This window comes from Nocardia goodfellowii, assembly GCF_017875645.1.
In the GTDB taxonomy this organism is placed as follows: domain Bacteria; phylum Actinomycetota; class Actinomycetes; order Mycobacteriales; family Mycobacteriaceae; genus Nocardia; species Nocardia goodfellowii.
On sequence record NZ_JAGGMR010000001.1, the window covers coordinates 5,472,006 to 5,699,041 of the forward strand.

Consider the following 227,036-nt stretch of genomic DNA (forward strand, 5'->3'; position numbering starts at 1 on the left):
CCGGGCTGCGATCCCGACCTGATCTTCGAATTCCTGCGCGGCACAACCCTTTTGCGCGCCCTCACCCGCGGCGAGGAAGACGGCGAGCAGTTCTGCCGCCAAACCGCCGCCGCCTTGGTCACCCTGGCCACCCGACACGAAAGTACGACATGAGACCTCCCCGCCTGCTCCTGGCCGCGGCGGCCGTGCTGCTGGTGCCCTCCGCTCTCGGCGCCGCGGAACCCGCCGCCGCGGGAACCGTCCTGGAGAACCGCGACCTCGCCGACACCGCCGTCGCCCGCGCCGTCTGCGCGGGCGATGCACTACCCGAACCGGGCCTGCAGGGCGATGTCCCGGCCGCCGACCGCGACAGCGGCCGCAGCACCCAGGGCTACCGGTGCAACATCAGCCGCATCGGCAACTACGCGGGACGCGGCGCCGGGATCACTTCGACCCAGTTCGAGCACTGCGTGTATCTCGGCAGCTTCTTTCCCGGCAACTTGCTCGGTCCCGCACAGGGCGTGCAGGTGATCGACGTCGCCGATCCGGCGAATCCGATACTGACGACCACGCTCACCGAACCGGCGATGCTGGCCGGAACCTGGGAGAGTCTCAAGGTCAACGCCGCGCGAAAGTTGCTGGTGGGCACCGGAGCTCCCGCGTTCACCGGGGCCGGGCTGATCTCGGTCTATGACATCTCCGACTGCGCGCACCCGCGCCTGCTCAACCCCGGACCCGGCACCGACCTGCGTCTGCCGGTCCCGATCACCGCACATGAAGGCGGCTTCTCCCCTGACGGCCGCACCTATTGGGCCTCGGGCGTCATCCCCGGCATCGTCAGCGCCGTCGACCTCACCGACCCCGCCGACCCGCGTGTGATCTGGCAGGGCATGCCCGGCCAATCCATGCACGGCATGGGGTTACGCGCTGACGGCAACCGCCTCTACCTGGCCAACAACATGGGCGGGCTGACCATCCTCGACACCTCCGCGGTGCAGCGCCGCGACCCCGACCCTCAGGTACCGGTCATCGCCCAGCTCACCTGGACCGACGGCTGGGCGACCCAGCAGAACATCCCGGTCACCTACAACGGCGTGCCTTACCTGTTCAGTGCCGACGAGGCCGGCTCGGGCGGGGTCAAACTCATCGACATCTCCGACGACACCCGGCCCCGCGTGGTGAACACGATCAAACTGGAGATCAACCTGCAGCGCCATCGCGACAGCGCACTCGCCTCCGGGATGGGCGGATCACTGTTCGCCTACGACGCGCACTACTGTTCCGCCGACCGCCCGGTGAATCCCACGGCGCTGGCGTGCGGCTGGATCTCCTCCGGCATCAGGGTGTTCGACGTGCGCGACCCGTTGCGGGTGCGCGAAATCGCCTATTACAACCCGCCCGCGCGGACCGGGCAGAACGCGGAACTGTGGAACTCTCCGCACGCGCTGGCCTCGATCATCGGCCTGCCACTGCTGAGCGCACCGTCGGTGCTGCAAGCCATCGAGGCGGGCGCTTTCGATCCTGAGCAGGCGCACAGTTCGCGCACCGGCGACGTGGTCTTCGGTGACCTCTCCAGCGACTGGTGTTTCTCCGCCCCCGAGTGGCGCGGCAATCAGCTGTGGACGACCTGCGCCGACAACGGCCTGCTCACCTTGCAGTTGTCGCCCGAGGTGTATACCCCACCGGCCGATCAGCGTTCGACGGTCGGTTCATGACCCGGAGGATCGTGCTCGGCATTGCGGGCCTGACGTCGGCACTGCTTCTGCTGGTCCTCGGCGCTGCCCTGCGACCGCTCGCCATCCCCGAGCCCCCTTCCCCCGCAACGGTATTGACACCCACCGAGATCGGCTTCGTGCAGGATATGGCCGGGCATCACCAGCAGGCGCTGGTCCTGGTGCAGCGTCTGGCCGCCGACGCCGATCCCGCGGTCGTTCAACTGGCCGGGCAGATCGCCGACGCTCAGCGGTTGGAGATCGGCATGATGCTCGGCTGGCTACGGCTGGCCGGGGTCACGTCGACCAACACGCGTCCCATGGCATGGATGCCCGCCGGTCATCAGCACCACGGCGCGTCCACCACCATGCCCGGCATGGCGACCAGCGCCGACCTCGACGCCCTGGGCCGAGCACGCGGCGCCGAAGCCGAAGTGATGTTCCTGAAGTTGATGTACCGCCATCATCAGGGCGGGGTCGCCATGGCTCAGGCCTTCGACGAACTCTCCACCGGCGGCCCGGTCGAGCAGGCCGCGCGCGACATGATCACTACGCAGAGTCAGGAGGCCGGGATCATCGGCCTGCTGATGGCTCAGCGGCGGGTGACGGACTGAGCCTTGGGTTTCGACCCCTATTCGGCGACGAACTCCGCTTCCCGCTCCACCGCCTCGATCGTGGCCTGCGGGACTTGGATCGGCCCGGGAGTGTAGGTGACCGCGCGCAGGTCGCCGGTGTAGCGGAACGGGCCGCGGCGTTTCCGCAGGTTCCAGGACACCGGGCCGCGCGCGTCGACGCCGATCGAGATGCCGGTCCACGGCGCCATGCCGACGAGCTGTACCTGATCGCGGAGTTCGGCGTGCTGTGCGCCGGCTTCGATCCGGAAGTCCCAGCGCAGCCGCGGGCGTACCGCCGCCGACACCGTGATGCGCTGGAGGCCGGGGGTCAGCTCGGCGGCGGCGGTGCCGTAGATGCCGTAGCTGTTGACGCCCAGCACGACTCGGCCGTCCTCGATATAGACCAGATAGCCGCCCAGCGGGTCACCGTGTGCGACAAGGACACCCTCGTCACCGGGCCGGTAGCCGCCCAGGTGCACCTCGATGGTGAAGTCGCGGAAGGCGATCAGTCGCTGGGAACGGTAGCGCTCCAGGGTCGGGGTGCCGGGCAGCAGGCGCAGCGGTGCGGCGAAGCGCGCTTCCTCGGGGCGGCGGCGCGCCAGGTCCTGGCGAGTGAGCAGCGGGAAAACGGTGTTGTTCCAAGCTGATTCGTCCCAGGCTGCGGCCAGCTCGGCGGCCTTGTCCGGATACCGCTCCGAAAGATCGTGCAGCTCGGTCGGGTCCGCGCGCACGTCGAACAGCTGCCAGTTCGGGGCGTCCACGGCGCGTCCGGGTTCGTGCAGCGACAGCAGTTTCCAGCCGTCCCGGTAGAATCCGCGATGGCCGGTCATTTCCGAGTACTGCTCGGTGTGCCGGGTCAGAGCGCGGGGGTCGCGCAGTAGGTCGGCCGCGGAGACGCCGTCGAAGTCCTTGGCGGGCAGCCCGTTTCGGACTGTGGGCCGCTGGAGCCCGGCCAGATCCAGCAGGGTGGGTGCGAGATCGGTGACGTAGGCGTATTCCTGACGGATACCGTTGTCCTCGGCGGTGCGCGGCAGCCCCTTGGGCCAGGACACGAGCAACGGCACCCGGACGCCGCCCGCGAAGGTCTGCCCCTTGTAGAAGCGGAACGGCGTGTTGGAGGCCTGCCCCCAGCCGCGCGGATAGTGCACGCCCAGCTCGGCGGTGCCGATCAGCTCCTCATCGTGCGGTACGTCACCGACCCAGTCCGGATCGTCGATGTGCGCGAATTCGGCGAAATAGGTGCGGGTGCCCTCCGGCCCGCCCTCCGCGGTGCCGCCGTTGTCGGAGGTGAACACCACGATGGTGTTGTCGAGTTCGCCGAACTCCTCGACCACGTCGAGGAGCCGGCCCAGGCTCTGGTCGATGCTGTCGACCATCGCCGCGTACACCTCCATGTACCGGGCGAAGCGCCGCTGTTCGGCCGCGGTCAGCGAATCCCATTCCGCCGCTTCGTAACCGGGTTCGGTATTGCGCGGCTTCTGTTGTGTCCCGGCCGGGAACAGGCCCGCCGCCAGCTGCGCCGCGAACCGGCTCTGGCGCAGCTTGTCCCAGCCTTCGGCGTAGCGGCCACGGTACTTGTCCAGATCGGCCGGCTTGGCCTGCAACGGGCCGTGCATGGCGACGTGCGCGAAGTACAGGAAGAACGGTTTCGTCGCGTCGTGGGCGCGCAGATCCTTGAGATAGGAGATCGCCTTGTCGGTCAGATCGTCGGTGAGGTAGTAGCCCTCCGGATACTCCTCGACGTCCACGACCGAGGAATCCGACACCAGCTGATTCGGGTAGTAGAACGAATTCAGGCCTTCCAGGGAGCCGTAGTAGCGGTCGAACCCGCGCTGCGTCGGCCACGAATCCCGGTGCGCCGCAGGGTTCATCGTGGCGTCGCGCACCAGATGCCATTTGCCGACCGCGTAGGTGGCGTACCCGTTGCCGCGCAGGATCTCCGGCAGGGTGAGCACATCGTCGGCAAGTTCCAGCCGCAGGCCCGGATAGCCGGGGTCGGCATTGGCGACGAACCCGAAACCCGCGCGGTGCGCGTTGATTCCGGTGAGCAGCGAGGCGCGCGAGGGCGAGCACAACGGGGTGGTGTGGTAGTTCGACAGTCGAACCCCGTTGGCGGCCAGCCGATTCAGCGTGGGGGTGTCGATCTCGGAGCCGAACGGGCCGATATCGCTGTAGCCCATATCGTCGACCAGCACCACGATGATGTTCGGCGCGTCGGCCGGGGCGGTCGGCGGGTAGGTCCACTCGGGCGTGGCGTCGGCGGTGGTGCGCCCGATCCGTCCACCGAAGGACTCGTAGCCGCGGGCATGAGGTGGCACAGGCATTGGATCAGTAGAAACTGGAAAAACCTCAGGTCACCATGTTTTGACGCACGGTGCGTGGAACCGGTGCCAGGGGCTTGCTGGGGGTGTTAGCTTCACCGTCATGCACCCGGACCAACTCTGCGCACCGCCCGCCGCCGGTGGCCGCGGTCGCTGTTCGCGCCGGGTCCGCGCCTGCCGTCCCTGATCGCCCTGTCCAGGCGTCACCAGCGTCCGCCCTGCCCCCCGCGGCGCTCCATCTCTCGAGGAATCGTCAACCATGAGTTCTACTCCTGGCGCGCCCATCGGCCGCCGTAACTTCCTGCGCAACACCGGGATCGCCGCTTTCGCGATCCTGGGCACCGGTGCGCTGGCCGCCTGCACGTCCGCGGTGAACCAGCAGCGCGGCGGCGACGACAACGCCGCCCCGGTGCGGGGCGGCACACTGAGGTACGGCGTCCTGCTGGACCTGGTGCCCGCCAATATCCTCACCAACACCGGTACCACGCCCTATGTCGTGGGCCTGGTGTTCGAGTCGCTGGTGCGTTACCCGCACGACAAGCTGGAGCCGCAGCCGCTGCTGGCGAAGAAGTGGACGCTCGCACCCGAGGGCACCTCGATCACCCTGGAGCTGCGCGACGACGTGAAGTTCCACAGCGGGCGGCCGTTCACCGCCGCGGACGTGGAGTTCTCGCTGCGCACCTACGCCGACGCGAAGTGGTCGGCGCAGCTCAAGAGCACCGCCGCCGCCATCACCGGGTTCGACACCAGCGACCCGCACAAGATCGTGCTGACCTTCGCGCACCCGCTGGGCAATATCTTCGATCTGCTCGACACCGTGCCGATTCTGGACCGGGAATCCATCGATCAGCTGGGCACCGGGGAAAAGATCGTCGGTACCGGACCGTTCCGTTTCGTGCAGCGAGTCCCGAACTCGCAGATCGTCTTCGAAAGGAACCCGGCCTACTGGGTGCCCGAGCGGCCCTACCTGGACCGGGTCGAGTTGTCGGTCATCCCGGACAGCCAGGCCCAGCTCAACGCGCTCAAGTCCGGGCAGCTGCACTACGCCGACGGCATCACCTACCGCGATGTCGAAAACCTCGGCAAGACCGACGGCTTCCGGACCTTCCCGTTCGAGGGCGCGGAACTGCAGGTGTATGTCGGTGTGAACGTGCAGGATCCGGCACTGTCGGAGCTGCGATTGCGCCAGGCCATCGCCTACGCCATCGATCGAGAACGGATCGTCAGCGAGGTCTTCCGCGGCGCCGGCTACGCGGTGAACGTGCCGTGGCCCAAGAACTCTCCGGCTTTCGACGCCGCGCGCAATACCCGCTACGCCCGCGATCTGAGCAAGGCGAAGCAGCTGCTCGCACAACTGCCCAAGCCGCCGAAGATCCCGCTGACCTACAGCTCGACAACCGGTACCCACGAGGCGTCCGCGCAGATCGTGCAGGCCGACCTGGCCGAGATCGGCATCGAGGTGGAACTCGTGCCCACCGACAACGCCACCTTCGTCCGGCAGTTGATCGGAGCGCAGTTCCCCGGTCTGTGGCTCACCGATCATTCCTGGGCGCAGTTCGTGCCGTCCACGCTTACGGTCAGCGCGTACCCGTTCAACGCGCGCAAGAACGCTTCCCGCTACGAGTCACCCGCCTACGTCGCGGCCGCCGATGGGGCATGGAAACTGAAGCAGGGCACCGGCTCCGAGGCGACCAGGGCCTACCAGGAGCTCAGCGACCAACTACTCGAAAGCCTGTTCCTCATCGAGATCGGCGTCCGGTTCCCGCAGGGCGCGCAGACCAGGAAGCTGCACGGCTTCGACTGGACCAAGCGCCGGGAATCCGTGCTGACGGAGGCGTTCCTGGCATGACCGCGTATCTGCTGCGCCGGGTGCCCTCGGCGGCGGCGGTCCTGTTCGGCGCTTCGGTGCTGATCTTCCTGCTGCTGCGCGCGGTGCCCGGCGACCCGGCGAGCACCCTGGCCGGACCGGACGCGACGCCGGAATCGATCGCCGCCATCCGGCACCAACTCGGGCTGGACCGGTCGGTGCCGGCACAGTACGTGAGCTGGCTGCACGGGGTGTGCACCGGCGATCTGGGCCGGTCCTACATCATCGGCGGGCAGATCGGTGAGCTGATCGCCCGCGGTCTCACCAATACCCTTGTGCTGGCGGGCTCTTCGCTGGTGCTCGCAGTACTCGTGAGCCTCGGGGTGAGCGTATCGGCGGTGCTGTGGGAGCGGCGCTGGCTCAATGCCCTTGTGGCCGCGGCCAATACGGTCGCCGTCGCGGTACCGGCCTTCGTCACCGGAGTGCTGCTGGTGCTGGTCTTCGCAATCGCCGTTCCGATCCTGCCGGCCGGTGGCATCCCACCGGATGGGTTCGCGGCCCAACCCGACATCACCGTTCAGTACCTGCTGCTGCCCTCGATCTGCCTGGCGTTGCCGGTGAGTGCCGCGCTGACCCGGTTTCTCACCGAGGCGTTGCGCACCGAGCTGGGCAAACCCTACGTTCTCACCGCGCGGTCGCTGGGCATCTCGCACCGCGAGATCGTGACGCGCGGCGCGTTGCGCAATGCCTTACCCACCATGCTGACCGTGCTCGGCATCCAGTCCGGGTCACTGCTCGGCGGCGCGGTGCTGGTGGAGGCCACCTTCGCCTGGCCGGGCATCGGGCAGCTCATCGAACAGGGCATCAACCGGCGCGACTATCCGGTAGTGCAGGCGCTGCTGCTGTTCTCGGTGGCGGTGTTCGTCGCGATCCAGCTGACCACCGACATCGTGCACGCCTATCTGGATCCGCGGATCCGGATCGGAGGCAAGGCATGAGTCAGGTATTGGATACGGCGCTGGCTGTCGAAACCGTGGAAACCGCCGATTCGCGGCCGGTGCGTCCGCAATGGCATGCCCTGCGCAGTGGGCAGGGTCTGGCCGGTGTGCTGCTGGTCGGCGGTATCGCGCTGCTCGGCTTGCTGGCCGGCGTGATCGCGAAATACGATCCGCTCCAGCAGATTCCGGCCGCGAACCTGCTCGGACCCAGCGGCGAGCACTGGTTCGGCACCGACAACGTCAACCGCGATCTGTTCGCGCGAGTGCTGCACGGCATCCGGATCAATCTGTTCGTCGGATTCGTCGCGGTCCCGCTCGGTGCGGTGCTCGGCTCGCTCGCGGGGCTGCTGTCGAGCCTGAACTCCCTCGCCGACGTGATCACCCAGCGGGTGTTCGATCTGCTGCTGGCGTTTCCGGCGCTGATCCTGGCCATCGCGCTGGCGGCGGTCACCGGGCCGGGCGTGCACACGGTGATCATCGTGATCGTCGCGGTCGAGGTCCCGCTGTTCGGCAGGCAGATACGCACCGCGATCCTGTCCGTCCGCGAACAGCCGTACGTCGAGGCGGCCGAGGTGATCGGCGCCGGGTCCTGGTGGACCTTGCGCAAACACGTGCTGCCCAACGTGCTCGAGCCGCTCGGTGTGCAGCTGGCACTGTCGATGTCGCTCGCCGTCTTCGTGGAGGCGGCGATGAGCTTCATCGGTATCGGAGTGCGGCCGCCGGAACCCTCGCTCGGTGGGACCATCGCCGATTCCATCGCCTATCTGGACGCCAACCCGGCGTTCGCGGTGGGGCCGCTGCTCGTGGTCTCCGGCCTGACGCTCGGGTTCCTATTGATCGCTCAGGCGCTGGGCCGGGCCAGGAGGATCGCATGAAAACATCAGTGCTCGAAGCGGATTCAGCTACTGATCAGCCCGATACGGGAGCGAAACCGGCCGCGCCGGTGCTGGCGATCCGGAATCTGCGGGTGCACTTCGGCTCACGCACGGTGGTGCATGGCGTCGATGTCGAGGTGCGGCCTGGTGAAGTCGTCGCGCTCGTAGGTGAATCGGGATCCGGGAAGTCGCTCACGGCGCGCGCCGCCCTCGGTCTGCTGCCCGCGGGGGCCACGGCGAGCGGCTCGGTCCGAGTGGCCGACACCGAGGTCGTCGGGGCCGCCGAGGCCGAACTCCACGCGCTGCGGGGCATACGCGCGGCGATGGTCTTCCAGGAACCGCAGACCGCGCTCAACCCGGTGCAAAAGATCGGGACACAGATCGTCCGGGCGTTGCGCGCGCACCACGCTCGGACCGGTTCGGGGACGCTGTCGAAGGCGGCGGCCCGCGCGCGTGCCGTCGAATTGCTGCGGATGGTGGAGATCCCCGAGCCCGAACGCCGGCTCGACTGGTATCCGCATCAGCTGTCAGGCGGACAGAAGCAGCGGGTGGTCATCGCGCTGGCACTGTCGGGTGAACCGGATCTGCTCATCGCCGACGAACCGACCACCGCACTGGACGTCACCGTGCAGGCCGAGATTCTCGAGCTACTGCGAGCGTTGCGCCGATCCCAGGGCACCGCGGTACTTTTCATCACGCACAACCTGGGTGTGGTGGCCGAGATCGCGGACCGGGTCGTGGTGCTGCGTGCGGGCCGGGTGGTCGAGCAGCAGACCGTCCATGGGCTGTTCGCTGCGCCCGAAGAGGCTTACACGCGCGAGTTGCTGGCCGCGGTGCCGCGGTTGCCCGGGCTGGGCTCCGCGGTTTCGCCGGAAAGTGATGACATCGCTGACGATGTGGCCGCGAGTTCGGAAGCGGAGTCCGAGCCTGTCTTACGGATCAGCGATCTCAGCGTGGTCTACCAGGGCCGCGCCGGCGACAAGGACTTCCAGGCCTTGCGGGATGTCTCGCTCACACTCGCTCCGGGCGAGGTGGTCGGTTTGGTCGGCGAATCCGGTTCCGGCAAAAGCACACTGGGTCGGGTCGCGCTGGGACTCGTACCCGCGCATACCGGGCGGGTCGAGCTGACCGGTATCGCGCTCGGCGGTTCGACCCGAAGGGACCTGCGTGCGTTGCGCAAGCACGTCGCGCTGGTGCATCAGGATGTCACCGCCTCCCTCGACCCCCGGCGCAGCATCGAAGAGGCGATCGGTGAACCCTTGATCGTGCACCGCGCCGCCTCCGGAGCCCTGCTGCGCGAAAAGGTCGGAGCGCTACTGGAATCCGTGCGCCTGCCGCGCGACTACGCGGCCCGCCGCCCCGGCGAACTCTCCGGCGGGCAACGCCAACGCGTGGCACTCGCCCGCGCGCTGGCCCTGTCCCCGCGTCTGCTCGTCGCCGACGAACCGACCAGCGCCCTCGATGTCTCGGTGCAGGCCCAGGTGCTCGACCTGTTCGCCGATCTGCGCGCCGAATACGGCTTCGCCTGCTTGTTCATCAGCCATGATCTCGCGGTAGTGCACCAGGTCGCCGACCGGGTGGTGGTACTGCGCGGCGGCGAGATCGTCGAAACCGGCTCAGCCGCACAGCTTTTCCGCGATCCGCAGCACGAATACACCCGCGCACTACTCGAGGCGGTCCCGCTGCCGGACCCTGAACTGGCCCGGCGCGGGTGATAACCGAGGTGGCCGACGCGGGCCGATATCTGGGGCCGACCCGATGCGGGCGACAGCCTCGACGTTGCGGGTCGACACCGCCTACCTGTCCAGCCGAATCCTGATACCCGCCATGCGCTCCGAGCCGCCGCGCAGCGCGCTGCCCACGAGCCCGATCCGGGCGGCCAGCCCGTACTTTCGCTTCATCAGACCAGTGAAGTACGCACTCTCACCCGGCGTCAGCACCTCGGCCGAGCCGGGAACGGCAACACCGAGCGGCTTGCCGCGCCAATCGCACGAGGCGACCGTCACCCGGCCGCTGTTGCGGATTCGCTTCACCTTTCCGGTGTCCGCCGCGCTCCACACCGCCAAGGCCTCGCCATCACGCATCACCCAGACCGGGGTAGGGACCGGTCTGCCGTCCCGGCGAAAAGTGGTGAGCAGCAGATACTTACCGGCCGCTAAGTCGTCCAGCACCGTGTCGATGGGTTCCATGCAAAGATACTAACCAGTTAGTTAGGCGCGTGGTTCGAAGCCATTCGATGACAAGCGCGACACAGCTGGAAGGAATCCGCATGCGGTTCGTTTGGACCTTGCTCGCGGGGTTTGCCTTGGGCACCCCCGCGATCCCCGTCGGTCTTTCACTGTCACTGCCTGGCCCGGTCGCGCTGTTCGCGGTGCTACTGGGCGCGGCGTGCTGTGTCGTCTTCGCGGTGTTCGCCATGGAGCGCGCTCGACTGCACTGGCGATCCTGGCGCGCCCGCTGGAAATCAGCTGCGATACGGGCGGATTCCGCGGCCGATACCGAAGGACGGGCTCCCACTTCCGAAGAACCACCCGCGACGGAGACCCGACTGTCCGGCGCCGCGGGGCAGCGGGCACGGCGAATCCTTGCCCGGTTCGGCGTGGTGGGTTTCGGGATATTGGGGCCTGCCCTTTTCGGCACTTGGGGCTCAGCCCTGCTCGGTGGCGCGCTGGGCATTCCCCGCTGGCCGCTTATTCGCTGGCTGATGACCGGTGTCGCGCTGTGGTGCACGGTGCTGCTGTTCGCCTCGGATGCGGCCTTCGGCTTCTTCGGAATCGGATAGCACGGCGGGACGAGCCCGGAAACCAACGAACTAGTCGCAACTACGATGGCCTCATGTCCCGAGCCGACGCCACCAAGGCCCGAATCCTGCAGGCGGCCACCGAGGAGTTCGCGACATACGGAATCGCCGGAGCGCGGGTGGATCGGATCGCCAAGAGCGCCGCAGCCAACAAAAACCTCATCTACATCTACTTCTGCAGCAAAGACCAACTCTTCGACGCGGTCTTCGACGCCCACGTCACCCACGGCCTCAATTCGGTGCCATTCACCCCGGACAACCTCCCCGAGTACGCCGGACAGCTCTTCGACTACTGCCAGGCCCATCCCGAGGTCATCCGACTAGCCACCTGGCACCGTCTCGAGCGTGGCGATCAGGACCCAACCGACTCGACGCCGGCACACGAGGCCAAGCTGGCAGCGCTTGCCACTGTGCAGAAGACGCAAAACATCGGCTCCGGCTTCACACCCACCACGCTGCTGACCCTCGTTCTGAGCATCGCCCTGGCGTGGAACCCCAGCAACGCCGCCAGCACGCCCGCCACCGAGACCACCGAGGACCGTCGCCGCTCCGTCGTCGAGGCAGTGCGTCGTCTCCTATGAACACCGCGTGCGAACGCGGGACGGAAGAGGACTACGCCTCGAGCTGGGAACTCGCCACCGCCACCACCTTTCCCGGCTCCAGCACCATTTCGCTGCACTACCGCCGGCCTGACAATCAGTAGCCCGTGAGCTCGCCGCTAGGGTCAGTTGCCTAATTGAATGACGCTCGATAGGTACTGCGAGTCAGTGCCTATCGCGCTCGAGTATTGCCCTCAATAAAGGCATCGACTTCGATTTCAACGAGCAGAGATGGGGATATCAGAGCGCTCACTTCATACAGCGTGCACGTGGGACGGACATTTCCGAAGACTTTGGAGTACTCCTCGGCGACCTCAGGCCAGCGCGTGATATCGGTGAGCAAGACGCGGGTGCGGACGACGTCCTCGGTGCCGGCACCGGCTCGGCTGAGAGCTGACGCGATGCGGCGCAATGCCTCTCGGGTTTGGGCGCCGATGTCCTCGCCCCCGACCGCCTGGCCGTCCGGCAATGCCGCGGTAGTGCCACTGACTGCGACGGTGTTGCCGATTCGAACCGCTCGGGAGTATCCGATCTCCTGCTCGTAGACGGAGCCGTCGCCGATATTGATGCGGTCGGCTGTGGCGGAACATGGCATAAAACTCGCCGCGCCCGCAAACGCCAGCACCGCGGCGACGAGGAAACGGCTCCTGCTCGGGAGATCCATTCGTATCCTTTCGGTTCGGGTCACTGCGTTGGCAGCCGCAGACGTTTCGAAGCTGCGGATAAGTTCAGCGAAATTCGGGAAGTGCGTGCAGGGCAGCAATTAGATTCCGGAATCAGAGACTTGCGGTTCTGACGATAGCTTGGGCCGCCGTTCCGCGACGCGCGCCACTCGGCAGAAGCGGCCACTCTCCCCCAGAGTGCTGCGCCGACGGCGGATCTCTGGCTACTCACGGTGGCCCCGGCGTCGGCAGCGGGGCTTCGCAGGCGGTACCTGATCGGAACCATCCTCGCCCCTGCCACAGCTGGCGAAAACGGTTTCCATAGCCGCATCGCGGGGTACGCTCGCGCCAGATAGCACGCGGAGTCACCACGGCCACTGGACCGAAGGACCACCGATGAAATCTTCAACGGGTGCGCGCAGCCGGCTCGAAGCCGAGTACTCCGATCCCACCGCTTTGCGGGTGCGGATCGACACCCATCGGCGTTTCTCCGAGCAACCGCACGACCCGCAGGCCGACGTGCTAGCCGCGATAAACCTCACCGGCACCGAGTATCTCGCCGATATCGGCTGCGGTGACGCCCGCTTCCTCGCGAGCCTCGCCGCCGCCGGGCACCAGGGGCCGCTGGTCGGCGTGGACACCTCACCGGCCATGGTCGCCGCCGCCGACATCATCCCCGGCGTGCGCGGCATCCTCGCCGACGCCACCCGGATGCCGTTCGACGACAACACCTTCGACGTTCTCACGGCCCGGCACATGCTGTATCACGTACCAGAACCGGCCGCGGCCCTGGCCGAATTCCGCCGCACCACCAAACCGGGCGGCATCGTCACCGTGGTCGTCAACCGGCCGCAAACCTGCCCTCGCCTGCGCGAGCTCATCCTGGCCCACGCGACCACCTACGGTATCGACCCCGCCGACGCGCCACCGTACACAGTCGACGCCGACACCCTCGCGCCGCTCATGGACCGAACGTTCGGCACCGTGCAGCTGCTTCGCCGGGACAACGCCCTCGTCTTCGACTCCCCGGAACCCCTCATCCAGTTCGCCGAAGCCCTCTTCACCTTCGATGGCATCGCACCCGACAACCCCAACCGCGCCGCCATCCTCAACGACCTCACCGCCGACATCGAAGACTGGTTCACCTACCACGCCGGCGAGGCCTGGCGGGATCCCAAGGGCTATCTGGTCGCCACCGCCACGATCCCGGACTGAACCGAGGGCGGTCTGCCCTTTCCCTCAGTGTGCCGGTTCCCATTTTCTGGAACTGGAGCGTCGTTGCTGAAGTACCCCGAGTTAGGTTGGGCCTTATAAGATACATAGTTAGATGCGCATATCTAGTTACAGGGATGTTGCATCGTCCATGCAAGCCTGAACCTTCCAAGTCTCCCTCGGCAATAAGCCTTTGAAGGCCGTGCCGACCACCTCAGCGCTCCTCCACTCCCCGCGCACCAGCGTTCCCACGACCAACCCCACTCCCCCTCTTGTGCAACCCAGCCCTTGGAGACCCCACTCCCCCGGCGGATCTCTCACGCAACCCGCCGCAGCCGCTACACGGGATTAGAGCCTGGGTGACTGCACAATTGACCAGCCATCCCCGCCCAATTCGGACGCTCGACCAGTTAGGCTGCCGGACAAGTGGATCCGGCTGCCGGCTGCGCGGCCGACCAACGAATTCCCGCAGGAGACTCATGCGATCCCTCAGCCGCCGTCAGGCGTTGACTGCACTGTCCGCTACCGCTGCCGCCGCACTGGTCGGGTCTGCCGCGCCCGTCCAGGCTCGGCCGGCTGCACCCTTGGAGGTGGAGCCGTTCGGCCCCGAGTTCCTGTGGGGTGTCGCGGCGTCGGGATATCAGGCCGAAGGGCACGCGCCGGACAGTAATTGGGCGCGGTATGTGGCGGCGGGCAAGACCGAGGATCCGTATCTGGAGTCGATCGACTTCTACACCCGGTATCACTCCGACATCCAGCTGGCCGCGAATCTCGGCGTGCAGGTGTATCGGATGGGGATCGAGTGGGCGCGGGTGCAGCCGGCGCCCGATGCGTGGGACGAGAACGGATTCCGGTTCTATGACAATGTGATCGCCACGATCCAGGCTGCCGGGATGCGGCCGATGTTGACCCTGGACCACTGGGTGTATCCGGGATGGGAGGTCGATCGTGGCGGCTGGGGTAATCCCGGCATGGTGCAGGACTGGCTGGCGAACGCGCGCAAGGTCGTCGATCGCTACGCGCCCGCCGATCCGCTGTGGGTGACCTTCAACGAGCCCGCCATGTACGTCATCAACGAGACTCGGCACGGCGGCATCGCCGCGCTGGACGCGCCCGCGATGAACGAGCGTCTCGCTCAGTCGCACAACGCGATCTACGACTACATCCACCAGGTGCAGCCGGGTGCGATGGTGACGAGCAATGTCGCGTATATCCCAGCCGCCGACGATCTGGTCAGCGGCGCGATGATGTCGCGGATCGCGCACAAGCTGGATTACATCGGGATCGACTACTACTACGGCATCTCCCCCGACAGCCTCGCCGGCGGATTCAGCTTCGACGAACTCTGGAAGAACCCGCTGCAGCCCGAGGGCATCTACTACGCGCTGCAACACTATGCCCGCGCCTTCCCCGGCAAGCCGCTCTACATCGTGGAGAACGGGATGCCGACCGAGAACGGCCACCCGCGAGCCGATGGGTATACCCGGGCCGACTCCTTGCGCGACACCGTCTACTGGCTGCAACGCGCCAAGGCCGACGGCATCAACCTCATCGGCTACAACTACTGGAGTCTCACCGACAACTACGAGTGGGGTTCCTACACACCACGTTTCGGGCTGTACACCGTCGACGTGCTGACCGACCCGGCATTGACCCGCCGGCCGACCGACGCCGTTCCCGCCTACGCCGCGATCACCCGAGCCGGCGGTGTGCCGCGCACGTATCGCCCGACCCGCGCGCCGAAGGCCTGCTCGTTCGTCGATGCCCTGTCCAGCTGCCTGGATCCCGTGACAGTCCCGAACTGATCGGCACGCCGCTCGACGAGGAAAGGAACTCGATGCGTTCACGCAGCCGTCGTCATCTAGCCCCGGTCGTGATGGTGTCCGGCGCGCTCCACGAGGAGTGCGCCGCTGCCGTCACGGCCTACAGTGCGCTGCTCGGGGGCGGTGGTTTTCCGATCACGAATCGCGAGGTTCTGTCAGCTGACGGAATCACCAGCCCGGGTTGCCGCTGACCGGAATGTTCACCCAACTCGGCCTGTTCGGGTCGAGTTCGAGGTGCTGCGGCTTCAGTTCGCTCTCGTTGAGCAAAGGTCGCAGCGGAAGCCCCCTGGGGAAGTTCAGCGCGTAGACGTCGATGCGCAGGCGGTGGCCCGGCTGCAGGATGCCGTCGGTGGCGGGCAGTCCGATGTCGACAATGGTCGGTTCGCCGGGCACCAGCGGCAGCCGGTCGGCCAGGGTGAGGATCGGGTACGGGTCGGTGTAGTCGCCGTTGGGCGAGCGAGTCGACTTGGCTTCGTTCACTTTCCGCAGCGAAGCCTGGAGTTGACCGCTGGTCCATACGGTGGATCGGCCGTCGGGAGCGACATCGTTGACCGTCACCGCCCAGTAGCCGTCGGTGGCGTCCAGCACCGTATTGAGGTGCACGGCGATCGGTCCGGAGATCTGGGTGGGCTCGGTGACCGGTGCGCTGGTGAAGGTGAGGCCGTTGGATTCGTTGATGCGGTCGTCCTTGGCGCACAGATCCAGTGCCGCGGTCAGACCCGCTGTGCCGGTAGCGGAATCACGCGAGCAGACGCCGGTGAGCCCTGGCGCGACCGTCAGTCGTGCCGCTCCCCCGGGCGCGGCGGTCAAGCTGCCGTCGTGCACACTGCGCGCGGTCCCCGACACCTCCGGACTGAGGTACATGCGCCGGTAATCCATGCCGGGACGCGGGAATTCGGTCGTGCTGGTCCAGCCGCCGCCCTGCTGCCACACCGTGACGTCGGCGTAGTCGTCGATGCCGTTGTCGATGCCCTTGAGCCACTTGTCGAACCACGCGCGCTGCAGCACGTCCAGCCGCGGCGGGCCGCCGGGCAGTCCCAGACCACTGCCGGAGGTCAGGTGATAGGTGTCTCCCATGATCAGCTTCTTCTGTCCCGCAGGCACATTCACCGCTCGGAAGGCGCGCGGCGAGGAGTAGGTGAAGATGTCGTGCCAGCCGCCGTAGATGAAGGTCGGGATCTCGATCCGTTCCGGCTGCCCGAGCCAGGCGGTGCGGATCAACGAATCGTCCTGGAGCAGGCCCAGCAGATAGTCGGGGACCTCGGCGATGCTCGGGATCGTCAGCGCGGCGAGCAGATAATTGAAGAAGGTGAGCGGATCGGCGGCGCGGTCGGCCAGCCATTTCCAGTCGAAGCTGCCGGTGAGCATGGACTGGACGTTCGGGACCAGTTTGGCGCTGTTCACCGCCAGCAGCCACATCGGCAGGAAGCCGATGCCCACGCCGCCGCCGGTCGCGGCGATATCTCGGAGCAGGTCGCTGCCCGGGACAACCGGGAAGATCGCTTTCAGCGCTTCAGGTTTGCGTTCGGCGGTCTGCAGCTGGTTGATCGCCGAATAGGAGACCCCGGTCATGCCGACGGAGCCGGTGGACCAAGGCTGGCGGGCCGCCCATTCCACGACTTCGACGCCGTCCTGCTGTTCGCGCTCCCCGAAGACCTGCCAGATGCCCTGGGAGAACCCGGTTCCGCGGACATCGACGACCACCTGGGTGTAGCCGCTCTGCACGAGTTTGCGATCCACGCTGAAGACCCGGCCGAGGCCGGCAGGCAGCGCCCGCGTCATCTCGGTGACCCCGCCCAGACCGAACGCCGAGAGATCGAACCCTTTCAGGGCCTCGACCAGCAGGTCGCTGAGGACCGGGATGCTCTGGGCCGAGTCGGCCAGATTGCTGACGAGTTTCGTGTACGGAGTGAGACTGACAATGGTCGGGGTCTGCTCCGCGATCGGCACGCCCGCCGCGTCCGCGGGCCGGTACACATTGCCCTTGAGTACGGTGCCATCGCTCATGGTGATCGGCACGTCCCACTCGATGTGCACCTGCGGGTAGGTCCGGGGTCCGTCATGGGTGGCGGTCCACGCGGCACCGAGCGCACCACCGTCGGGCGTCGCTTGCGCGGACACCAGCCCGGTGCTGACGACGACGACCGCTCCCAGCGCGATCAAGGTCCGGAATAAGCGCCGCCGCTTGGTCATACATCCCCGCTCACTTCTGGCGTCCCAGACAACGCCCCTGCCTTACTCGCGGGTAACAGTAACGGTCGCCACAAAGTCGGGCAATAGTGTCCTGTGCCACAACACAATCGAGTTGTGACCATGCATCAAGGCTGGGACACAGCGTGTTTCAGCGCCGAAATCCCAGCATGTCGAGTAGCGCGTCGACTTGCAGTTCGAAGAGCTCGTCTCGATCCGTGAAGGTGTCGGTGCCGTACATGTCGAACACGTCGCCGCTGACCAGGCCGAACAGCGACGCCCACAGGGTGACGCCGCGGGCGATCAGCCAATCGGGAAGCCCGAGATCGAATTGACTGCGGATTTGCGCGAAATCGCCTGCCAGCGCAGGGGATACGCCGGGCAGCGGTTCCGGGGCCGTGAGCATGCCCCGCTCATAGGCGCGCGCGAACAGGACCTGGAGAGTGGTGATCACCCGGGTGCCCGGCGCGGTCGTCTGCTCGACGGGCGCGTCGTACCCGGGCACCGGCGTGCCGAAAAGCAAGCCATACCGGGCGGGTTCGGCACGGGCCCAGACCCGCACCGTGCGGGCGAGGACGCGCAGTTGCTCCTTCGGATCGTCGGGCGCGTCCACGAGCGCGGCGTCCACCGCGTCGCCGAGTGCGTTGTATCCGTCGACCACGAGCAGAGTGAGCAGTTCGTCGCGGCTGCGCACATAGCGGTAGACCGCCGAGGACACCACGCCCAGATCCCGTGCCACCGCGCGCAACGACAGCGCGGCCGCGCCGTCGGTTGCCAGATGTCGCCGTCCGATGCGGACGATGTCTTCCATGGTCTGCGCGCGAGCGCGGGCGCGGGGCGTGGTCGGCATACCAGACACCGTGCAATAACCGGAGAGCATTGTCAACAATAGAGAGCATCGCTCTTGACAGCGGCCGGACAGCGAGGCATGCTGTGCACATCAGAGAGCACCGCTCTCAACAACTGAAAACCCAAGGGCGCCTGCGCCCCTCGAAAGGAATATCATGTCCGACCTGCACATCGTCACCGGAGCCGGGCCCGTGGGTAGCACCCTCGCCGAGCAGTTGGCCGCCGCCGGAAAGCAGGTCCGGGTGCTGACCCGCTCCGGCGGTGGTCCGGACCATCCGCTCGTCGAGCGCCGCCGGGTGGACGCCACGCGGCCCGAGCAGCTCGCGGGCGAATTCGAGGGCGCCGCCGCCGTCTACCATTGCGCGGGCGCCTCCGAGTACTCCGCCAAGGCTTGGCGCGCGGAGTTGATCCCCGCGCAGCAGACCGTGCTGGACGAGGCGGGCAAGACCGGCACCGTGGTCGTCTGCGCCGAGAATCTCTACTCCTACGGCCGGGTCGACCGGCCGATCACCGAGAACATGCCGCGCACCGCCGACTTCGGCAAGCCCGGCGTCCGGACCGATCTGGTACGTGCCCGCGAAGCCCACGCCACACCGACGATCAGCGTCGGCGCCGCCGACTTCCTCGGACCGTACGTGCGCAACTCGCTGTCCGGCGAGCAACTGTTCGGGCCGATCGTGGCGGGTAAGAAGGCCAAGGCGCTCGGCCGGTTGGACGTGCCGCACTCGTTCACCTACGTCCCCGATCTCGCCGCGGCCATGATCCGCGCGGCCGCCGACGAGTCGCTGTGGAACAGTTTCCTGCACGCACCGTCGGCGCCGGCCGTCACCCAGCGCGAGCTGATCGACCTGATCGGGCGTGCCGCCGGAGTCGGCAAACCGCAGGTGATGGCACTGAGCCCCTGGATGCTCAAGGCGATCGGTCTGGTCAGCCCGGCGATGCGGGAGCTGGCGGAGATGAGCTATCAGGGCAGCGCGCCGTTCGTGCTCGATTCCAGTGCGAGCGAAAAGCGTCTGGATCTGCGCCCCACACCACTGGACGTGGCCGTAACGGCCACGGTGGACTGGTGGAAAACCCAGGCGTGAGCCGCGCCACTACCGGAGAGTAGTGTTACCGGCAGTCACAGAAGACCGGCATCGAGGAGTTCTGCACATGGACCAGCGGGCGACGGATTTCGACGTACTCATCGTCGGCTCCGGATTCGGCGGCAGCGTCACCGCACTGCGGTTGGTCGAAAAGGGCTATAAGGTCGGCGTCCTGGAAGCCGGTCAGCGCTTCGCCGACGACGAGCTGCCCAAGACCAGCTGGGATCTGCGCAAGTTTCTGTGGGCGCCCGCGCTGGGTTGCTACGGCATCCAGCGCATCCACCTCCTGCGCGACGTACTGATTCTGGGCGGCGCGGGCGTGGGCGGCGGCTCGCTGAACTACGCGAACACGCTCTATGTGCCGCCGGAGCCGTTCTTCAAGGACGCGCAGTGGCGCGACATCACCGACTGGCGCGACGAGCTCACCCCGTACTACGAGCAGGCACAGAAGATGCTCGGCGTCGTGCGCAATCCGCACATGACCCCGGCGGACGAGGTCTTCAAGAAGGTCGCCGACGATATGGGCGTCGGCGACACCTTCGTGCAGACCCCGGTCGGCGTCTTCTTCGGTACGCCCGGCGAGACGGTGGCCGACCCCTACTTCGGTGGTGTCGGCCCCGAGCGCACCGGTTGCGTCGAATGTGGCGACTGCATGGTCGGCTGTAAGTACGGCGCCAAGAACACGCTGGTGAAGAATTACCTGTATCTCGCGGAAAAGGCGGGCGCGCAAGTGATTCCGCTGACCACCGTGTCCGGGATCCGCCCGCTGCCCGACGGCACCTGGGACGTCGACACCCGCCGCACCGGCGCCTGGGTGCGCAAACAGCCCAAGACCTACACCGCCCAGCATGTGGTGCTGGCGGCCGGCACCCGCGGCACCCAGCAGCTGTTGTTCGCCATGCGTGACAAGGGCGTGCTGCCGAACCTGTCGAACCGCCTCGGCCTGCTGACCCGCACCAATTCCGAGTCGATCGTCGGCGCGGCCACGAAGAAGGTCACCCCCGGCGTCGATTTCACCAAGGGCGTCGCGATCACCTCGTCGATCCACCCGACTCCCGACACGCACATCGAGCCGGTCCGCTACGGCAAAGGCTCCAACGCGATGGGCCTGTTGCAAACCCTCATGGTCGACGGCGGCGGCCGTATCCCGCGCTGGCTGCGGTTCCTCGGCTTGGTGCTGCGCCACCCGATCGACCTGCTCAGCATGCTGCAGACCAAGAACTGGAGCGAGCGCACCATCATCTCGCTGGTCATGCAGCATCTGGACAACTCGATCACCACTTACACCAAGCGTGGGCTGTTCGGCCGCAAGCTGACTTCGAAACAGGGCCACGGGCAACCGAATCCGACGTGGATCCCGGCCGGCAACGAGGTGACCCGCAAGGTCGCCGCGGAGATCGGCGGCATCGCGGGCGGCAGTTGGGGCGAGATCTTCAACATCCCGCTGACCGCGCATTTCCTGGGCGGCGCGGCGATCGGCGCGGACCCCGAGCACGGCGTGATCGACGGGTACCACCGCGTGTACGGATATCCCACGCTCAGCGTCGTGGACGGCGCGGCGGTGTCGGCCAACCTCGGTGTGAACCCGTCGCTGACCATCACCGCGCAGGCCGAGCGGGCCGCGGCGTACTGGCCGAACAAGGGCGAGCAGGACGCCCGCCCGCCGCAAGAGGCCGGATACCAGCGGATCGCGCCGGTGGCACCGAAGCAGCCGGTGGTGCCCGCGAGCTCGCCCGCGGCGTTGACCTTGCCGATCGTCGAGATTCGCCGCGACGGGCAGAACGTGACAGCGTAAGCGGCACAGGCGATTTGGCCCGACTGCTCGAATCGCTATTGCAACCTTAGTTGCAGTAGGGTCCGGTACGCCGTATAAGTCCGGATGCGGCGGAACGGAGTGTGGATAACGTGTCGCCTGTTTCCAGAAGCTTCAGCGCGAAGCTCATCGGTCTCGCCGCGGCGGGGGTGGTCGGCCTGCTTCCGGGCGCCGCCCCCGCCTGGGCCCAGGAATCGCCTGGGGGCCAGGACAATCCGGAATACGCGCCGACCATGCTGGTGCTCGACGCCTCCGGGTCGATGCTGGCGGCCGACCCCGGCGGCGGCACCAAAATGGACGCGGCCAAGACAGCGGTCCGTAATTTCGTGACGGCCGCCCCCTCGGCGGCGAAGGTCGGATTGACGGTGTACGGCACCGGAACCGGCTCGACGGACGCGGAGAAATCCGCCGGTTGCCAAGACGTCAAGGTGCTGCGTCCCGCCGGAACGATCGACAAATCAGCGCTGACCGGTGCTGTAGACCAGATCACGCCCAGCGGCTTCACTCCGATCGGCGCGGCGCTGCGCAAGGCGGCCGAGTCGCTGCCCCGGGAGGGGCGCAGTTCGATCGTGCTGGTCTCCGACGGCCTGGACACCTGCTCGCCGCCGGATCCCTGCGAGGTCGCGCGTGAGGTGGGCAAGCAGGGCCACCAGATTGTCATGCACGCCATCGGTTTCGGCGTCGACGCCGCCTCTCGCACCCAGCTGACCTGCATCGCGCAGACCACCGGCGGAACCTATACCGATGCCGCCGACGGCAGCACGCTCGAGCAGGTGCTCCCCCGGGTCAGCGCCACCGCATTGCGGAATTACGCGCCCGCGGGGACCCGGGTCCAGGGCACCGAGCGGTACCGGGATGCCCCGGTCGTCACACCCGGCCAATACCTCGACGTACTGAATCAGAAGAGCCGGCGGTACTACGCCGTCGACATCCCCGAGGGATCGACCGCGTACTTCAGCGGCACTGTGTCCTTCCCGCGCCGCACCTCCGGTTCGTCGTCCTCGGTCAACCGGCTCGACCTGCGCGTGTTCGGACGAGACGGGGATGACTGCAACGTCTACGAGAACGAATCGCAGTCCCGTTCCGGCGATGGCGCCGCCCTGACCGTCGGCACCGTGTTCACCAAAGCCGCCGAGCCGAAAACCGGCAGCCCGAGCACCGATCGGTGCCGCGGCGGCGGACGCTATTACTTCACCCTCGAATGGGCGCACGTGGGTGAGCACTCGCCCGAAACGCTGACGCTGGAAATGAATGTCGGATTGGAGGCACCGGTTTCGGATGCGGGCCCGGCACCGGCCGCGACGACTCCGGTGGAATTCGAGACGCCCACGACTCCGGTCCAGCCGGTGGTCGGCGGCGGTTCGTTCAACGTGGCGACGACGCTGAACGGATCCGGCCTGTACTCCGACACCCTGCAACGCGGTGAATTCGTGTTCTACAAAGTGAAATTGGAGTGGGGCCAGGGCTTGGCCTACCGAGTGCACTTCGGCGCGACGAACGTGCGCGGCAGCGCGTACACCTCGAATGTCAGCACCACGCTGTACACGCCGTTCCGTACCGAAATCGACGACGACACGACCGCCTACACCAGTAGCGACTTGGTCCTGCCGGCCAATGATCCCGCCGTCGCCACCATCCCGATCCGCTACCGCAACCGCGAGGCCGACGTCGTGAAGCTCCGGGAGCAGTCGGTCGCGGGGTGGTACTACATCGCCGTCAAGCTGAGCCCCGGCAGTGAGCCGGAGCAGGCGCGCGGCGTCCCGGTTCCGATCGAAGTGGAGCTGAGCGTCTCCGGTTCCCCGGAACCCGGCCCCACCTACCGGTCCACCGGTACGCCCGCGGAAACCTTCGGCGGTAACGGCGAATCCGCCACCGAAGGCCCTGGCGCACAGGCTGCTTCGTCGAGCGAATCCGAGGGCATCTCGCCCATGGTGCTGGCCGCCGGCGGCGCGGTGCTGATTCTGGTGGTGGGCGCTCCCATGCTCTTCCTGATGCTCAGGCGTCGCGGCAAGCGGTAGGAGTTCATCGGCACCACCACAGGCAACGGTCTCCTACGCTGGCCGGGTGGACGTCATCGAAGTGCGGTCGAGTAGGAGTCTGTCGTGGCCACAGCGCTGATCGTGGGTGATGTCCAACGGGGCATCACCGGCGGCTATCCGTTCACCCGGGTGGTCGTGCCACCACTGACCGAACTGCTTCCGCGCGCTCGGGGCGCCGGTGTGCTGGTGGTGTTCGTGCACTTCGCCTTCCGGCCCAACGGGACCGACTTGCCGCCGGGCAACGCGCTGGTCAGATCGTTCTACGAGGCCGGGGACGCATTCCAGCAGGGGCGATCGGCACCGAGATCGAGCATGCCAGAACAGTTCGTGTATTAACTGTTCGTGTACCATCGCTGCCATGGCTCGAATCGATGCAGCGGCCGACGACCCGCTCCGCCTGGACCGGCAGGTGTGTTTCGCGTTGGCGGTCGCCAACCGCTCGGTGCTCTCGGTGTACCGGCCGCTGCTGGAACCGCTGGGACTGACACACCCGCAGTATCTGGTGATGCTCGCGCTCTGGGGTGAGGCCCCGATGTCGGTCAAGGCGATCGCCGAGGCGATTCAGCTGGAGTCCCCCACCCTGTCGCCGCTGTTGAAGCGACTGGAAGGCGCGGGGCTGATCACCCGCCGTCGCGACCCCGGCGACGAGCGATCGCTCGTCGTCGACCTCACCCCCGCGGGCCGCGCGCTGCGGCGCGAAGCCGAGCGCATCCCCGGAGCCGTGGTCGAGCGTCTGGGCGTGAGCCTGCGCGAACTCGAGCACTTACGCGACGCTCTGACCCGGGTCAACGACGCCGCCCGGCAGCACGTATCCACAGGAGAAAGCAATGGCTGAACACGCTCCCAACCCGCTCCAGCGCGTCCGCTATATCGCCGGTGCGACGCTGCCGCCCTCGATGCGAGAGTGGGTGCTGCGCGATCAGACCGGGCCCGGCGCCACCCGGCGCTTCTTCGTGCGCTTCCTGGTTCCGCCCATTCCGCTGTTGTGCCTGTTCCTGCTGGTTCCGGGCCCGGCGTGGATGGGTCTGGCGATGGCGGCCCTGGTCTATCTGCCGCTGGTCTTCTTCACCATCGCGTTGACCTATGTCTACCGGCGTCACGTTCTGCTGAAGCACGGACTCGACCCGGAACTGGCCAACGAGGACGAACGCCGTCGCGCCGCGGAGAACCGCGCGCGTTACGAACTGCGCTACCACCGCGACTGACTTCTAGGTCACCAGCTCCATCAGCCCGCGAGGGTTCCACGGCATGGGCCCGGTCGGGAAGCCCAATCGGACCATCCGATGCGGTGCGGCCGCCTCGACGTGTACGACCGCGGGCGGCAGGAAACCGCTGAGCAGCTTTTCGAGCATGGGGTTCAGGCCGGAGAGCCGGGGTCGCAGCCGGACCTGCCAGCAATCGAAGCGGCCCGCCGGGACCTCGATGACGGTGCGCTGCTCGATCTTCGCGCTCACCGGAATGTGCACGGAGAACGCGAGCCACAGCGCGATCTCCGTCTCCGCTCCCTCGGTGAAGTCGAGCCCGCGCAGCAGGGTCAGCCCGCCCGCCAAGGGCATGAGATCGACGGGGAAGGGACCGACGCCGACGCCGATCTGCACATGCTCGGTACCGAGGAAGTCCGCTTCCTCCCGGCTCACCACCCTTGTGCCGGAACGTGTTTCGGCGCGGTAGCCGGCGACGCGGAGCCGGTCGCCCGCCCGCTGGAACCGCTGCTCCACGGTGATCGTGAACTCACCGGTGACCGCTCCCGCGTGCACGATCGAGCGGTAGTCCGGCCCGTCGTGACCGATGACGCTGACCAGGTCGAAGGCCGGCGCCTGATCCGCGATGCTGACCGCATAGACCGATTTCTCCCCGTCGGGGATAACCGGATCGCGAAAGATGGTGTCCCTCATCGGTTCTCCTCCCGGGCGGCGGCGGCGAAGACCGCTGCGAGCTGGGTGACATAGCGATCCACCGAACCGTGCGCGGCCGCGGTGTCCGGATAGATGACGCTCAGCGTGGTTCTGGTCGCCAGCCGGTTGATCCAGATCAGAACATGTTCGGAGGCAGCGCGATTGGCGTACAGCCCGCACGACGCCATGTCGAAGACCTCGTTGCCGAGCAGTTCCCTGGCATCGACGTAGGAGATCATCGGACAGGCCCAGCCTGGACTCAGGTCCAGATCCGAATCGGCGGGCAAGAGCTCGACCACCCGCTGGAACGAGGTGGTGGTGAGACGGAGCCCGTTCTCGTAGGCGTGCTGGGCGAGTTTGACGGTCCGGTCGAAGGAGTTGGCGCGCCCCAGCGGAAACGCCACCGGCAGCAGGGTGACATACCAGCCGACGGAGGCGCGCTGGGCCGCGGTGCTGCGCGTGGTCACCGGGGTCATGCCGAAGTAGTAGTCGCTGTCGGTGATTTCGCGTTCGGCCAGAGCCGCCGCGGCGAAAATGCCGCCGACGAACTCCGCGCCGTTCGCGCGGCAGCGCCGCTCGAAGCGCGCGGCGGTGTCCTCGTCGAACAGCGTCACCGTGCGGTGCGCGCTCCGGTTGTAGATATCGGTGCGCTTGCCCAGATCCAGCGGAAACGCGGGCAGGCTGCCGCCATTTCCGCGGATCAGTTCCAGCCACTTCCGCACCCCGGGCGAAGTCAGCGACATCTGCCCGGTGTAGGCCCGCTCGGCCGTGCAGTAGTCGAGATAACTGGCGGCCGGGGCCAGCATGTCCGGCATCTCGTCCCAGACCTCGCGGGCGTAGAGCAACGCGAGATCGAACCCGGAGAGATACTGCCCGAAACCGTCGGTGTGCAGGTGATCGACCGCCAGGTAGAGCGTGGTCGAACCCTCCCGCTCGAGCACCCCGAAGGTGAAGCAGTCCCAGTCGAAAGGACCTGGCGTGGTCTTCTGTACGTGGTCGCGAACTGTGGCGGAGTCGTCGACCCAGCCACAATCGATCGGCACGAAGTCGACATCCGCCTCGGGCACGAGGTGCCGCTCGATCACGCCACCCACCCCGATCCGGAACCAGGTCCGGAAGGTGTCGTGCCGCAGCAGGAACGCGTTGATCGCACGGGTCATCGCGTCGCGGTCCAGGTCACCGGTGGGGATCTCGGCGGTGACCAGGCACAGGCCCGAATAGCGGAACTCCGCCGCCGCATGCTGGGCGGCCGCCCGCAGGTACTGTTCCTGCTGGTGCGACGGCGGTGCCGGATGGACCGGCGCCGACCGGGCCCGCGCGGCGGATTCCGGTGACGCCGTCCAGGTGGTCAACCGGCCCGGCGCCGGCTCCCATTCGTCGATCAGGCCGAAATCGACCATGGTGCAACCTCTTTCCGACGAGGGCCGGTCACGCGGGAGCTCCTACGGGCACCGGCGCCGGGGCGGCGCTACCGTTCGAGGGTGCCTCGGCGGCCACCCTGGCCGGGTCCGGCAGGGCCGGGCCGTGGGCGGATTCCGCGGCCAGAATCAGCTCGGCCACCTTCGGGCCGGCCTGCTCCAGGCTGAACGAGCGACCCATCTGCAACGACATCAGATCGATGCCGAGGGTCTTGGTCACCCGGGCCCCGAGTTCCACCGCCATCAGCGAGTCCAGGCCCAATTCGGGCACCGGGACCGTCATGTCGATGGATTCGACCGGCACGCCCATGACCACGGCGAGTTCTTCGGCCATCTTGCGGGCAACGAAGGCGCCGCGCTTGCCCTCCTCGATCGCGGCCACTTCGGCCCGCAGTTGCGCCAGTTCCGAGGTGTCCTTGGCGGAGACCTGCGCGAGCGCGAGCGTGCGACCGGTGCGGGTCAGCTGGGGGAAGGTGCCGGTGAGCTTGGCCCAGTCGGTCGGGATGATGCCCGCTCGCGAAATACCGAGGCGCAGTGTCTGTTCCAGATACGCGGTGGCATCGGCCATGTCGATCGGATCGAAACCGACCAGATCGAGGTACTTCACCGCCGTCTCGTCGGCGGCCATCCCGCCGGTCGCCCCGGACAGGTGCCCCCAGCCGACGCACAGGGCCCGCTCCCCCGCCTTCGCCCATTCCTGCGCCATGGTTTCCACCGCGACGTTGGCGGCGCAGTAGTTGTACTGGCCGTAGATGCCGTACATGGAACCACCGGAGGAGCAGAGCACGAACATATCCAGCGGGATTCCGGCGTCGGCGACCGCCTGGTGCAGCACCCGGGCGCCGTGCACCTTGGGGCGGTACACGATGTCCAGTTCCTGAAAGGTCATGGCGTCCAGTCGATTATCGGCCACCGAGCCGGCCGCGTGGAACACACCGCGCAACGGACGGTCGGGCAGGTCGGCCCGGCCCACGATCGCGGCGATCGCCTCCGGATCGGTGACATCGGCCTGCTCCTGGACCACCTCGACACCGGCGGCGTGCCATGCCTCGAGCTGGCGGCGAGCGTCCTCGGTGCTCGCACCGCTGCGCCCGACGAGTACCAGCCGGCGGGCGCCGCGCACGGTCAGCCAGCGCCCGATGGCCAGACCGAAACCGCCGAAACCGCCGGTGATCAGATAGCTTGCGCCCGCGTCGATCTCGACCTGCGGCAAGTACGGACGCACGGCGGGCAAGGCCGAATCCATCCGCAGCGCGATCCGGTTCAAGCCGGTCGAACGGATGGTCTCCTCGAACGCGGTCGCCACCTCGTCGGTCTCGAACATCCGGTACGGCAGGGGTTTGTAGGTGCCTGCGAGGACCTTCTCGTAGATCCGCTGCAACAGCTTGATCAGTCGCTGCGGGTCGACCGCGACCAGGCGGTCCAGATCCATCGAGTAGTACGCGACGTTCTTGTCGAAGTTGGCCATCTCCAGCAGGCCACCGGTGTAGATGTCGGCTTTGCCGACCTCCACGATGCGGCCGAATTCGGCTACGGCATTGAAGTTCTGCCGCAGGATCTCGCCCGGCGCACTGCTCAGGACGACCTCGACGCCTTTGCCGCCGGTCAGCGCGAGCACGTCGTCGACGAAATTCAGGGAACGCGAGTCGATCGCGTGATCGGCGCCGAGCGCGAGCACGTGAGCTCGCCGCTCGTCGGTGCTCGCGGTGCCGATGACGCGCGCGCCACGGTCTTTGGCGACCTGGATCGCGGCCGTGCCGACACCGCCGGCGGCGCCGTGGATCAGCACCGTCTCCCCCGGCTCCAAGCGCGCCAGATCGAGCAGCGCGTATTCGGCGGTGCCGAAAGCGATTGTGCTGGTGCAATATCCGGGATCAGCGTCCGGCGGCAGCGCGATGGCCCGCGGCCGGTCGACCAGTACGTAACGCTGCATCATGCCTTTGGCCGCGACCGCGACCAATTCACCCACCGCGAGATCGGTGACCTCGGCGCCGACCCGCACCACCTCTCCGACGCCCTCCATACCGGGAACGGTGCCGAAGTAGGTCGGCGACAACTCGCGTTCGCCGAGCAGCCCGATGACTTTCAGTGGGTCCTTGTAGTTCAGGCCGATGACCTTCATCCGCACCTCGACCTGTCCCGCGCCCGGCTCCGGACGCGGGCACTGCCGCCACGCCAGCGCGGACAGCACGCGAGTGCGGGGCAACTCCAGCGCGAAGTTGGCCTGTGGGTCGGTCAGTGGTTCCGCGGTGTCGAGCGCCTCCAGTCGATCCGGCAGCGGTTTTGTCACCACCGGGGACCAGCGAGTGCCCGAGCGCAACGCGACCTCGTCGGTGTTGTCGCTCCAAAAGGCCCCGGGGACAGCGAGTTCGGTGACCAGGTCGGCGATCTCGGTCTCGGCCGCCACGTCGATCAGCCGCCACCGCAGCGGAGTCTGCTCGTTGAGCAGCACGCGGTGCGCACCGGCCAGGGCGGCCTGAGTCGAGTTCGCGGGAGCGGGGTCGTCCGGGACCGCGAACGCGTGCTCGGTCACCAAGGTGACGTGGCACTGGCCGTCGCCGAACTTCTCCGGCGCCTGCTCGGCGCCCTCCGGGTAGGCGAAGGTGTGGACGGCGACCGCGATGCGCTTCAACGTCCACAGCTCGGTCAGGTCGTCGGTCGCGGCGCCCGCCACCACGACGACGTGCAGCCGATCCGAGCCCTCGGCCCGCGCGGCCGCCAGCGCCTCGACCAACCCCGCCTCCGGCTCGTCGCCGGGCAGCCCGGCGAGGTGCAGCCGGGCGCCCGGAATCGCTTCGGCGAGCGCGTGCGCGCGGCCGTCGGCGCCGCCGAGCGCGACGACCACTGTGCGCACCGAATCCTGCGGTAGTGCGGTGGGATCCAGCGGCTCGCGTTGCTGCATGGTCTCGAGGTAGAAGAAATCCGCCATCCGTCGCAGCGGGTCCTGCCCCGGTGTGAGCGCGCCGATCTGCAATCCGCTCAACCGCATGACCAGGTTGTGCTCGTCATCGAGCAGATCCACATCGGCGCGCAACCGCGCCGTGCGATCGCGCCGTGCGACCACGGTGATCCGCTCGGGCAGCGGTGCGACCATGCGCACGGCCGCGACGCCGACCGGAACCAAAGTGCCCTCGTCGACCCGCGATTCGGCGAACAGCAGTGCCGCGGTCTGCATCGCGGCGTCGACCACGGCGGGATGGGCGAAATGGCCCGAGCCCGCGGCGATGCCGCCGTCGACGGTCGCGGTCACCGTATCCTTGCCGACCCGCGCGGTCCGCACGCGCTGGAAGGATGGGCCGTACTGCAGTCCCGCAGCGGCCAAGCCGCTGTAGAACAGCTTCGGATCGACATCGACGCCCGCGTCGATGTCCGGGACCTCGACCTTGGTCTGTTTGTGGCTCCCGGTGAGCATGCGGCCGGTCGCGTGCAGGGTCCAGGCGGTGCCGGTGGCCGAGCGCGAGCGGATCATGAAGCGGCCGCTGGCCTCCTCCACGGTCAGCGCGACCAACGGAACATCGGGCGCCCCCATGATCAGCGGCGCCACGAAACGCACCTGCTCCACCGCGACACGCTCGACGCCGAGCCGTTTCGCCGTGGCGCTGAGCGCCGCGTCCAGATAGGCCGCGCCGGGCATGATCTTGACGCCGTTGACCACGTGATCGGCCAGCCAGGGCAGCAGTTCGGTGCCCACCTGGAGCAGCCAATCCGGCCGGCCCTCGACATCCGGGTCGCCGAGCATGGCGTAGCTGCCGGGGCTGCCGAGCCGGGCCTGTTCGAACAGCGGCAGCGCCGAGTGCAGCCGGGTGCGCTGCCACGGGTACCTCGGCAGCGGCACGTGCCGGGTGGCCGGTCGGTCAGCGGGGAACAGCGTGTCGAGGTCGAGCACGCCCGCGCCGTAGAGGCCGATCAGGGTGCGGCGCATGCTGTCCGAGTCCGGCTGCTTACGGTCCAGGGTGGGGACCGTGGTGCCGTGCACGTCCGCGCCCAGCAGCACCTCCCGAATATTGCCGGACAGCACCGGATGCGGTCCGACCTCGAGGAAGACCCGGCGCTCCGCGATGAGCTCGGTGATGGCGGCGGCGAAGCGCACCGGCTCGCGCACATTGGCACACCAGTAGTCGGCGTCCCAGTCCGGGCCGGTGACCTGTGTGCCGGTGACCGAGGAGAACAGCGGAACGGACGGCGCCTGGGGACGCAGATGGGCGAGCACCGCGCGCAACTCGTCCAGGATGGGGTCCATGAGCCGGCTGTGATACGGCACCTCGACCAGCAGGGCACGCGCGAAAATGCCGTCCTCGGTGAGCTTTTCGCCGATCTCGTCCAGGCGGTCGTCATCGCCCGAGAGAGTCAGCGAACTGGCGCTGTTGATGGCGGCGATATCGACCCGGGGGTCGTCGGCGACGAGTTCGAGCGCCTGCTCCGGTGACATGCCGACCGCGAGCATGCCGCCGGAACCGGCCGTGGTCGCCTGCAAACGGGCCCGGTGGTAAGCCACCGAAACCGCGTCGGACAGCGACAGCATGCCGCTGACATAGGCCGCGGACACCTCGCCGACGCTGTGGCCGACGATGGCCGCCGGCTCGATGCCGTACTGCGCGAGTTCGCGCACGAGCGACACCTGCACCAGGAAGTTGGCGGGCTGCGCGACCTCGGTATCGGTGACCCGCGACCGCTCTTTCGGCTGCCGCAGCTCCTCGATGATCGACCACCCCGCGATCGCGCGGAACTCGGCGTCGATCTGCTCGGCGGTTTCGGCGAAAACGCCACCCGCGCACAGCAATTCCCGTGCCATTCCCCACCACTGCGGGCCCATACCGGAGAACACGAAGACCGGTTCGGCGGTCCGGGTCACGACCGTGCGCACCGCGTCGCGGCCCTCGCCGCCGGCGAAGGCGCGCAGCTCCCGGACCAACTCGTCGGTGTTTCCGAGCAGCATGCCGGTGCGGAACTGATGGTGCGCCATGCGAGTCCAGGCCGCCTCGGCCAGCCGCTCCGGTTCCGCGCCCGCGGTGATCAGTTCGGCGAAGCGCCCGGCCAGCGCACGGGCCGCGCCGGTGCTGCGCGCCGAGATCGGCAGCACACCATAGTGTTCGGGCTCCGGCGCGGATTCGACGACGGTGGCGGGTCGATATTCCCGCAGGATGGCGTGCGCGTTGGTGCCGCCGTAGCCGAACCCGTTCACGGCGACCGTCATCGGCGGAGCGTCCGACGGCAGCGGTTCGGCTTCCACCTGCACGTGCAGGCCGAGCTCGTCGAAAGGGATGTCCGGGTTGGGTTTGTCGAGCCAGCCCTGCGGCGGGATGATCCGGTGCCGGATCGCCAGCGCCGCCTTGATCACGCTCGCCACACCGGCCGCGGCCTCGGTATGCCCAAGAGTGGATTTGACCGAGCCGACGCCCAGCGAGCGCGTTCGCTTCTCCGGCACACCGAAAACGCTGCCCAGCGCCCGCAATTCGACCGGATCGCCGACCAGCGTGCCGGTGCCGTGCGCCTCGACATAGGTGATCGACTCCGGCGCCAGCCCGGCCCGCTCGCACACCGCACGCGCCAGCGACTCCTGCGAATCCGCGTTCGGCACGGTGATCGCGGTGGTCCGGCCGTCCTGATTGGCCCCGGTTCCCTTGACCACGGCGTAGATCCGATCGCCGTCGCGCACCGCGTCGTCGAGTTTCTTCAACGCCACCATGCCCGCGCCTTCGCCGCGACCATAACCATCCGCGGCGGCATCGAAGGATTTGCAACGCCCGTCGGTGGCGAGAAACCCGCCCTTGCACATCAGCACGAAGGTCTCCGGCTGCAGCATCACATTGACACCACCCGCCAGCGCCACGTCACAATCACCGTTGGCCAGTGCCTGGCACGCGAGGTGGAACGCCACCAGCGAGGACGAACACGCGGTATCGACGGTAATCGCGGGCCCGACCAGATTGAGCGCGTAGGCAATTCGGTTGGACAGCATGGTGTAGGACGCGCTGGCCGGGGTGTGCATATCGGTGTGGAACAGCGCGGGACCCACGACGCCGATCACGGACTGGTCCACCACGAAACCGCCGACATAGACACCGACCGAGCCGCCGGACGCGTGCCGGGCGATCCCGGCGTCGTCCAGCGCCTCCCAGGTCACCTCCAGCATCAAGCGCTGCTGCGGGTCGAGCACCGTCGCCTCACGTGCGGAGATGCCGAAGAAATCCGGGTCGAACTCCCACGGATCGGTGGTCATGAAGGCGGCGCGTTTGGTGTAGCTGCGGCCGGGAGTGCGCGGCTCCGGGTCGTAATAGCGGCGGAAGTCCCACCGCTCGGGCGGCATATCCACCACACCGTCGCGCTTATCCAGGACGAAGTCCCAGAAAGTATCCGGCGAGTCGATTCCGCCTGCGAATCGACACCCTATGCCGACAATTGCGATATCCGACAAAACGTCCTCCCGGGGCCGGATCGGTGTGAGCGCCATCGATTTCCGGCGTCTTGTGAATAGGCCAGCTGGCGATGGGCCCACATTAACGGCCATCACATTGGCCCTCGCTACTTCAGGGACAGTTCACAAACCGGTCACATCGAGATTGTGGGATCTCGAACGCGTCGGATCAGTCGCTGTGGAAACCGTTGCGGTTGCCTATGTTTCAGTGACCGGCGCTCCGTGCCGGGCCAGAATTTCACGGTTGGGAGGCTACGATGCCGGGCGAGTTCACCCGCTGGATAGAACTGATCGTCCGGCGGCGGTTCACCGTCATCGTGGTCGTGGTCGGCGGCCTGCTGACGCTCGGCGGTTACGGCCTGGGACTGCACGATCACCTCAGCGTCAGCGGGTGGGACGACCCCGGCTCGGAATCGGCGCGGGCGCTCCGGCTCGAGCGCCACGCGTTCGGTTACGACCACGTCGCCGATGTACTGCTGCTGTTCCACGCGCCCGCCGGCAGCACCGTCGACGACCCGCGGTTCGCGGCCGCTGTCGTCGGCCACCTCGACAGTCTGCCGCGCCAGTTCCCGGACCAGATCGCCAAGATCAACGGCGCCTACTGGGCCACCGAGACCGGGCTGGCGGTGCCCGAGATCTTCGGCACCGAGCAGCGCGAGCACGCGTTCGCCTCGATCGCACTGCGCGGCGACGACGACACGACCGTGCTGAACAACTATCGGAAGATCGCGGCCGAACTTCCGCTGCCGGGCCTCGACATGGAGGTCGCGGGTGGACAACCGGTCGCCCTCGCGCTCAACGACACGATGGCACACGACCAGCGCCGCATGGAGCTGGTCGCGATCCCCGCGGTCGCGGTGCTGCTGTTCTTCCTGTTCGGCGGGGTGGTCGCCGCGGCGCTACCGTTGGCCGTCGGCGGGCTGACGGTACTCGGCGCGTGGGGCATCGTTCGCTTGCTGACCACCTTCATGGAAGTGAATTCCTTTGTTTCCCCGGTAGTTTCGATGATCGGCCTCGGCTTGGCCATCGACTACGGGCTGTTCATCGTGAGCCGGTTCCGGGAAGAGCTGGCCGCGGGCCACGAGGTGCCCGACGCGGTAGGGCGTGCGGTGGCGACCGCGGGGCGCACGGTGGTGTTCTCCGCGACCATCGTGGTGGCCGCAGCGGGCGCGATCCTGTTGCTGCCACACGGGTTCCTGCGCTCGTTCGCCTTGGGCGCGATGGTGACGGTCGCGCTGGCGGCGGCCGTATCGGTCACCGTGCTGCCCGCCGTCCTGGTCGTACTCGGCCGGCGAGTGGACCGGCTGGGCTTCAATCGGTTCCACTCCCGCCGCGCCGGCACCGAACAGCGGAACAATCCCTGGGGCCGGATCGCCGGGGCGGTCATGCGCAAGCCGATCCTGGTCGCGGTGCCGGTGGTGGCGATCCTGGTGGTGCTCATCGCACCGGTGCGCGATGTGGCCTTCGGTGGCATCTCCGAACGCTTCCTGCCACCGGAGCACCCGACGCGCACGGCACAGCAGCATTTCGACGAGCTTTTCCCGCTGCGCCAGATCAACCCGGTCGAACTCGTGGTGATCACTCGCGCCGATGCCGACATGGATGTCGTGCTGGAGACGGCGAACCGGGCACCCGGGCTGAAAGCACCTTTCCCTTCCCCGCTGCACGCACCCGCACAATTGGGCGTCTTCACCACCTCGACCGTGCTGCAGAACGCGCACGACGCCGAAGAGACGATCGACTATCTGCGCGCCATGCCGACCCCGAGCGGCACGATCGTGCTGGTCGGCGGTCAGTCGGCCGTGGAGCAGGACAGTGTGGACGCGCTGCTGCACCGGATGCCCTGGGTGGTCGCGCTGGCATTCCTGCTCACCACAGTGCTGATGGTGCTGGCCTTCGGGTCGCTGGTGCTGCCGTTGCAGGCCGGGCTGCTGAACCTGCTCGGGCTCGGCTCCACCCTGGGCGTTCTCACCTGGATCTTCGTCCAAGGGCACGGCGCCGAACTCCTGGGCTTCACACCGCAACCGATCATGGCACTGGTTCTGGTCCTGATCATTTCGGTCATCTACGGGCTGTCCACCGACTATCAGGTCTTCCTGCTCGCCCGCATCCACGAGGCGCGGGTGAACGGTGCGACGAACACCGAGGCGGTGCGCGCCGGCATCGCGCGCACCGGATGGATCATCACCGCCGCGGCCCTGATCTTGACCGTGGTGTGCGGCGCCTTCGCGTTGTCGGAACTGGTGATGATGCAGTACATCGCGATCGGCATGGTGACGGCACTGGTCATCGATGCCACCGTTTTGCGGATGCTGCTGGTGCCCGCGACGATGCGAGTTCTCGGCGAGGCCTACTGGTGGGCGCCGGGTCCGCTGCGTCGGCTGGCGCGGCGCGGTGCGCCGGTCGAGGTCACCGAGCCAGAGGCCGAAAACGACACGCCGCGTGGAGAACTCGACGTAGTGCCCGGCGAATTGACGGAACCGGTCGTCGAGGCGGCGGCACGGCGATAGCGCCGGATCGACTACCCGGCGTTGTCTGTCGGGGTTGTGGCGCGGCAGGCCACAGCCGCGGCGCTTCGCGTGCTACCAACTCAGAACAGGTTTGACGACGTGCCCCGCTCGCTGATCGGCGAGGGCCGCATTGATTTCGGTGTAAGGGTAGACCCGGACCAGGCGATCCAGCGGCAACTGTCCGGCCGCATACAACCCCAGCAGTTCGGGAATGAAGCGGCGCGGAACCGCGTCGCCCTCGAGACAACCGCGAATCGTCTTGCCCGACAGCACGATATCGCGCACGTCGATCGGCGGGACGCCGGTTCCCAGACCGACCGCGGTGACCGTGCCACCGATCGCAAGGCTCGCCACCGCGGCGGCGAGAACCTCCGGGCGTCCGGTGGTGTCGAGAGCGTGGGTGGCTCCGGCTCCGGTGCGGTCCCGGACCGCCGCCACCGGGTCGGCGTCCGCCGGATCCAGGGCATGCGCGGCACCGAGTTCGAGCGCGAGAGCCCTTCGGTGCGCCGAGGTTTCGACCACAATCACCGTGGCGCCGCGGGTGCGCGCGGCGAGCAACCCCGCCATGCCCACCGCTCCGGCCCCGTAGATCACCAGCACCGCGTCCGGTTCCGGACGCAGCACCTCGAGTACCGCACCCGCCCCGGTCTGGAATCCGCAGCCCAGCGGGGCGGCGATCGCCAGATCCGTCGTCGCCGGGACGACGACGGCGTTGTCCGCGGCGGCCAGCGCGTAGCCCGCGAAACTGGACTGGCCGAAGAATCCGTCCCGGACCACGGTGTCGCCGATCGTGACTCGTGGACTGCCGTCCGGCCGCGCGCCGAACTGGTTCAGTCGCGTCGATTCGGCGCAGTAGGCCGGGCGGTCGAGCCGGCAGTTCCGGCAGGCGCCGCAATGACGGTAGGTCAGCACCACATGGTCGCCGGGGCGGATATCCGCGACCTCGGCACCGACCGCCGTCACCACGCCCGCGCCCTCGTGGCCGAGCAGGATCGGGCGCTCCGGCGCGCCGATCGCGCGGGAAATCAGGTCGGTGTGGCAGATGCCCGAGGCCACGATGCGGACGAGCACCTCCCGCCCGCGGGGTTCGTCGACGAAGACCGGTTCGATCGTGAAGTCGCGCCGTGGGTCCCGGGAGATGGCGGCGTGGGTGTCGGGCAACTCAGGCTCGCTCGAGCAGGAAGTAGAAGTGCTGACCGTCGGCGAGCACCAGGTCGGGGCGGCCGTTCATGATGCCCATCAGCGTCACGTCGTCGAGCTTCTTGAAGTGATCGAACACCGGCCGGGCGTCATAGACCATGGTCGCGGTGACCTCGCCGCGGAACTCGATATTCCACAGAGAGGCTTCACCACCGCCGCCGAGCGCGGTATCGGAGAACAGCGTGCCGTCCTCGGCCCGGCAGATCAGCGGCTTGGCTTCCGCCAGTGAGACAAAGGTTTTGCCGTACCAGCGGCTGCGTGCCAGCGCCCGGCACAGCGGGTGGCCGGTCTGGAAGGCCGATCCCTTCCATTCGCCCAAGATGTCCTCGGCGCGCACCGGTTCCGAGCTATGCCACAGGGCGTCCAGGTCGGTCACCGCGACGCCGCCCGGCAGCGCCGCCAACTCGCGCCAGTTCTGGCTCGTCTCACTCATCGCTGCTCCATTCCCAAACCGTTTGGTTCGGGAATCTATACCCGAACCAAACGGTTCGGCAAGCTAGGATGCCGGGATGCGCTCCGCCGGACACGCCACCAGAGAGCGAATCCTCGCCGCCGCCAAAGCCGAGTTCGCCCGCTACGGAATCGCCGGCGCGCGGATCAATCGAATCGCCGCCGAGGCCAACGCCAGCAAAGAACGCCTCTACGCGTACTTCGCCGGCAAAGACGAGCTGTACGCGGCCGTGACCGCTCAGTGGGCCGACACCACCACCTCCGAAACCGCGCTCGACGCCAAGGATCTGCCGGCCTACGCCGGAAGGTTGTTCGACCACTATCTGCACAACCCCGACAACGCCCGGCTCCAGGCCTGGGCGGAAATCGAGGACACCCGCATCCCCGCCGCCGACGCGGCCATTCGCGAAGCCGTAGCACCCAAGATCGCCGAGATCCGGCGCGGCCAGGAGGACGGACTCGTCACCGACCTCTTCCATCCCTTCACTTTGCTGACCCTGCTGACCGATCTGGCACGCACTGCCGCCGTGCACGCGCTGCACAATGACGGCGCCGACGCGGACGAGCGGCGAGCGGCCACCGTGCTCGCGGTCCGGCGACTCACCGCCCCCGGAAGATGACCTAGCGGCCTTCTGGCCAGCGATGTTTCCCGCTCGACAGATTTCTCACATCTCGTTGACATGTCGCCAACAATGTCGACACGCTGTTCCCGAACCGTAACGAGAGTTCGGTGCGTCGAGTAATGAGCGAGGACGGCATGACACAGGCGATGTGGAGCGAGCGTGCTGCGGTCCCTCGGGCGCGCGACCTCGCCGATCGCGGTGCGCGAGCGGCGCAGCGCCAGCAGATTTTGGCGGCAGCCGGCGACGTCTTCGGGCGTTGCGGGTATCACGCGGCTCAGATGCACGAGATCGCCGACCGGGCCGACACCAGCAAACCGACCGTGTACAAACACTTTTCGAGCAAACTCGACCTCTACCTGGCGGTGCTCCAAGTGCGCCTGGACCGATTGGTCGACGGGGTCCGAGTCGCCCTGAGCGCCGAGACCGACCGCGCCCGAGCCGCCGTCGAGGTCTACTTCGATTTCATCGACAGTGACCCGCAGGGGTTCCGCCTCGTCTTCGAAACCGAGGTGCCGAGCGAACCAGCCGTGCGCCTGCGCGTCGACCACGCGATCGATGATTGCATCCTCGCGGTCGCCGGGCTGCTGGCCCGAAATCTCGACGCCGATCTGTTCCGAGCCCGCATGCTCGCCGCCGGCCTGGTGGGAATCTGCCGGTTCACCGCACGGCAATGGCTGGACTCCGGCCGTCCGATCGCCAAAGATCAGGCGATCACCACGACGACGATGCTGTGCGCGCGCGGATTATCCGGAGTGCCGCTCGTGCGTCCTCACCCGCAACCGGCTACCGGCCGCCGGTCTTTCGACCAGTCGACGCCGATCGAGTCGCGCGTGCCGCGGCACGGTTATCCCGATGGAAACCCAGGTGGTCGTTGAGGTAGCGGCCGGTGATGCTCTGCGGATCGCCCGTGATGTCGTCCGGAATTCCGGTGGCGACGATGCGCCCGCCCGCGGTGCCGCCCCCGGGTCCCAGGTCGATGATGTAGTCGGCGTTGGCGATCATGTCGAGGTCGTGTTCGATGACGATGACGGTGGCGCCGTTGGTATTCAGGCGCTCGATGACCGCCAGCAGCGTGCGGATATCGAGGGGGTGCAGGCCGACGCTGGGTTCGTCGAAAATGAACAGGGTGTCGGTCTGGTCCCGGCCGAGTTCGGTGGCGAGCTTGAGTCGTTGCGCTTCGCCGCCGGAGAGTGCGGGAGTGGCTTCGCCGAGGGTGAGGTATCCCAGGCCGAGATCGATGAGTGTTTGCAATCGGGTGCGGACGCGGCGAATATCGGCGGTGAGATCGATGGCCTCGGCGACAGTGCGAGTGAGCAGATCCGGCAACGAGATTCCGTTGTCCGCAGCGCCCGTCGGGCGTTCGACCTCGCCGGCGGCGGGCGCGTAGCGGGTGCCGCCGCATTCGGGGCAGTCGATGTCGACGTCGGGCAGAAACTGCACGTCGAGAGAAACCTGGCCGGTGCCCTCGCAGCGGGGGCACCGGAGCGAGCCGGTGTTGTAGGAGAAGTCCGCGGCCTTCAGCCCGCGATCGACGGCGGCGGGGGTGGCGGCGTAGGCGCGGCGCAGATCGTCGAGCACGCCGCTGTAGGTGGCGACGGTGGAGCGGACGTTGATGCCGATGGGGGTGGCGTCGACCATGTCGACGCGGCTGATTCCCGCAGCATCCACGGCGACAACGTGATCAGGCAATGGGTGGCCCGCAGTGTGGGCCGTGAGTCCGGGGACGAGGCTGTCCAGGATCAGAGTGGTCTTACCCGAACCGGAGACGCCGGTCACCGCGGTCACCCGGCCCTGCGGGATGTCCGCTCGCAGAGCGTGCACGGTGTGCAGCGGGCGGGTCGAGAGGTGGATGCGCCCGCGATCGAACATCTCTTTGGCACTCGCACGGTCCCGGACGACGACAGGTTCGCGGCCGGTGAGGAATCCGCCGAACAGCGATGACCGGTTTTCGCCGAGGTCGGCGGGACTACCGGTGGCCAGCACGCGGCCACCTTCGACGCCGGAACCGGGACCCATCTCGATGAGCCAGTCCGCCTCACGCAAAACCTGGACGTCGTGGTCGACGCAGACCACCGAATTGCCGTCGCGCAACAGATCCCGCATGACGCCGAGCAGGCCGTCGACATTGGACGGGTGCAGGCCGATCGACGGTTCGTCCAGGACGTAGAGCACCCCGGTGGTCTGGTTGCGCACCGCGCGGGCGAGTTGCACACGCTGGCGTTCGCCGGTCGACAGGGTGGACCCGGCCCGGTCCAGGCTGAGGTATCCCAGCCCGAGGTCGAGCAGCCGACGCGCCATCTCGAGCAGCTTGTCGACCAGATTGCGTGCCATTTGCCGCATTTCGGGCGGCAGGGTCTGCTCGAGAGTGGGCGCCCAGGCGACGAGTTCATCGAGGGACTTCTGGCTGGCCTGGGCGAGATCGATACCGTCGACCTGTGATCGGCGGGCTTTGTCGCTGAGCCGGGTGCCGTGGCAGTCCGGGCACACCTGAGCGCTGATGAACTTGTCGACCCGGGTCAGACCGCGTTCACTGGTGGCCTTGTTCAGTGCCTCCTGCACCGACCGCACCGCGTTGCGATAGGTGAAGTCCATCTCGAACAGCTTGCCGTTCTTCGTGGGCACCTTGATATGCCGCTTCTCGGGCGGCCCGTGCAGCACGATCTCGCGTTCGGCGGCGCGCAGCTTTTTGTAAGGCACGTCGGTGCGCACGCCCATTTCGGCGACGACCTGGGGCATCACGGTCAGCCCGAACATCGACCAGGGCGCGACCGCGCCTTCGTCGATGCTGCGTGACGGGTCGGGCACCAGCGCATCCTCGTTCACCTCGCGCACCACCCCGGTGCCCGCGCAGCGCGGGCACGCACCATCGGAGTTGAAGGCGAGCGATTCCGCGCCCGGCGGAGAGAACACCGCCCCGCACACCGGGCAGGTCAGGTCGCGATCGAGTGCCACGTCGATGGTCGGGTCGAGGCGGTGGCCGTTGGGGCAGCAGTGCGATCCGAGCCGCGAATACATCAACCGCAACACGTTGAGCAGCTCGGTCGAAGTGCCGAAGGTGCTGCGCACCCCGGGCACACCGGGCCGCTGGCGCAATGCCAAGGCCGCGGGCACGTGCTCGACGCTGTCGACCGCCGCGCGCGGCGCCTGCGCCATGCGCCGGCGCGTATAGGTCGACAAGGCCTCGATATAGCGCCGCGACCCCTCCGCGTACAGCACCCCCATCGCCAGCGACGACTTGCCCGACCCCGACACTCCCGCCACCGCGACCAGCGTGCGCAGCGGCACTGTCACATCGATGTTCTTCAGATTGTGTCCCCGCGCGCCGCGCACCTCGATCGCCAGTGGCTGATCGCCCGGCGCGGCGGCCCGCTTCGCAGCATCGGCCGAGGTCTTGTCGCCGGTCATCGAATCTCCTTCAGCAGGGTTTGGTGAACCGGTTCCGCAGTGGCGGATTCGATCTTCCTCCTCGATTGCGCTGCCGGCCACAGGCGGCACGCGGCTCGCCGACGACATCATCCGGCGTAGCCGGGCGCCAACGTGGCCACGCCCTCCGCAGCACGAACCGCGAACGTGCATGGTGGACCATATGCGAATGCTGGTACGCACCGAGAAGATCGCGCAGCGGCCGTTGAAAGTTCGGGTACACACCTCCGTGGGAACCGTGGAGGCGCTCTGGCGCGGCGATCCGCAGGAATCCGTCGGTGAACATGTCGTCGAGTGGACCGTCGACGAAGATCTTTTCTGGGGCCGCAACACGCGACCGGCCGCAACTTCCCAGCCGGGATTCTGGCAGGAAGGCGACCGGCTGATCATCCGCGGGCAACTGCGTCTGACCGAGGACGGTGCCGCCATTCTCCAGATGGGTGGGTCATCAATTCTGTTCGATCTGGCATCGCCGATTCCTTCTGACAACGACGGCAGCTGGATAGAGGTCACTGTCGAAGCAGACAGTGTTGCCGTGTATCCCTATCGCCTCTGACCTCGGAGTGGCCCGCAGATGGTCAAAGACGCCGCCCCCTCACGAGGGCGGCGTCTGTTCGAATTACGCGACCAACTGATCGTGCAGCCGCACCCATTGGTCCGGATGCACGTCACCGGCCGCGGCGCCGTTCTCGACGCCCGCGACGGCCAGCGCCTGGTCCACGCCTGGATGACGTGCGCGCAGTGCGGCGTGTACCGGGCCGTCCGCTCCGGTGAAGCCCAGGCGCACCAGTTCGGTGTAGGAGTCGCGTTCCCGCACCATCGGTTCCGCTCTGCGACGGAGATGCAGGATCGTGGCGTCGACCGCGGCCGCGGGCCGGAAACTGTCGCGATCCGCTTGCCCGTGCAGCTGCCAGTCGAACCATGGCCAGGTGACGGCAGTTTCCAAGCTCCAGCGCTTGTGTTCCTGTTGGATCAGCAGAGTTGCCGAGGTGAGCGTCGGTGCCGCCAGGCACCAGTCGACAATCCGTGTCGTCGCCGCGAGGGGAATGTTCCCGATCACCGCGAACGGCTCACGCGGCACTTTGGCTTTGCCGAAATCGCTGCGCACCACGTGTATTCGGTTCTCGGCACGCGTGCGTGCCGCCAACTTCGCGGCTGGCAGCGGATCCTGCTCGTAGTCGGTGACCCGCGCCCCACGCCGTGCCAGTGCCAGCGTGAGCACGCCTTCCCCTGCCCAGGGTTCCACCACCGATCCGCTGGGATCGGCGACCGCGATCATCCTCGCCACAACCTCTGGATTCACCAGAAAGTTCCGGGAAAGCTTGTGCCCGTTGCTATCTCGTGACAGGCGGCCACCGCCGCTGTTCTTGATCTTCCCTTGAGTATGGGAGTAGTTCCGGTATGCGAAATCTTGCGCCACAGCGCCTGCCCCTTCGGGTCTTCGAGTCGAATGATTCTCGAAGGGCCCTGGGCGCGCTCGCGGACGCCGAAGTGGTTACTCCGCGTCCGCTAGCGGGCCAGAGCCCGAGCGCTGCGCAGACGAATAAAGTAGGGGGCAACGTGACATGACATGGCGGTCAGCCTAGAAAACGACACCACCGGCCCGCAACCGAATTTGCGGCCCCGAAAGAGCCTGCCCCGGGGCAGAAATCGGCCGCCCAGCCTCCGACTTGCCGACCCGCGCGTCGCGTACTCTCACCACCGTGCCGACTGGCGGTAGCAAACAGGTGCGCGCCGCGCGCAAGCGCAAGAAGCGGATGGCGCGCGTCACTCACGACCTCACCGACGCGCAGTGGAACGCCCTGAAGACCTCCTGGGGCGGATGTGCCTACTGCCGCTCCCCCGCCCCGGCGCTGCAGAAAGACTGTGTGCAGGCCATCTCACGTGGCGGCCGCTACTCCCTCGGCAACGTCGTCCCCGCGTGCGCGTCGTGCAACGCCAGCAAATGCAACGCCGAGGTGACCGGCTGGCTCCGGCGCAAGAAGCTCGACGAACGCTCATTCCTCGTGCGCCACTACGAGATTTCGGCCGAGCTCACCAGCCGATTCGCCTAGAGACGGGCATCTGCGGCGCACTCAGTGTGCGGACGCGTTCTCCTGCAAGGATTCTCAGGTCGCCAGGGGCGATTTCCGCGGTTACTGCGGTGGCAGGAAGCCACCGATCTCCTGCTCCAGCAGTTCGGCCAACCGCAGTGGTGTGCGGTCCTCGAACATCGGACCGATGAGTTGTACTCCCACCGGCAGCCCCTCGGGTGACCGGCCCGCAGGTATGGCGGTGGCAGGCAGGCCGGGCATCGTGGCCACACCGGCCCACACGAGTTGGTCGAAATACGGGTAGGCGACACCGTCGATGTCGATGTGCCGGTTCTCCAGATCGCCGTCCTGGCCGTGCGGGAAGGCGGGAGTAGGCGTGACGGGGCACACCACGGCATCGAACTCGGCGAACAACCGCCGCCAGCCCTGCCGGTGCAATTCGCGACGGTTGTTCGCCTCGACCCAGCCGCGGTGGCTGAGCACCATGCCGCGCAGCCGCACCGCATCGAGACTCCCGTCGTCCGCGCTCAACTCGGCGGCGTGGATCCGTAGCTGTTCGTACTCGTCGACGGGAATACCGGCAGCGGCATTCGACATCATGAGCAGCAGGTAGAGCGTCGCCGCTTCGGTCGCATCGGGCAGCAGCGGGCTGTGCCGTTCCACTCGTGCGCCCGCGTCGACGAGCGCCTCCGCCACCCGATTCACGCCCGCCCGCACCGCCGCGCCGGTCGGTATCAGCGGATGGTCCTCGACGATCAGTATCCGAAAGTCCGACAGCCGCTCGTGACGCGGGGGCGGCAGTGCCACGTCGTAGGCGATGCCGTGGGTCAGCGGATCCGGTCCGGCCATCACGTCGAGCAGCAGCGTGAGGTCGCGGGCGGTCCGCGCCATCGGACCGACGACAGCGAGGTCGAGGTCGACCGGCAGCGCCTGGGCCGGCGGCGCGACCATGCCGCGAGTCGCCACCAGCCCGACAGTCGGCTTGTGCGCGTAGATCCCGCAGAAATGCGCCGGCGTGCGCAGTGATCCGGCAAGGTCGGAGCCGATGGACAGTGCGCCGAATCCGCACGCCAACGCCGCCGCCGATCCGCCGGAGGACCCACCCGACGTGCGAGCCAGATCCCACGGGTTGTTGGTGGTGCCGTAGATCTCGTTGAAACTCTGGATATCTCGCAACGTCATCGGCACATTCGTCTTACCGAGCAGCACCGCGCCCGCCGCCTTCAACCGCGACACCTGCACCGCATCTTCGGCCGGCACATAGTTCGCGTATTGCGGCATACCCCAGGTAGTCGGCAGCCCGGCCATGTTGTAGGACTCCTTGACCGTCACCGGAATACCGAGCAACGGCCGGTCCTCCCCACGGGCGCGCGCGGCGTCAGCACGGCGCGCGGCCAGCCGCGCACGATCGAAGTCCGGCACACAGATTGCGTTGATCACCGGGTCGTCCCGCTCGATCCGGGCGATCGCCTCGTCGGTGAGTTCCACCGAAGTCACCGCACCGGCACGCAACGCAGCTGAAAGTTCTTCCGCCGAAGAATAATTCCATTCCATGAATTCGACGCTATTCGCCCGCCACAGAGGACATAAAATGCCGTTGAGCACAACGGGGAGTTCGAACGGACCCGATTCACCCGCAATGTCATGCACTCGACTCGCCACCCCAGACGCTCCACCCCAGGTCACCGCGTTTACGGCGGCCCAATACCTTCGGCCCGAGCCATGAAATGCTATTCGACACAACAGGATAGATATCTCAGCATTCGACGTGCCCTTCTCGGCCCGAGAGAATATCCGCCCGGCAACTTGTCATTACGGCGGCAGACGCCGACATCTCGAACGCGGGTGGCGGCAGAGCTCGGAAACCGACGCCCCGAATCACGGTGCCGGGAGGCTAGTGGACCTTGCGAAACCGGGCGTCGAGAAAGGTGAAGATCGCGAAGGCGGCCAGGCCGACCGCGACGACGAGCAGCAGCACGGTGCCGTACGACTGTGTCGCCAAGGTTCGCAGCGCCACGTCCAGCCCGGTGGCCTTCTGCGGCTGACTCTGCACGGCGGCCACAACGACGAGCGCCCCGGCGCCGGCGTACACCGCACCGAGCGCCGCGTACCCGACCTGCCCGAGCCGGACCACAACCCGTTCCATCGACCGGCTCGCCGTGCGGAAGTCCTGCTCCTCACGGAACCGCCTCGACCAGCCGTGGCGGGCGACGAACAGCCCAGCGACGACGATGGCGAGCCCGATGACGATCACCACCGGCTTGCCCCAGTCCTGGCCGAGCAGACTGCCGATCAGACCGAGCTGCGCCTGGTCGGTCGATGAGGCCGGTGACCCGTTCGCGAGCTTGGCCGCGCTGTAGGCGAGGTAGCCGAACAGGATCGCCTCACCGAAATTCATTGCGCGGAGCAGCTTCTCCTTCCGGCTGTTTCGCGCACCGGTGATGGCCTCGAGCAACTGCCACAGCGCGGCGAACCCGAGCCCGACAGCGATGAGCCAGAGCACGAGCTCGCCCCCGGAGTTCTCCGCAAGGTTCTGCAGCGCACCGGTCTTGTCCGCTTTCCCCACCCCGTTGCCGTCGAGGTCACCGAGCGCGACCTGAACGCAGACCCAGGCCACCAGCAGGTGAACTACGCCATAGGCCACCAAGCCCACCCGCACCGCCAACTGGAACGGCGCACTCCCGGCCACCTCGTGATGAACATCATTCGAATTGCTCATAGCCACACCATGGAGAAACCGTAACCGGATGGGCCACACATCGTTTGACACTCGTTAGAAGTGGACGTGCACAATACGGTCGAGGTGCGCGGGTGACAACACGGCCGGGCGGCGGAGCCTGAGCGCGCAGGCTCAGCGTCGTTGCCCCACTACCTAACTCGCCCGGTTCGTTGGGCTGCGGTTCGGTTTGCCGCGAACCATGTCAGTGCGCGCCGTGTTTGGCGCGGAAGGCCGCGCTCTTGGCGCGGTTGCCGCACAGCGTCATATCGCACCAGCGCCGGGTACCGCTGCGCGAGGTGTCCACGTATAGACGGGTGCACGGAGGCCGCCCGCACTGCTTGATTCGGGATCTGTCAGGTCCGCCCAGGAGTTCGACGGCGGCACGCGCGATCGCGCTCAACGCGGTGGTGGGACTCCCCGTGCGCGCCACAGTCGAATCGGATCGCAATGCAACGGTGGGGAGTTCACCGTCGGCGCAGTCGTTCACGATCCGGAGGTCGGCGGTGCCGAGAGGTTCGGCACGGGTAGCGGCCGCCGCCAGCCGGTAGACGGCTTCGCGTAACCGCACCGCGCGCTCCAGAACAGCCTCGTCACAGCCGGAGGCCGCGTCGAGCAAGCCCGCGTCGACCACCCACTCGGCGAGATCGGCTGGTGTGCCGAGCAGTTCGACGGGTGTCGTAGACCTGTGCTGCACGGTGCCCGCGAAGTCCAGGGCGAGATTCCCGCTGACGAAGGAGAACATGTCTCCATAATAACCACCTTGACAGGTTATTACCCTGGCTGGCACGTTAGTAACCACCTTGGGCGGTTAGTGCGGAGGAGAGATGAAGGCACACTTCACTATTGCGATGCAGCCGTTGTTCGTCCTGATGTGGAGCAGTGCCTTCATCGCGGGGATCGTCGGCGTGGGCGCGGCCCCGCCGATGCTGGTGCTACTCGCGCGCTACGCCATCGCCGGCGCACTGTTGCTGCTGTACGCCTACGCGGTGGGCGCGCGGTGGCCGCGCGGAAACGAACTGCGGCACGTGGTGATCGCTGGCCTGCTCATGCAGATCGTGCAGTACGGCGCGTTCTACACCGCGATGAGCCAGGATGTCTCGGCCGCCATCATCGCGCTGGTACAGGGCTTGAATCCGGTGGTGATCGCGCTCTTCGCCGGATTCCTCGGCGAAACGGTCACCGCCCGCCAGTGGGCCGGATTCGGCATCGGCGGTCTCGGCGTCGCCCTCGCGGTCGCCGGCCAGGCAAGCTTCTCCGCGACCGGGCTCCTACTGTGCGTCATCGGCCTGCTCGGCTTGAGCATCGGCACCGTCTATCAGAAACGGTATGTGCCCCAGGTGGATTCGCGGGCGTCGACCGCCGTACACACGGTGGCCAGCGCACCGATCGCCGCGGTGCTGGTCATCTCGACCGGGCAATTCCAGATCTGGGACCTGCCGCGTTTCGCCGCCTCGATGACCTGGATGGTGCTGGTCACCTCGATGGGCGCGTTCCTGCTGCTGAACGCGATGTTGCGACGCTGGGACGCCACCCGCGTCGGCCGGTTGTTCTTCGCGACCCCCGCGGTAACCGCACTGCTGGCCTGGCTGGTAATCGATCAACCATTGCGGCCCTTGACCATTGCCGGGCTCGGCGTCGGGCTCATCGGCTTGGTGCTGGCCTCACACTCTCGAATCATCGCAGAGCGAGCGGAGTCTCAGAGTCGACGTGGGTTAGTTTCGCCGGGTTTCGCACGTAGTAGAGGCCGGTGATACCGGCATCCTCGAGGCGAAAGACCATGACGCCGTTCATCTCTCCGTTCATACGGACAACGAGAGCGAGGCCGCCGTTGACGACGATGGGGCGCGTGGCGACGACCACACCGGCCTTCCTGGCACCGTGGATGAGGTAGCGGGCCACCCGCTCGGCGCCGACGATCGGCTGCAGGGCGGCTCGCTTTACTCCTCCGCCGTCGGCCATCAGGACGACCTGCGGTGCCAGTACAGCGAGCAGAACCTGCGGGTCCCCGGTTTCGAGCGCACGCTGGAACGACTCCAGCACCGCCCCGGCCTGGCTTCGGGAGACCACCATGCGCGGACGACGGGCTTCTACATGGCGGCGGGCCCGGTGGGCGATCAGGCGGGTGGCCGCGGGCGTTTTGTCGACGGCGGTCGCGATCTCGTCGTAGCCGATATCGAAGACCTCGCGCAGCACGAACACGGCGCGCTCGGTCGGCGAGAGCGTCTCGAGGACGAGCATCAGTGCCATCGACACACTCTCGGCGAGTTCGACATCCTCGGCCACATCCGGCGCGGTGCGGATCGGCTCGGGCAGCCAGGGGCCGACGTAGGACTCCTTGTGGCGCTGCATAGTACGCAGCCGGTTCAGCGCTTGCCGGGTCGTGATCCGAACCAGGTAGGCGCGTTGGTCGAGCACCTGCCCCACATCGACGCCGACCCATCGCAGCCAGGATTCCTGGAGAACATCTTCGGCGTCGGCCGCGGATCCGAGCATTTCGTAGGCGACCGTGAAGAGCAGGTTGCGGTGCGCGAGAAACGTTTCCGTCGCCGCGACCGTGGCGTGGTCGCCGCCGTTCCGATCCGCTGTCCGCCGCCCACCGGGCGTGGCGTTCATGGTGTCCTCTCCAGTCGTCGCCAGGTATTCCATGCAAGTTTTTGCGCGGCGGCGTCCGCGGGGGCGCCGCCGCGCAGGGCTGGTCGAATCATCGTCGCCCTGCGCGACGTTGGCATTATCGGTGTCCTACGCAACCGATGCGGCCGCGTTGTCGCGCCGGGCCCGCAGTAGGGCAGGCCGGTGCTTGCCGTCCTTGAACCAATGGTGTGAGCCGGGTTTACGCGCCTCGGTCGCCAAGTGCTTGATGCCCGCTTCGCAGGCGAATTCCTTGAGCTTCTTGCCCGCGAATCCGCTGAAGTACAGGCGCATGGCGGTCTCATCCTTGTGGCCGAGCTGGTAGATCCCGGCATCCCGGCCCAAGCTGAGGCACATGGCGGGGAACGACAGGTCGACCGGCGCGGGCTGCTCACCCGCGATCCGGTGCAGCAGGGTGTCGGCAGCGTGCGCTCCCAAGCAGTAGGCGACGTAGGCGCTCATCCGGAACGGCAAGTCCGACGGTGCCGACGAGTCGCCCGCCGCGACGATCCGCTCGTCGTCGACGCTGGTCAGTGTCTCGTCGGTGAGTAGCCGCCCGGCGGCATCGGTGCTCAGCCCGCTCCGGCTGGCCAGGTCGGGCACACCGAAGCCCGCCGTCCAGACTGTGACCGCACTCGCCATAGTCCTGCCGTCACCGAGCTCCACAGCCTCGGCTGTCACCGCGGTAACAGCCGAGTCGGAGCCTTCTATGACGGTCACTCCGAGTTCGGCGAGGTATTTGCGCGCTGTGCGCCGCGCCTTGGGGTGCAGGTACGGAACCAGTGCACCGCCGCACACCAAGGTGACCGGCCGTCCCTGATCGGCCAGCTCGGCCGCGGTCTCGATCCCGGTCGGTCCACCCCCGATCACCGTCACCGCCGCGGTCTTGGGCGTATCGAGGAGCACTGACCGGAGCCGTTGCGCCGCCTCCAAAGTCGCGACGGGGTAAGCGAATTCGGCCGCGCCAGGTACCCGCGGCGCGGAACTGCCGCTGCCGACCGCGTAAATCAGGTAGTCGTAGCCGACCGTGCCGCCCTCGGCCAGTATCACTCTGCGCTCGGCCGCATCAATCCGTGTGACACTGTCGACCACCAGCCGGACACTCTCGGCCAGGATGTTCTGATAATCGACGACCGCATCATGGGTTTCGCTGACGAGCTGATGTAAGCGCAGGCGCGGGACGAAGGCCGGGCGGGGATTGATCAAAGTCACCGTCACGTCCGCACGCTGCGTCAGGCGGTTGGCCGCCATAACGCCGGCGTATCCGCCACCGATAACAACGATCTCGTACTTGTTGCTCATGCTGGATTCCTTGTTCGAGGAACGGTTCAGGCACAAGACACCGCATGAGCCGAAAGTGTTTCATTCATGTGACACAGCTCACTTAGCTGGAGTTGAGTCGGTATGCCCGGCACTCACCGACCACCATCTGCTGGCACCGCCACCCCACACCGGCCCGCCCGCGTGCTCATGCAAGCGACCGACGCAGCGACCTCATGCACGAGTAGGGACACACGGGCCGTTCATGTCGGCCGGGCCTACGCCAGGGCTGGATGTTCGAAAATGCTGGATGCCTTTGTTCTTCAGGGTCCGGCAGGTTGGTCGGCTCAGCGCCTCATGACGAGAGGTCGGCGTGGCCGCTTTCGTTGCCTCGCCGACGTCCCGGTTCGTATGCGACGACCTACTGGGGCAGCGAATTCGCCGGTATCTGATCGTTGACCAGATTGAACACAGTGCGTGTCGGACGGCCGCCGAACAACTGGGCGATGATGATCGCGGCGGTGGCTTCCAGGTACTGCGCATGCCGCAGATCGCCGGTCGGCAGTGGAACGCCACCGACGTCCGCGATGAGCCTGGTAGCGACCCCCAGCGCTGTCGGATTGTCGCCACAGAAGGGCACGCTGAGCGGGCGGCCGTCGAAAGTCATTGTCGGCATGCGCCATACATCGGCGTGGCAGAGGTTGAAAGCCTTGACCACGTGCCCGCCGGTCCTTTTCGCGATGTGCTGCGCCATCGACGTGCCCGGTGGGGTCGTGAGAGTGAAGTCCTTGATTTCGACCGGGTTGTTGCAGTCGAGGATGGGCTTATCGTCCAGGCCGTCGCCGATCCGGTCGAGGGTGTAGTCCATACCTTGATACAGCACCGCGATCAGAGCAGCCTCGGCGTGGTGCGCCGCCTCGGCGAAGCTGCCTACTTGTGCGTTCAGACGTTCCGCCAAGGCAGCGGCCTTCTCGGGAGAGCGACCGGTAATCATCAGGTCGTGCCCGTGTGCGGCCCATTTCGTGCCCAGAGCCTCGGCCATATTGCCGGCTCCGAAGATCGAGATTCTCATGCCGTCGAAGGTAGGAAGCCGTGGGGCACCAGCCGGTGCCCCACGGCAGATCAGGCTTACGGCTCGGATGCCAGTTCCTCGGCATGTTCCTCCGCCCAGCGCGCGAGTAACGACACCGGTTCGAGCAGGCTCTTGCCGAGCGGGGTGAGGCTGTATTCCGTCCCGGGTGGGGCGGTGGCCAAAGTGCGACGCTCGACCAGCCGGGACGCCTCCAGCCTGCGCAGGGTCTGCGTCAGCATCTTGTTGCTGATACCCCCGATGCGATCACGCAACTCGCTGTAGCGCTGCGGTCCCGAACCGAGTCCGAAAATCACCACGACAGACCACGTGTCGGCCACAAGAGCCAGCGTGGTCCGCGCCGGACAATCGGCGAGGAAGACGTCGTATTCGCTCACGACACAGTCCGTTCACTCCGTTGACCGCCCCGGCGGCCGCCCGACAGCACGCTCATGAATCCATTCGGCCCCGCTGACACCCAGCAGCTCGCCGCGACGAACATTGTTGCAATCACGATACCGGCGTGCGGCGACGCCTCCTGTCGCGTCAGCTGGTCGTGGCCGATTCGGTTGTCGGTGCGTCCGCCCGGCCTCTGATCAGCTCGGCCGATTGAGCGGATCAGGTGACGCTCATCGGCATTTCTGGTGCCTTGCCGATACTAAGATGATCTGTGCCCGTTTACTTTTCGCAGTCACACACTGAGGCACCCAGATTGCACGGGTCGTGCCAACACAGGATGTGCGCCGTGCGCCCCGTCGACGCCATGGGCGATCAAGTAGACAGTGGTCGAGTCAGTGTGCGGAGTGGGCATGTTGCGGGTCGATGATGCGCGGCTGGTCGAATCGAGTGTTGTCGATGACGATGTCAGCTCGGGTCCATGGCTGCGACCGCGCGAAGTACAGACGCTGACCGTCGACGTAGCGCCGCATCGTCTGATGCTTGGGGTCCGGGTGAGTGCCATCGCGTCCGGCCATCCGCCGCGCGGTCACCTCGAACGGCACGTCCAGAAAAATAGACATATCCCAGAGGTCGGCGAGTTCGTCTCGATGTAGGAACATACCCTCGACAATGACCACAGCGTTGCGCGGTGCGAGACCAGCAATCGGACAGACGATGGTGTCGGTGGCAGGGTCGTAGGAAGCGGTGCGATACCAGCCATCACCGCCGGGCCGTAGCGGATCGAGGGCGTCACGGCGCAAAGCGCGGTAGTTATAGGAATCGAGCCAGAAGCCTTGTGGTGACTGCCTGCCCCGCGCGTGCCGGATCGCGGACGGGTTCAGGAAATCGTCGGCGTGCAGCACGATGACGGCCCGAGTGTGAAGCCGCTTCACCAATTCGTTGGTGAACGTGGTCTTTCCGCTGCCGTCGATGCCATCAACAGCGACAAGCACGCGGTCGACCGCAGCGTTCTTCAATATCCGTGCGGTGATCGTTTGAAAAACATCGACCATCCAATAAGTATCGGCGTGTGGGCGCACTCTGTCGGGGACGCGATCGATGAGCGCGATCGGAACGGGGTCTACCGCGCTGCCTTCCGTGTAGCGAAGTACCAGTTGGCCTGCCCCACCAGCTGTCTAGTGTTCGTCCAGGAAGATTGATGCGGTCATTCAGGGGTGGGGTTGATCAAGCGTTCACTGCCCGAGTAGGCGGAGTATCTCTGCTGTGCCTGCCGTCGGACGCATCTCACAAGCTCTTGTGGGTCTTCCCGCCGAAGGGCTCGGCTCCGGCCTCCAAGAGTGCCTGGACACATCGCGGGCGATGCCCTCGTGTCTGTCCTGGGCGGTCGTGCGTCGACCGCTCTGACGTGCCGCGCCCACGTGAGCACTGCGACCGGCCGCGCGCCGCAGTGCTCACTTCCCGCCAACGGGCATCAGGTACTCCGGCACTGGCCATAGTTTTCACCCCGGAGGGGTCTGGAGTGCGCGCCTGCCGCCGAAAGAGATGTCAGTAGGCGGCGTTGACTCCGTACTCCGCCTGGGCGCGTGTGAAGCCGTCGTACACCAACTGATCGATCAGTCCGGACCGAGAGAACGAGGTGTACTCCAGGTACTGCTCGGCGCTCTTTGCCGCCTGCTCGTTCCAGTCCACATTCAAGCTGTCCACCGCGAACGTAGCGTCTGCGGTGGAGAAGTCTTCGTACTCGAGCTGGTGGATCAGACCGCTGCGGGAGAAAGCAGAGTAGTCGAGGTACTGCTGGGCAGACCGGATGGCGTTGCGCTGACCGGAGGTGATGTCTCCCTCGGCCGGGACGAATTCAACCGCGAGTGTCGAGACAGGCGCCGCGATATCCGGCCGAGCGACGTCGGCCGCTGCCTGAGCGCTGTTCCATGCGGGTGTCGCCACGGCGAGGGCCAGCACCGGGGCGCCGACCAGCCACACCCATTTCTTCTGCTTCTTCGGCGCGGCCAACAGGTAGCTGGGCTGAGGGGCGAGGAACGGCTCGGTCATCTGGTGCTCCTTGAAGAAGGTGTGTCGTCGCCGACGCGTCCCGCAGATGCGAGAACAGGTCAGGATGTCACAGCCCACCGACACTGATGGAATGTGGCTCCCGGCAAGCAGATTGGATTGTTTCGCAAGGGGCGAATCTTTCGGTCCCGCGCGTAAGGTTCGCTGGTTGCCGCAGCCGATGGCGGGCCTGGCCCGCCAGGTGCTGCCGGGCAGGTCCGAGGTGCTGCCCGGCCTTTCATTGTGGCGGTGCGCCCGAAGGCGGTGCACTCTGCCCGTCCCGGAATCACCTGATCGGCGAGCCCGGCCAGCCGCTGTCATGTTTTGTTTCGGCGTCTCGCCCGTGCGCACCGGCATTTGTAGTTGATACGCAGTGAATTCGACCGCTGACCGAGCACTCAGCGGTGTGAGCGAGCAGCGCTGGCGCTCGGCAGACGCTCGTGCTCACCCTGGTGCGGCTTCAGTTTCGCTGCATGAGAACAGGGTCGGGGGACACAATGATCGACGGGCTCGTGCCGAGCGCCTGTTCTCCGAGATAGTCGGCTGCATCCAATGCACAAGGAGCTCTCGAGATGACCATCTCGTGTTCGACCTGTAGCTACACGGTGACCAAGATCGCCGAAAAAGACCAAGGCGACCAGCAGGCGATCGAGACGGCGGCCGGGCCGGCGATACTCGATGATCTTCCAAAGTCCATGCGTGCCGAGGCCGCTGAATTCTTGGACCAATACGGCGATCGGGTCGCTGAGTTGTTGATCATCGGACACTCAGCCCACGAGGTCTGCCAAGGGTTGCATCTGTGCTGAGGCCGGCGACTACTCAGCCAACAACGGGCGCGCTCCTCGCGAGGTCATCTAGGCACTCGATCCCGAGTGAGTCCCGTAGCCGTTCCCGGATCGCGCGATAGGCGGCAAGACAGTGCGTTGGTCGCAGGGCCGAGAACGCTGTTGCGGAACAGCCGTGGTGGTGTAGTCAGCCGATGATGACCTCCCGAATTCCAGCCAGAGAGAAGGGCTCGTCCCGATGTGGCGCTACGGCGGGGCAGTCATCAGAAATCACTCTCGAGTCCAGCAGGGACCAGTCCGGACCTCAGTGTTGGAGGGCGCGCGCAACTTATCTGCGTAGCACAGCAGCGCGCGGATAAAATGGCGTGTCACCTCGAGTCGACACGCCGTCCTTGCTCGACTCGAGTCTCGGCACGGAGATACTTGTCGAGATTGCTTTGGCTGATCTGGGAGAGCGGCGTGGGCAGTGCGGCCAGCTCGTACCATCCGATCTCACTGCACTTTTCTGGTTCCCGGATACGAGGTGTACCACCGCGGTGATGAGCAAGATACGTGGCGGCTATCCAATGTTGGTTCTCGGCCAGCAGAATGTGGTCGAAGAGCCCGATCAGACTGCGGAGTTCGATCTCCATCCCGTACTCCTCGCGGAACTCCCGGCGGATGGCGTCCTCGATGCGCTCGCCGAAGGTGACCTTACCGCCGGGGAACTCCCAGTTACCAACCTCATTGCTGGCCGCCGGGCCACGTCGGGCCAAGAAGACCTTGCCGCTGGCGTCGAACACCATGGCACCCACACCCACTCCGATACAGTCCCGTCCTGGGATCATCAACCCACCTCATTTCATTTTGGGCAGGATCAGTATGTGCGCATAGATCCACATAAAGGCCGTAGACGCGGCGATGAAGAGGATGATGTATGTCTCGTACCACCGGATCATGTTGCCGAATTTCGGCGGCTTCCGGAAGCCTTCATGCACCACTTCATTGGTCAGTTCGCATTCCTCGTTCCGGTAGTCGATCCAGGAGACTACTCCGATAACGATCAGCACGATCGTGAAGGCGGCGACCACGGTTTCCAGCCACATCAGCCCCGTGATGGCGGCTCGGGCGGTCTCGGGCGCAAGTTCCAGCTTCTTATAACTCACGAAGAGGACAAGTCCCGAACTTACGATGGCTGTCGCTAGCGTCTGGTAGATAGCAAGAAACTTGTAGACGTTCTCGTTGAGTGCGTGGATCTGTTGCAGGATGTACTTATATCGTTCCAGCGCAAACGCTTCGAGCACGGCAGACGATGCCGGGGGATTTGGCGTGGGCACCGGATTGGGCTCGTCGGCAACTGGACCGTCATTCCCATGTCCGATTGGTCCTGGCGGTGTACTCACGAGGAGATGGACTCCTAACTATGTCGCAAATCACCTCCAAGATATCGTCGAACGCACTCAAAGGTGGTGAACCGGCCAGTTTTTGACTCAACTCGCAAGGATGCGTCGCCTGCGGGCGGCGGCAGACGCCACCGGGTCGGCATCGGTTGCCACGCGGCGGCGATGGTGACGGTCCGCGCGCCGATCCCGCTGAGATATGCGACGAGCCGCCGGTTCGATATCGGGCCGAAACGCGCTGGAGCAAACGATTTCGACAGCTCATCCCCATCGGCGGCGGCACCGGCCGGTTCGCAGAGCCCAGTCTGCGGTCGGGCCGTAGGGCGCTGGCCGGTTCAATCTGCGCGCAGTAGCGACATGAGCTGAGTATTGCGGCTGCGGGGTCTCGCGGACCCCGCTGGAGGTTGCGGTCATCAGGGTGGGGTGAATCCATCAGGCCACCGGGTCTGGGAGTCGTGTACCACCCCAGTGAGATTGGTGCCATCAAGATTCGCGCCAGTGAGATCGGCGCCGGACAGGTCCGCACCGGTCAGGTCCGCACCGGCGAGGATCGCATTATCGAGCCGCGCGTCGTTGAGGTTCGCACCGTGGAGCTGCGCGCCGATGAGGTCCGCGCGGGTCAGATTCGCACTGAGAAGTTCAGCGCCGATCAGGTTCGCGCTGCGCAGATATGCGCCGGTAAGGTTCGCATTCCACAGGGTCGCGCCTTCGAGATTCGCATTCGAAAGGGTGGCGTCGGTCAGGTTTGCCTCGGAGAGGCGGGCGTCTCGGAGGTTCGCATCGTCGAGATCAGCGCCGGTGAGGTTCGCGGTGGCCATATTCGCACCGGCCATGTTCGCGCTGGACAGGTTCGCGTCCGAAAAGATAGTGGCAACCGTATGCGAGGACTGGAGCAGGGCGCCCTCGAGGTTCGCGCTGTGGAACTTCGAGACGTTGAGCACAGCGCCGGTGAGGTTCACTCCGGCGAAGTCCACACCGGTGAGATCGGTGTTGTACAGGTCGGCCTGGGCCAGACAGGCCCGCTGCAGGTTCACCCGCGGTGTCGGGTGCGGCAGAGTGATGTACTTCGCGATGACGTCCAAGGCGGCTTGGGTGTCCACCGGCGCTTCTGGTCTGGAGGTTTCGCAGGGCCTGTTCGCAGTTTCGGTACGGATGAATGCTTCGAGCAACCGCCGGACGGTGGGTTGATCGGCTTTTGAGTCCTGAGCAAGGCGTTCGAGCAGGTAGACCCCGCTGAGGCGGACACTGTCCTTGTCTGAATCCAACTGCTCGGCAGCTGACTTGAGCAGCTCGGTTTGTGCGGTCTGGCGCGTCAAACCGAGTTGGTCATTGGATGCGCTCAACGTGCTGTTGGAGAAATAGAGCGCGCCAATCGCGGCGAACGCCGCCATCACCGTCCCCGTAGCACTCGCTACCGTGGCGGCCTTCATCCACTTGGCGCCGGATGGCGCGGCCGTCTGCTGGGGACGGGCCGTGTGCGGCGCCGATTCCGGTGACCGGTTCCCCTCCGGCACAGGCGAAGCCGCGGCTTCCTCGGTCGACTGCCCTTGGGAAGCCGTTGATGTCGCCCCTGATTCGTGTTCATCCGGGTCTGGCCGCGGTGAAACGTCGGCACCCTCGCTCGCGCGTTGCGCATCCCCTGCCGTCACACCACTAATTCTGCCAACCCCGCACGGCCACAACACATCACGTTCTGGATACCGCGAAGTGCCTGCGGACATCGCGGCAGCAGCAAAGAGACGTCGACGCCTACCCGAGGAACTCGCGCTGCCGCCGACGGTCGAAAATCGCGGTGCACGGCACCAAAATTGTGGTCCCCGCGATCACGGCGGCGAGGGCCAGCAGGACGGTCCGAATGTAGGAGCCGAACAGCACTTCTTGGCGGACGCCGACGCGGGGGCGAACAGGTACGGCAGCGATGGGCTGCGGAGGTGGTCAGCCGGCGCGGACGGCGGGTGTGAGGCACGCGACACTGGACCTCGAGTGGACTCGAGGTCGCACGATGGCTTCGACACCACATTCGAGGAGGAAACCAACTGTGCCGAAACTTGACCGGATCATCGAGTCTGCGTTGTATGTCGACAATCTCGATCGGGCCCGTGAGTTCTATACCGATGTGTTGCAACTGAATCCGATTCTGGACGCGGATCCTTTGTGCGCGTTCGATATCGGGGGCGACAACGTGCTGCTGCTGTTTCGCCGTGGCGGATCGCTCGCACCCAAGGTGTTGTCCGGACCGGGACTGCCGAACGGTGAGATCCCGCCGCACGATGGCAGCGGTCGGCTCCACGTATGCTTCGCTGTCTCCGAGGACCAACTGACCGAGTGGGAAACTCACCTGCGAGCGCACGACATCCCGATCGAGGGCCGGACCAACTGGGTACGTGGCGGACGTAGCATCTACTTCCGCGATCCGGATGGACACCTCCTCGAACTCATGACACCAGGTAACTGGCCGACGTACTGATCCTCCTGACCCGTGCGTGCACGCCGAGTGATTCCCGTACCGGCGAATGCCGACGTCGTGATGGTGACGGCAAGGTGGCGGCGTCAGCGAAGCAAGGGATCAGTCACTGACAGTGTCAGCCGCAGGCCCTCCGGCACTGCCCGCCACGTTCGTATTGTGCACCGAGCAGACCCACCAGCTGTCGTCTCGCTCCACGAAAACCCATGTTCCGCGGTTGGTCAGCGAGAAATCCGGCGTCCGCAGCGTCTGTTCGACATTGACGATCGCATGTCCACCTGCCAGCAGCCGGGCTGCCAGAATCTGGTAGTGCGCCTCGGCGTCCGGGCCGTTTCGCATCGCGGCCAGGTGGTAGGAGTGCAGTTCGTCCCAGTTCAGAAAGATCGAGCCCGCCGGGTTGATGAAAACCACGTCATCGGTGAAGACACTGTCGAACGCGACAGCATCCTTTGCCGCGAGAGCGGATTCGAGACGTTCGAACACTTTCGTGATCGCGGCCAGAGCAGCGTCCTGATCGGTTGTGACGACGGCGGCCGTCGGGCGCGCGCCGCGGGTATCGACAGTCATCATCCCAACATACTGTTACCCCGACGATCTCATTCGGCGGTGGAATCTCCTCGAGCCGCGACGACCTGCGTGATCCGGGTCAGCTTGGCGGGGTTGAACACCCAGAAGATGCGGTCGATACGCTCGTCGCCGGCCACGCCGACGGTGAGCCAGGCGATCGGTGCTCCGTCGCGGCGAATCAGCACCGAGGGGCGACCATTGGCGTCGACCCAGTCGAGGGTGACGCCGGTCCAGAAGTGCGAGGCGAAGGCGGTCACGTACTTGGCCACCCGGAGACGTCCGAATACCGGGATGCGCGAGGCGTTTCGCACCTTGCCGCCGCCGTCGGAGTAGCTGGCGACATCGTCGGCGAACAGCGTCTCGAGGGCATCGAAATCACCGGCGCGGGCGGCCACGAGAAATGCGGAGAGCAAACGACGCTGATCGGTCGTGTCCACCGGGGTGTGCCGGTCGGATTCGATGCTCTGCCGGGCGCGGCTCACCAGCTTTCGGGCGGCGGGCTGCTTCATGTGCAGAATTTCGGCGATCTCGTCGTACGGGTAGTCGAACGCCTCGCGCAGGACGAATGCCGCCCGTTCGGTCGGCGTCAGCTTCTCCAGGACGACGAGCACCGCGGTCTCCAATACCGCGGCCCGCTCCGCGCCCAGCGAAGGATCGGCGCTGGTGTCTACCGGTTCGGGCAGCCAAGGACCCACATAGGTTTCCCGGCGCACCCGGGCGGTCTGGGTGGCATTGATCGACAGCCGAGTGGTCATGGTGACCAGGAATGCCGTCGAATCCCGCACCGCATCCCGCTCGTCATAGGACTGCCACTTCACCCATACGTCCTGCAGGATGTCCTCGGCGTCGGCAACGCTGCCGAGCATTCGGTAGGCGATGCCGAACAACCGGCCGCGGAGCTGGGAGAACTCGGCGATGGCCCGGCCCAGCTCCGCGTCCGACGGTGTATTCATGACGCGATCATTCGACCAGCTTTCCAGCCGTCGGCACATCACGCATGAGCGGGGCTATATCGGCGGGCACGTCGGGGATCTCCTCTCGTTCGAGCTGTCCGGGACCGGACCAGACGAGATTCACCCGCAGCGCGGGATCGAGGTCGGGGTAATCCGACCGGTTGTGACAGCCACGCGATTCGCGTCGCTCGAGGGCGGCGTCCAAGGTGGCGCGTGCGGCGAGCACCGAGGATTTCAGGTCGAAGACATGTGCCAGATCCTGGAAGCCCGCGGCATCGGGGTGCACGCCGATATCGGAAATCCGATCCTCCACCGCGCCGAGTTCGGTCAGTCCCTGTCGAATCCCCGCTTCGTCCCGCACCACGCCTGCGTATTCGGTCATGGTGTTGCGCACGGCACGCTGCAGCGCTCGCACGTTCTCGCGCCCATCAGCCGCCAGTAGTCCATCGATCTCGGCTCGCGCCTCGGCGAGCGCACCTGCGGAACGCTGCTGCGCGGACAACTCGACCGAATACCGCGCCGCTGCCTCGCCCACGATCCGGCCGTAGACGAGCAGTTCGATCAGCGAATTACCACCGAGCCGGTTGGCGCCGTGCAGGCCACTGGACGCCTCGCCGATCGCGTAGAGGCCCTCGACACCGGTGCCGTGGTCCTCGGAACGGACCCACACGCCGCCCATGGAATAGTGGGCGGTGGGTGCGATTTCGATCGGATCACGGGTGATGTCGAGCATTTGCAGCTCCAGCATCGTTTGGTAGACCCGTGGGAGTCGCCGCATGATCGTCTCGCGCGGTAGGTGCGAAACATCGAGCCACACAGCCCCGTTCGGAGTTCCCCGGCCTTCCTTGATCTCGGTATAAGCGGCGAGCGCGACCCGATCGCGCGTCGAGAGTTCCATTCGCTCGACGTCGTACCGCGACATGAATCGCTCGCCCACGGCGTTGCGCAGGATGCCGCCCTCCCCGCGTGCGGCTTCCGAAACCAATGTGCCGGCGGCGTTCTCGGGTGCGACAAGACCGGACGGATGGAACTGGACCAGCTCGGGATCTCGAATCCGGGCGCCCGCGAGCACGGCGAGCCGGAACGAGTCTCCGGTGTTCTCATCCCGCCGCGAGGAGGTGCGACGCCAGATCCGGGTATGCCCGCCCGCCGCGAGGATTACCGCGTCGGATCGGAACACATAACGTTCGCCGCTGTCGAGATCGAAACCGTAGGCACCGAATACTACGTTGTCGCGCACCAGGATCCGAGTCACATAGCAAGTGTCGATAATCTGGATACCGAGTTGCGCCGCCCGATCAACCAGGGTGCGCTGGATCTCGAGGCCGGTGTAATCGCCGGCGAACGCGGTGCGCCGGTAGGTGTGCGCGCCGAAGAATCGCAGCGATATCCGCCCATCCGATTCGCGCGCGAACGGCATACCCCAACGCTCGAGGTCTTCGATTCCGCGCGCGGCGTTCTCGGCGACGATCCGGACCGTATTGGGCCGCGCCAGCAGGTAACTTTCGGTGATCGTGTCTGCCGCGTGTTGCTGCCAGCTGTCCTCGACATCCATCGTCGACAGCGCGGCATTGATGCCACCGGCGGCGAGCGTGGTGTGCGCATCCGCCTTGGGCCGCTTGCCGAGCACCAGTACGTCGATCCCGCGTTCGGCCAACTCGATCGCCGCGCGCAGGCCGGAGCCGCCGGTGCCGATGACGAGAACCGAAGTCGCGATCTGACGTTCGGACGGATTGAGCATCGATTTCGTTCCCTTCGAAATGGAGACAGCATGCGCGGGCGGCCCGAGGGCCGCCCGCGCGATCAAATCAATTGCGGGACAGCCATTCCGACAGTCGTGTCTGCGCCAGTTGCGCATCCCGTCCAGGCAGCAGCTCGGACTTCGGGAGCGACCCGAAATAGCGGGCCTGGGAATCGGTGACCACGGTGCGCGGATCCGAACGCGCGGTCAGCACGGTGCTGATCCACTGATCGAGGGCGAAAACCTCCGGGCCCGCCACCTCGATGGTTCCGTTGATCGGCGCGCCCGCGGCCGTGCGCCCCACAGCCGCCGCCACCTCCGCCGCGGCGATCGGCTGCACACTCGCGCTCGAAAGCCGCACTGTGCCTTCGACGGTCGCGGAATCGGCTATGCCACCTGCGAATTCGAAGAACTGGGTAGCGTGCACGATCGAGTACGGCAGTCCCGACCCCTTGATCAATTCCTCTTGCGCGACCTTGGCCCGCAAGTACCCGGACTCGGGCAACCGGTCGGCTCCCACCACCGATAAGGCGACGTAATGTCCGACGCCGGCCGCCCCGGCCGCCTCCATAAGGTTCGTCGTGGAGGTCCGGAAGAACTCCAGGACATCTTTGTCGGCGAAGGACGGCGAATTGGAGACATCGACCACGACGTTCGCGTCCTGCAGGACCTCTTCGACGCCCTCGCCCGTGATGGTGTTCACGCCGGTGTTAGGTGCGGCCGGCACCGCCTGGTGGCCGTGCTCACCCAGACGCGTGACGAGCTTCGAGCCGATCAGCCCGGTACCGCCTATAACGACGATCTTCATGCTGAAATCCTTCCGTTCGAGCGGATGCCACGGGGCGCCGGTGCGACCCCGCCACATCAAGGACAGGGCGGGCGATCGATCTGTGACGGCGCGAGCCACGTGTCCGCTTATGCTCGGTCTTCGGGTGCCACGTATTCGAAGGTCGGGCCCGCGGTGGTGTGGCCGTCACCACTGGGCATCGCCATGAGCGCCTGCGCTTGGGACTTCAAGGCGTACATCGCCCCCAGCGCGTCCCGCATCTGTGCGGGATTGCCGTTGAAGGTGTCTTCCAGCAGATAGAGCAGCAAGCAGTAGGTGTTGTTGAATTGCTCCTGTGCCCGGCGGACCGCACTGTCCACCGGATAGTCGGCCATGCGGGGGTTGAGGCGCATCGGCAGAACCTTGTCGGGGTCGAAGGTGATCGGCTCGCCCGTCGGCCCGGATCGCGGAGTGTCACCGGCTTGAAAACGTCGACCTTCCCGCAGTTCCAGGAAACGGTAGTAGTGGGCGACTTGGTCGCGCTCGGGGTGGAAAACGTCCTTCTCGCCGTCCCATACCTGGGTCCGCGCCGCACCTTCGCCCTGTTCCACGATCTCCGCCAGCGCGGCCAGCGCCGACTTCAGATCGTGCACCGGAATGACTCGTCCCCCACCACTGTTGAAGTGCATTTCATCGAGCTGCCGGTTCGGATCGCCACAGAAGACGACCTGCTCGCCGAGCGTGTCGACAAGGGTGCGCAGGCCGAGTTCGAGGGCGGCGTAGAACTGCCCGATCGTGTGATATCCCTCGGATTCGGGTAACGCCCGCAGAGCGGCGGGCTGCTCGATGCTCAGAAACAGCTCCAGCGCTTCGGGACCGAAGGGCGCGAGCTGCACGTGGACGGTTTGATCACCGTGCGGCAGCGGATGCGGATACGCGGGCAGCAACTCGGGCGAGTCGAGCCGGGGCTCCCCGCCGACCGCGTTCAGCAGATTGGCCGCCAGCGCCAAATGCAGCATCTCCTCCACGAAAACGCTGCTGATGACCTGCGCCACTTCGACATTGCCGCCCGGCTCCAGTGAGAACAGCGCACACATATAGGGCGGGATAGTCGCATGCTCCAGCTCGATTGCCCACTGCAGATGCCGACGCAGATCCTCCAGTGTGTCGATGGCCTTGGCGTCACTGATGCCCATAATCGATCCTCTTCTCGACAAAGTAGCCAGATGGGTGTCAGCAACTTGGACCGGATATCCACCGCGGTTGTGACAAGGCCTTCCGCCCGCTGTCATCGAGGTCGTAGAAAAGGCGAGGTCACTGCGGCTGTGCGCGGAATCGGCCGCGGCGCACAGCAGCTGGGCACGCGCTAGGTTCGAGAGTGTGAACAAGTGGATTACGCGCTGGCGAGACAGCGCTCTGGGGCATTTCACGATTTTGGCGGCGTCATTCGTGGGTGTCTTATCGGCGGTAGGGGCGTTCCAGGCGTGGGAGCGCGAGCAATGGTCGTCCATGGCGCTGCTCAGCGTGGTGGTCGCCATCTGTGTGCCGTTCATGATTCTGTTCGTCGTGCAGGCGGTGGGTGAAGCCGCGGTACTCGCGGGGATCGTTGTCGTCTACGGCTTGTCGCTGCCATTGCTGCTGTTCCCCGCAGGGCGGCGCTGGAGGGTGCGCTTGCTTCGCGTTGATCGTTCAGCTGGTCGATGTTCGGCCACCGTTCGGTAGCCAACTGTTGCGGGCCGATGCACGGCCACCCGCTTCGCCGTGATGCTCGTCTGGATCGGGCCGATCTCTGGTCACGGGTCAAACCCGGCTCGCTGTACGGGGCGCTGTTCGCCCGCACTGTCTACGAGATCACCGGTGAAGGACACCGGGAACTGCGTGCCCTGCGCGATGAAGCCTTCACCGAGGTCGACATCCGGCCCGATCCCGTCGATCTCGCGCTGGCAGTCAGCGCTGACCTCGATCGCGAACTGGTACGCGGCTATCTCGATACGTCCCGCTGACGCGTCGCGACTGATGGCCGCCGCGATCGCGAAGCACCCGGCGGCATGGGCCGGATCGATACTTGCAATGCTAACTTAGTTTGTTAAGTTAGTGGCGTGGAGCGGAACCTGAGTATCGATCTGCACGTTTTGACGGCCCGGCTGGATCGGGCAGCCGATCGGCTGCTGCGGGCCGGACATGGGATCTCCTATCGTCGGTTCCTGGCGCTGAGCTTGGTGGGAGAGTTCGGGATGACGACGCAGCGGGCGCTGGCCGAGGCGCTCGGCGTGACCGAGCCATCGGTGAGCCGGATGGCGACAACGCTTGCCGCAGAGGGCTTTCTGGAGGTCGGGCCCGATCCGGCCGGCGGGAATCGGCGTCAACTCGGTCTTACCGATACCGGCCGGCGGCTGGTGGCATCGGCGCAGACCGAACTCGAGGACCGGTTGGCCATGCTCGTCTCCGACAGCGAGGTCCCCTACGCCGAATACAGCGAGTACACCGCGCGCTTGCTGGCAGCACTGGACAACCCGTAACCGGAGAAGATCATGAACAGCACGACACAGCCGTCCGAGCACTCCGTGGCCTCGGTCGACGGCACCCGAATCTGCTACCGCACCAAGGGATCCGGGCCTGGCCTCATCGTGGTCGGCGGAGCTCTGCGCACGGCCGACGACTATCTGCCGCTTGCCACCGCGCTGGCGGACCACCTCACCGTCCACCTGGTCGATCGGCGCGGTCGCGGAGCCAGCGGCCCACAGGGGCCGGGCTACGGGCTGCATACCGAGGTAGCGGACCTGCGCGCGGTGCAGGCCGCGACCGGGGCGTCGCTTGTGTTCGGACACAGCTACGGCGGCCTCGTTGCCCTCGAAACCGCCCGTACGCCAGGGGTTTTCAGCCATGTCATGGTTTACGAGCCCGGCGTCGCGGTCCGCCCGTTCCCCACCGAGTGGATGGAGCCGTATCGCCGCCGCTTGGCCGCCGACGATCCGTACGGCGCATTCGCGCACTTCGTACGCGGCGCGGGCGGGGCACCGGCCATAGTGGCGAAGCTGCCCCACTGGTATCTGCGGGGCGCGCTGCGAGTCGGCTTCCGGGGAGCCGAGTGGCAGCGGATGCGACCTCTCCTGGCGGCCAATTTGGCCGAACACGAACAAGTCGCCGCCCAATACGGTCGTCTCGCCGAGTTCGCCGACGTTACGGCACCGGCACAGATACTCATCGGCAGCCGCACCAAGACTGGTCGCACCGATTTCGCGCTCCTCGGTTCCACTCTGCCGCACGCAACCCTCGAAACCCTGCCCGGCCTCGACCATTTCGGCCCCGAGGGCAAGACCGCACCGCGTGTCGCCGGCCAGATGCTGGAGTTTCTGAACACAACGCGCGGCTGACGCCGGAGCTGATGGATGAGCAGGACGCCGTCGCAAGGAGCAGCGACGGGACGGTCGTCTTCGGAAACGGTTCGGAATCTCTCGTCGACTTAGGACCGTGACTGTCCTATTTCCCCGACATACTCGAACCATGAGCGAAACCGAATCGACCGCGGGCCAGCCGGATCTGGCCGACATCACCGACTACAACGATCCGAACGCGCCGTGGAACCAGGCGTGGGACCAAGAGGGCGGCATCGCCAGCTGGAACGACGATGTGATCAAGGAGTTCCGGGAGAACTCGGGCAAGCTGAGCGGCGCCTACGCCGGCGCGGATCTCATCCTGCTCACCACCACGGGAGCCAAGAGCGGCAAGCGGCACACCACTCCCCTCGGGCCGCTGTACCGGGACAACGCCATGTACGTGAGCTCGTTCATCGAGGACAAATACCCCGCCTGGTGGTACAACATCAAGGCGAACCCACAGGTCACCATCGAATACCGGGGCAAGACCTATCAGGCGACCGGTAAAGCGCTCGAAGGCGCGGAATACGACGAGTTCGCGGCTTGGGTACTGGCCAACAACCCGCTGCTGGCGGACTTCCAATCCAAGATCGACCGGCCGATTCCGTTGGCTGTGCTGACTCTCGAGGGCGAAGGCTGAGCGCTCTCAGCAGCTTGCCCGCGCCACGATGGCGCACACCGGGCAGCGTGGAAACACCACGGAGGCGGGCGCACTAACACGAAATCTGCAGATGCGGGGGGCTACGGGTGACCGGCGCGTCCAACGTCGGGTAACCGGCACGCGGGTTGCGTAGCGTTGGATGCGCCGAAGCACGCGGCAAGCCCGTCGCGCGCCCCCACCAACACCGTGGTCGAATCGCCCTATACGCGCTTCAGTGGGAGACAGAGACCCGTCTCATCAACCAAGTGGCGGTTTGAAGCGCGGGTCTTCCTCGATGGCTGCTCGAAAGCGCGGATGGGCCTGCGCGAAAATGAAACGGACATCGTAGATAGGACGGAATACAACCGATTCGGATCTTTTCTTGGCAATCCACACCGCCGCTAACAGCCCGATCGGGAGCGAACCCGGAAACAGCGCAGCCGAAATCGGAATGATCAGAGGCTCGAACTTCACCGCCGCAACAATCACGAACGCCACGAGATTGGCAGCCATAACTGCGTACAAGAATTGCGCGATACGGTGACCCAGCCGGACGGCACGTACGCAGCGGTCACATACCGGCCATTCCCCTACGACAACGGTCGAGACTATTTTCTGGAGGAACTCTGGCTGGCGTAGCATGGTTTCGGCCGAGAGTTCAGGCATAGCCGAGGCAGATCGGCGACGGGTATGCGAGTCAAAGAAGGGAACCCGTATCGGACGACGCGAAATCTCCGGCCGTCCATGCCTGCTACACAGCGGCGGTAGCGGCTGGTCGATCTCGAGTTCGAGCGCGGGCGCCATGGCTCGCACTCGATTCAACCACCCAGGCGCAGTATGCGCGGGGATTCCGGATGACCGTCGCAACTTGATTACCACATCGGTCGCGTTCGTCTCTGGCCGCTGATAGGTCATGGGCGGGCCGAGGCTTCGGTCATCTTCTTCTGTCACAGTAGCCAGCCCTTCCGGTTGCGCTCCTGGAAGTAAACGTCGTCTTCGTCCGGGTCGTCATCCGGACCGACTATTCTGTCGCGGTTCGGCTTCCGCGTTCCCGGCAAAGTTTGAGAATCTCGCGCAAGATCTGGTGGACCGAATCCGACCGGGTTAGGCGACTCGTCCCGGCGAAGACTTCCACTTTGCGGTATATTATTCGCGTCTTGTTCCGACTGTTGGGGCCCGTCCGCAGTCTGATTCCGATACCGCTCCAGGACCGCATTGCCTTGATCTACAAGGCGCTGCATCTCTTCTGGCGTCAGCGATTTCAGTTCTGCTATGGCGGGCGCAACCACTGTCTCGGCGAGACGGACGAACCCCTCGTTGTGCACTAGGTCTCGAATACTGCCTTGGCCACTGGAAATTTCCCGCAGCTGATCCCGAAGATTACTGTCGAGAGTGCGGTCAGCAATGACATCGAGAGCATTCGCAATATGGCGTGACATGCCGATATCGCCGTCAACAGTGTCAAGCATCGGCTCGTTATCTGGGACCATGATTACACCACACTGTGGTTGTAGGACTTCCCGAGGGTAGGAAGCTCCGTGTACTTGTCCTCACCCTGAGATGCGGCGAGTCCGGTAATGATCAGTCCCATTACCCCTTCGGCGATGACAAGACTTTCACCGATTATTTTCAGCGCCGCCGCGACCTTGGCGATCATTGACGCCGTAATAGCAGCACTGACCGCCGATGCCGCCGCTCCAACTCCAGTACCATACGCAGCGATTGTCGCGATCAAAATTATCGCGAGATCAACGATCATTTGAACTATGTTATTCATGGCCTGAATCATCAGGTACGATGCTTCAGCAAAAGTGTTTATCTCCTCGGCAACTTTACCCAGGGCAGCAGCCTGATTTTCCAGGGCCGTACACAAGCTGTCGAAATACTCGATGGCACTAGTAGCAGCTTTACCTTGCCAGGAAGAGTTGAAATGGGCAGCAGAGGCCTTTACTGCCGCACTATAGGCAATGTTGTACTCGGCCAAGTTCCGGACCGCATCAACAGACTTGCGAAGCCCCTCCCAATCTCCACCGAAATTGCTGGTTATCGATTCAACTGCGTTCCAGCCCGTAACAAGATCGATTATCTGATTGACCACCCCGGTGATGCTCAGCAAGTCACCACCCAGGATAAACTGGGCAACATTCGAGCCGGGGAACCAATCCACATTATCCGGCACAGTCACTTTTCAATCGGAGCTCCGGTCACTCGCCTTCCCCCTTGACATATAGCGCGTCCTGATTGGCCGCATTCTTCGCGTCGGTTGTCCGATACATCTGCGCCGCTTTCCGCAATTCCTGCTCCGACAAAGTGGTGATCACGCCCAAACGCTCGTAGTTATACGCAAGCCTGGAACAATTTTCGTTCAGTGTTTGGATAATATCCTTCAGGATTGCGCCAGCATTGTCTTCCAGATTCATCCATTCCTTGGCATAGGTAACAGCTTTGGGGTTTTCCTCGGCAATTTTTCGTAATGCCGTAGCCGCTTTCTCCAGATCATCTGGAGCAACTTTGAATTCAGTCATACTCTTCCTTTTTGTAAACTGCCACGATGCGAGCGGATGCATAGACCGGCACAGTCCATCCCCCTGACTCATGACATTCCGATAGGCCGCTAGGCGCTCGCATCATGCGAAATCCCCTCCCCACCGCATCATCATGCCATGTCTTCGAGTCGAGAGTGGTGTGCCAGATCGGTTATGCGCGACCATCTCTGGCGTGCTCGGCCGGTCTGCCGACGCCGTGATCGACGGGACCGTGCGGGTTGCGGCGCAAGCCCGCTCGTTGGGGAATGCGTCAACGCGGCACCGGTGACCGGTGCCGCGTTGGGGGTGGGTGTTCGAGGTCAGGAGGCCTTGCGTATTCCGAAGTATTGCAGGGCGGCGAACCCTCCGACCGTGACTGCTTGCAGGACGGTCCAGATGGAGCCGACGAGGTTGAGGTCGAGTGCTCCGGTGCACAGGACGATCAGGCTGACCGCGACCCAGGTGGTGTTGAGGGTGGCGACGCCGCGGGCGGCGGGGATGTTGGGGGTGGCAGGGTGTGCGATGACGACGACGGTGATGCCGTAGAGGGTTAGGAAGATGCCGATCGGGATGCCGATGGCGCGATCCAGACCGAGCAGGGACTCGAGGGCCCCGACAGGGCGAGGTAGGCGAGGCCGTTGACGCCGGTGACGACTGCGTCCAGGCGAAGTGAGAGCCGCAGAAGCTTGGGGCCGGGGGTCATCAGAGTGGTGAGCATGGTGGGGCGGCGGCGGTGCTGGTCATGGTGGGGCTCTTTCTTGAAAAGGCAATGAAGGGAATGTTTTTCGCGGGGTGTCAGGCGGCGGGGACCTTGTCGAGGAAGCCGTAGACCTTGGCGATCTTTCCGTCGGTGACGACGGCGACGTCGAAGCCGACGACGATCGCGGGTCCGTCGGCGGGGCCGAGGTCCCAGGTGAAGCGGACCTGGTCGTGGTGGGCGTCGACCGGTCCGGCCAGGCGGAAGGTCCAGCCCGGGAACTGGGCTTGCACACCGGCGATGACGCTTTCGAGTCCGTCGTGGCCGGTGACGTCGACCATGGGATCGGTGTAGGTGGCGTCGGCGGTGAATACCCGGGCGATGGCGGCTTCGCGGGCGGCGGCGTCGGTGGTGTTCCAGGCTTCCAGGTACTGGGCGACGAGCTCGTTCATGGTGTCCTCCAAGGGCTTTGAGCTGGTAGTTCTCGGTTGGTGTTGCTGATGAGAACTACGTTATGGCTCGGGGAGGGTGCACCGAATCAGTCGCCTATAAGTACTTTTCCGACGTCGCTACCTATGCACCACCAGGCAAGTGATGGTTCCGGGGTGTGGTGCGCTGTAGTACATCCAAGGCATCGTCAGGATAGGGGTAATGCCGGTGTGGGATGGGGACTATCTACTCGATGGGTAGGTAGGCGGTAGTGAGGGAGAACTTCACCGCTTCCGCCCGTTTCGGTCAGGATCTGGAGATGTGCTCGGGTCCGTGTCCGAACGCGAGAACTCGTGCAGAAATCGGACGCCGGTGAGTTCTTCGGCCGCCCGCCAGAGCCGGGTCGCGGTGGCGGGGTCTTGCGCGCGACGCGAAATCGCTACCGGGACAGGCTTTCCGATCAATTCCCAGCGTCCGCCGGGGCCGAAGAAGTCCGCTCCTCGGGCGTTCGGATCCAGTGCGGCGCGCAGGATCGGTTGCGCTCCGTCGGCGGGGCTCTGGGTGAACCAGCCGGTCAACCCGGTCATGCGGGGGTGGTAGACCAGTTGGATCAGCCAGTTCTGTTGTTGCAGGATGTTGGTCCGGACACCGCCCGGGTGCGCCGCGAGCGAGAGGGCCCGTGCGCCGGAGGCGGTCAGCCGTCGTTGTAGTTCCACCATGAAGGTCATCGAAGCCATCTTCGATCGGGCGTAGGCCACAGCCTGGTCGAACTCGCGCTCGCAGGCCAGGTCGTCGAAGTCCAGACCGGCGTTGCGACGACGATGCGTAATGCTGCTAACCGTAACGACCCGACCCGCCGGCGCCGCGGTGACCGCATCGATCAGCCGGCCCGTCAACGCGAAGTGGCCGAGGAAGTTGGTGCCGAAGTCGGTTTCGAATCCGTCGACGGTGTAGGCATGCTCGCGGGCCATCACACCGGCGTTGTTGATCAGGAGATCGATCACCGGCCACCGTTCGCGCACCACCTGGGCGCAGGCGGCGACAGACTCGAGACTGCTCGTATCCAGCTGGACGACAAACACTTTCGCATCTGGTGCGGAGGCGAGAATATCGTCTCGCGCCGCGGCCGCGCGGGTCTGGTTCCGGCAAGCCAGGACCACTGTGGCATGGCGTGCCGCGAGCGCGCGGGCGATCTCGAGCCCGATGCCGGTGTTGGAACCGGTCACTACGGCCACACGACCGGACTGGTCCGCGGCCTGGGCCATCGTCCATGGCATGTTCTCTGGGACTTTCATCGTCTACCTCACTGCTCGACGGCCGGAACCGGCCACAACGGACTGTCACGGGGAGTCATCTCGGCATGCACTCCGGTAATGGCTTCACCTGGGCGGCGCCCGCGTCGTGAAGACAACTCCCCGGTGCGCTCAGCTCTCGGAAGGGTTGGCCGCCAGCAGCAGTTCGGCGATCCGGGTCAGCCGCGCTGCCATCTCCTGGTAGGTGCAATAGCCCATCCCCGCCTGCACCATCGCGCCGCTGACGGCGATGTCGAGCGCGTCGAGGACCGCCTCCGAGCAGTCGGGACCGGCGGCAAGCCGGACCCGTTCACTCATAGCCGTGCCGATTCGCGTGCGGACGGGAGCGACATCGGGGTCCCGGCTCAGCACGGCAGCCGAGGCAGCGACGCTCAATTCCGGTTCGGCCGCGGCCAATTCACCCAACTCGGTGAACACTGTCGACAGGCGCTGTGCCGGTGTGCTCGCGGTCAGCGGGGACTCACACCACTGCTGTATCCGTCGCCAATACATCTCGGCGACCAGATGCTGTTTGGCGGAGAAGTACCCGTACGCGGTCGCGTGCGTCAGACCCGCCCGCCGACACACCTCCCGCATCGACAGTTGTTCGTACCCCTGCTCGCGCAGCACCTCGAGTCCTGCGTCCAAAAGCCGGTCCACCGTCTCGGCGGATCGGCCCGCCAGTGTCCGCCGTCCGGGATTCATCGCTGCCTTCGCCATAGCGGTTTACAGTAGGCTAGCCACCTGTAAACCACAATGGCGGCGGCCGATCGAATCCAGCGAAACGCGCCCGCTGGCACCGTTTCTCGCGCGCCTGGCGCCTGCGGATGCTGGATCGGCCGGTCCGCTGAGCAGGATCGTGCGTCCGTCCCGGACCTGGGCCTGCTGAGCCCGATGCGGTGATCCGACCTCGCCACCGCCTGCACAATCGAAGATATGGCTGATCATTCTCCGAATCGCGGTGCTACCCACTCACCCTCCCAAACCTACGGCTCGTATCTGGCGCTCGATGATGTGCTCGGCGCGCAGCATCCGCGCTCGGACGAGCACGACGAGATGCTGTTCATCGTCATCCACCAGGTATACGAACTATGGTTCAAACAGCTGTTGCATGAATTGGCGCAGTTGCAGCGGAAATTGGCGGCCGGCAACACGGCTCATGCGCTACATACGTTGCGCCGGATCTTGAATATCCTCAAAGTTGTGGTCGCGCAGATCGACGTACTGGAGACGATGACCCCGCGTCAGTTCACCAGTTTTCGCGCGCGGCTGGAGGCGTCGAGTGGCTTCCAGTCCGCGCAGTTCCGCGAGTTGGAAGCGGTGCTGGGCCGCCGGGACGCGGGAGCGTTCGCGCATTACCCCGAAGGCGGTGCGGCGCGGGAGAAGATCCTTGCCGCGATGTCGCGGCCTTCACTGTACGACTCGTTTCTCCGCTACCTGGCCGAACAGGGTTATCCGATACCTGCCGAGCAGTTGGCACGTGATGTCCGTGTCGCCGCCGAGTCGTCGCCGCAGATTCATCGGATACTGCTGGCCGTCTACAGCGATGACGGCGGCCCGGCACAGGTGGCCGAGCGGTTGGTGGATTTGGACGAGGGCCTGCAGGAATGGCGGTACCGGCACGTGATGATGGTGCGCCGCACCATCGGCGACAAGCCGGGGACCGGCGGTTCCTCGGGCGCGGATTATCTGCGCGGCACGCTCTTCCAGCCGGTGTTCGGCGACCTGTGGGCCGTCCGGAGCGCACTGTGACCACCCTCGACGATCTGCGCGGCAGTCCGAATAGGTTGTCGGCGCACTATTCTCGATTCCGCGTCGATCAGCGGTTGCTCCTGACCGGGCATTCGCACCAGGCCTGGCCAGATGTCGCGCTGCGCGGCCACCTGGAGGCCTTCGACGACGCGGCCGAGGCGGTGGACGGCAAATGGGAGCGCGCCTTCGGGAAGGCCGAACAGGTGCGCGCCGGCTTCCGTCGGTTGCTGGACGATCCGGCCGCCGACCTCGCTCTCGGCGCCAATACCCATGAACTGCTCGTCCGGTTCCTGTCCAGCGTAGATCTGCGCAGTCGCCCACGGCTGGTCACCACCACGGGCGAATTCCACAGCGTACGCAGGCAACTCGCGCGGCTCGCGGAGGAGGGCATCGACGTGGTCCGGCTGCCGCCGGATCCGGTGGACACCCTCGCCGCACGACTGGCCGACGCGGTCGACGAGCGTACCGGCGCGGTACTGGTGTCGTCGGTCCTGTTCGAGACCGGGCGGATCGTGCCCGGACTCGGCGAACTCGCGAACGTATGCGCTCGGCACGGGGTGGAATTGCTGGTGGACGCCTACCACGCGCTCGGCGTGACACCGTTCTCGGTACCGGCGATGGGCCTGGATTCCGCCTGGGTCGTCGGTGGCGGTTACAAATACCTGCAGTTGGGTGAGGGCAACTGTTTTCTGCGGTTGCCGCCGCACGCTCGGTCGGCGCGCCCGGTTGTCACCGGCTGGTACGCCGAATTCGCCGATCTGGCCGGTACCCACGAAGACCAACGGGTCGGCTACGCGCCGGGTGCGGCCCGCTTCGCGGGTGCCACCTACGACCCGACCAGTCACTATCGGGCTAGCCACGTCTTCCACTTCTTCGTCGAGCAAGGCCTCACACCGGAGTTCCTGCATCGAATATCCCTGCACCAGAACGAATTACTCGCCCGACTGTTCGATGAACTGGACCCGCGACCCGACCTCATCACTCGCGACCGCACGGCTGCACGATCGCACTTCGGTGGTTTCCTCGCATTGCGCACTCCCCGAGCAGCCGAGCTGCATCGCGGGCTTGCCGACCGCGGCGTATCCACCGACTTTCGCGGCGAATACCTACGTTAGGCCCCGCGCCATACCTGTCGGACCGCCAACTCGAGTCCGCGATGGCCGCGCTCGGCGCAGTTCTAAGCGAACTACCCTAGGCAGCGCAGCGGCGAAACCGCCTCACGCCCAAGCGAACTGACGGGCAAAGAGTTCAGGTACTCACCACTCGGTGGGTACTCAATCGGCCTCGCGATCGTAGTTTTGCTGAGCGATCACGACATCGACCGTGTGCCGCTGGATCCAGCCCAGGAACGGTCGCAGCGATTCGGTGAGCCCGTGGCCGAGTTCGGTGAGCTCATAGCGCACTTTCGGCGGTGTCGTGGGCTCGACGGTCCGTGCGACCAGTCCGTCCCGGACCAGCATCCGCAGCGTTTGCGACAGCATCTTCTCGCTGATGCCGCCGATCATGGCGTGCAGCTCGGAGAACCGCAGCGACCCGGCACCCAGTGCGGTCAGGATAAGGATGCCCCAGCGTCCGGTGATGTGCTCGAGCACTTCGCGGGCCGGGCACGCACCGTTGAATGCGTCACTCACCCCGTGCCAAACCTGCTGCGGGACTTGGGAACCTACCGTCATGCCAGGAGCTTACCTACGGGTATGTCCTTACCTTCGGTTAGTCGATCGGCCTACGCTGCGGCCATGACGACAGTTGTCTTCGGAGCCAGCGGAAATGTCGGCCACCATGTCGCGGTGAGCCTGAGAAACTCAGGGGCACAGGTGCGTTGGGTGAGTCGAGAACCCAGCACAGCCGGATTCCCGGCCGACGCCGACGTGGTCGCGGCCGATCTGGAACGTCCCGAAACGCTGCCCGCCGCGCTCGACGGAGCGCAGCGGGTATTCCTCTACGCCAAACCCGACGGTATCGACGGATTCGTGGCAGCTGCCGAATCGGCCGGCGTGCGGCACGTGGTGCTCCTGTCGTCCGGAGCCGTAACGCACAGCGAACCCGAGCGCAATCCGATCGCCGTCATGCATGCCGTAGTCGAATCCGCCCTCGAAAAGTCGGAGCTGGCATGGACATTCATTCGGCCGGGCATGTTCGCCACGAACGCGCTGTGGTGGTGGCAGCGGTCCATTCGCGAGGAGGGCGTAGTGCGCCTGCCGTATCCGCACGCGCGCACCGCCCCCGTGCACGAGAAGGATCTGGCCGCGCTTGCGGTGACCGCGCTCACCGTGCCGGGGCACGAGGGTCAGGCCTATGCCGTTCCCGGCCCGCAGGCACTAACCCTGCGGGAGCAGGTCCGCCAGATCGGCGCGGCGATCGGCCGCGAGATCGGCATTCGAGAGATCTCCGTCGAACAGGCGCGCAGTGAACTGCGGAACACCATGCCGCCGTTCGCGATCGACGCCGTCCTGGGCGCTTGGGAAGCCGGAGCGGCCGACGAGCCGGAGGTGTCGACCATAGTCGAGCAGGTCACCGGTCGCCCGTCGCATACGTTCGCGCAGTGGGCGGCCGATCACGCGGCCGACTTCCGCTGAGGTCACCGTCGGAGTGATCGGGGGCACTTTGTTCATTGCCATACGAACAAAGAGCAGAGTCACTGAACCCGAATTCCGGCGTAGCGAAATGCTCGAGACTTGCCATTGCCCGCTCGATCGGTCCGGCGGGCAATGGGAGACGGAGATTCCAGCATGGGGAAGCGGCGGCAAACCACAAATGGGTAACTCGAAACTCACGGCGGCAAGTAGGCCGGTACCGGCGAGCGGACGCGGAGGACTGATCGATCAGCTCAGCACGTCACGAGGTGACCGGTGTGAAGTCATCGAGTCCGTTGAGTCGCGTGTTGTGCACCGCCCGGATCAACCAGCGGCCGGACCGTTTCACGAGCACCGCAGTGATGAGACCACGCCGGTCCTCCCCCGCCGAAGCGCCCGGCAAGACGTGATCGGGCCATGCCCATTCGGTATGCACCAGCATCACTCCGGGCGCGAGCGGATGGATGCCGATGATTGTCTGGCTGTAGTTCTTCTTCTGTGCCAGAACGGATTCGGGTACGTCCTCGTGTCCGCGGACGTTCTCCTCCCGCGATCGCCACCACACACCACGGTGTGTGATGAAGTCACAGTCCGCTGTGAACAGCTCTCAACCATGGTGCAGGTCAAGCCGACGGCGTTCGGCCCCGCCATGCCGCGGACGCCCGGGTCGGCGTGGCGAATTCCCAAGTTCTATTGAATTGCTTTCCGACATAGATATTTATCCGGGAATAAGTACAAACCGAGCAGCCCCTTCAATCCGAAGTTTTCGATCAGATATTTCCGAACTGAACCACAAACGCATGAGAACAGGTTACATTTCAGATCTCACGGTTTCCGCTCGAGATCCGAGTCGGTACCATTGCTTCACCATTTTGGAGATAGTCATGCGTTATTCCGCATCCACGCTGATTCGTGCCGGCGTCGTAGCTCCCGTGGCGATTGCCACGCTCTTCTGTCTCACTACCCCGGCCAATGCCGCCTCGGTCAGCGTCAATATGAGCTGCCGGGGAACGATCTTCGGCATAGGACAGACCTCGAGCATGACCACCTCGGTCGACGGCACCGCGCCGAGCTCGGTGGCAGCCGGGTCCGCGGTGGCCATCACTCTCACCCCGGGTCCCTCCACGGTGCCCAGTTCCGCCTCGGGCTTCACGGTGACCAACATCAGCAATCTGAAGACGACCTTCCCGGCCCCGACGAATTCGACGCTCGTCTCGGCGACCGCTTCCGGCGGCACCGTGGCCGGCACCGTCGCCATCACGGGCGGGAATGTCGTTCTGACCGTGCCGGGTCCGATCCCCGGCGGCACCACCTTCACCCCACCCGCGGTGACCATCAACGTCACCGCGGGTGCCGCCGGTACCCCGATCACGACCAAGTACGCGGGCACCAGCCACGCCAATCCCGGCATGACCATGACGACCAAGGTCGCGATCGTCGGCAATGTCGCGACCGCCTGCTTCCCGGATCCGTCCCCGACCCTGACCACCACGGCCGTCGTCTGAACCCCGGGGCGACCACCATGGCGTGACCGTGCGCGGTGACGACATAGGGCAAGTGGCTGGACTGAGCCGTTACCCACAGCTCAGTCCAGTCCCCGGCCACTGTGTCGTACAGTGCATGTCCGTCCCGCCATAGCGGTGACTCTTGTTGTGACGTTTCATTTTTCGAGCGTTCGAGGGTGGAGGACCGTGCGACCGACATCAACCGACGCGGCTCCGATCGCGGTACAGCTCAGAAAGGCCATGGAGCTGCATCACGCGACCGTCGAGGATCTGGCCCGTGAAGCGATCCGATTACTGGGCGTCAACGACACCGATCGACGCGCGCTGGAAATCGTCCTGCTCGGCAACGCGAAGTCCACGACACCCGGAATGCTGGCCGAACAATTGGGTCTCACCCCCGGCGGCACCACGATCATGCTCAACCGCCTCGAAAAGCAAGGCTACATCGCCCGCTCATTACACCCCACCGATCGTCGCCGCATTATCGTCGTGGCCACCGATCTCGCCGCCCGGCGTATACGAGACCTCATCGCGCCCTTGCTCGAAGAGGCCTACGACATGATGGTGAGCTGGTACGAACCCGCCGAACTCGAAATGATCGCGAGTTTCCTCAGCCGGGTGAGCGAACTGCAACGCAGCCATCGGCAGCGGCTCCGCCGAATGGACCCGTACCCGCCGCCCTGACGGCCTGAGCGCCGGGCCGGATCGAAGTGTTTGTCCGGCCCTATCCCGCGAGCAGTTCGGGGTGGTCGGTGCGACGGTGGTCGAGCCACGGTTTCGCCCGCTCCTGCTCCGACATCGCCAGCAGCGTATGAAGTTTCGTCCAGGCGTCATCGTCGGTCGGAGTGTAGATCTGCACCCAGGCGCCCGGGACCGCGGGCAGTGACATCGAGGTGACGAACATGTCCAGGTCGCCGACGGCCAGGTTGCGCACGGATTTGACCCGGCCGATCGGGACCGCGACGTCATTGCGTGCCCACAGCTTCGCGAAATCCGGGCTCCCGGTGCAGAGTTCGCTGATGAACTCCTGCCAGCTCGGGTCGGCGAGGTTCTTGGCGTAGGCGCCGCGCAGATAGGCGACCATGCGGCGCAGATCGTCCCAGCTGTGGTGGTAGGCGTTGCAGCACTTGGGCGTCAGAAAGACTCGCTTGGCGATGTTGACGTCGGCCATCACGTCACCGACCGCGTGGATGGGGCACAGTGATTCGTAGGAATCGTTGTAGGCCAGCAGGTCGTAGCGGGCGCTGAGCAGGACCGCCGGTAGTGGTTCCAGGTGGTTCAGGATGACCTGAAGTTCTTCGGGCAGACCGGTTTCGGTGTGCGGGCTCGGGACCGTCGGCACGCCCGCGAGGCGGTAGACGTGGGAGCGCTCGGCGGCGTCCAAGCCCAGCGTGCGGGCGACCGCGTCCAAGACCTGGACGCTGACATTGATGCTCCGGCCCTGCTCCAGCCACGTATACCAAGTGACGCCGACCGCCGAAAGCTGAGCGACCTCTTCGCGCCGAAGCCCTGGGGTACGCCGGCGCGGACCCACCGGCAGGCCGACGTCTTCCGGGGCGATGCGGGCACGGCGGGATTTCAGGAACGCACCCAATTCCTTGCGCTGCGCCTTGCCCAGAGCCCGCGCGTCTCCCACTGTTGTCACCTTCCGATCGTCGCCGAAACCCGTCCGGTTATCCAGGTGGTGTCAGTACTAGTTTTGCTGGGCTCCTGTTACCGGTGTCCGAGCTCGCACATGCTTCGAGACATGACACAGACTTTGCCGGTGGCGCCGGACCTGCCGGTGGCGGCGCCCGCGCTGGATTCCCGCCGCACCTTCGCTATTCTCGCCGTCATCCTGACCGGGCAGTTCATGGCGGTGCTCGACTCGTCCATCGTGAACGTAGCGATTCCGTCTATTCGCAACGATTTACACACCAGCGGTTCGGCACTGCAGTTGATCGTCGCCGGGTATGTCATCGCCTATGCGGTGCTGTTGGTGACCGGCGCGCGGCTCGGGGATCGGGTGTCGCAGCGGCGGGCCTTCATCGCGGGGCTGGGCCTGTTCACGCTCGCGTCGCTGGTGTGCGGCCTGGCGTGGAACGAGACCTCGCTCATCGTGTTCCGGTTCGTGCAGGGTGTGGGTGCCGCGGCGATGGTGCCGCAGGTGATGACGCTGATCCAGCGCACCTTCACCGGTACTGCCCGCGCGAAGGCGCTGAGCATGTATTCGGCGATCATTTCCGGTGGCGTGGTGGTCGGACAGGTGCTGGGCGGGTTGATCGTGCACGTGGACCTGTTCGGTACGAGCTGGCGCGGGGTGTTCCTGGTCAACGTCCCTATCGGTGTGGTGCTGCTGGTGCTCGCACCGCGTGTGCTGCCCACCGCCGGGCCGCGTTTCCAGCGCAAGGTGGACGTGCCCGGACTGGTGACGCTGACGCTGTCGGTGCTGCTGCTGGTGTTGCCGCTGGTGCTGGGCCATGAGCAGGACTGGCCGCTGTGGAGCTGGATTCTGCTGGGAGCCAGCGTCTTCGGATTCGCCGGGTTCGTGGCGATCGAACGGTGGGTCGCCGCGCGGGGCGGGGCTCCGCTGTTCGCACAGCGGGCGCTGCGGGCCCCGGGCTTGTTGCTCACGGCGGCGACATTGTTCGTCATCATGGCGACGTTCGGCGGCTGGATGTTCGTCATGGCGATCCATCTGCAGAGCACGCTCGGCTACAGCGCGCTGCACGCCGGACTGCTGTTCATTCCGATGGGGTTGACGTTCGCGGTGGCGAGTCTGCGCTGGGATCGGATCCCCGTCCGGTTCCACGCCGGGATGATTCCGGCCGGACTGGTACTGGCCGCCGCCTCGATGGTGACACTGGGGTTGCTGCTGCGGGACGGCTCGGATTTCGGCCCGGTGGGGTGGCTGTTGTTCGGGCTCATGGGGATTGGTAACGGGCTCGCGTTCAGCCCGCTGATGACCCGGACCTTGGCCAAGGTGCCGATGGAACTGGCGGCCGACGCGAGCGGGATCCTGGTGACGAATGTGCAACTCGGAGTGGTGGTGGGGATCGCGGTCTTCGGGACGGTGTTCCTCAGCCTGGCCGGCGCGACCACGGCGTCGGCGGCGCACGCGCTCGGCGGAACCGCCGTGGCGGAGGGCATCACCGTGCTCGTCGCGGCGGCCGTGGGAGCCCGCGCTGCCCGCTGACACCGGCAGCGCGGCGCGATTATCCGCGGACGCCCGGCAGACCCGAGAACAGCAGTTGAAAAACCTTGGGTGCGTTGGGCACCAGCGCGGTGGAAGGCGTGAACGGCTTGCCCTGGTTGGTGTCGGTGACCACATAGTCGGAGTGCATTCCCTCGACGTGCTCGAGCACGCCGTGGCAGTTCGGCCCGCCGGTGGCGTTCACCTTCGGCAGGTCGTTCGGGTACTGGTACGGCGGGGATCCGAATTGGAAGCTGGCGCGGAAGATCGCGCCGGGCATGATCCCGCCCACGAATCCCTCCGCCAACGGCATGGTCTCGGCGAGGCTGGTGACCACGCAGCCCAATACCGGTGCGTAGGTGCTCAGTAGCGAGGTGGTGGGACGCAACAGGTCCAGGGCGGTGATCAGCGGTTGCTCGTTCTCGTGCAGGACGGCGAGGGAGGAGGCAGCGAGCCCGATCAGGTTCACCAGGACCGCGTCCAGGTCCGCCTCTTGGTCGACGAGGGTGCCGCTGGTGGTGATCATATTGCCGGTGGTGCGCAGCAGGTCCGTGACCGTGTCGCCGTACAGGTTCGTCACCGCCGCGGCGGCAGCGAGGTCGCGCTGCAGCGCGGGCAGGCTCGGATTGAGTTCGGCCAGATAGGACTCCGAGCGCGTGAGCAGCTCACCGAGCTTGTCGCCGCGGCCCTGCAGCGCGGTCGCCAAGGCGGTGAAGGTGGCATTCAGGTGGACCGGATCGACCTTGGCCAGCAATTGCGTCAAATGCTCGAACACCGTATTGAATTCGACGGTCACCGCCTCCGCTCGCAGCACGGTTCCCGGCCGCATCGGCTCGCGCGAAGGCTGTTCCGGCGCGGTGATATTCACGTATTTGGCCCCGAAGATCGTGGTGGACCGGATGTCGGCGCGCGCGTTGGCGGGCACCAGGCGCAGCTCGCCGGGGTCGATGTCCAGGCGCAACCGCACCCGCCCGTCGACTCGTTCCACGGCCGCCACCCGCCCGATCGGCACACCCCGGAACGCCACCTTCGCGTCGGGATTCAGGACCAGCCCGCTGCGCGGCGCTTCGACGGTGATGCTCACGCTCGAGACGAACCGTCCCGAGAACATCGCCAGCACAACCACGACTAGGGCCACGAGAAAGAGCACGAGGGCCGCGCCCGCGAGTTTGAGCCGGAACACCTGCCAGGTGACGCGGGCGAATTCCCGCCACACGCTCGGATCTGTCCCGGTCTTCGCTGTCGAACCCATCGGCTCTCCTGGTGAATCACCTTGCCCGCCAATCGGACCCATAGTACTGTCCAGACAGGTGTCCATCTGTCGTTTCGGACAGTCTTATCGGGAGGATTTCCCATGACCCTGGTCAAACCCCGCCGGGTTTCATTGCGTGACGCGTCCGGGCCGGAGCCGGAGCACGGCCACCTCGACGAATTTCGCGAGGATCCCATCGGTCTCATGCGCCGAGTACGCGAGGAATGCGGCAATGTCGGCGCCTTCGACCTCGCGGGCAAACGCGTGATCCTGCTGTCCGGAGCCGAGGCCAACGAGTTCTTCTTCCGTTCCGGCGACGAGGATCTGGATCAGGGCGCGGCCTATCCGTTCATGAAGCCGATCTTCGGTGACGGGGTGGTCTTCGACGCGCCCCCGGAACGCCGTAAGGAAATGCTGCACAATTCGGCCCTGCGCGCCGAGCAGATGCGCGGACATGCCGCCACCATCGCCCGCGAAGTCGAGCACATGCTCGAAAGCTGGGGTGAGTCCGGCGAAATCGACCTGCTCGACTTCTTCGCCGAATTGACCATCTACACCTCCTCGGCCTGCCTGATCGGCAAGAAGTTCCGCAACGAACTCGACGGCCGCTTCGCCCGGCTCTACCACGACCTGGAGCGCGGTACCGACGCGCTCGCCTACGTCGACCCCTACGCGCCGATCGAGAGCTTCCGCCGCCGTGACGCCGCGCGCGTCGAACTCGTCGCGCTCGTGCAGGAGATCATGGACGGCCGCAAGGCCGATCCGCCCGCCACCAAAGACGATCGCGACATGCTCGACGTGCTGGTCTCGGTGCCCGGCGAGGACGGCAAGCCCCGCTTCAGCGCCAGCGAGATCACCGGCATCTTCATCTCCATGATGTTCGCCGGCCACCACACCACCTCCGGCACCGCCGCCTGGACGGTGATCGAGTTGCTGCGCCATCCGGAGCTGATGCGCACCGTGGTGACCGAACTCGACGAGCTCTACGCCGACGGCTCCGACATCAGTTTCGGTGCGCTACGCCAGATTCCGAACCTCGAGGCGACGCTGAAGGAGACGCTGCGGCTGCATCCGCCGCTGATCATCCTGATGCGGGTGGCGCGCGGGGACTTCGAGGTGTGCGGGCACCGCATCGAAGCCGGGGACCTGGTCGCGGCGACGCCGGCGGTGTCGAACCGGCTTGCGGAGGACTTCCCGGAGCCCGACGCCTTCGACCCGGGCCGGTATATCGATCCCAATCAGGCCGACCTGGTCAATCGGTGGACGTGGATTCCGTTCGGCGCCGGGCGGCATCGCTGTGTGGGTGCGGCGTTCGCGCTCATGCAGCTGAAAGCCATCTTCTCGATCCTGCTGCGGGACTGGGAGTTCGAAATGGCGCAACCGTCGGAGAGCTACCGCAACGATCACTCGAAGATGGTGGTGCAGTTGCAGCAACCTTGCACCGTGCGCTATCACCGACGGAAATAGCACCGGATCCGCGCTCGGCTCAGGATGACAAACGCTTGTCATCCTGAGCGTCGCGGCGCCTACTCGTAACGGACCTGCCAGCTCTTGATGCCGTTGATCCAGCCGGACCGCAGCCGCACCGGCTCCGCGACTTCGGTGATGTCGGGCATCGCATCGGCGATCGCGTTGAACATCAGATCGATTTCCATCCGGGCGAGATTCGCGCCGACGCAGTAGTGCGCCCCGGTTCCACCGAAGGCGACGTGCGGGTTCGGATCGCGCAGGATGTCGAAGGTGAAGGGATCGGCGAAGGCGTCCTCGTCGAAATTGGCCGAACTGTAGAACAATCCCAGCCGCTCCCCCGCCTTGATTTGCGCTCCGCCGAGTTCCACGTCCGCGGTCGCGGTGCGCTGGAAGGCGTTCACCGGCGTGGCCCACCGCACGATCTCATCGGCGGCGGTGCGGGGCCGCTGTTCCCGGAACAGCTCCCACTGCTCGGGGTGATCGATGAACGCTTTCATACCGTGCGTAATGGCATTGCGTGTCGTTTCATTGCCCGCGATCGCCAGCAGCACCACGAAGAATCCGAATTCGTCGGACCCGAGCGCCTCACCGTCGAGCCCGGCATGCACCAGCGTGCTGACGATATCGCCTACCGGACAGGCCCGCCGCTGCTCGGCCATGTTCCAGGCGTAACCGATGATCTCCGCGAATGCCGTGGTCGGGTCGCCGTATTCGGGATCGTCGTAGTTCAGCGTCGAATTCGACCAGTCGAACAACTTGTGCCGGTCCACCTCCGGCACGCCCAGCAGTTCCGCGATTGCCTGGAGCGGCAGCTCACAGGCCACCTGCTGGACGAAATCGCCGCCGCCGGAACGCTTGGCCTCGTGCACGATACGGGCGGCGCGTTCGGCCAGCGCCGCCCGCAGGCCCTCGACCGCACGCGGTGTGAAACCCTTCGAGACGATGCGCCGGGTCTGGGAATGTTTCGGCGGATCCATATTCACCAGCAGCGCGCCGGTGAGCTCCATCTGTTCCTGGGTGGTGTCATTGGGCAACCGGATGATCGCACCTTTGCGCTGGGCGGAATACAGCTCCGAGTTCCGGGAAATCTCTTTCACGTCCTCGTGCCGGCTGACCACCCAGTAGCCGCCGTCCCGGAATCCACCCGAGGTCTCATCGGGTTGCGCGTTCCACCACACCGGTGCGGTGCGACGCAGCAACGCGAATTCCGCTACCGGACTTCTTTGCTCCCATAGTTCGGGATCGGTGAAATCGAATCCGGTCGGAAAAGACGGAGCCGCCATGGCTGCCTCCTTATTGGGCCGGCGCGGTACGACTCAGCGCAAACGAGTTCGACGCATGAGCCGCAGCGACGCCAGGGTGATCTGCAACTGTTTCTGGTAAGGCATGCCGTCGCGGGCCGCCATGATCTGACGTTTCTGCACGCCGACATTGATGGTGTCGGTGTATTTGAGCAGGCCGTGGTCACCGTGCCGGGCGCCGACGCCGGAGTTCTTGACGCCGCCCGACGGCGTGGCCTTGGCCGCGTAGGTGGTGACGAAGCCGTCGTTGATATTGATGTTGCCGGCCTCGAGCTGAGCGGCGATCCGCCGGGCGTGGGCCAGATCCGAACTCCACACGCTGGCGTTGAGACCGTAATCGGTGTCGTTGGCCAGGCGGATCGCCTCCTGGTCGTCAGCGAACTTGTACACGGCGGCGACCGGGCCGAAGGTCTCCACCGTGGCGTGCGTCATCTCCGGGGTGACCTCGGTGAGCACCGTGGCCTCGTAGAACGCGGGCCCGATATCCGGGCGTGGTTTGCCTCCGGTCAGCACGGTCGCGCCGTGGGCGCGGGCGTCCTCGATGTGGGCGGCGACGCGTTCCATGTGCGGCACCGACACCAGCGACCCGAATTCGGGCGTGTAGTCATAGGTGGCGCCGATCTTGGCGTTCAGTTCCTCCGCCGCGGCGACGAATCGGCGCACGAATTCGTCGTAACGGCTCTCGTGCACGTAGATCCGCTCGATGTGCATGCAGGCCTGACCCGAGTTGGCGAACACCGCGAAGGCCGCCCCCGGAATCACCGCGTCCAGATCGGCGTCCGCACAGACGATCAACGGGTTCTTGCCGCCGAGCTCGAGACTGCAACCGATGAGGTTGCGGCCCGCGGCTTCGCCGACGATGCGGCCGGTGGCGGTGGAACCGGTGAACATGACGAAGTCGGCGTTGTCGATCAGCGCCGGACCGACCTCGGGGCCTTCACCGCACACGACCTGGAGCAGACCTTCCGGCAACCCCGCCCGGTACAGCAGTTCCACGCCGAACAGCGCGCACAGCGCGGTCTTGTTGTCCGGCTTGAGCACTACGCCGTTCCCGGCGATCAGCGCCGGAACCGAATCAGACAGCGCGATGGCGAACGGAAAGTTCCACGGGGCGAACACCGCCACCACGCCCTTGGGCCGGTGCTCCTCGGTGGAACTGGTGACGACCGGCATCGGACCGCCGCGACGCTTGGGGCGCAACACTTTGCGCGCGGTCTTGAGGTAATGGCTGATCACCATGGGCACGTCGCACGATTCCTCCACGGCCATGCGACGCGCTTTGCCGCAGCCGATCTGGATCAGGTCGGCGGTGGTCTCGCATTCCGCGAGCAGGAGCGCGTGCGCGCGTTCGAAGACCTCGAGCCGGCGCTTCAGCGGCCAGGCGGCCCATTCCCGTTGCGCCGCGCGAGCCTTGGCGTAGGCGGTGGTGATGTCCGCGGGCCGGGACTGCGGCAGCGTGCCGACGACCGCGCCGGTGTAGACCTCGATCATCTGATAGGGATCGGCGTCACTCGCGGCGACCATCGCGGTCAGCCGATCGATCAGCTCGGGTGTGATGCGGGCCGGTAGCGTGGCCTGGGTTTCAGTGGTGTTCATCGGATCAGCCTCCATCAGATGCGCGGCGCTCGGGTGCGGACGGTCGGCTCGGCGATCGTGACATCGCTCAATCCACTTGATACGTCGGCTCGCTGGCCGCCGCGAAGTCCTTGGCCCAGCGATAGTCGGGTTTGCCGCTCGGGGAACGCAGTACCTGATCGGCCAGCCAGACCCGGCGCGGAATCTTGTATCCCGCGAGATGTTTGCGCACATGGGCTTCGAGATCGCCGAACTCCAGCTTCCCGTCGGCGGACACCACCGCCGCGACCTGCTGGCCCCACCGCTCGTGCGGCACGCCGATCACCACCGCGTCGTAGATCGACTCGTGCGCCTTCACCACGGCCTCGACCTCTTCGACGAACACCTTCTCCCCACCGGTGTTGACCACCATGTTCCCGCGGCCGAGCAGGGTGATGGAGCCGTCGGCTTCCTGGCGGGCGCGGTCGTCGGTGATCACCATGCGAGCGCCGTCGACGGTCTTGAACAGTTTCTCGGTCTTGACCGGGTCCTTGTAGTAGCCCAGCGGTACCGCGCCGGTCTTGGCCACCCAGCCTTCTTCGTCCGGCCCGACCGGGCGGCCCGCGTCGTCCACGACGACTGCCCCGCGCCCGGTCTGCACCCGCGGACCGCGGCTGGGGTTGTCGTCCTTCTGCGCGAAACCGATACCGCCGAAACCGGTTTCGGAGGAACCGATGGAATCGGTGACCACCGTCGAGGGAAACATCTCCAGCAAGGTGTTCTTCACCGACTGCGACAGCAGGGCCGCGCCGGAACCGATCGCCAGCACCGAGGACTCCACCGGGCGTACCCGGTAGGCATCGATCAGCGGCCGGGCCATGGCATCTCCGGTAATGACCAGGACCTGCGGTTTACGCCGCGCCACCACCTCCCAGACCCGTTGCGCATCGAACTTCGGCTCGAAGATCACCGCGTTGCCGGACCAGAGCGCGGTGAAGGTGGGCATCATGGCGGCGGCGTGGATCAGCGGCGGCAGCACGAACCAGGTGGCCTGCGGATTACCGGAACCGACCCGGGACTGCTGGTACTCGTCGGCGACCGGCTCGTTGGTGTAGAAGTCGATGCCGCCGCCCAGGACCCGCCACATGTCCTCCTGGCGCCACATGACGCCCTTGGGCAGGCCCGTGGTGCCGCCGGTGTACATCATGAACAGGTCGTCGGCGCTGCGCGGGCCGAAATCGCGCTCCGGCGAACCGGCGGCCAGGGCATCGGCGTACGACGTTGCCGCACCGCTGTTTTCGCCGACGACGAGCAGTTCACGCAGCGAGTCGACCAAGGGCGCGGCCTCGCGCACCCCGGCCTCGTAGGTGTCGTGGTAGACGAGCACCTCGAGGTCGGCATTGTCGTAGACGTAGCGCAATTCGTCGGCCCGGTAGCGGTAGTTGATATTGATCGGGACGGCGCGGATCTTGAAGCAGGCGATCAGCGTCTCCATGGTGGCGATGCCGTTGTGCATCTGGAAGCCGACGTGCGTACCCGCCCGCACACCCACCGACGCCAGGTAGTGCGCCAGGCGGTTGGACGCGGCGTCGAGTTCGGCGAAGGTGACCGTACGGTCGCCTTCGACCACGGCCACCCGGTCCGGCATCGCGTCGGCGGAGTGCTCGTACAGGTCGGCGAAATTGTTGGCCATGGTTCTTCCTTGTCTTGCGTTACACCACGGTGAGCGGCAACGGGATACCGCGGTCGGTGAAGGTGAAGGCGGCACCCTTGCTGAAACGGGTGATCGCCACCTCCGTAGCTTCCCGGAAAGGCTCTGCCGCGAAGGCGATTTCGGCACTCCAGCCGAACTCGTCGGCGTCCACGGCACGGATGTAGGAGTGCGGATTCACCCCGCGCGCCATCGCCTCCAGCGGCGCGAGGTGGCCGGCGTCGAGCAGGGCGGGCCAGACACCGTCGGATTGCGCGCCGCTTCTGCGCGGCAGGCGGATACGCACCGAATCCGCGGTCTCGGTGATGCTGATGCCGGTGTAGGACAGCGGATTCCAGGCCGGGTGCAATCGCAGCACCGTCGTCAGGGCCGCGGTGTCGTCGCCGAGTTCGAGGGCCGCGCGCAATCGTTCGGAGGTGATTCCGGCGATACCGGTGAACTGCTTGCGGCCGATCTCGGTGGCTCGATCGGTGCGGGCACGGACCGCGACGAGGAAACCGAGCGTCAGCAGGTGATGTTGCAGACAGACCTCGTCGGCGAGGCGGATCAGCGCCGACCTGGAGAAGTCCTCGAAGCGCAGGTCGCTCAGCAGCGGACCCGCGTAGTCGGACATGCCCGCGTCTCCCGGGTCGATATCAGGCAACTCCAATTGCGCCGCAACACTATTCGCCAGCAGGTCCGAGTTCGGCGGAATCGGCGGCGGCTCATGGGCCGGATCGATGGTGACCTTCCAGGCACACATCGGATGCCGATCGGCGGGCGTCCGCGGCGGGCGATGGATGGGCCGGACCTGCGCGTGCGGATTGGTGGCCAGGGCGGTCGCGTCGAAGGTAGGGTCCTCCATGTCGTGACACATCGCGACCACGAACTCCGGCCCCATCGGCTCCACATCCAGCAGCGCGCCGCAGTGATCGAGCCAGAACTCACCGTGATCGTGATCATCGACCCGATATCGGAAATCCATGAACTGCGGTGGCGCGCCGATATCGAGTTGCAGGCCCTTGAAGATCGTGTCGACGCCGTCGCCTTCGATGCCGAGGGCGCGGCGCATCCGGCGGGTGTAGACGGGGCTGGCCACCTGCCATTCCTCGATGGCGACCGCGGTCATGCCGGGCCGGCCGAACGCGGCGATGCAGTGCGCCATGCCCGAGCGGTCGATGAGGTGCCCGCACAGCAGCAGTTCGGGCACCAGCCGGGCGAGCGTGGCCCGGTCGAGCTGGTCGAAAGTACTCACCACAGCGACGCCGGTGCTTCGCCGACCCGGTACCAGCCCGGCAGCGGGCCGGACATCGAGCGCTGGATGCGTTTCTGCATCCCGTCGGACAGGGCGTTGTTCTGGATCATCTCCATGAACATGGCCGAGACGTTGCCGAAGTCGAAGAAGTCACGCTGCCAGGACCATTGGAAGTCTCCGGCGTAGCGGAACCAACTGCCGCCGATGCCCTGCGGGGAGTAGTGCGAACCATCCGCGCGGGTGCGCTCGCTGATCTGCTTCCAGAGGCCGATCACGCTGCCGCTGCGTTCGTCGACGACGAACTCCTGATACGGATAGGTCCAGCCCTCCAGCCCCTGCATTTCCTGGCCCAGCGCCAGCTCGCGGATCTCTTCCCGGCCGACCGCCATGAATTCCTGGGTCGGTCCGTAGTTCCAGCCGTAGGTCGCGTCGATGGTGTACATCTCGGCGAGCGGTTTCCAGTCGCCCTTCTCTTCGCAGTGCTGGTTCTCCACCACCCAGCGGCGCACCATCTCGTCGAGTTCGGTGCGGGTGTATCCGGTCATCACCGGGCTCCTTCGGTTCGGTTTTCGGTCACGATCGACAGGGCTTGGGTCGGGCAATAGCGAACGGCGCGTTGCACCTCAGCGGAATCCGCCGCGGGGTCGGCGATTTCGACCTTGCCGCGTTTGGGCACGCTGAACACCTCGGGCGCCTCGTCCTGACAGACCGCGTGCCCTTGGCACAGGTCCAGATCGGCCACGATTCTCACTCTCGGCTCCTAATCCTGTTTGCGCAGCGGCGCTTCCGGCTGCACCTCGACGAGCACCAGGTGCGCACCGCGCGGCGCGCTCACCACGGCCAGCACCGCGGCGGCCAGATCCTCGGCGCGCAGCATGTAGGGGTGGCGGGCGAAACCCCAGTCCTTCCAGGCCTGCAGCATCGGGCCGACTACCTCGGGGGTCGAGTTCATGCCCATGCCGGTCAGCGTGGGGCCGGGGCGCACCAGGGAGGCGCGAACGCCGGTGCCCTCCAGTTCCATCCGCAGTTGCAGTGCCATCGCCTCGAGCCCGGCCTTCGCGGCGCTGTAGGCGCCGGTCTGCGGCCGCGGCTCGGGCGCGCAGTCGGAGCTGATGAGCACGAAATCGCCGCGCTGCCTTGCGATCATGCCCGGCAGGACCTGGTTCGCGAGGCGGTGCGCGCCGCCCAGGTGCACGCCGATCTGGTGCATGAACCGTTCCGGGTCCATCTCGTGGACGGGCCCGAACTCGATATCACCGGCACCGGACACCAGAATCTCGGTCGGCCCGAGTTCGCGCTCGGCGGCGCTGACGAACTCCGCCACCGACGCGGCGTCGGTGACGTCGAGCCGGTGCGCGAAAGCTGTTCCGCCGTCGGCCGTGATCTTCGCCGCGAGTTCCTCGCATTTGTCTGCCCGGCGGGCGCCCAGCGCGACCGGATGGCCGAGACCGGCCAGCGCGATCGCGGTGGCGGCCCCGATACCGGAGGAGGCTCCGGCGACCAGGGCGGGCCTGCGGTCGGGATTGGGTTCGAAACGGGGCATTTACCGGACCTCCACGGTGATGGGGAGTTTCGCGAAACCGCGGACATTGCTGGAGTGCACGCGTTCGATCCCGGCGTCCTCGACGTCGTAGCCGCGGACCCGGGCGGCGAATTCGCGCAGTGCGACATTGGTTTCCAGCCGGGCCAGGTGCGCGCCGAGGCAGAAGTGCACGCCCGCACCGAAACTGGCGAGCGCGGCTTTGTCGGGGCGTTCGATCCGGAAGTCGTCGCCGTCGGCGAAAACCTCGGGATCACGGTTGGCCGAGCCGATCAACAACAGCACCTTGGCGCCGGCGGGGATGGTGCCGTACGGATAGTCGATGTCGGTGGTGGCGGTCCTGGCCAGGATCTGGCTCGAGGTGTCGTAGCGCAACGTTTCCTCGACCCAGTCCGAGACCAGGTGATCGTCGGCGGCGACCTTGGCGTACTCCCCGGGGTTCTTCGCGCCCCAATACAGGGCGTTGCCGAGCAGTTTGGTGGTGGTCTCGTTACCCGCGACGACCATCAAGAACATGAAGCCGATGATTTCCTCCTCGGTGAGCCGGTCGCCGTCGGTTTCGACGTTGAGCAGGGCGGAGGTGAGGTCGTCGGCGGGAGTGCGGCGGCGTTCGGCGACCATGTCGGCGTAGTAGCCGATGAGGGTCATGGAGGCCTGCGCGGCGGCCATCGGGATGTCGAGGACGCCGTCTTCGCGATGCACGACCAGGTCGGCGAGCCTGCGGATCTCGGCGCGATCGGCGGCCGGGACACCCATCAGCTCCGAGATCACGTCCATGGGGAGTTTGCCCGCGACCTCGTCGATCCAGTCGAAACCGCCGCGCGCCAGAGCCGGCTCCAAGTAGGACAGCGTGAGCTCGCGGATGCGGTCCTCCATCTCGGCGACCCGCTTGGGGGTGAAGCCTTTGAAGACCAGGCGGCGCAGACGCAGGTGCCGGGGGTCGTCCATCGCCAGGAACGACATCACCCGGTGCGCGTGCGGGCCGTAGGCGGCGGGATCCAGGGAGACGCCGTTGGCACTCGACAGCCGGGCGGCGTCGCGGAAACCGTTGGTGACATCCACATGCCGCGACAGCGCCCAGAATCCGAGTTCCGCGTTGTGATACAGCGGGGCTTCGGCACGCAGGCGCTGATATGTCGGGTACGGATCCTCGTGGAAGCGATAGTCGTACGGGTCGAAGATCAGCGGCTCCACTGACGCGGCAGTCATCACGCACACCCCTCCTGCGAGAACACGTTCTCGCTCATCGACAGGCCCTGAACGCCAGTGGGAGACACATAGCTGGACATGTGTCTGGACGGTACCAGCGACCCCGGGCTTCGACAACGATTCCCTGGGAATAGCCGAAGATTCGGCGCAGACCGGAACGCTCGAACGGAATCGGCCAACCCCGTTGGCGCACACCACCACCCGCCCCGGCCGCGCGAACTGCCTGTAACTCGTTCTTGCATCGTTTCCGCAGTCCGGACTATATTCCGTACACGTGTCCAGACAGGATCGGAGTTTGCATGAGCAGCCTTCTGCCCGCCGATAGTGCGCCAATGCTGGTCGGCGGCAAGCTGATCGACGGGGGTAACGGCGTCTTCGCCACGATCAACCCCGCCACCGAGGAGGTGCTCGGCCAGGCCGCCGACGCGAACACCGCCGACCTCGATACCGCGATCACCGCCGCGCGCACCGCGTTCGACGACACCGACTGGTCTCGCGATCACGCCTTCCGCGCGCACTGCCTACGCCAGCTGCGCACCGCACTGGAGGCGAATATCGAGGAGCTGCGGGCGATTACGGTCGCGGAGGCGGGCGCACCGCTGATGTTCACCCGCGGTCCACAGCTGGAGGGGCCGATCGCGGATTTGGAGTATGCGGCCGGACTCGCCGAAACCTACCCATGGGAAACCGATCTCGGCACTGCCGCACCGATGGGCATCACGAGCCACCGGGTCGTGCGCCGGGAGGCTGTCGGCGTGGTCGGCGCGATCACGCCGTGGAACTTCCCGCACCAGATCAACTTCGCCAAGCTCGGTCCCGCGCTCGCCGCCGGGAACACGCTGGTGCTCAAGCCCGCTCCGGATACGCCCTGGTGCGCGGCCGCGGTCGGCGTCGTCATCGCCGAGCACACCGATATCCCGGCCGGGGTGGTGAACATCGTGACCTCGGCCAACCATGCGCTGGGGTCGATCCTCACCGAGGATCCGCGGGTCGACATGATCAGCTTCACCGGTTCGACCCAGACCGGCCGAGCGGTGATGCGGGGCGCGGCGGCGAACCTGAAGAAGGCGTTCCTCGAACTCGGCGGCAAGTCGGCGGCCATCGTCCTGGATGACGCGAATCTCGCTGCCGCCGTGGGTGTTACCGCGTTCTCGGTCAGCGTGCACGCCGGCCAGGGGTGCGCGCTGAGCACCCGCCTGCTGGTACCACGCGCCGCCTACGACGAGGCAATCGAAGTCGCGGCCACGACGTTGCGCGGCATCAAGCCCGGCGACCCGAACTCCCCCGGCACCGTGTGCGGGCCGCTCATTTCCGAGCGTCAGCGCACCCGGGTGGAACGGTACCTGGAGATCGCACGGACCGAAGGCGGCCGGATCGTGGTGGGCGGCGGCCGGCCCGCCGGACAGGACCGGGGCTACTTCATCGAGCCGACCCTCATCGCCGACGTCCCGAACAGCGCGACCGTCGCGCGGGAGGAGATCTTCGGGCCGGTGCTGGTGATCATCCCGCACGACGGCGACGACGACGCCATCCGCATCGCCAACGATTCCCCGTACGGGCTCTCCGGCTCGGTGTGGGGCACCGATCCCGCTCGCCTCCGGCATGTCACCGACCGGGTCCGTACCGGAACGCTCAGCGTCAACGGCGGTATCTGGTACTCCGCCGACGCACCCTTCGGCGGCTACAAACAGTCCGGCATCGGCCGGGAAATGGGTGTCGCCGGGTTCGAGGAGTACCTGGAAACCAAGCTGATCTCGACCGCCGCGGGGTGAGCTCAGCGCCCAGCGAACACCGCCGACAGACCTAGATAGAGGAGCACACCCCATGGCCCGATTCACCGGAAAGTCCGCCATCGTCACCGGCGCCGCGCAGGGTATCGGCGCGGCCTACGCCGCCGCACTCGCCGCCGAGGGCGCGAAAGTCGTTGTCGCCGACTTGAATACCGAGCGCGGGCAGGCGACGGCGGAGAAGATCACCGCGGACGGTGGAACCGCGGTGTTCGCGCGCTGCGACGTCGCCGATCCGGATTCCGCCAAGGAGCTGGCCGAATTCACCGTCGCGGAATTCGGCGGCATCGACCATCTGGTCAACAACGCCGCCATCTACGGCGACATGAAACTCAACCTGCTGTTGACCGTGCCGTGGGACTACTACAAGAAGTTCATGTCGGTGAACATGGACGGCGCGCTCAACGTGACCCGCGCCGTATGGCCGCACATGCGCAGGAAGGGCGGGTCGATCGTCAACCAGTCCTCCACGGCCGCCTGGACTTATTCGAGTTTCTACGGGCTGGCCAAGGTCGGCGTGAATGGGTTGACCCAGCAGCTGGCCTTCGAACTCGGCGGCAACAACATCCGGATCAACGCCATCGCGCCCGGGCCGATCGACACCGAAGCGACCAAGGCCGTCACGCCGGAGCAGATCGTGACCGACATGGTGAACCGGCTGCCGCTCAAGCGGATGGGCACGCCGCAGGATCTCGTCGGCGCCTGCCTGTACCTGCTCTCCGACGACGCGAGCTGGGTGACCGGTCAAATCTTCAATATCGACGGCGGACAGGTGTTCCGGGCATGACGGATCGGGTCGGGTTCATCGGGCTGGGCAATATGGGCGCCCCCATGGCCGAACGCCTGCTGGCGTGGCAGGGCGGGCTGACAGTCAGCGACATGCGGGCCGACGCGATGCGGCCGTACGCCGATTCCGGTGCGGCTACGGCGTTGTCCGCCGCGCAGCTCGCCGAGCAGTGCCAGGTCATCTCGATCGCCGTAGTGAACGACGAGCAGGTGCGATCGGTACTGAGCGGCCCCGACGGTGTCCTGGAGACCGCGAAACCCGGCACCGTCGTCGCCGTGCACTCCACCATCAGCGACCGCACCGCCGAAGAACTCGCCACCGAATGCGCCGCCCACAGCGTCGAATTCGTGGACGCGCCGATCAGCGGCGGCGCGGCGGGGGCGGCGAGCGGCCGGCTCGCGGTCATGGTCGGCGGTAGCGAGGCCGCCTTCCAGCGCGTCCGCGCGCCGTTCGGCACCTTCGCGGACCTGATCGTGCACGCCGGGCCGGTGGGTGCGGGCACCCGGATGAAGCTGGCGCGCAATCTGCTGCATTTCATCGCGTTCACCGCGACCACCGAGGCGCAGCGCCTCGCCGAGGCCTCGGGTCTGAACATCACCGAGCTCGGCAAGGTGGTGCGCCACTCCGACGCCGTCACCGGCGGACCTGGGGCGATCATGTTGCGCGACAGCACCGCATCCATCGAGCCGGGCGACTTCTGGCTGCCGATTCTGCGGCACGTCCGCGACCTCGGCGAGAAGGATCTCGCGCTCGCCCTGGACTTGGCCGGCCGCCTCGACGTGCCCCTCCCGCTGGCCGAGCTCGCGCTCGAACACCTCGGTCCCGGCCTGGGCGTCGGGCAAGGCCCCGCCGTCGCGGAACGGCGCACACCGTGAACCCACAGCTTCGAAAGGCGAATTGCCATGAGTGAGAACACCAACGGCTCCGCGGACGAACGCCGCCGCCGCGGGCTGGAGAAGATGGCCGAGGTCTACGGCACCGAATTCCAGAACTATCCCGGCGACCACTTCGCGATGACCGCCGACCATCTCTTCGCCGATGTCTGGTCGCGCGAAGGCCTCAGCATCCGCGACCGGCGTCTGCTGCTGCTCGGCGCGTTGACCGCGCAGAACCTCATGGACACCGCGGGCATCCAGATCGGCGCGGCCCTGCGCAACAAGGAACTGACCGAAGCCGAACTGCACGAGATCGCTTTGTTCCTCTGTCACTATGTGGGCTGGCCCAGCGGCACCAAACTCGACATTCTGGTGGGAACCATTGTGGCCCAGCAGAAGAAGGCCGCACGCAAAGAGCAGTCCGAGAGCACCGAGAAGTAAGGATCCACCGACCATGGCCGACGCCACCATTCGTCCCCTGCCCGCCGCGGACATCACCGACTGGGACCTGCGCGCCGACGTGGTGATCGCCGGCTACGGCATCGCCGGGGTCTGCGCCGCCATCGAAGCGGCCCGCGCCGGCGCCGAGGTGCTGATCCTGGAGCGCACCGGCGGCTGGGGCGGCGCGGCCGCGATGGCGGGCGGATTCATCTACCTGGGCGGCGGCACTCCGCTGCAGCAGGCGCTCGGTTTCGAGGACACTCCCGAGAACATGGAGAAGTTCCTGCTCGCGGCGATCGGCGCGGGCGCGGACCGAGCCAAGATCGCGGACTACTGCCGGGGCAGCGTCGAGCACTACAACTGGCTGGTGGCCGCGGGAGTGCCGTTCCGCGAAGCGTTCTGGGGTCAGCCGGGCTGGGAGCCGCCGCACGACGAGGGCCTGATGTACTCCGGCGGCGAGAACGCGGCACCGTTCAACACGATCGCGAAACCCGCTCCCCGCGGACATGTTCCGCAGTACGGCGAGAAGAAGATCGGACAGCGCAGCGGCGGATACATGCTGATGAAGCCGCTCGCCGAGACCGCCGAATCGCTCGGCGTCCGAGCCGAATACGACACCCGGATCCGGCGGCTCATCGTCGACCAGACCGGACGCGTGGCCGGCGTGCTGGCCACCCAGTTCGGCAAAGAGGTCACCATCCGCGCCGAACGCGGCGTGGTGCTGGCCACCGGCAGCTTCGCCTACCAGCAGCAGATGATCGAGGATTACGCGCCGCGGCTGATCGGACGGCCCGCCGCCGCCATCGAAGAGCACGACGGAATCGGCATCCGGCTGGCTCAAGCGCTCGGCGCGGATCTGGCGCACATGGACGCCACCGAGGTCGCCTTCTTCGGCGACCCGCAACTACTGGCGCGCGGCATCCTCGTCAACGGGCGCGGGCAGCGGTACGTGCCCGAGGACACCTACGGTGGGCGCATCGGTCAGCTCACGCTGATGCAGCAGGACAACCAGGCCTATCTCGTCATCGACGAAACCGCCTACGAAGAGGCGCTGGCCACCGAAACCGCGACTCCGTTCTTCCGGCAGCCACCGAAATGGGCGGCCGAGACCGTCGCGGAACTCGAGGCCGATATGGGGTTGCCGGAGTTGTCGTTGCAGTCCACCGTCGACTGCTACAACCTGCACGCCGCCAAGGGATCCGATCCACTGCTCGGCAAGAAGCCGGAATGGGTTCGTCCGCTGACCGGTTCGCTCGCCGCGTTCGACATGCGCGGATTCACCGCCGGTTTCACCCTCGGCGGACTGCGCACCGACCTCGAGTCGCGGGTCCTGCACGTCTCCGGCGACCCGATACCGGGCCTGTTCGCCGCGGGCCGGTGCACCTCCGGCATCGCCACCGGCGGCTACGTCAGCGGCGCCTCGCTCGGCGACGGCAGTTTCTACGGACGGCGAGCGGGCGTCGCCGCCGCCGGCAGTGTCCTTACCCAGCACGCGACCGAGTAGGATTCAGACACATGTCCGAAGCGCAGTCCATCGACGGCACCCCCATCATCATGGAGGCGACCCGCCGCCGCCTCACCGGCAAGCAGGCCGACACCGTCGACAAGCTGACTCGCTCGGCCGTGGAAGTGCTTGCCCGCGAAGGCTTCGCGGGCATGACCATTCGTCTGGTAGCGGCCGCCGCCGGCGTCGGCACGGCGACGGCCTACACCTACTTCTCCTCCAAGGAACACCTGGTCGCCGAAATCTTCTGGCGCCGCCTCGTTTCCAACCCGTCCCCCGCCAGCGAGGATCCGGACCCCGCCGTCCGGGTCATCGCGGAACTGCGCACCATCGCCATGCTCGTCGCCGATGAACAGGAACTCTCCGGCGCCGTCACCAGCGCCCTGCTCGGCCGCGACCCCGATGTCGAGCACCTGCGCATCCGGATCGGCGCGGAAATCCGCAAGCGCCTGATCCGCGCGCTCGGCCCCGAGCCCGACCTCGAGATCATCGAATCCCTGGAACTCCTCTACGCCGGCGCCCTGGTCCGCGCCGGTATGGGCTACGCCTCCTACTCCGAGATCGCGGACCTCATCGAGAAGTCCGCACTGCGCGTCCTGAAGTAGATGGCGCTAACGCCCGCCCGCGACATCGATGAACGTGCCCGTCACATACGAGGCCTGCTCCGAGAGCAACCACACGATGGCCTCGGCCACCTCCTCGGGCCGCCCGCCCCGGCCCATCGGTAGCGTCGGCCCGATCCGATCGACGCGCCCCGGCTCCCCGCCATCGGCGTGCATCTCGGTGTAGATGAATCCCGGGCGCACCGAATTGACCCGAATCCCTTCCCCCGCGACCTCCAACGCCAGCCCTCGCGTGAAGGTGTCCAGCGCGCCTTTGCTGGCCGCATAGTCCACATACTCCCCCGGCGACCCGAGCCGCGCCGCGGCCGAGGACACGTTCACGATCGCCCCGCCGCCCCCGCCGTGCCTCGTCGACATCCGCCGCACCGCGTTACGCGCGCACAGCATCGGCCCGATCACATTCACCGTCATCACCCGCCGCAACCGCTCGACGTCGAGTTCCTCCGTCCGGCACTGCTTTTCGAGTATCGCGGCATTGTTGACCAGCCCCGTCAATCCACCGAACTCCGCGTCCACGGCCCCGAACAACTCCTCGATATCCGCCGCCTCAGCCAGATCGGCCCGCACCGCCAGCCCCACACCCCCCGTTCTCCCGATCTCCTCGCACACCCGTTCCGCCGCCTGCGCATCCTTCCGATACGTGACGCAAACCCGCTCGCCCCGCCGACCCAATGCCAACGCCACCGCCGCCCCGATCCCGCGGCTACCACCGGTGACCAGCACACACCCCGAACCCATCGGCCACCTCCACTCGAGCCGCCAAGTCGCTGGCCACGCTACCGCTCCCGGGCCGGATGCCGAGGCAGTTTTCCGGGCACACCAGGCCGGATGTGCACCCGCACACTCCGAGCCAGTGACCCGCTCTGCCCGAGCCGCGCAGAGTCCACTGTCGGCTCTCGGCGCGGTTTTTCGGCGTGGTGTCAAACTTGCCGCTGGGCACTCGAATTAGCCCGTGTCTGCATGGCAATAAACTGCTTATACATAGTTAGATGCGCATATCTACACTATGGGATGTTCAACATAGGTTCGGAGGCGGTCAGGTTTCAAAGCGTCAAACCTGGCCGATACCTCGCGCTGTTCCGTAAGTCGAGCCCTGGCACTCGCGCCCATCGAACAAACCTGCGGACCAGTCGATTCCCCTGTCCCACAGGGCTATCGACTGGTCCCCTCCCCCGCCGGAGTTAATCGGCGAGGATGAATCCCGCGGCTTGCTCGCCGATGAAAACGGCGGGAGCGTAGGTGTGGCCACGAATGAGCAGTGGCATGACCGAGGCGTCGGCGACTCGCAGTGCCTCTACTCCACGGACTTTCAGATGTGGATCCACGACGCTGGCGGGGTCCGTACCCATACGACAGGTACCGACGGGATGGTAGAGGGTATGGGAGTAGCCGTTGAGGGCGAGCTCGAGGGTGGCTTCGAGATCGGGCGGGGACTTCGGCGGATAGATGAGCGGTCCGAGGATCGATTTCATGGCCGGCTTAGCGGCGAGATCCGCGCACACCCGCAGGCCCGCCATGATCGCCGCGCGGTCGGCATCCGCGCTGTCGGTGAGGTAGCCGGGATCGATCACCGGTTTGGTGGTGGGATCGGCTGCCGCCAAACCGATCCGGCCGCGACTGCGTGGACGGAGCAGCACAGTCGCCAGGATGACGCCGTGTTCGCTCGGATCCCGCAAGCCTTCGTAGAAGAACGGCGCGGGTGCGTAGATCAGCTCGAGGTCGGGCAGTTCGAGGTCGGGCCGGGAACGCACGAATCCGTACGCCTCGCCGACGTTGGAGGTGAGCATGCCACGGTGCCGAACCAGGTAGTCGATGAGTTCCCTGGGCTTCTCGGCGTCGAAGAGGGAATCGGCCGCAACGCCGTAGCCGATGCCGGCGACGAGATGATCCTGTAGGTTCGCGCCCACCTCCGAGCTGTGCTGCACGGTCGCGATGCCGTGCCGGCCCAGTTCCACCATGTCTCCCACGCCCGAGAGCATCAGTAGTTGCGGACTGTTGATCGCGCCGCCGCACAGCACCACCTCGCGGCGCGCGGTAACCGTGTATGTCTCCGCGCCGCGGCGGTATTCGACACCCACGGCTCGTTTGCCATCGAAGAGCACCCGGGTTGCCGGCGCTTCCGGGAGCACCGTGAGGTTGGGCCGCCGCATGGCCGGTCTCAGGTACGCGTCGGCAGTACTCCAGCGACGCCCGCGGCGCTGGGTCACCATGGTCTGGCTGAATCCGTCGGGTCGCGGGCGATTCGGCGGCTCGACCGTGTACCCGGCTTCCCGCACCGCTGCCAGAAAGGCCGCCGTGGACGCCCGTGGACTGCGCTGTTTCGACACGTACAGCGGCCCGGTCGCCCCCTCGTCCGGATATTGGGCGTCCTGGACGTTCTCGATCCGCCGGAACTGCGCGATCGCCGCCGCGAAGCCCCATTCCTCGCCGGCGAGCAGGCCCCACTCGTCGTAGTCGGCCCGGAACCCGCGCACCCACATCATCGCGTTCATCGAGGACGAGCCACCGAACATCTTCCCGCGCGGCCAATAGATCTGCCGGTGGTCCAGCTCCGGTTGCGGCTCGGTCAGGTAGTCCCAATCCACTTCGGAGCGAAAGAGTTTCGAGAACGCGGCCGGGATATGCGTGAACTTGTTCTTGTCCGGCGGCCCGGCCTCCAGCACTACGACCCGGGTGCCGCGATCCGCGCTGAGCCGGTTCGCGAGTACCGAACCCGCCGATCCGGCCCCCACGATCACATAATCCGCAGTTAGCTCATCCGTGGCCATAGCCTGACTCCCATCCGCACCGCGCCCTCCCAACATACGAGCCGCTTCTTCGCGCAGTCCGGGTTTCCCGGAAACAACGGGAGACCGTCGATCATTCAGGCCGCGCCGAACAGCGCGGCGGAGGCGGCGGCGGCGAGTAGGTAGGGCATCGGGTAGCCCAGGTGCGAGTAATACCGGGCGCGCAGGATGGTGGCTACCGCCAGCAGGAAATAGAGGGTGAGCCCGATCGCGGCGGCCAGAGCGGCCAGCACAGTGACGACGAGATAGGTGGTATGCATGGGACCCTCCTGGGTTCGATTTGCCCGGCGTCTGCGATGGTGGACGCGGTCGGCTCCGGGGCAGTTCTCCGGCCGCTACCGAGATGACGGATACCGACGGCGATAGGTGACGAGTGAGCGGGCAGGAATTGTTGGCGCGGTCCTTCGAAGGCCGGCGCGATCACTTGCGGAGCGTCGCCTATCGCCTGCTGGGGTCCGCCGCCGACGCCGAGGACGCGGTCCAGGAGGCGTGGTTGCGTCTCGCCGCGGCCGACGCCGGAACGATCGAGAACCTGGCCGGGTGGCTCACCACCGTGGTGTCCCGGATCTGCCTGGACATGCTGCGCGCACGCGCGGCGCGGCGCGAAGATCCGCTCGACTCGGCCGGTGACGCCGCCTATGACAACGAGCCCGAACACGAAGCGGTGCTGATCGATTCGGTGGGGCGTGCCCTACTCGTGGTCCTGACTACGCTCGGCCCCGATGAACGGGTCGCCTTCGTCCTGCACGATATGTTCGCGGTCCCCTTCGACGAGATAGCGCCGATCGTCGGGCGCAGCACCGCGACCACCAAGAAGCTGGCCAGCCGGGCAAGGCTCCGGGCACGCGGCGAGTCCACCGCTCCGAGCGCGGAGCTCGCCCGGCAGCGGCAGGTCGTCGAGGCGTTCCTGGCGGCTGCCCGCGAGGGCGATCTCGCCGCCCTGCTGGCGGTGCTGGCGCCCGATGTGGTCCGCACCGCCGATCCCGCCGCGCTGCCCGCCGGGATGGCGGTCGTGGTCCGGGGCGCGGCGGCGGTCGCGAAGGAAACACTTGTCCTGCAACGCCGTTCGCGGGTCGCCGGGATCGCGGTGGTCGACGGCGCGGTCGGGATCATCGTCGCCCCGCGCGGCAAACTCGTGCTGGCCCTGCGAATCACAGTGGCCGACGATCGCGTTACCGCTTACGAGGTGATCGCCGACCCGGTCCGCCTGCGCGACCTCGACATCATGCCACTCCCCGGCTCCATGATCGGCTGACCGCGGCGCACCTGGCGAGCTCCGCGACTCACCGGGCGCCACCCCCGTTGACCGTTCCCAGGTAGAGCGCGAAGGTCGCGCGGGGGAAACAGGTCGGCACGGTTCCGGCTACAGCGCCGGGACGCGATCGAATCCGATCGGCGGCGTCGGTGTCGGCCGCGAATGCAGCACGGGGCGAAAGTCCGGCATTGCCGTGAGGACGTCCACGTTGCGGGCCGCGTAGCAGCGCACGCGCGGCAAAGCCCGGGTGACTTCGGCGCGCTCGATGGGTTCGGCGTCGACGAAGGCGATCGCGTCCAACGGGAGACCCAGGGTTTGCGCGATCCGGACGATCGCGGAGGACTTTCGGCCCCAGCCGATTTCGATGGCGGAGAACATCTCATAGAGGCCGTGCCGGTAGAGGGCGTCGAGGGTGCGTGCGCGGTCGCTGCGACTGGCGACGGCATGCCAGATGCCCCGGTCGCTCAGCGTGCGCAGGGTGCGCAGCGCATCCGCTTTCGGCATGGTGCCGGTGGCGTCGCAGACGACGCCGTCCCACAGGGTGTTGTCCAGTTCCCAGACCAGACATCGCAGAGCCGGTCGCATACGCCTGCTCCTATCCGCTCGTCGCACCACTCCGGTTCCCACCATGCGCGCCCGGCACATGCCGGGCAAGCCCCCGGTTTTCGGGGTGCCGGCCCGCCGTGGGCGATACTACCGGTACCGGCCGCGGAACGGACGACTCGGAATTCACCCGTGCCCCGCCTGATTCGACGCAATCTGTGCATGATCACAAATTCGCCTGCTGAACAGCTATTCGATCGCACATTGCACACCGAATCGATCCGTGCCGGGCATACTGCGGTTAGTGTGAATGCTCCACACAGCAATTTCGGGGGTGGAAGGAAGTCTTCAATGACCGTCGACAGTTCGGCTCGTCCGAGCCTGACTTTGTCCGGCAAACCGATGTCGTCCTCGCTCAAGGACGTACGCTCGCTCTCCCGCCAGATGGTCGGTCATTTCGTGGAAAACGTGGTGCCGTGTGGCACGCTGCCCGGCGACGCGATCACCGGCGACGTCACCACGATCACCCGGGTCTGCCTGGAATTCGCGGTGAGCATGCTGGACGGGGTCGACATTCCCGCCAAGCTCGCCCGGCTGCAGGACGCGGCGGCGGGCTGGGCCCGCGAAGGCGTGCCGATCGACACCATCCAGCACTCCATTCACGAGGGCTTCAAGATCGGCCTGGATCTGGTGGTGTCCAACGCCCACATCAAGGACTACGACAACCTCGTCGACGGCGCGAAAATGGTGCTGGAGATGCTGGACCAGATCACCTCCGCCATCTCCGTCGCCTACGTGCGAGAGCTGCGGGCCGTGGTCAGCGAACATCACACCGCCGTGCACACCTTGACCTCGGCGCTGCTCGGCGGGCACAGCACCTCGACCATGGCTCGTGAATGCGGCATCTCCGTCGCCCCGTCGTATGACGTTGTGGCGGTAGCCATTCCGCCGCACCGCGAGGAAGCCAACCCCGCGGTCGACACCCAGGTCGTGGCACGGCGCAAACTGCGGCGCGTGCAGGCCGAACTCGCCACGCGCTGTGGCAACAACGCCTTGTCGCTGCTCAGCGTGGACGGCGGTACGGTGCTGATTCCCGCGGGCATGTTCGAGAGCGCCGAATTGGACGCGCTGGTGGTGCAGCTCTCCCAGGCCGCGCAGGTCGGGATCACCGCGACCCTGGTGCAGGCGACGCCGGATCTGATCCCCGACGCCGCCGACCAGGCCCACGAACTGCTGGATATGGTGCAGCGCCTGCAAGCGGTGCCAGGACTCTATCGATTCGACGAACTGGCCCTGGAATATCAGCTGACCCGCCCCGGACCCGGCCGCGAATACCTCGGCTCGCTGCTGGACCCGCTCGACGAGCATCCCGAACTACTGGAAACCTTGCAGCGCCACATCGCCAACAATCTCAACCGCCAGCGCACGGCCCGCGTTCTGCACGTGCACACCAACACCGTCGACTATCGGCTCAAGCGCATCGCCCAGCTCACCGGCTTCGATCCGGCCCAGCCCTCCGGATTGTGGTATCTGCGTTCGGCCCTGGTGGCCCGCTCGTACCGCGCGAGCTGATCAGCGCTCCGGCAGACCGAGTCCGCGGGCGAGCACCGGCCACGAGTTCTTCAGCGCCTCTTGCCAATAGCCCCAGGAGTGCGAGCCGGTGGGCTGGAAGTCGAAGGTGGCGGGAATGCCGAGCCGATCGAGCTTGTCCCGCAGGTTGTGCGTGCACCAGTTGACGGCCGCCTCGATCACTCCGCCGAGCACCAGTTGATTGACGAAGCCGCGCGGTCCCGGCTGCATGTGCGTGCCGTTGTAGACGTCGTACATGCCCGGCACGCCGGTCCCGGTGGAGACGTACAACTCCAGCCCACGCAGTTGCCCGGCGTGTACATAGGGGTCGTTGGCCGCCCACATCGGATCATCCGGTGGACCGTACATGTTCACGGTATTGCCGCCGCCCCAACTCTCCACGGCCAGCTCGATGAACTTCCGCCCGATCGGATCACTGGTCTGCGCGCATCCGCTGTAGGCGGCGACCGCGCGGTACAGCCCGGGTGCGGCGATCGGCAGTTGCAACACCGAGGTTCCCGAAGTCGACAGTCCGGCAATGGCATTCGCGCCGGTAGTCTCGAATTCGGCGTCGATCAGCGGCGGGAGCTCCTCGGTCAGGAAGGTCTTCCATTTGTAGAGCCCGAGTTTCGGGTCCGGCGCCCGCCAGTCGGTGTAGTAGCTCCACTTGCCGCCGATCGGCTGCACCACGTTCACCTGCTTACCCGACAGGAACCCGAGCACGTCGGTGTTCTTCTGCCAGGTGGCCGAATCCTGGCCGCCGCCACCGCCGTTCAGCAGATACAGCGTCGGGCTGGGTACCGAGCGATCGGCGGGCCGCAGCACGTCGACCATGATGTCCTGACGCATGGCCGCCGAGTAGACGCGCAGTTGCACGGTGCGCTCGCCCTTGGGCCAGGACCCGGTGATCGCGGCGCGGTCCGGCTCGGCCACGGCGGGTGGGGCCGCCAATACCGACGCGGCAACCACGGCGAATACTTGCACGCAGGTGCGCATTTTCATCGAATACTCCTAACGAGGGGCCACGCACAGCTCCATCCCGGACTCCGGGACACGAATCCGGCGCGCGAACGGCTACTTCTCCTCGATAATGCGGCCGTTCGCTTTGCACGAATTCCGGCAACGGCCGGCGCGCCAGACAGTACCGATTGCGCCGCGCATTTGCCGGTGGCTTACTCGAACCTTCGCCCGCTACACAAGCGGTGCCGCAGCCACCTTGTGAATCGCCACCATCCGCAGCGTACGACGCTGCGGAAACGCGAACATCCGGCAATTTGTCGTGATTCACAGTCATGTCCGGAGATCGCTGTGCAGTGACAATATCTTGCCGCACAGGCATTCTCGGGCCGCCCGCCGGTGCGTACCGTAGACCGAATCCGACCGCCCCGGGCACTGCGGTCGGCCACTGACCATTGCCGGCCTCAGCGCGGAGTTGCTGAATTCCCATGCCCGTGTTCGGAAGGAATGTCGTGTCGGACATCGCTATTGCTGGAATCGGCCGCCGTTTCGCCGGTGGAATCGACGCACCGGAAAGTTTCTGGCAGTTCGTCGCCGGCGAGCAGCACGCGGTTCCCGAAATTCCGGCGGATCGCTGGGGCTATCGGCGCTACGCGCACGCCCGCCGCCGGGAACCGGTCGCGCGGCCGCCGCGGCACTATGGCGTTCTCCCCCTGTCCGCCCGCAGCGCTCCCGCCGTCCGCGCCCTGGCGGGCCGATTCGCCGACTTGCTCAGCGCGGGCGCCGATCCCGGCCGGCTCGCCGAAGCGGCATGGACCCGGCTGGCCCACCATCCGTTCCGCACCGGAATACTCCTGGACGACAGCGGCGCGATGATCCGGCAGCTGAGACATTTCGCCTCGGGTGCGGGGCGGGACGCGACACGGACCGTAACCCGCGGCGGCGCTGAGCCGGTCTTCGTCTTCTCCGGCACGGGCCCGCAGTGGTGGGGTATGGCGCGCGACCTGCTCAGCGCCGACGGCGCCTTCGCCGACACCGCGCATGTGATCGACACCGAATTCCGCGCGCTGGCCGGCTGGTCGATCATCGAGGAACTCCTGATGCGCGGCGAGCTGGATGCCGGGGTGAGTTCCACCGAGTTCGCCCAGGCCGCCAATTTCCTGGTCCAAGTGGCGCTGGTCGAGGAGTTGGCCGAATTCGGTATTCGCCCGGCCGCTGTTGTCGGGCACGGCGCCGGCGAGGTCTCGGCTGCCTGCGTCAGCGGCATGCTGTCACTGAAAGACGCTGTGCGCGTGACCCATCACCGGGCCCGCGCGCAGGCCACGACCGCCGGTTCCGGCGGCATGCTGGCGACCGGTCTCACCCTCGACCAAGCCCTCGAACTCGTCGCGGACGACGTTGCCGCCGACATCGCCGCGATCGACAGTGGCACCGCGCTGACCTTGTCCGGTACTGCCGACCGGCTGGACGCGATCGCCGAACGGCTTACCGGGCAAGGTGTTCCCGCCCGTCGACTGCCCGTCGACGTGCCCTATCACAGTGCGCTGATGAACCCCATCCTCGACGACCTGCGTACCGCCCTCGCGGACCTTTCCCCGCAGCGTCCGCGAATCCCGCTCTACTCGACGGTGACCGGCGCGACCGTCGCCGAGGCAGACTGGGACGCCGAGTATTGGTGCGCGAACGTGCGCCGCCCGGTCCGCTTCGCGGATGCCGTCACCAGCCTGATCGGCGCGGGCAGCCGGGTGTTCCTCGAAGTCGGTGCGCACCCCGTGCTGTCGGGCGATATCCACCAGACCCTCTGTGACACCGGGGAAACCGGCGCTACTGTGCCGACCTTGGACCGCGAGCAGCCCGACTCCGCGAGCATCCGCACAACGCTGGCGGGCCTGTTCAGCGCAGGCGCTCTGGATCCCGCGGGGTTCTTCCCGTCGGATCGGCGAGACACCACGACCGAACGCGAGCCGAGCGCATACGCGCGGAATTCGCCGCGACCGAGCGGGACCCGGCGGTGAGGCGGATGCTTGCTGAACGACTGGCCGTCGTGCCGGATGCGACCTCGGAATCCCTCGTCCCGATCGTCGCCCTCGGATGCGCCGCTGCCACGGCTCGAACCGGTCGGAGTCCGAGATGACCGAGACTCGGACGCCGCGGCGGTTGTGGTGGCCCGCCGACGGGGAGCTGGCCGCGTGGCTCGCCTTCACCGGTTGCCTGGTGGCGGTGTTCATGCAGATGATCGACGTGACGATCGTGAACACCGCGCTACCGAGTATCACCGCGGACTTGGGCGCGTCCCCGTCGGCGCAGTTGCTGGTGGTGTCCGGATACTCCCTGGCGTTCGCCTGCACGCTGCTCACCGCGGCGCGTCTGGGTGAGCGGGTGGGCCGGCGCACCATGTTCCTCAGCTCGGTCGTCGCGTTCACGGCGGCGTCGGTGTGGTGCGGAATATCCACCGGCACGGTCGAATTGATTACCGCCCGGGTGGTTCAGGGCATCACCGGCGCGGGGATGGCGGCGCAGACCATCGCCATCCTGACCGCCAGCTTTCCGCGGGAACGCCACCCGCTGGTGTTCGCGCTGTACGGCGGCGTGGCCGGTTTCGCGGGAATGCTCGGGCCGATCGTGGGCGGCGCGCTCATCACCGCCGACATCGCCGGCTCCGGCTGGCATTCGGTGTTCCTGATCAACGTGCCACTAGGTCTGCTCGCGTTCGCCCTGGCTTTCCGATTTCTCCGGCTGGGCAAACCCACGGAGCGGCAACCGTTCGATCCGCGTGGGTTCGTACTGTCCACGATCAGCCTGTTCGCACTGCTCTACGCCCTGGCCGACATCCACCAGAACGGCTGGCGGGCCGGGCCGGTGGCGGTCGTCGCGGGTGCTCTCGCGCTCGCGCTGGTATTCCTGCGCTACGAACGCCGCGCCGCCGCCCCGCTGGTACGGCTCGATCTGTTCGCCGACCGCGGCTTCGCTGTGGGCTCGGTGCTGGTGACCGCGTTCTTCGGCCTGTTCACCGCCTTTGTCTTCGCTGTCTCGATCACGCTTCAGGACGAACTGCACTTCTCCCCGCTGCGCACCGGTCTGGCGATGACACCGTTCGCGCTCGGCGCGGGCGCGGGCGCGCTCGCCTCCCCGTGGCTCGTCCAACGCTGGGGAGTAAGGACTCTCGCCGTAGGCATCACCGCCTACGGCGTGTGCGTCGCCATCGGCGCGGCTTACCTCCACATCACCGGCGGTGTGGTGGACCTGCGGCTCGCGGCCGGGCCGATCTTCCTGTCCGGGCTCGGCGTCGGACTGTTCGGTGTGCAGCTGCAACCGCTCATGCTCGCGGGACTGAATCAACGTCAGATGGACGGCGCCTCGGGTCTGCTGCCGACGATCGAGCAGATCGGCAACGGCGTCGGACTGGCGCTGTTGAGTGCCGTGTTCTTCCGATCGCACACGTTGCCGGGCAGCATCACCATGTTCTCGGCGATCGCGGTGGTCGCGATCGCCATGGGCGGGCTCACCCTCGCGCTGCCCGGGAAGACAGAACCGCGATGAGGAAGCGGGCGGAACCCTGGCATGGGCGGTTGTTCAGCGCCGGTCGCCACAGCGCCGCCGATCCCCTGCCCGCGTTCGCCTGGTGGGAGGTCTCGGCGATCGTTCTGATCGCCGGGTCGCTGTTGTTCGTGCGCCTCGATCGCTACGACTTCATCGCGGACGAGCTGTATTTCATCGCCGCGGGCCGGCGCCCGGCCGTGAGCTACGCCGATCAAGGCCCGGTGGTACCGCTGCTGGCGGCGTTCGCGGACCATTTCGCGCCGGGATCCACGGTGGCGGTGCGCCTGCCCGCGCTCCTGATGACGCTGGCCGCGACCGTGGTCAGCGCCCTGATCGCCCGTGAATTCCGCGGCGCCCGGGGTCCGCAGACACTGGCCGCGCTGGCCTACGCCGTGACACCGGCGGCCGTCACGCAGTCGGCGATGCTGAGCACCTACGCGCTCGAGGCGACCCTCACCGCACTGATCAGCTGGCTGTTCATCCGCTGGGTCCGCACCCACAGCGACTATCTGCTGGTGCTGGCCGGTGCCGTCGCCGCCCTGGACTTCCAGGTGAAGTGGCTGGTCCCGATGGTGTGGGCGGCCTTCGCTCTCGGCTGGGCGATCCTGGGCCCCCGGGAGGTGTTCCGCAGGCCCGCATGGTGGTTGGGCTCAGGCCTGCTCGCCGTCTCCGTCATTCCCGCCACGCTCTGGCAGCACGCCAACAGCTGGCCGCAGGTGGCGATGGGTGCGGTGGTGCGCGAGGAGCAGGCGGCCCTCGCCGGCCTGGCCGCCCTGCCGTGGGAGATCGTCCTACTCACCGGACCGATCGGCGTGCTGCTCCTGGCAGGCCTGTGGGCCGGCATCCGGTCACCGCGAATCGAGCCCTATCGCTTCCTGATACCGGTGGTGATCGCCGGGCTGGCGGGGATCATCGGCGGCGGACTGCGGCCCTACTACATCGTTTCGGCGTTTCCCGGCCTGTTCGCCGCGGGCGCGGTCTATCTCGCCGATGTCGGTGTACCGCGGGCGGTCCGGACGGCCGGTGTCGTGCTGACCGCCACCGCCACCGCCATCTGCGTGACCGCCGTCGTCGCGCTGCCCCTGCCCCGGTCCGACATGCGCGAGCCGACCGACAAGTTCTCCCAAATCGACTGGCGGGTCCGGCTTTACGGCCCGAGCGGTTGGAACGAACTCGTCCGAGGCGTCGACGACGCCTACCGGCAGGTGCCGACCGAGCAGTTACCGGGACTGGTGCTGGTCACCCAGAACTATTGGCAGGCAGCCGCTCTCGACCACTACGGTCCGCGTCTGGGACTGCCGGCGGTCTACAGCACCAATCGCGGCTACGGCTATTTCGCCGCGCCGCCGGACACCACGACCACGATCCTCTACGTCGGGACCCACCACCCCGAGACCGCGCTCGGCCTCGATTTCACCGAAACCGTCGAGCTCGTCCGGCTCGACGATCGGCTCGGCTATCCGGGCGTCAATCGCTATGTCTCGGTGTGGAAGTGCCGCTACCCCGACCAACTCTGGTCAGCGGCGTGGCCAGGTATGCGCCGGCTGATGGTGGTCGACGGGACCACGCACTGACACCAGTCCGCTGGGCGTGGTCGCCGAGGCGCCCGTCCGCCTGGACCGGGTCGCCATGACGCGCGCGACCACCGCGTCCCGGATAGCTCAGCGGCCGAGCGCGGCGGCGAACAGCGACCAGGAGTTGTGCAGGTCCTGCTGCCAGTAGCCCCAGGAATGGGTGCCACTCGGCCGGATGTCGAAGGTAGCCGGAATCGCCAACTCCGCGAACCGATCCCGCAGCTGCTCGGTACACCGCAGGGTCACCGCGTCCAGCGCGCCACCGATCAGCAGCTGATCGACCAGCTTGATCGGATTGAAGCCGACACCGGGGGCGTCCAGGGTGTCGAGCGGGCCCGGCAGCCCGGTGCCGGTGGACACATACATTGTGATGCCGCGCAGTTGCTCGGCGTGCAAGTAGGGGTCATTCGCGGCCCAGGCGGGATGGGTGGGCGGGCCCCACATGTTCCGCGCGTTGCCCATGCGCGCGGCGACCACGACATCCACGATCGCCTGGCCGCGGGCGTCGCTGGTGCGGATACAGCCGCTGTAGGAACCGATGGCGCGATACAACCCCGGCGCGGCCAATGCGAGTCGGAACCCGGCGCCGCTCGCCATCGACAGTCCCGCAACGGCATTGGCGCCCGTGCCGTTGAACGCGGAATCCACGATGGGCGGTAGTTCCCGGGTCAGGAACGTCGTCCACTGCTGCCGACCGAGCACCGGGTCGTCGGCGAGCCAGTCGGCGTAGAAACTGCCCTGCCCGCCCATCAAAGTCACCACGGTGACCTGCTTGTCGGAGAAGAACTGGGCCGCATCGGTTTTGGTGAGCCAATTGCTGCCCTCGGTCCACCGTCCGTAGTCGGTGCCGCCATCGATGCCGTTGAGCAGATACAGCACCGGCGCGGGCCGAGCCGGATCCGCCGCGGGCAGCACCGCGACCGTCACCGGCCGCGCCATCGCCGCCGAGTGCACGGTCAGGTCCACCACCCGGCCCGCGCCCTGGGCAGCGCTCAGCAGGTGGGAGCCGTTCGGTGCCGGGCGTGCATCCGAAAATGCCCGCGCCGGAATAGGTTCGGCGGGTTCACCGGGTGTCGCGACCCCGGCTCCGGGCGAACAGGCAAGCAGGGCAATCGAAACGGCAGCGACCGCAAGGGCTCGCATCGCCTACTCCTAATCTCAGCGAAGGGAACAACGCCGGAACCCACCGAGCGGAGCACGTGTGCGGATTCCGCTCGGTGGGCCGGCCGCCGAATCATGCGGGCCGGAACAGGCGCGAGGGGCAGCGCTGTCCGGTTGCGGCATCCGGCGATCGGCGCCCGCCGCGCAACCCTCGGGGAGTCAGGGTTCGATGGATGCGCGGCGGGCACCAGGTCTCAGAGCGAGCCACCACCCCCGATCAGCCACGGGTTGAACGTGCACGTCAGCTGCGGGTGACCCGCCGGGTCGATGGCCCGCAGCGCGATGGACAGTGCCCGCGGCGAGTACATCACCGTCAGGTGGTCGGACAGATCCTGCTCACACCCGTCCTGCAGCAGGATGTTGTTGACGGTCGCACCCGGTCCGGGCTTCAGGAACGTCAGATCGTACGGGTTGGTGATCTCGTCGTAGCGCGTCGCGACAATGGTGTAATCGACCCCGGGAACGGTGTCCCCGTTGGCATTCAACTGGTTCACGAAATCCGAGCCGATGGTCTGCTGGATGCCGGCGTGCCCGACGAAGATCTCGATGAAGCCGAGGATGTCGATACCGAAGTTGTTGACCGCTCGGCCCAGCGCGCCGATGCCGACCAGGCTGGTGCCGTGGTGCGTGGCGCCGTAGGTGACCAGGTTCTTCACCTTGGCCGCGCCGCCATCGAACTTGGTGTACCAGTTCGACATCGAACCGCCCTGCGAATGGGCGACGATGTCGACCTCCTCCGCGCCGGTGGCGGCCAGCACCCGATCCACGAAGGTGGCCAGTTGCTTCGCCGAATCCTGGATATAGCCGGTGCCCATCACGCCGGGCAGCACCGAACCCAGGCCGCCGCCCTCGAGCAGGTTGGAGCGCCCGTAGTTGAAGGTGAAGACGCACAGGCCGGCGTCCTTCATCGGCTGGCCCATGTAGGCGAAGCCGTTGTAGGCGTTCATCCAGGTGCCGTGCACCGCGATCACCGGTCGCGGATTGGCCTCGGTGGGTTTGCAGTTCCAGTCGTTGGTGCCCGGCGGCGCGGCGTCGGGGTTCAGCAGGCCGTAGCCGAACGCGGCCAGCCACGAGGACTGCGCGGGCCCGTAACCTACTGTGTCACTGGCATATCCACCAGCGGAACCGGAGCTGGAGCCGGAACCGCCGTAGCAGTCGCCGGAGCCGTTGCCCGAGCCGGCGCCACTACCGGAGTTGCACGACGATCCGGAGCCGCTGCCCGAATCGGCGACCGGCCTCGCCTTGAGGCCCGCCTGGATGTATTCGGCCAGAGTCTGCTCGGTGGGTGCGGGCTCGGCTTGCGCCGGAACTCCGGCAAAGCTCATGGCGAGGACGGATACACCCATCACCACCGCGGCGCCGGTCCCTTTCCAACGGGCCGAGCGGCCGCAGGTACTTCGTTTCATAACTAGCCTTCCTGTGAACGACTGCGCAGAACGCTAGAACTCCGAACCCCGGAAAACGATGTAACAACGGGGTATCTGGACACCTCACGAAAGTCATCGCACAGCGACAGGGATCGGACACAGTGCCGTTCTGAAGCACGGTTCCACCGAATGTGCGGACTGTCCCAAAACCGGTGTCCCGCAACGGTGAATTCTCCCGATATCCGAAAAAGCGGGGTCAACTTCGCCGCCCCCGGCGCAATCATGGACGAAGTAATTCCAGCCATCGCAGCCACTCGGTGGCTAATCAATGGAGATCGCCATGCTCGACTCGTTCACCCTCCGCCACCGCCCGGCACTACGCGTCGCCGCCGGCCTGGCCGGCGCGACCGCGGTACTACTGAGCGCTCCGGCCACCTACGCCGAGAACTCCGGCTCCGCCGTCACCGACCCCGCCCCCACAACCTCGACCCAGCTCGGATTCCGCGGTCCCGGCACCGCGATCGTCGTCCTCGGCTACGGGTTGCTGCCCGACGGCGCGATGCGCCCGGAGCTGATCGCCCGGCTGCGCACCGGTTTCGTGCAGGCGCTGCTGGCCCCGGCCGCGCCGATCATCGTGACCGGCGGCAATCCCCGCAACAGTGTCACCGAGGCGAGCGCGATGGCCGAATGGCTCATCGCGCACGGCATTCCCGCCGAGCGGATCCATTTGGAGCCGGACGCCACCTGCACCGTGGAGAACGCTGCCCATTCGGCCCGGCTCATGCACGAGATCGGTGCCCAGGACGCGGTGGTCGTCACCTCCGCCGACCACATCGACCGGGCGGCCGACGATTTCGCCGCGGCCGGCGTAGCCGTCAGCGGCACCCTCACCCCCGAGCAGGTCCCGCTGCTCGCCCTGCCCTTCGGACCCGAGTGAAGTCAGGAGCAAATCATGAGTGATCTCGCCGCCGCATTCGCCCACGCGGGCGCACCGGTGACCCTGCGGAACTTTCCGGCCGCCAGCTACCGGGTAACCCGGGAACGTATTCGCGAATTCGCCCTCGCCGTCCACGATTTCCACCCGGCGCATTGGCGGGACAGCGCCGCCGCCGCGCTCGGTTTCCCCGCGCTCATCGCGCCGCCGACTTTCGGTTCGGTAATTCTCACCCAGGCGCAACGGGAAATACTGGATTCGCTGGTGCCCGGTTACGATCCGGATCGAATACTGCACGCGGACCAGGTGCTCGATCCGGTGCGGCCCCTGGTCGCCGGTGACCGGCTGACCTGCCGGGCATTCTTCGAATCGTTCCGGCATTTCGCCGCCTACGACGTGCTGGCGATCAAAACCGTGCTCACCGACCAGCGCGGCGCGGTGGTGCTGACCGGTTCCACCGCGCTGCTCGCCCGCACCGGCGACGGTGCGCCGGGACCCGCCCGGCGAGCCACGCTGAATCCGGTGCGTCCGGCGGCCCGCACCCGACCGGTATCCCTCCGAATGCCGCGCACCACAGTGGATTTCGACGAGCTACGGGTCGGCACCGAGCTGCCCGCGCAGATCATCGACCTGACCCGGACCGATCTGAATCGGTACGCGCGCGTCCTCGGCGGGTCCGCCGATCGCCCCGCCGTCATCGCCCCCGGCATGCTCAAGCTCGGTCTCGCCGCCGGTTATCTCAGCGCCTGGTCCGGTGATCCCTCCGCCGTGTTGCGATTCCGGGCCCAATTCGCCCACTACACGCACGCGCTGCGGATTCCGGTGGACCAGCCGTGTCCGATCGAGTTCCGCGGCCGGATCACCTCCCGGGACCCACGCCACCGCAAGGCCACCGTGGCCATCGACGCCCGTGCCGAGGGCCGCCGGCTCTTCGGTTACGCGGCCGCGGAAATGCGCTTCCCGGCACAGCTATAGGCCGAGCGCGGTAGCCAGCACCCGCCAGGCACGCGGCAACTGCGCTTCGAAATCGGGCCAGGTGTGCATACCCTCGGGCGAATACTCCACCGTGGCCGGGATCTCCAGTTCGGTCAGGCGGGCAGCGAAGCGCTCGGTGCATTGGCGCGCACCGGCTTCCAGCACCGTCCCGCCGCCGGCCATCCGCAGCGCTTCGCCGATGGAGGGCGAGTTCGCGATGGCGACCAGATCCGCGGCGGTCGGCGCACCGCTCGAGGCGGAGAGATAAATCGCCGCGCCGCGCAATTTTTCGGCGTTGAGCACCGAATCGTGCGCCGCCCATTCCGGGGAACTCGGTGGGCCCCAGAGGTTTTCCACGTTCCCGCCACGCGAAGCGACGGTGATGGTGGTGACGGCATGACCCAAAGGATCAGCGGTGGAATAGCATCCGCTCATCCCGGCTACCGCGCCGTACAGTCCTGGATGGCGCTGGGCCAGCATCACCGCGGCCTGCGCGCCCATGGATACGCCGGCGATCGCGCGCTTCCCGTTCGAGCGCAGCAGCGATTCCACGATGGGCGGCAACTCGTCGGTGAGGAAGGTCTCCCACCGGTTCAGCCCGAGCGCGGTGTCATGACGCACCCAGTCGGAATACATGCTGCCGGTGCCGCCACTGGTCAGCACCACGTCGACGGGCTTGTCCGCGAAGAACTCCGCGGCCCGGCCCTTGGTGATCCAGGCGGAGGTGGGGTCACCGTCGACACCGTCGAGCAGGTACAGCACCGGTCGCGGGCCGTCACCGGTGCCGCGCAGCACGTCCACGGTGATCACCCGCCGCATCGCCGCCGAGGCGATGTGCAGTCGTTCCCGGCGCGGGCCGACCGGTTCGGTGCGCAGCAAGCCGGTGCGGGTCATCTTGGGGTCGACCGGGGGCGGCGGGGTCGGCGTGGCGGTCTGGTCCAGGGCCGAATCAGTGGGCTGCGCACGGACTTCGGCGATCACCGGCGCGGCGGCAACCGCGGCGATGGCCAGGATCGCCGCGGCTGTCTGTGGGACTCTTCTGCTCATAGGAGGACGGCGGCCCGCTGTTTTTCTCTGGCGGCGGCGCGATCGCGCTGCTCTTCGAACCGGCGGGCCTTGAGATCCAGTTCTTCCAGGTAGGCGTGCAGTTCGTCGCGTGCGCGCTCACCATCGTCGGTAAGATCGTTGCGCTCGAACACATTCCAGGCCCGCAGCACGGGCCGGACCACCACGTCCAGGTGCTGGCGCAGGTCATAGATGCCGTGCTTGGCCAGCAGGACGGCATTGCGCCGGAAGTTGGGCTGCGTGAGGCCGGGCATCTGGAAGCGCGTGACGATGTCGGTGATCGCGCGCAGCATCTCGTTCGGTGCGAGGTCCAGCGCGGCGGCGCTGAGATTCCGATAGAAGATCATATGCAAATTTTCGTCGGCGGCGATCCGCTGCAGCATAGCTTCGGCGATGGGCTCGCCGCAGGCGATTCCGGTATTGCGATGACTGATTCGAGTTGCCAACTCTTGCAATGTCACATAAGCCACTGAACGCAGAAACTGAGGTCCTTTCTCGGGTTTCGCGACGCCGGTGGTCATATGCGCCATGCGAGCCTGCTCCAACGCTACCGGATCCACCGCCCGGGTCACCACCAGGTAATCCCGCATGACGATCCCGTGGCGATTTTCCTCGGCGGTCCAGCGGCCGACCCAGGTTCCCCAGACGCCGTCCAGCGAAAACGAGTCCGAGATCTCGCGGTGATAAGAGGGCAGGTTGTCCTCGGTGAGCAGGTTGGTCACCATCGCCACCCGTGCCACCTCGGACAGTCGTGATTGGTCCGGCTCCCAGTCGACCCCGCCCAGCGCAGCGAAATTCCGACCGTCGTCCCAGGGCACGTAGTCGTGCGGATTCCAGGCCTTGGCCTTGCGCAGGTGATCCTCGAGCAGGCGTTCGGCGGCCGGTTCGAGTTCGCGCAGGATGTCCGCATCGGTCAAGCTGGTCGGCACGAATAACTCCTTTGTCTCCCTCGGGCTTTCGAGGTGGGTCCGAGATTAGGGCCGGATCGCCCCGGCAGGCTTCCGATCGACACCGGAATAAGGCATCTCACCAGCCGCGACACTCCGAATTGGGCCGAATCACAAGCAGATCACGAGGACTCGTCCCGCTGCGCGCGGCAAGCGCCTGCCGAAATATTTCGGCACCCAGACCGAGGCCGCCGCGGAACGAGATCGTCCCGGCGCCCGGTACACCGATAGCATCGGTCGCCGCACCTGGGCTACCGTCGACTCCGGCAGCAGCACAGGCCGCCACCGACGACAGTTCGAAGGGCTGCACAGAGCACATGAGTGTTACGCGAGACAAGCTGGATCACCTCCGGGACATCCTGGAACTCGCCGCCGAACCCGCGGGCGAGACCGGCATCGCGAAACGCAAATCCAAGGGCATACCCAGCGCCCGGGAACGCGTGCACATGCTGCTCGACCCCGGCTCGTTCGTGGAGCTAGGCGCACTGGTGCGCAAGCCCGGCGGCGGCGAGGCCATGTACGGTGACGGCGTGGTCACCGGCCGCGGTTACATCGACGGCCGTCCGGTGGTGGTCATCTCGCACGACCAGACCGTCTACGGCGGGTCGGTCAGCGAGATGTTCGGCCGCAAGGTCGGCGCCGCCATGGAGTTCGCCTTCAACAACGCCTGCCCCGTGATCTGCGTCAACGACTCCGGCGGCGCGCGCATCCAGGACGGGGTGACCTCCCTGGCCTGGTACGCCACCATGTGCCGCTGGCAGGAGGACCTGTCCGGCTATGTGCCGATGGTGGCGATCATGCTCGGCAAATGCGCGGCGGGTTCGGTGTACGGCCCCATCAATATGGATGTCCTGGTCGCCACCGAGGACTCCTACATGTTCGTGACCGGTCCGGAGGTGATCAAGGCCGTGACCGGTTCCGAGGTCACGGCCGAGGAGCTGGGCGGCGCCCAGGCGCTGCAGGCCAACGGCACCGTGCACCATGTCGCCGCGACCGAGCGGGACGCCTTCGCCTGGGTTCGGGATTATCTGAGCTACCTCCCGACCAGCTGCCTGGAGCAGGCGCCGGTGCTCAACCCCGGGCTGGAACCCGAAATCACCGGCGCCGACCTCGAATTGGACCGGTTCATGCCGGATTCGGACAAGGTCGGCTACGACATGCACGACATCCTGCTGCGCATTTTCGACGACGGCGCGTTCCACGAGCTGGCGGCCGGCAGCGCGCAGAACCTCATCACCGGATTCGCGCGCGTGGACGGCCGCCCGGTGGGCGTGGTCGCGAACCAGCCGCTGGTGCTCGGCGGGGCGCTGGACGCCGCCTGCTCGGACAAGGCCGCCTACTTCATCCGGCTCTGCGACGCGTTCCATATCCCGCTGATCTACGTGGTGGACACTCCCGGTGTGCTGCCGGGCGTGGACGAGGAACGCAATCAGGTCATCAAGCGCGGCGGCCGCATGTTCCGCGCGCTCATCGAGGCGACCGTACCGATCGTGACCATCGTGACCCGCAAGGCCTACGGCGGCGGCTACGCGGTGATGGGCTGCAAACAGCTCGGTGCGGACTTCAACTTCGCCTGGCCCACCGCCCGGCTGGCGGTCATGGGCGCGGAGTCCATGGTGAGCATCGTGGGGCGCAAGCAGCTGGCCGTGACACCGCCTGATCAGCGTGCGGCGGTCCGCGCTCAGATGATCGATTTCTACAACGCCACCGTGGCGACGCCGTGGACCGCGGCCGAGCGCGGGTACATCGACGCCGTCATCGAACCGTCGCGGACTCGGCTCGAGATCCGCAAGGCGCTCCGCCTGCTGCGCGACAAGAGCGCGACCCGCCGCCCCAACCCGCGCAAGCACAGCCTGTTCCCGATGTGAATCCGTCCGGATTGTGGTCTGTCACAAACGTGTTCGCGCGGCCGTGATGGATTCTCCGGCATCAGGCCGCCGCAGCGCCGAATGCGTTGCGGGTGGCCTACTTTCGTGGAGCGCTCGGTTCCTCGTTCGCCGCGTGGGAGCCGGGCCGGTGGCGGGTCCGCCGCGTTTGTTCCCTACCGATACTCGGCCGGGCCCGCCACACCCTCGAACCCGTTGTCGCCTTTCACGATTCACCCCATTTCGGCGTTGTGACACCGACGCAAACCACTGTGATCCACAGCACAAATGGTTAAAGTCACCTACTGTCGAAATATGAGTGAAGGAGACGCGCCGGCCACGGTCGTCAAAGAGATTCTGAACTACTTCGGCAAGTGCCCGGCCTGCGGCTACCCGGCGCGCGCCGCGGAGGTCCGCGCGCCGTCCGCCAAGAACGGAGAGATCGTGGTGACCATCGCGGCCACCTGCGACTTACCGTGCGGCTGGTCCGGCCCGGCCCAGCGAACCGTCATGACCAGGCAATAGCGCACGCCCGCACCGGCTTTCAGCATTCAGATCTGGCGGGCACGCCGCGCAGGCGCTCGTCGAGCCAGCCGATCGCCTCCGGATAGCCGAGTACCGCGCCCACCACGTGTTCACCGAGCACACCGCGATACACCGCCGATGCCCCGAGCGCGCACTGCTCGCGATACAGATTGCGGGCGCCTTCGGCCGGAATCCAGAACTCCTGCTCCCCGTTGTAGATGTAGAGCGGTACCGCGGACTTCATGCCCTCCATCCGCGTCACCCGATAGATCTCGGCGGCGAACTCCGAGTTCAGCGGATCCGGGAAGTTGGCCGCGATGTCGATCGGCAGCATCAGCACCCCGGCGGCGCCGAAGATACTGCCGCACAGGTCCTTTGCCGGAGAGGTGGACAGCCACTGCGCCAGATTGTTCATCCGGCCGAGAATTTCGGGCCGCTCCCGGGCCACGCCGAAGGTGGCGCCGATGAACACCGCCGAGGCCAGGTTGGCGTTCATGCTGCGCGCCAGAATCTGATAGTCGGCGGGCACCCCGCCCAGCGCCGCACCGACGACCACGCCGTTCAGTTCCGGCGCGTACCGCGCCAGCAGCTTCACCGCACCGTGCGTGGCGATGGCACCGCCGGAGTAGCCGAGCATGCCGAAGGAACTGGCGCCGAACTCGTCCGGCAGCCACCCGCGCACCGCCCGGACAGCGTCCAGGATCGCGTGCCCCGCGACATACGGTTCCGCGTAGGCCATCCACGGGCCCTGATGGTCCGGAATCAGCGCCGCGTAGCCGCGCAACAGCGCCAATTGTGTTGTCGGCGGCAGATAGTCGGTCGCGCTGACCTCGGCCGCCCAGCCGTGCGCCAGGCTGTAACCGGGAGTGCAGTCGCGGCCGAGACCGTCGATGGGCAGATTGTTCACCACGACCGGCCGGTCGCCCGGGCCGGTCCAGGCGCCGTGCGGAATCACCAGGGTCGCGGTGGCGAACGACGGCCGTCCGTGCGCGTCGGTGGTGCGGTATTTCAACAGCAGGGCCTGCCGGAACGGCACCAGCACCAGCGCACCGGCGGTCGCGGTGACATCGCGGACCTCGATCACCTCGCCGGGCGAATAGTCCGCCAAGCCGGCGGGCCAGGCGTCGAACATCGCGTCGCCGACATTGCTGGGCAGGGTCGCCTGCCACAGCGCCGCGAGGCCCGGTTCGCCCCCGGCGGAGTCGACCAGCTCGGGTGCGTTCGGATGCGGGACCGGGTTGATCGGCGGCGGCGGGATCACCTGATCGATCCACTGCTGGATACCGGGCAGCAAGCCACCGGAGAGATCGGGTATCGGCGGCGGCGCCGGTGGTTGAGCGGCCGCCGGCGCCGCGAACAGCGGGCACAACAACAGCACTGCGAAAAGCAGAGCGCGCGTACTTCTCATGGCACAAGCCCCTGGTTGCGACGTCGATGTCCCTGTGCCCCGGAACGTCGCGGCCTTCGGATCTGTGCGGTGCCAGCCCCCCGAATGCCACTGCGGAACCAGGCACAGGAAATTCAGGCTAGCCGCAACGGCGCCGCCGGATCCGGGTTTACGCCCGGGGTGACGGTGTCATGGCCGAATCGCAACTATCTCGTGCCATCGAAGGTGCTGTGCGTCAGCAGTTGCTCGGCGCGGGCTCCCCTCTGAAGCGGGCATCCAGCCAGCCCAGTGCCGCCGGGATGCCGAGCACCGCGGCCGTCAGATGGTCCGGCACCGGAATCTGCTCGGCTTGCACTTTCACCCCGGCCGCGCACCAGCGCTTGTCGGTGTTCACGATCGCGTCGACGGGCACCAGCCCGTCGATCGGCGAATGCCATTCGAAGACCGGCATTTCCGGCACCCCGTCGTAGAGTTCGAGGCTGTTCTCCTCGACCACCGCGCGGGCCTCGGCGTCGTTGATCATCGAGGTGGTCTTCGCGAAGTCCATCGCGCCGCGCCCGGCGCCGGTGGCGATGATGTCGTTGGTGCAGCTGTTGGCGATCGCGTCCCGGGCAGCCAGTCCACGCTCGTTGAGCTGATCGCTGAGCGGGAACCGCTTCGGGTATTCCCGTTCCAGTCCCAAACCGGCCGCCAGCGCCAGCCCGAACACCGGATGCGCACCGAGACCGAGCCCTTCCATCATCTTCACCAGGTTCATCGGCACCCCGCCCATCGCGGCGCCGGCGATCTCCAGTTCGGGGGCGTACTTCGGTTGCAGCGCGGCCGCCCAGGCGGTGGCCATGCCGCCACCGGAGTAACCGATCATCGTGGTCGGGCTCGCGGCCAACCGCAGTTCGTCCACGCGCTTGACCGCGCGAATGCCGTCCAGGGTGATCTGACCGCCGAGTTTGGCCGCCCCGTAAGCGAATTGCGGGCCGAGGTGATCGGGCAGCGCCACGCTCCAGCCGCGCTGCAGCAGGATGTTCCAGCCCGGCGCCTCGCGCACGAGCAGATTCGGGTCACTGGTGTAGAGCACCCGCGACACCGAGCACTCCGCGCCGAGGCCGTTGATGATGTGCTGGAACGACAGCAGCGGGCCGTCGGGCCGATGCGCGCGCGGCGTGAGCACCGTGGTGGTGGCCGCGATCGGTTTGCCTTCGGAATTGGTGGACCGGAATCGCACCAGGGTCACGGTGGTGTCCGGGAAGATCAGCAGCGGCGGCATGGCGCGCACGCCCAGCACGTCGCCAGGCTTCTTCTCGGCCAGATCAGCTGGCGTCGCATAGAACGGGTCGGGGTCGGGTGCCGGATACAGCGGTGCGCTGTGCCCCCCGCCCGCCGTGGCGAGCACCATCACGATCCCCAGCACCAACGCGCCCACCGCCCGCGTCAATGGTCTTCTCTCCGAACGTAGGGAATTCCCCATGGACATAGCCTCTCCCAGATTCAACGTTCGTGATCATATTCGGTCAGCGACGCGGACCAGCGGCAGGGGCGGCCGCGAATATGTTGGCAATTCACAAGTTTGAGGTACCCCGCCTGTGCGAGCGGACCACGCGGTCTCGGAACAGTCCCCAATTGACAGCGCCTCACGGCCGATCGAGCACGCCCCGCAGGAATGCCAGCACATCCGGAAAAGCCTGGCGCGCCGCACCGGAATGATCACCCGGATAGACGTGGGCCCGCAGGTCCGCCCCGGCCAGCCGGAGTTCGGCGATGAGCTTGGCGCTGAGCGGAGCCGGCACGTCGAGATCCGCCGCGCCCTGCCCCAGGAACAGCGGGACGGAGTGGCCCTCGATCGGGATTCGCAGCATCGCGTGTACCGCCGCGCTCAGCGCCGGATCTCGCAGTGGCCGGTTCAGCATCGCCCCGATCGCCACCGCGCGGACCAGTTCGTCGGCCTCGTTGACACAATTCGACTCGACCACCTCGAGCACCGCCCGCCCGGTGTCGGTCAGATAGCTGTCGACATCGAGCTCCGGTGCGGTAGCCCGTAATCCGGCGACGATCATGGCGAAGTAGGCCGTGCTCATCCGCAAGGGCAGCCGCGGCACCCACGGGCCCAGCAGCGGCGCGACGAGTTCCAGGTTCGACGGTGGCCCGGTGGCCGCCGCGCCACGCAGTCGCAGCTCCGGTGCGTCGGTGGGTGCGAGGTGTGCGGCGAACAGCGCGGTCTGCCCGCCCTGCGACTGCCCGAGCGCCGCCCAGCGATCGCTCAACTCGGGCGCCACCGCGCGGGCCGCGCGCACACCGTCGATCACGCTGCGCGCCTGCGACGGTCCGTCCAGATAGGGATGGGTGCCCGGGGTGCCGAGCCCGACGTAATCGGAGACGAGCACGGCGAAACCGGCGCGCAGCAGTGCCGGGTACAGCTCGGTGAGGTAGTACGCCCGCGGTTGCAGCGTGAACGCACAGTGGTCCGCGATGCCGACGGTCCCGTGCGCGTACGCGACCACCGGCCAACCGCCCGGTGGGGGCGGTCCCGGTGGCAGATAGACCATCTCGGTGCTCTGCATCGGACCGCGCGGCCCGCGCGACCAATAGGTGATCCGCCGCTCCGAGGCCGCGCCGGTGACCCGCACGTGCTCGGGCGCTGCCGCCACGTCGGTCACCACTCCGGGCGCGGTGGACTGCGCCGACGCCGGCGGCGCCAGGGCCACCGCGAGCGCGAGCACGACACCCGCCACTCCTGCCGTGATCCGAGTCCGCGTCACCGACCGACTATTGCCCCGATCGGGGCGGTCGATCAAGACACCACAATCGGTGGCGGCGACCGCTGACTACGCTCGGGTGTTCGACAGAGCGAAAGGACCACCTGTGCCGAAACACCTGTGGCTCGGTGCCGCGGCGCTGGCCGCTGTCCTCGCGCTGACAGGTTGCGGCTCGGACGCGGAACGGGTATCGGAGCCGGCGCCGACCATCACGTCGCCCACTGCCGCTCCCCTCCGTACGGCCGCTACTCCCCCTGTCGATCCCTACGCCGGTCTCCCTCTGATCGAGCGCGTCGAATGGACCGAAGCCGTCGACGGTCCGCGGCTGCTGGTCTTCCCGGCACCGGCCGGGCGCAAGACCAGCCATCCCGGATCCGACGAACGGGCCTGGCAGGAAGTGGTTCGAGGGGCGCCGGACGCCGAGACGCCGGGGATGCGCGACCAATTCATCTGTCACTGGGTATGGGCCCGCCTGGTACAGCCGAACAAGCCGAGCTGGAATCTCGAGCCTTGGCGGCCGGCGGTCGGATACCAGGCGACGGTGGATGCCTCGTGTAATCCCGGCGGCCCGGAGCGCTGAATAACTATAAATTAACCAATGCTATTGGCGGCAATCCGGATTGACGCATTTCTTCGAACACCGGCTCGAACACGTTCAGCCGCATGGACAACCGAACCCCTGCGGCCTGATCCCACCCTGGTCAGCAAGGCCATCACCGGCCTAGTCACGAATTCGTCTCATGGTCTCGGGAATGTCAACCAAACCACCCGGTCGGGACGTCGGGAAAACCGCCGGGAATCGTGAAAAGCACCAAGTGCGAATGCAATCGATAGTGCAGATGTACTTGCATCTGAAAGGCCGCCAGCCCTAAACTCAGACCCGCAGGGCTTTACAGGGGACAACCAGGGGAGGCCGCGTGAGCGAGCCGATGGTCGTGTTGCCAAAGGTTTGCTGCCGCCAGACCAAAGGGGCGTTCGAATGAACCAACCACATTACGGCGGCCGGCTCGGCTTCGCCGATGCCGCATTGGCCGACCAGCCAGCGAACGGTACAACTATGAGTACATCGTCGGCCCGTAGCGGCCACCGAAAAGCAGCACATTCGCGCGATACCGCAGTCGCGTTCGTCATCCATGCCGTCGAGTCCACGGGCGCGGCCACCAGGAACGATTTCGATATCGATCGGATCGTTTCCACGGCGCATGCCATGGCCGACGACTGGGATATGAACGTCCTGCAGCCGTCGACGTTCTGGCGCATCGCGTCCAGCTGCATCAAGCAGTAGACGCCGACTACGGCACGGGGGTCGAATACCGCTGTGCCGCAATGACCATCGGGTTCGCACGCGCTCACCAGCGCCGGCATGACACCCGAGAGATCTCTTCGCCGCCCGCACCGGCACACCACCGACGCGTTCGGCGGCTCGGTGACGATCCTGCGTGACGCGGCCCGCTCCGGCGACGGCCGCGACCGACTCGCGCGGATAACGGACAATTCACCCAGTCTGCGATGTGGGCCCGAGCGACCATCAAACGCGCTCAGCGGACCCGCCCGCCACCCTTACCAATTCGGCCCGCTGACAGCCGGCCTCTTCCACCGCATACGACAACAGTGCGGGCGACCGGATCGGTCGCCCGCACTCTTGCGTATGTATGGTTGCGCGGCGATTACGCCTATAGATCCGCCGCGTAGTTGGTGATCAGCTCGATGGACTTGTCCGGTGGCAGCGACTGCACGCTCAAACGGTCCATCACGGTCAGATACATCTCGAGATCCTGCCGGCGATCCAAATACAGGGCGCTGGTGAGGTGTTCGAGGTAGACGATGTCAGGCAGCTCGCGCTCGGAGAAGCGCAGAATGCTGAACGAGCTACCCGCGGCCGCATGCTCGCCCGCCGCATAAGGCAGCACCTGCACGGTGACATTCGGCAGGGCGGCGAGCTTGCACAGGTGCCGCATCTGATCGCGATGCACACCCGGGCCGCCGACCGGTCGATGCAGCGCGGCTTCATCGATCACGGCCCACAGCACCGGCGGATCCACGCGGTACAGCAACTCTTGGCGGTGCTGCCGCACGGCGACGCGCCGATCGGTATCGGCGTCGTCGCTTCCAAGCGACAGCACGGCCCGCGCATAGTCGGGCGTCTGCAACAGCCCCGGCACCAAATGCGCTTCGTAGGTACGGATCTTGCTCGCCGCCTGCTCCAAGCCGAGGTAGGTGCCGAACCACGACGGCAGCAGGTCACTGTAGCGATGCCACCAGCCGGGTTCGTTCGCCCGCCTGGCCAGATCGAGGAACCGCTCGCGTTCTTCGGGATCGGTGATTCCGTAGAGCGTCAGCAGGTCTCGGATGTCTCGTTCTTTGAAGCCGGTGCGGCCCAACTCGAGACGACTTATCTTGGCGTGCGATCCACGGATCGCGTCGCCCGCGGCCTCCCGGGTGATGTTGCAACTCTCCCGGAGTTTTCGTAACTGTCCGCCGAGCGCGATCCGAAGCACAGTCGGACCACGTTCCGCGACAACCGATTGCACACGACCGTCGTCATCGGGTTCTGCGATCATGGAGTTCGTCTCCGATACTCGAGGTTGCCCACCAGTGTGTCACAAACGCGCCGTCTAGAGACACACCGCACCGACCGCAATGTTACCGCTCAGCAAGTCAGATCGTCGAATTCTCCTGCCTTCGCGCCGCGGACGAACGCGTCGATCTCCGGACGGGTGTAGAAGATCATCGCACCCTCGGGGTCACGCGAGTTACGCATGGCCACCAGACCGCCGGAGGCCTGCGCCAGTTCGACGCAGTTGCCGCCGCTGGGGCCGCTGAACGAGCTCTTACGCCAGGCGCTTTCGATGGTGCGTGTGGTGGTGTCAGACATTTTCCCCACTCCTCGGTTCCGCAGTGTAGAGATCCTTCGAGGCCGGTTTTTGCATCTGCACTCTCAAATGTTCTTGCATTTGCACCGACATTCGAACGGTAGCACGAAGTTCACCATGGCGCACCAGGATTTTCATACCTACCGGTCGGCTTTATAGGAGCCATTCTCGACACGCCCGAAAAAGCCGTGTTCAGCTCGGCCATCCGCCCCGCTTCGCGAAGTTGAATCTTGTACTGTCACAGTGCACATCGGATGCACCAGCCATTCGCGACACCCGTTCGCGGCGTGCCGCGGTTACACCGCTCGCTGAGGAGTCAGCCGCCATGCCTGAAGACCACGCCCCACTGATCCGGACCGATATCCCGCATTCGGCTCGCATCTGGAACTACTGGATGGGGGGCAAGGACTATTACGAAATCGATCGGATCGCGGGCGACGCCGGCCTCGAAGTCGATCCCGACATCAGCACCATGGCCGTGCAGTCGAGACAGTTCCTGATCAGAGCGGTGAAGTTCCTCGCCAAGGAGCACGGCATCAGCCAGTTCCTCGACATCGGCACCGGCCTGCCCACCATGCAGAACACCCACGAGGTGGCCCAAAGCGTCACGCCCACAGCCAAAATCGTCTACGTCGACAACGATCCGCTGGTGCTGACCCACGCCCGCGCGCTACTGACCAGCACCACCGCCGAGGGCGTCACCACCTATATAGATGCCGACTACCACTACCCCGAGCAGATCATCGCCGACGCGAAGAACGTGCTGAATTTCCAGGAGCCGATCGGCGTCATGTTCATGGGCGTGCTCGGCCACGCTCGCACCTACGAGGACATGCGGCGCATCGTGGACACCGTGATGGCCGCCGTGCCCTCGGGCAGCTATCTGGTCCTGTGGGACGGCACCGACGACAGCAAGGCCTATGTCACGCTCTGCGAGAACTACACCGGAACCGGTGGTACGCCATATATTCCGCGCCCGCAGGAAATGATCCGGGCGGCGTTCGAGGGGCTGGAAATGGTGGAGCCCGGTTTTGTCTCCATCACCGAGTGGCGCGCCGACGCGACCGAGGTCGGTGAGAGCCGGCCGATTTCGGCGTACGGCGGAGTCGCGCGCAAGCCCTGATTCCCACACCGATCACAACAGTTCCGACCAACCGGTCGGAACTGTTTTTTGTTATGCCCCAGTAAATCTCCAGCCGCCTCGGTCGAGCGTGCAAATGTACTTGCATCTGCAAGGCGCAGACGCATAAAATCGAATGCAGTTAACCGGGGAGGCACGCAGGGAGTTCGCGCCGGCGTTGCCATCACATCGCCTCCCCATCGCCAGACGCGAGGGTGGTCGACATGAACCAGGCATTCAGAACTCCCCACCGGGTAGCGACGGCGAGCGCCGCGGGTCTCCAGACCCGGCTCCCCGCAGCCGACTTCAACTCCGAATGCGCGGCCGAGCCCGGCAGTCTCACCTACCGGCGGGCCCGCGAAATCCTCTACGTGCACGAGGTGCACGGTCCCTCCTGCCGCCAGTGGCTGGCCGCCGCCGCCTATCTGTCCGCGGGCCTGGACGACGAATAGCCTCGAAATCGCCTGGTGCCCTTGACAACCGATAGCCAGGGCATATCCGGCGAAATCGAGCCGCACACAGTGGTTTTGCGGTCCGACGGATCTCACTGAAGCTTCCCCACGTTCATAACTTTTTCGTATAGTGATGCAACGATTCGGGCGCAGTTCTATTACGCCTGATGCAGCATTGGAAGCGACACCTATGACCTTCTCCGCGTTGGACCTGACCACCGAACTACCCGCTACGGCACTGGAAATCGGCGGCAGGCCCGCCTCGGTGCCGCTGCAGAACACCGATCGGGTGGCCTCGCGAATGGTCGGCTACTTCGCTACCTGTATGGCGCCGTGCCGCACGCTCCCGGGCGAGCAACTGCGCGGCGATGTCACTAAATTGACACGCAGCGTGCTCACGCTCGCCGCCGAGATGTTCGACCGGCGCGCCGTCCCCGATGCCGAACGCTTGACCGAGGTACGCGAGGCCGCGACCCAATGGGCCAGGGAGGCCGTGCCCCTGGGCACCATTCTGCGTGCCTACCACGAAGGCATTCGGATCGCGCTGGGCCTGGTGACCGCGCAGGCCAAGGCCGACGACGTCGAAGAACTCCTCGTTGCCACCGATCTGATGCTGGAACTGCTCGAAGCCATCACCGTCGCGGTCTCCGACGCCTACGTCGAGGAGCAGCACCTCGTTGCCCGCGAACACCAAACGGCCGCACAGACTCTGGCTTCCGCGCTGCTCAGCGGCCGCGGCAGTTCCGCACTGGCGCGCCAGGCCGGAATGCCGGTCGCCGAGTCGTATCACGTGGTGGCGCTGTCGATTCCGCCGCATCCAGACGAGCGTGATCCGCGCGTCGACGCCGAGGTCGCCGCGCGCCGCAAGCTCCGCCGACTACAGTCGGGGCTGGCCACCGTATTCGAATCGCGGGCCCTGGCACTGCTGTCCACCAAGGGCGGCACCCTGCTCGTCCCGAATGTCGAAGACGCGCCCGCCCCCGACGCCCCGGCGCTGGAGCGACTCGCCACGGCCGCCGAGGTCCCGCTCACCGCCACACTGGTCACCAGTGACACCGATCAGATACCCGACGCCGCCGATCAGGCCCACGAACTGCTGAACCTGGTGCGTGTCGGCGGCCGGTCCCCCGGCCTCTACCAAATGGCCGATCTAGCGGTGGAATACCAGCTGACCCGCGGCGGTCCGGCCACCCGGCGCATCGCCACCATTTTGGATCCGCTGGACGCGCACCCGGAACTCTTCGACACCATGCGCGCCTACCTCGGCAACGATATGAACCGGCAGCTGACCGCGCGCCAGCTCTACGTGCACCCCAACACCGTCGACTACCGGTTGCGGCGCATCGCGCAACTCACCTCCGTCGATCTGGCCACCTCCGCGGGCATCTCGCAGGCTTCCATCGCCCTGCTGGCCCGGGATTTGGACCGCACCGTCGCACGCCGGCTTTAAGCTTCCGCGCGAATCTGTTGCGCAGTCGATGCGCGGAACCCTAGGTATCGAGCACACCGGCGCGAGATCCTGAAATCCCCGGCCATCTGGAGGAAATGATGCGCATAGCGGAGATCTTGCGTCGCAAGGGTAATGACGTCGCCACGGTGACGCCCGAAACCACGGTCCGAGCCTTGCTCGGCATTCTGGCCCAGCACAATATCGGAGCGGTGGTGGTCTCGCCCGACGACTCCGCGATCGCGGGCATCGTCTCCGAACGCGATGTGGTGCGGCGGCTACACGAGTACGGCGCGCAGGTGCTCGACAGCCCGGTGTCGGCCATCATGACCCACGAGGTGCGCACCTGCACGCCCGCCGACCGGGTCGACGGACTGCGGAAGACGATGACCGAGCACCGGATCCGGCATCTGCCCGTGATCGAGGACGGCCGGTTGATCGGCATCGTGAGCATCGGCGACGTGGTCAAGAGCGCGATCTCCGAACTGGCGACCGAACGTCAGCAGTTGGCGGAGTACATCCAGGGCCGGTATTAGCGCGACCCGTGGTCAGTAGTTGTCGCCGCCCAGGTCGGCCGAGAGCCAGTGCTCGGGCCGCATGTGCACCGTGACCATGGCGCCGAACGCCTCGGCCGCCCGCAGGTACCCGTCGACCTGATCGGCGGGCAGGTAGCGTGCGGCCACCTCGCGGTGCTCCTCGTCGGTCATCTCCGAGATACGCAGGATCGGACCTTCCACGGACACGTAGCGCACAGTCGGCTCTACCCGCTGGACCATCAGGGTGAAGCGGCCCGCGGCGCGCAGGGCTCGAATCTTCTGTGATTCCGCGCCGGTCACCAGCCAGAGCTCGCCGCCGGGCCGGTACTGATACCAGATCGGCACGGTGAGCGGCCCGCGGCCGGGCCCCGCGTCGACCGACAGCGCCCCGATATGCGGCTGGGCGAGAAACTCTTGGCGTTCTGCTGGGTTCAGCGGCATGACAACCAGGCTAGTCAATGAAAGTTCTTGTCCACCAGAAACCTTCGAACGACACGCCGGAAGTGCGTATCGTTGGTTGGGTCCAGCGCATCCTGTGAAGGGAGCGTTCGTTGCCCCCATCCGCGCCCACCCGAGCGCCACACATTCCGGAATCCGTTCGCGCGCTGTTTCCGGCCCTGGCCGGATCCAGCGAGGTCTATCTGGACAGCGCGGCCACCACGCAGAAACCGCGACCGGTGATCGACACCATCCAGGGTTATCACGCCTCCCGCACCGCCAACGCCGGCCGGGGCACCTATCCGTGGGCCACCGGGCTCAGTGTTCGCCTGTCCCGGGTGCGCGCCCGCGCCGCCGCGTTCATCGGGGCGCGGCACCCCGACGAGGTGGTCTTCACCGGCGGCGCCACCGCGGCGCTCAACGCCGTCGCGCTGTCCTGGGGCCTGGCCGAGTGCACCGACGGCGACGAGATCCTTTACAACCCGCGCGATCACGCCTCCAACGTCTACCCCTGGCATCATCTGCGGCAGCTGCTGGCCCGCTTCGGTCGCCGCATCGAACTCGTCGGCTACCGGACCACCCGGACCGGTGAGGCCGACACCGACGATATTCTCGCCAAACTCACCCCCCGCACCCGGCTGATCACCACCAGCCACCTGCATCACGTGTTCGGCGGGCTGACCACCCTGGCGGAACTTCGCGGCCGGATCGATCCGGCGGTGCTGCTGTGTTTCGACTGCAGCCAGAGCGGCGGGCACCTGCCCGTGGACGTCACCGAACTCGGCGCGGACTTCGCGGTGTTCGCCGCGCACAAGATGTTCGGCGCACCCGGCACCGGAATCCTCTACTGCCACCGGAGGATTCACGATCGGCTGCTGCCGTTCCTGCCGGGCGGCAACTCAGGGGTGCGGCTCACCGAGGCCGGGTTGACGCGGGCCGGCATGCCGGAACTACTGGAAGGCGGCACCCACAACATCCCCGGGGTACTCGCGCTCGGCACCGCGCTGGAGGTGCTCGAATCCTTCGACATGGCGGCCGTCGCCGCGCACAACCGCGAGTTGACGACGCGCCTGCTCGACGGATTACGCCGGGTGCCCGGCTGTGAGTTCCTGCCGGGTCCGGCCTACGCCTCCTGTGCCGTCGGGTACGGCATCGTCTCGTTCACCTTGCCCGGAATCACCGCCAGCGATCTGGGTTTCGTGCTGAGCGAGCTCGGTTTCCTGGTGCGCACCGGATTGCAGTGCCGACCCGGTGACAGTGCCGACACCGACTCCGTCCGGGTCAGCACCCACATCTACAACACCTTCGACGAGATCGACCGTTTCACCGCGTGCGTACAGACGATTGCCGAGGAGGTTTCGTGAGCGAGCACCGCGAGCGAGAAATCAGCACAGCCACATGGCTGGTCATGCCAGAGCCGAGCATCGGCAAGGCGGCGGCATGACCACCGATGTGCCGCGCTACGACCGGCGAGCCGCGTCTCGGATCCTGGCCGGCCTGGCCCAGCCCGGACTCTTCGCGACCCCGTTGCCGGTGCCCGAGAAGCTCCGCATCGAATACAGCGGTGCGGCGTTGCGCACCGAGCCGAACAGCCACCTCACCTATTCGCAGCGGCTGTACCTCGAGCGGTTCATGCGCCCGTGCCGTTCGTATCAGGTGACCAGCGCCACCCACCGGATGACCTGGACCGACAGCGCCGGCATCCCCAACACCGGTCACTACCGGGCCGACGGGCTGGGACCGATCATGCCGATCGCCGCCCGGGAGGCGGGATTGGTGTTGTGGCACGCAGTGGCCGCGAATACCGAACTGGCGCAACGTATCGGCGCGCTCGGTCCCCGTGAACACGCGATCCTCGACGGCACCACCACCGATCACGACCCGCTGGAAATCTTCCGCGTGGGCATCGAAGCCACCGGGCGCGCGCTGGCCCAGCACGCACTGCTGGCCCGCCAGACGCCGTATCGCGGTGCGGCCGAATTCGCGCAGGGCATGCATGATTCCGGCCTCTTCGCCGCGGTGGCCACGCGGTGGTACTGGGAACTCCAAGCCTCGACCTATCGCCGCGGCATGATCCCGGTGACTCTCACGGCCCAGCCCGACGGCACCGTGCGCTACACCGCCGAGACCGTAGCGACGCTGCGGGCGATGAAGGACGCGACCATCGACGACGCGCACATGGTCATGCGGCGCGCCACCGCCACCGAGGGACTCACCGTCGCCGAGGCGATCGCCAAGTATCACGAGGACCTCGACCTCATCTCCCGCCAATACGCACTCCTGCCCGCGGGCACCCGCCCCGCCTGCCTGGCCGCGATGCCGCATCAGCTCGACGGCGCGCACTACACCCTGCTGCCGCTGGTGGTCGATCAGTTCATCACGGTGTTCGACAAGCTCTCGACACGCTGCGAAATCGTCCAGGTGGCAAGCGGACTCGACGAGCTCACCGCCGACGACCCGGCCTCGGCGGAAGACCAGGTGTTCTACGTCCCGGACATGAACTGCCGGCACTGCGTCCGCACCATTACGGGGGTGCTGGAGAACATGGGCATCAAGGTCGTGGAGATCGATTTGATCAGCAAGCGCGTGGTGGCCGAGTTCCGCAGTCCGCGCAACCGCGCCCGGGCCTTCGAGGCGATTCGGGACGGCGGCTACAACCCGGTCGCCGACAAGCCCGCGCAGCACACGACGGAATCCGCGGTATGAGCGGTCCGCCCGCGCTGCCGGCGAAGATCCACCCGCTGGTCCGCGCCTTCCTCGACACGCGCGACGCCCTCGACGAAACCCTGGGCCGGTTCGGGACCCCTGTGCACCTGGTCTTCCCGCAGGTCTACGCCGAGAATCTGCAGCGTCTTCGCTCGGTACTGGATCGGCAACTGCCCCGGCACCGAATCTGCTACGCGCACAAGGTGAATCGCTCGCGAGCCTTTGTCCGCACCGCCGAGCACGCGGGGGCGGCGGTGGATGTCGCCTCCCCGCAGGAACTCGCCAGCGCGGTCGGCGCCGGGTTCGGGACCATGCGGATCGAGGCGACCGGACCCAAAGACGAGGTGTTCCTCCGTGACCTCATCGATTGTGGCGCCACCATCAACGTCGACAACCTGTGGGAATTGCGGCGCATCACCGAGCTGGCCGGTGATGGCGCGAGAGTGCCGGTGCTGCTGCGGGTTTCGGGTTTCCCCGGGACACCGGTGAGCCGGTTCGGTGTGCCACTCCCGCACCTGGACCGTGCCTTCCATCTGCTGACCGCGCATCGGAGTCGAATTACCCTGCTGGGCTTCGCCTTCCACATCGATTCCGGGGAGATCGCGGAACGAATCCGGGCCATCGACGCCTGCCTGGCACTGATCGAACAGGCTTATGGCCACGGCCTGACGCCGTCCGTGCTCGATATCGGTGGCGGCTTCCGCCAGGTGTTCACCGCCGACGTGCACGCGTTCGACGGCTACGTGCAAGCTCTGCGAGCGGCGCTGCTGGGCCGCGGCGAACCTATGACCTGGGCCGGTAACACCTTCGGCTATCACCTCGCCGATGGCGCGATACACGGCACTCCGGTCTTCCACAAGTACGCCAATACCGTTGCGGCGCACGACATGCTGGCCGACGTGCTGTCCGCGCCACTGGAGCGGCACGGCGGGCGCACAGTGGCCCAGGTCGCCGCCGACAATATGCTCGACCTCTGGATCGAGCCCGGCAAAGCGCTCGTCGACCACGCCGGGGTGACGGTGGCCCGGGTGGTGTTCGTCAAGGATCTCGCCGAGGGCACCGTGCTGGTGAATGTCGACCTGAGCCGGGATTCGGTGACGCCCGCCGATCAGGAGGTCATGGTCGATCCGGTGCTCATTCCGGCCGGTGCACCGGAGCGCGGCTCGGCATCTAGCCCGGCCGCGGCTCCTCCCGGCGGCGCCACCGTCGCTCCGCTCCACTCCGCGCCGCTGCTCAACCGGGATGCCGAAACCGGCTATGTCGGCGTGTATTTCGCGGGCCGACTGTGCCTGGAACGAGACATGATCACCAATCACAAGGTGTGGCTGCAGGAACGGCCCCGCCCGGGCGATCTGGTGATCTTCCCCAATACCGCCGCCTACCACTCGGACCTGTCCGCCGCCCCGGCGTCCATGCATCCGCTGCCCGCCAAACTCGCGGTCATACAGCGGGCGGGCGGTTTTCAGATTTGCCGCGACCTCGACTACGAACCACACCGCAGCTCCCCACCGGCTTCGCTCCCTGCCGTCCCAGGAAGCCGGATTCCCCTGCGGGTACCGCCACCGCCGAGCGGACGGCAGACGCCACGACGGCCCACCGGTGCCCCGTAATGCCCTACAACCACATCACCGAGCTGATCGGTAACACGCCACTGTTGCGGCTGGACCCCGCCGTGCATCGGCTCACGGGCGTCGAGCTGTACGCGAAACTGGAGTCGCACAACCCCTTCGGCTCGGTCAAGGACCGCGTCGCCTGGGCCATGATCCGCGACGAACTGGACCGGCTCGGCGCGCAGGGACAGCGCCTCATCGAGGCTTCCAGCGGCAATACCGCCAAAGCGCTACGAGTTCTCGGCGCGCTGCACGGGATCGGGCTGCGGGCGGTGACCAACCGGATCAAGGTCGCCGAAGTTCGTGATCTGCTGCAACTGCTCGGCACCGACATCGTGGAACTTCCCGGGCTGTCCGAGTGCCCGGATCCGACCACACCCAATGACGTCTACTCGGTGATCGCCGCCACCATGGCGGCGGAACCGGGCGTCTATCACCATCTCTCGCAGTACACCAACGAGAAGAACGTGGAGGCGCACTGCCTGGGTACCGGTCGCGAGATCCACGAGGATCTCGCCGCCGACGGCATCGCTCGCGTCGACTATCTCGTCGGCGGCCTGGGCACCACCGGCTCCAGCCGCGGCGCGGCCACCTACCTGCGCAAGCACAATCCCGAATTGCGCAGCGTCGCCGTGGTTTCCGAGCGTTCGGACTTCATACCGGGGATTCGCTCGGAAACCGAGATGTGGGATGTCGGCTTGTTCCAGCCCGATTTCTACGACCGCATCGTCACCGTCGAGGCGAGCCGGGCGGTGGACGCGACTCTCGAACTGGTGCGTGGGTACGGCGTGCTGGCCGGTCCGACGAGCGGCGCCGCATACGCCGCGGCGCTGGAAACACTGGGCGCACTGGAAGTTCCGGAGCGCGACGGACCGATCATCGCGGTCGTGATCGTTTGTGATCGGCTCGAGCCGTATCTGTCCTACATCAAGAAACGCCGTCCGGAACTGTTCGGGCGCACCGACCGCCGACCGCCCGTCACCGCCGCGGAACTGGCCGCGGCGCCGAGCCTGTCCCCAGACGAACTCGCGGACCTCGACGGTACCGGCCGCCCCGTCATCGTCGATACCCGCGGCGCGATGGCGTACCGGATCGGGCACGTCCCCGGCGCGTTGAACATTCGCGACGATCAACTGGACGACATGCTCGCCCACGGTATGCCATTTCCGCGCTCACGTCCGCTGGTGTTCGTCTGCCCTGTCGGCGAAGTGTCGCGTCGCTTCGCCGTGCTCGCCCGGCGCGACGGCTACGACGCGGCGACCCTCGAGGGCGGCGTCACCGCCTGGCGCGATAGCGGTCTGCCCTTGGAACGTGGTGTGTAGCGGGGAATTGCGCCGGTTCACCTGGTCATCCCCGGGCCGGTGCGCCGGCACAGGACCCGCAGCGGCCGGTGGCGGCGCGGGTCCCATTACTGTGGTGCGGTGCAAACAGGCCAGGAATCAGCCGACGGCGGCCCCCGCATCTGGGGCGGGACGACGCTCAACGAGCGACGGGAGGCGCGGCGCGCCACGTTGCTGGAAGCCGCGCTGGACCTGATCGGCGAGTCCGGCGCCGCCGGAGTGACGATGCGCGCGGTGTGCCGCCGCGCCAACCTCACCGACCGCTACTTCTACGAGAGTTTCGGCAGCCGCGACGAACTCCTGGACGTGCTCTACCGTCAGGTCGCGGACGAATTCCTCGGTCCGATGACCACTTTCGCCGAGGCCAACGATCCGGCCCGGGACCGTGAGCTCTCCGACGTGCTGGTCGACAAGGTGCTCGAGGACCCGCGCAAATCCCGGTTGTTCCTGGTCGAGCCGTACTCCAGCACCGGCCTGGGCCAGACCACCATCGCGGTCATGCCAGCCTTCACCCGGCTGATCCAGGATCACCTGTTCGCCTACATCGAGGATCCGACGCGCCGCCGCCTGGCCGCGGTCACCATGGCCAGTGGCAACGCGGGCATGTTCTCCGCCTGGTTGAGCGGGTCGCTGCGGGCCACCCGCGAGCAGATCGTCGATCACATCGTCGCGACCATCACGGTCTATCGCGCGATCTACACATAATTCGGGTTGCGTTCGTACCACCGCCGAGGTTAACTGGCATCCGAAAGGTGCCGATCGTTCGCTGAGGCTCCTTCACGGATACAGGCCAGCGACCCCGAACGTCGAGAGACGCCCCGGGTCAGGACAGATCTCCCCGGCCTAAGGGGTGATCCCGATTGGCTCCCCGCTCTGCTGGGTTCACGCCGTGAAGTGCCAAAGGTCTGACAAGGAGAGGTCCTCACCGGCGGGTTTGCCGGGTTCCTCCGCCGAGCTCTGCGACGATTGGCCATGCGGCGCGCATCGGCGTGCGCACGAACAGCCGAAGGAGGTGAGCCGGATGCCCGGCGCAGACAGTCCGATTGCCAGCTATTCGCTCTTTGTCACCTTCGGCGCGGAAACCGGAACGGGACCATTCTCGTAGCCGCTGTTCGATGGTGCGCTCGACTCGGTTCAGGAGTGCGTGATGTCAACAGTAGAGATGATCATCCGGCTGTTCGCCGGTGTCGGCCTCGGCGCCGCGATCGGCTTCGAACGCCAATTCCGGGCCCGGGAAGCGGGCCTGCGCACCAACGCCCTCGTCGCCGCCGGATCCACCCTGTTCGTACTCCTGTCCGCCAACGGGTTCCACGGCGCGGTCGCCGACCCCACCCGGGTCGCCGCGCAGATCGTGTCCGGCATCGGCTTCCTCGGCGCCGGTGTCATCATCCGGGACGGCTTGAACGTGCGGGGTCTCAATACCGCTGCGACACTGTGGTGTTCGGCCGCGGTGGGCGCACTCGCCGGAGCGGGCATGCTGGATACCGCGGTGATCGGCACCGTCGCCGTGGTGGTGGTGAATGTCGCGCTGCGCGCGGCGGCCCGGAAGGTGGACCGGCGGCCCGAGGCACACGAGGAACAGCCCGCCACCTATTCCTTCACCGCGGTCACCGACGACGAGCACGAAGCACACGTCCGCGTGCTGCTGGTGCAGGCACTGACCCGTACCGATTTCCGGCTCGTCTCGGTCTCCAGCGCCAACATCGACATCCCCGGCCGGGTGGAGGTGCGCGCCGAGCTGACCGGGGACCGGCGCGACGACCGGCAGATGGAGGCCGCCGTGAGCCGGCTGAGTCTGGAACCCTCGGTCACCAGCGCGGGCTGGCAGGTCACCGTCGACAATGTGGCGGGGCGGTCGTAGCCCATGAACGCCCGCGGCTTCTACCCCACCCGCGAGTCGGCCTTGGCGCGGCCGCGCAGCCCGCTCGCCGACGTGGTGATCTTCGCCGGCGCGGCCGTGCTGATCTGGTCGCTGGTACGACTCTCGCAGACCGTCGACGTCCCATTCGACGAAACCACCGCGCCCGCGGCGGTTTCCACCGATCCGGGACAACTGCCCTATTACGCGGCCCGGTCGCTACTGCGCATGTTCATCGCGCTCGCGGCATCGATCCTGTTCACCTTCGTCGTCGCGACGGCGGCGGCCCGGCTGCGCCGGGCGCGAGCGGCGCTGCTGCCCGCGATGGACATCCTGCAATCGATCCCGGTGCTCGGGTTCCTCTCCTTCACCGTCACCGGTTTCATCGCCCTGTTCCCCGGTTCGCAGCTCGGCCTGGAGTGCGCGTCCATCTTCGCCATCTTCACCGCGCAGGTCTGGAACATGGCGTTCAGCTTCTACCACAGCCTCACCTCGCAGCCCCGCGAACTCGACGAGGCGGCCCGCAGCCTGAGACTGACACGGTGGCAGCGGTTCTGGCGACTGGACGTGCCCAGCGGAATCATCCCGCTGGTCTGGAACGGGATGATGAGCTTCGGCGGCAGCTGGTTCTTCCTGGTCGCCTCCGAAGCGATCTCGGTGCACAACCGTGACTACGCGCTGCCCGGTATCGGCTCCTACGTCGCCGCCGCGACCGCCGAGCAGGACCTGTCGAAGGTGCTGATCGCGGTCGGCGTGATGGTGCTGCTCGTGATCGGGGTGAACTTCGTGTTCTGGCGTCCGATCACCGCCTGGGCCGAGCGGTTCCGGATGGGCGACTCCCAGGGCCCGGACGCGCCGCGCAGTCTCGTGCTGAATCTGTTGCGGCGCTCGCACATTCCCGTGCTCCTCGGCCGGATCCTCGGACGGGTCGTCGCGCCACTGGACCGCGTGATGAGCGTGTTCGGGCTGGCCGAGTATCCGCTGCGGACCTCGCGGCGGCGGCGGCGCGCGGGCGACTGGGCCTTCGGCGTGCTCGTGGTCGCGGCGGTCACCTACGGCGGCTACCGGGTGTGGTCCTACCTCGAATCCACCGTCGGTTTCGACGAGGTGGCGCACGCGTTCGGGCTCGGTCTGCGCACCCTGCTGCGGGTGCTCGTGCTGCTGGTGCTGGCTTCCCTGATCTGGGTACCGATCGGCGTGTGGATCGGGTTGAACCCCAGGGTGTCGCGGCTCGCCCAGCCGATCGTGCAGGTGCTGGCCAGCTTCCCGGCGAACTTCCTGTTCCCCATGGTCACCGCCGTGCTGGTGGCCACCGGCATCAGTGTGGACTGGGCCGCCATTCTGCTGATGGCACTGGGCTCGCAGTGGTACATCCTGTTCAATGTGATCGCCGGCGCCAGCGCCGTGCCGAATGACCTGCGCGAGGCTGCCGCCAGCCTGCGCCTGCCGCGAAAGTTGTGGTGGCGCAAGCTGATTCTGCCCGCCATCTTCCCCAGCTATGTGACCGGCGGCATCACCGCGGCGGGCGGCGCGTGGAACGCCTCGATCGTCGCCGAGGTCGTCGAGTACGGCTCGACCACCCTCGTCGCGACCGGCCTGGGCGCCTATATCGCCCAGGCCACCAGCGCCGGGTCCGGGCCACGGATTCTGATCGGGATTCTCGTCATGAGCGTCTACGTGGTCGCGCTCAACCGGCTGGTCTGGCGGCGCCTGTACGCCCTGGCCGAACGGCGGTACTCGTTGTGACCCATGCCCTGCCGACAGGAGATCTACCGATGACCGAAGCCGATGTGCTGCTGGATATTCGAGGCGTCAGCAAGTCTTTCACCGGCACCGGGGGTGACGAACTACGGGTGCTCGACACCATCGATCTGCAATTGCGCGAAGGCGAAGTCGTCGCGCTGCTGGGCCGTTCCGGGTCCGGCAAATCCACGCTGCTGCGCATCATCGCCGGGTTGATCGGACCGACCAGCGGTGAGGTCCGTTACCGCGGCACACCGCTCAACGGCGCCAATCCTGGTGCGGCCCTTGTCTTCCAGTCCTTCGCGCTGATGCCGTGGCTGACCGTGCAGGACAATGTCGAACTCGGCTTGGCCGCCCGCAACGTCGCGCCCGCCGAACGCCGTGAGCGCGCGCTCGCGGCGATCGACCTGATCGGCCTGGACGGGTTCGAAAGCGCCTATCCCAAGGAGCTTTCCGGCGGTATGCGCCAGCGCGTCGGATTCGCCCGCGCCCTGGTGCTCGAACCGGATCTGCTCCTGATGGACGAGCCGTTCTCGGCGCTGGACGTACTGACCGCCGAGAACCTGCGCACCGAACTCGTCAACCTCTGGGCCGGCGACTCCTTCCCTTCCAAGGCGGTCTGCCTCGTCACCCATAACATCGAGGAGGCGGTGCTGCTGGCCGATCGTGTCCTCGTGCTCGGCTCGAACCCGGGCCGCATCATCGCCGAAATCCCGATCACCGAACCGCGCCCGCGGGCCAAGCGCGCCCCCTCCTTCGATGCCCTGGTCGACCACATCTACGGGCTGCTGACGGGCCGCGACACCGAGCCCGCCGGGCCCGAACCCGATACCGCCACCCCGACGGCCCGGCCGCTGCCCGATGCCTCGCCCGGCGGCCTCGCCGGTCTGGCCGAGCTCGTCTACGCGGCGGGCGGGCGGGTCGACCTTCCGGTCATCGCGGGCGAACTCAACTTCGAGCTCGACGACCTGTTTCCGCTGGTCGATGCCGCCGAAATGCTCGGCCTGTCGACCGTCGAGGCCGGCGATGTCGAGCTCACCGAGATAGGCCGCCGCTTCGCCGGCGCCGATATCCAGGAGTCCAAGCAGATCTTCGCGGAGCAGGCCGCCCGGCGCGCGCCGCTGGTGCGCACCATCTGTAAAGGCTTGGCCGGCAGCCGTGCCGGCTCACTCAAGGCGAGCTTCTTCCTGGACCTGCTGCGGCGCGGCTTCTCCCCCGACGATGCCCGCCGCCAGCTCGATCTGGCCATCGACTGGGGCCGCTACGGCGAGCTCTACGACTACGACAAGGGCAACGACCAGATCACCGCCGATCCCGCTGCCGAGGTGTACGACGCTGTGCGTGCTGCGTGGTCGGCGTAACCCCCACTTTGTTGACAGTCTGCCAATAGTGGTGGAACCTTTGTCGTAGACCGGCATCGAGTCCGGACGGGTCGAGCAAAAGGATCGAGCATGGCACGCGCGGTGTGGAGTGACGACGAGGTCGAAGCGGTACGGGAACTCGCTCGAACGTTCTTCGAGAAGGAAGTGGTCCCGCACGAGGAGAAGTTCGTCGCCCAGGGCCATCCGGATCGGCATCTCTACAACCGGGCCGGCGAACTGGGCCTGCTCTGCCCCTCCATCCCCACCGAATACGGTGGCGGCGGCGGCACCTTCGCGCACGAGGCGGCGGTCATCGAGGCGCAGACCGCGGCCGGTGACGGCTCCCTCGGCATGTCGGTGCACAGCGGCATCATCGCGCCGTATCTGCACCACTTCGGCTCCGAGGAGCTCAAGCGCCGCGTCCTGCCCAAGGCCGCCAGCGGGGAGATGGTGCTGTCCATCGGCATGACCGAACCGGGCACCGGCTCCGACCTGCAAGCCATCAAGACCCGCGCCGTGCGGGAGGGTGACGAGTACGTCATCACCGGCTCGAAGATCTTCATCTCCAACGGCTGGCTGTGTGACGGCATCATCATCGCCGTCAAAACCGACCCCACCAAGGGCGCCGCCGGTGTCTCGCTGATCTTCGCCGAGGTCGGCGACGATACGCCCGGATTCAAGCGCGGCCGCATTCTCAGCAAGATCGGCGGCAAGGGCCAGGACACCGCCGAACTGTTCTTCGACGGACTGCGCGTACCCGCGTCGAACCTGCTCGGCGAGGCCGAAGGCCAGGGTTTCTATCAGATGATGCAGATGCTGGCCCAGGAGCGGTTGGTCACCGGCATCCTCGCGGTCTGCATGATGGAGAAAGCCGTCGCGCTCACGGTCGAATACACCAAGGGCCGCGAAGCTTTCGGCAAGCCGCTGTTCGCGATGCAGAACACCAAATTCGAGCTCGCCGAATGCGCGACCATCGCGAAAGTCAGCCGGGTCTTCCTGGACGACTGCATCGACAAGCACCTGCGCGGCGAACTGGATATCCCCACCGCCGCCATGTCGAAGTACTGGTTGACAGATCAACTCGGTATCGTTGTCGACCGCTGCCTGCAACTGTTCGGCGGCTACGGCTACATGACGGAGTACCCCATTTCGCAGCTCTACACCGGCGCCCGTGTCCTGCGCATCCTCGCGGGCAGCAACGAGGTAATGAAGGATCTCATTGCCCGGGCTCTCTGACACCGCGCCCGCGTCGCGCCGCCGCAGGCTCGAGCCCGACGAGCGGCGCGCGCAGATTCTGGCCTGCGCCATCGACATGTTCGGTGAACGGCCGTACGCGGCGGTCTCGACCGCCGAACTGGCGCAGCGCGCCGGGGTGGCGCGCGGCCTGATCAACCATTACTTCGGCAACAAGCGCGACCTGTATCTGGCGGTGGTACGCCGGATGGTGACGTTGCCCCGCCCCGAGGTCCTGACGCCCCCGACCGGCACGACCCGCCAACGTGTCGATGCGAGTGTGCAGTGGCTGCTGGACACCATCTCCGAACACGGCAGCACCTGGGTGAAGGTGACCAGCCTGGAGGGTGTCGGCCACGATCCGGAGGTGCAGCAGATCCTGGACGAGGCCGACGACGCGGCCGCCGAGCGCATGCTGATCATGGTCGGACTCGCCGATTCGGCACACAGTGCACAATTGCAGGCACTGGTACGCGCCTACGGCGGACTGGTGAAAGTGGCCGGGCGCGAATGGATCGTGCGCGGCACGCTGGATCGCGGCCAGGTGCACCACATGCTCACGGACATGCTGATGACCCTGGTCACCGTAACGATGCCCAAGGTCGAGGACGGCTGAGTCACCGGTAGGAGCGCCAGTTCCGCTGGTACCGCGTCCGCGTTGCGTTATAGCGCCGGGCAGATCGAGAACCGGGCTGATGGCCGAGCCGATTGTGCTCGATCTCCATCCGCCCGTGCCGGCGGTGTTCCAACGTGAGTACGGCGAGCCCGGCCAGCCACATGGCGACGGCGATGATCGCGCTCACGACCGCCCAGCCTTCGTAGCCGTATCCAGCCGCGGTGAGCGCACAGGCGACAGCCACGATGCCCAAGGCACAGAGCACCGCGCCCGGCAGGTTGTGGTTATCGCCCAGCAGATCTCCCGCCTGGGCATGCCAACGCTGCTTTCTCAGCTGTTGTTCTTCTTCCGCATAACTGCGATCGCCCCACATGGCACTCTCCTAGCGGATTCGGCAAATGGGTGGCAATACCAGCGTATCCCCCACGGTGACCGCTATTTCCCACTTCCGGCTGAAGTCGTTGCCATGGGCACCTATTGTGGGTCGAAATCGGGGCGGGGTTCGGTTAAGCCCGAGGCACCTGCGCGAATGGTTCATGCGAGAGGGACCTTGATGGCACGGACACAAGAGTGGCAGCGCGAGCGACGGCGGCAGGAGCTACCGGAGGAAGACCGCTGGGAGCGCGATGTCGCGGCTGCCCGCGGTGACCAGCGCTGGCCGCAGGTGCAGCCGGAGGATCTCGAGTTCGGCGAGGAGCGCCGGCCGATCGTCAATCCGTATGCCGTGGTCGCGCTGGTGGCCGCGTTGATCATGGTGTTCCCGGTGGCCATCGTGTTCGGCATGATCGCGTTCACCCACCCCAAGGGCAAGAGCATGGCGACCTTCGCCCTGTTGCTGGGGTTCGCCGAAGCGGCGGCGGTGGCGGGGCTGGTGTTCATGTCGGGAAACACGTTGGACGACTTGATCTCCAAAACCGACGGTGCCGTGACCAGTCAGTCGATGACGGCCCCGCAGAGCAGCGCCGTACCGCAGAGCACCGCGGCCCCGTCGACCGTCGCACCACCCACCACCACCGCGGCGTCGAGCGCACCGTCCACTACCGCCGCGGCGGTGCGTAAGGGTGCGGCCTGCTCGGAATCGCAGGCCGGGCTGATCGGCTCGGGTTCCGACGGCGGCACACTCCTGTGCCTGTCCAAGTCCGGTAAATACGAGTGGTCGGGGCCGTACAACGTCGGCACCGGCCGCTACACCGAGGGCGAGACCTGCGATCCGTCGATCGCCAAGACCGGCCGCAGCGCCGAAGGCCGCGCGCTGGTCTGCGAGGCGAGCGGCGGCGCCGGCACCTGGGCCCGCTGGACCTCCTAGGAGCTTTCCTTCTTGGCCTTGCTCGGCTGCACGCGCGGCGGCTCGTTCGGCATCTTCGGATAGACCGGCGGCCAGGGCGCGTCCATCAATCCCGCGGCCATATCCCGTTCGGACATCTCCAGCAACGGTGCGATGGATTGCGGTGTGCGATCACCCCAGGGATCACCCGATTCGGCCACCCGGGCCGGCACGGTGGCGATGGTCAACTCCTCCGGTATCACCGCGTCCAGATCGGACCAGGCGATCGGCGTGGAGACCTGCGCGCCGACCTTGGGCCGCACGCACCACGCGCCGAAAACCGTGCGGTGCGGGGCATTCTGGTTGAAGTCGACGAACACCCGGTTGCCGCGCTCCTCTTTCCACCAGGACGCGGTGATCTGCTCGGGATGCCGGCGTTCCAGCTCCCGAGCCAGCGCCACCGCGGCCGCACGGACCTGGTAGCCGTCCCAGTTCGGTTCCAGCAGGGCGTAGATGTGCAGGCCGCGCGACCCCGAGGTCTTCACCCGCGAGTCGATGCCGAGTTCGGCACACAGCTCCCGGGTGCATACGGCGGCGAATTTCAGATCGTCGAGGGTGATACCGGGCGACGGGTCCAGGTCGATTCGCAGCTCGTCGGTGATGCCGGTGGGCGGGAGTTCGGTCCCGGCGGCATCGAAGACGGGCGGGGCCGTGCTGCGCGCTTCCGCGCCCGCATGTGTTGGCCAGACGTGAAACCCCAAGCAGCCCTGGTTGACCGCCCAGAGGATATGCGCGAGATCGTGGGCGACGAGCGCGTCGCTGGTGGTGCCGTTGGGCGTGGACACCTCCACGGTGTGCAGCCAGTCCGGCGCCGTCTTCGGCACCCGCTTCTGGAACCACGATTTGCCCGACGCCCCATCGGGATAGCGTTCCAGCAGCAGTGGCCGGTCGCGGACGACGCCGAGGAACGGCTCCGCGACCGCCTGGTAATAGCGCACCAGATCGAGTTTGGTCTCGCCACGTTGGGTGAAATACACCTTGTCCGGGTTGCTGATGGCGACGGTGCGGCCGTCGACCTCGAGCTCGATCGACGCGCTCATTTCCTCGCCTCACTGAAGATGGCGCTCAGCTCGGCCGGTGCGACCTCTTCGAGCTGGGCGTAGGTGCACGATTCCGGTGTGCGGTCGGTACGGAACCGAACCAGCCTGCCGCCGTGCCGAAGTCGCCCCGACTGCACGTGTTCGTAGCGCACCTCGGCGACCAGTTCGGGACGCAACGCCTCCCAGGACAGATCCTTGCCGCCGGTCCAGCGGCTCACCCCGCCGGGCATCTTGCCGTCGGCCTTGGCCTGGGCCGCCATATCCGCCCACTGCCGCCACGGATGATTCTCCAACGCGTTCGCGCGCAACGGCTTCAGCTCGTCGACGAGTTCCGCGCGCCGAGCCTTGGTGAAACTACTGGCGACGCCGACGTGGTGCAGGTTGCCCTCCTCGTCGAACAGCCCGAGCAGTAGCGAACCCACGCCCTCGCCGTCCTTGTGCCAGCGGAACCCCGCCACTACGCAGTCGGCGGTGCGCTCGTGTTTGACCTTGAGCATCACCCGCTTGTCCTGCAGATAGGGCTCGGCGTCGGCCTTGACCATCACACCGTCGAAACCCGCGCCTTCGAAACGCGTGAACCAGTCCTGCGCGACCGCCGGGTCCTGGGTGATCGGGGTGAGGTGCACGCGGGCCGGCTCGGTGTCGAGAATGGTCTCCAGCAGCCTTCTGCGCTCGGTGAACGGCTCCTCGGTCAGGTCTTTGTCGCCGAGGGCGAGCAGGTCGAACGCGACGAAGCTGGCGGGCGTCTCGGCGGCGAGCTTGGCGACTCGCGAAGCGGCGGGGTGCAGCCGGTTCTGCAAGGTGTCGAAATCCAGGCCCTCCTCGGTGACCACCACGATCTCACCGTCCACCACGCACTTCTCCGGCAGCGCCTGCTTCAGCAGTTCGGCGACCTCGGGGAAATACCGGGTGAGCGGGCGATCGTTGCGGGAGCCGAGTTCGACCTCGTCGCCGTCGCGGAACACGATGCAGCGGAAACCGTCCCATTTCGGCTCGTAGCTGAACCCGGGGCCGGTCGGCACGGCCGGCGCCGACTTGGACAACATCGGTTTCACGGGTGGCATCACCGGCAGATCCACGCGCTCCTCCTCGGATATCGGTGCGTCATCACCCATGTCGACGTCGTGAGCGGCGCACATTCATCGGTGCGTTTCGCTCGATCGTATGTGCCGGGTCCGACAAGTGCGCCGAGAACGCGCTGCCGTCCCCTGGCTAATCCGAGGAAAGAGCTATCTACCGGCGCCGATGCGGCCAGCGCGGGAAGATGGCTAACCTGGACTGCGGTAACGCTCGAGAACTCTTCGATATGCGCGGCGACGCGCAGAAAGGCGGTTCGGCATGGCGCACCACAAGTCGGGGCTGATGGGCACCGCACTACGCACCCTCGCGGTCACCGGTATCGCGGCGGCGGCCACGAAGTTCCTCAAGAAGCGGCAGGCGGACAGCCGGGCCGCGGAACGACAGGAATTCTCCAGGCTCGCCTCGACCAGGCGGACCGTGGCCTCCCACTGACCCGCGCGGCACGGTTGGCCGGGGTCGCGCCCGACGCGGTGCTCAGTCCAGCCAGCCGTGCTGATCGGCGAAGGTGGTCAAGCGATCCCGGATGGTGAGGATCTCCCCCGCGGTCAGCGCGGGGCTCGCGTCCAGCAGGAGTTCGGTGATCAGGCGTTTGTGCTCGGCGGCCGTCAGACCCGCGGTGGCCGTGCGGTCTTTCTTGTGGCGGGGCGCGGGAGTAATCGGCTGACCGCCGACAGCGCTCAGATTGACCGCCTTCGGCCCGCGGTCACCCTCGGTGACATCGAATTCGAAAACCCGGCCTTGGCGCAGTTCGTCTTCGTCGAGGCCGATGTCGTTCACGTGCACGAATACATCCGGGCCGCCGTCTTCCGGCCGGATGAACCCGAAACCCCGAGAACTGTCGAACGACACCAATTTCCCGATGGACACCAAAACACCCGCTCCTCGCCGCGCCGTGAACTCGCTCTACCCACCCCCGGCCGGCTCCGCCGACCGACCGTCCCCCAGCACTTTAGCTCCGATTTTCCTCGTCGTTGTTCGAAAGCGCCTTTTGCAGCGAGTTGAAGACGGTCAATCCCTGACCGACCATTCCGTTCACCATTTCGCTGACGCCGTCGGGTCCGTTGAGCACGGTGAGATTGGCGTTCGACAGTCCGACCGACGCCTGCTTGACGATTTCCGGCAGCTGCTCGATCAGCAACTGGTCCAGTGCGATGCGGTTGTTCGACGCCGCCGCCTCGGCCTGGATCCGGGTGCGATCGGCCTCGGCCACCGCGAGAATGCGCACCCGCTCGGCCTCCGCCTCGGCCGGTTTCACGATTTCGGCCTGCAACTGCTGCTCGCGCAGTTCCGCCTCCTTGCGCGCCTGGGCGGCCTTCGCGGTGAGCACCTCCTGCAGCGCGATGGCCTGGGCCAGCGGGCCCGCCTGCGCCGCTTCGGCATTCGCCTTGTCGATATCGCGCTGGTACTGCGCCTTCAGCACGGCGGTTTCCCGGGCGTATTCGGCCCGCCGGCGCTCTGATTCCTGTTCGGCTTCGGCGGCGCGCTGCGCGGCCTGCGCCTGAGCGATCTGCGCGTCCCGCTGCACCGCCGCGTTGTGTGGCGCGGCCAAGGCGTTGATGTAGCCGAGGTTGCCGTCATCGATGGACTGGATCTGGAACGAATCCACCCACAGCCCGATATTGCCCATTTCGACCTTGGACGCGATGAGCACCTCGTCGGCGAGCTTCTGGCGTTCCCGGATGATCTCCTCGACCGTCATCGAGCCGACGATGGACCGCAGATGACCGGAGAAGATGCGCCCGGTGAGCACCGACATCTCCTGCTCCTGCTCGGAGAGGAACCGTTGCGCCGCGTTGACGATCGACTGCGTGTCGTTGGCGACCTTGAAGGCGATCACCGCGCGGACATCGAGCTGAATCGCCTGCTTGGTGACGCAGCGCTCCCTGATCTCGGACTCGAACATCGCCAGTGACAGATATCTGACCTTGCGGAACAGCGGGACCACCCAGGCGCCGCGTCCGATGATCACCTTGAACGGCGCGTTGTCCTTGACCTTGGCGCCGCTGACCAGCATCGCCTCGTCCGGATCCGGCACGTGATAGCCCAGCACCAAAATCTCCCTTAGCCGAAGTGCGCATCTATATTTCCGTCGAACCCAGCTCGATCCAGGGCACCACGTCGACGATGCGCCCCGGATTGACCGAAATGATGAGCACGGTAGCCCCCGCCGGAATCGGCTCCGTAGCACGCGCGATGTACAGTTCCGTCCCCCCGCGAATCGCCACCAGGACCTCACCGAGCATCCCGGCTCCCCGGATCGGCGATGTCAGCGTACCCGTCAAGCCCGCCACGGGGTCGTTCATCGCAGGGAACTCCTCGCCTCGGCGCCGAACTGCCAGCGTACGTGCGTCGCAGGGGTTTTCGATACCCGGACAGCGCCGGGCGGGATCAGCCCACGCCGTGGCCGGACCGGTCGACCGCGTTCAGCAGGGTGAGGACGGGGGTGTCGGGATCGGCCGCGATGCCCTGGCGCCGGAGGAAGCCCTCGACCAGACCCCAGACGAATTCGCCTGCCTGCTCGACGAATTCGGCTGTGCGCGCGGGTTCCGGGCGGCCGGCGTCACCGAGCCACAGGTCGGTGAGCGACACCACTACCCCGACCACGGCACGGGCCAGATAGTCGATCCCCGCCGAATCGATACCCAGCGATTCGGCGATTTCGCGCGCCCGGACGGCGAAGCGGCTCGCGGCGGCGCGGCCCAAATCGAATTGCAGCGCCGAACCGCCGGACGGCTGGGTGACCTGCGCCCGCCCGAGGAAGCGAAAGACGTTGGGGTGCGCCAGAATACTGTCGGCGTAGGCGGTGAGCACACGAGCCACGGCGAGCCTGGGCGGCTGTAGGATCAGCGTCAGGTCGCTGCCCGCGGCGGTGGCGGCGGATTCGGCCAGCCGGTTGCCGATCTCGGTGTAGAGATCGGCCTTGTCCGCGAACCGGCGGTAGAGCCGGGGTTTGGTGATGCGGGCCTCGCGGGCGATGTCGTCCATGCTCGGGCTCGGGCCGTCGCGGTCGAGCAGGCGGATCGCCGCGTCGACGATCTGCGCGCGGCTGATGGCCTCCGATGCGGATCGGCCGGTGGAGCGGGGCACGCCCGGAGCGTACCCGTACCGGCGGTACGCCTCCAGATTTCACCCGAATCCGATGCCGCACCACGGCGTGACCCAGGTCATATCAGTCGAGCAGCCGAGCTATTGATTCAGGACATCCGCACTGTCACTATCAACGAGCGTACCGGCGGTACGACACGCACGCGCCGGCCCATCGATCGAGGCAAGAACATGAGCGAACGCACCCCACGGCCCGGCACCCATCGCCCGCGGCGACAGACCTCGGTGCCCGTAGCGAACGGCGAAATCGCCGTGTACGAATGGGGCGATCCGGCCGGCGAACCACTGGTTCTCGTGCACGGCCTGTCCGACACGCACCGGGTGTGGGCCGAGGTCGCGGCGCTGCTCGCCGACGGCTTCCGCATCATCACCTACGACGTGCGCGGGCACGGCCGGTCCGCGAAACCGGTTGCGCTGCGGGAATATCGGCTCGATCGGCTGGCGTCGGACTTCTTCGCCGTGCTCGATGCCGTGAGCCCGAGCCGCCCGGTGCATGTCTGCGGGCACGGCTGGGGCGCGGTGCAGGCGTGGGAGGCGGTATGTGACGAGCGCGCCAACACCCGCATCGCCTCGTTCACCGCGATCTCCGGCCCCAACCTCGATCATGTCGGAATGACGTTGCGCGAGTTGGCCGCTCACCCCACGCGAACTGTACAACTGGTCACCGACCGGAAATTCTGGCGGCACGGTCCCGCCTCGGCGCAGACCGCCGCACGCCGGCTCGCCTACCCGCCCCGGGTGCGAACCTGGCTGATCGAACGCCTCGGCGGCATCCCGCGGGCCTACGCCCCGATCGCGCCGACGCTGCGCTCGGATCTGGTCGCGGGCGTCCGCATCGCGCGTGCGAATCTGGCCCAGCACCTGCTGTGGCCGCGTGTGCGCCGGACCGCGGTGCCGGTACAGCTGGTCGTCGACACCACCGATGTGCTGGTACCGCCGTTCCTGTACTTCGGCAGCGCCCGATGGGTGGATCGCCTGTGGCGCTGCGGGATTCCGGCCGATCACTGGCTGCCCTCGACCGAACCCCTGCTCGTCGCCGAGGCGATCGCGAACTTCATCGAGGACCTGCACGACAGCGACAACGCCCTCAACTCGGGGTGACCTAGGTCATTCCGTCCCGGTGGCAGAGGTGCCCGAGCTGGGAGCCCCGGCGGTGGTTTGCGAGAATGGGTGGTCGATTGCCCAGCTCACGAAGGACTCCTCTACCCGCGATGGCCGAAAGCAGTATCGATTCCACCGAGCTCGCGACCTGTCTGCGGGTGCTCGAACAAGCCGGGCAGCTCGACAAGGACCATCCGGATTCCCTCGCCGTACAGCGGGCGGTCGGGCACATGTTCAAGAAGCTCAAGCAGCGCCGCCGCACCGAGGCCCGCGCGGCGATCTCCCAGGCGGACCGTGCGGTGGTCGCGGCCACCGCCACCGGTTCACCGAAGCGGATCGACGACGAGACCGCCGGCATCCCGCTGAGCTCGAACGCGGCTGGCGCGAGCGCGGGCGAACTGCTCCGGGCCCGCCCCTGCTACATCTGCAAGGAGCGCTACACCCGGGTCGACGCGTTCTACCACCAGCTCTGCCCGGACTGCGCGGCCGACAGCCACACCAAGCGCGACGCCCGCACCGACCTGTCCGGCAAGCGGGCCCTGCTCACCGGCGGGCGCGCGAAGATCGGCATGTACATCGCGCTGCGGTTGCTGCGCGACGGCGCGCACACCACCATCACCACCCGCTTCCCCAACGACGCCATCCGCCGCTTCGCCGCCATGGACGACAGCGGCGACTGGATGCACCGGCTGCGCATCGTGGGCATCGACCTGCGCGATCCGGCGCAGGTGGTCGCGCTCGCCGACGACGTGGCCGCCCAGGGCCCGCTCGACATCCTGATCAACAATGCCGCGCAGACCGTGCGTCGCTCGCCCGGCGCCTACAGCGCCCTCGTCGACGCCGAGAGCGGTCCGCTGCCGGTCGGCGCGCTGCCCGAGATGGTGACCTTCGGTAAGACCATGCAGGCGCACCCGACCGCCCTGACCGCCTCGCTCGCGCCGACCCTGACCGCCGCCGATGTCGCCGAACTCGCGTTGGTCGCGGGATCGGCCACCCCGGAACGTATTTCGGCCGGTATCGCGATCGACGCGGGTGGGCTGGTCCCCGATCTGGCGCACACCAACAGCTGGGTGCAGACCGTCGGCGAGGTCGATCCCACCGAACTGCTCGAGGTGCAGCTGTGCAACTCGGTGGCGCCGTTCATCCTGGTCTCGCGCTTGCGTCCGGCCATGGCGGCGGCGCCGGCGCGGCGCAAGTACATCGTGAACGTCTCCGCCATGGAGGGCCAGTTCTCCCGTGCCTACAAGGGCCCGGGGCACCCGCACACCAATATGGCCAAGGCGGCGCTGAACATGCTGACCCGCACCAGCGCCAAGGAGATGTTCGACGAGGACAACATCCTGATGACCGCCGTCGACACCGGCTGGATCACCGACGAGCGCCCGCATTACACGAAGATGCGCCTGGCCGAGGAGGGTTTCCACGCGCCGCTGGACTTGGTCGACGGCGCGGCCCGGGTGTACGACCCGATCGTGCAAGGCGAGAACGGCAACGACATCTTCGGCGTCTTCCTCAAGGACTACCGGCCCTCCCCCTGGTGAAATCCGCCTAAGCTGGAGCTGTGCTGTACCGGCTGATGGCCGACGCCACGGCGGCCGCGCATTTCGCGTTCGTGGCCTATGTGGTGGTGGGCGGGTTCTCGGCGTGGCGCTGGCCCCGCACCATGTGGCTGCACCTGATCGCGGTCGGGTGGGGCTTCGGCACGGTGCTGATCGGGTACGACTGCCCGCTCACCTATGTCGAGGACTGGGCTCGACGGCGAGCCGGGCAGGAGGGACTGCCGTCCAGCGGGTTCATCGATCACTATCTGACCGGCGTGATCTACCCCGATTCAGCGCTCGGCCTGGTACGCGGTCTGGTCGCGGTCTGCGTCGTGGTTTCGTGGGCGGGTTTTGCCTGGCGACTGCGCGAGTCGAGAACACCGGCGGGTTCGCCCGGCCGCTAGGCGAGACCGAACCGGCGCACCGAATCCGGCCTCGCCCCCGAGAGGTGTTGCCGTGGAGCTCATCTCAGCGTTTCGATGATGACTTCGGCGACCGCCGCGGACTGCTCGTCGAGGTAGAAGTGGCCGCCGGGGAAGGTGTGCAAACGGAATTTTCCCATGGTGTGGGCGCGCCACTCGGCCGCCTGATCCTGGCTCGTCGTCGGATCTTCGGTGCTGACCAGAGCCTCGACGTCGCAGTTCAGCGGGTCGGCCGAGCGATGGAGGTAGGTTTCGACCGCCTGATAGTCGGTGCGGACAGTCGGCAGGACGAGTTCGGCGAGCGCGGGCTCGGCACGCAGGATGGCGACCGAGGCGGGATCGTCGGCCAGCCGTTCCAGATCACCGATCAGCGCGTCGTCGGAGGCCAGATGCAAGCGGCCGGGTTCGGCGAAAGTCGGTGCGGGGCGGCCGGATACGAACAGGGTGCCGATCTCCTGCCCGCCGCGTTCCAAGCGGACGGCGGTTTCGTAGGCCACGGTCGCACCCATGCTGTGCCCGAACAGCGACAGGCCAGCGAGTGGCGCCTGCCGAAGTAGTTCCGCCGCAATGTGATCGGCGAGTTCGTGCAAGTCCCCGATGGCCGGGTCGCCCAGCCGGTCCTGGCGGCCGGGCGGCTGCACCGCGGCCACCGAAACGCCGGACCCGAAGCGGCGCGCCAACTCTCGGTACGCAACGGCCGAACCGCCGCCGGGCGGAAAGCAAACCAGCTGATGGCGCGGCGCCGGATCGGCTCGCAACACCCGCAGCCAGTCCGTGCCGGTGATCGCCTTGTCCACGTCCCAGTCCTCCTGTTCAAGAAAGTAACACGCAAGCATTTCACCAACCCCCGACAGACGCGCGGCACGACTAGTGTCGACCAGGTGATCGCGCATGCACGACTGGTCCACGACTACGAAACCGGAATCGGGGTACCCGGCTCCACTATCGCCCCCGGCCCCGATCCCGGCAGCAATCTCGCTGCGACACTTCCGGTCTGGGCCCTCGCCGCTGGATCGGTGTCCGCGCTCACCGCGGCCGCGAACCGCCATCGGCAGGCGAATCGGCTGGCGCCGGTACAACATCGGATCGATCCGGGGCGGATCAACGCCGCCTTCCGCAGCGACGATCTGTTACGGGTGGACGGCCGTCAGGTGCCCATGTTCGGCGACCTGTCCGGCTTCTTCCCCACCTTCGACGGCTGGGTCCGCACCCACGCGAACTATCCGCACCACCGCGCCCGGCTGCTGGCCGCGCTCGGCCTGCCCCCCGAAGCGCCGGAGGATCTCGCGGTCGCGATGCTGGCGATGACCCGGGCCGCCGATATCGAGGAGAACGCGGCCGCGGTCGGCGCCATCGCGGTGCGGGTGCGCACCGAAGCGGAATGGGCCGCGGAGCCCCAGGCGCAGGCGTCGGCCGACGGACCGCTGGTCGCGATCGAGCCGCGCACCGATCGCGCGGCGCCCCGATACCGGTCCGACCCGACCCCGTTCCAGCCGCTGCGCGGCGTCCGGGTGCTGGACCTGACCCGAGTGATCGCCGGGCCGGTCGCGACTCGTGCGCTGGCGCTGCTGGGGGCGGAGGTCTTGCGCATCGACCCACCGCAGCTGCCGGAAATCCCCTGGCAGTACCTCGACACCTGCCAGGGCAAACGCTCTGCGCTGCTCGATCTCCGGGCGCAGTGGGGCACTTTCGACGAATTGCTCGCCTCCGCCGACGTGCTGGTCACCGGATACCGCCCGGGTGCGCTGGAACGCGCCGGCCTCGATATCGAGGTGCGGCCAGGTTTGGTCCACGGCCGGATCTGCGCCTGGGGCGAGTCGGGCCCGTGGGCCGAGCGCCGCGGCTTCGACAGCATCGTGCAGGCGGCGACCGGAATCTCGATCACCGAAGGCGCGCCGTCGGTGCCGGGCTCGCTGCCGGCCCAGGCGCTCGATCACGCCTCGGGCTACCTGCTGGCCGCCGGAATCATCGACGCGCTCGTCGCCCGGGTCTTCGACGGCATCGGCCGTGACGTGCGAGCGTCCTTGGCGCGCACCGCCTCCTGGCTGTTGTCCGCGCCGGACCGTAGCCCGCGCCACTCGAACCCTACCCCGCCGAGCCTGGCCGCCGCCGTCTACCGCGGCAACACCATCACCGCCGCTCCGGCTCTCGCCGAGTACCCCGACTACCTCTGGCCCGCGCCCGAGTACGGCGGCGACGAGGCCGCCTGGCCGGTCTACAGCCGCTAGCGCGAGAGCGGGCGCGCGGAAAATACTTTGCGCAACCTGTCGGTGGGCGATGAGATGGTGATACATCAGGCCATCGAAGGGAATTCTTGTGTCCACCACCAGCGATCACACCTCTGGTGCCGCCGTGGTCGCGCCACGCGCCGGACGCAAGGAATGGGTCGGGCTGATGGTGCTGGCCCTGGCCTGCCTGGTCTACTCGATGGATCTGACCGTGCTGCACCTGGCGGTCCCGATGATCAGTTCGGATCTGCATCCGACGAGTTCGCAGCTGTTGTGGATCATCGATGTCTACGGGTTCATGGTGGCGGGACTGCTGATCACCATGGGCACGCTCGGCGATCGGATCGGGCGGCGGCGAATACTGCTGGTCGGGGCGGCGTTGTTCACCGTGGTGTCGATCGTGGCGGCGTTCGCGCCCAGCGCCGAGACCCTGATCGTGTGCCGGGCACTGCTCGGAATCGCGGGGGCGACGGTCGCGCCGTCCACGTTGTCGCTGATCTTCAACATGTTTCGTGATGCCCGGCAGCGGTCGGTGGCGGTCGGTGTGTGGGTCGGCGCGTATTCGACCGGTGGCGCCGTGGGCCCGATCTTCGGCGGGTTCCTGCTGCAGAACTTCTGGTGGGGCTCGGTTTTCCTGCTCGCGGTGCCCGTCATGGTGCTGCTGCTCGTGCTGGGACCGAAGGTTTTGCCAGAGTTCCGGGATCCGGCGGCCGGCAAGCTGGATCCGCTGAGCGCGGCGATGTGTGTGACGACGATGATCGCGCTGGTCTTCGCGATGAAGAAGATCGCGCAGGACGGCTTCGGCCTCGCCGCCGTCGGCGCGCTGATCGCCGGCCTCGTGCTCGGTGCGGTGTTCGTGCGGCGGCAGCTCACCCACGCCGATCCGATGCTGGATCTGCGGTTGTTCCGGTTGAGCACGTTCCGGATCGCCCTGCTGATCAATATGATCGGCATCTTCGTAGCGTTCGGCTACTTCCTGTTCGTGGCCCAGTATTTCCAGCTGGTGCTGGGGATGACACCGCTGGCGACCGGCTTGGTGATGGCTCCCTCGGGTATCGGGTTCATCGTCGGCTCCCAGCTGACGCCGCGCGTCGTGCGCGTGGTGCGGCCCGCCTATCTGATCGGCGGCGGGATGGCGCTGGCCGGGGTCGGATTGCTGATGATGACACTGCTCACCGCCGACGGCGGCTACGGAATGGCAATGGCCGCCTCGGTGGTCTGTTCGCTGGGGCTGGCACCGGTATTCGGCATCACCACCGAGATCATCGTCGGCTCCGCGCCGCCGGAGCAGGCCGGCGCGGCTTCCGGTGTCTCCGAGACGGGCGCCGAACTCGGCGGCGCGCTGGGCATCTCGATCCTGGGGAGCATCAGCGTCGCCATCTACCGCGGCGATCTCGCCTCGGCACTGCCCGCGGACTTGCCGCCCGAGGCCGCCCGATCCGCCCGCGACACCCTCGGCGGGGCGGTCGACGTGGCCGCCGGATTGCCCGGCGCGCTGGGTGATTCGGTACTGCGGGCGGCACGGGACGCATTCCTGCACGGTGTGCATCTCACCGCCGGCATCGCCGGTATCGCCGCGCTGGTCATCGCGGTGGTCGCGTTCCGTCGGCTGTGGTCGCTGCCGCCCGGGGATTACAGCAGCGAAGACTGACGGGCCATCCACCAGCCGAATCCGCGCTGCTCAAGGCGCGGCCGGATCCGCGACGCAGGCCGTCATCGCCGCGACCAGCCGCGATCCGGCCGGCAGGGCTTTGCCGTCGCTCATCACCCACAGCACCGACATCCCCTGGGCCAGGGTGAAGTACAGGCCGGCCAATTCTTCGGCCTGTTCCGCGGTCAGACCCGGGTGTGTCTCGGTGAGCGACTGCGCGATATCGCGGTGGGCCTGCGGGATGCTGTCGGCCATGAAAGCCTGGGATTCCGACGAGCGTGCGACGCGCAGCATGTTCTCCAGGCTGGCCAGCATCGCTTCCCGGTTGTCGGCGAACACGGCGGGAAGGCCGTCCACCATGGCCGCGAAGGCCTCGGGCAGTGGGCGGCCGGCGGTCTGACGGATCAGCGCCTCCATCGCGTCACCGATACCGGTGCCCAGTGCCTCCGAAAGCGCCTCGGTGATCAGGCGTTCCTTGGAACCGAAGTGGTAGCCGATGGCCGCGAGGCTGACTCCGGCCGCGGCCGCGATATCGCGAGCGGTGGTTTTCGCGACGCCGCGCTCCATGATCGCCTTGCGCGCCCCCGCCAGTAGATCTTCCCGGTTTCCCATCCGGACACCCTAGCGCACGTCTAAGACGAATGTCCAAGACGTTCGTGCCAGTCGCTGGATGCGGCACGTACGGTCTCCTGCGCGAGTCCATCCGCCCAGGCGGCTAGGCTCGAGCTGTGCGGCAGAAGATCATCGTGGACGTCGACACCGGAATCGACGATTCTCTGGCCCTGCTGTATCTGCTGGCCTCTCCCGAGGCCGAGATAGTCGGGATCGCGTCGACCGCGGGGAACGTACCGGCGGCGCAAGTGGCGGCGAACAATCTCGCCTGGCTGGATGTGTGCCGCGCGCCGAATATCGAGGTCACGCTGGGCGCGGCCGAACCCGTCGCGATTCCCTTGCGTACCACCGAGGATACCCACGGCCCGCAAGGCGTCGGATATGCCGTGCTGCCGGAGTCCGCGCGATCGCTCTCGGACCGATCCGCCGTGGACATGTGGATCGAACTCGCTCGGGCGCATCCGGGCGAATTGATCGGCCTGTGCACCGGTCCACTGACCAATCTCGCGCTCGCGCTGCGCATCGAACCCGCTCTGCCGCGCCTGCTGCGCCGCCTGGTGATCATGGGCGGTGCCTTCAACCAACCCGGCAACACCACACCGACCAACGAGTGGAACGTGCACGTCGATCCGGAGGCCGCCAAGGAGGTCTTCGACGCTTTCAGCACGGCCCCGTCCCGGCCGATCGTGTGCGCGCTCGACATCACCGAGACCATCGAGATGTACCCGAGCCACCTCGCACGGCTCGCCGAGCTCGCCGGCAGCCTGCCGCCGGAAATCGTCTCCGAGACCGATCCGGCCGGGACGCGGTCGACCGCGTCCAACCCGATCGTGCGCCACGTCAGTGACGCGGTGCGGTTCTACTTCGAGTTCCATCGGCTCTACAACCAGGGCTACCTCGCGCACATGCACGATCCGTTCGCCGCCGCCGTGGCGCTCGATCCGGCGCTGGCCGCGGTCCGGCCCGCGACCGTCGACGTGGAGCTCGCCGGCACCGTGACCCGCGGCGCCACCGTCGCCGACTGGGCGGGCATGTGGGGCCGGGAACCCAACGCCGACATCGTGATCGGCACCGATCCCGACCTGTTCTTCGACCGCCTCATCACCCGGGTCGCCGCACTCGCCCGGGCGCTCTACCCAGTCGGCGGGATGTCCCGCCCCACCCAGGAGGTCCGGTGACCGCCGACCGCGACGACAACTACCTGCCCCAGCTCCGCACCCGGCTCGGGCTGCCGGGCATCGTCGACGTCCACACCCATTTCATGCCGGAGCAGGTCATGCGCAAGGTGTGGGCGTACTTCGATTCGGCGGGTCCGCTGACCGGTCGCGAGTGGCCGATCACCTATCGGGACGATGAGCAGGTCCGGCTGAAGACGTTGCGCGGCTTCGGTGTTCGCGCCTTCAGTTCGCTGGTGTATCCACACAAGCCGGATATGGCGGCCTGGCTCAACGAGTGGACCGCCGACTTCGCCGCGCGCACACCCGATTGCCTGCCCGCCGCCACCTTCTACCCGGAACACGGCGCGGACTCCTATGTGGAAGCGGCACTCGAGGCGGGTGCACGAATCTTCAAGGTGCACATCCAGGTCGGTGACTTCCACCCCGGCGATCCGCTGCTGCGGCCGGTGTGGGGCCTGCTGGAGGAGGCGGGGATTCCGGCGCTCATCCACTGTGGCTCCGGTCCGGCCCCGGGGACGTTCACCGGACCGGAGCCCATCGCCGCTCTGCTGCGGCGGTTTCCGCGACTGCGGATGATCGTCGCGCACATGGGCACGCCCGAATACTCCGAATTCTTGGACCTGGCACAGCGATACGAGGGCGTGTACCTGGACACCACCATGGTCTGGACCGATTTCAGCGAGCAGGACGCGCCGTACCCGGCGTCCGAACGGCCTCGCCTGCTCGACCTGGGCGACCGCATCCTGTTCGGCAGCGACTTCCCGAATATCCCCTACCCCTACGCCCATCAGGTCTACGCCGTGGAACGACTCGATCTCGGCGACGAGTGGCTGCGCCGGGTGCTGCACGACAACGGCGCCCGGCTGTTCGACCTGAGCTGAGCCGCGCTACCCGTTACGCCGAGGCATCAGCGTTCACGACCCGATGTCGCGGGACAGGCCGCTGGCGCGCAGGACGCGGCGGGCGATGGCGGCCCGGATCGATTCGTCGGTGCCGATGATCCGGACGTGACGGCGCGCGCGGGTGATGGCGGTGTAGAGCAGTTCCCTTGTCAGCAAGGTGGATTCGGGTTCCGGGAGCACCACGGAGACGGTGTCGTACTGACTGCCCTGGCTGCGGTGGATGGTCATCGCGAACACTGTGACCACGGCCGGGAATTGGGTGGGGTGCACGAGGTACGGTTCGCTACCGCGCTGAAGTGCGGCACGCAGTGAGCCGTCCGGCAGCCGCACGATCACGCCGGTGTCACCGTTGTAGATTCGCGCCTCGTGGTCGTTGGCGGTGACCAAGAGCGGCTGACCGGGATACCAAGGGGCCAGGGGGGATTCGGACCCCGCTCCCCCGGCCGCGGCCCAGTCGGCGGCCATCCGATCCCAGCGTTCGACACCGAACGGGCCCTGGCGGTGCGCGCAGAGCAGGCGATGCGATTCCAGCGCGGTCAGCGCGCCGGCCGCGTCACCGCCGAGTGCGGCGTCGGTGACCGCACGCGCCGCCGTGATCACCTCCGCGCGGACCGGTTTGGTGTCCTCCGGTCCGCACAGGGACAATTCGGGCCCGCCCGCGCGCAACAGGTCGAGCGCGGTGTCGGCATCGCCCGCGCGGACCGCGACCGCGAGATCGGCGATCTTCCCGCCGAAACGGCGACCGCGGGTGAGGCGGACGATACCGCCGCGCAGGCGGGTACGCTCCAGCGCGGTCAGCGATTCCGCGTGCTGCTCGCCGGAATCCGCGTCGAGCACCTGCTCCAGCACCGGATTGGGTTCCCCGGCAACGGGTCCCGCGACCAGGTCGGCGAGCACCGCGCCCGCGTCGACCGAGGCCAACTGGTCGGGGTCACCCACCAGTACCAGGCGGGTGTCGGGGCGCAACGCGGCCAGCAGGCTGCTCATCATGGTCAGCGACACCATGGAGGTTTCGTCGACGACGATCACGTCGTAGGGCAGGCGGTTGAACTCGTGGTATTTGAACCGGGTGCTACGGCTGCGCTGCCAGCCGAGGAGGCGGTGCAGGGTGGAGGCGGTGAGCTCGGGCAACCCGAGCGGTTCGGCTTGCTCGCGCACGGCCTCCTGCAGCCGGGCCGCGGCCTTGCCGGTCGGCGCGGCCAGCGCGATGCGCAGCGTGGGCAGTTTGGGGTTCGACCGCTGATGCGCGTCGAGCAGCGCCAGAATGCGGGCGATCGTGTGGGTCTTCCCGGTGCCGGGGCCACCCGCCACCACGGTGGTCCAGTGGGTCGCGGCCAGCGCCGCGGCCAGTCGCTGCCGGTCCGGGGCGACACCGGCCGGGCCGTCGAAGAGGCGGTCGAGTTCCTGGCGCACCAGCGCGGGATCGACGACGGGGTGCCCTACCGACCGTTCGGTGAGCACGCGCCGGATCGTCTGCTCCTGCTGGAAGTATCGATCCAGATACAGCAGCGGACCGCCGACGCGGTCACCCGGCACCAACCGCAACGGCCGCAACGGACCCGCTCGACCGCCGACCACCAATGGGCTCGCGTGCAGCGCGGCCACCACGGCCTCGATATCGGGCCAGGGCAGCGTCGCCGGATCGACGCCCGTTCCCGCCTCCCAGCGTTCATCGGCATCGATGCCGATCTCGCGCATGCGGTCCAGCTCCAGGCACACCGACCCCGACCGCACGGCGCGCACCGCCAGCGCGGCCGCGAAGAGCACCTGCTCGGACTCCTCGCGTCCGAGCCGGCCGAGCCGCACAGCGACATGCACGTCCGCGGCCGACAGCACCCCGGCCTCGTTGAAGGTCCGCAGCAGGCCGGTCCCGCGCTGTGCCAGCTGGATCGACGTCATCCGACCGACTCCTTGTCGGCCGGAGCACACGGCAGGAGCTGGGTCCAGGTCATCGCGTCACCCTTCGGAAGTATCGGTGCCGCACCGTTTCGCCTCTCCGGCAAGAAGATCCGACAGGGCGACGATCAGGGCCGCGGGCGGGTTCCAGTCGAAGACGCCGCGCCCGGGTGGGGTTTCCGGGCCGATCATGCCGCGAACGAAGAGGTAGCAGCAGCCACCCAGATGACGGGCGGGATCGTAGGCGGGCAGCCGCCAGCGCAGGTAACGGTGCAGGGCGACGGAGTACAGCAGCGCCTGCAGGGGATAGTGCGAGCGCTGCATCTCGGCACACATGCGGTCGCGGGTGTAGTGGTCGACCGTGAGGTCGCCGAGGCCGAGCCGGTTCGTCTTGTAGTCGACGATGACGAAACGCGGTGCGGCCGTGGCGTTGTCGGTCACCCGCAGTACGGCGTCGATACTGCCGGTGAGGTAGCCGCGCAGCGGGATATCGTCCAGGCCGGCCAGGTGGTCGGCGTAGGGGCGGAACTCGTCGTCGGCGGGCAGGTATTCGCGCAGTAGATCGGCGATCTGGCGCAGTGTGGCGGCACGCGCCGCGGGGGTGTCGCCGCCGGACAGGGGCAGTTCGAATTCGAGCTCGTTGAGTTGGTCGCGACCGGAAATATCCGCGAGCGTGCCGAATCCGAGCGGCGTGCGCAGCACGCCGAGCAGAGCGGTGCCGAGCAGGGCCGGATCGATGTCGGCCATGAGTTCGTCGATAGCGGTGCGGCAGCGGGTGTGCACCTCGACGGCGAGATCGGGTGCGTCGCGGTCGATCATCTCCAGGACACCGTGCACGAGGGTGCCGAAATCCGCGCCGTAGGGCAGCGCGTTCATCAATGAGGGTGCGGCGGTGGGCAGTTCGGTGTCGTCGAGCAGCGGGGTGGCGGGTTCGTCGGTGGCGCCGTGCTCGTCCTCCGGTTCGACGCCGGGCGCGATGTCATGGGCGCCGGCGGTCAGCGCCGAGTAGGAGGTGCGCCGCCAGTGCTGGTCCAGCGCGCGATCGAAACGCGCGGCGGCGAGGTCGCCGGTGCTCCGATCGTCGCGGACGCGGCGGAGTTCCACCGCTTCGGCGGTATCCACACCGATCACCGAGATCGCCTCGGGGGCCGTGGCCGCCCAGGCCGAAATCTTTTGCAGCGCAACCGCGTCGGCGGGCACCGAGGCGCGGTTCGGGACGATGTCGCCGCCGTCCGGACGGCCGAGAATCATCCGGTGCAGGGGCGCCGCCGCGGTGGTGATCGCGGGCGCCCACCAGGCGACGACCTGACACATGGCACGGGTCAACGCGACGTAGAGCAGGCGCAGTTCCTCCCCCGCCTCCTCGGCCTCGCTGCGCAGTTTGCGTTCCGCGAAACCGGGGGCCTCCTGGCCACCGACATCGAGGACGCGGGCGCCGGTGTCATCGTGGAACAGCAGCGTCGCCGGGTACGGATTCTTCGCGCTGTCCCAGGCGAAAGGCAGGTACACGACCGGGAATTCGAGCCCTTTGCTGGCATGCACGGTGGCGATCTGCACGGCGGCGGCGTCGCGGTCCAGGCGGCGGCTGCGGTCGGCCACCGCGCCGGAGGCGGGGTCGCGCACCCGATCGGTGAGCCAGCGGGTCAACGCGGTCAAGCCCAATCCCTCGGTGAGTGCCACCTGGTCCAGCAGTTGGGCGATATGGCGCAGATCAGTGAGCTCGCGTTCCCCGTTCTCCACCGTGAGCAGGCGTTGAGCCAGACCCGTTTCGGCCGAGAGCTTTTCGAAGACGGCGGCGAAACCGGCGCGAGCGAACAACCGACCGGCGTCACGCAGCTGCGCACTCACCCGGCCGACCAGATCCGCTCCGCCACTGTCGATTTCAGCGGCCGTGACACCGAACAGCGGAGTGCACGCCGCCAGTCGCACCCGATCGGAGCGGTGCGGCTGTTCCAGCGCCCGCAGCACCCACAGCCAATCGGTGGCGCTGCCGGTCGCGAAGACACTCGTACCGCCCGCCAGCACCGATGCGACGCCCACCTTGTCCAAAGCGGCTCGTACGACGTCGATTTGGGACCGGGTCCGCACCAGTACCGCGATATCGCCCGGCCCGAGCGGACGACGGGGTACCCCGAGCGTGGTGTCGGCGTCCGCCGGCGCACCGGCGGGACGCGTACCGGTTTGCGCCGATCGCGCGTCCGGAGCGGGCCCCTCGGCGATCGAGGTCCCGGATTCGAGCAGGCGCACGATGTCGGCGGCCAGATCCTCGGCGACCTTGGCCCGCAGCCGGCCCACCGCGGGGAAGCCGGACTTGTTGAGCGCGCCCGCTCCGGTGCGCGGCAGGCAGCGCACCCGCAACGGCGTGATGAGGTCGGCGGGACCGGACAGGCGCGTCCACGGCCGGGTCGCGGCCACCGGATAGACGGTGATCTCCTTGTGCCCCAGCGCCGCTCCGCCGTGCAGGTGATCCAGGGCGGCGAGCAACCCGGCGTCGCTGCGCCAGTTGGTGTCGAGTTCGCAGCGGTGGTCGGCGTGCGCGACAGCGTCGAGGTAACTGAGCACTTCCGCGCCGCGGAAGGCGTAGATGGCCTGTTTCGGATCGCCGACCAGGACCATCGTCGTGTGCCCATGGAAGGCCAGCCGCAGGATGTCCCACTGGAGCGGGTCGGTGTCCTGGAACTCGTCGACCAGCGCCACGCGGTACCGGTCGCGGATGCGCGCGCGGGCGCGCGGCCCGTGCTCGGGATCGGCGAGCACGTCGTGCAGCAGGACCAGCAGGTCGTCGAAATCGCGCAGGCCCGAAAGTCGTTTGCGGCGTTCGGTTTCCGCGCGCACGGCGGCGGCGAACGCGACCCGCTGCCCGGTCGCGCCGTCCCCTTCCGGAGCCAGGCGCGCATGCCGGTCGCGCACCGCGGCCAGCGCCAGGGTGTGCGCCTCCTTCAGCGAGAACGGTGGTTCGGTGCGCGCGTACCGATGCAGGTAGAGATCGTCGGCCGCGGTCAGCACGACCTCGTCGACGGTTTCGACCAGTCGCGCGCCCGGATCGTGCTCACCCGCCAACCCGAGTTCATCGAGCATTCGCTGGCAGAAACTGTGCGTGGTCACGATGGTGCCCGCGGCGAAATCAGACAACGCGACCAGCAACCGCTCCCGCCGGCGGCGCACTTCCGCCGGATCCGTCTGCGCCAGATGCCGTACCAGTTCGTCCCGGTGCGCCCGCGCCAACTCCGGATCCGCCAGCGCGGCCGCCACCACCACGAACCGGTCCCGCGCTCGCTCTCGCAACTCCTGCGTCGCGGCCCGGCTGAACGTCACCAGCAACAACTGCGAAACATCGACCCCGAGCTCGGCCACATACCGCACCGCCAATCCCACGATGGCATGTGTCTTCCCGGTTCCCGCACTGGCTTCCAGCACGGTGGTCCCGCTGGGCAGCGCCCCGAACGCGTCGAACCGCCCCGGCTCCGCCAACTCCTCGGCCGCGAACGCCAGATCCTGCACAGTCATCGGCTACACCACCCGACACCAGGCATCGGCGACCCCACTTCCCGTTCGGCAACGCACAACCCACCCCGATCGAACCATCCGCCGCCCCGGCCGCTCGGCACCCCCGCCCGCGTGTCCTTGTTGATCATGCCGTCACCCGCACGACAGCGACTCACGGCGATCACGGCTGCCCCTGGGTCTCGGCGGCGAGAAGCGGGACCCAGAGGCGGCGGGCAAGCGCGCCGAACAGGGTGGTCTCGCCCGGTTCGCCCGCTGGGGCGGGAGCGGACATGAGGTCGTCGAGGCGTGGAGCGGGACCCCAGATGTAGCGGAGGTGGCGGTCGGTGTGGTCACCGAATGCGGCGGGACCGTTGGGGCCGCCGTTGAATTCGCGTTCGGCGGAGGTGATCGCTTCCTCCACCGAAGAACCACGGAAGCGGCGTTCGGCGTACGCGGCGGTAGCGGTGGGTGTGATCGGGAGCGGTTCGCACAGGCCCGCGTCGCGAAGTTTGACGAGCTCGCGCAAGGCGGCGACGGCGGCGGGGCGATCGGGGGCGGTCAGAATGGAACGCCAAGCGGGACGATGGAATTGGCCGCGACCGGTGGTGACCGCGCGCCAGGACCGGTCCTCGGTGGCGGCGAGGGCGAGCAGGGCTACCCAGGCGGAGATGCGGTGTTTCGGGGCGAGGCGGGAGAAGGTGGTGCGCACCAGCGTCTCGCCGTGCACCTCGGGAACCGTGCCGGTAAGCCGGCGGCCGCCGCCGAGATCGATGGCGATATCGACCGCGCGGGCGGGACTTTCGTATTCGGGGAGTGCGGCACGCACCAATTTGTCGACGGTGTGCTCGATGTCGTCGAGCACGGCGCCGCCCAGGCCGAAGGGAGGCAGCGTGCCGCGCCGCCATTCCGCGGCGCGCAGACCGGCGGGGTCGGCGCCGGTGAGGCGAGCAGTCAGCATGCGTTCGCCCAGTTCCCATTTCGCGAGGCCGTCGAGTTCGATCGGCAGGCGATCGGCGATGTCCTCGTCGTGCTCGGGCACGCGCAGGCCCAGGCGCTGCCACAGGAACGCGCGGAGGGGATGCTCGGCGAAGGACATCAGGTCGTTCAGGGCGACATCGGCGAGGTCGGGAGCGGGCAGCGGCGCGGGCAGGAAGGCCGGGCGGGGACGCGGCGGCGCGGCGGCGGCCACGGCACCGGCCAGCGCGACGGCATCGAAGCTGAACGGCTTGTCCGCGTGGAAGTTCCGGCTGTCGAAACTCTGCAGCGGATGCCGGATCAGCACCTTGTCGGCGTCGTCACCGAGATAGCCGCGCACGGCGTCGAGGATCTCGGCGACCGGGATGGCGGGCGGGCGCTTGGTGCCGGTGACCGGATCCGCGCCGGTATGGAACAGCAGCAGCTTGTCCTGCGCGGCCATGATCGCGTCCAGCAGCAGCTGGCGGTCCTCGCTGCGGGGATCGCGTTCGCCCAGCAGCGGATGGCGGGCCAGCACGTCGTCGCCGTCGATACCGCCCGCCCTCGGGAAGACATCGTCGTCGAGTCCGAGCAGCACCACCACCCGGTGCGGCACCGACCGCATCGGCGTCATGGTGGCGACGGTCAGCTCACCGGTGCGGAAGTTCGCGCGGGTCGGCCGGGCGGCGAGCCGGTTCGCCAGCAGCACACCGACATCGGGCAGCCGGAGCTGCACGTCTCCGGCGTGCTCGGTGGCGGCGGTCAGTTCGCGGCGGGCTTCCGCGCGAATCCAGGCATCCCGGTCGGGTACGTCGGTGAGCAGGTCGAGCGCACGCGCCAGCACCGCGGCCCATTCGCCGGCCGGACGCGGTCCCCGCAGGTCGCGCAGGCACACCGCGAGCCGGTCGACGAACTCGGCGAAGCGCCCCGCCAGATCCACGTCACCGGAGTCCACGTCACCCAGGGGCAAAGCCAAATCCAGCCAGTCGTCGGCACTTTCGTCGGCGGTGACACCCAGCAGGATCCGGTCGACGGCCGCGTTCAAGGTGTTCTGCGCGAAATCGGCGAGCCCGAATGCCTGCCGCTGCCGCTGCCCGATCCCCCATCGCGCCCCGGACGCCGCGGCCCACTCCCGCAACCGTTCGATCGCGTCGTCGTCGAAACCGCAACGGCGGCGCACGGTTTCGGATGCGGCCAGATCCAGCACCTGGGTCACCGTGACCCGTCCGTCCGCCAGTTCCAGCAGGGTCGCGATCACCGCGAGCATCGGATTGGTGACCCCGCGCCCCCGATCGGCCAGCCGTACCCGCAACTGATGCGCGGGATGCGCCGAATCCCGCATGCCCTCAGCCGATCCCGTGGCTCCGAAGGCCGCCCGCACCAGCGGCGCGTACGCCTCGACCTCCGGACACATGATCAGCACGTCCCGCGGTTCCAGCGTCGGATCGGCGGCGAACAGACCGAGCAGGCACTCCCGCAGCACCTCCACCTGCCGCGTCGGCCCGTGACACGCGTGCACCTGGAAGCTGCCATCCGCCGCGTACGCCCCCGGCGCGGGCGGCCACCGGTCGTCGCGAATCCCCGCCTGAATCGCGCTCAGCAGCGTCGAGCCGGACTCGCCCGAAGCCGGGTGCGGCGACACCGTAGACACGGCAGGCGAACTTTCGCTTTCGGACTGGACGCCAATCGGCGAATCCTGTCCTGGCCCTTTCGGATTCGGCTGCTCGCCGGTCAGAATCGGTGCGCCGATCGCGTGCAAACGCTGTTGCAGTTCCCGGACGTCGCGGGCCAAACCCGCCAGCAGCGGGTGGTCGACGGCGGTAGTGGTGGTGTCCGCGGCCCGGGAGCTCGCCGGCGGCAGTTGCGCGAGCGTCGACCACATCGCGGGGCTCGGGTGGGCGAGCCACAGGTGCACGTCGCGTCCTTCGCCCAGCGCGGACAGCACCGCCAGCTGGTCGGCGGGCAGGCGGGTGGCGCCGAACACCGAAAGACGTTGCGGCAGCTGCACAGCGGCGGGTTCGGCACGCAGACGGGCGCAGGCGGCTTCGAGGCGTTCGGCGGGGCTGGGCGCACCCACCTCGGCGCGCAACCGGCGCCACAGCGCCGGTTGCCACAGCAGATCGTCGGGGACCGGGTGGCCGGCGCCGTCGGTGTCCGCACCGGCCGCCCACTCGTCGATCAGGGCCGGGCGTTGCGCACCATAGCTGTCGAAGAGGGCCGCGATCCGGGCGGCGGTGGCGTAGCGCCGGCCGACCCGATGGTCACGACCGGTCGGTTCGGTCGCACCGAGGTGCCGGGCCAGCACCGCGCACCACGGTTCGGACAGCGCCGCGTCGATCACCCGCAGCAGCGTCCAGACGAGACGTTCCGGAGCCCACGGATCATCCTCGGGCCGCACACCACCGGCCGCCGCGAGGACCTCGGCGACCAGGCCGGACGGTGACGGGAACCGGATATTCGCCGCGACGCCGTCGGCCGAGGACGGCCCCGTCACCCCCAGCACCGTCGAAAGTCGTTGCGTGAGCCACCGTTCCACGCCTTTGGCCGGTACCGCCACCACGTCGGCGGCGAACGGGTCGGTCAGCGGCGTCGCCAACAGCGCGGCGAGCGAATCGGCCAGGATGTCGGCGCGCTCGGCACGGTGGATGTGCAGCGGCATTGGTTGTTTATACGCCAGCGACTCCCCCGCAACCACACCGGCCCGGCCCGAGTGAGTGAATTAAGCCACACGCGAACGCTTTTCTCGGCCGTGTCACGTCTGTTCGCGCGAATCGATGTGCGACAGTGCTCAACCGGGGAGGACGGGAAGCTGGATCGAAAGGCTGGTTCGCGTCAATGACTGCGAAGGTGATTGCCCTGGTTCCGAGAGCCGGATTCACGGTCCGCCGCGTCGGAGATCGCTGGGAGTTGGTCAACTCGGGTTTCTACGGCCGCGCCGTTGTCCTACAGACCTGGCCGCGGGACCGGCACACCGAGGCTTTCGAGCACTGCTATCGCCTCAACGGCCGCACCGTCGAAGAGTTGCTGGCCGCCTTCCGCTGAATTCGGCTCGGCCCGAACCGGATTGCGGAATCGGTAGCGTCGCGAATAACACAGCGCCGCGCCGAGCTCAAGACGTGCGTGATGCGGGCCGATGTGCCAATGTGTTCCCTCGTGCGTTACCCCTTCGCCGGCACCGGTGCACTTCCCCGCGTGGCCGCATCCGCTTGTGTCCTCGCCGCCGCGGCGGTCCTCCTTCCCACCGCGCCCGCGCTGCTGCCGCACGCCCAGGCCGCGCCACCAGCGCTGACCCGGGTGATCCCCGGGTTCGACGCCGATCTGAGCAACCGCATAGATCGCGTCGACGCCTACCTCAAATCCCGCCCCGGCGTCACCGGTTACATCGTCCGCGACCGCGTCTCCGGCGGCGTCTACGCCAACGAGCACGCGGAGAACCCGGTGTGGACCGCCTCCACCATCAAACTCGCCATCGCGGTCGACCTGCTCAACCGCGCCCGGGTCGGCGCGATCGCGCTCAGCCCGGAAGACCGCGGACTGCTGGAGTCGATGCTGGCCACCTCCAACGACACCGCCGCCGATATCCTCTGGCAGAAGTACGCCGGCTTCGATCGCATGGCCTTCAACAACGCGTTCCGCGCCAACGGCATGGTGAGCCTGGTGCCGCAGCCGACCACGACCGCGTTGTTCCCGGACTGGTCGTTCCAGAAGTGCACCGTCGCCGACCTCGATCGCCTGATGGACTACGTGCTCACCCGCATGCACCCCGACGACCGCGCCTATCTGCTGGACCGGATGCGCTCGGTGGACTACAACCAGCACTGGGGCGTCTGGGGCGCGGGCGCGCAGATGCGGCCCGGCCTGAAGAACGGCTGGTCGGCCGAGGAGGGCGGCTGGGTGGTCAACTCGGTCGGCTTCGCGGGCCCGGATGAGCGCTACACCCTCGCGATCATGAGCTCGCTGGGCGCGGACGGCGGCTACACCGAGGGCGCGGACACCGACACCAAGGTCGCCGAAATGCTGCTCAAGGGGCGCTAGCCCGCCGGTGCAACGTCACCGGAGCGTCGTCCCGCGGGAACGGAATCGTGGTGAAACCCCACGGCATCCGATAGTCCGCGGGCAGGCTCCACTCGTAGGCGCGCACCATTTCGGCGACGAGGGTTTTCACCTCGAACGTCCCGAAGTGCATGCCGATGCACTTGTGCGCCCCGGCCCCGAACGGCACCCACGCCAGCCGGTGCGATTTGTCCTCACGCCGGTGCGGGCCGAACCGCTCGGGGTCGAAAACCTCCGGCCGGGTCCATAACTCGGGCAGCATGTGATTGACGTGATAAGCCAGGTCGACCGGGGTGCCCGCCGGGATGTAGCGGCCGAGGATCTCGGTGTCGCGCACGGCCCGGCGCACGAAGGCGGGCACTGGCGGCATCAACCGCAGGCTTTCTTTGATCACCAGATCGAGGTCGGGCAGCCGATCCAGCTCGTCGATCGTCGAGAGCTCGCCCGCGGCCAGTACCTCCGCCCGCACCCGCTGTTGCCATTCCGGGTGTTTGCCCAGGTAATAGGTGACGGCGGTGGCGGTCGTCGTGGTGGTGTCGTGCGCGGCCATGATCAGGAAGATCATGTGGTTGACCACGTCGGCGTCGCTGAACACCGCGCCGTCGGCGCTGCGCGCATGGCACAGTCCGGAGAAGAAATCCGGTGACTCGACACGCCGCTTCGCCGGCAGCATTTCGGTGAAGTACTGCTCGAGCACTCGGCGTCCCCGCAGCCCGGCGCGCCAGCGTCCACCCGGTACCGGATACCGGATGAAGGCAAGCCCCGCATGTGTGCACGCGATGAACGCATCGATGAGTTCGCGCCTGCGCGGGCCCACATCGACGGCCATGAACGTCTCCCCCGCGATTTCCAGGGTCAGATCCTTGATCGTCGGATACAGGCGCACAGTCGCACTGCCCGCACCTTCGGGCACCCACTTCGAGACCGCCGTCCGCGCCACCGGCACCAGCGCACCGAGGTGCGCTTCGAGCCGCTCGCGGGTGAAGGCCTGCTGCATGATCCGCCGATGGAACATGTGCTCGTCGAATTCGAGCAACAGCAGCCCACGCCCGAAGAACGGGCCGATGAAATAGTTCCAGCCCTGCCCGAAATCCCGGCGCCGGACACCGAGCACCTGATCGATCGCCTCGGGCCCGGTGACCAGCACCCGCTCGACACCGAGCGATCGCGCCATCGCCACCGGTCCGTACCGGCGATGCCGATCCATCAGCTCCGCCGGACCCCAGCGCAGGTACTGCAGTGAACGCCCCAGGTAGGGCAGTCCGATATCGCCGCGCACCGCGGTCGCCGCACTGGCCGCGGGCGGCGAGGCGAGTACGCGCGGCCGCTCCGGAAGACGGCGCAGCAGCCGATCGATCACATGTTCGTCCGGAATGTCGATAAGCGCTGTGTTCTCCGAGACACGGACCTTGCCGACCATGACAAACCTCCAGGAACGAGGGGGTTCATCGTATTCTGTTCAAGCGCCCAGTGGATCGGGTTCACGCACAACCGACTACGGTTGAGCTTGGTCAGTTACCGTTCGCGGGGGACGAACCCCAGGTCTTTCGAGGAGCAACCGGCGATGAGCACAGAAGCTGTCGAGAACCGTCGTCACAAGGTGGTGGTGATCGGTTCGGGGTTCGGTGGCCTGTTCGGCACCAAGCACCTCAAGCGCGCAGACGTCGACGTCACCCTGATCTCCAAGACCTCCACCCACCTCTTCCAGCCGCTGCTGTACCAGGTGGCCACCGGCATCCTGTCGGTCGGCGAGATCGCGCCCGCCACCCGCCTGGTGCTGCGCAAGCAGCGCAACGCGCAGGTGCTGCTCGGCGATGTCGTCGACATCGACCTGCAGAACAAGACGGTCACCTCGCTGCTGCTGAACCAGGAGACGGTCACCCCCTTCGACAGCCTGATCGTGGCGACCGGCGCGCAGCAGTCCTACTTCGGCAACGATCAGTTCGCCACCTACGCGCCCGGCATGAAGACCATCGACGACGCGCTCGAACTGCGCGGCCGCATTTTGGGCGCGTTCGAGGGCGCCGAGCTGGCGACGACCCAGGAGATGCGGGACCGCCTGCTCACCTTCGTGGTGATCGGCGCCGGCCCGACCGGCGTCGAGTTGGCCGGGCAGATCGCCGAACTCGCCGATCGCACGCTCGAAGGCACCTTCCGCAATATCGATCCGCGCGACGCCCGTGTCATCCTGGTCGAGGGCGCGGGCGCTGTGCTCGGCCCGATGGGCCCCAAGCTCGGCGGCCAAGCCCAGCGCAAGCTGGAGAAGATGGGCGTCGAGATCCAGCTGAACGCCATGGTCACCGATGTCGACGCGCACGGTGTCACGGTCAAGGATTCCGACGGGACCATCCGGCGTATCGAGTCCTCCACCAAGGTGTGGTCGGCCGGTGTGCAGGGCAGCCCGCTGGGCAAGATGCTGGCCGAACGCTCCGAGGGCACCGAGGTCGACCGTGCCGGACGCGTCGTCGTCGAGCCCGACCTGACCCTCAAGGGTCACCCCAACGTCTTCGTGGTCGGCGATCTGATGTCGGTCCCCGGCGTCCCCGGCATGGCGCAGGGCGCGATCCAGGGCGCCACCTACGCGGCCAAGGCGATCAAGGCGGGCCTGAAAGGCGCACGGCCCGAAGACCGTAAGCCGTTCAAATACTTCAACAAGGGCTCCATGGCGACGATCTCGCGGTTCAACGCCGTGTGCCAGATCGGCAAGCTGGAGTTCGGCGGGTTCCTGGCCTGGCTGGCCTGGCTGGGCCTGCACCTGTACTACCTGGTCGGCTACCGGAGTCGCCTGATCACCGTCATCCAGTGGTTCGTGTCCTTCCTCGGCCGCAGCCGCGGCCAGATGGCGGCAACCGAGCAGTGGGTCTTCGCCCGGCTCGCGCTGGAACAGGTCAACTCCGACGAGGAAGAGGCCGACGAACTCGCGGCCGCCTTGGGAGCGCCTCCCGGCAACGGTCGAGCCCCCGGGCGCGCGACCGCCGAACGCCAAGTCGGCTAGGGCTTTTCTCGCAGGTTCAATCCGCACACCCGCAACTGTTGTGGCCGGGCCAGATTCGCGAACAAGCGGATCGGTCCGGCCACAGGCATATTTCGGCTACTCAGCTAATTTTTGGCTAAGAATTTTGTGAAATCGGGTTCCGCAGCGACCCATCCATGTCGCGCGCGGATCCGAATGTGAGACGTCGAACATGCACTTCTCTGAGGAAAGGCGATTGATGCCCACAGGCAAACACAGAGCTCCGGCCCCGCCGTCCAAGATCGGCCCGGTGGTCGCGGCGGGCGCGGTTCCGCTGGTGCTCGCGCTGGTCGGCTCCGGTACCGCGAACGCCGACCCGACCGAGGCCGGCACGTCCACGCAGCACGCGCAGTGGCCCGCGGCCGATGTCCCGAATGCGATGCCGTACGAGGGCCTCGACATTCCGGACAACACCCGTAGCTCGCTGCAGTGGTCGCGTCCGCTCCCGGACAAGCGGTACCTCGCGCCCGTGGGCGTGCTGCATCCGCCGGTTCCGGTGGCACCCGTGCCGCCGATCGCGCCGCCGCCCGGGCAGTTCCGCTTCGGTGATGTCACCGTGCCGACGCCGGACTGGATCAACGAAGAGCAGGCGATCCAGATCAACGACAACTCGGCCATGGCCGAGGCGAATCTGGCGACGTTCCTCGATTCGGTCGGCATGGAACGCAGCCGGTCCGACCGGATCGCCGGTCAGACGGTCGGCACCGCGGCCGTCGGCGCTCTCGCGGGTGCCAGTGCCGCGGCGCCGATCGCGGTCACCTCCGCGCTCGTCGGCGGTGTGCTCGGCCTGGTGGTCGGCGCGCCGTTCATTCCGGTCGGCATCTTCGCCGGACCGGCACTGGGCGCGGCGATGGGCGCGGCCGTGATCACCGTGCCCGCCGCGGTGGTCGGTGCGGCGGCCGGTGGTGTGGTCGGCGCGGTCAACGCGTACAACGCACCGTCGCGGGTTGTCGGAGACTGAACACGCTCCGCATTCGATAGTGCTCGCATACAAGGCGGGATTCCGACAACGTCGTCGGAATCCCGCCTTTGCGTTGCCGAGCCGGTTACCGCACAGCTACCTGCGCGGCTTTGGTCGCGTCATGCTCCACCGCCCACTCGGCCAGCGCCGAAAGCCGCTCCAGCAGCGTCAGTCCCGGCGGTGTGAGGCTGTATTCCACCGTGGGCGGCACGGTCGGATGTACCTCACGGCGTACCAGCCCGTCGGCTTCCAAGGTGCGCAAGGTACGGGTCAGCATGCGACGGCTGATGCCTTCGACAGCCCGGTGCAGTTCGTTGTATCGGTGGGTGCGTTCGCCCAACAGCACCAGCACCACCAGCGTCCACTTGTCCCCGATGCGGTGCAGCAACTGCCCGACCGGGCACGCGGCCAATTCCGCCGCCGGGACCGGGCGCGGCAGCTGGAATGCCAGCACAGCGGGAACATCGATGTGCCTATCGGACATCACAGTGCCTTCTTTCGGTCCGGCGCAACGCGATCCAGGCTGACTGTGTCAGCACAGCCAGCATAGGGAGGAACGACCGTGCCGAACCGAAATCCCAAAACGGTGATCATCGCCGGCGGTACCAGCGGAATGGGGCGCGCCACCGCCCTGGGCCGCCTGGCACACGGAGACCGCGTCACCGTCATCGGCAGCGACGCCGGCAAGGGCGCGGCGCTGCTGGAACAGGCCGCAGATCCGAACCTGCGGTTCATCCAGGCGGATCTGTCCTCGGTCGCCGAGGTCCGCCGAGTCGCGCGGGAAATCGCTGAAGTACACACCGCCGTCGACGCTGTGGGCCTGTTCGCCAACCGCTTGAATCCGAAGCGCCGTGTCACGGCCGACGGCCTGGAAGACACCTTCGCCCTGTACTACCTGAGCCGCTATCTCCTGGCCCAGTACCTGCAACCGCTACTCGACCGCAGTTCGTCCCCGGTGATCATCAATGTCGCGGGAGTGGGAGCCACCGCCGGTGCCGTCCGCTGGGACGACCCGCAGCTGTCCCGCGGCTACAGCATGATCCGCGCCCAACTACAAGCGGGCCGCGCAAACGATCTGGCCGGGGTCGGCTACGCCCAACTGGCCACCACTACCCGCTACGTGCTCTACCACCCCGGTTTCACCCGCACCGGCAGCAAGAACCATCCAAACCCCATGGTGCACAACGTGATCAGTACACTCGCGCGATTCTTCGCCCGCCCGGTCGAGAGCGCCGTAGCGCCCATCGTCGAATGGATCGACCATCCGCCCGCGGATCCGCTCACCGCGATCGACCGGGGCAAACCGGTCCCGTTGTCATTGTCCACACTCGACCCCGCCGACGCGGTCCGGCTCAGGGCCTACACCGAAGATCTGCTCGGCACCCTGGCCGCCCCACAACAGCTCTGACTGCGGCACAAGACGGGCGTGCTGGTGCGACCGGGTTTTTAGGCAGGTGTGCCACCACTACACCACGGAAGACGCCTGCGCTTCCGGCGGGAATCGAACCCGCGATCTCCTGCGTGACGGATAACCGATCATCTCCGGCCCGTCTTGTGCCGGTCCCACCGTAAACGGTTGTGTGCCCGCGCATCCAGTCAATTTGTCGCAGCGGCCAGGGTGCGGGCCACGCGGGTATAGAGGCTGCCGCCCGCGGCCAGTGGCAGCAGGGCGCCGTCGACGCCGTGGGTCTCGGCGGCGCGGGGATCCGGGTAGCGCAGTTCGCTGTCGAGAGCACGAGGAGCGGCGAGCGGGTCATCGGTGGGCGCGTCGCTGCCGAGATGCAGGCGGTGCCGGAGCAGCGGGACATCGGCGAGGTCGGCGAGGAAGTCACCGCGCCATTCACCCGTGTCCTCGCCGGTGCGCCCGATCTGGACGCGTTCGCGGATCCGGACCCGCGAGTCCGGGGCCAACCGGACAGTGGTGCGCGTGTGGTGCCGCGCGCCGCCCGCGACGATGGTGGGCTCCGGATCGAAATCCAGTTCCGCTCCCGGGCCGATCTCGAAATGCCAGTGCGCCGACGACAACGGCGTGGCCACGCTGGGCAGCGCGATGCTCGCCGCGACCGAACGCACCGTCAGCCGGGCGCCGGCGCCCACGACGATGCGGATGTCGAGTTCGTCGCCGCCCAGCGGGGTCGCGGCCGTGCCGATCAGGTGCACCTGATCCGGCGCCGTGCGGCGGGCGGACAGCCCGCCGACGGCGTGGATCTCCGGTAACGACCCGCGGGCCGCCACGATGCGTAACTCAGTGCGCAACAGCGGAATCGGCGGCGTGCGAGTCGGCGTGCGCGATCAGGCGCAGCTGTTCGCGGACCCAGGCCAGGACCGGGGTAGCGGCCGGGTCGTCGGTGAGCGAGATCAGGGCGGTGGGCCGGCTCTCCCGGACCTTGGCGGCGTCGCGTTCCATCACACCGAGATCCGCGCCGACCAGCGGGGCGAGGTCGGTCTTGTTGATCACCAGCAGATCCGAGAAGGTCACGCCGGGACCACCCTTACGCGGCACCTTGTCGCCGCCGGCCACGTCGACGACGAAGATCTGCACGTCGATCAGGCCGGAGGAGAAGGTCGCGGTCAGGTTGTCGCCACCGGACTCGACCAGGATCAGGTCCAGCGGCGGGTTCGCGGCGATCAGGTCGTCGATGGCGTCCAGGTTCGCGGTGATGTCGTCGCGGATCGCGGTGTGCGGGCAGCCGCCGGTCTGCACGGCGGTGATCCGCTCGTCCGGCAGCACGGCGTGGCGGCGCAGGAAGTCGGCGTCCTCGGTGGTGTAGATGTCGTTGGTGAGCACGGCGATGGACAACTCCTCGCGCAATTGCCGGCACAGCGCCGCGGTCAGCGCCGTCTTACCGGAGCCGACCGGACCGCCGATCCCGATCCGCAGCGCTTCGCCCGGCGTGCGCTGCCGCTTCGGGCGGTCCTGCGAATGATCGTGCGGTTCACCGTCGATCAGGTGCGGGGGCATGGTGAATCTCCTTCTCTCGGTGACAATCTCAGCTTGCGAACAGCGGCATTTCGCGGTGCAGATGTCGCTCGGCGAGCACGTCCTGCAGCGGATCCGACAGTGCCGCCAGGCCGGTCACAGCCGCTGCCGCGGTGTGATCGCAGAGCTCGGCCAGCCGCACTGTGCACAGGGCGATCGACGCCGGATCGAGCGCCAGCAGCCGTTGCGCGGCCGTCGCGGCGCCGGTCAGCGTGGTGTAGACCACAACACCCGCGATCTCCTCCGGGGTCACCCCGCAGGCCGCGCCGACCGCGCCGAAAACCGTGGACAGATGCGGCCGCGTACCCAGCGCGGCCCAATCCTGGTGCGGCCACACTTGTTTCGCCAATCGCAAAAATCCACGGCCCTGCGCCCGGGAAGCGGTCCGCGCCGCGGGCGACGGTGTTCTGGCATCGGCCTCGAGCTCGGCGCGCCGCACCGTCAACTCCCCCGCGCACACCGCGGCGGCCAGGGACGCGGCCACCAACCCGGACGTCCGGATCCGGCGCCGTAAATACAACTCGACGGTCCGCACGTCACGCACCAGGCCCGAGGCGACGGCTTCCTCGACCCCGCCGGAATGCACGTGCCCGCCGATCGGCAGGCGGGAATCCGCGAGGGCGAACAACATCGCCAAATTTGTCGCGGAGCTCTTGTGCACCGCACGATCCTATGCTCCGGCGTGTCGTACCCTGCGCCCCGGTCAGACCGCGCGGTCGCCGGACGACGTTTTCAGGCTCGCCCGCGGCGGAAAGCCCGCTCCATGAAGCGCGCGGTCTGGCTGCGGCTCAGGTCGGTCCAGGCTTGCAACGGGGCTTGCCACCAGGGGGCGATTTCGCGGGGACGGGCGGTGACGGCGTGGCAGATCAGATCCGAGGCCTCGTCGACGGTGAGACCCGGGATATTGCTGAAATCGGTCGGGGCGCTCATCCGGGTGTGCACGAGCGGCATATAGATGGAAGTGGTCGTGACGCCGTCGCCCGCGATCTCGGTGGCGACCGTACGCAGCCAGGTGTCGAAGGCGCCCTTCGACGCGCCGTAGGCGGACCACCGGGGCGTGGGCGGCATGAGCAGACCCCAGGTGGCGACGTTCACGATGTGGCCCTGCTTGCGCTCGCGCATGTGCGGCAGCAGGGACAGCAGCAAGCGGACCGGGCCCAGGTAGTTGATGTCCATGGTGCGGGTGAAATCGTGGAAGCGGTCGTAGGATTCGTCGATCGGGCGGCGAATCGACTTCCCCGCGTTGTTGATCACCACGTCGACGTGGCCGTGTTCGCTGAGCAGCGTGCCGGCGAGGGCTTCGACCGCGGCGAAGTCGGTGAGATCGACGGTGTAGGTGTGGGCCGCACCGCCCTCGCCCCGGATATCGGCGGCGACGGCGGCCAAGTCCGCCGTCGACCGTGCGACCAACAGCACCACGGCACCGGCCGCGCCGAGCTTGCGTGCGCTGGCCTTACCGATGCCGTGTGAGGCCCCGGTGATCAGCACGATGCGGCCCGAAACCGCGTCGTGCAAGGATTTTTCGTCGGGGCGCGAGGTCGGATAGAGCAGCCGGGTGGCGACCCGTTCGGCGAGCGGTCGCCCGTTGGCAATGGGCTGTGTCTCAGTCACGCGTCAAATGTATTGCGCCGTAGGAGTTTTTGCCTGCCACATCGGGTAGAAACTCGAACATCGCACCGTCGCGGCAGGCGGGAAGAGATTATCCGGCCGCAGTTCAGTGCGCGTGCGCGTCGCCCAAGACGGTGTTCTTGCGCATCGCCACCCGCGCTACCACCGCCATAACCAGCAGAATGACCGCGCCCGCCGTCGTCGCCAGATGCATACCATCGACGAAGGATTCGCGTGCGCGCTCGGCCAGCGCGGCATCGCCCCCGGCCTCGTGCAACGTTTCACCCAGGGTCTCGGCATAGTCGCCGCCGTTACGGAACACCAGCGCCGCGAGCGAACCCAGCAGCGACAGGCCGAGCGCGTTCCCGAGTTCAAAGCTGGTCTCGGAGATGCCGACCGCCGAACCGGCGCGTTCCGCGGGCACCGACGACACCGCGACATCGGAGACCAGGGTGAAGGCCAGGCCGTAGCCGATACCGGCGATGGTGGATCCGGCGATGTACCAGCCAATTCCACCGTGCACACCTACTCCGAGCAGCATCAGGTTGCCCAGCGCCGCGAGCAGCAGCGCCAGCACGAACGTCGATCGGACACCGATCTGGCGGCCCAACCGAGCGCCGCTCATGGAGAAGATGAACACCGCCACCGCGCTCGGAATACCGAGCAGTGCCGCGGCCAACGGGTCGCGCCCGGTGACCGACTGCAGGTACATGCTGGTCAGATAGCCCAGGGCGGCCAGCGACATCATGCCGGTAAGGCTGGACCCGATCGCCACCGAGAACGCGGGCCGGGTGAACAGCCGCAAATCCAGCAGCGGTTCGGTCAAATGGGTCTGCCGACGCACGAACAAGGTGAGCACGACGATGCCGATCACGGCCAGCGCCAGCGCCTCGACGTCGATCCCCTCGGCCGCCGCGTGTTTGACGGCGTAGATCAGCGGCAGGATGCCGCCGATGGACAGCGCGACGCTGGGCAGATCGATCGGCCCCAGCGCACTGGAGCGATGCTCGGGCAGCAGGACCGGCCCCAGGGCGAGCAGCACCAGCAGCACCGGCAGGTTGATGAGAAACACCGATCCCCACCAGAAGTGATGCAGCAGCAGCCCGCCGATGATCGGGCCGACCGCCGAACCACCGGCGAAGAACGCAGTCCATACGCCGATCGCGGCGGCGCGCTGCCGAACGTCGGGGAAAAGGCTGGAGATGAGCGCGAGGCTGGACGGCAACAGTGTCGCGCCGCCCACACCCATCAGCGCGCGGGCGACGATGAGCACCACGGCGCTGGGCGCGAACGCGGCCAGCACGGACGCCAAGCCGAATACCGCCGCGCCGGCCAGCAGAATTTTCCGCCGCCCGATGCGGTCGCCGAGATTGCCCATGGTGATGAGCAGGCCGGCGATCATGAAGCCGTAGATGTCGAGGATCCACAGCGCCTGGGTGGCGGAGGGGTCCAAGTCCACGGTCAGGGTGGGCATGGCCAGGAACAACACCGAGACATCCATCGAGACCAGCAGCACCGGTAGCAGCAATACCGCCAATCCGAGCCACGCCCGCCGCGTGCCGGTGGGCGACTGCACCTGTGTCATCGAAGGGTTTCCTCTCGCTGCTCGCGTACGGCGTACGCACGACCAAGGGTACAGTGTACGCATGCGTCATCGAAACGAACAACGAGACATGGGATGACTGAGCCGAAACTCACCCGAGCCACGATCGTCGATACCGCGATCGCCCTCGCCGACCTCGAGGGTCTGGACGCGGTATCCATGCGGCGCATCGCCGAGCGGATGGGCGTCGGCGCCATGTCGCTGTACCGGCACGTGGCCAACAAAGACGAACTGATCGCGCTGATGACCGACGAGGTCGCCCGGCGCAACCCGTACCCGCCCACCGAAGGCAAGGGCTGGACGTGGCGCGACCGGGTCCGCATCGCCGCCGAGATCGATTGGGCGCTCTACCAGCAGCATCCGTGGGTGCTGCTGACCTTCGCCATGCCGCGCTACAGCTTCGGCCCGCACGGACTGGCCTGCCTGGCCTGGCTGGTCGAAGGATTCCGCGAACTGGGCGTGCCCGCGCGGGAAGCGATGCAGATGTCGTTCTCGGTGTGGAACTTCATCTCCGGCGCGACCCTCCCGCATATCAGCTCGGACCTGTTGGAGCGCAAGAAGATTCAGCCCGAGGAGACCAACGGGCTGCGTGCCCTGCTGGAGGGCAGCCCCACCACGCCGGTCCCGGAAGCCCTGGCGGACCTGATCGGCAAGGGCGTCAGCGACCTGACCCAGGAGGACCTGCTCTACGCCGGGCTGACCACGCTCTGCGATGGATTCGAGGCGCGGCTCCGGCAGGCTTGACCCCAACCTCCCTCGAGGTTGCAAGCTCAGGGGCATGCACGCGATCCGGCTCCATGCCTTCGGCCCCGCCGAGAACCTCCGATACGAAACCGTCGGCGACCCCGCGCCCGGCGCGCACCAGGTGCGGATCACCGTGGCCGCGGCGGGAGTGCACCTCGTCGACACCGCCCTGCGGCACGGCAGGCCCGGCCCGTACCCGCTGCCCGAGCTACCGACGATCCCGGGCCGCGAAGTCGCCGGAACGGTGGAATCGGTAGGAGCCGAGGTTGATTCGTCCTGGCTCGGCAAGCGCGTGGTGACCCACCTTGGGTCCGCGCCCGGCGGCTACGCCGAGCTCGCCATCGCGGATTCCGCCCGGCTGCACGTGATTCCGGAGAATCTGGACCCCGCCGAGGCGATCGCCATGATCGGGACCGGCCGGACCACCATGGGCATCCTGCAGTTCACCGACCTCGGACCGGACAGTGTCGCTGTCGTCACCGCCGCGGCCGGTGGCATCGGCACCCTGCTGGTCCAAGCCGCGAAGAACGCGGGCGCCTACGTCATCGGGCTCGCGGGTGGTCCCGGCAAGGTGGCGCGGGTCGCCGAGAACGGCGCGGACCTCGCTGTCGACTATCTCCGGCCGGGCTGGGACGAGCGGTTACGCGAATACCGGCCCACCGTCGTGTTCGACGCGGTGGGCGGCGAAATCGCCAGGGCCGCAGTCGATCTCCTGCGCACTGGCGGACACCATGTGGTCTATGGCTTCCCCGGTGGGCCGCTCGGCATCTCCGAGCGCGAACAGCGAGAGCGCGGCATCACCTCGCAAGTCGTGCTCGGGCCACCGATGATGCAGCGCGCCGGAGGCGATATCCGGGTACTCGAGGACCGGTCGCTGGCCGAGGCCGCGGCCGGTCGGCTGCGGCCCGCGGTCCAGCGCTTCCCGCTCGCGGACGCGGCCGGCGCCCACCGCGCCCTGGAAACCAGGGCGACGATGGGCAAGGTCGTGCTGATTCCCTAGTCGAGAACCAAGGCGTAGGCGAACCCGTCCCAGCCCTTCGCGCCGACGGTCTGCAGCACGGTGGCATCCAAACGCGGTTCGGCGGCGAGCAATTCGACGACTTCGCGGCTGCCGCGGATCGCGGGGTCGGTCGAGCCGGCGTCGGCGAGACCGCCTGGCGGACCACATTGTCGACGATGATCACCGAACCGGGACGGGTCAGCCGCAACGCCCAGCGCACATAGTTCGGATTATTGACCTTGTCGGCATCCAAGAACACCAGATCGAACGGTTCCGGGTTCTCCTCCGCCAGCACCGGCAGACTGTCCAGCGCCGCGCCGACCCGGATCTCCACCCGGTCACCGACACCCGCCCGGTCCAGGTTCTGCCGCGCCACCTCGGCATGGCGCGGCTCGTATTCCAAGGTCAGCACCTGTCCGGCCTTGCCGACCGCCCGAGCCAGCCACACCGTGCTGTAACCGCCCAGGGTGCCGACCTCCAGCACCCGGCGCACCCCGGCCGACCGCGCCAGCAGATACAGGAACTTCCCCTGCGGCGCGGACACATCGATCGCGGGCAGCCCCGCCTTGGCGTTCTCTTCCAGCACCGCCGCGGTCTCCGGGTCCCGGACCAGGTTCTCCACCAGGTAGCTGTCGACTTCAGCCCATTCAGCACTCGTCATGATCGCCAGTCTGCCACCGGAGCACGGCGCTCGGGCCGCTCGAGCAGGTCTCCGATGTGCGGCGCGGAAACCGGTCGCGGTTCGAAAGGCAGGTTGTCTGGAACCTGGCAACAATCCTCTTCGTGATTAGGCCGAATCCAGACCAGAGTGCAGGCCGGGATAGTAGGGTCCCAAAGCGGAACCAGCGCGTCTCACTTTGAGGCGCTCATGCGGAGCGGAGCATCAGGATGAGTGGCAGTCGGAAGCTGTGGGCGGCGATAGCGGCGGGGCTGTTGAGCACGGGCCCAATGATGCTCGCACCGAACGCCACGGCAGCACCCGCCGACGGCGGCGCGGAGTACGTGGCGCTCGGAGATTCGGGCGCCGCGACGACCGGCGTGCAGAAGTTCGACCCGAGCGCCCCACTGCAGTGCATCCGGTCGACAGCGAACACACCAAAACTGGTGGCCGAGGCACTGGGCGTACGCCTGGACGACCGCACCTGCAGCTCAGCCAAGATCAAGGACCTCACCACGCCCCAAGGCCCCGGTGTCCCACCGCAATTCGACGCCCTCGGCCCGAACACCAAACTGGTGACGGTGCACATCGGAGCCAACGACACGAATATGACCAGATACGTGCTCAACTGCCACACCGCAGGAGCACGACCATGCGCCGACCCAGCCTGGGACGCCGATATCGACGCCATCGCCGCGCCATACTCCACCGCACTGCAACGCATCTCGGAACTGGCCCCGAACGCTGAAGTGTACGTCGACGGCTGGCCACTGTACGTCCGTGAAGGCGGCTGCCCCGAACTTATCGGACTACGCCCGACCGACGCCGCGACCGTCCAACGCGCCTTCGACCGCCTCAACACGATTGTCGCCGCCGGCGCCGCCGCCCACGACGCGACCTACATCGACACCCGCACCCGAGCCATCGGCCACGATATGTGCGCACCTGAGGGCGTCCGCTGGTTCGACCCGGTCCTCGCCACCGAAACTTTGATCCCCTACCACCCCACCCCCACCGGCATGCGCGGCATCGCCGACATCATGCTGGAGGCGATACGGTCCACGCGCTGATCGAGCGGGGGCGCAACGTCTTCCGCACGGGGCCGTTGATCAGCAGCACAACGCGTCCACCTATCGGAAGCGGCCCGGTCCATTGACGGAGCGCGCAACAGGTTCCGGCTGCCGGAAGCAGCCACGACCGGATACTCAGCCACGCAACACGTTCCGGCCGCCGGACAACCAGCGGAGATAGACCGCAAGACATGATCTTCGAGGTCGCTCAACGAACGTGTGTCACGGCAACACGCGCGGCACGCCGACGCCGCCTTGCAGCTGGCCGTGTGGCACTCCCGGACGTTCGGGAGTTCTTTATCATCTGGCTGGATCGGAAATACGTAGATGACCGGCACCAGCCGCTTGAACTGCCAAGTGGGCTGCGATACTTGCTCAGTTGTTTCAGGTCGATTGGCAACCTGACGCAACAATCATCAGGCGCGCAACGGTTTTCGACCATCTCTGCCGATCAGCCGCGAAACGCGGTTCAAACCTCGCGAACCCGCGCAACGCTGGCACGCCATGTTCACTGGCGTGGGCGAGATTGTCGAGTCCCAGCGCCGGTGAGGGTGGCGAGGCGGTGGGCGCGGCGTATCACCGCAGCGTATCCCGCCCCGCCAATCAACCGCACGACGCGCTCCTTCCCGCAGCGGCCACGTCCCCAGATCAGGTGCGCAACGATGTCCAGCTGCCCGAAGCGGCTATGGGCCCCTTGATCAGGCGTGGGCTCGGTAGGCCGGGTCGGATTCCTCGCGGTGCGCCTCCACGGTGATGGCGAGGATGCGGTCCAGGTCGGCGGCGAGGAGTGGGCGGTCGGCAGGCGACGCCTTCAGTGTGCCGCCGTTGCGGACGATGTAGCGGCCATCCGGGTAGTCCATGATGTGGAAACCGCGAGACGGTGCGGGGCGTTTGTCGAAAGCTGGGCCCGCGTACACCGCGACATGCACGACCGCGCCGCGAGGGCGTTCGAAGAAGCGGGCGGCGAGTTTGCGTGGTGAGACCGGAGCGTCGTCGTGGAAACCGCGGAAGGGGCCGTCCTCTTCGAGATCGTGCCGCGACACTTCGATGCCCTCGCCGCTCCCCCGCGGCGTATTGGGCAGCTGAGCCAGCACGCGGCGGGAAATCTCGTGCGCTGGAAGCATTGTCATTCGCACCTTGCCGCCGCTGTCCGGCGCGTCGGTCGGCTCCTGCACCAACAGCACCGCATGCTGATAGTGCACCGCCGCGTGCACCCGCAACTTTTCCGTCCCCACCTTGCCGGCGACCTCGATGCGCGCCTCCGGCTCCGCCAGGATCCGCAACGCGGCGAACATGCTCTCGTCGAAATGCTTGTGCAGCGCCGCCGCTTCAGCTTTCCACGCTCTGTCGTAATCGGCGATCGTGTCCGCGGTCGACCGGTACTGCAACGGGTACGGCAGCACATCCCGGTCAGCCGCCCGCCACAGCACCTTGAACGCCAGCGGTGTGAACGTCCACTCGCGCTTGCTCATTCGCCGATCACCGGCGGGACCGTCTTCACGCGATGCTCCGGATCCAATCCGGTCAGGATCTCGCCGTTCTCCTGGTTGATCAGATAGTCCTTGGTCTGATGTTCCTTGTCGTCATCACCTTGACCGCGGGCTCCACCCATAGCGCCCATGCCCGGCATACCGGACATGCCGGCGCGGGCCGCGGCCGCGCGGTTCGGATTCTGCGCGGCAGCGGCAGTAGAACCGGGGGTACCCGAGACTGTTTTTCCCGCCCCAGGATTCGCGGTGCCAGGTGTGCCGGAACCTGGGACGCCCGAGCGCGGCACCCCGGAGCCGGGGATACTCGAACCGGGCACATTGGAACCGGGGCTACCTGAACCGGGGACATTCGAGCCAGGAACACCTGAACCCGGGACATTCGTACCGAGTTTCGGGTCAGTCGCTTTCGGTGTCTCGGCGGCGGCCGGGACAGTAGCCGCCGGGGTGGTCGGAGCGTCGGTCGTGGCCGGGTTCGTCGACGGATCGGTCGTACTCTGCGGAGCGGCGCTGGGATCCGGCTGGGTCGTCTCCGGCTTCGCCTCGGTCTTCGGCTCACCCGTGTTGTTGGGCGCCGTCGGGCCGCTGGACAGTGGTTGCGTGCCGTCGGAGGGCGTCTTGGGAACCACCGGCCCCGGTACCGCGGTGTCCTGCACCGGGTTGTACGGCTTCGGCACCAACGGCACCTTATCGTCGGCCTCCTTGACGGCCGGGTAGAAGACGTTCTTCACGATATTCGCCGCCGCCGACTGGTACGACTCTTCCCGATGCTCGTTCAGCTTCCAGGTGGGGCCCGGAACCCAGCTGGCGATATTGCTGGTCAGAGTGGTATCCGGCGCTTGCTGGACATTGGGCTTGGTGAGGTCGATGGCCGAGCGGACCAGCTTCACCTTCTCCGACACCAAAGCGACTGAATCGACCATGGTGCTCGACTTCTTCACGTACTCGGTGATACCGGTCGCCGCCGAATTGGCCGCTTCTCCTTGCCATTTGGCCTCTATGGCCTTGGTCATTTCAAGACCGAAGTTCACGAACCCGTCGTTCAGTTGGTTGCGTAAACCTTCCCAACGCTCATGCAGCGCCTTGACCGTGCCCGGATCCATCACCTGCACTCTTTCGTACAGGTCATCCAGTTTCTCCGGATTCTCATACGTTGACTCCGGCACCTTCGACGCTTGGAACTCAAGACCGCTATCGCCCACCAGCTCCTGAATCCGGTTGCGCGCCTGCGTTGCTTCGGGGCTCTCATCCTTCCCGACGTCCGGTGGTCCGGATTTACTCGACTCCCAAAGTGCAGCGGCAATTCCCGCGAATAGCAGACCCATGAAGTCCCCCGATCAGCTCAACAGCTTGTCTTGTTCGCCTGCGTTGACTTTGTCTTGAGATTCGTACTTTTCCACGGAAACTTGGATGGTGTCGCGGATAAGCTTGAGAACTTCGATATGGTCCATCAACGCGGCGTCAACGTTGCCTTCGCCGCCTATGGCCTTGCGACCGAGCATCTGAGCCAGGGCCTCGGCACACTTGAAATTGCCAAGTCCGGTGACCGTCTCCAGGTTCTTCAGGTCTCTGCGAAGTCCGTCATAAAGATCGATCTGCTTATTGCAAGCATCGCGGCAATCTTTGGCTACAGACTGATCCAAATACAGTCGGCCCGCTTTAGCTTCTTCTGCGAGAAACTTCCACCGCGTTACCTCCTCACCCATTGCCATGTCAATCTCCTATCAGCGCGGAAAAAGCGGCACGACGACCTCTGCAGCCTTGTTGGCTCTCTGGCAGGGAGGCTCGACATTAGTTGAAGATGCACGGTTGTAGATCGAAATGCTAAATGCGCCTTGCGCCGCTGGAAAGACCAAGTCGCAATCCTCGTTGGCTGTATCACGTGCGCGGTGGTATGTCACACCACTTCGTCCCGCGACTGCGATGTCCTTAAAATCTGTATTTCCGTCCTTCTTTTTGAAGTCATCTATGCCGAACGTCGTCGACCAAACGACCAGGTCGAAGTCAGCGTTATTCCAGCTGCACACCTTCCACCCCGGCTCCTCTACGCCCGCCACCCCGGACTCCTTGGTTTCCGGCTTCACTCCTACCTGTTTGAGCGCCTGATCCGATACCTGCGTGCACGGGTCCCATAACGTCGCTGTAGCCGCCGATGTATTTGTGGCAGTCGGCCCACCCTTCCCCTCGGTCTTCGACCCACACCCCGAAGCCACCAGCACCACCCCGGCCAGCGCCGCTACCGTCGCTGTTGTCCGTCGTCCCACCAATGCCTCCGCTCCCAGGCCGTCATAGATGCCCATAGTCTAGGACGCGCACCCGCTCGCGCCGGTTCCGTTGCGTCCAAAGCCGCGCTACACCTTCGCAGCCTCGGTGTGCACCTTCCTGTCGTACTCACGAATCCGGCGAGGTCGTCCATCGCCTCGCCGGATTCGCCCAAGCGCTGTCCACACCAGTCCGGCGTTGACTCCGCCCCAGGCCGCGTTCAGCCGGTCCTACTTACTTCGACGCGACCCAGTCGCTACCGGTTCCATCGACTTTCCGAAGTCGACTACCGCACCGCTGCACAAGACCGCATACCGGTCAGGTCCCTGGCGGCCTGCGTCGCACCCCGTTCCATCGCCCACGCGGCAATCAGGCTCAAAACAGAAAGTAGCGCTGCGCCATGGGAAGTTCGGTCGCGGGTTGCTCGGTCCACACCTCACCATCGATGCGGACCGTAAAGGTGTCCGGGTCGACTTCGATGTGGGGCATGGCGTCGTTGTGCGGCATGTCGGCTTTGGTGACGGCGCGAACATTCTTGACGGGAGCAAGTTTTCGGCGCAGGTTCAGGCGGTCGGCGAGTCCGTCGTCGATGGCGTGTTCGGAGACGAAATGCAGGGAGGTGGCGGCTGCGGCTACCGGGGCGGCGCCGAACATGGGGCGCGGGAGGACCGGCTGCGGGGTGGGGATGGAGGCGTTGGCGTCGCCCATCGCGGCCCAGGCGATCATGCCGCCTTTGAGGACCGCGTGCGGGCGCACGCCGAAGAACGCCGGTTCCCACAGCACGAGGTCGGCGAGTTTGCCGACTTCGACGGAGCCGACCTCGTGGTCGAGGCCGTGCGCGACCGCGGGCGCGATCGTGTATTTGGCGATGTAGCGCCGCACGCGGGCGTTGTCGGCGGCGCCGTCTCCGGGCAGGGCGCCGCGGCGCTTCTTCATTACGTGCGCGGTCTGCCAGGTGCGCATGACCACTTCACCGATGCGGCCCATGGCCTGGGAGTCGCTGCCGATCATGGAGATCGCGCCGAGGTCGTGCAGCAGGTCTTCGGCGGCGATGGTCGAGGGACGGATGCGGCTTTCGGCGAACGCCAGGTCCTCCGGGATGGAGGCGCTGAGGTGGTGGCACACCATCAGCATGTCGAGGTGTTCGTCGAGAGTGTTGACGGTGTGCGGCCGAGTGGGGTTGGTGGAGCTGGGCAGCACATTGAGATGGGAAGCGACGGTGATGATGTCGGGTGCGTGGCCGCCGCCCGCGCCCTCGGTGTGGTAGGCGTGGATGCCGCGCCCGGCGATGGCGCCGAGGGTGTCCTCGACGAATCCCGCTTCGTTCAACGTGTCCGAGTGCAGCGCCACCTGGACACCGCTGGCGTCGGCCACGCGCAGGCAGGCGTCGATCGCGGCGGGGGTGGAGCCCCAGTCCTCGTGCAGTTTGAAACCCGCTGCGCCGCCGCGCAATTGCTCCCACATCGATTCGGCGCTGACCGTGTTGCCTTTGCCGAGCAGCACGATGTTCATCGGCCAGCTGTCCAGCGCCTCCAGCATGCGGGCCAGATGCCAGGAGCCGGGGGTGACGGTGGTGGCCTTGCTGCCTTCGGCCGGACCGGTGCCGCCGCCGATGAGCGTCGTGATGCCGCCGCCGAGCGCCTCCTCCATCAGCTGCGGGCAGATGAAGTGCACGTGGCAGTCGATGGCCCCGGCGGTGACGATGCGACCGTTGCCCGCGATGATCTCCGTCGACGGGCCGACCACCAGGTCCGGATGCACTCCGCTCATGGTGTCGGGGTTGCCGGCTTTGCCGATGGCGCAGATACGCCCGTCTCGAATACCGAGGTCCGCCTTGATGATTCCCCAGTGGTCGATGATCACGACACCGGTGATCACGGTGTCCGGGGCACCGTCCGCGCGGGTGGCTCGGGACTGCCCCATGGATTCGCGCAGCACCTTGCCGCCGCCGAAGACGGCTTCCTCACCGGCGAGACCCGGTCCGCCGGAACGGTCTTCGGTGATCTCGATCAGCAGATCGGTGTCCGCCAAGCGGATTCGGTCACCCGTGGTCGGCCCGAACAGCTCGGCGTAACGGGCACGGCTCAGTTCGGTCATGTCCTACCTTGTCGAATCCAGGTGGCCGGGCGGGTCCAGGCTGATGCCGTGCACTTCCCGGGTGCCGCCCAGTGGAACCAGCGATACCCGCTGGGCCAGACCGGGTTCGAAGCGCACAGCGGTGCCGGCGGGAATATCGAGGCGGTGCCCGTAGGCGGCGGCGCGGTCGAATTCCAGGGCGGCGTTGGACTGCGGGAAATGCACGTGGCTGCCGACCTGCACCGGTCGATCGCCGGTATTGACGACTTCGAGCGCGAGTCGCTCAGCGCCGGCGTTCAGCTCGATAGCGCCTTCGGCGCACAGGTATTCACCGGGAATCACGCGCTATCCGATCGGATTGTGGACGGTGACGAGCTTGGTGCCGTCCGGGAAGGTGGCTTCGACCTGAACGTCGTGAATCATCTCCGGCACACCCGCCATGACATCGGTGCGCGCGAGCACGGTGCGACCCGAGGACATGAGTTCGGCGACCGTGCGTCCGTCGCGGGCCCCTTCGAGCACGTGATCGGTGATCAGCGCGACCGCCTCGGGGTGGTTCAGCTTGAGTCCGCGGGCCTGCCGGCGCCGGGCCAGTTCGGCCGCGTAGCTGAGCAGCAGCCGCTCCTGCTCGTGCGGTGACAGTCGCATCCGGGCTCCTCGCCGGTCGGAAGGGATGGGTGACGGACATTCTGGCACGCCCGTGCCGCCGGTGTGGGACGAGCGTCGGCCTCAGCTTCGCTTGGGCAGGTTTTGCAACCGCACCTGCCCGCGCGCGATGACCCGGTCCTGTTCGTCGGTGACGACGACCTGCCACAGCTGCTGCAGCCGCCCGCGGTGGATCGGCGTGGCCTCGGCGGTCAGGGTGCCCGCGCTCACGGCGCGCAGGAAGTCGGTGTTGTTGTTGACGCCGACGACATTGCCCTGGTCGCCGTACCAGTACTGACCGCCGGTGCTGGCCAGCGATTCGATGACGGTGCACAGCACGCCGCCGTTCTGAATCCCGGCCGGCTGGTACAGGTGCGGCTTCACCACCCATTCGCCGCACACCCGGTCGGGCCCCACCTCGGTGAAGCGCAGCCCGATCAGATCGGTGAAGGTGCCCTCGCTGTACTTGGTCATCATCTCGGGTGTCAGTTCGCCGATCGAGGTGGGCGCAAGCGGTTTGTCGGTCATAACTCAGAGCCTAAACAGAGCGGCGGGCCCCACCCGAAGGTGGAGCCCGCCGCGGCAAGGAACGGGGAGTCGACCGCAGCCCTCGGGACTCCCGCTCGATCCGAACGCCGAAAACGAGTATAGGTCAGGCTTACCTAAGTTGGCAAGTGTCTGGCACGACGGAGGGGCTGCGCCGCACCGGCAAGCCGCGTTCCTCCAGTGCCATCAGCAGCCCCTGACCGCGCCGGGCCGCCTCGACCGGGCTGGTGCGGGCCAGTTCCGGCACGTAAGTGCTTGCGCCGACAATGGATTCACCGACCAGCGCCCAGAACCGCCGCGCCCCCAGACCGGCGCACCGCGCCAGCGCCTGCTGGATCAACGTCAGCGAGGAGGCGCAGCGATGCGCCAGCCACACATACATCGCCCGCTCACAGGGGAAGGTCACCACGCCGGATTCACCCGCCAGGCGATCACCGGGCAGCACGCGAATCGTGGTGTCCACCAAGCCCGCCCAGTCGATCCCGCCGTCGTTGTCGTTGTGGATCCACAGGTTCTCGAGTCCGGGATCCCAGGCCCGGCCCTCGACCATCAGCAGGGCGCTCACCCGGCCGATCACCGCGTGGATCAGCGCCGTCGCAACGACTTCGGCGGCGATGTCCGCACTGATCATCTCCGCGGCATGCCGTCGGTACATCAGCTCGATGCGACCCTCACCCAGCCCGGTGGCGAGCTGCCACCAGCGCCGCTTGCCCTGATCAGCCATGTCGGCAACGGCGTAGACGCGCGGATGTTCCGGTTGCAGCGCACGCAATCGGGTGCAGGCGCGGTCGAACGGCTGCTGCGAGCGGATGGTCATGGGCTCGAGCATCGAACCTCCTCGGTGTCGGCTCCGTTGTGGGTCGACACCGAACATAGGTTAGCCTTACCAGACCTAGCAAGAGTGAATGTTGAATCAGTCAGGAGAAGTTCCACCCAGTGACACTCCTCGGCACGATCAGGCGACGACGCCGGATCGGACTTCTCCTCAGCGCCGCGCTGCTCTGTCTCGCGGCGCTGGCGAGTATTGCCGTCGGAACCCGATCCCTTTCTCCGGCCACGGTTTACGACGCCGTACACACCGCGCTGACCTGCGCGAGCGGGCCGTTCGAATGCCCCGCGCGGTCGACGGCGGAGGAGATCGTGCGCGGACTCCGGCTGCCCCGCACGGCACTCGCCCTGGTGTGCGGCCTCGCGCTCGGCATCACCGGCGCGCTGATCCAGGGCTACACCCGCAACCCGCTCTCCGACGCCGGGCTGCTCGGATTGAACTCGGGGGCGGCCTTTCTCGCCGCGTTGAGCGTCTACCTGTTCAGCTTCACTGCTCCGCGGCAGTACATCGGTTTCGCCTTCGCCGGGACATTGCTCGCCGGACTGGTGGTCTTCGGCGCGTCCTCGCTGGGCGGCGGCAAGGCCAGTCCGTTGAGCCTCGTACTGGCGGGCGCTGCCGTAGCCGCGTTCCTGCAAGCGATGACGAATGCCGTTGTGCTGCTGGACCCCGCCGCACTCGACACCTACCGATTCTGGGTGGTCGGCACTGTCGCCGGACGTGACGCCCAGGTGTTCTGGCAGGTATTGCCGTTCCTGATGATCGGTTCGGTCCTGGCGGTGGCCGCCGCGCCCGGCCTGAACCTGCTCACCCTCGGTGACGAGGTGGCGCGCGGTCTCGGCGTGCACATCGGTCGCAGCCGGGCATTGGGTCTCGCCGCGATCGTCCTGCTGTGCGGCGCGGCCACCGCCGCGATCGGTCCGATCGTGTTCTTGGGGCTGATCGTGCCGCATCTCGCGCGCGTGCTCACCGGACCCGATTACCGCTGGCTGATCCCCTGTTCCGGGCTGCTCGGCGGGCTGCTCCTCCTCGTCGCCGACATCGCGGGCCGGGTCGTCAACCGGCCGGGTGAACTCGAGGTCGGCGTTATGCTCGCGGCTATCGGGGCACCGTTCTTCATCGCTCATGTGCGCCGCCGGAAGCTGGTGAGCCTGTGACGGTCACGGAACACACTGTGCTGCAGAATGTTCGGCCTGCCGCCCGGGTCGGGCCGATATCGCTGGTGTGGCGGCCCGCGATGGTGACGATCATCGTCATGCTCGCGGCATTGCTGTCGGTGGCATTCTGCTGGCATGTGGCACAAGGCGATTCGCCGATCCCGCTGAGCCGGGTGCTCGATGTGTTGTCCGGCGGCGGGACCCGCTCGCAGCGGTTCATCGTCCTGGAATCGCGTCTGCCGCGCGCGCTCACCGCGGTACTCGTCGGCGCCGCGCTGGGCATGTCGGGCGCGATCACGCAGTCGATTCTGCACAACCCGCTGGCCGGCCCCGACATGCTCGGCATCACGACCGGCGCGAGCGTCGGCGCGGTCGCCGTCATCGTCGGCACCGGCGCGACAACGGGTTTCGCGGCCACCATCGGCGCGCCGCTGGCCGCGCTCGCCTGCGGTCTGCTCACCGCGATGCTGATCTATCTGCTGGCCTGGGGCCGCGGCCGGACCGGCGAAAGCGGCGCGACCGGTTTGCGGTTGGTGCTCGTCGGCATCGGCGTGAACGCGGTCATGGTCGCCGCCCTGAGCTGGCTGGTCGCCCGCGCGTCGCTGCTGGACGCGATGCGGGCGCAGCAATGGTTGACCGGCTCGCTGAACGCCGTCGACCAGGGCAGACTCGTGCCGACCGCCTTGGCGCTGGCGCTGGTCGCCGCGGTCGCGCTGATCTCGGCGCGCACCTTGGCCGCACTGCGCCTCGGCCACGAAACCAGCCGGGTACTCGGTGTGCGCATCCAAACCCAGCAGGCGCTGCTGATCGGCGCGGCCGTGGCGGCGGCCTCGATCGCGACCGCCGCCGTCGGACCGATCTCGTTCGTAGCGCTGGCCGCACCGCAGATCGCGCGGCGCCTGCTGCGAACCCCCGGCGAACCGCTTGTCGGCTCGGCGCTCGTCGGCGCCCTCGGCGTGGTGGGCTCGGACGTGGCGGCTCGCACCTTGTTTCCCGTCGACCTGCCCGCGGGCATCCTCACCGCCGCGTGCGGCGGACCGTTCCTGTTGTATTTGCTTGTGCGTATGAATCGGAAGGCGACCCTGTCATGACCACCGCGAATCCCGATCACCGACTGGCCGCCGAGGAAGTCACCCTCGGTTACGGCGACCGGGTCATCGTCGACGGGCTCACCCTCGACATCGCCCCCGGCGTCGTCACCACCGTCATCGGACCCAACGGCTGCGGCAAGTCGACGCTGCTGCGCTCGCTGGGCCGGTTGCTCAAACCGCATGAGGGCCGAGTAGTGTTGGACGGCAAGGCGATCTCGTCGATGAAGACCAAGGATGTGGCGCGAGTCGTCGGCATGCTGCCGCAGACCCCGGTCGCGCCCGAGGGTCTCACCGTCGCCGATCTCGTAGCTCGCGGTCGGCATCCGCATCAGTCCTGGCTGCGGCAGTGGTCGGCGACCGACGAGGCCGAGGTGCTGACCGCGCTCGAGCAGACCGGCATCGCCGATCTCGCCGACCGCCCGCTCGACGAACTCTCCGGCGGTCAGCGCCAGCGTGCCTGGATCTCCATGGCGCTGGCCCAGGGCACCGACATCCTGTTGCTCGACGAGCCGACCACCTACCTCGACCTCGCGCACTCGCTGGAAGTGCTCGATCTGGTGGACCGGTTGCACGACGACATGGGCCGCACCGTGGTGATGGTGCTGCACGATCTGAATCTCGCGATCCGCTACAGCGATCAGTTGATCGTTATGCGCGCCGGGCAGATCATCGCCCAGGGCGCGCCCGGCGACATCATCAGTGCCGAATTGTTGCAGGAGGTCTTCGGGTTGAGCGCGACGGTGCTCGAGGATCCGGTCTCGGGGCGTCCCATGATCGTGCCGATCGGCACGCGGCATGTTTTGGCGTCCACGCGAGTGAAGTAATACAGTGTCGGCCGGACTATGACGAATCCCACACAGCAATCAGACAGTTACGACATCGTGTAGTACGCAATTGTGTCGTTGAGTCCGTAAACTTGTGGGATGGCAGGACTTGGTGAACTCGAGAAAGCGGTCATGGACCAGCTGTGGTCCAGCGACGAACCGCAAACGGTACGGCAGGTGCACGAGGCATTGGCCGCACGTCGCGAGCTTGCCTACACCACGGTGATGACCGTGCTGCAGCGTCTGGCGAAGAAGAACCTGGTGGTTCAGCGCCGCGATGATCGGGCCCATCGTTATGCGCCGGTGCACACCCGCGACGAGCTCGTGGCGAGCCTGATGTTCGACGCGCTCCAGCAAGCGGAGGAAAAGGGCAGCCGCGCAGCGGCACTCGTACACTTCGTCGAGCAGGTCGGACGCGACGAAGCCGACGCGTTGCGCGAGGCACTCGCTAAGCTCGAAGACAACGAGGGGACGTAAACTCCTCGCGTCCCAGGCCCCACAACGCAGTGAGCTGAGTCGATGAACGCAACCGCGCCGGTATTCGCCGGACTCGCTTTGCTTCTCGCGGGGCCTGCTCCAGCTCTGCTGAGCCGCTCGACCTGGCCTTACCGGGTACCGCGCGCGGCACTCGTGTTGTGGCAGGCCATCGCGCTGGCCGCCGTGCTCTCCGCGTTCGGTTCCGGCTTGGCCATCGCGGCCGAATTGCTGGTGCCGGGACCCGACGGCCGCCCGACCACCTCCCCCACCGCGGAGATCGACGTGCTCGGGCTGCCGCTGTGGCTGGCTTACGTGACGGTGTTCGCACTGACGCTGCTGGTCGGCGCGCGCCTGATCTTCTCCGTCATCCGGGTGGGCGTGCATACCCGGCGGCGGCGCAACCGGCATCGCATGCTGGTCGATCTGCTCGATCAGAGCGGTCCGCACCGGCGCGCGGCCGATATCCGGGTGCTCGCCGCCACCGAACCGATCGCCTACTGCCTCCCGGGGCTACGCCAGCGGGTGGTGCTCAGCGAAGGCACGCTGACCAACCTCGACGACGCCGAGGTCACCGCGATCGTCAGCCATGAACGCTCCCATCTGCGCGCCCGCCACGATCTGGTGCTCGAAGCGTTCACCGCCGTGCACGAGGCGTTTCCGCGGGTGGTGCGCTCGAAAGCCGCGCTCGGTTCGGTCAAATTGCTCATCGAATTACTCGCCGACGATTCCGCGGTCAAGGTCACCGGGCCCAAGCCGCTGGCGCGCGCGCTGGTCGCGTGCGCCAAGTCCACCGCGCCGCAGGGCGCGCTCGCCGCGGGCGGGCCGACCACGCTCATCCGTATCCAGCGCTTGAGCGGACAGATCGGTGATCTGCGTCTCGCGTCGGCCGCTTACCTGGGCTCCGCCGCGATCCTGGTGGTGCCGACGCTCGCCGTCGCGGTACCCTGGCTGGTCGAGATCGGTCGGCTTTTCCGAAGCTGACTCCGGCTCGATCGGTTCGATCGGCTCTCCACGTTCGGCTGGACCATGTACCGCCCGACCCCGATCTTCGCTATCGACCACGAGTGCCCGAAAACGGCGCACCGTGCGGTGAACCTCAACCGTGTTCACCGACTCCGAACAGTGCGAGTTGCGCTGAACACGAAAGGCACCACTTGACCCCCTCGACTCCTGCCACCACGGCCCCCGCCGTGACCTTCGCGGAGCTGGGACTACCCGCCGTCCTCGTCCAGACGTTGCGCCGCAACGGGATCGAGGCGCCCTTCCCCATCCAGGCCGCCACCTGCCGCGACGCGCTGGCGGGCAAAGACGTCCTCGGACGCGGGCCCACCGGCTCCGGCAAAACCCTCGCTTTCGGCCTGCCGATGCTGACCCTGCTGGCCGGTAATGCCGGCGCCAAGCCCGGCCGCCCGCGCGGCCTCGTGCTGGTGCCCACCCGCGAGCTGGCCACCCAGATCGAACGCGCCCTCGACGAGCTCGCGCTCGCGCTCGGCCTGCGCATCGCCTCCGTCGTCGGCGGCGCGCCCATCAAGCGCCAGGCCGACCGGCTCGCGCGCGGCGTCGATCTGCTCATCGCCACGCCCGGTCGCCTGGAAGACCTGATCAAGCAGCGCTCCGCGGACCTGTCCGACGTGCGCATCACCGCGCTCGACGAAGCCGACCACATGGCCGACATGGGCTTCCTTCCCCAGGTCACCAAGCTGCTCGATCGCACCCCGAAAGACGGTCAGCGCCTGCTGTTCTCGGCCACCCTCGACGGCGACGTCGACAAACTGGTCAAGAAGTACCTGCACTCCCCCGTCACGCATTCCACCGCGCCCGCCTCGGCCTCGGTCTCGACCATGTCGCACCACCTGCTCTACGTGCGCGACAAGTTCGACAAGCGCGCGGTGGCCACCGAGATCGCCGCCCGTGACGGCCTGACCATCATGTTCGTGCGCACCAAGCACGGCGCGGACCGTCTGGCCAAGCAGTTGCGCGGTGCGGGCGTCAACGCCGGCGCGATGCACGGTGGCAAGGCTCAGAACAATCGCGAACGCACCCTGGCCGCGTTCGCCGACGGCACCACTCCCGTGCTGGTCGTCACCGACGTCGCCGCGCGCGGCATCCACATCGACGGCATTTCCCTTGTCGTGCATGTGGATCCGCCCGCCGAGTCCAAGGCCTACCTGCACCGCGCGGGCCGCACCGCGCGCGCCGGCGAGGACGGTGTGGTCGTCACGCTGGTCACCACCGAGGAGCGCGCCGAGGTGGAGAAGATGACCCGCAAGGCGGGCGTCGACGTCGTCGGCGTGACGGTGCGACCGGGCGACCGAAAGCTGATCGAGATCACCGGTGCCAAGCAGCCTTCGGGCGTGCCGATCGCACCGGCGGCCGCGCCCGCGGTAAACGCGCCCAGGACCGGCGGCCGTTCCACCGGCGGCGGCCGACCCCGCCGCGACGGCAGCGCCGACTCCAACGGTTACGCGTCCTCGCGCCGTTCCGACGGATCCGGCCGTCCCGCAACAGGTTCCGGCCGCTCGGGCGCGACGCGCGGGTCCACTGGCGGCGCGAGCCGTGGCGCAGGATCCGCTGGCCGCACCGCCGGTGCAGTCCGCGGTACGAGCACTCCCGCGCGTGCTGAGAGTGGCGCTCGCACCGCCACCGCGCCCAAATCGACTGGTGCCCACAGCCGTTCCACCGGGGCCGCGTCCACCGGTCGCGCGACGCGCGCGAGTGGCACTGACACGCCCGGAAACGCGCGTCGCCGCGCCGGTCGCCCCCAGGGCTCCCCGGCCCACCGCAACCGCGGAGCAAACTAGCCTGCGCTGGTAGGCCCCGGCCCGAATACGGTGTATACCAACGCTGAGCGACACTTTCCGAAATGTTGCCGCTCAGCGTTGGAAGCCTCGATACTCGAGCTGCGCACCACCGATGTCGCCGAACACCCGCGACAACAGGCGCGCGGCGAGAACAGCCTCGACCTGCCCGACAGTTACGACTTGCTGCCCATCGCGGTGATCTGCGCCCTGGGCTCCGAGCAATCGGCATCCAGGCACTCAACCAGGACGCGCCGATCGCGTTCGAGTTTGATCACCTCAGCGCATCGCGCGGTGGACACTGTGCCCGTGCCACATCATCCGCTAGCCGCCATCCTCTGCGCGCTTGTCGCTGCCCTGCTGTTCGCGGTCGCTGCCGTTGCTCAGCAGCGGGCGGCCGCGGCGGTGCCGGAGGGTGCGTCTCTGCTGGGTTCGCTGGTGCGGAACCCGCGCTGGTGGGCCGCGATCATCGGGGACGCGGGCGGCTACGCCATGCAGGTGGCCGCGCTCGCGCTCGGACCGGTTCTGCTGGTACAGCCGATTCTGGTGAGCGCTTTGGTTTTCGCGTTGCCGCTCTCGGCGCGCCTCAATGCTCGCCGGGTTTCCGCTCGCACCTGGGGCATGGCGCTCGCGCTGGTTGCCGCGCTGGCCGGATTTCTCATTATCGGCGACCCGACCGAAGGCAATCCGACTGCGGCGCTGAGCGATTGGTTGTGGCCGCTGGCGATCCTGTTGGGGCTGATAGCGATCGCGGTGCTTGCCGGGCTCCGTAGCGACCCGACCCGCCGCGCCCTGCTGTTCGGCGCCGCGGGTGGTTCGCTGTATGGCTTGGCCGCGGCCCTCACCGCCGGCGTCGCCGGCCAGTTCTCGCGCGGCTTTCTCCCTCTGCTCGTCGATTGGCAGACGTGGGCGTTGGTCGCCGCCGGGCTCGTCGGGCTCTACCTCCAGCAGCAGGCCTTCCACGTGGGCCCGCTGGCCGCCTCACTGCCCGCCGTCACCATCACCGAGCCGCTGGCCGCGGCCTTCCTCGGCCTCACCGTCCTCGACGAGCGCTTGCGCACCAGCGGATTGGGGATCATCGCCATCGCGGTAGCCGTAATCGTCATGTGCGCCACCACGATTCGACTCTCCCGCACCCAGGCCGAGACCTGAAGGCTCAGTCGACGGTCAGGTGGTAGGTCGTGTCGACCCAGAACCCGCCGCCGGTGCTCGCTTTGATCTCCAGCACGTAATGTCCGGGGACCAGCGGAGCCAGCCCGGCCCACAGTCCCCAGGCGCGGCGACGCCTCAGCGAGGCCCGCAGCGGCCGCACCTTCGCCCAGAAGGGCGGCGAGACGAACTCACGCAACTCGAGCGGCACACCGTTGAGATAGGCCTTCGCCGAGACGACGTCCATGGTCAGCGGCTCTTTCGAGACCCGCATCGTGTGCACCGTATTGATCACCGGGAAGAACAGCGCCCTTCCCGAGGGCACGGCGCACCGGCGCACGACCCGCCCGCCATAGGTACCCGCGAGGAACCAGACCTCCGCGGACTGATTCCAGGCCGCGTGCTCGCCGGTCTCGTCGGCGACCGGACTGCGATCGGCGGGGGCCGACAACGCCCACTGCCACCAGCGCGCCGCGAGATATCCGCCGTCCCGCTCGCTCAACTCCCACGAGCTGCCGCTCCGCACCCCATCGTCCATGCCACACTCCGCGAACAGCCCACCCACGGGCACCCACTCCAACCGCTAGACCATATCGTCGCGGCAGGTATGCCGGGCGATTGCGCGGAACTCCGGCAAGCCGGTTAGTATTGGTCAAGTGCAGTTTCTCCCTGGCCATCAGCCGCCCTACGACCTGACCTACGACGACATCTTCCTCGTCCCGAATCGGACGGATGTCGCGTCCCGGTTCGACGTAGATCTGTCGACCGTCGATGGGTCCGGTACCACCATCCCGATCGTCGTGGCGAACATGACCGCGGTCGCGGGCCGCCGGATGGCCGAGACGGTCGCCCGCCGCGGCGGCATCGTGGTGCTACCGCAGGATCTGCCGATCAGCGCGGCCGCCGACACCATCGCCTTCGTGAAGAGCCGCTCGCTCACCGCCGACACCCCGGTCACCTTGGACCCGGAGCGTTCGGTGTCCGAGGCCATCGCCCTGATGCACAAGCGTGCGCACGGCGCCGTCGTGGTCCTCGAGGGCGACAAGCCGGTCGGCGTCGTCACCGAAGCCGCTTGCACCGATGTCGACCGCTTCGCCCGCCTGCACGACGTGATGAACACCGACTTCGTCTCCGCGCCGGCCGACACCTCGCCGCGCGAGATCTTCGAACTGCTCGAAGCGGGCCGCGCGAAGTTCGCGGTCCTCACCAAGAACGACGGCACGCTGGCCGGCGTGATGACCCGCACCGGCACCGTTCGCGCGGGCATCTACCAGCCCAACGTCGACGCCAACGGCCGGCTGCGCATCGCCGCCGCCGTCGGCATCAATGGTGACGTCGCCGCCAAGGCCAAGGCCCTGGTCGACGCCGGCGCCGACCTGCTGGTGCTGGACACCGCGCACGGGCATCAGGAAAAGATGCTGGAAGCGCTGCGCACCGTGGCCGATCTGGGCCTCGGTGTCCCGCTGGTCGCGGGCAACGTGGTGTCCGCCCAGGGCGTGCGCGATCTCGCCGCCGCCGGCGCGACCATCATCAAGGTCGGTGTCGGTCCCGGCGCCATGTGCACGACCCGCATGATGACCGGCGTGGGCCGGCCGCAGTTCTCGGCGGTCGCCGAATGCGCCGCCGCCGCCAAGGAACTCGGCGTGCACATCTGGGCCGATGGTGGCGTGCGTCACCCACGAGACGTGGCTCTGGCTCTGGCGGCCGGCGCGGCCAACGTGATGATCGGTTCCTGGTTCGCCGGCACCTACGAATCGCCCGGCGACCTGCGCACCGACCGCGACGGCAACCGCTACAAGGAAAGCTTCGGCATGGCCTCCAAGCGCGCGGTCGCCGCGCGCACCGCCACCGACAGCGGATTCGACCGGGCCCGCAAAGCCTTGTTCGAGGAAGGCATCTCCAGCTCGCGGATGCGTCTGGATCCGGAGCGTCCCGGCGTCGAGGACCTGATCGATCACATCTGCTCCGGTGTGCGCAGCGCCTGCACCTATGCCGGCGCCCGCAGCCTGCCTCAGTTCACCGACAAGGCGGTGCTCGGCGTGCAGTCCGCGGCCGGCTTCGCCGAGGGTCGTCCGCTGCCCAGCGGCTGGTAATACCCGGTTGGTCGGGCTCGGGCTCGACACACCCGCGGAATTCGGTTACCGGCCCACGCGTCGCCTCGCGTGGGCCGGTACCATCATTGGCACAGCCGGAACATCCGGCTCTTCCCCCGCCGAAAGGAACAAGTTGTCACCCGCGTCCAAGGGCGCCACCAAGGAGGGCTCCTCTACCGAGCCGGGTGACAAACCCGGCGCCCTCCATCCCGCAACAGTCCCTGCCGATTCCGACGACCCCTCCCAACGCGGCCGCGACGGGTGGTGCTGATCGTGTCAGTCGTACTCACCGTGCTCAGTCTGGTCGGGTTCATCGCCCTGACCGCCGGCACCGCGCTGTTCGTCGCCGCGGAATTCTCCCTCACCGCGCTCGAACGCAGCACCGTCGAATCCCATGCCCGCGACGGCGACCGCCGGGCCCGCATGGTCCGCCAAGCGCATCGCACGCTGTCGTTTCAGCTCTCCGGCGCCCAGCTCGGCATCACCATCACGACCTTGGTCACCGGTTACATCGCCGAACCCATCCTGGCTCGCCTGCTCGCACCGTTGTTCAGTGCGGCGGGGCTCAGCGCAGGTGTCGCACAAGGCATTTCGCTGGCTCTCGCGCTCGTCCTGGCGACCTCGCTGTCGATGATCTACGGCGAGCTGGTGCCCAAGAACATCGCGATCGCCAAGCCCATGGCCACCGCGCGGTTCACCGCGGGCCCCATGGTCGCGTTCTCCACGATGTTCAAGTGGATGATCAATTTCCTTAACAACACCGCCAACTGGGTGGTGCGCCGCGTCGGTGTCGAACCGGCCGAGGAATTGCGGTCCGCCCGATCCCCGCAGGAGCTGGGTTCGCTGGTACGCACCTCCGCACTGCGCGGCGCGCTGGATCAGCGCACCGCGCAGGTCGTGGACCGCTCGCTGCAGTTCGGTGAGCGCAGCGCCGAAGAATTGATGACCCCCCGGGTCAAGATCGAATCCCTGGATCAGGACGACACGATCGCCGACCTGCTCGAAGCCGCCGGACGCACCGGGTATTCCCGGTTCCCGGTCATCGACGGCGACCTGGACAACACCCTCGGCGTCGTGCACGTCAAACAGGCGTTCCTGCATCCGGTGAGCGCCCGCCGCACCATTCCGCTGCGCCGGCTCGCCGCGCCCGTGCCGATCGTCCCGGCCAGTCTCGACGGCGACGAAGTGCTCGAACGCGTCCGCGCCGACGGCATGCAGGTCGCGCTGGTCGTCGACGAATACGGCGGCACCGCGGGCATCGTCACCATGGAGGACTTGATCGAGGAGATCCTCGGCGACGTGCGTGATGAGCACGACGAGGAGGAACGCGACGTGCGCCGGGTCGCCGACGGCTGGGACTGCTCGGGTCTGCTGCGCATCGACGAGGTGTCCCGGGCGACCGGATACGACGCGCCCGAGGGCGAATACGAAACCCTGGGCGGGCTCGTGCTCACTCGGCTGGGCCGGATCCCGGTCGTGCACGACGAGGTCGTGCTGCCGAATTCGCCGGCCCATCACCGGCATCCGTACGAGACCGAGGAGGGCGGCTGGATCGCCCGGGTAGAGCGGATGGACGGGCGGCGGATCGACCGCGTGCGGTTGATCCCGGTCACCGGTGAGGCGCTGGAGGCGCGGGAACGCAAAGCCGACCGCAAGACCCAGCAGCTCATCGATGACGCCAACCAGGCGGATCAGGCCGAATTGACGCAGGCGGAGTACAACCACGCGGAGCACAGTCATGGGTGATCTGTTCGGAATCGTGCTCACGGTCGTACTGCTGGCCGCCAACGCCTTCTTCGTCGCCGCCGAGTTCGCGTTGATCTCGGCACGTCGGGACCGCCTGGAAGCCCTTGCGGCGCAGGGCAAACGCAACGCCGACACGGTGATCCGCGCCGGGGAGAACCTGTCCATGATGCTGGCCGCGGCTCAGCTCGGCATCACCATCTGCTCGATCCTGCTCGGCCGGGTCGGTGAGCCCGCGGTGGCGCACCTGCTCGAAGGCCCGTTCGAGTTGCTGGGCCTGCCGCAGGGGCTGCTGCATCCGGTCGCGTTCGCCGGCGCGCTCACCATCGTGGTGATCCTGCACATCCTGTTCGGCGAGATGATTCCGAAGAACATCGCGCTGGCCGGCCCGGAACGCAGTGCGCTGCTGCTGGTTCCGATCCATCTGGCGTGGCTGCGGCTGGCGCGGCCGTTGATCGCGATCTACAACTTCGCCGCCAACCTGTCGCTGCGCATGCTGCGGATCGAACCGAAGGACGAGCTGCAGGCCACCGTCTCCAGCGTCGAATTGGCCGAGATGATCGGCGAGTCCCGGTCCGAGGGTCTGCTCGACGAGGAGGAACACCGCCGCCTGACCCAGGCGCTGGGCACCTCCGATCGCACCATCGCCGATGTCATGGTGCCGCTGGCCACCACCCGCTCGGTGCCGTTGCGCGGCAACGGGACCACCCTCGGGGATATCGAAAACGCCGTCGCCGAGACCGGGTTCTCTCGCTATCCGGTGCGCGCCGACGACGGCTCGCTGGTCGGCTACCTGCACGTCAAGGATGTGCTGGACAAGGTCGCCGATGAAAACGCGGGCCCGAGTACGCCCATCCCGCGCACGGATATCCGTCCGTTGCCGACGATGGGCGCGGTCACCACGCTGTACGAGGCCCTGGCCCGTTTGCGCCGCACCAGCAGCCACCTGGGCCGGGTCGTGGACAACCACGGCAACACCATCGGCATCGTGGCGCTGGAGGATCTGGTCGAAGAGTTCGTCGGCACCGTGCGCGACGGGACCCACCGCGTGGCCGAATGACCGTCCAGGTTCTGCCCGAGGTCGAGTGGCGGGCGCGTGCCGTCGAGCACCGCGCCCGCCTCGACAAGCTCGTCGGCCCGTACCTCGACCGGCGGGCCGCCGGCTCGTCGCATCCGGTGATCGACTTCCTGTTCACCTACTACGGGCACAAACCCGCCCAATTACGGCGCTGGCACCCGGGTTTCGGCATCGTCCTCGCGGGCGCGCGTGAATACGACGGCGCACGTGGCTATCACCGTGTCGACGCGGGCTACACCGCCGATCCGGCCTTCCTCGCGAAGCGCCGCGACACCATCGAGTTCGCCGCGAACCTGTTGCGCGCCACCGCCTCCCGGCCCGCTCAGCTGTCCTGCTTCGGATTGCACGAGTGGGCGATGGTCTACCGCACCGAGGATGTCCGCCATCAGCAGGTGCCTCTGCGGCTGGGTCACGCGGGCACCGACGCGGTGGTCGAGTCGATGTCGTTGCGCTGCACGCACTATGACGCTTTCCGCTTCTTCACGCCCGACGCTGTCGGGCGCAATGCCCAGCCACTGACCCGCGCCGATCAGATCGAACGGGAGCAGCCCGGCTGCCTGCACGGCAATATGGACCTCTACAAATGGGGTTTCAAGCTGGCACCCCTGGTCCCCTCGGACCTGATCCTCGACACCTTCGAACTCGCCTGCACCGCCCGCGAACTCGACATGCGGGCCAGCCCGTACGACCTCACCGGCTACGGCTACGAACCGATTCCCATCGAGACCCCGGCCGGGCGCGCCACCTACGTCCGCCGGCAGTCCGAGATCGCCGAGCACGCCGCGCTACTCCGGACGAAGCTGCTCGGGACGTACCGGATGCTGCTGGCTCGAACAGCCTGAGATCACCTCTTGAAACGGAACGGATCATTCTGCTACTCTCATAACAGAACAAAACATTCCGTTCCAAGGAGATCATCGTGAACGACATCCGCCCCTTCCAGATCGACATCGCCCAGGCCGACCTCGACGATCTCCGCGACCGCCTCGGCCGGGCGCGCTGGACGCCGGCGCTGCCCGGCGCCGACTGGAGCAAGGGCGTCCCGGTCGACTACCTGCGAGGCCTCGCCCAGTACTGGGCCGACGAATTCGATTGGCGGAAGGTCGAAGCGGAGCTGAACCAGTTCCCGCAGTTCATCACGGAAATCCAGGGCCAGCCGATCCATTTCAAGCACATCCGCAGCGAGCGGCCGGATGCGCAGGCGCTGCTGTTGCTGCACGACAATCCGGGTGCGGCGATGGGGCTGCTGGATGTCCTCGAACCGCTCTCGCGGGACTTCCATCTCGTGGTGCCGTTCATGCCGGGCTTCGGGTTCTCCACCCCGCTCACCAGCACCGGTTGGACGGTCCCGCGGGTCGCCTCGGTCTTCGCGGAGTTGATGGATCGGCTGGGCTATGACCGTTTCGGCGCGCACGGCGGTGGCGGCGGAGCCAACGTCTCACTCGAGCTGGGCCGGCAGGTGCCCGACCGGATGATCGGCCTGCACGTCAACGCCTATGTCGCGATGCCCGGCGAGGATGTCGAGGGACTGACCGAAGCCGAGCAGGCGCGGATGGCCACCGTCGAGCGGTTCATGCAAGACGGATTCGCGTTCAACATCATGATGTCGACCCGGCCCCAAACCATCGCGCACAGCCTCAACGACTCCCCCATCGGCCTGCTCGCCTGGATCGTGGAGAAGTTCAAGGAGTGGAGCGACTCGAGCGCGGAACTCCCCGAGCAGGCCATTCCCAAGGATCGCATGCTCACCGATGCGAGCATCCAATGGTTCACCGGCACTTCGGGTTCCATCGCGCAGAGCTACCACGACGTCGCCCACGATCCGACCGCGTGGGGCCCGAAGGAGCGCGTCACCGTGCCGACCGCGTTCGCGCTGTCCGCCGGGGACGTCACCATCCGCCGCTGGGCCGAGCGGGACGCGAACGTGGCGCGCTGGACCGAATTCGACCGGGGCGGCGCCTATCTCGCACTGGAGGCACCCGAACTCGTTGTCGCCGACATCCGGGAGTTCTTCGGCAGTCTGTGACACCCCCTGTCGGACGACCCCGGTGTCCGCACCGGGGTCGTCCCACATTGTGGTGCGAATCCCCAGAAACCGCGCCCGAAGTTACCGGCAGTTACTACCATTCAGTCAGTTCGCACGCCAACTGTCTGAGTCGGCTGTGTGCACGCACTCGAACCGACGAAAATTTGGGAGACGCGACGATGCGTTCACCGACGAGACCGCGCCGCATGAAACCGCTGGCCTTGCTCACCGCGGGCGTGCTCGCGGCCATGTTGCTGCCGGACAGTGCCTCGGCCGACCTGCACTCCGATATCGGCACCGCGGTCCAAGAACTCCTCGATGTCGGCCGCACCGCGGTGCCGCGCGCCGACTGCGGACCGGGATCCATGCCGGAACCCGGTCTGCAAGGCGATGTTCCGGCCGCCGATCGCACCAGCGGACGCTCCACGCTGGGCTACCGCTGCAATATGTCGATGCTGGGCCAGTTCGCCGGTCGCGGTGCGGGTATCACCTCCACGAGCTTCGAACACTGCGCTTACCTGGGTTCCTTCTTCCCCGGCGACCTGATCAGCGAGGGCCGCGGCGTGCAGGTTCTCGATGTCTCCGACCCGGCCCGTCCGCGCCCGACCGCCACGCTCACCGAACCCGCCATGCTCGCGGGCACCTGGGAAAGCTTGAAGGTCAACGCGGAGCGCAAACTGCTCGTCGGCACCGGTGTCCCAGTCGGTGAGGGCGTCGGCTACCTCTCGGTCTACGACATCTCCGATTGCGCTCACCCCCGCCTGCTCAACCCCGGCCCCGGTACCAATCTGCTGATGCCGCTGCCCATCACGACGCACGAGGGCGGCTTCTCTCCCGACGGCCGAACCTACTGGGCCTCCGGTATCGCCCCCGGTTTCGTCAGCGCCGTCGATCTCACCGATCCCGCGCATCCGCGCGTCATCTGGCAGGGACTCACCGGCATCGAAGCGCACGGTTTCGGCATCAGTCCCGACGGCAACCGCATGTATCTGTCCGCGCTCGCCGGTTTCACCGTGCTCGATATCAGCGCGGTGCAGCGCCGCGACCCGAACCCGCAGGTGCACCACATCGGCCGCACCTTCTGGACCGACGGCTGGGCCACCCAGCACAGCGTCCCGGTCACCTATGACGGCAAGCCGTACCTGTACACCGTCGACGAAGGCGGTTCCGGCGGCGTCAAACTCATCGACATCACCGACGACACCAAGCCCAAAGTCGCGGCGAAGGTCAAGCTGGAAATCAATCTGCCGCAACACATCGACAGCAATATCGGCTCCTCGATGGGCGGCTCCATCTTCGCCTACGAATCGCACTACTGCGCCGCCGACCGCGCTGCGAACCCGACCGCGCTCGCCTGCGGCTGGATTTCCTCCGGCATCAGGGTTTTCGATATCCGCGATCCGTTCGCCATCCGGGAGATCGCCTACTTCAACCCGCCCGCCCGCACCGGCCGCAACCTGGAACTGTGGAATTCCCCGCACGCCCTGGCCTCCCTCATCGGCGTCCCGTTCATGACCGCGCCGTCACTGGCCCGCTCCGTGCTCGAAGGCCAGTTCAACCCGTGGGACGCACTCACCCAGCGCTCCGGCCACGTCGCTTTCGGTGATGTCTCCACCGACTGGTGCCTCTCGCCGCCGGAATGGCGCGGCAACCAACTGTTCGTCACCTGCTCCGACAACGGCTTCATGGCGCTCCAACTGGACAACGACGTGTACACCGCGCCGGAGAATCAGCAGTCCATCGTCGGGTCGTAACGTGGAACGGAACATCCCCGGATGGATCCGGCTCGCCGCGCTGACGGCGGCCGGATTCACGCTGCTGGTTCTCGGCGCGGCCCTGCGCCCGCTCCTCTTCGAGGAAACCCCCACGGCCGCAACCGTTCTCAACACGGTGGAGGTCGGTTTCGCGCAGGATATGACCGCACACCACCAGCAGGCCCTGCTCATGGTGCAGCGTCTGGATCCCGGCGCCGGCCCCGCCGTACGGCGGCTGGCCCAGCAACTCGCCGACACCCAGCGCATGGAAATCGGCACCATGCTCGGCTGGTTGCGCCTGGCCAACGCGGCACCGCTGTCATCCCGTCCGATGGCCTGGATGCATACCGAACGGACTGCGCCACAACATCATTCGCCCGCGACGACCACACTCCGGGATACGACGATGCCGGGCATGGCCACCATGGCCGAACTAGACACACTCGCGGCCGCCAAAGGCCGCGACGCGGAAATCCTGTTCCTGCAGCTGATGATTCGCCACCACGAAGGCGGAACCACCATGGCCGAAGCCGCCGATGAACTCCTGCGAGCGGGGCCCGTCAAGGAAGCGGCCCGCGCCATGTTCCAGGCCCAGAGCCAGGAGATCGGGATCATGAGTGTGCTGCTGACCCAATTGCGGGCATAGTCGACCTGCTCGACGTCGATGGTAAGCCGAGCGTCGCCGTTGCAGACCCCGCCGCCCCACGTGCCGATCTCGGAAACCGCCCCGGACCAACCGACCTTACGACCACCGCTCGCCGTCGTGCAGGCCACCGTGAGCAAGCGCCTTCACGACCTGCTCACGTCGATTGTCGTGCCATGGGCATCGCCGTGCACGGCGTCGATGTAGGCCTGGGCGACGTCGACGACCGGGGTGCCGTCGGCAGGATTCATGCCCAGGCCGACCAGGGTCTCGCGCACCCAGCCGGGGCTGACGATATTGAGACGCACGCCGCGCGGCATCTCGGTCGCCGCGGCCTGCACGAATGCCTCCAAGCCCGCGTTGATCAGGTAGCCGAGCGAGCTTCCAGGGACCGGCTCAGCGAACCGGCCGCTGGTGAGGGTCAGCGAGCCGCCGTCTCGTATGTGCGCGAGCGCGCGCCGAACCAGATTCACCTGCCCGACAAGTTTTCCGTCGAGACCGCGCCAGAATTCGCTGTCGGACAAGACATCCAGTGGGGTCAGTCCGCCGCTCACGGCGCAGCACACCACTGCGTCCACTGCTCCGACCTGCGCGAACAGAGCATCGATGGTTGCGGTGTCCGTCAGGTCCACCCGCACCGCTCCGCGGCGTGCGGCGCGCACCACGTCATGGCGTGCCGTAAAGGCCTCGGCGACGGCGCTGCCGATCGTCCCCGTCGCGCCGATCACGAGAATCTTCATAGTGTCCTCTTTCTCCGGTCCAGATCGTGGCTGGTGTGCCGGAAACCAGCCTGCGGCAGGGCAATTGCCGGACCCAGGCCTCCGCTGGATGTACACCCGCGCTGGGTATATCCAGCAGGTGCAGGCTCGCCGGCCGCGAATCCTCGACACTGGTAGGTATGAGCACACACGCCGAGCTGGGTGAGTTCTTGCGATCGCGGCGAGCCCGGCTGCAACCGGGCGATGCCGGGCTTCGCCCCTATGGTGGGCGGCGCCGGGTTCCGGGCCTGCGCCGCGAGGAGCTTGCTCAGCTCGCCGGGGTGAGCGCCGGCTACTACACCCGGCTCGAGCAAGGGCAAAGCCCCAATGCCTCGGACGCCGTTCTCGATGCCGTTGCCCGCGTCCTGCGTTTGGACGAGGCCGAGCGTGCTCATCTGTACTCGCTGGCCCGGCCGACGCCGAAGGGTCGCCGCCGCGCAGTCGAGCCCGAGCGGGTGCGGCCGGGGGTACGGCTCATGATCGACTCGTTCGGGGACGTGCCCGCTCTGGTCATGGGCCGCTTCGCCGACGTCCTCGCGTGGAATCGGATGGCACACGCTCTGCTGGCCGGTCACCTCGATTTCGACGCGCCGGACCGCCCCGGCGACCGGCCCAATATCGCCCGCTTGGTATTCCTCGATCCGCACACGCGTGAGCTCTATGACGACTGGCCCCGGAAGGCCAGGTCCACAGTCGCCGACCTGCGACTGATCGCCGGGCGGTACCCCGGCGCGCCCGCCCTGGGCAGCCTGATCGGCGAATTGACGCTCGGCAGTCCCGAGTTCGCGAGACTTTGGGCCGCGCATACGGTGGGCGATTGCGGTGGCGCCGCCCGTATCTACCACCATCCCATGGTGGGTGGCATGACGCTGAGGACCGAGTTCATGACTCTCCCGGAGGACGAGGGGCAGCGTGTCGCGGTGTTCAATGCCGAACCGGGCTCCCCCTCCGAGGCGGCCCTTCGAATCCTCGCCGATCTGACTGCCGCCGAGACAACGGCGAGCACAGTTCGTGATATCGCCGATGTGGACGAGACTTCCTCCGGTTCCACTGTGTCATAGAGCCTTTCGGCCCGTACGCCGCCCGCAGGGGTCGGTGAGCTTCCTCTCATCGAGCCGGTTATCCAGCTGGAAACATTGCTTCGCCGTGTCGGCTCTGCAACTGTAAGTAGGTACTTACTTACAGAGGAGGTGCGGTGGGATCACCCGCTCGGGAGCGGATCATCACCGAGGCGTTGCGGCTGTTCGGGGCGCGGGGTTTCGCCGGGACCACCGTGGCGCAGATCGAGTCGGCGGCAGGGCTTTCGGGCGGATCGGGTGCGCTGTACCGGCACTTCCCCTCCAAGGACGCGCTGTTGCTCGAGGCGGTGCGGTCGCGGCTGGTCGACCGCGGCGAGTGGGAGCGGTTCCGCGAGCCCGACTTCTCGATCGCCGGACTTCTCGAAGAGCTCGCCCCCGGTGCGGCGACAGTGGACAAGGTACTGGCGCTGTGCCGGATCGGTTTGACTCGCCTCGAGCACGACCGCGACGTCACCCGGATCCTGATGCGCGACAACACGATCGCACCGAGCGTGCTGGAGGTGTTCCAGCGCGAGGAGTACAGCGTCGTGACCTCCGTGGTGGCACGTGGGCTCGCCGAACTCGCCGGCCCGGACCACGACCTGGACGTGGACGCCGCAGCGGCCGTGCTGGTCGGGGCCATCGCCCATTTCTGGCTGATCCGCGACATCTTCGACGGCGTGCACCCCGCCGGGCTCGACAGCGAACGCTATCTGCGGGCGAGCGCGGAACTCATCGCGGCGCGGCTGGCCGCATCCAACGAGAAGGAGTGACAGGACAATGGCGACCGATCACATCACCGTCATCGGCGGCGGGTTCGCGGGACTCACGGCCGCCATCGCCTGCGCCGAATCCGGCGCGGCGGTAAGGCTTTACGAGGCGCACCAGACCCTCGGCGGTCGGGGGCGTGCGACGGCGGCACCCTACATCGCCCACGAAGGCGCGCACGTCTTCTACGCCGATGGCCCGCACTACACCTGGCTGCGGAAACGCGGTTTCGTGGCCGGACTCGGCCTGCCCAGCCCCCGCCAGGCGGCGCGGATCGGTTTCCGGATCGATCGGCGGGTGCGCAAGGCTCCCCCGGTCGGGATGCTGCGCGCGCAATCCCGCGCCTTCCTGACGGCGCCGGTCGACCTGGACTTCCACACCTGGGCGGCCGGTCGCTGGGGTGAGCGGACCGCGGCGCAGCTGGCGCACGCGATCAGCGCGGTGACCTACGACGCCGATACCGGGCGACTGTCGGCCGCGTTCGTGTGGGAGTTGTTCCAGCGGGTGTTCGGACCGCGGGTGCCGGCGGTGCGCTGGGTCCGCGGCGGTTGGCAGACGGTGGTCGACCGGATGGGCGAGCGCGCTCGCGAACTGGGCGTCGTGATCGAGACCCGCGCTCGGGTGGGCGAGGTGTCCACCGCGGCCGGACCCGTCATCATCGCCACCGAGCTGGCCGCGGCGCGCGCCCTGCTCGCGGACAAGAGTCTCAGCTGGACAAGCGGGCATGCCGCGCTACTCGACCTGGCCGTGCACTCCGATCGCCGCGACCGCAACCTCGTCTTCGACCTCGACGAGGGCGGATTCCACGAGAGTTACACCATGCAGGACGACACCATCGCCCCGGCCGGGGAGTCACTGTTCCAGCTGCAAATGCCGGTGCGGGACAACGAATCCCGTGCCGACGCCCAGGCCAGGCTCGCTGCCTTCGCCGACGCCGTCGTGCCGGGGCGGGCCGAGCGCACCACGTTCACCCGCACCGCTGTCGCCAAAGGCCGCACCGGAGCCCTCGACCTGCCCGGCCAGACCTGGCGGGACCGGCCGGCGATCGAGCGTGGCGACGGGGTCTACCTGGTCGGCGATATGGTCGCCGCGCCCGGCATGCGCGGCGAGATCTCGATCAACAGCGCCGTGCACGCCGCGGCGGCCGCGGTCGCCGAGCTCCAGCGCGCATCCCGAGGTCAACGTGCGCACCAGATAGACGAGTAGCTCCAGAACCCTGATTCAAGAGGCCCGGGTCAGCGCGGACGTGGCACATTCTGGGGAAATTGTCCCTGCATGTTGCCTGGCGGATTGTAAAGAGCGACAGCGACGGTGTAGCCGCCCTCCGAGGCGTATCCGATACCAAGTCCGGTGCTGGCCTTCCACACCAACTGCGTGAAATGGCCCGTTTGCATACTGAACCCGGGGTTGTTGTAGTCGTAGGCGGAGACCTCGTCATACCACATCTTCGTGGCCATCTGCACAAAGGAGACAGCGCCCCAGTTGCCCTGTCCCCCAACGAGATTCTCCCCCGCCCCGTTCTTGTAAGGACAGCTGTGATCGATCGTTCCCTTGGTGGCGTAGTACTTCGCGCATTGCTGCGCCCGGCTGTTCATGTTCTGGGTCGAGGTCATCGCGGGAGAACCATGCTTCGCCCGGTACTGGTTGTGCAGGGTAAGCCCGGTCTGCGCGTAATCGCTCTGCCCGGCGGCAGTGCCCCCGCCGGAGATGAGCGCGGCGAGCATCACCGCGGCGACAACTGATACCAATCGACCGACACGCACGACGACCTCCCAAGGCAGAGCAGGACACAGCAGAAACGAACCACACGCACCTCGGGACGCGCACTGGCCGTGAGCGTTTCGGGATCAGATGAGCGTACCCGGACTCGCAGCATTGCTCGTCGAATTCCGACCTGCTCGCTGAACGTTGTACTGGGCGTTCGCGCAGCGGCCCGGTCACCGGCACCCGCGTACCGACACTGTGGCGAGATGGTGACGAGGACCTTGGCCCACAACCACGCCGACCGAACCAGCTATCTGATGATTCTCGACGCCACCGACCTCACCGCACAGCCGCTGGCTCGAATCCATCTCCCCGTTCGCGTCCCCACCGGCTTCCACGGCAACTGGCTACCCATCCACTGACCTCCGCGACCGGGATTCAGAAAGTGCCGTGGGTGGGTGGTGGGGTGTTGTGGAGTAGGGCGCGGCCGAGGTGGTGGTATTTCCACCGGACGGGGTCGTGCAGGGTGTGGGTGCGGGCGTTGCGCCAGAAGTGGTGGAGGTTGAGATCTGCTGCGGCACTGCGGGTTCCGCCTACTTCGAACAGGGTGGACGATACGTCGACCGCCGCGCGATCGGCGACGATCTTGGCCGTCGCGACGGCGAGGGACGCCTGGGCGGCCAGGGTGTGTTCGCCGGGGTCCGGTGTGGTGATCGCCGAATCGACGGCGGCTCCCGCGGCCGCGAGGGCCGCCTCGGCCGTCACCACCGTGACTGCCAATTCGCCGAATCGCTGGATGAGTAAGGGGTCGTCGATGGCGCGGTCGACGCCGGCCTCGAACCAGGGCCTGGCCTGTTCGCGCACGAATTCCGTTGCGGCGGTGAGTGCTCCACGCGCGATGCCCGTATCGATCGCGGCATGCAGAAGCTGGGCGTACGCCCCGTAGGCGGTGGGTCCGGCGAGGGCTTTCGCGCGGGGAACGAGTTGCTCGGACCGCACCCGTGCATTGTCGAATTCGACGGTGCCGCTGCCGGTGGTGCGCTGGCCGAGACCGTTCCAATCGTCGACGATCCGTACGCCTGGCGTCCGGGCGGGCAGGAATGCGATGTACTCGCCTGCGGGAAGGCCGCTGCCCGCGTCGGGGTCGTCGAGCCGGGTGAGTACGGCGAGCAGGTCGGCGAACAGTGAACCGGTGCAATAGTATTTCGTGCCGTCGATGCGGAATTCGTGGCCGACCGGACGCACAGTGGTGGAAATGTTGGTGATGGTCCTGCCGCCGCGTTCGGACTGGGCGTTCGCGATGCGCGCGCCACCGAGGACCGCTCCGAAGAATTCGCGTTGCTGTGGCGCGGTACCTGCCAGGCGCAACAGATTCAGATAGACGAAATGGCTGTGCGGGATCTGCGCGATATTCGGGTCGGCCACCGCCAGCAGCCGCACCACCTCCGCCACCGTGCTGGGCCCCAGATCGGCCCCACCGAATGCGGTGGGCACGGTGATCGCGAGCAAGCCCGACGATGCCAACCGGTCCAGTTGTGCGTACGGCAATTCGCGGTCGCGGTCGCGGACCGCGGCGGCGGGCGCGAACTCGCGGGCGAGTTCGGCCGCGACGGTCACGGCCTCGGTGGCGGAGGTGATGCGATGGGCGGTGGCCGCGGTCATCAGCCGACCACCGCCGCGGGAACCCGGGCCGCCTCGAGTTCGCGGACCAACGGCAGCACCTTGGCACCGAAGTATTCGATCTCCTCCTGGAAATGCAGGAAGCCACCGAGAATCAGGTCGACGCCGAGATCGCGATAGGCGACGATCCGTTCCGCCACCTGCTCGGGGGTGCCGATCAATTGGGTGCGGAAACCGTCGTTGTACTGCACCAGATCTTCGAAGGAAGAATCCGCCCACATGCCCTTGCGGTCGCTGGTCGAGGCGCCCGCCTGCTGCACCGCGTCCCGGAATCCCTCGACCGCGGGCTTGTTCGCCTTCTCGATGATCTCGCGCAACGTATCGCGCGCTTCCTTTTCGGTGTCGCGGGCGATGATGAATCCGTTGAGCCCGAATTTCACCTCCCGCTCGTTCTCGCGGGCGACGGTGCGCAGGTCGTCGAGTTGTTCGGTGACGCCGTCGAAGTCCTTGCCGTTGGAGAAATACCAGTCGGCGTGTCGGCCGCCATTGCGTCGGGCCGCCGTCGAGTTACCGCCCTGGAACAGTTCGGGATTGGGCCGTTCCGGGGTGTTGAGCGGTTTCGGCTTGAGGGTGAAATCACGGATACGGTAGAAGTCGCCGCCGTAATTCACCTCGTCCTCGGTCCAGATCTTGCGGATCACCTCGAGGAATTCGCCGCTGCGCCGGTACCGTTCGTCGTGCTCGAGCCACGGTTCGCCGAGGGCCTGGAATTCCCCCGCGAACCAGCCCGACACCACATTGATCGCGAACCGCCCGTTGGAGAGGTGGTCGGCGGTGGCGCCGAATTTCGCGAGCACCGCGGGGTGCCACAGCCCGGGATGGATAGCGGCGATCACCTTCAGCCGTTCGGTGGCCAGCAGCAGCGCCAGGCTGAACGAGGTGGACTCGTGCTGGAATTCGGCGCCGTAGGAGGCGGTGTAGCGGACTTGGGACAGGGCGTAGTCGAAGCCGTTGCGTTCCGCGGTCTGCGCGAGCTTCTTGTTGTATTCGTAATCCCAGCCGGTGCGCTGTTCGATATCGCTGGTGACGAGGCCACCGCTCACGTTGGGGACCCAGTAGGCGAACTGGATCCGATCTGCGATCCGCTCGGTTGTCATAGCTTGCTCCAGAGTTCGTGCGGCGGGCCGGCCCACCGCATGCGAAAGGGGGTTGTCGTTATCCGACGGCGACCGGCGCGAACGTCGAACGCGCGAAGCGGCCCGCCGGTGTGAACTTCGCCAGCAGTTCGCCCGCGTCCACACCGGTGACCTGCGTGATGTACGCGGCGGCGTCGGCGGGAGTGTCGATGTCGAGGAAGGGCTGCGGCCGGTGCAGCAGCCCGACCAGCGCCGAGGCGAAGCGGGGGTCGACGGCGGCGGTGGCGAAGAACTGTCCACCGATATCGGCGAACTCCGGGTCGCTGAGGAACAACCGGGTCACCTTGGCGGCGGCGTCGCTGCGGGCGGCGAGGAACGCGGCGTACTGGTCGGCGATCCACTGCTCGTCGAAGGGTCCGTCGTGGACGGCGGCGGCCGCCACCAGCCGCTGCGCCTGGATCAGGCCACTCTGCGCGCCCTGCCCGGCGACGGGGTCGTAGGCGACGGCGGTGTCCCCGAGCGCCGCGACCGCGCGGCCACTCTCGGTGCGTCCCACACCTGCCCGCACGACCGGTCGGACCGCGCCTTTGAGCCAGGAGTGCGGGTCTTCGGCGATCACCTGGGTCGCCTGCACCTCCGGCAGGTCCCAGTCGATGTAGTCGCGGTAGAGGTCCTTCACGATCCGCAACGCCGATTCCGCGGAATCCGCTGCGGCGAAACGGGTTTCCCAGTCGCTTCCCGGACGCGCCCACCCCAGGAAAGCCCAGCTCGGACCCACGTCCTTGTGCAGGTACGGCCCCCACCACGCTTCGCCCTGTTCGGCGAGGATGGAGAACAGGCTGTGCGCACCCCCGGCGGGACCGCGGTGCGCGAACACCCCGGAGTCGTAGCCGAGGCCCGTCACGGTAACGGTGAGCAGCGAGCGTTGCGGCTTGTCGTAGACGGTGCGGGTGGTGTCGATCGGGAAGAGGTCGGACAATCCGCCGCGACCGGTGGCGACCAGGGTGAGATCGTTGGCGGCGGCGATCGCGTCGAGCGACTGTGGTGTGACATTGTCGACGACGAATTCGCCGCCGCCCGCACGGAAGGCGGTCAGCCGCTCGTCGGCCTTGAGCCGGGTATCGACCGCGACCCCGACATACCCGTCGAAGGTGCCGTCGAACGCGATGAGCTCGGCGTTCTCCGGCCCGGCGATGCGCACACTGAGCCCGGTGTGACGGGGTGCGCGGCCGGTGTAGCTGTCGAGCCCGAGCGCGGCTTCGGCCTGCTGCGCTTCGCCGAATTCCAGGGCGGTGCCGGTGGCGGGCACATCGTCGCGCAGCGAGCGTTGATCTCGATCGCTGTAGAGGGTGACGGTGAAACCGGCGTCGAGAAGACCTAGCGCCGCAGTGACGCCGGCTTGGCCGGCGCCGATTACCGCGGCCGAACGAGTGGAGCGGGAAACGGGAGTCTGCGATGTCATAGTGGAATACTGCGCTGACCGTCACCCGATGAAGAGTGTTGCGATCAGCGCGAATTGATCCCTAGCTACCCACTGGTTCCGCCACGGGCTCGGGCCGCGGCAGCACGGTCGAATGCGCGGCACCGACGCGGTATCCGGCGCCACGATGGTGCGACGGGAGCCGGTCGCCCGCACCGAACAACGCGTTGCGCAATGTCCCCTGCTCGTATTCGGTGCGGTATACCCCACGTTCGGTCAATACCGGAACCACGTGGCGGACAATATCTTCGAACGTACCGGGAGTGATCGCGTAGGCGAGGTTGAACCCGTCGATATCGGTGTCGGCAACCCACTCCTGCAGTAAGTCGGCGACGCTTTCTCCCGAACCGGTGAATACCGGTCCCATGCCGCCGATTCCGGCCCAGCGACCGATGTCCCGCACCGTCCACTCGCGGCCGTCATCGTCGAACTCCTGGAACGCGGCGACCGCGGACTGGATGGCGTTGCTGCGCACATCACCGATCGGGTCGTCGAGGTCGTACTGCGACAGGTCGATACCCATCCAGCCCGACATGAACACCAGTCCCCCTTCGACGCTCGCGTAGGACAGATATTGCTCGTGTTTGGCCCGTGCCGCCTCGTCCGTCTCATCGGTGATGATGGTGGCCAGCGCGTAGATCCTCGCCTCGTACCGCCCACGCCCCGCCGCCTCGAGCGCATCGCGAATCCGTGAAACCGTCTGCGCCAGAATTCGTTTGGACGGGCCCGCGATGAAGATCGCTTCGGCGTTCTCGGCCGCGAACCGTACCCCGCGCGGTGACGCGCCGGCCTGATAGATCACCGGTGTGCGCTGCGGTGACGGTTCGGACACGTGGATCCCCGGCACGGTGTAGTGCTTGCCGAAGTGCCCGATGTGATGCACTTTCGCGGGATCGGTGTAGATGCCGCGGTCGGCATCGCGAAGCACGGCGTCGTCCTCCCACGAACCCTCCCAGAGCTTGTAGAGCACCTCGAGGTATTCGTCGGCCCAGTCGTAGCGTTCGTCGTGGTCGAGTTGATCATCGTCCCCGAAATTCCTTGCCGCGGAGGGCAGATACCCGGTGACCACATTCCAGCCGAGTCGCCCGCGAGTGAGGTGGTCGAGGGTGGACATGCGGCGGGCGAACGGAAACGGATGCTCGAATCCGGTGCCGGTGGTGATCCCGAATCCGAGGTGCTCTGTCACCGCGGCCATCGCCGACACCAGCAGCAGCGGGTCTGCGACCGGTGTCTGCGCGCCCTGGCGCAACGCGGCCGTGTCGTCGCCGCCGTACACGTCGTAGGTGCCGAGGACATCGGCGATGAAGATGCCGTCGAACCGCCTGCGTTCCAACAGCTTCGCCAGTTCGGTCCAATAGCGGATGTCGGTGTAGCGGTGGGACTGGTCTTCGGGATGACGCCACAGCCCCGGTGACTGGTGGGCGACGCAGTTCATGTCGAACGCGTTGAACCGGATCAGTTTGCTCATCGTGTCACCGATTCCGTTGCGCCGGTGCGGCGTTCGCCCGCGCTCCAACCGAACGGCAACTCGGTGCCGTTGAGCAGGTGGTCACCGACCGCGCGGGCTTTGAAGAGGGCGGGGTTGTGCACGGAAACGGTGCGCGCGTTGCGCCAGTGCCGGTCCAGACGCAGCTGTTCGGACACGATCGAGGCGCCACCGAGTTCGAACAGCTGTGTCGTGGCGGCGAGCACGATGTCGATCACTCCGAGTTGCGCTTGGGCTGCGGCCAATTCGGCGGCGACGAGATCCTCGGGGTCCTGCGCTCCGGCGTCGAGGACCCGGTCCAGAATGTCCGCGACGGCCAGGACTGCCGCCCGGGCGGTGAACGCCGCCGCCGACAGCTTGCCGATCACCTGCTGCACAAGAGGGTCCTCGCGCGGCAGGTCAGCCGCGGCGTGGGTGTAGGTACGGGTGCGCGCGCTCACCCATTCCCTGGCGTCGCGTTCGGCGCGGGCGGCGATTCCGGCGAGCACCGCGAGCTGCACCAGTTGCAGGTAGGCGGTGCCGTAGGTGGGGCCCGCGACACCGTAGCCGGGACCGAGGACGCGGTCCGGTGCGACCACGACATCGGTGAACTCCGTGGTGCCGCTGGCGGTGAGTCGCTGCCCGAAACCGTCCCAGTCGTCGCGTTGCACCACGCCCTCGGCGTCCGCGTCGACCAATACCCCGACCCGCGCACCGTCCTGGTCGGCCGCGACCAGGATGTGGTCGGCGAACAGCGAACCGGTGCTGTAGTACTTCACACCGTTGAGCAGCAACCGGTCACCGTCGCCGGTCAACCGGGTGTGATACCGGTCGACCGCGCCGACGCCCGGTTCGGTGATCGCGTTACCGACCAGGGTGCCCGTCGCGACCGCCCGCAACCACCGCTCCCGCTGCGGCCCCGGCTCGGCCAGCAGCTGATCCTCCACGAACGACCAGTGCACGCGCAGCGCCTGCGGCAGATTCGATTCCGCGGCCGCCAGGTCGATGAGCAGCCGGAACAGCTGGCGCACACTCGCACCGTACCCACCGAACTCGACCGGTACCCGCAGCGCACCGAACCGGGCCTCCGTCAGCCAGGTCACCTCTTCGTACGGCAATCTCCGGTCGACCTCCCGCGCCACCGCACCGACGGCGATCCGGTCGAAAATCGGGGCGAAGACGGCGTCGAGCTCGGCATCGGTAATCGAGGATGCGGTAGTGGAAGTCATGCCCCCACGATCGCGCAGCGGTGTGCCGGTTTCACCGGTTGCGCGCAGCGCGATCGAAACGACCGGCAGGTTCGAACTCCCGGCGTGCCGCCGCATCCGCCCATTGACCTGTCTAGACCGCGAACCGGCACCTCATCGAACAAGTGCTCGAAAAGCCTGTGCCTGGGAGCTACGGGTTTTGCTGTGCGGCCTCGGGGTAGTCGACAGGCGCCCGCACGAAAGGAGGAATGCATGCCAGATGCCGATCGAATCGAAAGGGCCCGGATGGCGATGGTCGCCGGGTACCGACCGGACGATCTCCGAACTCGACTGGGAATGGGGTGAGCGCGTTGGCGGAGACCCACGTCGACGACGATCTGTGGGAAGAGTTCCACCGCGTCGTGAACATGTCCTCCCGCGAGTTGCGGGATTGGCTACGCACCGAAAGCGCGGGCCCGGACACCGAAGCGTTACCAGACCACTCGGGGCCGCAGCTCGGCCGCCGAGTGCTGGCGATCCTCGGTAAACGGCGCACAGATCTGGTCGCCGACGATATCGAGGCCATGCGCGCGGTGGTGGACGAGGTGTCCGCCACCCGTCGATCGGACTTGGAACCGGTTGCCGGACAAGCGCATTGGCGACACCGACTGATGTCGCTAGGCCACGATCCGCTGAAGGGATCATGAGCGCGAGCGGGACGGCCCGTTCGTTTCGGAATCGCTGAGCCGCCTTTATTCCGCCGAGAAAACACCAGAAGGCGTGGCAGCTCGCATCGATAAGTGCGATGAATCCGAGGAGGTCAGAGATGGAACGAGGAAACAGCAAACACGGCCCCAAACAGGATGACGAACTGGCGCACGAACTCCAGGGCACTTTGCGCGGCAACCGATCCAGCCGGGCCGAGGAGTGGCGCGAGCCGGAACCGCTCGCCGATGACGATGTCGAGGTCACGGGCGAGCGCGCGATGCGCGAAAGGAATTCCGGAAGCTAGTCGGCCGGGGTCCGGCGCGAATCTGACGACCCACGAATTCCGCGAGCCGGATGCGCTCGGTCGCACGGCCGATGCCTTGCCGAGCGCATCCCGGGTCCGTCGCGATGCAGGCACACCACGCCGCCCGCCGGGCTACCGGCGTCGGCCACCGCCACCTCGGCTACGCAGGCATCGGCGGCGCGGACGGCGGACGGCGGACGGCGGACGGCGGCGGAGCTTCCGGCTCGACGCCCACAGGCCGAGCACCGAGCCACCCTCAGCGCGCTGCCGCGCTTTCGCGCCGATTCGCCTTCTTGATGGCGTCGACCAGCTGATCCTTGGTCATCGTGGAACGTCCTGCGATGTCGAGTCTGCGCGCCACATCCTGAAGATGCTTCTTACTGGCATTCGCGTCGACGCCCTCCGCGGTCTCTCCCCTGGCGTTCGGCCCTCCGCTTTCGGCGCGGGGGTCGGAGGGTCCCTTTCGCTCCTTGGGTTCCCAGTGATCGCCGACCTTCTCGTAGCTGTGTTTGAGCGCGGCGTAGGCCACTCGATGCGCGCGTTGCTCGTCGCCGTACTCCTGGATCGCGGAGTCGTAGGTTTCGGCGAAGGTGCGCTGCGCTTTGGACTCGGACTTAACGAGAGTGCTCGGCAGCTCGCTCTTGATCGGTTTGCCGGCCTTCGTAGTTTTCGGCATTCTCGTCTCCTACGGTAGGCCCCTCGACACCGGCTACCCGTGTCCGTCCGGAACAAACAGCTGGGCTCACATCATCGAAGCGCCCCTGCATGACAGCGAGCCGGGTGAGCAGAGTCTGGGCGAAAGCGGCGTGCAGGGCGGCGCTGCCTCGCTGGACGACGGGCAGGGTAATCAGCGCTATGACTCCGATGATCGTGTAGAGGATCGTCCGGTTGTGGGCGGTGTCCGTGCCCATGATCGTCTCGATGAAGATGTCGTGGTCGTCGCCGTGCGGAATGAATCTGCCCCAGAACCAGAAGGTCAAGCCACCCAACGTCATCGACCACCAGACGACCGGCAGCACGAACGTGACGATCGCGATCGGCAGGTTGACGACGGGATAGAGCAGATCCAGCCAACTCTGACTCTGCCTGATCGGTGCGGTGATCCGGCGAAACCATCCCGACCCCTCGACTGTCTTGCCGTAACCGGGGCGAGGGATCGCCTGCCCCGTCAACTGCTGCAGGCGTACGCGTTCGATATCGGCGAAGCCACGCGCGAGCAGCAGCGTCAACGCCAGCAGCGGAATGCCGAGAAAGATCACCATCGTGCCGATGCTCGCCGCGAGCAGTGGCACCAGGAGGCTGAAACTGACCACTGCGAGGGGCAGCCCCAAGAACGTGTACGCGAAGTCGTGGCCCAAGCGCCGGATCATCATGCGGACGACGCTAGGACCACGCGATACGAGAGTTCATCCAGCCTGGGTAGGGGATCGAGATGCCTCTGGGGAGTGATGACAACCGCTGTGCAGTCTCATCGACAGCCCTCGAGAGTGGCGACCGACAGCTCGCCGACCACATCGGCGACGTCGTCGTGCCGACGTAATGCGGCTATTTGCCGCCTTGCCCCATTGCCTCGATGTAGCACCGAACTGAGCGTCTCGTGGACGAACTCTCGTTCGTCGAGGGCTTCCAGCGCCGGGTCGACGTAGTCGAGCAGACCGGCCACCAGCGTGCGGGCGGGCGCGATCCGGCGGGAAACGGGATCGAGACCATCGCCGTCGAGTCCGTAGCGCGCGGCGTTCCAATAGGCCGCACGCAACACTTCCTGCGGCACCTGCGGTGCGCCGTGACCTTGCTCCAGTGCCTGCCGTGCCGTCATCACCACCGCGCGAACCAGGGTGGCCAGCAATGCGGTTTCGGCGACGGTCGCCGGTACGTCACTGACTCTGACTTCCACCGTGGGAAAGGATTCCGACGCCCGCACGTCCCAATACACCATCTTCGAATCGAGGGCGCTGCCGCTGAAGACAAGCATCTCGACCAGAGCGTCGTATTCGGCGACGGAGTCGAAGTAGGGCGGCGGACCGGCGCTGGGCCAACGGCGCCACAGCACGTTGCGCCAACTCGCATATCCCGTTTCGGATCCTCGATAGACCGCGGAGTTCGCCGTCAATGCCAAGAACACCGGCAACCACGGTCGCAGATAATTACTGACTTGGACCGCGGTTTCGCGATCGGGGATCCCGACGTGCACGTGGCAACCGCTCAACCCCTGTTCATGCGCGACCATCCCGAACCTGTCCGCGATACGCCGGTAGCGGTCGGTGTCGGTGACCGGGAACTGCTGCGGCACCGTCGGCGGGACGGCTACCGCCAGGAGTCGAGCGCCGTTGTCCTGCGCGCACCGCGCCACATCACGCCGCAACCCGGCCAGTTCCTTCAGCAGCGCCGCGGAATCGGTATGGATCGCGGTGCTGGTTTCCACCTGGCAGGCGGTCAATTCCAGTTGCAGCTCGACGCCGAGCTTTTCGGCGGTAGCGGCGACCTCGGTATTTTTCGCGACCGGCGCTCCCGTGCCCGGATCGACCAGCAAGAACTCCTCTTCGACGCCCACCGTCACCATCGTCGGATCGATCACCACCGAACCTCCCCGGCCGCCGCGCTTGCTGAACCCGTAACCGAACTCATCGAGCCTCCTTGTCCGACCCACTACCCCAACCGCGACTCGCACCAGCCGCGCGGGCTCACCCGCCTGACTCGAAGATGCCCCCGAATCCTTACGGCAAACCACGGGTGAATCGAACCGTCAGGTGCACTCCCGACTCGTCGGCGGCGGCTCGACGCCGGGCTGATCGAGGGCGCCGATAGCGCTACGGAGCTGGGCCTGGCCGTCGCCGAGACGGTAGGTGGCACACGCGATGGCCAGGTCACCGACGGCGACCCGGTCCGCGATCGTGGACGAGCGGCGCATGAGCAGTCGCGCGGTCTCCTCGACGTGCCGGGCTTCGAACTCCTCGACCTCGGTCAGCCCGGCACGCCGACCCCGCACGATCGAGGGAGTGACGCGGTCCACGACGCACTGGACGAACCCGCCCGGTGCGACGCCGTTGTCGAGCGCGTCGAGGGCGGCGGCGACCGCTCCGCACCTCTCATGGCCGAGCACCACGATGAGCGGAGCGCGCAGAACCGCTACGCCGTACTCGATCGACCCGAGCACCGCACTATCGATGACGTGCCCGGCGGTCCGGACCACGAACATGTCCCCCAGTCCCTGATCGAAGATGATCTCCGTGGCGACCCGCGAATCTCCGCAGCCGAACACGACCGCCGAGGGCCGCTGCCCGTCGACCAGTCCCGCAAGGGCAGCCCGGGTGCGGCGCCGCGGCGTACCGGTGACGAACCGCCGATTGCCCGCACACAGGGACTTCCACGCGGCAATCGGGCTGGTGTGCGCCACATGCTCCGTTCGCATACGAACCCTCCGAATCGATGGATTCCCTCCACCGTGCCCACTCGAGGTGTTCGGAACACCGGCCGAAGGTCACATCGATTCGAGACCTTCGGCCCGACCCTCTCGCGGGGACTCGGTTACTTCCAGCAGGCTCGAGTCGACCGGTTCACGGCAGCAGTAGACCCCAGTAAACCGCCCACAGCACGAAACCGGTTCCGCTGACGGCCATTACGAACCAACGGGTCCGCGCGCCTCTGGTCGCTCCGGTCAGTGTGCGGCGTCCCCGCACGAGAACCAGGCCCAGCGCTAGCACCGCGCACACGGCGACCAGCTGCAACGCCAGCCACGGCAGGGTCCGTCCGAACAGCAGGGGGCCGAAGGAGGTGGCGCGGGTGGTGAGGATGTAGCCGAGCTGGACGACGGTGCCGATGATCCCGATCGTGGCCGCCGAGACCATGATGCGGGCGGGACGCGGGTCCGGGAGACGCCAGGCGCGCACTGCGCCGGTCAGCGCGTAACCGAGGAACGCGAGGACGATTCCGCCCAGCAGCACCAGGTTGACCGCGGCCGACTCCCACCAGGCCAGCGGCGCGAGATCGCGCACCGAGTGCCCCTGCGCCGCAGGCGGATCCGCCCGTGGCGGCGTAGCCGAACCGGGCAGCCCGTGCACCCACTGCCCCATGAGTTCGCCGTAGCCGGGCGCCAGGCCGGGCAGTTTGTCGAAGCCGTCGGTGGTCGGCTGGCCGCCGTGCTGGGCACCGGGCAGAGTGACCAGCGTGTAGTTGGTTTTACCGGCTCGGTCGAACGCGGATCGGAAACCGCGCAGGCTGTCACCCGGCGGGGTCAGCCGATCGTGCTCGCCCCAGATGGCGAGCACCGGCAGTCGGAGTCGTTCCAGTACCGGAATCGGATCGTAGTCGGCCTGCGCGAACTGTCCGGCTCCGACCAGATGACGAATCCCGTTGCGCGCCAGCGCATCGACCATCGATCCACGCACTCCCCCGGCCCCGAATCTGGTCTCGTTCGCCCATGCCTGCTGTGTGGCCGGCGCGACCGAGTTCGCGCCGATGGTGATCAGGAAGGCGGCGTCGCTGGACCGCGAAGCGGCAAGCGGCGCAACCCATCCGCCCTCGGACAACCCCCACAGGCCCACCCGGGCGGGATCGACTTCCGGGCGGCTTCGCAGTGCGGCGAGACCTGCCAGCGCGTCATCTGCCAGCAGCGAATAGTCGCGATGCGCCGGCGTATATCCCTCGGTGCGCTTCTCGTAGCGCAGCGCGACGACGCCCGCGCGCGCGAACGCTTCGGCGGTCTGCACATAATGCGCGGACCGGCCGTCACCCGATCCATGCACGAGGACGACACCGGGTCGGCCGGTGGAGCCGGCCGGCGCGTGCACCGTGCCGGTCGTGGTGCTCCCGTCACCACGGGCGAAGGTGATCTCCACCGTCGTGTGATCCTGCGCGTAGGCCGAGGGCATTCCGCAGCAGACAGCAGCGAATAGGGTGACGAGCACGGCGATATGTCGAACGATCGAAAGCATTTGGGGTCCTACTCGGCCGAAGTGGCGCCGGGCGCCGGGAAAGCCAGAAAACGGGTCAGCACGCGGCGGGCGCCGGGCCGGTTCCGCTGATGGGTGGCCTGGAAGCGCTTGAGCAACAGCAAGTAATCCTCGAAGAACTCCTCGATTTCGGCGGGCGTCGCGTAGACCGCGCCCCGTGAGAAGGGCATGATGTCGGCCCACTCGCCGAGTTCGGCGCGTTCGGCCTCGAACTGCTGGAACATCGCGATGTCCTCGGCGAGGTGCTGCGCGAACAACCCTTCCAGCAGTTGGCGCAACTCTGGCGACTGGTCGCCGTGCATGCGGTACCGCAGATCCTTCGGTGGCGAACGCCACCACCGCTCCTTCCCCTTCGCCAACTCCGGGGCCTCCTCGATGAACCCGTGTTCGGCCAGCTGGCGCAGGTGGTAACTGGTCGCCCCGGTGTTCTCCCCCAGCAAGGCACCGAGTGCGGTGGAGGTCGCGGGCCCGTTCTCGGCCAGCGCGCGCAGGATGCGTTGCCGCAGGGGATGCGCCAATGCGCGCAGTGCGGCCGCGTCGGTGATCTCTCTGGGCGGCGGCATCTCGTCAGGCATAGTTGCAGAGTAGCCTTTGCAAACTCATCTATGCAAACATTTCTCTGCAACTCTCGCCGCCCCGCGGAAGCGGTTAACGTACGAACATGCAAGACAGCGTGACAGTTCGAATGGCAGGGCCCGCCACGGAGATATGGCAGGGCCCGCCGCTGCGGCTGTACTGGCTGATCGCCGGTCGAGCACGCGACCGAACCAACCGGCAGGGCATGCGAGAAACGCTGGAACGGATCAAGGCCGTCGTCGAATAACGCTTTCCCTGAATCGCACTCGGTGATCCGTGGCCCTGGTTTATCACCGGACGGTGTAAATAGATCGTGCTGGTTAATCGGTAGCATTCGTCGTGAAGGTCGTCACTGTGACTCGAGCGGAATGAGCATTGGCGATGGTCGATATCACCGCGTTCGACGTTTTGGCACAAATCAGCAAGTCCTCCCCGGAGGCACCGCCGGTGGCGGAGCAACTCCAGCAGATGTTGAGCTATTTGACTTGGCTCGTGTTGGGGTCCGGCATTGCCGCGATTGTCTTCGCGGCTGCGAGGTTCGCCTGGGAGAAATGGACCGGCAGCTGGCTGGAGTCACCGAAGATGGTGGCCGGCGCCATGATCGGCGGTCTGCTCGCGACCAGCGCGGGCACCATTATGAATACGCTGCTCACCTGAGCAGGTGCCGAGACGGATAGCCCGCTGTGCAAGACGAAGTGACCTCCACCTATCTAGGAGTTACCGATGCTCTGTAGATCAGGAACGATCACCGTCGAGCTCGAAGAAGAGCACGATTCCGGGCGAATCCTCGTCGTAGCCGGAGAAGTCGACTCCCACACCATTCCTTCCCTGGCCGCCGCGCTGGAGTGCATCTTCGACGACCATCCCAGCCGTGTCCTGGTAGATCTGAGCGGCGTGTGGTTCATGGACGCCGCCGGTGTGAGCGTCCTCGCGAAAGCCAACGCCAGGGCTTGGCCGCATACGGTGTTCGCGGTCATCGCGACCGGTCCCGCGGCACGTCCACTGCAGCTGACCCGTCCGGACTGCGCGATAGCGGTCTACCCGCACCGCTCGATGGCACTCGCCTGCACCTCCGATGCCATCGAATTGCCCGAAACCCGGGAGACCGCAGCCGTTTCGGACCCCAGTCCCGCGATGGCGTCTTACGGCTGACGAAGAGCCCGGCCCGGCGACCACTCGTCGCTCCGATTCCGCGGTCTGCGAAGATCTCTCGCCGTGGGGTCGTGGTGGCAGATACTTCTGAGCGGCGTCGGTGCGGTCCTGGCGGCGTTCATCGCCGGCGCCTACAGCGTGCGGAACGCCCGCAAACAACCCTTCGAAGTGCTACAGGCGCTGCTGAAGGTCACCGAGGACGGCGGCGGCGTGCTGACGCAGGCCGATCGTGCGGTCCTCGAAGACGCGGTTCATCGTGAGGTCGAGCGCATCGCTCAGTTGAACAACGCTCGGCGGCATGGCTTCTGGGCTTTCCAGCGGGAGCGGCTGCGCCTGGCGTTGCAGCTACCGTCGCGGAGCACGCGCCTGAGTTCGGTCGGACTGCCACTGCTGGCGGTCGCCGCGTGCACCTTCGTCGTCGCGCAGATCAATATGTACAAGTGGTGGGACAATGTCGCCGGGGGCGGTATCGGCGTACTCCTGGAATCGAATCGGGCCGCGCTCGCGCTGCTGGTCGCGAGTATCGGTGTGGCGCTGTGGTCGATAGCCCGGAGCGCGCTGCCGATCGTGCGCGTTGTACTGCGCTCGATTCACGTGCTGCCGGTCTACATGGTGACGACCGCGATCGCGATCATGATCTATGTCCCGCCGATGGGATTCCTGGTGCCCTCTGTGCGGCTCGAGCTCGTCATTCTGGCGGCCATTCCCCTGGTGATCGCGGCGGCGATGTGGTCCTGGCTTCGTGTCGAACTACCACTGCTCAGAAGAAATCGGTCCCGGCGGCTGGCGCGGCGCCGACTGCGCGCCAGGCTGGCCCGCCGTCGCGCCCCCGTCACCACCGCCTCCGCGACCATGACGCTGCTGTCCCTCGGCCTGGTCGCCGCGTTCATGGGTATGGGAGTGTCGGCCGCGGTGGCCAAAGAGGATAAACCCGGCGCGGGCGGCTACCTGGAGTGGAGTGGATACCAGGCCGTCGTCGGTCCCGATTTCCAGAGGATCTGGGAGGACGAGTGGCTGAACGTCACCGCCGCGCCCGCTCCGATGACTCTGGTCTACGAGGTCAGATACCGGAAGTTCACTCAGCCGCACTGGTGGGTGGACGTGATCGAACTCAGATTTCTGACCACCGCGGCGGAAATGCGAGCGGATGACCGGGGCCTGCGCATGGTGCAGAACGCCGAACGGTACGACCGCTATGTGACCGGCTTCATGATCTGCGCGGGTCCGCAGCCGGGCGCGAAATGCTCACCATGGCAGCGACTTTAGCCACGACCGCGCTCTGACTTCGACGAACGACAGGTCGCAGGTTGAGCCTCGGCGTAGCTCAGCCCGGCTTCCGCCACGACGGGATCGTCAGGTAGGTCGCGCAGCGCAGCATCCAC

The 227,036-nt window shown here is 67.0% G+C and carries 215 protein-coding genes, 3 pseudogenes and 1 riboswitch (2 of these 219 cut by a window edge); of the genes and pseudogenes, 110 read left to right on the plus strand and 108 right to left on the minus strand.

Features of this window, described 5'->3' with window-relative positions:
- The 3 genes in view from BJ987_RS25235 to BJ987_RS25245 are tightly spaced (each overlapping or abutting the next) and all read left to right on the plus strand, a layout consistent with a single transcriptional unit that may run on beyond the window.
- On the plus strand, positions 1-153 hold the 3' end of the coding sequence (locus BJ987_RS25235; protein ID WP_209894830.1) for a TetR/AcrR family transcriptional regulator. Its footprint begins 456 nt before the window's first position; the window shows 153 of its 609 coding nt (coding positions 457-609); its start codon lies beyond the left edge, outside the window; its stop codon occupies positions 151-153.
- Positions 150-1,694: an LVIVD repeat-containing protein gene (locus BJ987_RS25240; protein ID WP_209894833.1), complete on the plus strand. Its 1,545-nt coding sequence runs from the start codon at positions 150-152 to the stop codon at positions 1,692-1,694. Before BJ987_RS25235 ends, BJ987_RS25240 begins: the two co-directional genes overlap by 4 nt.
- Positions 1,691-2,305: a DUF305 domain-containing protein gene (locus BJ987_RS25245; protein ID WP_209894835.1), complete on the plus strand. Its 615-nt coding sequence runs from the start codon at positions 1,691-1,693 to the stop codon at positions 2,303-2,305. Before BJ987_RS25240 ends, BJ987_RS25245 begins: the two co-directional genes overlap by 4 nt.
- A 17-nt stretch (positions 2,306-2,322) precedes the next feature.
- Here BJ987_RS25245 and BJ987_RS25250 read toward each other — a convergent pair whose 3' ends face one another.
- Positions 2,323-4,629, minus strand: coding sequence for an arylsulfatase (locus BJ987_RS25250; RefSeq protein ID WP_209894837.1), 2,307 nt, complete (start codon positions 4,627-4,629; stop codon positions 2,323-2,325).
- Positions 4,630-4,885: 256 nt separating this feature from the next.
- Here BJ987_RS25250 and BJ987_RS25255 point away from each other — a divergent pair, with 256 nt between their 5' ends.
- The 4 genes from BJ987_RS25255 to BJ987_RS25270 are packed head-to-tail and all read left to right on the plus strand — an operon-like array spanning position 4,886 to position 10,021.
- Entirely contained in the window at positions 4,886-6,475 is a 1,590-nt protein-coding gene (locus tag BJ987_RS25255) for an ABC transporter substrate-binding protein (RefSeq protein WP_209894839.1), read from the plus strand.
- Positions 6,472-7,431: an ABC transporter permease gene (locus BJ987_RS25260; RefSeq protein WP_209894841.1), complete on the plus strand. Its 960-nt coding sequence runs from the start codon at positions 6,472-6,474 to the stop codon at positions 7,429-7,431. The genes BJ987_RS25255 and BJ987_RS25260 overlap by 4 nt, the downstream gene beginning before the upstream one ends.
- On the plus strand, positions 7,428-8,306 hold the full coding sequence (locus tag BJ987_RS25265; RefSeq protein WP_209894843.1) for an ABC transporter permease: 879 nt from the start codon (positions 7,428-7,430) through the stop codon (positions 8,304-8,306). The genes BJ987_RS25260 and BJ987_RS25265 overlap by 4 nt, the downstream gene beginning before the upstream one ends.
- The gene (locus tag BJ987_RS25270) at positions 8,303-10,021 is read left to right on the plus strand and encodes a dipeptide ABC transporter ATP-binding protein (RefSeq protein ID WP_209894845.1); all 1,719 of its coding nucleotides are present in this window, start codon (positions 8,303-8,305) and stop codon (positions 10,019-10,021) included. Before BJ987_RS25265 ends, BJ987_RS25270 begins: the two co-directional genes overlap by 4 nt.
- A gap of 81 nt (positions 10,022-10,102) precedes the next feature.
- On the opposite strand, the gene BJ987_RS25275 is transcribed toward BJ987_RS25270, so the two are convergent.
- The gene (locus BJ987_RS25275; RefSeq protein WP_245366116.1) at positions 10,103-10,495 is read right to left on the minus strand and encodes a PPOX class F420-dependent oxidoreductase; all 393 of its coding nucleotides are present in this window, start codon (positions 10,493-10,495) and stop codon (positions 10,103-10,105) included.
- A gap of 80 nt (positions 10,496-10,575) precedes the next feature.
- Between BJ987_RS25275 and BJ987_RS25280 the strand changes: the two genes are divergently transcribed.
- From BJ987_RS25280 to BJ987_RS37850, 3 genes are read left to right on the plus strand one after another with little or no spacing between them, the layout of a single operon-like run.
- Positions 10,576-11,088, plus strand: coding sequence for a hypothetical protein (locus BJ987_RS25280; RefSeq protein WP_209894847.1), 513 nt, complete (start codon positions 10,576-10,578; stop codon positions 11,086-11,088).
- 53 nt (positions 11,089-11,141) lie between these two features.
- Entirely contained in the window at positions 11,142-11,687 is a 546-nt protein-coding gene (locus tag BJ987_RS25285; protein WP_209894849.1) for a TetR/AcrR family transcriptional regulator, read from the plus strand.
- A complete protein-coding gene (locus BJ987_RS37850; protein WP_281070392.1) occupies positions 11,684-11,809 on the plus strand; it encodes a hypothetical protein in 126 nt (41 codons plus the stop codon). The genes BJ987_RS25285 and BJ987_RS37850 overlap by 4 nt, the downstream gene beginning before the upstream one ends.
- Positions 11,810-11,877: 68 nt before the next feature.
- Here the strand turns inward: BJ987_RS37850 and BJ987_RS25290 are convergent, their stop codons facing one another.
- Positions 11,878-12,300, minus strand: a complete 423-nt coding sequence (locus tag BJ987_RS25290) for a RidA family protein (protein ID WP_209899054.1) — start codon at positions 12,298-12,300, stop codon at positions 11,878-11,880.
- A gap of 463 nt (positions 12,301-12,763) precedes the next feature.
- Between BJ987_RS25290 and BJ987_RS25295 the strand changes: the two genes are divergently transcribed.
- Positions 12,764-13,582 carry a class I SAM-dependent methyltransferase gene (locus BJ987_RS25295; RefSeq protein ID WP_209894851.1) on the plus strand — a complete coding sequence of 273 codons (819 nt, stop codon included), beginning with the start codon at positions 12,764-12,766 and terminating at the stop codon, positions 13,580-13,582.
- A 476-nt stretch (positions 13,583-14,058) separates the two neighbouring features.
- Positions 14,059-15,384 (plus strand): family 1 glycosylhydrolase, encoded by a 1,326-nt coding sequence (locus BJ987_RS25300; RefSeq protein ID WP_209894853.1) that lies wholly within the window; start codon positions 14,059-14,061, stop codon positions 15,382-15,384.
- Positions 15,385-15,570: 186 nt separating this feature from the next.
- Here BJ987_RS25300 and BJ987_RS25305 read toward each other — a convergent pair whose 3' ends face one another.
- Together BJ987_RS25305 and BJ987_RS25310 are read right to left on the minus strand one after the other, a co-directional pair.
- Positions 15,571-17,595 carry a CocE/NonD family hydrolase gene (locus BJ987_RS25305; protein WP_209894855.1) on the minus strand — a complete coding sequence of 675 codons (2,025 nt, stop codon included), beginning with the start codon at positions 17,593-17,595 and terminating at the stop codon, positions 15,571-15,573.
- A gap of 148 nt (positions 17,596-17,743) precedes the next feature.
- On the minus strand, positions 17,744-18,442 hold the full coding sequence (locus tag BJ987_RS25310) for a TetR/AcrR family transcriptional regulator (RefSeq protein ID WP_209894857.1): 699 nt from the start codon (positions 18,440-18,442) through the stop codon (positions 17,744-17,746).
- A gap of 154 nt (positions 18,443-18,596) precedes the next feature.
- Here BJ987_RS25310 and BJ987_RS25315 point away from each other — a divergent pair, with 154 nt between their 5' ends.
- The 6 genes from BJ987_RS25315 (at position 18,597) to BJ987_RS25340 (ending at position 24,583) form a co-directional block, all read left to right on the plus strand.
- Complete coding sequence (locus tag BJ987_RS25315) at positions 18,597-19,526, plus strand: NAD-dependent epimerase/dehydratase family protein (RefSeq protein WP_209894859.1); 930 nt, start codon at positions 18,597-18,599, stop codon at positions 19,524-19,526.
- Between the two features lie 67 nt (positions 19,527-19,593).
- Positions 19,594-21,321: a GMC oxidoreductase gene (locus tag BJ987_RS25320; protein WP_209894861.1), complete on the plus strand. Its 1,728-nt coding sequence runs from the start codon at positions 19,594-19,596 to the stop codon at positions 21,319-21,321.
- 110 nt (positions 21,322-21,431) lie between these two features.
- A complete protein-coding gene (locus BJ987_RS25325; RefSeq protein WP_209894862.1) occupies positions 21,432-23,357 on the plus strand; it encodes a vWA domain-containing protein in 1,926 nt (641 codons plus the stop codon).
- 84 nt (positions 23,358-23,441) lie between these two features.
- The gene (locus BJ987_RS25330; protein WP_209894863.1) at positions 23,442-23,714 is read left to right on the plus strand and encodes a cysteine hydrolase family protein; all 273 of its coding nucleotides are present in this window, start codon (positions 23,442-23,444) and stop codon (positions 23,712-23,714) included.
- 22 nt (positions 23,715-23,736) lie between these two features.
- Entirely contained in the window at positions 23,737-24,213 is a 477-nt protein-coding gene (locus BJ987_RS25335) for a MarR family winged helix-turn-helix transcriptional regulator (protein ID WP_209894864.1), read from the plus strand.
- Complete coding sequence (locus BJ987_RS25340) at positions 24,206-24,583, plus strand: DUF5313 family protein (RefSeq protein ID WP_209894865.1); 378 nt, start codon at positions 24,206-24,208, stop codon at positions 24,581-24,583. The genes BJ987_RS25335 and BJ987_RS25340 overlap by 8 nt, the downstream gene beginning before the upstream one ends.
- Before the next feature lie 3 nt (positions 24,584-24,586).
- On the opposite strand, the gene BJ987_RS25345 is transcribed toward BJ987_RS25340, so the two are convergent.
- From BJ987_RS25345 to BJ987_RS25355, 3 genes are read right to left on the minus strand one after another with little or no spacing between them, the layout of a single operon-like run.
- Positions 24,587-25,273 carry a hypothetical protein gene (locus BJ987_RS25345; RefSeq protein ID WP_209894866.1) on the minus strand — a complete coding sequence of 229 codons (687 nt, stop codon included), beginning with the start codon at positions 25,271-25,273 and terminating at the stop codon, positions 24,587-24,589.
- Positions 25,270-26,673, minus strand: coding sequence for a condensation domain-containing protein (locus BJ987_RS25350; RefSeq protein ID WP_209894867.1), 1,404 nt, complete (start codon positions 26,671-26,673; stop codon positions 25,270-25,272). Before BJ987_RS25350 ends, BJ987_RS25345 begins: the two co-directional genes overlap by 4 nt.
- A 28-nt stretch (positions 26,674-26,701) precedes the next feature.
- Complete coding sequence (locus BJ987_RS25355; RefSeq protein ID WP_209894868.1) at positions 26,702-33,106, minus strand: type I polyketide synthase; 6,405 nt, start codon at positions 33,104-33,106, stop codon at positions 26,702-26,704.
- A gap of 257 nt (positions 33,107-33,363) precedes the next feature.
- Here BJ987_RS25355 and BJ987_RS25360 point away from each other — a divergent pair, with 257 nt between their 5' ends.
- Positions 33,364-35,616 (plus strand): MMPL family transporter, encoded by a 2,253-nt coding sequence (locus BJ987_RS25360; protein ID WP_209894870.1) that lies wholly within the window; start codon positions 33,364-33,366, stop codon positions 35,614-35,616.
- Between the two features lie 72 nt (positions 35,617-35,688).
- Here the strand turns inward: BJ987_RS25360 and BJ987_RS25365 are convergent, their stop codons facing one another.
- Both BJ987_RS25365 and BJ987_RS25370 read right to left on the minus strand, forming a co-directional pair.
- Positions 35,689-36,777, minus strand: coding sequence for an NAD(P)-dependent alcohol dehydrogenase (locus BJ987_RS25365; RefSeq protein ID WP_209894872.1), 1,089 nt, complete (start codon positions 36,775-36,777; stop codon positions 35,689-35,691).
- A gap of 1 nt (position 36,778) precedes the next feature.
- Positions 36,779-37,249 (minus strand): DUF4334 domain-containing protein, encoded by a 471-nt coding sequence (locus BJ987_RS25370; RefSeq protein ID WP_209894874.1) that lies wholly within the window; start codon positions 37,247-37,249, stop codon positions 36,779-36,781.
- Between the two features lie 76 nt (positions 37,250-37,325).
- Between BJ987_RS25370 and BJ987_RS25375 the strand changes: the two genes are divergently transcribed.
- The gene (locus BJ987_RS25375) at positions 37,326-37,886 is read left to right on the plus strand and encodes a TetR/AcrR family transcriptional regulator (RefSeq protein WP_209894876.1); all 561 of its coding nucleotides are present in this window, start codon (positions 37,326-37,328) and stop codon (positions 37,884-37,886) included.
- Positions 37,887-37,996: 110 nt separating this feature from the next.
- A complete protein-coding gene (locus tag BJ987_RS25380; RefSeq protein WP_307869753.1) occupies positions 37,997-38,764 on the plus strand; it encodes a TetR/AcrR family transcriptional regulator in 768 nt (255 codons plus the stop codon).
- Here BJ987_RS25380 and BJ987_RS25385 read toward each other — a convergent pair.
- A complete protein-coding gene (locus BJ987_RS25385; protein ID WP_209894878.1) occupies positions 38,673-41,294 on the minus strand; it encodes an excinuclease ABC subunit UvrA in 2,622 nt (873 codons plus the stop codon). The two genes, BJ987_RS25380 and BJ987_RS25385, sit on opposite strands and share 92 nt — an antisense overlap.
- Before the next feature lie 187 nt (positions 41,295-41,481).
- Between BJ987_RS25385 and BJ987_RS25390 the strand changes: the two genes are divergently transcribed.
- Positions 41,482-41,868: a hypothetical protein gene (locus BJ987_RS25390; protein ID WP_209894880.1), complete on the plus strand. Its 387-nt coding sequence runs from the start codon at positions 41,482-41,484 to the stop codon at positions 41,866-41,868.
- A 63-nt stretch (positions 41,869-41,931) separates the two neighbouring features.
- Here the strand turns inward: BJ987_RS25390 and BJ987_RS25395 are convergent, their stop codons facing one another.
- Positions 41,932-42,732, minus strand: coding sequence for a ribosomal RNA small subunit methyltransferase A (locus BJ987_RS25395; protein ID WP_209894882.1), 801 nt, complete (start codon positions 42,730-42,732; stop codon positions 41,932-41,934).
- Positions 42,733-43,015: 283 nt separating this feature from the next.
- Here BJ987_RS25395 and BJ987_RS25400 point away from each other — a divergent pair, with 283 nt between their 5' ends.
- Entirely contained in the window at positions 43,016-43,366 is a 351-nt protein-coding gene (locus tag BJ987_RS25400) for an HNH endonuclease (protein ID WP_307869754.1), read from the plus strand.
- Positions 43,367-43,447: 81 nt separating this feature from the next.
- On the opposite strand, the gene BJ987_RS25405 is transcribed toward BJ987_RS25400, so the two are convergent.
- The 3 genes from BJ987_RS25405 to BJ987_RS25415 all read right to left on the minus strand — a co-directional run bounded on the left by BJ987_RS25405 (position 43,448) and on the right by BJ987_RS25415 (position 46,806).
- A complete protein-coding gene (locus BJ987_RS25405; RefSeq protein ID WP_209894884.1) occupies positions 43,448-44,899 on the minus strand; it encodes an amidase in 1,452 nt (483 codons plus the stop codon).
- 340 nt (positions 44,900-45,239) lie between these two features.
- On the minus strand, positions 45,240-46,064 hold the full coding sequence (locus BJ987_RS25410; RefSeq protein WP_209894886.1) for a DUF1206 domain-containing protein: 825 nt from the start codon (positions 46,062-46,064) through the stop codon (positions 45,240-45,242).
- A 202-nt stretch (positions 46,065-46,266) separates the two neighbouring features.
- Entirely contained in the window at positions 46,267-46,806 is a 540-nt protein-coding gene (locus BJ987_RS25415; RefSeq protein ID WP_209894887.1) for a CGNR zinc finger domain-containing protein, read from the minus strand.
- An 82-nt stretch (positions 46,807-46,888) separates the two neighbouring features.
- Here BJ987_RS25415 and BJ987_RS25420 point away from each other — a divergent pair, with 82 nt between their 5' ends.
- Entirely contained in the window at positions 46,889-47,815 is a 927-nt protein-coding gene (locus BJ987_RS25420) for a DMT family transporter (RefSeq protein WP_245366120.1), read from the plus strand.
- Here the strand turns inward: BJ987_RS25420 and BJ987_RS25425 are convergent.
- The 6 genes from BJ987_RS25425 to BJ987_RS25450 form a co-directional block, all read right to left on the minus strand.
- Positions 47,739-48,677, minus strand: a complete 939-nt coding sequence (locus BJ987_RS25425; protein ID WP_209894889.1) for an RNA polymerase sigma-70 factor — start codon at positions 48,675-48,677, stop codon at positions 47,739-47,741. The genes BJ987_RS25420 and BJ987_RS25425 overlap by 77 nt on opposite strands.
- 126 nt (positions 48,678-48,803) lie before the next feature.
- Positions 48,804-49,994, minus strand: a complete 1,191-nt coding sequence (locus tag BJ987_RS25430; RefSeq protein ID WP_209894891.1) for an NAD(P)/FAD-dependent oxidoreductase — start codon at positions 49,992-49,994, stop codon at positions 48,804-48,806.
- A gap of 379 nt (positions 49,995-50,373) precedes the next feature.
- Positions 50,374-51,180, minus strand: coding sequence for an NADPH-dependent F420 reductase (locus BJ987_RS25435; RefSeq protein WP_307869911.1), 807 nt, complete (start codon positions 51,178-51,180; stop codon positions 50,374-50,376).
- Positions 51,081-51,419 carry a winged helix-turn-helix transcriptional regulator gene (locus BJ987_RS25440; protein WP_209894894.1) on the minus strand — a complete coding sequence of 113 codons (339 nt, stop codon included), beginning with the start codon at positions 51,417-51,419 and terminating at the stop codon, positions 51,081-51,083. The genes BJ987_RS25435 and BJ987_RS25440 overlap by 100 nt, the downstream gene beginning before the upstream one ends.
- 393 nt (positions 51,420-51,812) lie before the next feature.
- The gene (locus BJ987_RS25445) at positions 51,813-52,472 is read right to left on the minus strand and encodes an AAA family ATPase (RefSeq protein ID WP_209894896.1); all 660 of its coding nucleotides are present in this window, start codon (positions 52,470-52,472) and stop codon (positions 51,813-51,815) included.
- 493 nt (positions 52,473-52,965) lie between these two features.
- Positions 52,966-53,469, minus strand: a complete 504-nt coding sequence (locus BJ987_RS25450; protein ID WP_209894898.1) for an Ltp family lipoprotein — start codon at positions 53,467-53,469, stop codon at positions 52,966-52,968.
- A gap of 602 nt (positions 53,470-54,071) precedes the next feature.
- Between BJ987_RS25450 and BJ987_RS38080 the strand changes: the two genes are divergently transcribed.
- On the plus strand, positions 54,072-54,272 hold the full coding sequence (locus tag BJ987_RS38080; protein ID WP_209894899.1) for a saposin domain-containing protein: 201 nt from the start codon (positions 54,072-54,074) through the stop codon (positions 54,270-54,272).
- A gap of 347 nt (positions 54,273-54,619) precedes the next feature.
- Here the strand turns inward: BJ987_RS38080 and BJ987_RS25460 are convergent, their stop codons facing one another.
- From BJ987_RS25460 to BJ987_RS25470, 3 genes are all read right to left on the minus strand, one after another.
- Positions 54,620-55,078: an NUDIX domain-containing protein gene (locus BJ987_RS25460; protein ID WP_281070393.1), complete on the minus strand. Its 459-nt coding sequence runs from the start codon at positions 55,076-55,078 to the stop codon at positions 54,620-54,622.
- A gap of 9 nt (positions 55,079-55,087) precedes the next feature.
- Positions 55,088-55,633, minus strand: coding sequence for a hypothetical protein (locus tag BJ987_RS25465; RefSeq protein ID WP_209894903.1), 546 nt, complete (start codon positions 55,631-55,633; stop codon positions 55,088-55,090).
- Between the two features lie 410 nt (positions 55,634-56,043).
- The gene (locus BJ987_RS25470) at positions 56,044-57,279 is read right to left on the minus strand and encodes a pentapeptide repeat-containing protein (RefSeq protein ID WP_209894905.1); all 1,236 of its coding nucleotides are present in this window, start codon (positions 57,277-57,279) and stop codon (positions 56,044-56,046) included.
- Between the two features lie 389 nt (positions 57,280-57,668).
- On the opposite strand from BJ987_RS25470, the gene BJ987_RS25475 reads away from it, so the two are divergent.
- Positions 57,669-58,097: a VOC family protein gene (locus BJ987_RS25475; RefSeq protein ID WP_209894907.1), complete on the plus strand. Its 429-nt coding sequence runs from the start codon at positions 57,669-57,671 to the stop codon at positions 58,095-58,097.
- Between the two features lie 99 nt (positions 58,098-58,196).
- Here the strand turns inward: BJ987_RS25475 and BJ987_RS25480 are convergent, their stop codons facing one another.
- The 5 genes from BJ987_RS25480 to BJ987_RS25500 all read right to left on the minus strand — a co-directional run bounded on the left by BJ987_RS25480 (position 58,197) and on the right by BJ987_RS25500 (position 63,317).
- Positions 58,197-58,661, minus strand: a complete 465-nt coding sequence (locus BJ987_RS25480; protein ID WP_209894909.1) for a YybH family protein — start codon at positions 58,659-58,661, stop codon at positions 58,197-58,199.
- Between the two features lie 29 nt (positions 58,662-58,690).
- Positions 58,691-59,614 carry an RNA polymerase sigma-70 factor gene (locus tag BJ987_RS25485; RefSeq protein ID WP_209894911.1) on the minus strand — a complete coding sequence of 308 codons (924 nt, stop codon included), beginning with the start codon at positions 59,612-59,614 and terminating at the stop codon, positions 58,691-58,693.
- Between the two features lie 7 nt (positions 59,615-59,621).
- Positions 59,622-61,355, minus strand: coding sequence for an L-aspartate oxidase (locus BJ987_RS25490; RefSeq protein WP_209894913.1), 1,734 nt, complete (start codon positions 61,353-61,355; stop codon positions 59,622-59,624).
- A 67-nt stretch (positions 61,356-61,422) separates the two neighbouring features.
- On the minus strand, positions 61,423-62,163 hold the full coding sequence (locus tag BJ987_RS25495; protein ID WP_209894915.1) for an SDR family oxidoreductase: 741 nt from the start codon (positions 62,161-62,163) through the stop codon (positions 61,423-61,425).
- 107 nt (positions 62,164-62,270) lie between these two features.
- Positions 62,271-63,317, minus strand: coding sequence for a ferritin-like domain-containing protein (locus tag BJ987_RS25500; RefSeq protein ID WP_209894917.1), 1,047 nt, complete (start codon positions 63,315-63,317; stop codon positions 62,271-62,273).
- A 184-nt stretch (positions 63,318-63,501) separates the two neighbouring features.
- Between BJ987_RS25500 and BJ987_RS25505 the strand changes: the two genes are divergently transcribed.
- From BJ987_RS25505 to BJ987_RS25525, 5 genes and pseudogenes are all read left to right on the plus strand, one after another.
- Entirely contained in the window at positions 63,502-63,843 is a 342-nt protein-coding gene (locus BJ987_RS25505; RefSeq protein ID WP_209894919.1) for a hypothetical protein, read from the plus strand.
- Positions 63,822-64,112, plus strand: a pseudogene (locus tag BJ987_RS25510) (hypothetical protein); the annotation flags it as partial. The gene BJ987_RS25505 and the pseudogene BJ987_RS25510, both read left to right, overlap by 22 nt.
- 108 nt (positions 64,113-64,220) lie before the next feature.
- Positions 64,221-64,640 carry a MarR family winged helix-turn-helix transcriptional regulator gene (locus BJ987_RS25515; protein WP_209894921.1) on the plus strand — a complete coding sequence of 140 codons (420 nt, stop codon included), beginning with the start codon at positions 64,221-64,223 and terminating at the stop codon, positions 64,638-64,640.
- Positions 64,641-64,652: 12 nt separating this feature from the next.
- Entirely contained in the window at positions 64,653-65,495 is an 843-nt protein-coding gene (locus tag BJ987_RS25520) for an alpha/beta fold hydrolase (RefSeq protein ID WP_209894923.1), read from the plus strand.
- 130 nt (positions 65,496-65,625) lie between these two features.
- Positions 65,626-66,138, plus strand: coding sequence for a nitroreductase/quinone reductase family protein (locus BJ987_RS25525; RefSeq protein ID WP_209894925.1), 513 nt, complete (start codon positions 65,626-65,628; stop codon positions 66,136-66,138).
- A gap of 258 nt (positions 66,139-66,396) precedes the next feature.
- Here the strand turns inward: BJ987_RS25525 and BJ987_RS25530 are convergent, their stop codons facing one another.
- The 7 genes from BJ987_RS25530 to BJ987_RS25560 all read right to left on the minus strand — a co-directional run bounded on the left by BJ987_RS25530 (position 66,397) and on the right by BJ987_RS25560 (position 71,801).
- Positions 66,397-66,651 carry a hypothetical protein gene (locus tag BJ987_RS25530; RefSeq protein ID WP_209894927.1) on the minus strand — a complete coding sequence of 85 codons (255 nt, stop codon included), beginning with the start codon at positions 66,649-66,651 and terminating at the stop codon, positions 66,397-66,399.
- A 434-nt stretch (positions 66,652-67,085) separates the two neighbouring features.
- Positions 67,086-67,628 carry a hypothetical protein gene (locus tag BJ987_RS25535; protein ID WP_209894929.1) on the minus strand — a complete coding sequence of 181 codons (543 nt, stop codon included), beginning with the start codon at positions 67,626-67,628 and terminating at the stop codon, positions 67,086-67,088.
- A 2-nt stretch (positions 67,629-67,630) separates the two neighbouring features.
- The gene (locus BJ987_RS25540; protein ID WP_209894930.1) at positions 67,631-68,323 is read right to left on the minus strand and encodes a hypothetical protein; all 693 of its coding nucleotides are present in this window, start codon (positions 68,321-68,323) and stop codon (positions 67,631-67,633) included.
- Between the two features lie 19 nt (positions 68,324-68,342).
- Entirely contained in the window at positions 68,343-68,663 is a 321-nt protein-coding gene (locus BJ987_RS25545; protein ID WP_209894933.1) for a type VII secretion target, read from the minus strand.
- 795 nt (positions 68,664-69,458) lie between these two features.
- A complete protein-coding gene (locus tag BJ987_RS25550; RefSeq protein WP_209894935.1) occupies positions 69,459-69,812 on the minus strand; it encodes a nuclear transport factor 2 family protein in 354 nt (117 codons plus the stop codon).
- Positions 69,813-70,073: 261 nt separating this feature from the next.
- A complete protein-coding gene (locus BJ987_RS25555) occupies positions 70,074-71,084 on the minus strand; it encodes an oxidoreductase (protein WP_245366123.1) in 1,011 nt (336 codons plus the stop codon).
- Positions 71,085-71,213: 129 nt separating this feature from the next.
- The gene (locus BJ987_RS25560; RefSeq protein ID WP_209894937.1) at positions 71,214-71,801 is read right to left on the minus strand and encodes a TetR/AcrR family transcriptional regulator; all 588 of its coding nucleotides are present in this window, start codon (positions 71,799-71,801) and stop codon (positions 71,214-71,216) included.
- 216 nt (positions 71,802-72,017) lie between these two features.
- On the opposite strand from BJ987_RS25560, the gene BJ987_RS25565 reads away from it, so the two are divergent.
- Positions 72,018-72,833 (plus strand): tryptophan 2,3-dioxygenase, encoded by an 816-nt coding sequence (locus tag BJ987_RS25565; RefSeq protein ID WP_209894939.1) that lies wholly within the window; start codon positions 72,018-72,020, stop codon positions 72,831-72,833.
- Positions 72,830-73,948 carry an aminotransferase class V-fold PLP-dependent enzyme gene (locus BJ987_RS25570; RefSeq protein ID WP_209894941.1) on the plus strand — a complete coding sequence of 373 codons (1,119 nt, stop codon included), beginning with the start codon at positions 72,830-72,832 and terminating at the stop codon, positions 73,946-73,948. The genes BJ987_RS25565 and BJ987_RS25570 overlap by 4 nt, the downstream gene beginning before the upstream one ends.
- 159 nt (positions 73,949-74,107) lie before the next feature.
- Here BJ987_RS25570 and BJ987_RS25575 read toward each other — a convergent pair whose 3' ends face one another.
- Complete coding sequence (locus BJ987_RS25575; protein ID WP_209894943.1) at positions 74,108-74,506, minus strand: winged helix-turn-helix transcriptional regulator; 399 nt, start codon at positions 74,504-74,506, stop codon at positions 74,108-74,110.
- A gap of 63 nt (positions 74,507-74,569) precedes the next feature.
- Between BJ987_RS25575 and BJ987_RS25580 the strand changes: the two genes are divergently transcribed.
- On the plus strand, positions 74,570-75,409 hold the full coding sequence (locus tag BJ987_RS25580) for an NAD(P)H-binding protein (protein WP_209894945.1): 840 nt from the start codon (positions 74,570-74,572) through the stop codon (positions 75,407-75,409).
- A 259-nt stretch (positions 75,410-75,668) separates the two neighbouring features.
- Here BJ987_RS25580 and BJ987_RS25585 read toward each other — a convergent pair whose 3' ends face one another.
- A complete protein-coding gene (locus BJ987_RS25585) occupies positions 75,669-76,010 on the minus strand; it encodes an SgcJ/EcaC family oxidoreductase (RefSeq protein ID WP_209899068.1) in 342 nt (113 codons plus the stop codon).
- A 280-nt stretch (positions 76,011-76,290) separates the two neighbouring features.
- Between BJ987_RS25585 and BJ987_RS37455 the strand changes: the two genes are divergently transcribed.
- Together BJ987_RS37455 and BJ987_RS25595 are read left to right on the plus strand one after the other, a co-directional pair.
- On the plus strand, positions 76,291-76,911 hold the full coding sequence (locus tag BJ987_RS37455) for a hypothetical protein (protein WP_245366124.1): 621 nt from the start codon (positions 76,291-76,293) through the stop codon (positions 76,909-76,911).
- 186 nt (positions 76,912-77,097) lie between these two features.
- Entirely contained in the window at positions 77,098-77,595 is a 498-nt protein-coding gene (locus tag BJ987_RS25595) for a MarR family winged helix-turn-helix transcriptional regulator (protein ID WP_209894947.1), read from the plus strand.
- 40 nt (positions 77,596-77,635) lie between these two features.
- Here the strand turns inward: BJ987_RS25595 and BJ987_RS25600 are convergent, their stop codons facing one another.
- Positions 77,636-78,556 (minus strand): helix-turn-helix transcriptional regulator, encoded by a 921-nt coding sequence (locus tag BJ987_RS25600; RefSeq protein ID WP_209894949.1) that lies wholly within the window; start codon positions 78,554-78,556, stop codon positions 77,636-77,638.
- 102 nt (positions 78,557-78,658) lie between these two features.
- Between BJ987_RS25600 and BJ987_RS25605 the strand changes: the two genes are divergently transcribed.
- On the plus strand, positions 78,659-80,086 hold the full coding sequence (locus BJ987_RS25605; RefSeq protein WP_209894951.1) for an MFS transporter: 1,428 nt from the start codon (positions 78,659-78,661) through the stop codon (positions 80,084-80,086).
- A 19-nt stretch (positions 80,087-80,105) separates the two neighbouring features.
- Here the strand turns inward: BJ987_RS25605 and BJ987_RS25610 are convergent, their stop codons facing one another.
- On the minus strand, positions 80,106-81,335 hold the full coding sequence (locus BJ987_RS25610; RefSeq protein ID WP_209894953.1) for an MCE family protein: 1,230 nt from the start codon (positions 81,333-81,335) through the stop codon (positions 80,106-80,108).
- A 102-nt stretch (positions 81,336-81,437) separates the two neighbouring features.
- Between BJ987_RS25610 and cyp51 the strand changes: the two genes are divergently transcribed.
- Positions 81,438-82,802, plus strand: a complete 1,365-nt coding sequence (gene cyp51 / locus BJ987_RS25615) for a lanosterol 14-alpha demethylase (protein ID WP_209894955.1) — start codon at positions 81,438-81,440, stop codon at positions 82,800-82,802.
- Between the two features lie 59 nt (positions 82,803-82,861).
- Here cyp51 and BJ987_RS25620 read toward each other — a convergent pair whose 3' ends face one another.
- The 8 genes from BJ987_RS25620 to BJ987_RS25655 all read right to left on the minus strand — a co-directional run bounded on the left by BJ987_RS25620 (position 82,862) and on the right by BJ987_RS25655 (position 91,354).
- Positions 82,862-84,088, minus strand: a complete 1,227-nt coding sequence (locus BJ987_RS25620; RefSeq protein ID WP_209894957.1) for a cytochrome P450 — start codon at positions 84,086-84,088, stop codon at positions 82,862-82,864.
- Between the two features lie 33 nt (positions 84,089-84,121).
- On the minus strand, positions 84,122-85,702 hold the full coding sequence (locus tag BJ987_RS25625) for a succinic semialdehyde dehydrogenase (RefSeq protein WP_209894959.1): 1,581 nt from the start codon (positions 85,700-85,702) through the stop codon (positions 84,122-84,124).
- 67 nt (positions 85,703-85,769) lie between these two features.
- On the minus strand, positions 85,770-87,353 hold the full coding sequence (locus BJ987_RS25630) for an acyl-CoA synthetase (protein WP_209894961.1): 1,584 nt from the start codon (positions 87,351-87,353) through the stop codon (positions 85,770-85,772).
- A 19-nt stretch (positions 87,354-87,372) separates the two neighbouring features.
- On the minus strand, positions 87,373-88,605 hold the full coding sequence (locus tag BJ987_RS25635; RefSeq protein WP_209894962.1) for a hypothetical protein: 1,233 nt from the start codon (positions 88,603-88,605) through the stop codon (positions 87,373-87,375).
- Positions 88,602-89,150, minus strand: coding sequence for a nuclear transport factor 2-like protein (locus tag BJ987_RS25640; protein WP_209894963.1), 549 nt, complete (start codon positions 89,148-89,150; stop codon positions 88,602-88,604). The genes BJ987_RS25635 and BJ987_RS25640 overlap by 4 nt, the downstream gene beginning before the upstream one ends.
- Complete coding sequence (locus tag BJ987_RS25645; RefSeq protein WP_209894964.1) at positions 89,150-89,356, minus strand: ferredoxin; 207 nt, start codon at positions 89,354-89,356, stop codon at positions 89,150-89,152. The genes BJ987_RS25640 and BJ987_RS25645 overlap by 1 nt, the downstream gene beginning before the upstream one ends.
- A gap of 9 nt (positions 89,357-89,365) precedes the next feature.
- Positions 89,366-90,148, minus strand: a complete 783-nt coding sequence (locus BJ987_RS25650; protein WP_209894965.1) for an SDR family oxidoreductase — start codon at positions 90,146-90,148, stop codon at positions 89,366-89,368.
- Positions 90,149-91,354 (minus strand): cytochrome P450, encoded by a 1,206-nt coding sequence (locus BJ987_RS25655; RefSeq protein ID WP_209894966.1) that lies wholly within the window; start codon positions 91,352-91,354, stop codon positions 90,149-90,151.
- Between the two features lie 299 nt (positions 91,355-91,653).
- On the opposite strand from BJ987_RS25655, the gene BJ987_RS25660 reads away from it, so the two are divergent.
- From BJ987_RS25660 to BJ987_RS25685, 6 genes are read left to right on the plus strand one after another with little or no spacing between them, the layout of a single operon-like run.
- The gene (locus BJ987_RS25660) at positions 91,654-93,126 is read left to right on the plus strand and encodes an aldehyde dehydrogenase (protein ID WP_209894967.1); all 1,473 of its coding nucleotides are present in this window, start codon (positions 91,654-91,656) and stop codon (positions 93,124-93,126) included.
- 52 nt (positions 93,127-93,178) lie between these two features.
- Positions 93,179-93,928 (plus strand): SDR family oxidoreductase, encoded by a 750-nt coding sequence (locus tag BJ987_RS25665; RefSeq protein WP_209894969.1) that lies wholly within the window; start codon positions 93,179-93,181, stop codon positions 93,926-93,928.
- Positions 93,925-94,803, plus strand: a complete 879-nt coding sequence (locus BJ987_RS25670; protein ID WP_209894970.1) for an NAD(P)-dependent oxidoreductase — start codon at positions 93,925-93,927, stop codon at positions 94,801-94,803. The genes BJ987_RS25665 and BJ987_RS25670 overlap by 4 nt, the downstream gene beginning before the upstream one ends.
- Before the next feature lie 27 nt (positions 94,804-94,830).
- Positions 94,831-95,244 carry a carboxymuconolactone decarboxylase family protein gene (locus tag BJ987_RS25675; RefSeq protein WP_209894972.1) on the plus strand — a complete coding sequence of 138 codons (414 nt, stop codon included), beginning with the start codon at positions 94,831-94,833 and terminating at the stop codon, positions 95,242-95,244.
- Positions 95,245-95,257: 13 nt separating this feature from the next.
- On the plus strand, positions 95,258-96,748 hold the full coding sequence (locus BJ987_RS25680) for an FAD-dependent oxidoreductase (protein WP_209894974.1): 1,491 nt from the start codon (positions 95,258-95,260) through the stop codon (positions 96,746-96,748).
- A gap of 11 nt (positions 96,749-96,759) precedes the next feature.
- Entirely contained in the window at positions 96,760-97,353 is a 594-nt protein-coding gene (locus BJ987_RS25685; protein WP_209894976.1) for a TetR/AcrR family transcriptional regulator, read from the plus strand.
- A 6-nt stretch (positions 97,354-97,359) separates the two neighbouring features.
- On the opposite strand, the gene BJ987_RS25690 is transcribed toward BJ987_RS25685, so the two are convergent.
- The 3 genes from BJ987_RS25690 to BJ987_RS25700 form a co-directional block, all read right to left on the minus strand.
- The gene (locus BJ987_RS25690; RefSeq protein WP_209894978.1) at positions 97,360-98,109 is read right to left on the minus strand and encodes an SDR family oxidoreductase; all 750 of its coding nucleotides are present in this window, start codon (positions 98,107-98,109) and stop codon (positions 97,360-97,362) included.
- A gap of 443 nt (positions 98,110-98,552) precedes the next feature.
- Positions 98,553-100,139, minus strand: coding sequence for a GMC family oxidoreductase (locus tag BJ987_RS25695; RefSeq protein ID WP_209894980.1), 1,587 nt, complete (start codon positions 100,137-100,139; stop codon positions 98,553-98,555).
- Between the two features lie 95 nt (positions 100,140-100,234).
- Positions 100,235-100,417 (minus strand): hypothetical protein, encoded by a 183-nt coding sequence (locus BJ987_RS25700; protein ID WP_209894982.1) that lies wholly within the window; start codon positions 100,415-100,417, stop codon positions 100,235-100,237.
- A 113-nt stretch (positions 100,418-100,530) separates the two neighbouring features.
- Here BJ987_RS25700 and BJ987_RS25705 point away from each other — a divergent pair, with 113 nt between their 5' ends.
- Positions 100,531-101,412 (plus strand): sigma-70 family RNA polymerase sigma factor, encoded by an 882-nt coding sequence (locus BJ987_RS25705; RefSeq protein ID WP_209894984.1) that lies wholly within the window; start codon positions 100,531-100,533, stop codon positions 101,410-101,412.
- Between the two features lie 108 nt (positions 101,413-101,520).
- Here the strand turns inward: BJ987_RS25705 and BJ987_RS25710 are convergent, their stop codons facing one another.
- Positions 101,521-101,997 carry an HAD-IIIC family phosphatase gene (locus tag BJ987_RS25710; protein WP_209894986.1) on the minus strand — a complete coding sequence of 159 codons (477 nt, stop codon included), beginning with the start codon at positions 101,995-101,997 and terminating at the stop codon, positions 101,521-101,523.
- A gap of 309 nt (positions 101,998-102,306) precedes the next feature.
- On the opposite strand from BJ987_RS25710, the gene BJ987_RS25715 reads away from it, so the two are divergent.
- Positions 102,307-103,527: a PucR family transcriptional regulator gene (locus BJ987_RS25715; protein ID WP_209894988.1), complete on the plus strand. Its 1,221-nt coding sequence runs from the start codon at positions 102,307-102,309 to the stop codon at positions 103,525-103,527.
- Here BJ987_RS25715 and BJ987_RS25720 read toward each other — a convergent pair whose 3' ends face one another.
- Positions 103,528-104,520 carry an alpha/beta hydrolase gene (locus BJ987_RS25720; RefSeq protein ID WP_209899074.1) on the minus strand — a complete coding sequence of 331 codons (993 nt, stop codon included), beginning with the start codon at positions 104,518-104,520 and terminating at the stop codon, positions 103,528-103,530.
- 473 nt (positions 104,521-104,993) lie between these two features.
- On the opposite strand from BJ987_RS25720, the gene BJ987_RS25725 reads away from it, so the two are divergent.
- The 3 genes from BJ987_RS25725 to BJ987_RS25735 all read left to right on the plus strand — a co-directional run bounded on the left by BJ987_RS25725 (position 104,994) and on the right by BJ987_RS25735 (position 109,595).
- Positions 104,994-106,496, plus strand: a complete 1,503-nt coding sequence (locus BJ987_RS25725) for an acyltransferase domain-containing protein (protein WP_307869755.1) — start codon at positions 104,994-104,996, stop codon at positions 106,494-106,496.
- A 115-nt stretch (positions 106,497-106,611) separates the two neighbouring features.
- On the plus strand, positions 106,612-108,021 hold the full coding sequence (locus BJ987_RS25730) for an MFS transporter (protein WP_209894992.1): 1,410 nt from the start codon (positions 106,612-106,614) through the stop codon (positions 108,019-108,021).
- Complete coding sequence (locus BJ987_RS25735; RefSeq protein ID WP_209894994.1) at positions 108,018-109,595, plus strand: ArnT family glycosyltransferase; 1,578 nt, start codon at positions 108,018-108,020, stop codon at positions 109,593-109,595. The genes BJ987_RS25730 and BJ987_RS25735 overlap by 4 nt, the downstream gene beginning before the upstream one ends.
- A gap of 87 nt (positions 109,596-109,682) precedes the next feature.
- On the opposite strand, the gene BJ987_RS25740 is transcribed toward BJ987_RS25735, so the two are convergent.
- Together BJ987_RS25740 and BJ987_RS25745 are read right to left on the minus strand one after the other, a co-directional pair.
- On the minus strand, positions 109,683-110,738 hold the full coding sequence (locus BJ987_RS25740; RefSeq protein ID WP_209894996.1) for an alpha/beta hydrolase: 1,056 nt from the start codon (positions 110,736-110,738) through the stop codon (positions 109,683-109,685).
- 212 nt (positions 110,739-110,950) lie between these two features.
- The gene (locus BJ987_RS25745; protein WP_209894998.1) at positions 110,951-112,162 is read right to left on the minus strand and encodes an esterase/lipase family protein; all 1,212 of its coding nucleotides are present in this window, start codon (positions 112,160-112,162) and stop codon (positions 110,951-110,953) included.
- A 301-nt stretch (positions 112,163-112,463) separates the two neighbouring features.
- On the opposite strand from BJ987_RS25745, the gene BJ987_RS25750 reads away from it, so the two are divergent.
- Together BJ987_RS25750 and BJ987_RS25755 are read left to right on the plus strand one after the other, a co-directional pair.
- Positions 112,464-113,060 (plus strand): YdcF family protein, encoded by a 597-nt coding sequence (locus tag BJ987_RS25750; protein ID WP_245366126.1) that lies wholly within the window; start codon positions 112,464-112,466, stop codon positions 113,058-113,060.
- A gap of 15 nt (positions 113,061-113,075) precedes the next feature.
- Positions 113,076-114,032: an FAS1-like dehydratase domain-containing protein gene (locus tag BJ987_RS25755; RefSeq protein WP_209895002.1), complete on the plus strand. Its 957-nt coding sequence runs from the start codon at positions 113,076-113,078 to the stop codon at positions 114,030-114,032.
- On the opposite strand, the gene BJ987_RS25760 is transcribed toward BJ987_RS25755, so the two are convergent.
- Together BJ987_RS25760 and BJ987_RS25765 are read right to left on the minus strand one after the other, a co-directional pair.
- On the minus strand, positions 114,027-115,079 hold the full coding sequence (locus BJ987_RS25760) for an alpha/beta hydrolase (protein ID WP_209895004.1): 1,053 nt from the start codon (positions 115,077-115,079) through the stop codon (positions 114,027-114,029). The two genes, BJ987_RS25755 and BJ987_RS25760, sit on opposite strands and share 6 nt — an antisense overlap.
- Positions 115,076-116,026, minus strand: a complete 951-nt coding sequence (locus tag BJ987_RS25765) for an acyl-ACP desaturase (RefSeq protein WP_209895006.1) — start codon at positions 116,024-116,026, stop codon at positions 115,076-115,078. Before BJ987_RS25765 ends, BJ987_RS25760 begins: the two co-directional genes overlap by 4 nt.
- Positions 116,027-116,361: 335 nt before the next feature.
- On the opposite strand from BJ987_RS25765, the gene BJ987_RS25770 reads away from it, so the two are divergent.
- Together BJ987_RS25770 and BJ987_RS25775 are read left to right on the plus strand one after the other, a co-directional pair.
- Positions 116,362-117,912 (plus strand): acyl-CoA carboxylase subunit beta, encoded by a 1,551-nt coding sequence (locus BJ987_RS25770; protein ID WP_209895008.1) that lies wholly within the window; start codon positions 116,362-116,364, stop codon positions 117,910-117,912.
- A gap of 312 nt (positions 117,913-118,224) precedes the next feature.
- Positions 118,225-118,434: a hypothetical protein gene (locus tag BJ987_RS25775; RefSeq protein ID WP_209895010.1), complete on the plus strand. Its 210-nt coding sequence runs from the start codon at positions 118,225-118,227 to the stop codon at positions 118,432-118,434.
- A 19-nt stretch (positions 118,435-118,453) separates the two neighbouring features.
- On the opposite strand, the gene BJ987_RS25780 is transcribed toward BJ987_RS25775, so the two are convergent.
- The 3 genes from BJ987_RS25780 to BJ987_RS25790 all read right to left on the minus strand — a co-directional run bounded on the left by BJ987_RS25780 (position 118,454) and on the right by BJ987_RS25790 (position 122,574).
- A complete protein-coding gene (locus tag BJ987_RS25780; RefSeq protein ID WP_209895012.1) occupies positions 118,454-119,842 on the minus strand; it encodes a lipase family protein in 1,389 nt (462 codons plus the stop codon).
- A gap of 214 nt (positions 119,843-120,056) precedes the next feature.
- Positions 120,057-121,286 carry a lipase family protein gene (locus tag BJ987_RS25785; RefSeq protein WP_209895014.1) on the minus strand — a complete coding sequence of 410 codons (1,230 nt, stop codon included), beginning with the start codon at positions 121,284-121,286 and terminating at the stop codon, positions 120,057-120,059.
- A gap of 163 nt (positions 121,287-121,449) precedes the next feature.
- Positions 121,450-122,574 carry a lipase family protein gene (locus BJ987_RS25790; RefSeq protein ID WP_307869756.1) on the minus strand — a complete coding sequence of 375 codons (1,125 nt, stop codon included), beginning with the start codon at positions 122,572-122,574 and terminating at the stop codon, positions 121,450-121,452.
- Between the two features lie 103 nt (positions 122,575-122,677).
- Here BJ987_RS25790 and BJ987_RS25795 point away from each other — a divergent pair, with 103 nt between their 5' ends.
- On the plus strand, positions 122,678-123,151 hold the full coding sequence (locus BJ987_RS25795; protein ID WP_209895016.1) for a DUF2599 domain-containing protein: 474 nt from the start codon (positions 122,678-122,680) through the stop codon (positions 123,149-123,151).
- A 477-nt stretch (positions 123,152-123,628) separates the two neighbouring features.
- Positions 123,629-123,856 carry a hypothetical protein gene (locus BJ987_RS25800; protein WP_245366127.1) on the plus strand — a complete coding sequence of 76 codons (228 nt, stop codon included), beginning with the start codon at positions 123,629-123,631 and terminating at the stop codon, positions 123,854-123,856.
- Positions 123,857-124,244: 388 nt separating this feature from the next.
- On the opposite strand, the gene BJ987_RS25805 is transcribed toward BJ987_RS25800, so the two are convergent.
- The gene (locus BJ987_RS25805; RefSeq protein ID WP_209895020.1) at positions 124,245-125,132 is read right to left on the minus strand and encodes a Sco1979 family transcriptional regulator; all 888 of its coding nucleotides are present in this window, start codon (positions 125,130-125,132) and stop codon (positions 124,245-124,247) included.
- 89 nt (positions 125,133-125,221) lie between these two features.
- Positions 125,222-125,446 (minus strand): DUF397 domain-containing protein, encoded by a 225-nt coding sequence (locus tag BJ987_RS25810; RefSeq protein WP_209895022.1) that lies wholly within the window; start codon positions 125,444-125,446, stop codon positions 125,222-125,224.
- Positions 125,447-125,769: 323 nt separating this feature from the next.
- Here BJ987_RS25810 and BJ987_RS25815 point away from each other — a divergent pair, with 323 nt between their 5' ends.
- From BJ987_RS25815 to BJ987_RS25830, 4 genes are all read left to right on the plus strand, one after another.
- Complete coding sequence (locus BJ987_RS25815) at positions 125,770-126,567, plus strand: SAM-dependent methyltransferase (RefSeq protein ID WP_209895024.1); 798 nt, start codon at positions 125,770-125,772, stop codon at positions 126,565-126,567.
- Positions 126,568-126,788: 221 nt separating this feature from the next.
- The gene (locus tag BJ987_RS25820; protein WP_209895026.1) at positions 126,789-127,016 is read left to right on the plus strand and encodes a hypothetical protein; all 228 of its coding nucleotides are present in this window, start codon (positions 126,789-126,791) and stop codon (positions 127,014-127,016) included.
- A 190-nt stretch (positions 127,017-127,206) separates the two neighbouring features.
- Positions 127,207-128,466: a PucR family transcriptional regulator gene (locus BJ987_RS25825; protein ID WP_209895028.1), complete on the plus strand. Its 1,260-nt coding sequence runs from the start codon at positions 127,207-127,209 to the stop codon at positions 128,464-128,466.
- Positions 128,467-128,564: 98 nt separating this feature from the next.
- Positions 128,565-128,999, plus strand: a complete 435-nt coding sequence (locus BJ987_RS25830) for a CBS domain-containing protein (protein ID WP_209895030.1) — start codon at positions 128,565-128,567, stop codon at positions 128,997-128,999.
- A gap of 12 nt (positions 129,000-129,011) precedes the next feature.
- Here the strand turns inward: BJ987_RS25830 and BJ987_RS25835 are convergent, their stop codons facing one another.
- A complete protein-coding gene (locus tag BJ987_RS25835; protein ID WP_209895032.1) occupies positions 129,012-129,440 on the minus strand; it encodes a pyridoxamine 5'-phosphate oxidase family protein in 429 nt (142 codons plus the stop codon).
- A 110-nt stretch (positions 129,441-129,550) separates the two neighbouring features.
- Here BJ987_RS25835 and BJ987_RS25840 point away from each other — a divergent pair, with 110 nt between their 5' ends.
- From BJ987_RS25840 to BJ987_RS25885, 10 genes are all read left to right on the plus strand, one after another.
- A complete protein-coding gene (locus tag BJ987_RS25840; RefSeq protein ID WP_245366128.1) occupies positions 129,551-130,801 on the plus strand; it encodes an aminotransferase class V-fold PLP-dependent enzyme in 1,251 nt (416 codons plus the stop codon).
- A gap of 76 nt (positions 130,802-130,877) precedes the next feature.
- Positions 130,878-132,143: a heavy-metal-associated domain-containing protein gene (locus tag BJ987_RS25845; protein ID WP_209895034.1), complete on the plus strand. Its 1,266-nt coding sequence runs from the start codon at positions 130,878-130,880 to the stop codon at positions 132,141-132,143.
- On the plus strand, positions 132,140-133,753 hold the full coding sequence (locus BJ987_RS25850) for a type III PLP-dependent enzyme domain-containing protein (protein WP_209895036.1): 1,614 nt from the start codon (positions 132,140-132,142) through the stop codon (positions 133,751-133,753). Before BJ987_RS25845 ends, BJ987_RS25850 begins: the two co-directional genes overlap by 4 nt.
- Positions 133,753-135,075, plus strand: a complete 1,323-nt coding sequence (locus tag BJ987_RS25855; RefSeq protein WP_209895038.1) for a pyridoxal-phosphate dependent enzyme — start codon at positions 133,753-133,755, stop codon at positions 135,073-135,075. Before BJ987_RS25850 ends, BJ987_RS25855 begins: the two co-directional genes overlap by 1 nt.
- Before the next feature lie 99 nt (positions 135,076-135,174).
- Positions 135,175-135,798, plus strand: coding sequence for a TetR/AcrR family transcriptional regulator (locus BJ987_RS25860; protein ID WP_209895040.1), 624 nt, complete (start codon positions 135,175-135,177; stop codon positions 135,796-135,798).
- A gap of 46 nt (positions 135,799-135,844) precedes the next feature.
- A riboswitch (M-box (ykoK) riboswitch) is annotated at positions 135,845-136,016 on the plus strand.
- A gap of 224 nt (positions 136,017-136,240) precedes the next feature.
- Positions 136,241-136,954: an MgtC/SapB family protein gene (locus tag BJ987_RS25865; RefSeq protein ID WP_209895042.1), complete on the plus strand. Its 714-nt coding sequence runs from the start codon at positions 136,241-136,243 to the stop codon at positions 136,952-136,954.
- A 3-nt stretch (positions 136,955-136,957) separates the two neighbouring features.
- Positions 136,958-138,697, plus strand: coding sequence for an ABC transporter permease (locus tag BJ987_RS25870; protein ID WP_209895044.1), 1,740 nt, complete (start codon positions 136,958-136,960; stop codon positions 138,695-138,697).
- A gap of 29 nt (positions 138,698-138,726) precedes the next feature.
- A complete protein-coding gene (locus BJ987_RS25875) occupies positions 138,727-140,055 on the plus strand; it encodes an ABC transporter ATP-binding protein (RefSeq protein WP_209895046.1) in 1,329 nt (442 codons plus the stop codon).
- A 90-nt stretch (positions 140,056-140,145) separates the two neighbouring features.
- Positions 140,146-141,291: an acyl-CoA dehydrogenase family protein gene (locus BJ987_RS25880; protein WP_209895048.1), complete on the plus strand. Its 1,146-nt coding sequence runs from the start codon at positions 140,146-140,148 to the stop codon at positions 141,289-141,291.
- Positions 141,275-141,904: a TetR/AcrR family transcriptional regulator gene (locus tag BJ987_RS25885; RefSeq protein WP_209895050.1), complete on the plus strand. Its 630-nt coding sequence runs from the start codon at positions 141,275-141,277 to the stop codon at positions 141,902-141,904. The genes BJ987_RS25880 and BJ987_RS25885 overlap by 17 nt, the downstream gene beginning before the upstream one ends.
- Before the next feature lies 1 nt (position 141,905).
- On the opposite strand, the gene BJ987_RS25890 is transcribed toward BJ987_RS25885, so the two are convergent.
- Positions 141,906-142,277, minus strand: coding sequence for a hypothetical protein (locus tag BJ987_RS25890; RefSeq protein WP_209895052.1), 372 nt, complete (start codon positions 142,275-142,277; stop codon positions 141,906-141,908).
- A gap of 180 nt (positions 142,278-142,457) precedes the next feature.
- Between BJ987_RS25890 and BJ987_RS25895 the strand changes: the two genes are divergently transcribed.
- Positions 142,458-143,210 (plus strand): hypothetical protein, encoded by a 753-nt coding sequence (locus BJ987_RS25895; RefSeq protein WP_209895054.1) that lies wholly within the window; start codon positions 142,458-142,460, stop codon positions 143,208-143,210.
- On the opposite strand, the gene BJ987_RS25900 is transcribed toward BJ987_RS25895, so the two are convergent.
- The gene (locus BJ987_RS25900; RefSeq protein ID WP_209895056.1) at positions 143,207-144,268 is read right to left on the minus strand and encodes a DNA polymerase domain-containing protein; all 1,062 of its coding nucleotides are present in this window, start codon (positions 144,266-144,268) and stop codon (positions 143,207-143,209) included. The two genes, BJ987_RS25895 and BJ987_RS25900, sit on opposite strands and share 4 nt — an antisense overlap.
- Complete coding sequence (locus BJ987_RS25905; RefSeq protein WP_209899084.1) at positions 144,265-145,347, minus strand: ATP-dependent DNA ligase; 1,083 nt, start codon at positions 145,345-145,347, stop codon at positions 144,265-144,267. The genes BJ987_RS25900 and BJ987_RS25905 overlap by 4 nt, the downstream gene beginning before the upstream one ends.
- A gap of 259 nt (positions 145,348-145,606) precedes the next feature.
- Between BJ987_RS25905 and BJ987_RS25910 the strand changes: the two genes are divergently transcribed.
- Complete coding sequence (locus BJ987_RS25910) at positions 145,607-145,780, plus strand: hypothetical protein (protein ID WP_209895058.1); 174 nt, start codon at positions 145,607-145,609, stop codon at positions 145,778-145,780.
- A gap of 42 nt (positions 145,781-145,822) precedes the next feature.
- Here BJ987_RS25910 and BJ987_RS25915 read toward each other — a convergent pair whose 3' ends face one another.
- From BJ987_RS25915 to BJ987_RS25930, 4 genes are all read right to left on the minus strand, one after another.
- The gene (locus BJ987_RS25915) at positions 145,823-146,215 is read right to left on the minus strand and encodes a cold-shock protein (RefSeq protein ID WP_372446889.1); all 393 of its coding nucleotides are present in this window, start codon (positions 146,213-146,215) and stop codon (positions 145,823-145,825) included.
- 82 nt (positions 146,216-146,297) lie between these two features.
- Positions 146,298-147,398, minus strand: coding sequence for an SPFH domain-containing protein (locus BJ987_RS25920; RefSeq protein ID WP_209895060.1), 1,101 nt, complete (start codon positions 147,396-147,398; stop codon positions 146,298-146,300).
- Between the two features lie 28 nt (positions 147,399-147,426).
- Complete coding sequence (locus BJ987_RS25925; RefSeq protein ID WP_209895061.1) at positions 147,427-147,651, minus strand: NfeD C-terminal domain-containing protein; 225 nt, start codon at positions 147,649-147,651, stop codon at positions 147,427-147,429.
- Between the two features lie 85 nt (positions 147,652-147,736).
- Positions 147,737-148,435, minus strand: coding sequence for a TetR/AcrR family transcriptional regulator (locus BJ987_RS25930; RefSeq protein WP_209895063.1), 699 nt, complete (start codon positions 148,433-148,435; stop codon positions 147,737-147,739).
- A gap of 189 nt (positions 148,436-148,624) precedes the next feature.
- On the opposite strand from BJ987_RS25930, the gene BJ987_RS25935 reads away from it, so the two are divergent.
- The 3 genes from BJ987_RS25935 (at position 148,625) to BJ987_RS25945 (ending at position 151,499) form a co-directional block, all read left to right on the plus strand.
- Positions 148,625-149,554 carry an alpha/beta fold hydrolase gene (locus BJ987_RS25935; RefSeq protein WP_209895065.1) on the plus strand — a complete coding sequence of 310 codons (930 nt, stop codon included), beginning with the start codon at positions 148,625-148,627 and terminating at the stop codon, positions 149,552-149,554.
- 110 nt (positions 149,555-149,664) lie between these two features.
- Positions 149,665-151,095 (plus strand): SDR family NAD(P)-dependent oxidoreductase, encoded by a 1,431-nt coding sequence (locus BJ987_RS25940; protein ID WP_209895067.1) that lies wholly within the window; start codon positions 149,665-149,667, stop codon positions 151,093-151,095.
- A gap of 20 nt (positions 151,096-151,115) precedes the next feature.
- Entirely contained in the window at positions 151,116-151,499 is a 384-nt protein-coding gene (locus BJ987_RS25945) for a DUF2784 domain-containing protein (RefSeq protein ID WP_209895068.1), read from the plus strand.
- Between the two features lie 59 nt (positions 151,500-151,558).
- Here BJ987_RS25945 and BJ987_RS25950 read toward each other — a convergent pair whose 3' ends face one another.
- Complete coding sequence (locus tag BJ987_RS25950) at positions 151,559-152,314, minus strand: thioesterase II family protein (RefSeq protein WP_307869757.1); 756 nt, start codon at positions 152,312-152,314, stop codon at positions 151,559-151,561.
- A gap of 84 nt (positions 152,315-152,398) precedes the next feature.
- Between BJ987_RS25950 and BJ987_RS25955 the strand changes: the two genes are divergently transcribed.
- Positions 152,399-153,745 carry a CoA transferase gene (locus BJ987_RS25955; protein WP_307869758.1) on the plus strand — a complete coding sequence of 449 codons (1,347 nt, stop codon included), beginning with the start codon at positions 152,399-152,401 and terminating at the stop codon, positions 153,743-153,745.
- Positions 153,746-153,911: 166 nt separating this feature from the next.
- Positions 153,912-155,396, plus strand: coding sequence for an MFS transporter (locus BJ987_RS25960; protein ID WP_209899092.1), 1,485 nt, complete (start codon positions 153,912-153,914; stop codon positions 155,394-155,396).
- 30 nt (positions 155,397-155,426) lie between these two features.
- Here the strand turns inward: BJ987_RS25960 and BJ987_RS25965 are convergent, their stop codons facing one another.
- Positions 155,427-156,008 carry a TetR family transcriptional regulator gene (locus BJ987_RS25965; protein WP_209895073.1) on the minus strand — a complete coding sequence of 194 codons (582 nt, stop codon included), beginning with the start codon at positions 156,006-156,008 and terminating at the stop codon, positions 155,427-155,429.
- 116 nt (positions 156,009-156,124) lie between these two features.
- Between BJ987_RS25965 and BJ987_RS25970 the strand changes: the two genes are divergently transcribed.
- Positions 156,125-157,186: a nucleoside hydrolase gene (locus tag BJ987_RS25970; RefSeq protein ID WP_209895074.1), complete on the plus strand. Its 1,062-nt coding sequence runs from the start codon at positions 156,125-156,127 to the stop codon at positions 157,184-157,186.
- A complete protein-coding gene (locus BJ987_RS25975) occupies positions 157,183-158,067 on the plus strand; it encodes an amidohydrolase family protein (RefSeq protein WP_209895075.1) in 885 nt (294 codons plus the stop codon). The genes BJ987_RS25970 and BJ987_RS25975 overlap by 4 nt, the downstream gene beginning before the upstream one ends.
- Before the next feature lie 33 nt (positions 158,068-158,100).
- Here the strand turns inward: BJ987_RS25975 and recD are convergent, their stop codons facing one another.
- The 3 genes from recD to recC all read right to left on the minus strand — a co-directional run bounded on the left by recD (position 158,101) and on the right by recC (position 167,083).
- A complete protein-coding gene (gene recD, locus BJ987_RS25980) occupies positions 158,101-159,987 on the minus strand; it encodes an exodeoxyribonuclease V subunit alpha (protein ID WP_209895076.1) in 1,887 nt (628 codons plus the stop codon).
- A gap of 57 nt (positions 159,988-160,044) precedes the next feature.
- Complete coding sequence (locus tag BJ987_RS25985; protein ID WP_209895077.1) at positions 160,045-163,491, minus strand: UvrD-helicase domain-containing protein; 3,447 nt, start codon at positions 163,489-163,491, stop codon at positions 160,045-160,047.
- A 160-nt stretch (positions 163,492-163,651) separates the two neighbouring features.
- Entirely contained in the window at positions 163,652-167,083 is a 3,432-nt protein-coding gene (gene recC / locus BJ987_RS25990) for an exodeoxyribonuclease V subunit gamma (protein WP_209895079.1), read from the minus strand.
- Positions 167,084-167,259: 176 nt separating this feature from the next.
- Between recC and BJ987_RS25995 the strand changes: the two genes are divergently transcribed.
- Positions 167,260-167,466 (plus strand): hypothetical protein, encoded by a 207-nt coding sequence (locus tag BJ987_RS25995; RefSeq protein WP_209895081.1) that lies wholly within the window; start codon positions 167,260-167,262, stop codon positions 167,464-167,466.
- A gap of 99 nt (positions 167,467-167,565) precedes the next feature.
- On the plus strand, positions 167,566-168,459 hold the full coding sequence (locus BJ987_RS26000) for a serine hydrolase (RefSeq protein WP_209895083.1): 894 nt from the start codon (positions 167,566-167,568) through the stop codon (positions 168,457-168,459).
- On the opposite strand, the gene BJ987_RS26005 is transcribed toward BJ987_RS26000, so the two are convergent.
- A complete protein-coding gene (locus tag BJ987_RS26005; RefSeq protein WP_209895085.1) occupies positions 168,446-169,897 on the minus strand; it encodes a cytochrome P450 in 1,452 nt (483 codons plus the stop codon). The two genes, BJ987_RS26000 and BJ987_RS26005, sit on opposite strands and share 14 nt — an antisense overlap.
- Before the next feature lie 144 nt (positions 169,898-170,041).
- On the opposite strand from BJ987_RS26005, the gene BJ987_RS26010 reads away from it, so the two are divergent.
- Together BJ987_RS26010 and BJ987_RS26015 are read left to right on the plus strand one after the other, a co-directional pair.
- Positions 170,042-171,472: an NAD(P)/FAD-dependent oxidoreductase gene (locus BJ987_RS26010; protein WP_209895087.1), complete on the plus strand. Its 1,431-nt coding sequence runs from the start codon at positions 170,042-170,044 to the stop codon at positions 171,470-171,472.
- A gap of 217 nt (positions 171,473-171,689) precedes the next feature.
- Positions 171,690-172,451 carry a hypothetical protein gene (locus tag BJ987_RS26015; protein ID WP_245366131.1) on the plus strand — a complete coding sequence of 254 codons (762 nt, stop codon included), beginning with the start codon at positions 171,690-171,692 and terminating at the stop codon, positions 172,449-172,451.
- An 85-nt stretch (positions 172,452-172,536) separates the two neighbouring features.
- On the opposite strand, the gene BJ987_RS26020 is transcribed toward BJ987_RS26015, so the two are convergent.
- Positions 172,537-172,935, minus strand: a complete 399-nt coding sequence (locus BJ987_RS26020) for a winged helix-turn-helix transcriptional regulator (protein ID WP_209895089.1) — start codon at positions 172,933-172,935, stop codon at positions 172,537-172,539.
- A gap of 78 nt (positions 172,936-173,013) precedes the next feature.
- Between BJ987_RS26020 and BJ987_RS26025 the strand changes: the two genes are divergently transcribed.
- A complete protein-coding gene (locus tag BJ987_RS26025; RefSeq protein WP_307869760.1) occupies positions 173,014-173,859 on the plus strand; it encodes an SDR family NAD(P)-dependent oxidoreductase in 846 nt (281 codons plus the stop codon).
- 188 nt (positions 173,860-174,047) lie between these two features.
- Here the strand turns inward: BJ987_RS26025 and BJ987_RS26030 are convergent, their stop codons facing one another.
- From BJ987_RS26030 to BJ987_RS26050, 5 genes are all read right to left on the minus strand, one after another.
- Positions 174,048-174,707, minus strand: coding sequence for an urease accessory protein UreD (locus BJ987_RS26030; protein WP_209895091.1), 660 nt, complete (start codon positions 174,705-174,707; stop codon positions 174,048-174,050).
- Positions 174,697-175,413: an urease accessory protein UreG gene (ureG, locus tag BJ987_RS26035; RefSeq protein WP_209895093.1), complete on the minus strand. Its 717-nt coding sequence runs from the start codon at positions 175,411-175,413 to the stop codon at positions 174,697-174,699. Before ureG ends, BJ987_RS26030 begins: the two co-directional genes overlap by 11 nt.
- A 28-nt stretch (positions 175,414-175,441) precedes the next feature.
- Positions 175,442-176,062 (minus strand): urease accessory protein UreF, encoded by a 621-nt coding sequence (locus BJ987_RS26040; protein WP_209899100.1) that lies wholly within the window; start codon positions 176,060-176,062, stop codon positions 175,442-175,444.
- 101 nt (positions 176,063-176,163) lie between these two features.
- Entirely contained in the window at positions 176,164-177,042 is an 879-nt protein-coding gene (locus BJ987_RS26045) for an SDR family NAD(P)-dependent oxidoreductase (protein ID WP_307869761.1), read from the minus strand.
- Between the two features lie 103 nt (positions 177,043-177,145).
- Complete coding sequence (locus BJ987_RS26050) at positions 177,146-178,624, minus strand: MFS transporter (protein WP_209895095.1); 1,479 nt, start codon at positions 178,622-178,624, stop codon at positions 177,146-177,148.
- Between the two features lie 93 nt (positions 178,625-178,717).
- On the opposite strand from BJ987_RS26050, the gene BJ987_RS26055 reads away from it, so the two are divergent.
- Positions 178,718-179,386: a TetR/AcrR family transcriptional regulator gene (locus BJ987_RS26055; protein ID WP_209895097.1), complete on the plus strand. Its 669-nt coding sequence runs from the start codon at positions 178,718-178,720 to the stop codon at positions 179,384-179,386.
- Positions 179,387-179,420: 34 nt separating this feature from the next.
- Positions 179,421-180,386, plus strand: coding sequence for a zinc-binding dehydrogenase (locus tag BJ987_RS26060; protein ID WP_209895099.1), 966 nt, complete (start codon positions 179,421-179,423; stop codon positions 180,384-180,386).
- Here the strand turns inward: BJ987_RS26060 and BJ987_RS26065 are convergent.
- Positions 180,383-181,047: pseudogene (locus tag BJ987_RS26065) on the minus strand (O-methyltransferase). The gene BJ987_RS26060 and the pseudogene BJ987_RS26065 overlap by 4 nt on opposite strands.
- Positions 181,048-181,274: 227 nt before the next feature.
- Between BJ987_RS26065 and BJ987_RS26070 the strand changes: the two are divergent.
- Positions 181,275-182,114: an SGNH/GDSL hydrolase family protein gene (locus BJ987_RS26070; RefSeq protein WP_209895101.1), complete on the plus strand. Its 840-nt coding sequence runs from the start codon at positions 181,275-181,277 to the stop codon at positions 182,112-182,114.
- Positions 182,115-182,812: 698 nt separating this feature from the next.
- Here the strand turns inward: BJ987_RS26070 and BJ987_RS26075 are convergent.
- The 9 genes from BJ987_RS26075 to BJ987_RS26115 all read right to left on the minus strand — a co-directional run bounded on the left by BJ987_RS26075 (position 182,813) and on the right by BJ987_RS26115 (position 189,959).
- On the minus strand, positions 182,813-183,586 hold the full coding sequence (locus BJ987_RS26075) for an ESX secretion-associated protein EspG (RefSeq protein WP_209895103.1): 774 nt from the start codon (positions 183,584-183,586) through the stop codon (positions 182,813-182,815).
- Positions 183,583-184,614, minus strand: a complete 1,032-nt coding sequence (locus BJ987_RS26080) for a hypothetical protein (RefSeq protein ID WP_209895105.1) — start codon at positions 184,612-184,614, stop codon at positions 183,583-183,585. Before BJ987_RS26080 ends, BJ987_RS26075 begins: the two co-directional genes overlap by 4 nt.
- A 324-nt stretch (positions 184,615-184,938) precedes the next feature.
- Positions 184,939-185,313: a hypothetical protein gene (locus BJ987_RS26085; RefSeq protein WP_209895107.1), complete on the minus strand. Its 375-nt coding sequence runs from the start codon at positions 185,311-185,313 to the stop codon at positions 184,939-184,941.
- Positions 185,314-185,325: 12 nt separating this feature from the next.
- Positions 185,326-185,901 carry a DUF3558 domain-containing protein gene (locus BJ987_RS26090; protein WP_209895109.1) on the minus strand — a complete coding sequence of 192 codons (576 nt, stop codon included), beginning with the start codon at positions 185,899-185,901 and terminating at the stop codon, positions 185,326-185,328.
- A 337-nt stretch (positions 185,902-186,238) separates the two neighbouring features.
- A complete protein-coding gene (locus tag BJ987_RS26095; protein WP_209895111.1) occupies positions 186,239-187,960 on the minus strand; it encodes an urease subunit alpha in 1,722 nt (573 codons plus the stop codon).
- 3 nt (positions 187,961-187,963) lie between these two features.
- Positions 187,964-188,281, minus strand: coding sequence for an urease subunit beta (locus BJ987_RS26100; protein WP_209895113.1), 318 nt, complete (start codon positions 188,279-188,281; stop codon positions 187,964-187,966).
- Positions 188,282-188,284: 3 nt separating this feature from the next.
- Entirely contained in the window at positions 188,285-188,587 is a 303-nt protein-coding gene (locus BJ987_RS26105; RefSeq protein ID WP_209895115.1) for an urease subunit gamma, read from the minus strand.
- Positions 188,588-188,668: 81 nt separating this feature from the next.
- The gene (locus BJ987_RS26110; RefSeq protein WP_245367500.1) at positions 188,669-189,061 is read right to left on the minus strand and encodes a PaaI family thioesterase; all 393 of its coding nucleotides are present in this window, start codon (positions 189,059-189,061) and stop codon (positions 188,669-188,671) included.
- A 181-nt stretch (positions 189,062-189,242) separates the two neighbouring features.
- Entirely contained in the window at positions 189,243-189,959 is a 717-nt protein-coding gene (locus tag BJ987_RS26115; RefSeq protein ID WP_245366132.1) for a hypothetical protein, read from the minus strand.
- A gap of 107 nt (positions 189,960-190,066) precedes the next feature.
- Here BJ987_RS26115 and BJ987_RS26120 point away from each other — a divergent pair, with 107 nt between their 5' ends.
- From BJ987_RS26120 to BJ987_RS26150, 7 genes are all read left to right on the plus strand, one after another.
- A complete protein-coding gene (locus BJ987_RS26120) occupies positions 190,067-191,113 on the plus strand; it encodes a FecCD family ABC transporter permease (RefSeq protein ID WP_209895119.1) in 1,047 nt (348 codons plus the stop codon).
- A gap of 17 nt (positions 191,114-191,130) precedes the next feature.
- Positions 191,131-192,204, plus strand: coding sequence for a FecCD family ABC transporter permease (locus tag BJ987_RS26125; protein WP_307869762.1), 1,074 nt, complete (start codon positions 191,131-191,133; stop codon positions 192,202-192,204).
- On the plus strand, positions 192,201-193,028 hold the full coding sequence (locus tag BJ987_RS26130) for an ABC transporter ATP-binding protein (protein ID WP_209895121.1): 828 nt from the start codon (positions 192,201-192,203) through the stop codon (positions 193,026-193,028). Before BJ987_RS26125 ends, BJ987_RS26130 begins: the two co-directional genes overlap by 4 nt.
- 99 nt (positions 193,029-193,127) lie before the next feature.
- A complete protein-coding gene (locus BJ987_RS26135; RefSeq protein ID WP_209895123.1) occupies positions 193,128-193,505 on the plus strand; it encodes a BlaI/MecI/CopY family transcriptional regulator in 378 nt (125 codons plus the stop codon).
- Positions 193,506-193,547: 42 nt separating this feature from the next.
- Positions 193,548-194,486: a M56 family metallopeptidase gene (locus tag BJ987_RS26140; protein WP_209895125.1), complete on the plus strand. Its 939-nt coding sequence runs from the start codon at positions 193,548-193,550 to the stop codon at positions 194,484-194,486.
- 173 nt (positions 194,487-194,659) lie between these two features.
- Entirely contained in the window at positions 194,660-196,306 is a 1,647-nt protein-coding gene (locus BJ987_RS26145; protein WP_209895127.1) for a DEAD/DEAH box helicase, read from the plus strand.
- A gap of 306 nt (positions 196,307-196,612) precedes the next feature.
- On the plus strand, positions 196,613-197,455 hold the full coding sequence (locus BJ987_RS26150) for a DMT family transporter (RefSeq protein ID WP_209899112.1): 843 nt from the start codon (positions 196,613-196,615) through the stop codon (positions 197,453-197,455).
- 4 nt (positions 197,456-197,459) lie between these two features.
- On the opposite strand, the gene BJ987_RS26155 is transcribed toward BJ987_RS26150, so the two are convergent.
- Positions 197,460-197,990: a hypothetical protein gene (locus BJ987_RS26155; RefSeq protein ID WP_209895129.1), complete on the minus strand. Its 531-nt coding sequence runs from the start codon at positions 197,988-197,990 to the stop codon at positions 197,460-197,462.
- Positions 197,991-198,108: 118 nt separating this feature from the next.
- Between BJ987_RS26155 and BJ987_RS26160 the strand changes: the two genes are divergently transcribed.
- The 7 genes from BJ987_RS26160 to BJ987_RS26190 all read left to right on the plus strand — a co-directional run bounded on the left by BJ987_RS26160 (position 198,109) and on the right by BJ987_RS26190 (position 206,792).
- Positions 198,109-199,545, plus strand: a complete 1,437-nt coding sequence (locus BJ987_RS26160; protein ID WP_209895131.1) for a GuaB1 family IMP dehydrogenase-related protein — start codon at positions 198,109-198,111, stop codon at positions 199,543-199,545.
- 273 nt (positions 199,546-199,818) lie between these two features.
- Positions 199,819-201,291 carry a hemolysin family protein gene (locus BJ987_RS26165; RefSeq protein WP_209895133.1) on the plus strand — a complete coding sequence of 491 codons (1,473 nt, stop codon included), beginning with the start codon at positions 199,819-199,821 and terminating at the stop codon, positions 201,289-201,291.
- Entirely contained in the window at positions 201,284-202,348 is a 1,065-nt protein-coding gene (locus BJ987_RS26170) for a hemolysin family protein (RefSeq protein WP_209895135.1), read from the plus strand. Before BJ987_RS26165 ends, BJ987_RS26170 begins: the two co-directional genes overlap by 8 nt.
- Positions 202,345-203,208 carry a 3-methyladenine DNA glycosylase gene (locus tag BJ987_RS26175; RefSeq protein ID WP_209895137.1) on the plus strand — a complete coding sequence of 288 codons (864 nt, stop codon included), beginning with the start codon at positions 202,345-202,347 and terminating at the stop codon, positions 203,206-203,208. Before BJ987_RS26170 ends, BJ987_RS26175 begins: the two co-directional genes overlap by 4 nt.
- A 77-nt stretch (positions 203,209-203,285) precedes the next feature.
- Positions 203,286-204,392 carry an epoxide hydrolase family protein gene (locus BJ987_RS26180; RefSeq protein ID WP_307869763.1) on the plus strand — a complete coding sequence of 369 codons (1,107 nt, stop codon included), beginning with the start codon at positions 203,286-203,288 and terminating at the stop codon, positions 204,390-204,392.
- 179 nt (positions 204,393-204,571) lie between these two features.
- On the plus strand, positions 204,572-206,146 hold the full coding sequence (locus BJ987_RS26185) for an LVIVD repeat-containing protein (RefSeq protein WP_209895139.1): 1,575 nt from the start codon (positions 204,572-204,574) through the stop codon (positions 206,144-206,146).
- A gap of 1 nt (position 206,147) precedes the next feature.
- A complete protein-coding gene (locus tag BJ987_RS26190; RefSeq protein WP_307869764.1) occupies positions 206,148-206,792 on the plus strand; it encodes a DUF305 domain-containing protein in 645 nt (214 codons plus the stop codon).
- Here BJ987_RS26190 and BJ987_RS37460 read toward each other — a convergent pair.
- Together BJ987_RS37460 and BJ987_RS26195 are read right to left on the minus strand one after the other, a co-directional pair.
- A pseudogene (locus tag BJ987_RS37460) lies at positions 206,792-206,893 on the minus strand (nucleotidyltransferase domain-containing protein); the annotation flags it as partial. The gene BJ987_RS26190 and the pseudogene BJ987_RS37460 overlap by 1 nt on opposite strands.
- Before the next feature lie 42 nt (positions 206,894-206,935).
- Positions 206,936-207,529, minus strand: coding sequence for a short chain dehydrogenase (locus BJ987_RS26195; protein ID WP_209895141.1), 594 nt, complete (start codon positions 207,527-207,529; stop codon positions 206,936-206,938).
- 158 nt (positions 207,530-207,687) lie between these two features.
- Between BJ987_RS26195 and BJ987_RS26200 the strand changes: the two genes are divergently transcribed.
- From BJ987_RS26200 to BJ987_RS26210, 3 genes are all read left to right on the plus strand, one after another.
- Positions 207,688-208,608 carry a helix-turn-helix transcriptional regulator gene (locus BJ987_RS26200; protein WP_209895143.1) on the plus strand — a complete coding sequence of 307 codons (921 nt, stop codon included), beginning with the start codon at positions 207,688-207,690 and terminating at the stop codon, positions 208,606-208,608.
- A gap of 134 nt (positions 208,609-208,742) precedes the next feature.
- Complete coding sequence (locus BJ987_RS26205) at positions 208,743-209,378, plus strand: TetR/AcrR family transcriptional regulator (protein ID WP_209895145.1); 636 nt, start codon at positions 208,743-208,745, stop codon at positions 209,376-209,378.
- 7 nt (positions 209,379-209,385) lie between these two features.
- The gene (locus BJ987_RS26210) at positions 209,386-210,579 is read left to right on the plus strand and encodes an FAD-dependent oxidoreductase (protein WP_209895147.1); all 1,194 of its coding nucleotides are present in this window, start codon (positions 209,386-209,388) and stop codon (positions 210,577-210,579) included.
- A 29-nt stretch (positions 210,580-210,608) separates the two neighbouring features.
- Here the strand turns inward: BJ987_RS26210 and BJ987_RS26215 are convergent, their stop codons facing one another.
- Complete coding sequence (locus BJ987_RS26215; RefSeq protein WP_209895149.1) at positions 210,609-211,136, minus strand: CAP family protein; 528 nt, start codon at positions 211,134-211,136, stop codon at positions 210,609-210,611.
- Between the two features lie 207 nt (positions 211,137-211,343).
- On the opposite strand from BJ987_RS26215, the gene BJ987_RS26220 reads away from it, so the two are divergent.
- Positions 211,344-211,499, plus strand: coding sequence for a carotenoid oxygenase family protein (locus BJ987_RS26220; protein WP_209895151.1), 156 nt, complete (start codon positions 211,344-211,346; stop codon positions 211,497-211,499).
- A gap of 16 nt (positions 211,500-211,515) precedes the next feature.
- Here the strand turns inward: BJ987_RS26220 and BJ987_RS26225 are convergent, their stop codons facing one another.
- The 5 genes from BJ987_RS26225 to BJ987_RS26245 all read right to left on the minus strand — a co-directional run bounded on the left by BJ987_RS26225 (position 211,516) and on the right by BJ987_RS26245 (position 218,007).
- Positions 211,516-212,739 (minus strand): SfnB family sulfur acquisition oxidoreductase, encoded by a 1,224-nt coding sequence (locus tag BJ987_RS26225; protein ID WP_209895153.1) that lies wholly within the window; start codon positions 212,737-212,739, stop codon positions 211,516-211,518.
- Positions 212,739-213,854 carry a dimethylsulfone monooxygenase SfnG gene (gene sfnG, locus BJ987_RS26230; protein ID WP_209895155.1) on the minus strand — a complete coding sequence of 372 codons (1,116 nt, stop codon included), beginning with the start codon at positions 213,852-213,854 and terminating at the stop codon, positions 212,739-212,741. Before sfnG ends, BJ987_RS26225 begins: the two co-directional genes overlap by 1 nt.
- A 58-nt stretch (positions 213,855-213,912) precedes the next feature.
- Positions 213,913-215,295: a styrene monooxygenase/indole monooxygenase family protein gene (locus tag BJ987_RS26235; protein ID WP_209895156.1), complete on the minus strand. Its 1,383-nt coding sequence runs from the start codon at positions 215,293-215,295 to the stop codon at positions 213,913-213,915.
- A gap of 61 nt (positions 215,296-215,356) precedes the next feature.
- Positions 215,357-216,781, minus strand: coding sequence for an LLM class flavin-dependent oxidoreductase (locus tag BJ987_RS26240; protein ID WP_209895158.1), 1,425 nt, complete (start codon positions 216,779-216,781; stop codon positions 215,357-215,359).
- Complete coding sequence (locus BJ987_RS26245; RefSeq protein ID WP_209895160.1) at positions 216,778-218,007, minus strand: acyl-CoA dehydrogenase family protein; 1,230 nt, start codon at positions 218,005-218,007, stop codon at positions 216,778-216,780. Before BJ987_RS26245 ends, BJ987_RS26240 begins: the two co-directional genes overlap by 4 nt.
- Positions 218,008-218,327: 320 nt before the next feature.
- On the opposite strand from BJ987_RS26245, the gene BJ987_RS37465 reads away from it, so the two are divergent.
- Positions 218,328-218,672, plus strand: coding sequence for a DUF3140 domain-containing protein (locus BJ987_RS37465; RefSeq protein ID WP_307869765.1), 345 nt, complete (start codon positions 218,328-218,330; stop codon positions 218,670-218,672).
- Between the two features lie 119 nt (positions 218,673-218,791).
- Positions 218,792-218,977: a hypothetical protein gene (locus tag BJ987_RS26255; protein WP_209895164.1), complete on the plus strand. Its 186-nt coding sequence runs from the start codon at positions 218,792-218,794 to the stop codon at positions 218,975-218,977.
- Between the two features lie 256 nt (positions 218,978-219,233).
- Here the strand turns inward: BJ987_RS26255 and BJ987_RS26260 are convergent, their stop codons facing one another.
- The 6 genes from BJ987_RS26260 to BJ987_RS26285 form a co-directional block, all read right to left on the minus strand.
- Positions 219,234-219,653 (minus strand): ChaB family protein, encoded by a 420-nt coding sequence (locus tag BJ987_RS26260; RefSeq protein WP_209895167.1) that lies wholly within the window; start codon positions 219,651-219,653, stop codon positions 219,234-219,236.
- Positions 219,592-220,350: a sensor domain-containing protein gene (locus tag BJ987_RS26265; RefSeq protein ID WP_209895170.1), complete on the minus strand. Its 759-nt coding sequence runs from the start codon at positions 220,348-220,350 to the stop codon at positions 219,592-219,594. Before BJ987_RS26265 ends, BJ987_RS26260 begins: the two co-directional genes overlap by 62 nt.
- A 95-nt stretch (positions 220,351-220,445) precedes the next feature.
- Complete coding sequence (locus BJ987_RS26270; protein WP_209899120.1) at positions 220,446-221,537, minus strand: glutamate--cysteine ligase 2; 1,092 nt, start codon at positions 221,535-221,537, stop codon at positions 220,446-220,448.
- Between the two features lie 183 nt (positions 221,538-221,720).
- Positions 221,721-222,386, minus strand: coding sequence for a carbonic anhydrase (locus BJ987_RS26275; RefSeq protein WP_245366133.1), 666 nt, complete (start codon positions 222,384-222,386; stop codon positions 221,721-221,723).
- Positions 222,387-222,531: 145 nt separating this feature from the next.
- Positions 222,532-223,908, minus strand: a complete 1,377-nt coding sequence (locus tag BJ987_RS26280) for an alpha/beta hydrolase family protein (RefSeq protein WP_209895172.1) — start codon at positions 223,906-223,908, stop codon at positions 222,532-222,534.
- A gap of 8 nt (positions 223,909-223,916) precedes the next feature.
- Positions 223,917-224,501: an ArsR/SmtB family transcription factor gene (locus BJ987_RS26285; RefSeq protein WP_209895173.1), complete on the minus strand. Its 585-nt coding sequence runs from the start codon at positions 224,499-224,501 to the stop codon at positions 223,917-223,919.
- An 86-nt stretch (positions 224,502-224,587) separates the two neighbouring features.
- Between BJ987_RS26285 and BJ987_RS37470 the strand changes: the two genes are divergently transcribed.
- The 4 genes from BJ987_RS37470 (at position 224,588) to BJ987_RS26305 (ending at position 226,920) form a co-directional block, all read left to right on the plus strand.
- Positions 224,588-224,749 carry a hypothetical protein gene (locus tag BJ987_RS37470; protein WP_245366134.1) on the plus strand — a complete coding sequence of 54 codons (162 nt, stop codon included), beginning with the start codon at positions 224,588-224,590 and terminating at the stop codon, positions 224,747-224,749.
- Positions 224,750-224,883: 134 nt separating this feature from the next.
- Positions 224,884-225,159 (plus strand): hypothetical protein, encoded by a 276-nt coding sequence (locus BJ987_RS26295; RefSeq protein WP_209895175.1) that lies wholly within the window; start codon positions 224,884-224,886, stop codon positions 225,157-225,159.
- 66 nt (positions 225,160-225,225) lie between these two features.
- Positions 225,226-225,654 carry an STAS domain-containing protein gene (locus tag BJ987_RS26300; protein WP_209895177.1) on the plus strand — a complete coding sequence of 143 codons (429 nt, stop codon included), beginning with the start codon at positions 225,226-225,228 and terminating at the stop codon, positions 225,652-225,654.
- Between the two features lie 63 nt (positions 225,655-225,717).
- Entirely contained in the window at positions 225,718-226,920 is a 1,203-nt protein-coding gene (locus BJ987_RS26305) for a hypothetical protein (protein WP_209895179.1), read from the plus strand.
- A gap of 58 nt (positions 226,921-226,978) precedes the next feature.
- On the opposite strand, the gene BJ987_RS26310 is transcribed toward BJ987_RS26305, so the two are convergent.
- A protein-coding gene (locus tag BJ987_RS26310; RefSeq protein ID WP_209895181.1) for a DUF418 domain-containing protein crosses the window boundary here: on the minus strand, positions 226,979-227,036 show its 3' portion. It continues 1,133 nt past the right edge of the window; only the last 58 of its 1,191 coding nucleotides appear in the window; its start codon lies beyond the right edge, outside the window; the stop codon is at positions 226,979-226,981.

Bases quoted from the DNA above. Each gene is read 5' to 3' on its own strand.
- BJ987_RS25240 (WP_209894833.1), top strand. From the start codon at position 150: ATGAGACCTCCCCGCCTGCTCCTGGCCGCGGCGGCCGTGCTGCTGGTG.
- BJ987_RS25245 (WP_209894835.1), top strand. From the start codon at position 1,691: ATGACCCGGAGGATCGTGCTCGGCATTGCGGGCCTGACGTCGGCACTG.
- BJ987_RS25250 (WP_209894837.1), bottom strand. From the start codon at position 4,629: ATGCCTGTGCCACCTCATGCCCGCGGCTACGAGTCCTTCGGTGGACGG.
- BJ987_RS25255 (WP_209894839.1), top strand. From the start codon at position 4,886: ATGAGTTCTACTCCTGGCGCGCCCATCGGCCGCCGTAACTTCCTGCGC.
- BJ987_RS25260 (WP_209894841.1), top strand. From the start codon at position 6,472: ATGACCGCGTATCTGCTGCGCCGGGTGCCCTCGGCGGCGGCGGTCCTG.
- BJ987_RS25265 (WP_209894843.1), top strand. From the start codon at position 7,428: ATGAGTCAGGTATTGGATACGGCGCTGGCTGTCGAAACCGTGGAAACC.
- BJ987_RS25270 (WP_209894845.1), top strand. From the start codon at position 8,303: ATGAAAACATCAGTGCTCGAAGCGGATTCAGCTACTGATCAGCCCGAT.
- BJ987_RS25275 (WP_245366116.1), bottom strand. From the start codon at position 10,495: ATGGAACCCATCGACACGGTGCTGGACGACTTAGCGGCCGGTAAGTAT.
- BJ987_RS25280 (WP_209894847.1), top strand. From the start codon at position 10,576: ATGCGGTTCGTTTGGACCTTGCTCGCGGGGTTTGCCTTGGGCACCCCC.
- BJ987_RS25285 (WP_209894849.1), top strand. From the start codon at position 11,142: ATGTCCCGAGCCGACGCCACCAAGGCCCGAATCCTGCAGGCGGCCACC.
- BJ987_RS37850 (WP_281070392.1), top strand. From the start codon at position 11,684: ATGAACACCGCGTGCGAACGCGGGACGGAAGAGGACTACGCCTCGAGC.
- BJ987_RS25290 (WP_209899054.1), bottom strand. From the start codon at position 12,300: ATGCCATGTTCCGCCACAGCCGACCGCATCAATATCGGCGACGGCTCC.
- BJ987_RS25295 (WP_209894851.1), top strand. From the start codon at position 12,764: ATGAAATCTTCAACGGGTGCGCGCAGCCGGCTCGAAGCCGAGTACTCC.
- BJ987_RS25300 (WP_209894853.1), top strand. From the start codon at position 14,059: ATGCGATCCCTCAGCCGCCGTCAGGCGTTGACTGCACTGTCCGCTACC.
- BJ987_RS25305 (WP_209894855.1), bottom strand. From the start codon at position 17,595: ATGACCAAGCGGCGGCGCTTATTCCGGACCTTGATCGCGCTGGGAGCG.
- BJ987_RS25310 (WP_209894857.1), bottom strand. From the start codon at position 18,442: ATGCCGACCACGCCCCGCGCCCGCGCTCGCGCGCAGACCATGGAAGAC.
- BJ987_RS25315 (WP_209894859.1), top strand. From the start codon at position 18,597: ATGTCCGACCTGCACATCGTCACCGGAGCCGGGCCCGTGGGTAGCACC.
- BJ987_RS25320 (WP_209894861.1), top strand. From the start codon at position 19,594: ATGGACCAGCGGGCGACGGATTTCGACGTACTCATCGTCGGCTCCGGA.
- BJ987_RS25335 (WP_209894864.1), top strand. From the start codon at position 23,737: ATGGCTCGAATCGATGCAGCGGCCGACGACCCGCTCCGCCTGGACCGG.
- BJ987_RS25340 (WP_209894865.1), top strand. From the start codon at position 24,206: ATGGCTGAACACGCTCCCAACCCGCTCCAGCGCGTCCGCTATATCGCC.
- BJ987_RS25345 (WP_209894866.1), bottom strand. From the start codon at position 25,273: ATGAGGGACACCATCTTTCGCGATCCGGTTATCCCCGACGGGGAGAAA.
- BJ987_RS25350 (WP_209894867.1), bottom strand. From the start codon at position 26,673: ATGGTCGATTTCGGCCTGATCGACGAATGGGAGCCGGCGCCGGGCCGG.
- BJ987_RS25360 (WP_209894870.1), top strand. From the start codon at position 33,364: ATGCCGGGCGAGTTCACCCGCTGGATAGAACTGATCGTCCGGCGGCGG.
- BJ987_RS25370 (WP_209894874.1), bottom strand. From the start codon at position 37,249: ATGAGTGAGACGAGCCAGAACTGGCGCGAGTTGGCGGCGCTGCCGGGC.
- BJ987_RS25375 (WP_209894876.1), top strand. From the start codon at position 37,326: ATGCGCTCCGCCGGACACGCCACCAGAGAGCGAATCCTCGCCGCCGCC.
- BJ987_RS25385 (WP_209894878.1), bottom strand. From the start codon at position 41,294: ATGACCGGCGACAAGACCTCGGCCGATGCTGCGAAGCGGGCCGCCGCG.
- BJ987_RS25390 (WP_209894880.1), top strand. From the start codon at position 41,482: ATGCTGGTACGCACCGAGAAGATCGCGCAGCGGCCGTTGAAAGTTCGG.
- BJ987_RS25405 (WP_209894884.1), bottom strand. From the start codon at position 44,899: ATGGAATGGAATTATTCTTCGGCGGAAGAACTTTCAGCTGCGTTGCGT.
- BJ987_RS25410 (WP_209894886.1), bottom strand. From the start codon at position 46,064: ATGAGCAATTCGAATGATGTTCATCACGAGGTGGCCGGGAGTGCGCCG.
- BJ987_RS25415 (WP_209894887.1), bottom strand. From the start codon at position 46,806: ATGTTCTCCTTCGTCAGCGGGAATCTCGCCCTGGACTTCGCGGGCACC.
- BJ987_RS25420 (WP_245366120.1), top strand. From the start codon at position 46,889: ATGAAGGCACACTTCACTATTGCGATGCAGCCGTTGTTCGTCCTGATG.
- BJ987_RS25425 (WP_209894889.1), bottom strand. From the start codon at position 48,677: ATGAACGCCACGCCCGGTGGGCGGCGGACAGCGGATCGGAACGGCGGC.
- BJ987_RS25430 (WP_209894891.1), bottom strand. From the start codon at position 49,994: ATGAGCAACAAGTACGAGATCGTTGTTATCGGTGGCGGATACGCCGGC.
- BJ987_RS25445 (WP_209894896.1), bottom strand. From the start codon at position 52,472: ATGGTCGATGTTTTTCAAACGATCACCGCACGGATATTGAAGAACGCT.
- BJ987_RS25450 (WP_209894898.1), bottom strand. From the start codon at position 53,469: ATGACCGAGCCGTTCCTCGCCCCTCAGCCCAGCTACCTGTTGGCCGCG.
- BJ987_RS25460 (WP_281070393.1), bottom strand. From the start codon at position 55,078: ATGATCCCAGGACGGGACTGTATCGGAGTGGGTGTGGGTGCCATGGTG.
- BJ987_RS25480 (WP_209894909.1), bottom strand. From the start codon at position 58,661: ATGACTGTCGATACCCGCGGCGCGCGCCCGACGGCCGCCGTCGTCACA.
- BJ987_RS25485 (WP_209894911.1), bottom strand. From the start codon at position 59,614: ATGAATACACCGTCGGACGCGGAGCTGGGCCGGGCCATCGCCGAGTTC.
- BJ987_RS25490 (WP_209894913.1), bottom strand. From the start codon at position 61,355: ATGCTCAATCCGTCCGAACGTCAGATCGCGACTTCGGTTCTCGTCATC.
- BJ987_RS25495 (WP_209894915.1), bottom strand. From the start codon at position 62,163: ATGAAGATCGTCGTTATAGGCGGTACCGGGCTGATCGGCTCGAAGCTC.
- BJ987_RS25500 (WP_209894917.1), bottom strand. From the start codon at position 63,317: ATGGGCATCAGTGACGCCAAGGCCATCGACACACTGGAGGATCTGCGT.
- BJ987_RS25520 (WP_209894923.1), top strand. From the start codon at position 64,653: ATGAACAGCACGACACAGCCGTCCGAGCACTCCGTGGCCTCGGTCGAC.
- BJ987_RS25525 (WP_209894925.1), top strand. From the start codon at position 65,626: ATGAGCGAAACCGAATCGACCGCGGGCCAGCCGGATCTGGCCGACATC.
- BJ987_RS25530 (WP_209894927.1), bottom strand. From the start codon at position 66,651: ATGGCTGCCAATCTCGTGGCGTTCGTGATTGTTGCGGCGGTGAAGTTC.
- BJ987_RS25535 (WP_209894929.1), bottom strand. From the start codon at position 67,628: ATGGTCCCAGATAACGAGCCGATGCTTGACACTGTTGACGGCGATATC.
- BJ987_RS25545 (WP_209894933.1), bottom strand. From the start codon at position 68,663: ATGACTGAATTCAAAGTTGCTCCAGATGATCTGGAGAAAGCGGCTACG.
- BJ987_RS25550 (WP_209894935.1), bottom strand. From the start codon at position 69,812: ATGAACGAGCTCGTCGCCCAGTACCTGGAAGCCTGGAACACCACCGAC.
- BJ987_RS25555 (WP_245366123.1), bottom strand. From the start codon at position 71,084: ATGAAAGTCCCAGAGAACATGCCATGGACGATGGCCCAGGCCGCGGAC.
- BJ987_RS25560 (WP_209894937.1), bottom strand. From the start codon at position 71,801: ATGGCGAAGGCAGCGATGAATCCCGGACGGCGGACACTGGCGGGCCGA.
- BJ987_RS25565 (WP_209894939.1), top strand. From the start codon at position 72,018: ATGGCTGATCATTCTCCGAATCGCGGTGCTACCCACTCACCCTCCCAA.
- BJ987_RS25575 (WP_209894943.1), bottom strand. From the start codon at position 74,506: ATGACGGTAGGTTCCCAAGTCCCGCAGCAGGTTTGGCACGGGGTGAGT.
- BJ987_RS25580 (WP_209894945.1), top strand. From the start codon at position 74,570: ATGACGACAGTTGTCTTCGGAGCCAGCGGAAATGTCGGCCACCATGTC.
- BJ987_RS37455 (WP_245366124.1), top strand. From the start codon at position 76,291: ATGCGTTATTCCGCATCCACGCTGATTCGTGCCGGCGTCGTAGCTCCC.
- BJ987_RS25605 (WP_209894951.1), top strand. From the start codon at position 78,659: ATGACACAGACTTTGCCGGTGGCGCCGGACCTGCCGGTGGCGGCGCCC.
- BJ987_RS25610 (WP_209894953.1), bottom strand. From the start codon at position 81,335: ATGGGTTCGACAGCGAAGACCGGGACAGATCCGAGCGTGTGGCGGGAA.
- cyp51 (WP_209894955.1), top strand. From the start codon at position 81,438: ATGACCCTGGTCAAACCCCGCCGGGTTTCATTGCGTGACGCGTCCGGG.
- BJ987_RS25620 (WP_209894957.1), bottom strand. From the start codon at position 84,088: ATGGCGGCTCCGTCTTTTCCGACCGGATTCGATTTCACCGATCCCGAA.
- BJ987_RS25625 (WP_209894959.1), bottom strand. From the start codon at position 85,702: ATGAACACCACTGAAACCCAGGCCACGCTACCGGCCCGCATCACACCC.
- BJ987_RS25630 (WP_209894961.1), bottom strand. From the start codon at position 87,353: ATGGCCAACAATTTCGCCGACCTGTACGAGCACTCCGCCGACGCGATG.
- BJ987_RS25640 (WP_209894963.1), bottom strand. From the start codon at position 89,150: ATGACCGGATACACCCGCACCGAACTCGACGAGATGGTGCGCCGCTGG.
- BJ987_RS25650 (WP_209894965.1), bottom strand. From the start codon at position 90,148: ATGCCCCGTTTCGAACCCAATCCCGACCGCAGGCCCGCCCTGGTCGCC.
- BJ987_RS25655 (WP_209894966.1), bottom strand. From the start codon at position 91,354: ATGACTGCCGCGTCAGTGGAGCCGCTGATCTTCGACCCGTACGACTAT.
- BJ987_RS25660 (WP_209894967.1), top strand. From the start codon at position 91,654: ATGAGCAGCCTTCTGCCCGCCGATAGTGCGCCAATGCTGGTCGGCGGC.
- BJ987_RS25665 (WP_209894969.1), top strand. From the start codon at position 93,179: ATGGCCCGATTCACCGGAAAGTCCGCCATCGTCACCGGCGCCGCGCAG.
- BJ987_RS25670 (WP_209894970.1), top strand. From the start codon at position 93,925: ATGACGGATCGGGTCGGGTTCATCGGGCTGGGCAATATGGGCGCCCCC.
- BJ987_RS25675 (WP_209894972.1), top strand. From the start codon at position 94,831: ATGAGTGAGAACACCAACGGCTCCGCGGACGAACGCCGCCGCCGCGGG.
- BJ987_RS25680 (WP_209894974.1), top strand. From the start codon at position 95,258: ATGGCCGACGCCACCATTCGTCCCCTGCCCGCCGCGGACATCACCGAC.
- BJ987_RS25685 (WP_209894976.1), top strand. From the start codon at position 96,760: ATGTCCGAAGCGCAGTCCATCGACGGCACCCCCATCATCATGGAGGCG.
- BJ987_RS25690 (WP_209894978.1), bottom strand. From the start codon at position 98,109: ATGGGTTCGGGGTGTGTGCTGGTCACCGGTGGTAGCCGCGGGATCGGG.
- BJ987_RS25695 (WP_209894980.1), bottom strand. From the start codon at position 100,139: ATGGCCACGGATGAGCTAACTGCGGATTATGTGATCGTGGGGGCCGGA.
- BJ987_RS25700 (WP_209894982.1), bottom strand. From the start codon at position 100,417: ATGCATACCACCTATCTCGTCGTCACTGTGCTGGCCGCTCTGGCCGCC.
- BJ987_RS25710 (WP_209894986.1), bottom strand. From the start codon at position 101,997: ATGCGACCGGCTCTGCGATGTCTGGTCTGGGAACTGGACAACACCCTG.
- BJ987_RS25715 (WP_209894988.1), top strand. From the start codon at position 102,307: ATGACCGTCGACAGTTCGGCTCGTCCGAGCCTGACTTTGTCCGGCAAA.
- BJ987_RS25720 (WP_209899074.1), bottom strand. From the start codon at position 104,520: ATGCGCACCTGCGTGCAAGTATTCGCCGTGGTTGCCGCGTCGGTATTG.
- BJ987_RS25730 (WP_209894992.1), top strand. From the start codon at position 106,612: ATGACCGAGACTCGGACGCCGCGGCGGTTGTGGTGGCCCGCCGACGGG.
- BJ987_RS25735 (WP_209894994.1), top strand. From the start codon at position 108,018: ATGAGGAAGCGGGCGGAACCCTGGCATGGGCGGTTGTTCAGCGCCGGT.
- BJ987_RS25740 (WP_209894996.1), bottom strand. From the start codon at position 110,738: ATGCGAGCCCTTGCGGTCGCTGCCGTTTCGATTGCCCTGCTTGCCTGT.
- BJ987_RS25745 (WP_209894998.1), bottom strand. From the start codon at position 112,162: ATGAAACGAAGTACCTGCGGCCGCTCGGCCCGTTGGAAAGGGACCGGC.
- BJ987_RS25750 (WP_245366126.1), top strand. From the start codon at position 112,464: ATGCTCGACTCGTTCACCCTCCGCCACCGCCCGGCACTACGCGTCGCC.
- BJ987_RS25755 (WP_209895002.1), top strand. From the start codon at position 113,076: ATGAGTGATCTCGCCGCCGCATTCGCCCACGCGGGCGCACCGGTGACC.
- BJ987_RS25760 (WP_209895004.1), bottom strand. From the start codon at position 115,079: ATGAGCAGAAGAGTCCCACAGACAGCCGCGGCGATCCTGGCCATCGCC.
- BJ987_RS25770 (WP_209895008.1), top strand. From the start codon at position 116,362: ATGAGTGTTACGCGAGACAAGCTGGATCACCTCCGGGACATCCTGGAA.
- BJ987_RS25775 (WP_209895010.1), top strand. From the start codon at position 118,225: ATGAGTGAAGGAGACGCGCCGGCCACGGTCGTCAAAGAGATTCTGAAC.
- BJ987_RS25780 (WP_209895012.1), bottom strand. From the start codon at position 119,842: ATGAGAAGTACGCGCGCTCTGCTTTTCGCAGTGCTGTTGTTGTGCCCG.
- BJ987_RS25785 (WP_209895014.1), bottom strand. From the start codon at position 121,286: ATGGGGAATTCCCTACGTTCGGAGAGAAGACCATTGACGCGGGCGGTG.
- BJ987_RS25800 (WP_245366127.1), top strand. From the start codon at position 123,629: ATGAGTACATCGTCGGCCCGTAGCGGCCACCGAAAAGCAGCACATTCG.
- BJ987_RS25805 (WP_209895020.1), bottom strand. From the start codon at position 125,132: ATGATCGCAGAACCCGATGACGACGGTCGTGTGCAATCGGTTGTCGCG.
- BJ987_RS25810 (WP_209895022.1), bottom strand. From the start codon at position 125,446: ATGTCTGACACCACCACACGCACCATCGAAAGCGCCTGGCGTAAGAGC.
- BJ987_RS25815 (WP_209895024.1), top strand. From the start codon at position 125,770: ATGCCTGAAGACCACGCCCCACTGATCCGGACCGATATCCCGCATTCG.
- BJ987_RS25820 (WP_209895026.1), top strand. From the start codon at position 126,789: ATGAACCAGGCATTCAGAACTCCCCACCGGGTAGCGACGGCGAGCGCC.
- BJ987_RS25825 (WP_209895028.1), top strand. From the start codon at position 127,207: ATGACCTTCTCCGCGTTGGACCTGACCACCGAACTACCCGCTACGGCA.
- BJ987_RS25830 (WP_209895030.1), top strand. From the start codon at position 128,565: ATGCGCATAGCGGAGATCTTGCGTCGCAAGGGTAATGACGTCGCCACG.
- BJ987_RS25835 (WP_209895032.1), bottom strand. From the start codon at position 129,440: ATGCCGCTGAACCCAGCAGAACGCCAAGAGTTTCTCGCCCAGCCGCAT.
- BJ987_RS25845 (WP_209895034.1), top strand. From the start codon at position 130,878: ATGACCACCGATGTGCCGCGCTACGACCGGCGAGCCGCGTCTCGGATC.
- BJ987_RS25850 (WP_209895036.1), top strand. From the start codon at position 132,140: ATGAGCGGTCCGCCCGCGCTGCCGGCGAAGATCCACCCGCTGGTCCGC.
- BJ987_RS25855 (WP_209895038.1), top strand. From the start codon at position 133,753: ATGCCCTACAACCACATCACCGAGCTGATCGGTAACACGCCACTGTTG.
- BJ987_RS25865 (WP_209895042.1), top strand. From the start codon at position 136,241: ATGTCAACAGTAGAGATGATCATCCGGCTGTTCGCCGGTGTCGGCCTC.
- BJ987_RS25870 (WP_209895044.1), top strand. From the start codon at position 136,958: ATGAACGCCCGCGGCTTCTACCCCACCCGCGAGTCGGCCTTGGCGCGG.
- BJ987_RS25875 (WP_209895046.1), top strand. From the start codon at position 138,727: ATGACCGAAGCCGATGTGCTGCTGGATATTCGAGGCGTCAGCAAGTCT.
- BJ987_RS25880 (WP_209895048.1), top strand. From the start codon at position 140,146: ATGGCACGCGCGGTGTGGAGTGACGACGAGGTCGAAGCGGTACGGGAA.
- BJ987_RS25890 (WP_209895052.1), bottom strand. From the start codon at position 142,277: ATGTGGGGCGATCGCAGTTATGCGGAAGAAGAACAACAGCTGAGAAAG.
- BJ987_RS25895 (WP_209895054.1), top strand. From the start codon at position 142,458: ATGGCACGGACACAAGAGTGGCAGCGCGAGCGACGGCGGCAGGAGCTA.
- BJ987_RS25900 (WP_209895056.1), bottom strand. From the start codon at position 144,268: ATGAGCGCGTCGATCGAGCTCGAGGTCGACGGCCGCACCGTCGCCATC.
- BJ987_RS25910 (WP_209895058.1), top strand. From the start codon at position 145,607: ATGGCGCACCACAAGTCGGGGCTGATGGGCACCGCACTACGCACCCTC.
- BJ987_RS25925 (WP_209895061.1), bottom strand. From the start codon at position 147,651: ATGAACGACCCCGTGGCGGGCTTGACGGGTACGCTGACATCGCCGATC.
- BJ987_RS25935 (WP_209895065.1), top strand. From the start codon at position 148,625: ATGAGCGAACGCACCCCACGGCCCGGCACCCATCGCCCGCGGCGACAG.
- BJ987_RS25940 (WP_209895067.1), top strand. From the start codon at position 149,665: ATGGCCGAAAGCAGTATCGATTCCACCGAGCTCGCGACCTGTCTGCGG.
- BJ987_RS25960 (WP_209899092.1), top strand. From the start codon at position 153,912: ATGGTGCTGGCCCTGGCCTGCCTGGTCTACTCGATGGATCTGACCGTG.
- BJ987_RS25965 (WP_209895073.1), bottom strand. From the start codon at position 156,008: ATGGGAAACCGGGAAGATCTACTGGCGGGGGCGCGCAAGGCGATCATG.
- recD (WP_209895076.1), bottom strand. From the start codon at position 159,987: ATGACGTCGATCCAGCTGGCACAGCGCGGGACCGGCCTGCTGCGGACC.
- BJ987_RS25985 (WP_209895077.1), bottom strand. From the start codon at position 163,491: ATGACTGTGCAGGATCTGGCGTTCGCGGCCGAGGAGTTGGCGGAGCCG.
- recC (WP_209895079.1), bottom strand. From the start codon at position 167,083: ATGCCGCTGCACATCCACCGTGCCGAGCGCGCCGACATCCTGGCCGAT.
- BJ987_RS25995 (WP_209895081.1), top strand. From the start codon at position 167,260: ATGACTGCGAAGGTGATTGCCCTGGTTCCGAGAGCCGGATTCACGGTC.
- BJ987_RS26000 (WP_209895083.1), top strand. From the start codon at position 167,566: ATGTGTTCCCTCGTGCGTTACCCCTTCGCCGGCACCGGTGCACTTCCC.
- BJ987_RS26005 (WP_209895085.1), bottom strand. From the start codon at position 169,897: ATGGTCGGCAAGGTCCGTGTCTCGGAGAACACAGCGCTTATCGACATT.
- BJ987_RS26010 (WP_209895087.1), top strand. From the start codon at position 170,042: ATGAGCACAGAAGCTGTCGAGAACCGTCGTCACAAGGTGGTGGTGATC.
- BJ987_RS26015 (WP_245366131.1), top strand. From the start codon at position 171,690: ATGCCCACAGGCAAACACAGAGCTCCGGCCCCGCCGTCCAAGATCGGC.
- BJ987_RS26020 (WP_209895089.1), bottom strand. From the start codon at position 172,935: ATGTCCGATAGGCACATCGATGTTCCCGCTGTGCTGGCATTCCAGCTG.
- ureG (WP_209895093.1), bottom strand. From the start codon at position 175,413: ATGCCCCCGCACCTGATCGACGGTGAACCGCACGATCATTCGCAGGAC.
- BJ987_RS26040 (WP_209899100.1), bottom strand. From the start codon at position 176,062: ATGTTGTTCGCCCTCGCGGATTCCCGCCTGCCGATCGGCGGGCACGTG.
- BJ987_RS26050 (WP_209895095.1), bottom strand. From the start codon at position 178,624: ATGACACAGGTGCAGTCGCCCACCGGCACGCGGCGGGCGTGGCTCGGA.
- BJ987_RS26055 (WP_209895097.1), top strand. From the start codon at position 178,718: ATGACTGAGCCGAAACTCACCCGAGCCACGATCGTCGATACCGCGATC.
- BJ987_RS26060 (WP_209895099.1), top strand. From the start codon at position 179,421: ATGCACGCGATCCGGCTCCATGCCTTCGGCCCCGCCGAGAACCTCCGA.
- BJ987_RS26070 (WP_209895101.1), top strand. From the start codon at position 181,275: ATGAGTGGCAGTCGGAAGCTGTGGGCGGCGATAGCGGCGGGGCTGTTG.
- BJ987_RS26075 (WP_209895103.1), bottom strand. From the start codon at position 183,586: ATGAGCAAGCGCGAGTGGACGTTCACACCGCTGGCGTTCAAGGTGCTG.
- BJ987_RS26080 (WP_209895105.1), bottom strand. From the start codon at position 184,614: ATGACCAAGGCCATAGAGGCCAAATGGCAAGGAGAAGCGGCCAATTCG.
- BJ987_RS26085 (WP_209895107.1), bottom strand. From the start codon at position 185,313: ATGGCAATGGGTGAGGAGGTAACGCGGTGGAAGTTTCTCGCAGAAGAA.
- BJ987_RS26090 (WP_209895109.1), bottom strand. From the start codon at position 185,901: ATGGGCATCTATGACGGCCTGGGAGCGGAGGCATTGGTGGGACGACGG.
- BJ987_RS26095 (WP_209895111.1), bottom strand. From the start codon at position 187,960: ATGACCGAACTGAGCCGTGCCCGTTACGCCGAGCTGTTCGGGCCGACC.
- BJ987_RS26105 (WP_209895115.1), bottom strand. From the start codon at position 188,587: ATGCGACTGTCACCGCACGAGCAGGAGCGGCTGCTGCTCAGCTACGCG.
- BJ987_RS26110 (WP_245367500.1), bottom strand. From the start codon at position 189,061: ATGATGACCAAGTACAGCGAGGGCACCTTCACCGATCTGATCGGGCTG.
- BJ987_RS26115 (WP_245366132.1), bottom strand. From the start codon at position 189,959: ATGCTCGAGCCCATGACCATCCGCTCGCAGCAGCCGTTCGACCGCGCC.
- BJ987_RS26130 (WP_209895121.1), top strand. From the start codon at position 192,201: ATGACCACCGCGAATCCCGATCACCGACTGGCCGCCGAGGAAGTCACC.
- BJ987_RS26135 (WP_209895123.1), top strand. From the start codon at position 193,128: ATGGCAGGACTTGGTGAACTCGAGAAAGCGGTCATGGACCAGCTGTGG.
- BJ987_RS26140 (WP_209895125.1), top strand. From the start codon at position 193,548: ATGAACGCAACCGCGCCGGTATTCGCCGGACTCGCTTTGCTTCTCGCG.
- BJ987_RS26155 (WP_209895129.1), bottom strand. From the start codon at position 197,990: ATGGACGATGGGGTGCGGAGCGGCAGCTCGTGGGAGTTGAGCGAGCGG.
- BJ987_RS26170 (WP_209895135.1), top strand. From the start codon at position 201,284: ATGGGTGATCTGTTCGGAATCGTGCTCACGGTCGTACTGCTGGCCGCC.
- BJ987_RS26175 (WP_209895137.1), top strand. From the start codon at position 202,345: ATGACCGTCCAGGTTCTGCCCGAGGTCGAGTGGCGGGCGCGTGCCGTC.
- BJ987_RS26185 (WP_209895139.1), top strand. From the start codon at position 204,572: ATGCGTTCACCGACGAGACCGCGCCGCATGAAACCGCTGGCCTTGCTC.
- BJ987_RS26195 (WP_209895141.1), bottom strand. From the start codon at position 207,529: ATGAAGATTCTCGTGATCGGCGCGACGGGGACGATCGGCAGCGCCGTC.
- BJ987_RS26200 (WP_209895143.1), top strand. From the start codon at position 207,688: ATGAGCACACACGCCGAGCTGGGTGAGTTCTTGCGATCGCGGCGAGCC.
- BJ987_RS26210 (WP_209895147.1), top strand. From the start codon at position 209,386: ATGGCGACCGATCACATCACCGTCATCGGCGGCGGGTTCGCGGGACTC.
- BJ987_RS26220 (WP_209895151.1), top strand. From the start codon at position 211,344: ATGGTGACGAGGACCTTGGCCCACAACCACGCCGACCGAACCAGCTAT.
- BJ987_RS26225 (WP_209895153.1), bottom strand. From the start codon at position 212,739: ATGACCGCGGCCACCGCCCATCGCATCACCTCCGCCACCGAGGCCGTG.
- sfnG (WP_209895155.1), bottom strand. From the start codon at position 213,854: ATGACAACCGAGCGGATCGCAGATCGGATCCAGTTCGCCTACTGGGTC.
- BJ987_RS26235 (WP_209895156.1), bottom strand. From the start codon at position 215,295: ATGACATCGCAGACTCCCGTTTCCCGCTCCACTCGTTCGGCCGCGGTA.
- BJ987_RS26240 (WP_209895158.1), bottom strand. From the start codon at position 216,781: ATGAGCAAACTGATCCGGTTCAACGCGTTCGACATGAACTGCGTCGCC.
- BJ987_RS26245 (WP_209895160.1), bottom strand. From the start codon at position 218,007: ATGACTTCCACTACCGCATCCTCGATTACCGATGCCGAGCTCGACGCC.
- BJ987_RS26255 (WP_209895164.1), top strand. From the start codon at position 218,792: ATGGAACGAGGAAACAGCAAACACGGCCCCAAACAGGATGACGAACTG.
- BJ987_RS26260 (WP_209895167.1), bottom strand. From the start codon at position 219,653: ATGCCGAAAACTACGAAGGCCGGCAAACCGATCAAGAGCGAGCTGCCG.
- BJ987_RS26265 (WP_209895170.1), bottom strand. From the start codon at position 220,350: ATGATGATCCGGCGCTTGGGCCACGACTTCGCGTACACGTTCTTGGGG.
- BJ987_RS26270 (WP_209899120.1), bottom strand. From the start codon at position 221,537: ATGGTGACGGTGGGCGTCGAAGAGGAGTTCTTGCTGGTCGATCCGGGC.
- BJ987_RS26275 (WP_245366133.1), bottom strand. From the start codon at position 222,386: ATGCGAACGGAGCATGTGGCGCACACCAGCCCGATTGCCGCGTGGAAG.
- BJ987_RS26280 (WP_209895172.1), bottom strand. From the start codon at position 223,908: ATGCTTTCGATCGTTCGACATATCGCCGTGCTCGTCACCCTATTCGCT.
- BJ987_RS26285 (WP_209895173.1), bottom strand. From the start codon at position 224,501: ATGCCTGACGAGATGCCGCCGCCCAGAGAGATCACCGACGCGGCCGCA.
- BJ987_RS37470 (WP_245366134.1), top strand. From the start codon at position 224,588: ATGCAAGACAGCGTGACAGTTCGAATGGCAGGGCCCGCCACGGAGATA.
- BJ987_RS26295 (WP_209895175.1), top strand. From the start codon at position 224,884: ATGGTCGATATCACCGCGTTCGACGTTTTGGCACAAATCAGCAAGTCC.
- BJ987_RS26300 (WP_209895177.1), top strand. From the start codon at position 225,226: ATGCTCTGTAGATCAGGAACGATCACCGTCGAGCTCGAAGAAGAGCAC.